197 protein-coding genes, 3 tRNA genes and 5 pseudogenes (2 of these 205 only partly in view) are annotated in these 230686 nt (G+C 73.1%); 125 read left to right on the top strand and 80 right to left on the bottom strand.

Going from position 1 to position 230686, the window contains the following annotated elements; translation table 11 throughout:
* On the top strand, positions 1-609 hold the 3' end of the coding sequence (locus BM242_RS02000) for an FtsX-like permease family protein (RefSeq protein WP_093836828.1). Its footprint begins 1797 nt before the window's first position; the window shows 609 of its 2406 coding nt (coding positions 1798-2406); its start codon lies beyond the left edge, outside the window; it ends in the stop codon at positions 607-609.
* An 86-nt stretch (positions 610-695) separates the two neighbouring features.
* Here the strand turns inward: BM242_RS02000 and BM242_RS02005 are convergent, their stop codons facing one another.
* Complete coding sequence (locus BM242_RS02005; protein WP_093836829.1) at positions 696-2522, bottom strand: hypothetical protein; 1827 nt, start codon at positions 2520-2522, stop codon at positions 696-698.
* Between the two features lie 182 nt (positions 2523-2704).
* Between BM242_RS02005 and BM242_RS02010 the strand changes: the two genes are divergently transcribed.
* The 5 genes from BM242_RS02010 (at position 2705) to BM242_RS02030 (ending at position 10416) form a co-directional block, all read left to right on the top strand.
* Positions 2705-4114, top strand: a complete 1410-nt coding sequence (locus BM242_RS02010; RefSeq protein ID WP_175541208.1) for a serine/threonine-protein kinase — start codon at positions 2705-2707, stop codon at positions 4112-4114.
* Positions 4115-4253: 139 nt separating this feature from the next.
* Entirely contained in the window at positions 4254-5912 is a 1659-nt protein-coding gene (locus BM242_RS02015) for a fumarate hydratase (RefSeq protein ID WP_093836831.1), read from the top strand.
* 72 nt (positions 5913-5984) lie between these two features.
* Positions 5985-7448, top strand: coding sequence for a class II fumarate hydratase (locus tag BM242_RS02020; protein ID WP_093836832.1), 1464 nt, complete (start codon positions 5985-5987; stop codon positions 7446-7448).
* Between the two features lie 131 nt (positions 7449-7579).
* Positions 7580-8362, top strand: a complete 783-nt coding sequence (gene fomD / locus BM242_RS02025) for a cytidylyl-2-hydroxypropylphosphonate hydrolase (RefSeq protein ID WP_093836833.1) — start codon at positions 7580-7582, stop codon at positions 8360-8362.
* Between the two features lie 146 nt (positions 8363-8508).
* Positions 8509-10416, top strand: coding sequence for an ATP-binding SpoIIE family protein phosphatase (locus BM242_RS02030; RefSeq protein WP_342746933.1), 1908 nt, complete (start codon positions 8509-8511; stop codon positions 10414-10416).
* A 117-nt stretch (positions 10417-10533) separates the two neighbouring features.
* Here the strand turns inward: BM242_RS02030 and ahpD are convergent.
* Positions 10534-11064: pseudogene (gene ahpD, locus BM242_RS02035) on the bottom strand (alkylhydroperoxidase, AhpD family); the annotation flags it as partial.
* 179 nt (positions 11065-11243) lie between these two features.
* On the opposite strand from ahpD, the gene BM242_RS02040 reads away from it, so the two are divergent.
* Both BM242_RS02040 and BM242_RS02045 read left to right on the top strand, forming a co-directional pair.
* Complete coding sequence (locus BM242_RS02040) at positions 11244-11936, top strand: DUF1707 SHOCT-like domain-containing protein (RefSeq protein ID WP_245833745.1); 693 nt, start codon at positions 11244-11246, stop codon at positions 11934-11936.
* A 266-nt stretch (positions 11937-12202) separates the two neighbouring features.
* Entirely contained in the window at positions 12203-12559 is a 357-nt protein-coding gene (locus BM242_RS02045; RefSeq protein WP_175541209.1) for a WhiB family transcriptional regulator, read from the top strand.
* A 66-nt stretch (positions 12560-12625) separates the two neighbouring features.
* On the opposite strand, the gene glpX is transcribed toward BM242_RS02045, so the two are convergent.
* Entirely contained in the window at positions 12626-13660 is a 1035-nt protein-coding gene (glpX, locus tag BM242_RS02050; protein WP_093836836.1) for a class II fructose-bisphosphatase, read from the bottom strand.
* 191 nt (positions 13661-13851) lie between these two features.
* On the opposite strand from glpX, the gene BM242_RS02055 reads away from it, so the two are divergent.
* The gene (locus BM242_RS02055; protein ID WP_245833746.1) at positions 13852-14433 is read left to right on the top strand and encodes a DUF4245 domain-containing protein; all 582 of its coding nucleotides are present in this window, start codon (positions 13852-13854) and stop codon (positions 14431-14433) included.
* A 153-nt stretch (positions 14434-14586) separates the two neighbouring features.
* Here BM242_RS02055 and BM242_RS02060 read toward each other — a convergent pair.
* Positions 14587-14805, bottom strand: a pseudogene (locus BM242_RS02060) (exodeoxyribonuclease VII small subunit); the annotation flags it as partial.
* 109 nt (positions 14806-14914) lie between these two features.
* Positions 14915-16135, bottom strand: a complete 1221-nt coding sequence (xseA, locus tag BM242_RS02065; protein ID WP_093836838.1) for an exodeoxyribonuclease VII large subunit — start codon at positions 16133-16135, stop codon at positions 14915-14917.
* Positions 16136-16270: 135 nt separating this feature from the next.
* Here xseA and BM242_RS02070 point away from each other — a divergent pair, with 135 nt between their 5' ends.
* Entirely contained in the window at positions 16271-17257 is a 987-nt protein-coding gene (locus tag BM242_RS02070; protein WP_093836839.1) for a 4-hydroxy-3-methylbut-2-enyl diphosphate reductase, read from the top strand.
* A 35-nt stretch (positions 17258-17292) separates the two neighbouring features.
* Here BM242_RS02070 and BM242_RS29130 read toward each other — a convergent pair whose 3' ends face one another.
* Positions 17293-17694: a DUF6542 domain-containing protein gene (locus BM242_RS29130; RefSeq protein WP_093836840.1), complete on the bottom strand. Its 402-nt coding sequence runs from the start codon at positions 17692-17694 to the stop codon at positions 17293-17295.
* Positions 17695-18016: 322 nt separating this feature from the next.
* Between BM242_RS29130 and ychF the strand changes: the two genes are divergently transcribed.
* From ychF to BM242_RS02100, 5 genes are all read left to right on the top strand, one after another.
* On the top strand, positions 18017-19105 hold the full coding sequence (gene ychF / locus BM242_RS02080; protein ID WP_093836841.1) for a redox-regulated ATPase YchF: 1089 nt from the start codon (positions 18017-18019) through the stop codon (positions 19103-19105).
* 302 nt (positions 19106-19407) lie between these two features.
* Positions 19408-21036 carry a site-specific DNA-methyltransferase gene (locus tag BM242_RS02085; protein ID WP_217652347.1) on the top strand — a complete coding sequence of 543 codons (1629 nt, stop codon included), beginning with the start codon at positions 19408-19410 and terminating at the stop codon, positions 21034-21036.
* Positions 21037-21083: 47 nt separating this feature from the next.
* A complete protein-coding gene (locus BM242_RS02090) occupies positions 21084-23510 on the top strand; it encodes a DEAD/DEAH box helicase (RefSeq protein WP_281254658.1) in 2427 nt (808 codons plus the stop codon).
* 242 nt (positions 23511-23752) lie between these two features.
* Positions 23753-24841, top strand: a complete 1089-nt coding sequence (locus BM242_RS02095) for a DUF3644 domain-containing protein (RefSeq protein WP_245833747.1) — start codon at positions 23753-23755, stop codon at positions 24839-24841.
* Positions 24842-25000: 159 nt separating this feature from the next.
* Positions 25001-25858 carry a hypothetical protein gene (locus BM242_RS02100; protein ID WP_093836845.1) on the top strand — a complete coding sequence of 286 codons (858 nt, stop codon included), beginning with the start codon at positions 25001-25003 and terminating at the stop codon, positions 25856-25858.
* Here BM242_RS02100 and BM242_RS02105 read toward each other — a convergent pair.
* The 10 genes from BM242_RS02105 to BM242_RS29140 form a co-directional block, all read right to left on the bottom strand.
* Positions 25846-26703, bottom strand: a complete 858-nt coding sequence (locus tag BM242_RS02105; protein WP_093836846.1) for an aldo/keto reductase — start codon at positions 26701-26703, stop codon at positions 25846-25848. The two genes, BM242_RS02100 and BM242_RS02105, sit on opposite strands and share 13 nt — an antisense overlap.
* A complete protein-coding gene (locus tag BM242_RS02110) occupies positions 26637-27833 on the bottom strand; it encodes a JmjC domain-containing protein (RefSeq protein ID WP_093836847.1) in 1197 nt (398 codons plus the stop codon). Before BM242_RS02110 ends, BM242_RS02105 begins: the two co-directional genes overlap by 67 nt.
* 85 nt (positions 27834-27918) lie before the next feature.
* Positions 27919-28086: a hypothetical protein gene (locus tag BM242_RS29135; RefSeq protein WP_175541212.1), complete on the bottom strand. Its 168-nt coding sequence runs from the start codon at positions 28084-28086 to the stop codon at positions 27919-27921.
* A gap of 156 nt (positions 28087-28242) precedes the next feature.
* Positions 28243-28560 (bottom strand): hypothetical protein, encoded by a 318-nt coding sequence (locus BM242_RS02115; protein ID WP_093836848.1) that lies wholly within the window; start codon positions 28558-28560, stop codon positions 28243-28245.
* Positions 28554-28973, bottom strand: a complete 420-nt coding sequence (locus tag BM242_RS02120; RefSeq protein WP_093836849.1) for an ATP-binding protein — start codon at positions 28971-28973, stop codon at positions 28554-28556. Before BM242_RS02120 ends, BM242_RS02115 begins: the two co-directional genes overlap by 7 nt.
* 164 nt (positions 28974-29137) lie before the next feature.
* Entirely contained in the window at positions 29138-29986 is an 849-nt protein-coding gene (locus tag BM242_RS02125; protein ID WP_093836850.1) for a helix-turn-helix domain-containing protein, read from the bottom strand.
* Positions 29987-30002: 16 nt separating this feature from the next.
* Entirely contained in the window at positions 30003-30530 is a 528-nt protein-coding gene (locus BM242_RS02130) for a DUF6879 family protein (RefSeq protein WP_093836851.1), read from the bottom strand.
* A complete protein-coding gene (locus BM242_RS02135; protein WP_093836852.1) occupies positions 30499-30765 on the bottom strand; it encodes a hypothetical protein in 267 nt (88 codons plus the stop codon). The genes BM242_RS02130 and BM242_RS02135 overlap by 32 nt, the downstream gene beginning before the upstream one ends.
* 152 nt (positions 30766-30917) lie before the next feature.
* Positions 30918-31304: a hypothetical protein gene (locus BM242_RS02140; RefSeq protein ID WP_093836853.1), complete on the bottom strand. Its 387-nt coding sequence runs from the start codon at positions 31302-31304 to the stop codon at positions 30918-30920.
* Positions 31301-31498, bottom strand: a complete 198-nt coding sequence (locus BM242_RS29140; protein ID WP_175541213.1) for a hypothetical protein — start codon at positions 31496-31498, stop codon at positions 31301-31303. Before BM242_RS29140 ends, BM242_RS02140 begins: the two co-directional genes overlap by 4 nt.
* Before the next feature lie 95 nt (positions 31499-31593).
* Between BM242_RS29140 and BM242_RS02145 the strand changes: the two genes are divergently transcribed.
* The 4 genes from BM242_RS02145 (at position 31594) to BM242_RS02160 (ending at position 33344) form a co-directional block, all read left to right on the top strand.
* Entirely contained in the window at positions 31594-31821 is a 228-nt protein-coding gene (locus tag BM242_RS02145) for a hypothetical protein (RefSeq protein WP_245833810.1), read from the top strand.
* Positions 31822-32004, top strand: a complete 183-nt coding sequence (locus BM242_RS02150; protein WP_093836855.1) for a helix-turn-helix domain-containing protein — start codon at positions 31822-31824, stop codon at positions 32002-32004.
* Between the two features lie 59 nt (positions 32005-32063).
* The gene (locus tag BM242_RS02155; RefSeq protein ID WP_093836856.1) at positions 32064-32318 is read left to right on the top strand and encodes a hypothetical protein; all 255 of its coding nucleotides are present in this window, start codon (positions 32064-32066) and stop codon (positions 32316-32318) included.
* 168 nt (positions 32319-32486) lie between these two features.
* Positions 32487-33344, top strand: a complete 858-nt coding sequence (locus tag BM242_RS02160; RefSeq protein ID WP_245833748.1) for a tyrosine-type recombinase/integrase — start codon at positions 32487-32489, stop codon at positions 33342-33344.
* A gap of 110 nt (positions 33345-33454) precedes the next feature.
* Here BM242_RS02160 and BM242_RS31015 read toward each other — a convergent pair whose 3' ends face one another.
* The 6 genes and pseudogenes from BM242_RS31015 to BM242_RS02195 form a co-directional block, all read right to left on the bottom strand.
* Positions 33455-34606 (bottom strand): CPCC family cysteine-rich protein, encoded by a 1152-nt coding sequence (locus BM242_RS31015; protein WP_342746937.1) that lies wholly within the window; start codon positions 34604-34606, stop codon positions 33455-33457.
* An 87-nt stretch (positions 34607-34693) separates the two neighbouring features.
* Positions 34694-35257 (bottom strand): annotated as a pseudogene (locus BM242_RS02175) (Uma2 family endonuclease); the annotation flags it as partial.
* Between the two features lie 57 nt (positions 35258-35314).
* Complete coding sequence (locus BM242_RS02180; protein WP_093836858.1) at positions 35315-35527, bottom strand: hypothetical protein; 213 nt, start codon at positions 35525-35527, stop codon at positions 35315-35317.
* A gap of 6 nt (positions 35528-35533) precedes the next feature.
* On the bottom strand, positions 35534-35929 hold the full coding sequence (locus tag BM242_RS02185) for a carboxymuconolactone decarboxylase family protein (protein ID WP_093836859.1): 396 nt from the start codon (positions 35927-35929) through the stop codon (positions 35534-35536).
* Between the two features lie 66 nt (positions 35930-35995).
* On the bottom strand, positions 35996-38125 hold the full coding sequence (locus BM242_RS02190; protein ID WP_093836860.1) for an ATP-binding SpoIIE family protein phosphatase: 2130 nt from the start codon (positions 38123-38125) through the stop codon (positions 35996-35998).
* 69 nt (positions 38126-38194) lie between these two features.
* Positions 38195-39694 carry a substrate-binding domain-containing protein gene (locus BM242_RS02195; RefSeq protein WP_093836861.1) on the bottom strand — a complete coding sequence of 500 codons (1500 nt, stop codon included), beginning with the start codon at positions 39692-39694 and terminating at the stop codon, positions 38195-38197.
* Between the two features lie 376 nt (positions 39695-40070).
* On the opposite strand from BM242_RS02195, the gene BM242_RS02200 reads away from it, so the two are divergent.
* Both BM242_RS02200 and BM242_RS02205 read left to right on the top strand, forming a co-directional pair.
* Positions 40071-41294, top strand: a complete 1224-nt coding sequence (locus BM242_RS02200; protein WP_093836862.1) for a S8 family peptidase — start codon at positions 40071-40073, stop codon at positions 41292-41294.
* Positions 41295-41606: 312 nt separating this feature from the next.
* Positions 41607-42359, top strand: a complete 753-nt coding sequence (locus BM242_RS02205; protein WP_093836863.1) for a GntR family transcriptional regulator — start codon at positions 41607-41609, stop codon at positions 42357-42359.
* Positions 42360-42373: 14 nt separating this feature from the next.
* On the opposite strand, the gene BM242_RS02210 is transcribed toward BM242_RS02205, so the two are convergent.
* The 7 genes from BM242_RS02210 to BM242_RS02235 all read right to left on the bottom strand — a co-directional run bounded on the left by BM242_RS02210 (position 42374) and on the right by BM242_RS02235 (position 49874).
* The gene (locus tag BM242_RS02210; RefSeq protein WP_245833749.1) at positions 42374-45034 is read right to left on the bottom strand and encodes a SpoIIE family protein phosphatase; all 2661 of its coding nucleotides are present in this window, start codon (positions 45032-45034) and stop codon (positions 42374-42376) included.
* A 120-nt stretch (positions 45035-45154) separates the two neighbouring features.
* Complete coding sequence (locus BM242_RS02215; RefSeq protein ID WP_093836865.1) at positions 45155-45355, bottom strand: SPOR domain-containing protein; 201 nt, start codon at positions 45353-45355, stop codon at positions 45155-45157.
* A 30-nt stretch (positions 45356-45385) separates the two neighbouring features.
* Positions 45386-45511: a hypothetical protein gene (locus BM242_RS30705; protein ID WP_281254654.1), complete on the bottom strand. Its 126-nt coding sequence runs from the start codon at positions 45509-45511 to the stop codon at positions 45386-45388.
* Positions 45512-45667: 156 nt separating this feature from the next.
* Entirely contained in the window at positions 45668-46423 is a 756-nt protein-coding gene (locus BM242_RS02220) for a succinate dehydrogenase/fumarate reductase iron-sulfur subunit (protein ID WP_175541257.1), read from the bottom strand.
* A 62-nt stretch (positions 46424-46485) separates the two neighbouring features.
* Positions 46486-48498 carry a fumarate reductase/succinate dehydrogenase flavoprotein subunit gene (locus tag BM242_RS02225; protein WP_093836867.1) on the bottom strand — a complete coding sequence of 671 codons (2013 nt, stop codon included), beginning with the start codon at positions 48496-48498 and terminating at the stop codon, positions 46486-46488.
* Between the two features lie 105 nt (positions 48499-48603).
* Entirely contained in the window at positions 48604-49419 is an 816-nt protein-coding gene (locus BM242_RS02230; RefSeq protein ID WP_093836868.1) for a hypothetical protein, read from the bottom strand.
* A 158-nt stretch (positions 49420-49577) separates the two neighbouring features.
* On the bottom strand, positions 49578-49874 hold the full coding sequence (locus BM242_RS02235) for a hypothetical protein (RefSeq protein ID WP_093836869.1): 297 nt from the start codon (positions 49872-49874) through the stop codon (positions 49578-49580).
* A gap of 274 nt (positions 49875-50148) precedes the next feature.
* On the opposite strand from BM242_RS02235, the gene BM242_RS02240 reads away from it, so the two are divergent.
* The 11 genes from BM242_RS02240 (at position 50149) to BM242_RS02295 (ending at position 65363) form a co-directional block, all read left to right on the top strand.
* Positions 50149-52902, top strand: coding sequence for an ABC transporter substrate-binding protein (locus BM242_RS02240; RefSeq protein WP_175541214.1), 2754 nt, complete (start codon positions 50149-50151; stop codon positions 52900-52902).
* A gap of 208 nt (positions 52903-53110) precedes the next feature.
* Positions 53111-54979, top strand: coding sequence for a translational GTPase TypA (typA, locus tag BM242_RS02245; protein WP_093836871.1), 1869 nt, complete (start codon positions 53111-53113; stop codon positions 54977-54979).
* A gap of 510 nt (positions 54980-55489) precedes the next feature.
* The gene (locus BM242_RS02250; RefSeq protein ID WP_093836872.1) at positions 55490-57121 is read left to right on the top strand and encodes a peptide ABC transporter substrate-binding protein; all 1632 of its coding nucleotides are present in this window, start codon (positions 55490-55492) and stop codon (positions 57119-57121) included.
* A 119-nt stretch (positions 57122-57240) separates the two neighbouring features.
* On the top strand, positions 57241-58167 hold the full coding sequence (locus BM242_RS02255; protein ID WP_093837292.1) for an ABC transporter permease: 927 nt from the start codon (positions 57241-57243) through the stop codon (positions 58165-58167).
* On the top strand, positions 58160-59101 hold the full coding sequence (locus BM242_RS02260; RefSeq protein ID WP_093836873.1) for an ABC transporter permease: 942 nt from the start codon (positions 58160-58162) through the stop codon (positions 59099-59101). The genes BM242_RS02255 and BM242_RS02260 overlap by 8 nt, the downstream gene beginning before the upstream one ends.
* An 11-nt stretch (positions 59102-59112) precedes the next feature.
* A complete protein-coding gene (locus BM242_RS02265; RefSeq protein ID WP_245833750.1) occupies positions 59113-60108 on the top strand; it encodes an ABC transporter ATP-binding protein in 996 nt (331 codons plus the stop codon).
* Positions 60092-61138, top strand: a complete 1047-nt coding sequence (locus BM242_RS02270) for an ABC transporter ATP-binding protein (RefSeq protein WP_093836874.1) — start codon at positions 60092-60094, stop codon at positions 61136-61138. Before BM242_RS02265 ends, BM242_RS02270 begins: the two co-directional genes overlap by 17 nt.
* A gap of 383 nt (positions 61139-61521) precedes the next feature.
* Positions 61522-61716 (top strand): hypothetical protein, encoded by a 195-nt coding sequence (locus BM242_RS02275; protein ID WP_093836875.1) that lies wholly within the window; start codon positions 61522-61524, stop codon positions 61714-61716.
* Between the two features lie 91 nt (positions 61717-61807).
* Complete coding sequence (gene mshB / locus BM242_RS02280; protein ID WP_093836876.1) at positions 61808-62710, top strand: N-acetyl-1-D-myo-inositol-2-amino-2-deoxy-alpha-D-glucopyranoside deacetylase; 903 nt, start codon at positions 61808-61810, stop codon at positions 62708-62710.
* Positions 62707-63093, top strand: a complete 387-nt coding sequence (locus BM242_RS02285; RefSeq protein ID WP_093836877.1) for a DUF6113 family protein — start codon at positions 62707-62709, stop codon at positions 63091-63093. The genes mshB and BM242_RS02285 overlap by 4 nt, the downstream gene beginning before the upstream one ends.
* Before the next feature lie 257 nt (positions 63094-63350).
* The gene (locus BM242_RS02295; RefSeq protein ID WP_175541215.1) at positions 63351-65363 is read left to right on the top strand and encodes a hypothetical protein; all 2013 of its coding nucleotides are present in this window, start codon (positions 63351-63353) and stop codon (positions 65361-65363) included.
* 119 nt (positions 65364-65482) lie between these two features.
* On the opposite strand, the gene BM242_RS02300 is transcribed toward BM242_RS02295, so the two are convergent.
* Positions 65483-66535 carry a GNAT family N-acetyltransferase gene (locus BM242_RS02300; RefSeq protein ID WP_093836880.1) on the bottom strand — a complete coding sequence of 351 codons (1053 nt, stop codon included), beginning with the start codon at positions 66533-66535 and terminating at the stop codon, positions 65483-65485.
* Positions 66536-66670: 135 nt separating this feature from the next.
* Here BM242_RS02300 and fdxA point away from each other — a divergent pair, with 135 nt between their 5' ends.
* Positions 66671-66994 (top strand): ferredoxin, encoded by a 324-nt coding sequence (gene fdxA / locus BM242_RS02305; protein WP_093836881.1) that lies wholly within the window; start codon positions 66671-66673, stop codon positions 66992-66994.
* Positions 66995-67119: 125 nt separating this feature from the next.
* The gene (dapC, locus tag BM242_RS02310) at positions 67120-68235 is read left to right on the top strand and encodes a succinyldiaminopimelate transaminase (protein WP_093836882.1); all 1116 of its coding nucleotides are present in this window, start codon (positions 67120-67122) and stop codon (positions 68233-68235) included.
* Positions 68236-68358: 123 nt separating this feature from the next.
* Here dapC and BM242_RS02315 read toward each other — a convergent pair whose 3' ends face one another.
* Both BM242_RS02315 and BM242_RS02320 read right to left on the bottom strand, forming a co-directional pair.
* Entirely contained in the window at positions 68359-68811 is a 453-nt protein-coding gene (locus BM242_RS02315) for a hypothetical protein (protein ID WP_093836883.1), read from the bottom strand.
* 311 nt (positions 68812-69122) lie between these two features.
* Entirely contained in the window at positions 69123-70028 is a 906-nt protein-coding gene (locus BM242_RS02320) for a VldE C-terminal domain-containing protein (RefSeq protein WP_245833751.1), read from the bottom strand.
* A 177-nt stretch (positions 70029-70205) separates the two neighbouring features.
* Between BM242_RS02320 and dapE the strand changes: the two genes are divergently transcribed.
* Together dapE and BM242_RS02330 are read left to right on the top strand one after the other, a co-directional pair.
* Complete coding sequence (dapE, locus tag BM242_RS02325; protein WP_093836885.1) at positions 70206-71336, top strand: succinyl-diaminopimelate desuccinylase; 1131 nt, start codon at positions 70206-70208, stop codon at positions 71334-71336.
* Between the two features lie 108 nt (positions 71337-71444).
* Complete coding sequence (locus BM242_RS02330; protein WP_093836886.1) at positions 71445-72206, top strand: LOG family protein; 762 nt, start codon at positions 71445-71447, stop codon at positions 72204-72206.
* Between the two features lie 58 nt (positions 72207-72264).
* Here the strand turns inward: BM242_RS02330 and folP are convergent, their stop codons facing one another.
* Positions 72265-73125 (bottom strand): dihydropteroate synthase, encoded by an 861-nt coding sequence (gene folP, locus BM242_RS02335; RefSeq protein WP_093836887.1) that lies wholly within the window; start codon positions 73123-73125, stop codon positions 72265-72267.
* Between the two features lie 145 nt (positions 73126-73270).
* On the opposite strand from folP, the gene BM242_RS02340 reads away from it, so the two are divergent.
* Positions 73271-73630, top strand: a complete 360-nt coding sequence (locus BM242_RS02340) for a DivIVA domain-containing protein (protein WP_093836888.1) — start codon at positions 73271-73273, stop codon at positions 73628-73630.
* A gap of 34 nt (positions 73631-73664) precedes the next feature.
* Here BM242_RS02340 and BM242_RS02345 read toward each other — a convergent pair whose 3' ends face one another.
* Positions 73665-74480 (bottom strand): enoyl-CoA hydratase-related protein, encoded by an 816-nt coding sequence (locus BM242_RS02345; protein WP_093837294.1) that lies wholly within the window; start codon positions 74478-74480, stop codon positions 73665-73667.
* Between the two features lie 343 nt (positions 74481-74823).
* Between BM242_RS02345 and BM242_RS02350 the strand changes: the two genes are divergently transcribed.
* Positions 74824-74991 carry a DUF3117 domain-containing protein gene (locus tag BM242_RS02350; RefSeq protein WP_165988086.1) on the top strand — a complete coding sequence of 56 codons (168 nt, stop codon included), beginning with the start codon at positions 74824-74826 and terminating at the stop codon, positions 74989-74991.
* Between the two features lie 133 nt (positions 74992-75124).
* On the opposite strand, the gene BM242_RS02355 is transcribed toward BM242_RS02350, so the two are convergent.
* The gene (locus BM242_RS02355) at positions 75125-75778 is read right to left on the bottom strand and encodes an O-methyltransferase (RefSeq protein ID WP_245833811.1); all 654 of its coding nucleotides are present in this window, start codon (positions 75776-75778) and stop codon (positions 75125-75127) included.
* Positions 75779-76002: 224 nt separating this feature from the next.
* On the opposite strand from BM242_RS02355, the gene sigE reads away from it, so the two are divergent.
* From sigE to BM242_RS02380, 5 genes are all read left to right on the top strand, one after another.
* Positions 76003-76845: an RNA polymerase sigma factor SigE gene (gene sigE / locus BM242_RS02360; RefSeq protein ID WP_175541216.1), complete on the top strand. Its 843-nt coding sequence runs from the start codon at positions 76003-76005 to the stop codon at positions 76843-76845.
* A complete protein-coding gene (locus BM242_RS02365) occupies positions 76842-77804 on the top strand; it encodes an anti-sigma factor family protein (RefSeq protein WP_093836890.1) in 963 nt (320 codons plus the stop codon). Before sigE ends, BM242_RS02365 begins: the two co-directional genes overlap by 4 nt.
* An 84-nt stretch (positions 77805-77888) precedes the next feature.
* The gene (locus BM242_RS02370) at positions 77889-79670 is read left to right on the top strand and encodes a S1C family serine protease (protein ID WP_245833752.1); all 1782 of its coding nucleotides are present in this window, start codon (positions 77889-77891) and stop codon (positions 79668-79670) included.
* 183 nt (positions 79671-79853) lie between these two features.
* A complete protein-coding gene (locus BM242_RS02375) occupies positions 79854-80384 on the top strand; it encodes a sec-independent translocase (RefSeq protein WP_093836892.1) in 531 nt (176 codons plus the stop codon).
* A 152-nt stretch (positions 80385-80536) separates the two neighbouring features.
* The gene (locus BM242_RS02380; RefSeq protein ID WP_093836893.1) at positions 80537-81178 is read left to right on the top strand and encodes a hypothetical protein; all 642 of its coding nucleotides are present in this window, start codon (positions 80537-80539) and stop codon (positions 81176-81178) included.
* A gap of 136 nt (positions 81179-81314) precedes the next feature.
* On the opposite strand, the gene BM242_RS02385 is transcribed toward BM242_RS02380, so the two are convergent.
* Positions 81315-82484 (bottom strand): Mrp/NBP35 family ATP-binding protein, encoded by a 1170-nt coding sequence (locus BM242_RS02385; RefSeq protein WP_093837296.1) that lies wholly within the window; start codon positions 82482-82484, stop codon positions 81315-81317.
* 368 nt (positions 82485-82852) lie between these two features.
* Between BM242_RS02385 and BM242_RS02390 the strand changes: the two genes are divergently transcribed.
* Complete coding sequence (locus tag BM242_RS02390; protein WP_093836894.1) at positions 82853-83617, top strand: hypothetical protein; 765 nt, start codon at positions 82853-82855, stop codon at positions 83615-83617.
* A 4-nt stretch (positions 83618-83621) separates the two neighbouring features.
* Here BM242_RS02390 and BM242_RS02395 read toward each other — a convergent pair whose 3' ends face one another.
* Positions 83622-84173 carry a hypothetical protein gene (locus BM242_RS02395; protein ID WP_093836895.1) on the bottom strand — a complete coding sequence of 184 codons (552 nt, stop codon included), beginning with the start codon at positions 84171-84173 and terminating at the stop codon, positions 83622-83624.
* Between the two features lie 149 nt (positions 84174-84322).
* A complete protein-coding gene (locus tag BM242_RS02400; RefSeq protein ID WP_093836896.1) occupies positions 84323-85090 on the bottom strand; it encodes a ferritin-like fold-containing protein in 768 nt (255 codons plus the stop codon).
* A gap of 414 nt (positions 85091-85504) precedes the next feature.
* Between BM242_RS02400 and BM242_RS02405 the strand changes: the two genes are divergently transcribed.
* Entirely contained in the window at positions 85505-87307 is a 1803-nt protein-coding gene (locus tag BM242_RS02405; RefSeq protein WP_175541217.1) for a DEAD/DEAH box helicase, read from the top strand.
* A gap of 85 nt (positions 87308-87392) precedes the next feature.
* Positions 87393-88367, top strand: a complete 975-nt coding sequence (locus BM242_RS02410) for an alpha/beta fold hydrolase (RefSeq protein WP_093836897.1) — start codon at positions 87393-87395, stop codon at positions 88365-88367.
* 39 nt (positions 88368-88406) lie between these two features.
* Here the strand turns inward: BM242_RS02410 and BM242_RS02415 are convergent, their stop codons facing one another.
* The 8 genes from BM242_RS02415 to BM242_RS02450 form a co-directional block, all read right to left on the bottom strand.
* Complete coding sequence (locus BM242_RS02415; protein WP_093836898.1) at positions 88407-89252, bottom strand: PHP domain-containing protein; 846 nt, start codon at positions 89250-89252, stop codon at positions 88407-88409.
* A 111-nt stretch (positions 89253-89363) separates the two neighbouring features.
* On the bottom strand, positions 89364-90002 hold the full coding sequence (locus BM242_RS02420) for a DUF6758 family protein (protein ID WP_093836899.1): 639 nt from the start codon (positions 90000-90002) through the stop codon (positions 89364-89366).
* 43 nt (positions 90003-90045) lie between these two features.
* On the bottom strand, positions 90046-90717 hold the full coding sequence (locus tag BM242_RS02425; protein WP_093836900.1) for a suppressor of fused domain protein: 672 nt from the start codon (positions 90715-90717) through the stop codon (positions 90046-90048).
* A gap of 9 nt (positions 90718-90726) precedes the next feature.
* Entirely contained in the window at positions 90727-91725 is a 999-nt protein-coding gene (locus BM242_RS02430) for a DMT family transporter (RefSeq protein ID WP_093836901.1), read from the bottom strand.
* Positions 91726-91887: 162 nt separating this feature from the next.
* Positions 91888-92217, bottom strand: coding sequence for a hypothetical protein (locus tag BM242_RS02435; RefSeq protein ID WP_093836902.1), 330 nt, complete (start codon positions 92215-92217; stop codon positions 91888-91890).
* 183 nt (positions 92218-92400) lie between these two features.
* Positions 92401-92628, bottom strand: a complete 228-nt coding sequence (locus BM242_RS02440) for a DUF3107 domain-containing protein (RefSeq protein ID WP_093836903.1) — start codon at positions 92626-92628, stop codon at positions 92401-92403.
* 162 nt (positions 92629-92790) lie between these two features.
* Positions 92791-93432 carry a TetR/AcrR family transcriptional regulator gene (locus BM242_RS02445; protein WP_093836904.1) on the bottom strand — a complete coding sequence of 214 codons (642 nt, stop codon included), beginning with the start codon at positions 93430-93432 and terminating at the stop codon, positions 92791-92793.
* Positions 93433-93684: 252 nt separating this feature from the next.
* Entirely contained in the window at positions 93685-93900 is a 216-nt protein-coding gene (locus tag BM242_RS02450; protein ID WP_425443792.1) for a hypothetical protein, read from the bottom strand.
* Between the two features lie 137 nt (positions 93901-94037).
* Here BM242_RS02450 and BM242_RS02455 point away from each other — a divergent pair, with 137 nt between their 5' ends.
* From BM242_RS02455 to BM242_RS02500, 10 genes are all read left to right on the top strand, one after another.
* Entirely contained in the window at positions 94038-95036 is a 999-nt protein-coding gene (locus BM242_RS02455; protein WP_093836906.1) for an alpha/beta fold hydrolase, read from the top strand.
* A gap of 8 nt (positions 95037-95044) precedes the next feature.
* A complete protein-coding gene (locus tag BM242_RS29960; protein ID WP_245833753.1) occupies positions 95045-96325 on the top strand; it encodes a DUF3152 domain-containing protein in 1281 nt (426 codons plus the stop codon).
* Between the two features lie 329 nt (positions 96326-96654).
* Positions 96655-98478 (top strand): DUF3492 domain-containing protein, encoded by a 1824-nt coding sequence (locus BM242_RS02465; protein WP_093836907.1) that lies wholly within the window; start codon positions 96655-96657, stop codon positions 98476-98478.
* Positions 98479-98517: 39 nt separating this feature from the next.
* Positions 98518-99846 (top strand): hypothetical protein, encoded by a 1329-nt coding sequence (locus BM242_RS02470; protein ID WP_175541218.1) that lies wholly within the window; start codon positions 98518-98520, stop codon positions 99844-99846.
* Complete coding sequence (locus BM242_RS02475) at positions 99843-100823, top strand: SDR family oxidoreductase (RefSeq protein WP_093836908.1); 981 nt, start codon at positions 99843-99845, stop codon at positions 100821-100823. Before BM242_RS02470 ends, BM242_RS02475 begins: the two co-directional genes overlap by 4 nt.
* A complete protein-coding gene (locus BM242_RS02480; RefSeq protein ID WP_093836909.1) occupies positions 100811-101710 on the top strand; it encodes a spherulation-specific family 4 protein in 900 nt (299 codons plus the stop codon). Before BM242_RS02475 ends, BM242_RS02480 begins: the two co-directional genes overlap by 13 nt.
* A gap of 63 nt (positions 101711-101773) precedes the next feature.
* On the top strand, positions 101774-102952 hold the full coding sequence (gene moeZ, locus BM242_RS02485) for an adenylyltransferase/sulfurtransferase MoeZ (protein WP_093836910.1): 1179 nt from the start codon (positions 101774-101776) through the stop codon (positions 102950-102952).
* A 148-nt stretch (positions 102953-103100) separates the two neighbouring features.
* A complete protein-coding gene (locus BM242_RS02490) occupies positions 103101-103775 on the top strand; it encodes a hypothetical protein (RefSeq protein WP_175541219.1) in 675 nt (224 codons plus the stop codon).
* A 1-nt stretch (position 103776) separates the two neighbouring features.
* The gene (locus BM242_RS02495) at positions 103777-104208 is read left to right on the top strand and encodes a phage holin family protein (protein ID WP_093836911.1); all 432 of its coding nucleotides are present in this window, start codon (positions 103777-103779) and stop codon (positions 104206-104208) included.
* On the top strand, positions 104184-104840 hold the full coding sequence (locus BM242_RS02500; protein ID WP_093836912.1) for a DUF3618 domain-containing protein: 657 nt from the start codon (positions 104184-104186) through the stop codon (positions 104838-104840). The genes BM242_RS02495 and BM242_RS02500 overlap by 25 nt, the downstream gene beginning before the upstream one ends.
* 199 nt (positions 104841-105039) lie before the next feature.
* Here the strand turns inward: BM242_RS02500 and BM242_RS02505 are convergent, their stop codons facing one another.
* The 7 genes and pseudogenes from BM242_RS02505 to BM242_RS02535 all read right to left on the bottom strand — a co-directional run bounded on the left by BM242_RS02505 (position 105040) and on the right by BM242_RS02535 (position 115192).
* On the bottom strand, positions 105040-106752 hold the full coding sequence (locus tag BM242_RS02505; RefSeq protein ID WP_093836913.1) for an alpha/beta hydrolase: 1713 nt from the start codon (positions 106750-106752) through the stop codon (positions 105040-105042).
* Positions 106753-106775: 23 nt separating this feature from the next.
* Positions 106776-108401 (bottom strand): alpha/beta hydrolase, encoded by a 1626-nt coding sequence (locus tag BM242_RS02510; RefSeq protein WP_245833754.1) that lies wholly within the window; start codon positions 108399-108401, stop codon positions 106776-106778.
* A 255-nt stretch (positions 108402-108656) separates the two neighbouring features.
* Positions 108657-110309 (bottom strand): alpha/beta hydrolase, encoded by a 1653-nt coding sequence (locus BM242_RS02515; RefSeq protein WP_093836915.1) that lies wholly within the window; start codon positions 110307-110309, stop codon positions 108657-108659.
* Positions 110310-110427: 118 nt separating this feature from the next.
* Positions 110428-111370, bottom strand: a pseudogene (locus BM242_RS29965) (ABC transporter permease); the annotation flags it as partial.
* A complete protein-coding gene (modA, locus tag BM242_RS29970; RefSeq protein WP_093836916.1) occupies positions 111252-112028 on the bottom strand; it encodes a molybdate ABC transporter substrate-binding protein in 777 nt (258 codons plus the stop codon). The pseudogene BM242_RS29965 and the gene modA, both read right to left, overlap by 119 nt.
* Positions 112029-112105: 77 nt before the next feature.
* A pseudogene (locus BM242_RS02530) lies at positions 112106-112501 on the bottom strand (TOBE domain-containing protein); the annotation flags it as partial.
* 99 nt (positions 112502-112600) lie between these two features.
* Positions 112601-115192 (bottom strand): flippase-like domain-containing protein, encoded by a 2592-nt coding sequence (locus BM242_RS02535; RefSeq protein ID WP_425443793.1) that lies wholly within the window; start codon positions 115190-115192, stop codon positions 112601-112603.
* Positions 115193-115425: 233 nt separating this feature from the next.
* On the opposite strand from BM242_RS02535, the gene BM242_RS02540 reads away from it, so the two are divergent.
* The 5 genes from BM242_RS02540 (at position 115426) to nudC (ending at position 124805) form a co-directional block, all read left to right on the top strand.
* Positions 115426-115854, top strand: a complete 429-nt coding sequence (locus tag BM242_RS02540) for an MGMT family protein (RefSeq protein WP_093837300.1) — start codon at positions 115426-115428, stop codon at positions 115852-115854.
* 225 nt (positions 115855-116079) lie between these two features.
* On the top strand, positions 116080-119415 hold the full coding sequence (locus BM242_RS02545) for an ATP-dependent helicase (RefSeq protein ID WP_093836918.1): 3336 nt from the start codon (positions 116080-116082) through the stop codon (positions 119413-119415).
* A 286-nt stretch (positions 119416-119701) separates the two neighbouring features.
* On the top strand, positions 119702-120277 hold the full coding sequence (locus BM242_RS02550; RefSeq protein ID WP_093836919.1) for a hypothetical protein: 576 nt from the start codon (positions 119702-119704) through the stop codon (positions 120275-120277).
* 45 nt (positions 120278-120322) lie between these two features.
* A complete protein-coding gene (locus BM242_RS02555) occupies positions 120323-123844 on the top strand; it encodes an ATP-dependent helicase (RefSeq protein ID WP_093836920.1) in 3522 nt (1173 codons plus the stop codon).
* A 10-nt stretch (positions 123845-123854) separates the two neighbouring features.
* Entirely contained in the window at positions 123855-124805 is a 951-nt protein-coding gene (gene nudC / locus BM242_RS02560; RefSeq protein ID WP_093836921.1) for an NAD(+) diphosphatase, read from the top strand.
* A gap of 25 nt (positions 124806-124830) precedes the next feature.
* On the opposite strand, the gene BM242_RS02565 is transcribed toward nudC, so the two are convergent.
* Entirely contained in the window at positions 124831-125073 is a 243-nt protein-coding gene (locus tag BM242_RS02565) for a mycoredoxin (protein WP_093836922.1), read from the bottom strand.
* 234 nt (positions 125074-125307) lie between these two features.
* Here BM242_RS02565 and BM242_RS02570 point away from each other — a divergent pair, with 234 nt between their 5' ends.
* The 5 genes from BM242_RS02570 to BM242_RS02590 all read left to right on the top strand — a co-directional run bounded on the left by BM242_RS02570 (position 125308) and on the right by BM242_RS02590 (position 129938).
* Positions 125308-127650: an ATP-dependent DNA helicase UvrD2 gene (locus tag BM242_RS02570; protein ID WP_093836923.1), complete on the top strand. Its 2343-nt coding sequence runs from the start codon at positions 125308-125310 to the stop codon at positions 127648-127650.
* 208 nt (positions 127651-127858) lie between these two features.
* Positions 127859-128206 (top strand): hypothetical protein, encoded by a 348-nt coding sequence (locus BM242_RS02575; protein ID WP_245833755.1) that lies wholly within the window; start codon positions 127859-127861, stop codon positions 128204-128206.
* Positions 128207-128394: 188 nt separating this feature from the next.
* The gene (locus tag BM242_RS02580; RefSeq protein WP_281254660.1) at positions 128395-128709 is read left to right on the top strand and encodes a WhiB family transcriptional regulator; all 315 of its coding nucleotides are present in this window, start codon (positions 128395-128397) and stop codon (positions 128707-128709) included.
* A 176-nt stretch (positions 128710-128885) separates the two neighbouring features.
* Positions 128886-129068: a hypothetical protein gene (locus tag BM242_RS29150; RefSeq protein ID WP_175541220.1), complete on the top strand. Its 183-nt coding sequence runs from the start codon at positions 128886-128888 to the stop codon at positions 129066-129068.
* Between the two features lie 225 nt (positions 129069-129293).
* Positions 129294-129938 carry a M48 metallopeptidase family protein gene (locus BM242_RS02590; protein ID WP_093836926.1) on the top strand — a complete coding sequence of 215 codons (645 nt, stop codon included), beginning with the start codon at positions 129294-129296 and terminating at the stop codon, positions 129936-129938.
* A gap of 13 nt (positions 129939-129951) precedes the next feature.
* Here the strand turns inward: BM242_RS02590 and BM242_RS02595 are convergent, their stop codons facing one another.
* Both BM242_RS02595 and BM242_RS02600 read right to left on the bottom strand, forming a co-directional pair.
* Positions 129952-130479, bottom strand: coding sequence for an NUDIX hydrolase (locus tag BM242_RS02595; RefSeq protein ID WP_093837302.1), 528 nt, complete (start codon positions 130477-130479; stop codon positions 129952-129954).
* Between the two features lie 71 nt (positions 130480-130550).
* Positions 130551-132041, bottom strand: coding sequence for a zinc-dependent metalloprotease (locus BM242_RS02600; RefSeq protein ID WP_093836927.1), 1491 nt, complete (start codon positions 132039-132041; stop codon positions 130551-130553).
* Positions 132042-132414: 373 nt separating this feature from the next.
* Here BM242_RS02600 and BM242_RS02605 point away from each other — a divergent pair, with 373 nt between their 5' ends.
* From BM242_RS02605 to BM242_RS02620, 4 genes are all read left to right on the top strand, one after another.
* Complete coding sequence (locus tag BM242_RS02605) at positions 132415-133527, top strand: NAD-dependent epimerase/dehydratase family protein (protein WP_093836928.1); 1113 nt, start codon at positions 132415-132417, stop codon at positions 133525-133527.
* A gap of 64 nt (positions 133528-133591) precedes the next feature.
* Positions 133592-134044 (top strand): molybdenum cofactor biosynthesis protein MoaE, encoded by a 453-nt coding sequence (locus BM242_RS02610; RefSeq protein WP_245833757.1) that lies wholly within the window; start codon positions 133592-133594, stop codon positions 134042-134044.
* A 256-nt stretch (positions 134045-134300) separates the two neighbouring features.
* Positions 134301-134504: a hypothetical protein gene (locus tag BM242_RS02615; protein WP_093836930.1), complete on the top strand. Its 204-nt coding sequence runs from the start codon at positions 134301-134303 to the stop codon at positions 134502-134504.
* Between the two features lie 26 nt (positions 134505-134530).
* Positions 134531-135616, top strand: a complete 1086-nt coding sequence (locus BM242_RS02620) for a YlbL family protein (RefSeq protein ID WP_093836931.1) — start codon at positions 134531-134533, stop codon at positions 135614-135616.
* A 79-nt stretch (positions 135617-135695) separates the two neighbouring features.
* Here the strand turns inward: BM242_RS02620 and BM242_RS02625 are convergent, their stop codons facing one another.
* A complete protein-coding gene (locus BM242_RS02625) occupies positions 135696-136286 on the bottom strand; it encodes a PPA1309 family protein (RefSeq protein ID WP_093836932.1) in 591 nt (196 codons plus the stop codon).
* A 174-nt stretch (positions 136287-136460) separates the two neighbouring features.
* On the opposite strand from BM242_RS02625, the gene BM242_RS02630 reads away from it, so the two are divergent.
* Both BM242_RS02630 and BM242_RS02635 read left to right on the top strand, forming a co-directional pair.
* Positions 136461-139532 (top strand): UPF0182 family membrane protein, encoded by a 3072-nt coding sequence (locus BM242_RS02630; RefSeq protein WP_175541260.1) that lies wholly within the window; start codon positions 136461-136463, stop codon positions 139530-139532.
* A 167-nt stretch (positions 139533-139699) separates the two neighbouring features.
* A tRNA-Met gene (locus BM242_RS02635) sits at positions 139700-139776 on the top strand.
* Between the two features lie 71 nt (positions 139777-139847).
* Here the strand turns inward: BM242_RS02635 and BM242_RS02640 are convergent.
* The gene (locus BM242_RS02640; RefSeq protein ID WP_093836933.1) at positions 139848-141053 is read right to left on the bottom strand and encodes an ROK family transcriptional regulator; all 1206 of its coding nucleotides are present in this window, start codon (positions 141051-141053) and stop codon (positions 139848-139850) included.
* A 234-nt stretch (positions 141054-141287) separates the two neighbouring features.
* Here BM242_RS02640 and BM242_RS02645 point away from each other — a divergent pair, with 234 nt between their 5' ends.
* The 16 genes from BM242_RS02645 (at position 141288) to BM242_RS02720 (ending at position 161400) form a co-directional block, all read left to right on the top strand.
* The gene (locus tag BM242_RS02645; protein ID WP_093836934.1) at positions 141288-142775 is read left to right on the top strand and encodes a sugar ABC transporter ATP-binding protein; all 1488 of its coding nucleotides are present in this window, start codon (positions 141288-141290) and stop codon (positions 142773-142775) included.
* A gap of 62 nt (positions 142776-142837) precedes the next feature.
* A complete protein-coding gene (locus BM242_RS02650; RefSeq protein WP_093837304.1) occupies positions 142838-143866 on the top strand; it encodes an ABC transporter permease in 1029 nt (342 codons plus the stop codon).
* A gap of 150 nt (positions 143867-144016) precedes the next feature.
* The gene (locus BM242_RS02655) at positions 144017-145084 is read left to right on the top strand and encodes a substrate-binding domain-containing protein (RefSeq protein ID WP_093836935.1); all 1068 of its coding nucleotides are present in this window, start codon (positions 144017-144019) and stop codon (positions 145082-145084) included.
* A 49-nt stretch (positions 145085-145133) separates the two neighbouring features.
* Positions 145134-146441 (top strand): Gfo/Idh/MocA family protein, encoded by a 1308-nt coding sequence (locus tag BM242_RS02660; protein ID WP_425443794.1) that lies wholly within the window; start codon positions 145134-145136, stop codon positions 146439-146441.
* Positions 146438-147448: a sugar phosphate isomerase/epimerase family protein gene (locus BM242_RS02665; RefSeq protein WP_093836936.1), complete on the top strand. Its 1011-nt coding sequence runs from the start codon at positions 146438-146440 to the stop codon at positions 147446-147448. Before BM242_RS02660 ends, BM242_RS02665 begins: the two co-directional genes overlap by 4 nt.
* A gap of 194 nt (positions 147449-147642) precedes the next feature.
* Entirely contained in the window at positions 147643-148608 is a 966-nt protein-coding gene (locus BM242_RS02670; protein ID WP_093836937.1) for a sugar phosphate isomerase/epimerase family protein, read from the top strand.
* A 249-nt stretch (positions 148609-148857) separates the two neighbouring features.
* Positions 148858-150963, top strand: a complete 2106-nt coding sequence (locus BM242_RS02675) for a PQQ-dependent sugar dehydrogenase (protein ID WP_245833759.1) — start codon at positions 148858-148860, stop codon at positions 150961-150963.
* A 313-nt stretch (positions 150964-151276) separates the two neighbouring features.
* Entirely contained in the window at positions 151277-152512 is a 1236-nt protein-coding gene (locus BM242_RS02680; protein ID WP_093836939.1) for an inositol-3-phosphate synthase, read from the top strand.
* The gene (locus BM242_RS02685; RefSeq protein ID WP_093836940.1) at positions 152509-153372 is read left to right on the top strand and encodes an SCO3242 family prenyltransferase; all 864 of its coding nucleotides are present in this window, start codon (positions 152509-152511) and stop codon (positions 153370-153372) included. Before BM242_RS02680 ends, BM242_RS02685 begins: the two co-directional genes overlap by 4 nt.
* Entirely contained in the window at positions 153369-154310 is a 942-nt protein-coding gene (locus tag BM242_RS02690) for a sugar phosphate isomerase/epimerase family protein (RefSeq protein WP_093836941.1), read from the top strand. Before BM242_RS02685 ends, BM242_RS02690 begins: the two co-directional genes overlap by 4 nt.
* Positions 154307-155002: an EboA domain-containing protein gene (locus BM242_RS02695; protein WP_175541221.1), complete on the top strand. Its 696-nt coding sequence runs from the start codon at positions 154307-154309 to the stop codon at positions 155000-155002. The genes BM242_RS02690 and BM242_RS02695 overlap by 4 nt, the downstream gene beginning before the upstream one ends.
* A gap of 8 nt (positions 155003-155010) precedes the next feature.
* A complete protein-coding gene (locus tag BM242_RS02700; RefSeq protein WP_093836942.1) occupies positions 155011-155916 on the top strand; it encodes a TatD family hydrolase in 906 nt (301 codons plus the stop codon).
* 12 nt (positions 155917-155928) lie between these two features.
* Entirely contained in the window at positions 155929-157197 is a 1269-nt protein-coding gene (gene eboE, locus BM242_RS02705) for a metabolite traffic protein EboE (RefSeq protein WP_093836943.1), read from the top strand.
* A complete protein-coding gene (locus BM242_RS02710) occupies positions 157194-158597 on the top strand; it encodes an alkaline phosphatase family protein (RefSeq protein ID WP_093836944.1) in 1404 nt (467 codons plus the stop codon). Before eboE ends, BM242_RS02710 begins: the two co-directional genes overlap by 4 nt.
* Positions 158598-158966: 369 nt before the next feature.
* On the top strand, positions 158967-160691 hold the full coding sequence (locus tag BM242_RS02715; RefSeq protein WP_093836945.1) for a tetratricopeptide repeat protein: 1725 nt from the start codon (positions 158967-158969) through the stop codon (positions 160689-160691).
* A gap of 196 nt (positions 160692-160887) precedes the next feature.
* On the top strand, positions 160888-161400 hold the full coding sequence (locus tag BM242_RS02720) for a hypothetical protein (RefSeq protein WP_093836946.1): 513 nt from the start codon (positions 160888-160890) through the stop codon (positions 161398-161400).
* A gap of 105 nt (positions 161401-161505) precedes the next feature.
* On the opposite strand, the gene BM242_RS02725 is transcribed toward BM242_RS02720, so the two are convergent.
* On the bottom strand, positions 161506-162186 hold the full coding sequence (locus tag BM242_RS02725) for an SACE_7040 family transcriptional regulator (RefSeq protein WP_093837307.1): 681 nt from the start codon (positions 162184-162186) through the stop codon (positions 161506-161508).
* Positions 162187-162275: 89 nt separating this feature from the next.
* Between BM242_RS02725 and BM242_RS02730 the strand changes: the two genes are divergently transcribed.
* The 7 genes from BM242_RS02730 to glmS all read left to right on the top strand — a co-directional run bounded on the left by BM242_RS02730 (position 162276) and on the right by glmS (position 171471).
* Positions 162276-163892, top strand: a complete 1617-nt coding sequence (locus tag BM242_RS02730) for a carboxyl transferase domain-containing protein (RefSeq protein WP_093836947.1) — start codon at positions 162276-162278, stop codon at positions 163890-163892.
* 101 nt (positions 163893-163993) lie between these two features.
* A complete protein-coding gene (locus BM242_RS02735) occupies positions 163994-166036 on the top strand; it encodes an acetyl/propionyl/methylcrotonyl-CoA carboxylase subunit alpha (protein ID WP_093837308.1) in 2043 nt (680 codons plus the stop codon).
* Positions 166033-167001, top strand: coding sequence for a hydroxymethylglutaryl-CoA lyase (locus tag BM242_RS02740; RefSeq protein ID WP_093836948.1), 969 nt, complete (start codon positions 166033-166035; stop codon positions 166999-167001). The genes BM242_RS02735 and BM242_RS02740 overlap by 4 nt, the downstream gene beginning before the upstream one ends.
* 51 nt (positions 167002-167052) lie before the next feature.
* On the top strand, positions 167053-168213 hold the full coding sequence (locus tag BM242_RS02745) for an acyl-CoA dehydrogenase family protein (RefSeq protein ID WP_093836949.1): 1161 nt from the start codon (positions 167053-167055) through the stop codon (positions 168211-168213).
* 79 nt (positions 168214-168292) lie between these two features.
* Positions 168293-169219, top strand: a complete 927-nt coding sequence (locus BM242_RS02750) for a DUF4429 domain-containing protein (RefSeq protein WP_093837309.1) — start codon at positions 168293-168295, stop codon at positions 169217-169219.
* Between the two features lie 95 nt (positions 169220-169314).
* Positions 169315-169590: a hypothetical protein gene (locus tag BM242_RS02755; RefSeq protein WP_093836950.1), complete on the top strand. Its 276-nt coding sequence runs from the start codon at positions 169315-169317 to the stop codon at positions 169588-169590.
* A gap of 60 nt (positions 169591-169650) precedes the next feature.
* Positions 169651-171471: a glutamine--fructose-6-phosphate transaminase (isomerizing) gene (gene glmS, locus BM242_RS02760; RefSeq protein WP_093836951.1), complete on the top strand. Its 1821-nt coding sequence runs from the start codon at positions 169651-169653 to the stop codon at positions 171469-171471.
* Between the two features lie 333 nt (positions 171472-171804).
* On the opposite strand, the gene BM242_RS02765 is transcribed toward glmS, so the two are convergent.
* The gene (locus tag BM242_RS02765; protein ID WP_093836952.1) at positions 171805-172329 is read right to left on the bottom strand and encodes a universal stress protein; all 525 of its coding nucleotides are present in this window, start codon (positions 172327-172329) and stop codon (positions 171805-171807) included.
* Between the two features lie 709 nt (positions 172330-173038).
* Between BM242_RS02765 and BM242_RS02770 the strand changes: the two genes are divergently transcribed.
* From BM242_RS02770 to rsgA, 6 genes are all read left to right on the top strand, one after another.
* On the top strand, positions 173039-174208 hold the full coding sequence (locus BM242_RS02770) for a GlxA family transcriptional regulator (protein WP_245833760.1): 1170 nt from the start codon (positions 173039-173041) through the stop codon (positions 174206-174208).
* A 116-nt stretch (positions 174209-174324) separates the two neighbouring features.
* Entirely contained in the window at positions 174325-174921 is a 597-nt protein-coding gene (orn, locus tag BM242_RS02775) for an oligoribonuclease (protein WP_093836953.1), read from the top strand.
* Between the two features lie 101 nt (positions 174922-175022).
* Positions 175023-175095 (top strand) — tRNA-His (locus tag BM242_RS02780).
* A gap of 83 nt (positions 175096-175178) precedes the next feature.
* Complete coding sequence (locus tag BM242_RS02785; RefSeq protein WP_175541222.1) at positions 175179-175907, top strand: M50 family metallopeptidase; 729 nt, start codon at positions 175179-175181, stop codon at positions 175905-175907.
* A 216-nt stretch (positions 175908-176123) separates the two neighbouring features.
* Positions 176124-177497 carry a 3-phosphoshikimate 1-carboxyvinyltransferase gene (gene aroA / locus BM242_RS02790; RefSeq protein WP_093836955.1) on the top strand — a complete coding sequence of 458 codons (1374 nt, stop codon included), beginning with the start codon at positions 176124-176126 and terminating at the stop codon, positions 177495-177497.
* 30 nt (positions 177498-177527) lie between these two features.
* The gene (gene rsgA, locus BM242_RS02795; RefSeq protein ID WP_093836956.1) at positions 177528-178535 is read left to right on the top strand and encodes a ribosome small subunit-dependent GTPase A; all 1008 of its coding nucleotides are present in this window, start codon (positions 177528-177530) and stop codon (positions 178533-178535) included.
* Between the two features lie 28 nt (positions 178536-178563).
* Here the strand turns inward: rsgA and BM242_RS02800 are convergent, their stop codons facing one another.
* The 5 genes from BM242_RS02800 to BM242_RS02820 form a co-directional block, all read right to left on the bottom strand.
* Positions 178564-179160, bottom strand: a complete 597-nt coding sequence (locus BM242_RS02800) for a dihydrofolate reductase family protein (protein WP_093836957.1) — start codon at positions 179158-179160, stop codon at positions 178564-178566.
* A gap of 62 nt (positions 179161-179222) precedes the next feature.
* Positions 179223-180851: a hypothetical protein gene (locus tag BM242_RS02805; protein ID WP_139238242.1), complete on the bottom strand. Its 1629-nt coding sequence runs from the start codon at positions 180849-180851 to the stop codon at positions 179223-179225.
* 7 nt (positions 180852-180858) lie between these two features.
* Positions 180859-182256 (bottom strand): hypothetical protein, encoded by a 1398-nt coding sequence (locus BM242_RS02810; protein ID WP_093836959.1) that lies wholly within the window; start codon positions 182254-182256, stop codon positions 180859-180861.
* Positions 182253-183044, bottom strand: coding sequence for an alpha/beta fold hydrolase (locus BM242_RS02815; RefSeq protein ID WP_139238243.1), 792 nt, complete (start codon positions 183042-183044; stop codon positions 182253-182255). Before BM242_RS02815 ends, BM242_RS02810 begins: the two co-directional genes overlap by 4 nt.
* 110 nt (positions 183045-183154) lie before the next feature.
* A complete protein-coding gene (locus BM242_RS02820) occupies positions 183155-183652 on the bottom strand; it encodes a TetR/AcrR family transcriptional regulator (protein ID WP_093836961.1) in 498 nt (165 codons plus the stop codon).
* Between the two features lie 211 nt (positions 183653-183863).
* On the opposite strand from BM242_RS02820, the gene hisN reads away from it, so the two are divergent.
* Both hisN and BM242_RS02830 read left to right on the top strand, forming a co-directional pair.
* Complete coding sequence (gene hisN / locus BM242_RS02825; protein ID WP_093836962.1) at positions 183864-184658, top strand: histidinol-phosphatase; 795 nt, start codon at positions 183864-183866, stop codon at positions 184656-184658.
* A gap of 205 nt (positions 184659-184863) precedes the next feature.
* Positions 184864-185262 carry a CBS domain-containing protein gene (locus BM242_RS02830; RefSeq protein ID WP_093836963.1) on the top strand — a complete coding sequence of 133 codons (399 nt, stop codon included), beginning with the start codon at positions 184864-184866 and terminating at the stop codon, positions 185260-185262.
* Between the two features lie 114 nt (positions 185263-185376).
* Here BM242_RS02830 and BM242_RS02835 read toward each other — a convergent pair whose 3' ends face one another.
* On the bottom strand, positions 185377-186840 hold the full coding sequence (locus BM242_RS02835; RefSeq protein WP_093836964.1) for a catalase: 1464 nt from the start codon (positions 186838-186840) through the stop codon (positions 185377-185379).
* 196 nt (positions 186841-187036) lie between these two features.
* Here BM242_RS02835 and BM242_RS02840 point away from each other — a divergent pair, with 196 nt between their 5' ends.
* The 4 genes from BM242_RS02840 to tesB all read left to right on the top strand — a co-directional run bounded on the left by BM242_RS02840 (position 187037) and on the right by tesB (position 189811).
* Positions 187037-187453 (top strand): Fur family transcriptional regulator, encoded by a 417-nt coding sequence (locus tag BM242_RS02840; protein WP_093836965.1) that lies wholly within the window; start codon positions 187037-187039, stop codon positions 187451-187453.
* A gap of 74 nt (positions 187454-187527) precedes the next feature.
* Positions 187528-187601 (top strand) — tRNA-Met (locus BM242_RS02845).
* 112 nt (positions 187602-187713) lie between these two features.
* Positions 187714-188871: an acyl-CoA dehydrogenase family protein gene (locus BM242_RS02850; RefSeq protein ID WP_093836966.1), complete on the top strand. Its 1158-nt coding sequence runs from the start codon at positions 187714-187716 to the stop codon at positions 188869-188871.
* 49 nt (positions 188872-188920) lie between these two features.
* Positions 188921-189811 (top strand): acyl-CoA thioesterase II, encoded by an 891-nt coding sequence (gene tesB, locus BM242_RS02855; RefSeq protein WP_093836967.1) that lies wholly within the window; start codon positions 188921-188923, stop codon positions 189809-189811.
* Between the two features lie 37 nt (positions 189812-189848).
* On the opposite strand, the gene BM242_RS02860 is transcribed toward tesB, so the two are convergent.
* The gene (locus tag BM242_RS02860; protein WP_093836968.1) at positions 189849-190646 is read right to left on the bottom strand and encodes a phosphatase; all 798 of its coding nucleotides are present in this window, start codon (positions 190644-190646) and stop codon (positions 189849-189851) included.
* 116 nt (positions 190647-190762) lie between these two features.
* Here BM242_RS02860 and speB point away from each other — a divergent pair, with 116 nt between their 5' ends.
* Positions 190763-191752: an agmatinase gene (speB, locus tag BM242_RS02865; protein WP_093836969.1), complete on the top strand. Its 990-nt coding sequence runs from the start codon at positions 190763-190765 to the stop codon at positions 191750-191752.
* 214 nt (positions 191753-191966) lie between these two features.
* The gene (locus tag BM242_RS02870; RefSeq protein ID WP_175541223.1) at positions 191967-193277 is read left to right on the top strand and encodes an extracellular solute-binding protein; all 1311 of its coding nucleotides are present in this window, start codon (positions 191967-191969) and stop codon (positions 193275-193277) included.
* Positions 193278-193324: 47 nt separating this feature from the next.
* Here the strand turns inward: BM242_RS02870 and erm are convergent, their stop codons facing one another.
* On the bottom strand, positions 193325-194206 hold the full coding sequence (gene erm, locus BM242_RS02875) for a 23S ribosomal RNA methyltransferase Erm (protein WP_093836971.1): 882 nt from the start codon (positions 194204-194206) through the stop codon (positions 193325-193327).
* Positions 194207-194606: 400 nt separating this feature from the next.
* Between erm and BM242_RS02880 the strand changes: the two genes are divergently transcribed.
* A complete protein-coding gene (locus BM242_RS02880) occupies positions 194607-198599 on the top strand; it encodes an ABC transporter ATP-binding protein (protein ID WP_093836972.1) in 3993 nt (1330 codons plus the stop codon).
* A gap of 68 nt (positions 198600-198667) precedes the next feature.
* On the opposite strand, the gene BM242_RS02885 is transcribed toward BM242_RS02880, so the two are convergent.
* Both BM242_RS02885 and BM242_RS02890 read right to left on the bottom strand, forming a co-directional pair.
* On the bottom strand, positions 198668-199363 hold the full coding sequence (locus BM242_RS02885) for a response regulator (protein WP_093836973.1): 696 nt from the start codon (positions 199361-199363) through the stop codon (positions 198668-198670).
* Positions 199360-200655 carry a sensor histidine kinase gene (locus tag BM242_RS02890; protein WP_093836974.1) on the bottom strand — a complete coding sequence of 432 codons (1296 nt, stop codon included), beginning with the start codon at positions 200653-200655 and terminating at the stop codon, positions 199360-199362. Before BM242_RS02890 ends, BM242_RS02885 begins: the two co-directional genes overlap by 4 nt.
* A 102-nt stretch (positions 200656-200757) precedes the next feature.
* Between BM242_RS02890 and BM242_RS02895 the strand changes: the two genes are divergently transcribed.
* From BM242_RS02895 to BM242_RS29160, 3 genes are all read left to right on the top strand, one after another.
* Complete coding sequence (locus BM242_RS02895) at positions 200758-201744, top strand: ABC transporter ATP-binding protein (protein WP_093836975.1); 987 nt, start codon at positions 200758-200760, stop codon at positions 201742-201744.
* Positions 201741-203309, top strand: a complete 1569-nt coding sequence (locus BM242_RS29155; RefSeq protein WP_093836976.1) for an ABC transporter permease subunit — start codon at positions 201741-201743, stop codon at positions 203307-203309. Before BM242_RS02895 ends, BM242_RS29155 begins: the two co-directional genes overlap by 4 nt.
* Positions 203310-203380: 71 nt before the next feature.
* Complete coding sequence (locus BM242_RS29160) at positions 203381-204139, top strand: ABC transporter permease subunit (RefSeq protein WP_342746934.1); 759 nt, start codon at positions 203381-203383, stop codon at positions 204137-204139.
* Positions 204140-204267: 128 nt separating this feature from the next.
* Here the strand turns inward: BM242_RS29160 and BM242_RS02910 are convergent, their stop codons facing one another.
* A complete protein-coding gene (locus BM242_RS02910; RefSeq protein WP_245833761.1) occupies positions 204268-204846 on the bottom strand; it encodes an NUDIX hydrolase in 579 nt (192 codons plus the stop codon).
* A 105-nt stretch (positions 204847-204951) separates the two neighbouring features.
* Complete coding sequence (locus tag BM242_RS02915) at positions 204952-206175, bottom strand: LacI family DNA-binding transcriptional regulator (RefSeq protein ID WP_093836977.1); 1224 nt, start codon at positions 206173-206175, stop codon at positions 204952-204954.
* 234 nt (positions 206176-206409) lie between these two features.
* On the opposite strand from BM242_RS02915, the gene BM242_RS02920 reads away from it, so the two are divergent.
* The 6 genes from BM242_RS02920 (at position 206410) to BM242_RS02945 (ending at position 215837) form a co-directional block, all read left to right on the top strand.
* The gene (locus BM242_RS02920; RefSeq protein WP_093836978.1) at positions 206410-207582 is read left to right on the top strand and encodes a Gfo/Idh/MocA family protein; all 1173 of its coding nucleotides are present in this window, start codon (positions 206410-206412) and stop codon (positions 207580-207582) included.
* Positions 207579-208781 (top strand): dihydrodipicolinate synthase family protein, encoded by a 1203-nt coding sequence (locus BM242_RS02925; RefSeq protein WP_245833762.1) that lies wholly within the window; start codon positions 207579-207581, stop codon positions 208779-208781. The genes BM242_RS02920 and BM242_RS02925 overlap by 4 nt, the downstream gene beginning before the upstream one ends.
* On the top strand, positions 208778-209656 hold the full coding sequence (locus BM242_RS02930) for a sugar phosphate isomerase/epimerase family protein (protein ID WP_245833763.1): 879 nt from the start codon (positions 208778-208780) through the stop codon (positions 209654-209656). Before BM242_RS02925 ends, BM242_RS02930 begins: the two co-directional genes overlap by 4 nt.
* Positions 209657-210071: 415 nt before the next feature.
* A complete protein-coding gene (gene recD2 / locus BM242_RS02935) occupies positions 210072-212456 on the top strand; it encodes an SF1B family DNA helicase RecD2 (protein ID WP_245833764.1) in 2385 nt (794 codons plus the stop codon).
* Between the two features lie 208 nt (positions 212457-212664).
* On the top strand, positions 212665-213900 hold the full coding sequence (locus BM242_RS02940; RefSeq protein ID WP_425443795.1) for a citrate synthase: 1236 nt from the start codon (positions 212665-212667) through the stop codon (positions 213898-213900).
* A gap of 443 nt (positions 213901-214343) precedes the next feature.
* Positions 214344-215837: a Fic family protein gene (locus BM242_RS02945; protein WP_093836981.1), complete on the top strand. Its 1494-nt coding sequence runs from the start codon at positions 214344-214346 to the stop codon at positions 215835-215837.
* A 31-nt stretch (positions 215838-215868) separates the two neighbouring features.
* Here BM242_RS02945 and BM242_RS02950 read toward each other — a convergent pair whose 3' ends face one another.
* Genes BM242_RS02950 through BM242_RS02960 form a run of 3 tightly spaced genes read right to left on the bottom strand, consistent with a single transcriptional unit; the run spans position 215869 to position 217395 of the window.
* A complete protein-coding gene (locus tag BM242_RS02950) occupies positions 215869-216279 on the bottom strand; it encodes a carboxymuconolactone decarboxylase family protein (RefSeq protein ID WP_217652352.1) in 411 nt (136 codons plus the stop codon).
* Positions 216280-216327: 48 nt separating this feature from the next.
* Positions 216328-216531, bottom strand: a complete 204-nt coding sequence (locus BM242_RS02955; RefSeq protein WP_175541225.1) for a DUF397 domain-containing protein — start codon at positions 216529-216531, stop codon at positions 216328-216330.
* Between the two features lie 9 nt (positions 216532-216540).
* Positions 216541-217395: a helix-turn-helix domain-containing protein gene (locus BM242_RS02960; RefSeq protein WP_093836982.1), complete on the bottom strand. Its 855-nt coding sequence runs from the start codon at positions 217393-217395 to the stop codon at positions 216541-216543.
* A gap of 168 nt (positions 217396-217563) precedes the next feature.
* Between BM242_RS02960 and BM242_RS02965 the strand changes: the two genes are divergently transcribed.
* A complete protein-coding gene (locus BM242_RS02965; RefSeq protein ID WP_175541226.1) occupies positions 217564-217953 on the top strand; it encodes an ATP-binding protein in 390 nt (129 codons plus the stop codon).
* A 105-nt stretch (positions 217954-218058) separates the two neighbouring features.
* Positions 218059-219765, top strand: a complete 1707-nt coding sequence (locus BM242_RS02970) for a cellulase family glycosylhydrolase (RefSeq protein ID WP_093836984.1) — start codon at positions 218059-218061, stop codon at positions 219763-219765.
* Between the two features lie 91 nt (positions 219766-219856).
* Here BM242_RS02970 and BM242_RS02975 read toward each other — a convergent pair whose 3' ends face one another.
* Complete coding sequence (locus BM242_RS02975; protein WP_093836985.1) at positions 219857-220069, bottom strand: heavy-metal-associated domain-containing protein; 213 nt, start codon at positions 220067-220069, stop codon at positions 219857-219859.
* Positions 220070-220254: 185 nt separating this feature from the next.
* Positions 220255-220452: a MerR family transcriptional regulator gene (locus BM242_RS02980; protein ID WP_093836986.1), complete on the bottom strand. Its 198-nt coding sequence runs from the start codon at positions 220450-220452 to the stop codon at positions 220255-220257.
* 300 nt (positions 220453-220752) lie between these two features.
* On the opposite strand from BM242_RS02980, the gene BM242_RS02985 reads away from it, so the two are divergent.
* Positions 220753-221511 carry a GntR family transcriptional regulator gene (locus tag BM242_RS02985; RefSeq protein WP_093836987.1) on the top strand — a complete coding sequence of 253 codons (759 nt, stop codon included), beginning with the start codon at positions 220753-220755 and terminating at the stop codon, positions 221509-221511.
* A gap of 58 nt (positions 221512-221569) precedes the next feature.
* Here BM242_RS02985 and nhaA read toward each other — a convergent pair whose 3' ends face one another.
* The 3 genes from nhaA to BM242_RS03000 all read right to left on the bottom strand — a co-directional run bounded on the left by nhaA (position 221570) and on the right by BM242_RS03000 (position 225366).
* Complete coding sequence (gene nhaA / locus BM242_RS02990; RefSeq protein WP_093836988.1) at positions 221570-222946, bottom strand: Na+/H+ antiporter NhaA; 1377 nt, start codon at positions 222944-222946, stop codon at positions 221570-221572.
* A 321-nt stretch (positions 222947-223267) separates the two neighbouring features.
* Positions 223268-223999, bottom strand: a complete 732-nt coding sequence (locus tag BM242_RS02995) for a potassium channel family protein (protein ID WP_245833765.1) — start codon at positions 223997-223999, stop codon at positions 223268-223270.
* The gene (locus BM242_RS03000) at positions 223996-225366 is read right to left on the bottom strand and encodes a TrkH family potassium uptake protein (RefSeq protein ID WP_093836989.1); all 1371 of its coding nucleotides are present in this window, start codon (positions 225364-225366) and stop codon (positions 223996-223998) included. The genes BM242_RS02995 and BM242_RS03000 overlap by 4 nt, the downstream gene beginning before the upstream one ends.
* 341 nt (positions 225367-225707) lie before the next feature.
* On the opposite strand from BM242_RS03000, the gene BM242_RS03005 reads away from it, so the two are divergent.
* The 3 genes from BM242_RS03005 to BM242_RS03015 all read left to right on the top strand — a co-directional run.
* Complete coding sequence (locus tag BM242_RS03005) at positions 225708-226349, top strand: OB-fold-containig protein (protein WP_093836990.1); 642 nt, start codon at positions 225708-225710, stop codon at positions 226347-226349.
* Positions 226350-226416: 67 nt separating this feature from the next.
* The gene (locus BM242_RS03010) at positions 226417-228471 is read left to right on the top strand and encodes a flotillin family protein (protein WP_093836991.1); all 2055 of its coding nucleotides are present in this window, start codon (positions 226417-226419) and stop codon (positions 228469-228471) included.
* Positions 228472-228553: 82 nt separating this feature from the next.
* A protein-coding gene (locus BM242_RS03015) for a DNA repair ATPase (protein ID WP_093836992.1) crosses the window boundary here: on the top strand, positions 228554-230686 show its 5' end (the start). 2811 nt of this gene lie beyond the right edge of the window; 2133 of the gene's 4944 nt are visible here — the first part of the coding sequence; the start codon lies at positions 228554-228556; its stop codon lies beyond the right edge, outside the window.

The following is a 230686-nucleotide window of genomic DNA, read 5'->3' on the forward strand; positions in this document are numbered from 1 at the left end:
CTGCCGGCCGCGCAGGGCGACGAGCTGTGGCGCCCCACGGTGTTCGCCACCCCGGCCGCCCTGGACCGCACCATGCTGTACGACCCGCTCTACGAGGTCACCGTCCGGGCGGACGGCTCGGGGCCGGACGTCATGCAGCGGCTGCGCAACGCCGCGGCCGGCTTCGGCCCGGTGCACAACGCCTGGGAGCAGGGCCCGGAGCAGGTCAGCAACCGCTTCGACTCGATCCGCCGCGCGCTCTGTGCGGGCGCGGTGGCGGTGCTGATGCTGATCGGCGGCTCCATGGTGGTGGGCACCGTGGAGCAGTTGCGGGAACGGCGCCGGCTGCTGTCGGTGCTGGTGGCCTTCGGCACCCGGCGCCGCACCCTGGCGCTCTCGGTGCTCTGGCAGACCGCGCTGCCGGTGGTGCTGGGGCTGGCGCTGGCCGCGGCGGGCGGGATCGGCCTGGGCTGGGTGCTGCTCGGCATGGTCTCCGCGCCGGTCGCGGTGGACTGGCAGGGGGTCGGGGCCTTCACCGCCCTGGGCGGCGGGGTCATTCTGGGCGCCACCGCGCTGGCGATGCCCCCGCTGTGGCGCATGATGCGTCCGGCCGGCCTCCGTACCGAGTAGTGACCGGGGCGGCCCGGGAGACGCGCCGGGCCGCCCGGTTCCCGCCGTGCGCCCGGGGCCCGCGGCGCGGGCCGGGAGATGGCCGGTCAGCGGCGGCCCGGGAGGGTGGCGGGGACGAGCAGCAGCCGGCTGCCGGCCCGGGCCAGGTCGTCGCTGATCTCCCGGGCCTCGGGGACCGACGCCACCCGGTCGTTGGCCTCCAGCAGCCGCTCGTACTCGCTGAGCACCGCGCGCAGCCGGTCCGCGCCGCTGCCGCTGCCCAGCGCCGCGGGCACCTGCCGTTCCGCCAGCCGGGCGGCCAGCCGTTCCAGCTGCCGCTGGTTGGCCGCGGCCAGTTCCCGGGCCCGGGCCAGTTCGGCGGCCCGCTGCTGCGGCGGCATCGCGGCCAGCCGACGGCGGGCCGCCTCGGCGGTCTTCGCCCGCCGGGTCAGCAGCCCGCCGCGGTGCCGCACCGTCAGCCGCACCGCCGCCAGCAGCGCGATCACCACGACGGCCGCCAGAGCGGCCACCGCCGGCAGCCCGGCGGGCAGCCCCGGGGAGCCGGTGTCCGCGTCGTTCTCCGCGGCCCCGCCGCCGCCGCTCCCGCTGCCGCCCCCGCCGTCCGCGCCGTCCGCGCCGTCGTCCGCACTCTCCTGCGGCACCTCGGGCCGGTCCAGGCCGAGCTGCTGGATCAGGCTGTCCAGGGTGGCCGAGACATAGGAGTCCCCGGCCGCCCGGGAGAGCTGGGTGGCGGTGCGGAACTCCTCGTCGCCGACCGCGGAGACCCAGTCCACCCGGCGGTACTCGGGGTCGATCAGATACACCACCAGATTCCCGGAGCCGCCGCCGTCCCCGGCGATCCCGGCCGCCACCGCCGAGGAGTCGATCAGCGCGTCCAGCCCGAGATGCGCCTCGGCCACGTCGGACGGCAGGAAGGCCACCTCGACCGGCGGGTCGGCGCCGGCCAGGGAGGCGGCATAGGCGTCGAGCTGTGCCTCGGTGGTGGCGCCGTCCGAGGCGGTGGGGTGGACGAACAGCGGGCTTCCCGCCAGCCCGTCCCGGGCGACATCGGTGATCGGCGGCCCCAGCGCCAGCGCCAGCCGGGCCAGCCCGCCGGGCAGTTCGGCCGGGGTGACCTCGGCGATGCCGCTGCCGGCCACCACGGCCTCCAGCGAATCGATCGTGGGCAGGCCGGAGCCGGTGCCGATGGCCACCGAGAAGTCGTCGTCGTACCACTGGATCAGGGCCATCGCGCCGCCCTCGCCGAGGTTCTCCGACATGGCCGCGGCCACCGCGTCCTGGTCTCCGCCGAAGCCGGAGACCAGGGCGATGCGGACCTGGGGGAGACCGGCGAAGGTGGTCTCCAGCAGTTCGGTGCTCAGCTCGGGGAAGACCTCGGTGACCGCCGGATCGACCAGGAACCGTCCCTCCCCGAATTCCGTGGGGATCTGCGCGCTCAGGTCCTGGTCCATGGCGTCGGCCACGCCCAGCAGGAAGCTCCCGTCACCGATGCCGATGTGGGCGAACTCCTCGTCGGACAACTGGTCGTCGGTGAAGCCGATCCCGGTGGCGTAGTAGCCGTCGGCGCTGTTCGGGTAGTCCTCGGTGGGGTTCGGCCACTCGGCGTGCACGATGTACAGACCGGGCTCGCCCACCTTCTGCGCCAGCTCCCTGGCCAGGCCGGAGGTGTCGTAGCCGGGGACCTCCGTGTCGGTCAGCAGGGCCACCCGGACCGGCGTCCCGGCCCGGGCGTAGCGGGCCCGCATCAGCTCCACCGTCTCCTCGGTCAGGCCCTCGAAGCCCTCACCCCTCCAGACCCCCGGTCCGGCCAGGGCGGCGGCGGCCTCGTCGAGCTGGGAGGCGGCCTGCGCGGCCGGCGCCGCGTGCAGTCCCAGTCCCGCCGGCCCCAGCAGGAGCACCGCACCCAGCAGCACGGTGATCCGTCTCCGCCCCCGGACCTGTCTCCCCATTGATCCCTCCGGCCGTCCCCGCCAGTGCGTCGGACGAGTGTCCCGCACACATGTCTCACCCCGCTGATGACTGTGCGATCCTATGCCCGCGCGGTGACGTTTCCGCGCGGAGCGGACGACATCGAGGGGCTGACGGGGGAGCGACGATGGCGGCGGGCGAGGTCCTCCAGGGCCGTTACCGGCTGGTGCGCAAGCTCGGCGAGGGCGGCATGGGCCAGGTCTGGCAGGCCCATGACGAGCGGCTGGGCCGCGATGTGGCGATCAAGACCGCCACCGAGGGCGACGACAGCGAACTGGTGCGCCGCCTGGAGCGGGAGGCCACCGCCATCGCCCGGCTCGCCCACCCGCACATCGTCACCGTCCACGACATCCTGCACGGCGAGTTCGGCGGCGGCCCGGCGGTGCTGCTGGTGATGGAGCTGGTGCCCGGCCGCTCGCTCGCCGAGGTACTGCGGGCCGGCCTGCCGGAGATGCCGCAGGCCCTGGAGTGGGCCGCGCAGGTGGCGGACGCGCTGGCCGCCGCGCACGCCCCCGGCGTGGACATCGTCCACCGCGATCTCAAGCCCGGCAACATCATGATCACCGCGCAGAACACGGTGAAGCTGCTGGACTTCGGCATCGCCCGGTTCGCCGAGGCGGTCGGCGCCCGGCAGCGCAGCGAACTCACCGCCACCGGCATGGTGATCGGCACCCCCGACTACATGGCGCCGGAGCAGTGCATGGCCGGCGGCGTGGACGCCCGCACCGACCTCTACGCGCTGGGCTGTGTACTGTTCGCGCTGCTCACCGGGCGGACCGTGTTCCCGCCCGGCTCGACCATGATGCAGCTTCTCTACCAGCAGGTGCACGAGATGCCGCAGCCGCCCAGCAGCCTGGACCCCCGGATTCCGGAGGCGGTGGACGAACTGGTGCTGCGGCTGCTGGCCAAGCGGCCGGAGAAGCGCCCGCAGGACGCCGCCACCGTCCGGGACATGCTGCGCGCCCTGGTGGCCGACGAGGGCGCCGCCGCCCCCGCCGCCCCCGCCGCCCCCGCCGCGCCGTCCTCGCCGTACGCCGGTCCGGCCACGGCCGGCGGCACCGGGGGCCACCGCCGCACCCTCGACCCGCTCGCCCCCTCGGCCCCGCCCGGCCCCGCCACCACCGGCGGCGTCTTCGGCGGCGTGACCGCCTCCCCGCCCACGTCCTACCGTCTGCCGCCGCCGCCCTCCGTCCAGGACGCCGTCCCCCCGGCCGCGCCCCTGGCGCCCGGCACGCCGGTCTCCGCGCTGGACCACTCCGAGGCGCTGCGCGCCCGGCACCGTCAGGCGCAGACCGTCCAGGAGACCGGTGACCAGGCGGGCGCCGCCCGGCTGTGGACCGAACTCATCCCCGAACTCGCCGCCTTCTACGGCCCCGGCGGCTGGCCCACCGAAACCGCCTGCGTGCTCTTCGGCCGGCTCACGCACGCCGCCGGCGAACGCGCCGCCGTCTCCGGCCACCTCCGTTCCCGCTACGGCAACGCCCGCACCCGCCGGGCCCGGCGCGCCCTGGACGGCCGCCCCATCCCGCTGCCCTGAGCCCGCGCCCGCCGGGGAGAGCCGGGTCACAGCCCGGCACCGGCGGTGGCGGCATACCCTGGTCGCTGCGCCGACCCGGACGCCGCGCCGCCCGGCCGGCGCCCGCACGGATTCCGGGACGAGCCGAGGAAGGGCCGCCATGCCTGAGTTCGCCTACACCGATCTGCTGCCCCTGGGCGCGGACACCACCCCCTACCGCCTCGTCACCACCGAGGGGGTGGCGACCTTCGAGGCCGGCGGCCGTACCTTCCTGACCGTGGAGCCCGAGGCGCTGCGGCTGCTGGCCGCCGAGGCCATGCACGACATCGCGCACTGTCTGCGCCCGGGGCACCTGGCCCAGCTGCGCCGCATCCTGGACGACCCGGAGGCCTCGCCCAACGACAAGTTCGTCGCCCTGGACCTGCTGAAGAACGCCAATATCGCCGCCGCCGGGGTGCTGCCGATGTGCCAGGACACCGGCACCGCCATCATCATGGGCAAGCGCGGCCAGCAGGTCCTCACCCGCGGCCGGGACGCCGAGGCGCTCTCCCACGGCGTCCACGACGCCTACACCAGGCTCAATCTGCGCTACTCCCAGATGGCCCCGCTGACCATGTGGGAGGAGAAGAACACCGGCTCCAACCTGCCCGCCCAGATCGAGCTGTACGCCGAGGACGGCGACGCCTACCGCTTCCTCTTCATGGCCAAGGGCGGCGGCTCGGCCAACAAGTCCTTCCTCTACCAGGAGACCAAGGCGGTGCTCAACGAGGCGTCCATGATGCGCTTCCTGGAGCAGAAGATCCGCTCCCTGGGCACCGCCGCCTGCCCGCCCTACCACCTGGCGGTCGTGGTCGGCGGCACCTCCGCCGAATACGCGCTGAAGACCGCCAAGTACGCCTCCGCGCACTACCTGGACGGGCTGCCCACCGAGGGCTCGCCCACCGGCCACGGCTTCCGCGACCCGGAGCTGGAGCAGCAGGTCTTCGAGCTGACCCAGCGGATCGGCATCGGCGCCCAGTTCGGCGGCAAGTACTTCTGCCACGATGTGCGGGTGGTCCGGCTGCCCCGGCACGGCGCCTCCTGCCCGGTGGCCATCGCCGTCTCCTGCTCCGCCGACCGCCAGGCCAAGGCGAAGATCACCGCCGAGGGCGTCTTCCTGGAGCGGCTGGAGACCGACCCGGCCCGTTTCCTGCCCGACACCACCGAGGAGCAGCTCGACGAGGGCGTGGTGCGGATCGACCTCAACCGCCCCATGCACCAGATCCGCGCCGAACTGACCAAGTACCCGGTGAAGACCCGGCTGTCGCTCACCGGCCCGCTGGTGGTGGCCCGGGACATCGCGCACGCCAAGATCAAGGAGCGGCTGGACGCCGGCGAGGAGATGCCGCAGTACCTGCGCGACCACGCGGTCTACTACGCCGGCCCGGCCAAGACCCCCGAGGGCTACGCCTCCGGCTCCTTCGGGCCGACCACGGCCGGCCGGATGGACTCCTACGTGGGGCAGTTCCAGGCGGCCGGCGGCTCCCTGGTGATGCTGGCCAAGGGCAACCGCTCGCAGCAGGTCACCGACGCCTGCCGGGAGCACGGCGGCTTCTACCTGGGCTCCATCGGCGGCCCGGCCGCCCGGCTGGCCCAGGACTGCATCAAGAAGGTGGAGGTGCTGGAGTACGCCGAGCTGGGCATGGAGGCGGTCTGGCGGATCGAGGTCGAGGACTTCCCGGCGTTCATCGTGGTGGACGACAAGGGCAACGACTTCTTCGCCGACCCCGCCCCGGAGAAGCCGTTCGTCACCTCCATCCCGGTCCGCTCCGGCTCCTGACGTCGCCCGGGCCCGCCGCGGCGCGCGCGTCCGCCGGGACGCACGCCGCGGCGGCGGCGTACATTCGGCTCCATGACGGGTACTCACGCCAGGCAGCAGGAACCGGACCGGGAGCGGGACACGGACCAGGGGGGTTTCCGTGTCGAGCACGACTCGATGGGGGAGGTCCGGGTGCCCGCGCACGCCAAGTGGCGGGCCCAGACCCAGCGCGCGGTGGCCAACTTCCCGCTCTCCGGCCAGCGGCTGGAGCGTGCCCATATCGCCGCCCTGGCCCGGATCAAGGGCGCGGCGGCCCGGGTCAACGCCGAGCTGGGGGTGCTGGACCCGGAGACCGCGGAGGCGATCGCCGGGGCGGCGGAGGAGGTGGCGCGCGGCGACTGGGACGACCACTTCCCGGTGGACATCTTCCAGACCGGCTCCGGCACCTCCTCCAACATGAACATGAACGAGGTGCTGGCCACCCTGGCCGCCGAGCGGCTGGGCCGCGAGGTGCACCCCAACGACCAGGTCAACGCCAGCCAGTCGTCCAACGACGTGTTCCCGTCCTCCATCCATGTGGCCGCCACCGCCGCGGTCACCGGCGAGCTGATCCCGGCGCTGGAGCGGCTGGCCGACGCCCTGGCGGACAAGGGCCAGGAGTTCGCGGGCGTGGTGAAGTCCGGCCGCACCCATCTGATGGACGCCACCCCGGTCACCCTGGGCCAGGAGTTCTCCGGCTACGCCGCGCAGATCCGCTACGGCAGCGAGCGGCTGCGCTCGGTGCTGCCCCGGCTGGCCGAGCTGCCGCTGGGCGGCACCGCCGTCGGCACCGGCATCAACACCCCGCCCGGCTTCGCCGCCGCGGTGATCGCCGAGGTGGCCCGGGTCACCGGGCTGCCGCTCACCGAGGCCCGCCACCACTTCGAGGCGCAGGGCGCCCGGGACGCCCTGGTGGAGACCTCCGGCCAGCTGCGCACCGTCGCCGTGTCGCTCACCAAGATCTGCAACGACCTGCGCTGGATGGGCTCCGGACCGCGCACCGGGCTGGCCGAGATCACCCTGCCCGACCTCCAGCCCGGCTCCTCGATCATGCCCGGCAAGGTGAACCCGGTGGTGCCGGAGGCGGTGCTGATGGTGGCCGCCCAGGTGATGGGCAATGACACGGTGATGACCATGGCGGGCGCCTCCGGCAACTTCGAGCTGAATGTGATGCTGCCGGTGATGGCCCGCAATCTGCTGGAGTCCGTCCGGCTGCTGGGCAATGCCGCCCGGCTGCTGGCGGACCGCACGGTGACCGGTATCACCGCCGACGCCGGGCGCTGCCGGGAGTACGCCGAGTCCTCGCCCTCCGTGGTCACCCCGCTCAACCGTTACCTCGGCTACGAGGAGGCCGCCAGGGTCGCCAAGCGTGCCCTGGCCGAGCGGATCACCATCCGGCAGGCGGTGCTGGACGGCGGCTATGTGGAGCGCGGCCTGCTCACCGAGGAGCAGCTCGACCGGGCGCTGGACGTGCTGGCCATGACCCATCCCGCCCCCGAGGAGCGGCTGGGGATGTGACCGGGCACCGGACACCCGGCGGGGCGGGTGACGCGGATCACCCCGCCGCCCCCCCCGGCCGGTGTCCCCGGTGGGTGTGGTTTTCCACGCAGCTCAAGGGCGGCTGTAAGGAGTACGCCTATTCTGCGATTATGACGACCGAACCAGCGGGCGGCCCGGCCGCCGGACAGTGGCGGCCGGGCGACCACATCCTCTGGCGCTACCGGGCCAACGGCGCGGGGCGCGTGCCGGCCGCGCGCACCGGCGAGGATGGCGCCGGGTTCCACATCTGCCGCCCGGTGACGGTCGTCCGCGACACCCCGGAGCTGCTCGCCGTGTGGGTCGCCCCGGGCACGGTCTGTGTCAAGCCGCAGCTCGCCGACGGCACCCCCGTGCACGAGGAGCCGCTGGCCACCCGCTACACCAAGCCGCGCACCCTGGTGCGCTGCCGCTGGCTGGGCTGCGGCGTGCTCAAGCTGGCCCGCCCCGGCCAGCCCTGGTCGGTGTGGCTTTTCTGGGAACGGGACTGGCGCTTCAAGAACTGGTACGTCAATCTGGAAGAGCCCTTGAGCCGCTGGTCGGGAGGGGTTGACTCGGAAGATCATTTTCTCGACATCGCGGTCTACCCCGACCGTTCCTGGGAGTGGCGGGACGAGGACGAATTCGCCCAGGCCCAGCGGGCCGGGCTGCTCGACGCCGGTCAGGCCGCCGGCATCCGCGCCGCCGCACAGGACGCCACCGGTCTGATCGCCGAGTGGGGGCAGCCCTTCTCGGACGGCTGGGAGCGCTGGCGGCCCGACCCCGGCTGGCGTCCGCCCGCCCTGCCCGCCGACTGGTACCGCCCCGCCCCGGCCGCCCCGGCGCGGGGCCGGACCGCCCGTTCCCGTGCGGTGCAAAACACCGCAGAACTGCCGGACCGTCATTACGCCTCTTGAAACAGACCCCGGAACCGCCCGTAGGATCAGCCCTCACGGCTAACGATGACTCAGACCACACCCCGAACCGGACGACCACACGGCGCAGCACCGCAATGTCCCTGCCGCAGACGCCAGTTCCCACCTGGACGGATGGACACCATCTCGTGACGGACCCGACCCCCTCGCAGCCCGCGGCTCGTATGGCGGACGCCACCGCACATGCCGACGCGTCGGCGATACCGCATGCCAGGACGGAGGCTGCCGCCGGGACCCATCACGCCGTCCGTCCCGGCCAGCCGAACGGTGACGAGCGTGCGGCGGTCCGCGAGCGGGCCGGCGGCAGCGGGGCGGACCTGGGCATGGGCCACAGCGAGCGGCTCCGCTTCCTGGGCGCGGCCACCCGCCGGATCGCCCGCGGTCTGGACCTGGACGAGACCATCCTCGGGCTGTGCCGGGCCACCGTGCCCGCCTTCTGCGACGCCATCCTGGTCTATCTGCGCCATCCGCTGCCGGTGGGCGACGAGCAGCCGCAGAACCCCTATGTGCTGCGGCTGCGCCGCACCGACCGGCTGCCGGACGCCATCGCCGCCCAGCAGGGCGGCGGCGCCGGCCCGATACTGCACCTGGTCACCGACGCGGTGCCGCGGGTGGAGATCAGCCACACCGGCGCCCTGGCCGAGGTGCTGCGCGCGGTGCGCCCGGTGTTCGCCGACACCGCGCTGGCCCGTGCCGCGCTGCGCGAGCTGGTCGGCAAGACCGGCCCGCTGCCGGAGGGCACCCGGGCGATCGTGGCCCCGCTGCGCGGGCGCCGCCGGGTCACCGGGGCCGCCGTCTTTCTGCGCCGCCCGGACCGGGTGGCCTTCGAGCAGGACGATCTCCAGGTCGCGCAGCAGCTGTCCACCCACTCCGCGCTGGGCGTGGACAAGGCGCTGCTGTACGACCGCGAGGCGACCATCGCCGACGATCTCCAGCGCACCATGCTGCCGGACGATCTGCCGCAGCCCACCGGGGTGCGGCTGGCCAGCCGCTATCTGCCGTCCGCCGAGTCGGCCCGGGTGGGCGGCGACTGGTACGACGCCATCCCGCTGCCCGGCTCCCGGGTGGCGCTGGTGGTGGGCGATGTGATGGGCCACTCCACCACCTCGGCCGCCATCATGGGCCAGCTGCGCACCACGGTGCAGACCCTGGCCGGTCTCGACCTGCCGCCCCAGGAGGTGCTGCACCACCTGGACGAGCAGGCCCAGCGCCTCGGCGAGAACCGCATGGCCACCTGCCTGTACGCGGTGTACGACCCGGTGGCGCACAAGATCACCGCGGCCAATGCCGGGCATCCGCCGCCGGTGCTGCTGCACACCGACGGCACCACCGAGCTGGTCGACCTCCAGCCCAACGCCCCCATCGGGGTGGGCGGGGTGGACTTCCAGACCGCCGAGTTCGACGCCCCGACCGGTGCCACCCTGGTGCTCTACACCGACGGCCTGGTGGAGTCGCGCACCCGGGACATCGGCCTGGGCCTGGATCTGCTGCGCGCCAAGCTGACCGAGATCGCCCGGCTGACCCGGCCGGGCGCCGCGCCGCCGCTCCAGGAGCTGTGCGAGGAGCTGCTGGACGTGGCCGGGCCGGGCGACCGGGACGACGACATCGCCCTGCTGGCCGCCCGCTTCGAGGGCGTGGCCTCGGACAACGTGGTGTTCCGGCGGCTCCAGGCGGAGCCGGAGTCGGTGCGCGCGGCGCGCCGGCTGGTCCGGGAGAGCCTGCACCACTGGGAGCTGGCGGATCTGCTGGACCCGGTGGAGCTTCTTGTCAGCGAAGTCGTCACGAATGCCGTCCGGTATGCCGAACGGCCGGTGACGCTGCGCCTGCTGCGCTCCGATGTGCTGCGCTGCGAGGTGGGCGACGATGTGCCGCAGCTTCCCCGGCTGCGGCAGGCCGGGCCCGACGAGGAGGGCGGCCGGGGGCTGTATCTGGTGCAGAAGCTGGCCCGGCGCTGGGGCGCCACCCGGCTGGGCACCGGCAAGCTGGTCTGGTTCGAGATGAGCGTCCCCGCCCCGTCCGACGCGCGCCGCCGCTGAGCCCTCCCGTGCCGGGCCTCTGGCCGTGCCGCCGGGGCGGACGGGCGGTCAGTCCCCGTTCCCCGGCCGTCCGCCGTCCGGCCGCGGGCCGGCCCCCGTCCCGGTCCCGGGGTCCGTCTCGGCGAGTATCCGCTCGGCGTCCAGGGTGACGGCCGTCGCATGGATCACCGCGGCGATCCGGACCGCCTCATGGACGGTCTGCCGCTCCACGCCCAGACCGCGCAGCACCCGTTCGTGCGAGTCCAGGCAGGCGGAGCAGCCGTTCACCGCCGACACCGCCAGCGACCACAGCTCCACATCGGTGCGCGGCAGGGCGGGATCGCCCAGCACATTCATCCGCAGCCCGGCCCGCAGCCGCCGGTACTCCGGATCGGAGAGCTGGTGCCGGGTGCGGTGGAAGACATTGCTGATCGCCATGGTGGCGGCCACCCCGCGGGCGGCGGTGTACGCCGGTTCCGGCAGCGCGGCCCGCGCCTCGGGCGCCAGCTCGCGCAGCACCTGCGCCGAGCGGGTGGCGATGGCGCAGACCAGCACCGTGCCCCAGCGCTGCTGCGGGGGCAGCGGCGAGCCGCCGATGACCGTGCCGAGATTGAGCCGGAGATCCCGGGCGTACCCCGGCAACGCCGCCCGCAGCGCGTCGAGTCCCATGTCCGGCTCCTTCCCGGTGCCCCGCGGCGCTCCCGTGCGGTCGCGGTTACGGTCTTCACAGTTTCCGGCAATGCGCCCCACCGTCTCATGGCATCGCGGGTGCCGGGCCCACCCGTCTCTCCCCGGCCTCTCGACGGGACCCCCTAGTTGCGATGTATCGCGTTCGGTAGGCTGGTGTCGTGAACGCTGAAAACCCGCCCGGCGCGCGGCTGGAGAAGCAGAGCAGCAGGGGTCCGGCTGCGCTGCGCGCCTCGGACACGGACCGGGACCGGGTGGCGGACATCCTCCGGGAGGCGCTGGCCCAGGGCAGGCTGGACACCGAGGAGCACGCCGAGCGCATCGACGCGGTCTACCGCGCCAAGACGGTCGGGGAGCTGTCCGAGCTGATCGGTGATCTTCCCGAGGGGCAGCAGCGCCCGGGCGGCGGCTACTCCCGGCCGGGCCCGGCCGCGGCTCCGGTGCCGCACCGGCCCGGTCCTCCGGTGGCGCGGTCCGCCCGGCCGGCCAGGGTGCTGGCGCTGCTGGGCGGCGCGGTGCGGCGCGGGCGCTGGCGGGTCGGGGCCCAGATCAACTCGGTGGCGGTCTGCGGCGGCGTGGAGCTCGATCTCACCGAGGCGATCTTCGAGTCCCCGGTGGTCACCATCAGTGTGGTGACGCTGTGCGGCGGGGTGGACATCAAGCTGCCGGAGAATGTCACCGTGCGCAACGCGGGCAACGGCATCCTGGGCGGTTTCGAGGTCCGGGAGAACGAGGCCCCCGATCCGGGCGCCCCGGTGGTGGTGGTGCAGGGCGTGGCGCTGCTCGGCGGGGTGTCCGCCCGCCCGGTGCGCGGCAAGTCGGTCCGTGATCTGGGCGGTGACGCCGCCGGCTGACGGCGGGCTCCGCACGCACCGCCCGGGTTTCACCGTCCCGGGCGGTTTTCCGTGCGCCGCATCCATGACCCTGCGTGATTTCAGGTCGCTCCGGGTAGTGGCCTCTCCGGGTTCTGTTGCTCCATGCATAAGAGTGCGCACAGCGGGTAGGGCACGAGGGACCGTCACCCGTATGGCCGTACGTGATCCTTGGGGGGTCCCGGCCTCGGGCTCAGGGCGGCTGAACGCCCGGAAGCGACCCCCGTAGCCGTCGTCAGGAGTGGACCGTGCTGCAACAGCCGCAGGAGCCTCAGTGGACCCCAGTCGTCCAAGTCCAGCGCCCGTCGCGAGATCTGGCGGGTCCGTGGCACTCCGCAGCCGCTTGCCGACGTGACGAGGCCGGACTCTTCTTCGCGCCCTCACAGGAGCCGACCGCGGCCCGGCTGGCCAGGGAGCAGGCCGCCAAATCGGTCTGCGCCCGCTGCCCGGTGCTGCTGGAGTGCCGGGAGCACGCCCTGGTCCAGCCGGAGCCGTACGGCGTGTGGGGCGGGCTGACGGCGGCCGAGCGCCGGGTGGTGCTCTCCCGCCGGCGCCGCCGGGACGCGGCCGAGGCCGCGTCCCCGCAGGCCCGCCGCATCGCCTGACGCCGGCCTCCGCGGACTCCCGGCATCCGGCCGCACCGGAAGCCGGGAGCCGGCGGGCGGCGCGGCTCAGCTCGGCCGGGAGAAGTCCACGGCGCTGTACGCGCGCAGCTTGGTCAGCCGGTGCACCGACTCGATCTGCCGGATGGTGCCGGACTTGGAACGCATCACCAGGGACTGGGTGGTGGCCGTCTCCGGGCGGTAGCGCACCCCGCGCAGCAGTTCGCCGTCGGTGATCCCGGTGGCCACGAAGAACACATTGTCGCCCTGGACCAGGTCCTCGGTGTACAGCACCCGGTCCAGGTCGTGCCCGGCCTGGGCGGCCCGGTCGCGTTCCTCGTCGTCGCGCGGCCAGAGCTTGCCCTGGATCGTGCCGCCCAGGCACTTCATGGCGCAGGCGGCGATGATCCCCTCCGGCGTGCCGCCGATGCCCAGCAGCAGGTCCACGCCGGTGCTCTCGCGGGCCGCCATGATGGCGCCGGCCACGTCGCCGTCCTGGATGAACTTGATCCGGGCCCCGGACTCCCGGACCTCCCGTACCAGTTCGGCGTGGCGCGGCCGGTCCAGGATGCAGACCGTGACGTCCTCCGGGGTGCCGCCCTTGGCCTTGGCCACCCGCCGCACATTGACCGCGGGCGGGGCGTCGATGTCCACGAACTCGGCCGCCTCCGGACCGGTGGCGATCTTGTCCATGTAGAAGACCGCGCTGGGGTCGAACATGGCGCCGCGGTCGGCCACCGCCAGCACCGACACCGCGTTGCCCATGCCCTTGGCGGTCAGGGTGGTGCCGTCCACGGGATCGACGGCCACATCGCATTCGGCGCCGGTGCCGTCGCCGACCCGTTCGCCGTTGAACAGCATCGGGGCCTCGTCCTTCTCCCCTTCGCCGATCACCACCACGCCGTTCATGGAGACGGTGGAGATCAGGGTGCGCATGGCGCGTACGGCGGCACCGTCGGCGCCGTTCTTGTCGCCCCGGCCGACCCAGCGGCCGGAGGCCATCGCCCCGGCCTCGGTGACGCGGACCAGTTCCAGGGCCAGGTTGCGGTCGGGAGCCTCGGGGCTGACCTCCAGTTGCGGAGGGAGCTGATGATGCTCGGACATGGCACGCACCTTTCTCACGGCCGGCCCTCCGGCATCGGCCGCGGACACTGAGGGTGCTTCCGACTCTAGCCGCCCTTCCACAAGTGAGCAGGAGGACCCACGGATGAGCGAACTCCGTTGGGGGGTAAGGGTGTGGGGGCCGCCCCGGGGGCGGCTGCGGGGCACCGTCCGGCATGGGCCACCATGGAGGGGTGGCAAGCGACACCGGAACCACCGCCCCGGGGCGGCCCAGGCTGAAGACCGTCCGGGACATGGTGCTGTCCATGGCCGTGATCCTGGCGGGAGCGCTGGCGATCTATCTGGCACAGCCCTTCGAGAACCCGGGCGGCCAGGCCGTGCCCACCGTGGACTTCCGGGTGGAGGCCAACACCGCGGCGCGCGCCGCACCGTACGCCCTGCTGGTGCCCGAGCCGCTGCCGGAGGGCTGGCGGGCCACCTCCGCCCGCTATGACGGCGACGGCGAGCACGGCGCCACCTGGCGGCTGAACCTCATGGACGAGGACGAGCAGTACGCCGCGCTGGCCCAGACCGACGGCCCCGCCGGGCCCTTTGTGGCCTGGCTCACCGAGGAGGCCCGGGCCACCGACGAGACCCGCACCGCGGGCGGCCGGGAGTGGACCGTCCACACGGGTGACAAGTATCACGCGCTGGTGAGCGAGGCCGCCCCGGGCTCCCCGGACGCCCCGGTGACGGTGCTCACCGGCACCGTCTCCCCGGACCGGCTGGCCGGCCTGGCGGCGGCGCTCACCGTGCACCGGCCGCCGTCCGGCTGAACCGCCCGGCTGAACCGCCCGGCGACACCGCCGGGGGCGGCCGGCGGCCCCTCAGCCCCGGCCGTCCTCCCCGGCCTCGGCCTCGGCCCGCACCGTCTCGAACTCCGCCTCCGCCACCCGCTCCACGGTCCGGCTGACCACCACCGACTCCATCCCGGCGTCGGCTCCGGCGTCCGCCGCCAGCGCGGCGTCCAGCCGGGCCCGGGCGCCCTCCAGCCAGTGCCGGCAGATCCGGGCCAGCTCCTCGCCGCGCTCCCACAGCGCCAGCGACTCCTCCAGGGTGGCGCCGCCGGCCTCCAGCCGCCGCACCACCTCGATCAGCTCGTCCCGCGCCTGCTCGTACCCGAGCGCCGGCTCCTCCTCGGCCGCCATCTCCCGCTTCCGGTCCTCGTTCTCCGCCCGATCCGCCGTGTCAGCCATGCCCGCCACCCTAAGCGCCCCTGCCCCGATCGCCGTGGGACGCCGCCGCCGGCCCCGGCCGTCACTGCTCGCCGCGCGGCCGGGCCACCACCGGGAACTCACCCTCGGCCACCCGGGCGCGCAGCCGCTCGCCCTCCGCGACCTGGGCCGCCCGGCGCACCACCGCGCCGTCCGGCCGCTGGAGCACGGCATAGCCGCGCCGCAGGGTGGCCGCGGGGGAGAGCGCCACCACCCGGGCCAGGGTGTGCGACAGCTCGGAATCCGCCCGGTCCAGCAGATGGCCCAGCACCCGGCGACCGCGCTCCACCACCGCGGTGAGCTGCTCCTCGCGGGCCTGGACCATGCGGTACGGCTCGGCCAGCACCGGCCGGCCCAGCGCCCCGGCCAGCCCGCGCTCCTCCCGGTCCAGAAACGTCTCCACCGCCCGCCGGGAACGCTCCCGCAGCTGGTCCACCCGGGCCAGCTCCTCCCCGACGTCCGGCACCACGCGCTTGGCCGCGTCGGTGGGGGTGGAGGCGCGCAGATCCGCCACCAGATCCAGCAGCGGGGAATCCGGCTCATGGCCGATGGCCGACACCACCGGGGTGGTACAGGCGGCCACCGCCCGCACCAGATGCTCGTCCGAGAACGGCAGCAGATCCTCCACACTGCCCCCGCCCCGGGCCACGATGATCACGTCCACCGCCGGATCGGCGTCCAGCTCCCGCACCGCGGCCGTCACCTGGCTGACCGCGTGCACCCCCTGGACCGCCACATTGCGCACCGCGAACCGCACCGCCGGCCACCGCCGCCGGGCGTTGAGCAGCACATCCCGCTCGGCCGCCGAGGCCCGGCCGGTGACCAGCCCCACGCACCGCGGCAGAAACGGCGGGCGGCGCTTGCGGCCGGCCGCGAACAGGCCCTCCGCGGCCAGCTCCCGCTTCAGCCGCTCCAGCCGCAGCAGCAGCTCCCCCATACCGACCGGCCGGATCTCCGTCACCCGCAGCGAGAGCTGCCCGCGCGGCGCGTACCACTCGGGACGGCCGCAGACCACCACCCGCGAGCCCTCGGCGACCGAATCCGCCACCCGGTCGAAGACCTGGCGGAAGCAGGTCACGGTGAGCGAGATGTCCTGCGCGGGATCGCGCAGCACCAGAAAGACCACGCCCGCGCCCGGCCGCCGGCTTATCTGGGTGATCTGCCCCTCCGCCCAGACCGCGCCCAGCCGGCTGATCCAGTCGCCGATCAGCCGCGAGACCCGGCCGACCGGGACCGGTGCGTCGGGAGACGTCTGCAGAGCCATGTGCCCAACCTAGCGCCCGCCACCGACACCCCGGGCGGCCCCGGCCCGGGGTGCGTGAGGCCCCCGTTGAACGGCTGCCGGCGGCCCCGGGCACCGGGGCGCGGCCCCGCCCCGTGCCCCCTTACGATGGAGCGCATGACTGCTCCCACCGGCCGCCGCCGCGTCCTGCTCGCCGCGCCCCGCGGCTACTGCGCGGGCGTGGACCGCGCCGTGATCGCCGTCGAGAAGGCCCTCGAACAGTACGGACCCCCGATCTACGTCCGCCACGAGATCGTGCACAACAAGTACGTCGTGCAGACCCTGGAGCGAAAGGGCGCCATCTTCGTCGAGGAGACCTCCGAGGTCCCCCCGGGCGAGATCGTGATCTTCTCCGCGCACGGGGTGGCCCCCGAGGTGCACCGGGAGGCCGAGCGCGGCCGGCTCGCCAGTATCGACGCCACCTGCCCGCTGGTCACCAAGGTGCACAAGGAAGCGGTGCGTTACGCCCGCGAGGACTACGACATCCTGCTCATCGGCCACGAGGGCCACGAGGAGGTGATCGGCACCTCCGGCGAGGCCCCCGAGCACATCCAGCTGGTGGACGGCCCGCAGGACGTGGCCAACGTCCAGGTCCGGGATCCGGACAGGGTCGTCTGGCTGTCCCAGACCACCCTGTCGGTGGACGAGACCATGGAGACCGTGGACGGGCTGAAGCAGCGCTTCCCCAACCTGCTCTCCCCGCCCAGCGACGACATCTGCTACGCCACCCAGAACCGCCAGACCGCCATCAAGCAGGTGGCCGCCGGCTCCGAGCTGGTGCTGGTGGTCGGCTCCCGCAACTCCTCCAACTCCAACCGCATGGTGGAGGTGGCGCTCGGCGCCGGGGCGGATGCCGCTTATCTGGTCGACAACGCCTCGGAGATCGACGAGTCCTGGCTGGAGGGCGTGACCACGGTCGGCCTGTCCTCCGGCGCCTCGGTCCCCGAGGTGCTGGTCGAGGAGGTGCTGGCCTGGCTCACCGAGCGCGGCTGGGCCGATGTGGAGCTCGTCCAGCCGGTGGCCGAGCACATCCAGTTCTCGCTGCCCAAGGAACTGCGCCGGGATCTGCGCGCCGAGGCCGCCGCCAGGGCCGCGGCCGGCTGAGGGCCGGCTGAGGGCCGGCGCGGGCGGCCGTCCGGTCAGGCCCGGCCGGCGGCGCCCGCTGCGCCGGCCGCCGCCAGCACCGCCCGGCGGCGCCGCCGCCGGGCCGCGGCCCGGCGCACCCCGCGCACCAGCACCACGACCAGCGTCAGCAGGGTGCCGGCGAACAGCCAGGGCGCGTGCAGCGCCAGATAGGTCACCACCCCGGTGCCCTCGCCGGTGGCCAGCACGCCCAGCGCAAAGGCGATCGGCGCGGCCACCGGGGCACAGATCAGATCGGCCGGCCGCACCCAGAGCGCGCTGGCCCAGCCCACCGCCAGGAACAGCACGCCGTAGCAGGCGGGGGCGCCGCCCAGCAGCACGCTCAGCCAGCCCGCCGCGGACATGGCCGCGCAGGCCAGCACGCCGCAGCCCAGGCCGGTCAGCCTGGGCCGGGGCATCCTGGCCAGCGGCCGTGCCGCGGGAGGTCTGCGGCGGCCCGCGGCCGGGCGCGGGCGGCGCGGGTCCGGGGGCCGGGCCGCGGGGCGTGGCACTCCCGGGTGCACGGCGACCTGCTGTGGCCGAGGGTGACGGGTTGTGCGCGTACTGTACTCCACGCCCACCAACGTACGGTCCGGTGCCGGCGCATCCCGCACAGGGACACGCCCTTTTCGTCCTATTGTGTTCCTGCTGGTCCTCCGTTCTGCCGCCGTCCCGCCGTCCGCCCCAGCCCGTAGAATGAGGCGTCGCCCGTCGTCCCCCGAGCCTTCCGGGAAGTCCCACGTGTCGCTCACGATCGGAATCGTCGGCCTGCCCAATGTCGGCAAGTCGACCCTCTTCAACGCCCTGACCAAGAACGACGTGCTGGCGGCCAATTACCCGTTCGCCACCATCGAGCCCAACATCGGCGTGGTCGGCGTCCCGGACCCGCGGCTGGCCCGGCTGGCGGAGATCTTCCACTCCGAGCGGGTGCTGCCCGCCACCGTGGACTTCGTGGACATCGCGGGAATCGTGCGCGGCGCCAGCGAGGGCGAGGGCCTGGGCAACAAGTTCCTCCACCACATCCGCGAGTCGGATGCGATCTGCCAGGTCATCCGGGCCTTCAAGGACGAGAACGTGGTCCATGTGGAGGGCCGGGTCTCGCCCAAGGAGGACATCGACACCATCAACACCGAGCTGATCCTGGCCGATCTGCAGACCATCGAGAAGGTCCTGCCCCGGCTGGAGAAGGAGGCCCGGGTCAAGAAGGACCGCCAGCCCGTCGCCCAGGCGGTGCAGCAGGCCAAGGCCATCCTGGAGGAGGGCCGCACCCTCTTCTCCGCCGGCATCCGCCAGGGCACCGAGGCCGCCGCTCCCCTGCACGAGCTGCACCTGCTCACCGTCAAGCCGTTCCTCTACGTCTTCAACGTGGACGAGGAGGAGCTGACCGACGAGCCCTTCAAGGAGGAGGCCCGCGCCCTGGTGGCCCCGGCCGAGGCGGTGTTCCTCAACGCCAAGCTGGAGTCCGAGCTGGCCGAGCTGGACGACGAGGACGCCATGGAGCTGCTCCAGTCGGTCGGCCAGGAGGAGCCCGGCCTCTCCACCCTGGCCCGGGCCGGCTTCGAGACCCTGGGCCTGACCACCTACCTCACCGCCGGCCCCAAGGAATCCCGCGCCTGGACCATCAGGAAGGGCGCCACCGCCCCCGAGGCGGCCGGCGTGATCCACACCGACTTCCAGAAGGGCTTCATCAAGGCCGAGGTCATCTCCTTCGACGACCTGGTGGCCGCCGGCTCCGTCCCCGAGGCCCGCGCCCGCGGCAAGGCCCGCATGGAGGGCAAGGACTACGTGATGCGCGAGGACGACGTGGTGGAGTTCCGCTTCAACGTGTAGCGGGTTCCATAGCGCAACACTGACGACCTGGCAAACATGCAGGTCAGAGGGGGTCTGGCTCTTCGGGGGCAGGCCCCCTTTTCATGCCCGTGCTGACTTGGTGCTGACCTGTAGGCACCCGTCATCACCCCTCCGCATCCCTCCCGTGCTGGTTTGGTGCTGACTCTTGGGGGTGCTGACGCGGCACGGGACCTGCGGTGGGCCCGCGACAACGAAGTGGCCGGCGAAGCCGGTTGTACGGCGAGTGGCCCTCGCTGTCAGTCCCCGCCGGTACGCTTCCCAATGTCACGACAGTTGGAGGAATGGACATGGGCACCTCGGGGCGTCTCAGCCTGTCTTGGATCAACAAAGACAGGTCGCTCATCAGCACCCAGGACGGCGGCTACGAGTGGGTGGACCGGGACGACTTCCGCGTGACCGAGACACGCCTCCTCCGTGATGTCGCGACCGTGGGTGAGGTGCACGACGATCTCAAGCGCGTCAAGGACAACCTACTGATCGCGGGAGATAGCGGGGACGCGCTCAGGGCGCTCACGAGGCTTCCGGAGTTCGCGAAGGAGTATCGAGGCAAGGTCAAGCTCGTCTACATCGACCCCCCGTTCAATACGGGTCAAGCTTTCGAGCATTACGACGACGGTGTGGAGCATTCCGTCTGGCTCACGATGATTCGCGAGCGACTTCTACTTATCCGTGATCTCCTTGCAGAAGACGGAAGTGTGTGGGTGCATCTCGATGACTCAGAAATGGCGTACTGCAAGGTACTCCTGGACGAGATCTTCGGGAGGTCCAATTTCGTTGCAACGGTTGTGTGGGAAACCGATGCGGGTAGGCGAAATGATACTGCCATCAGTACCGTGCAGGACTACATCCTGGTTTTTGCTAAGAACTGGAACGCGTGGCGTCCTACTAGGAATCTTCTCCCGAGATCTGCTGACCAGGAAAAGCGGTACAAGAACCCTGATAATGATCCGCGAGGGCCATGGCTACAGGGAGCCGATAGTACGGCGAAATCCGGATCAGATGCCATGCGCTACCCGGTCACCCTTCCTTCGGGGCGCATTGTTACGCCGCCGAGTGGCGTGTATTGGCGCTTTTCTAAGGAGAACTTCGAGCGCGCCCTCGCGGAGGGGCGCGTCTACTTCGGTAAAGATGGCGACAGGATGCCCATCGTTAAGAGGTATCTGTCGGAAGTCCAGGCAGGTGTAGTTCCTCGCACATGGTGGCCAGCCGCAGAGGTCGGCAGCAATATGGGTGCCAAGCGCGACCACATCCGAAAGATGTTCCCCGACGTTCCGGCCTTCGCCACGCCGAAGCCTGAAGGGCTCATGGAGCGTGTAATCACTATTGCATCGAACCCGGGCGATATTGTGCTTGATTGTTTCGGCGGATCGGGAACTACGGCAGCGGTCGCGCATAAAATGGGCAGGCGATGGGTAACTGTCGAGCGAGAGCACACAACCGTTGAAACATTTCTGCGACCTCGGCTTGAGATGGTTGTAAACGGTGAGGAGCCCGGTGGGGTAACCACCGCCGTTGGCTGGGAAAAGGGCGGAGGCTTCCGTTGTCTGGAGGTTGTCCCCTCCATGTACGAGCGCCTTGGCAACCGGGTGCTCCTCGCCCCATGGGCGGTTGGGGATGCCTTTGCCGAGGCTGCCTGCGCACAGATTCCTGGCTTTGAACTGGAACCCAACGCTGAGGCGCCGTTCGTCGGGCGCAAGGGCCGACAGCGTCTCGCAGTCGTCGATGGTCTGGTCTCGGAAGAATCAGTCCAGTCGATCGTCGACGCGCTGATTGGCGACGAGCGTGTACTCATCGTGGCCAAGAGTTACCTCCGCGAGGCGGCGAGGCTTCTAGAGAAGCTCAGCCCTGGCTCGCGTATCAAGAAGGCTCCCCAGGACCTGTTGGACATGAAGGGACGTGTGCTGCGTTGAGCTGGATCACATACGACCAGGCAGCGATTGAGGATCTGGCGAGCCGCATGAAGTTGCGGGACCCGAATCGTCGCGCCGTGGCCAAGGTCGTCGAGGAGATCCAGTCGGGGGACGGGCGGGAGGTCGTCTGTGACCTGGCGACTGGTGTGGGTAAGACGTACATCTGCCGGGGCCTAATCGACTACCTTGCCGATCAGGGCGTTCGTAACATCCTGATTGTCACTCCTGGCCGGACTATCCAAAGGAAGACGCTCACCAACTTCGAGGCCGGTCACCCGAAGTTCGTGCCGGGGGCCAACTACGAGCCCATCGTCATTACTCCCGAGAATTATGCTGGCGGCCGCGTTGGTGATGCACTGCACGATCCGGACGCTTTGAAGGTCTTCGTTTTCAACGTCCAGCTGCTGACCAAGCCGACCGTCAAGACCTCGCGCAGCACATACGAGACTGATGAGTTCATCGGTACTGCCCTGTATGAACACCTACGTTCGGTCGATGACTTGGTCGTCATCGCGGATGAGCATCACGTGTACCGGAGTGACGCGAAGAAGTTCCATGAGGCGGTTCGGGACCTCCAGCCGCGCGCGCTCGTGGGACTGACGGCGACTCCGGACGAGAAGGACCGCAAGGTGCCTGGTCGCATCGTCTTCCAGTACTCCCTTGCCGAGGCCATCGCCGACCAACTGGTCAAGGTCCCTGTCATCGTCTACCGCGAAGACGGGCACACCGACGTTCGCACTCAACTGGCAGACGCCTGCCATCTGCGCAAGGTGAAGGAAGAGACCACCCGGGAGTGGGCTGAGAGGAACGGGCGGCCCATGGTCAACCCAGTCCTCTTCGTGGTCTGCCAGAGCATCGAGGAAGCCACAGAGACCGCTGAGATTCTCGCCGGCCCCGGATTCATCGATGAGCCCGGTGCGGTGTTGCAGATCACCTCTGGCAGCAAAGACGACGCCCTCGAAGCCCTCGCTGGCATCGAGGACCCCGACTCTCCGGTCCGGGCCGTGGTCTCCGTTGACATGCTGAAGGAGGGGTGGGATGTCAAGAACATCAGTGTGATCGTTGCGCGACGTACTCTCGCCTCCCAGACCCTTACCGAGCAGATTCTTGGCCGTGGCCTTCGCCTTCCATATGGCGAGCGGGTCGGGTTCTCGATGGTTGACTGCGTCGACATCATCGCCCACGAGTCATATCGGCGGCTTCTGGACGCTAAGGAAGCCCTTCTCGAACACACGCTTCCGCAGAGGGCCGAGCCCGGCGGTACTTCGAAGGCCGGCACGGGCGCCGCGGCCAAAACTGGTGGCGCAAGTCCTCTGCCCGCTTACCACGAAGCCCAGACACAAGGGATGTTGGCGTTCACCGCCGATGCACCTGTCAGGGACGGCGGGTTCGGTACCGAAACTTCCGAGGCTGTCTACCTCGGCATGGCCGACATGGAGCACCGGCTTGCCGAAGCAGGGGTGGAGAAGAAGGACATCCAGCAGGTAATGAAGCCTGCGGAGGGGGCGCCAGCCATTAAGTTCCCCAGCAAGCGCCTGTTGGAGAAGCCGGACACCTACAGCTTGTCCTTCGTCAGCTCCGAGGCTGTCGCCGAGAAGGGGAAGCAGTTCAAGCACGAAATAGAGGTGGAACTGAAGCGCAAGGCGCTGAACGCCTCGCGGGGGCTGGATGGCACGGTAACTGTGCAGGCGGAGGACCAAAAGTCTGCTGTCGCGACTCAGCGCAGTTGGCCCATTTCGAAGGTCAGGGAGGACCTCGAAGAGAAGATCCTCAACTTGCCGCAGCTGAAGCTCACAGCTGATGAAGTAGAGGCCGCGCAGAAGATCGTGCACACGTTCCTCGGGGCGGCGATCGAAGTTGACGCAGAGGACAGCACGCCATGGGAAGAGGCTCGGGCAGAGCTTGCGTTGACCCAGCTGGAGAGGCTCGTGGTCTCCAGCTTCAAGCAAAAGCTTGCGAAGGTCGAGCACGAGATCGTGAAGGTGACCGTGCCTTCGCCTGCCCAGCCGTGGCCGGGGCAGACGATGCCTCAGATGCAGATGACCGACAAGGTGATCCGGGGCATGGGGTATACAGGCTGGGGCAGTTCGATTCTTCCGGTCGTTCACTTCGACGCGCTGTCCACGGAAGTCAAGCTCGCCAGGCTGATGGATGTCAGTCCCAAGGTCGACTGGTGGCTGCGGCTTGAGTCGCAAAGCGGAACGTACATCCAGCTCGACAACGGCTCGCGGTATTTCCCCGACTTCATCGCCATAGACAAGGACGGCGTGCACTGGCTTGTCGAGGGCAAGTCAAACGCGGAGGCGTCCAGTGAGTCCGTTCTGGCCAAGAAGGCCGCCGCCGAGGCTTGGGCGAAAGAAGTGACCGATCGTGGAGATTTCGGTACGTGGAAGTACCTGTTCGCCACTGAGGACCACCTGAGTCAGGCGAACAGCTGGGACACCCTGCTGACGGTCACGGGTGCCCGAGGATAGAACTTGGAGGATGGCGGAAGAGCCCCGGTCGTTCAGAGCGGGGCTCTTCCGCATTTTCGGCGTGCAGCGAAGGCCATGTTTCGGCGCCCCCTCTGCACCTCTCCCATGCTGGGTTGGTGCTGACTCGCGGGACGTCTCGGCGGAGGCCGCGAATCCGCTTGCTTAGGAGTGGATGTTGGTGTGATCCTTCGACTGGATGAAGGGTACATCACATGGCATACCCCCGCTGGCACCACATGCTCATGGAGTCGCAGAGACATGCCCTCAAAGCGGTCGATGAGTGGAACTGCTCAAATGGCAATTATGGTGACTTTCTGACGCATATGCACAAGGCGTGGCATTACTTGCTGCATGCAGAGTTCCGCAAAGGCGAGATCGACTATCATTACAAAGATTCCAAGACCGGCCAGTACCAGATGATCGACGGCGAGCCGAAGGCGTGGGATCTGGAGAAGTGTTTGAAGGAGCGCTACCCCGACAGCGGTGATCCAGTGCGCTTGAATGCTGAACTTTTTGTGGCACTCCGAAACAAGGTGGAGCACCGGTACGAGCACAACCTGAAGATCGCCACGGGAGGTAAGGCGCAGGCGCTCGTCATGAACTACGAGCAGGAGATGGTGGCCCATTTCGGCATCAAGTACAGTCTCGCCGATCGGCTCCGCTTCCCGATCTCTCTTCAGGCGCTCACTGCTGAGGGTCGTGAGCAGCTTCGGGCCGCCGCGAAGAAGTTGCCGCAGCAGGCCCGCGACCTTGTAGCGAAGTTCGAAGCGGCCATCGACCCGTCCGTACTGGACGATCTCAAGTACGACTACCGCGTCCGGCTCGTACCCATCGTCGGCTCGAAGACTGATGCCGACTTGGCGATCAACTTCGTCAAGCTCGATGAGCTGAGCGAGGATGAGCGCCAGGTCATGGTTGAGGCGGGCCGCCAGGGGACGGTCATCATCAGGGATCGCCATGTCGAGGTGGCGGACAAGGCGAAACTGCGCGCGAAGCAGGTCGCTGCCCTTGTTGAAGAGCAACTGCCGTTCGAATTCAGTCCGTTCAGTGAGCACCTTGAGATGTGGCAGCGGTTGAACGTACGCCCCGCGAAGAATTCCGGTGATCCCTACTCCACCGATGCGAGGTACTGCGTGTACAGCGAGGCGTTCAATGCCTACCTCTACACGCCGGCCTGGGTGAAACGGATCATCAAGGAGATAGGCAGTATCGAGAAGTACAGGGCCTTCTTCGGTCGTGAGCCCCGTATGAAGAGGATGACCAAGCTGCCGAGACAGGGGGGAGCGTCTTCGGAGTCGAACAGCAGCGAGCCGCACGGTAGGACAGCCTGATGAAGAAGGTCTTGGACGGGAAGATCCTCATGCGCTGTACGAGCCAATGTCGCGTGTTGCGCGAAGAGACGGTGTCGGCCTGCCGGAGAACCTCCGCAGATACCGCCGCATTGACCGACATGAGCCTGTGCGAGTTGTCCCGGTGCTACGGTCGCGCGTATGACGCTCTCGGTATCAACAACTCGTGCCGTTGACCTTCGGGTTGAGTCCGTAGATGAAGTTCTTGATTGCGTGGAGCGGTCGCTTCAGACACGCATGGATCGGGACACCGTCGTACGGAAGCGCCGCTCGGTCGGGGCGCGGACGGACCGTGATACGTGGGTACGTATCGAGAGGCGAGGGCTCGACAAGATCGGCGTCCAGGGCTGGAACGGCACCGAGTGCGCTGCTCGGCTGAAGGGCATTGCTCAGCCTGCGTGGCAGGGATGCGTGGTCTGGCGGGACGCGAGCGAGCCGGTGATGTGGCGGGCCGACGAGACTGAGCTTCTGCCGGGGATGCCGATTGGCACTGCCGTACTGAGCGAGGACCCGAAGCTGCCGGATGAGTGGTGGCAGGCGTTCAACGCCTCACTGGACGCGCTTGCGGCTCAGGACACGAGGCGCGTCGCCACGCCGGACACCGTCACCGTCACGCAGGCCCTCGTCACCGAGTCCATCCATAGTGTGTTCTCGGGTGACTTCGACACGACGGTTGAGCGGTGGGTGCCAGCCCACGCGGATCTCAACTGGGCCAACATGACGGCACCCACGTTCAGCCTCTTCGACTGGGAAGATTGGGGGAACGCGCCACGTGGGCTGGACTCCGCTTCGCTGTGGGGAAGCTCGCTTGCCGTCCCGGCTCTGGCCGATCGCGTGCGGCAAGAGCGGCGCCGTGACTTCGAGAGCCGGGACGGCAAGCTGATGACGCTGTTCGTGTGCTCGAAGATCCTCGGGCCGGATGCGTACCCGGAGGACCCTCGGCTGGAGCCGGCACGCCGCATGGCCGAACAGATCGTTGCGGTGCTTCAGACGGGCTGACCGTGCGACCGGCCTCGGAGGAGGCTCCGGTATTGGTGGATCGCCTGCTCGTCGACCTCGCCAGCCAGAGCACCGATCAGTTCGCCCAGATGGGCGGGTTCGTCGGTGCCTACGGCAATGCTGTCGACTTGGGGGAGGCGGTAGGCGGCCCGGAAGGCCGCCTGTACGCGGGAGAGTCCGGCGCCGCCTCGGAGAAAGACGCGGGGGTCGATCCTGTCCCACACGGGGGCGTCCGTGCTGCCTCCGAACGGGCTCATGCCCCACACCATGCTGCCGCCCATTCCCAGCGCCTCAGCGAGGGCATCCGCGGCGTCGAGTGTTCTGATGCCGACCAGTAGGCCGGCACGGACCATGAGGACGGACGGCTTCGGCGTGGTCGCGTCGATCAGCTCCGGCAGTGGTGACGGGTCCCAAGACGCGATGCCCCAGGCCCCGCATATTCCCTGTCTCGCGGAGTCGGCGAGGGCGGCGCACGCCAAGGTCAGAACATCCCGATTGTGAGGAGCGGCTTCTTGGAGCGAGTGTTCCGGGTTGTGCAGGAACACCACGTCTGGCTCTCGTCCGAGGTTCCGGGCCGCCTCTTCTACGGCCCCGTACAGCCGAGTGGGGTCCAGGGAGTGCTCCGCCCGGTCTGCCCTCGGGAAGTAGCCCACCTTCGTGGAGAGCGTGAAGTTCGGCAGCAGATCGCTGGCGATCCCTGCAAGGACCTCATGCGAGCGGAAGCCGAGGTAGTTGGCGCTGGTGTCGATCGCCGTGACGCCGAGGTCCAGTGCTCCGGTCAGGAGACGGCGTTCGTGACGAGACCGGTGTAGCCCGAGGACAACTCGGGGGTCAGAGTCGCGCATATCTCCTCCTTCACGAGGATCTCGGCCACCTCCGCGACTTCGGCCCCGACGACGGTCGCCGCCTGGTCCAGCGGGACCGGCTTGCCGCTCAGCAGCAGACGCAGTGCGGGCACGGCCTTGGCCGTGAGGGTGATCTTCTTCCCCGAGGCCACGACGTCGACGGTCTCGCCGTTCTCGCGGATCTGGGGCGGGAAGTGGGTGGTGCACGCCACGGCGTCGAGCGGTCCCAGGATGTCGAGGAACGGCACGTGCCGGGGGAGCGCCGTCGCCTGTTCGTACGCGGCAAGGAAGTCGGCTGGGGAGCGCTCGCCGATCAGCCGGACGGCTGCCTCGGTCAGGGCCTGAGTGCCGCTCCCGTGCGCGCGATCCAGGTCGTGCCGGAAGATCTCGTGCTCTCGGCACCAGTCGCCCAGCCATGCGAGCCAGCTCGCTCCCGTGCGCTTGGTGATCCCGAACGTGACGTGCAGGCTCTTCCCCGATCCGTGGCCGTTGCGCGTCGCCTGGTGCCAGTGGCCTCGGGGGATGTGCATCACGTCGCCGGTCTTCATGACGCCGGCCCAGACGATTTCTTCAGTCGGAGTGTTGTTGGGGTCGGAATCGCGGTACATGGGGACTTCGCGGGAGGTTCCGCGTACCTCCCACTTCTTCTCGCCAGCGAGCTGGATGATCACGACGTCGTGGTCGTCCCAGTGCAGCGGGAAGCCCGCGGCGTCGTTCGTCGTCAGATACGCGTTGACCTGCACCCGCTCGTGGGACCACCACTGCAATGCCCGGCAGGCGACTTCCATCGTCGGGTCGAAGACATTGACCTGGTCGAGGATGAGCGTCGCGCCTTCCCCCAGCAGCCTGCCCAGGCTGCGCATGTTGACCATGGGGATGCTCTGGCCCCGGGGGCTGACGGTGTCGGTGTAGTAGATGGCTGGGTGGACTTCCTCGCCCTTCTGGAAGCACCGGAACTGCGGGCGGTTCAGGCTCCTGCGCATGGCGATGTCGAGCAAGCGGTTCGGGGTCAGGATGCGGGAGACGAGGGCGGGGTCGTCGATGCTTCCCCGCACGAAGCCCTTGCCGAGCTCATCCACTCCGTTCCACCCGAGCGCCGTCTCGATGGCGTTGATCAACTGGTGTTCCATCACTGCCTCCTCATGAGTTCGACCACGTGACGCAGCTGCGGCGGGGGCCCGCACGGCGGACCGCGCGGACCCCCGCCGCCTTGTGCTACTCGATGTCGGTCAGGTTGCCGTCACCGCCCGGCCACGGGGCATCGCCGGAACTCCCGGCGTTGTCGGACCGGAGGCTGTCGTACCGGTCGTGGACGGCGGTCAGTTCCTCTACCGCCACCAGGAGGCCACTCGGGGTCGGCGGCGGTGTCGTGCTCTCTGCCACCTCGTGCTCCTTCCTCTTCGGTTCTCCCGGCCGTGTCCGGCCGGGCTCGTCTGATGGAGCTGTGCTGTGCATGGCGCCGGGGTACCTCGGGGGGAAGTCCCCCGGTGCCGTTCCCGGCCGGTGCTGTCCTTCGGTCGTCGGCCGGGAGCCTGTGGGTTACAGGGAGGTGCGCAGGCCCTCCAGGACGCGGGTGAGGAGCGCCACGTCAGGGGTGAGTGAGTCGACGGCTGCCCGGCCCTCCTCGAACCAGCGGCCGAGGAGCTGACGCCACGTAGCCTCGGCGCGGAGGACTTCCGCACGGATCTCGCCCAAAGCCAGGTCGGCCTCGGTCCGCAGCCGGACGAGGTCGGAGGGCGTCAGACGCAGGGACGTCACAGTGATCGTGTCACCACCACGTCGGGGCACCGCCAGCTCGACGCACTGCGCCGGGTCGCCGTCCAGTTCTTCTTCGGGAAGCAGCCGGAGGGTCAGCATGTGGGGACCTCCAGCTCCGACCAGACCGTCTTGCCCCAGCGGTGCCGGTCGTAGCCCCACCGGACGCTCAGCACGTCAACGAGGAACAGGCCGCGACCTTCTTCGGCGTCGTCGGCGGGGCTGGCCATGTCGGGGACTGTGCGCGACTTGTCGGTGACCGCGATCTTCACGCGGTGTGGTGCGGGCTGGCTGACGGTGACCCGGAGCAGACGGCACGGGGTGTGCTGGGCGGAGTTGCCGACGAGTTCGGAGACGACCAGCGTGGCCGTGTCCACCAGGTTGCCTATGCCCCAGGTGTTGAGGGCGGCACTAATGAGCAGGCGCGCACGGCGTGCGGATTCCGGCTCGCACGGCATCGTCTCGCTGTAGCCGGGTGCGCCGATCGAGGCGGGTCTGGCGGCGGTCGTCGTCACGGGGTCATCCCTCCGATGGGACGGCCCAGCCCGGCTACGAGGGCGTGGGGCTGGGCCTCTCCTCCACTGCCGCCGGCACGGGGAGCCTGGCCTTCCGGCGACGTCAACGACCGTACGAAGCCCGTGAGATCGGGCTCAACGAAATTGCGGGTTATTGCGGAACGTCATCTGAGGGCGCTGACTGCCGAGTTGATGAGGGCGCGAGCGTGGTCGCCGTAGACGGCCATCTTCGCGAGTTCGGCGAACGCCTTGCGGTAGTCGGCGATTTCGCGCGGTTGCCTGATGTTGATCTCGGCGGTCAGGGTCTCCACCACGGCGTGGGCGTCGTCGAAGACGTAGAACGCCTCCAGGGGCCAGATGACGCGCTGGGCAGTGAAGGGGATGACACCGAGCGAGACCGAGGGCAGTGGCAGGACGTCAAGCAGGTGCCGGAGCTGGTTCGCCATCGTCTCCCGGTCGCCGATCCGCGAGCGCAGAACCCACTCCTCCAACAGCACGACGAAGCGGTGGCCTCCCTCGTACAGGAACCGACTACGGGCGAGGCGGGCGGCGACGGCCTCGGCGACGTCGTTGGGAGTTCCCTGGAAGTCGGTGATCGACTGCATGAGGGCGGTGGCGAAGTCGGCGGTCTGGAAGAACCCGGGAACGGCGTTGGAGCAGTACACGCGGCACACAGCCGCTTGCTCGTGGAGGGTGTAGAAGTCCTCTTGGACCTTGCGCATGCCGTTCTTGTGGATGCGCCGCCACTCCACATACATGGAGTCGACCGCCCGCGCCGTGGCGATCAGATCCTCTGTCTGGTCCTCCGCTCCACAGGCCGCGCACCAGGCCCTGATGTCCGCGTCGGAGGGTGCGGCCTCGCCCTTTTGGATGCGGGTCGTCTTCGCCGGGTGCCAGCCGCACCGGGAGGAGAGCTCCTTCCCGGTGAGGCCGGCGTCCTGGCGAAGGTGCTGCAGGCGCTTCGCGAGGGCTTCACGCGCCGCCTGGGCGCTGGACGAGGGGGAGGCGGGCATGGGGTCGTGCGGGGGATCAGACGGTGAACTTCTCGTGGTCGATGCCGCGTTCCCACACAGCCTCGAACGCGGCGACGACCATCTTCACCACGTCGGGGTCCTCGTTGAACTCATGTCCTGCCCAGTCGCCGTCCCCGGTGAACCAGTGGAACATCACCCGCCGGTCGTCGATCAGCCACAGGTCGTTTCCGGGAAGGGCGATGTCGGAGGCGAGACGACGCGGGAGCCAGCGGACCTGCTCACCAACGGCGACGTTGACCGCGGTCAGGGCGTGCTCCCACCGGATGTAATCGGTCACCGGCTCGGACACGATCCGGGCCCGGCGCATCTGGACGCCCCTGGCGACCGTTTCGCGCACCAGCGGGGTCCAGCCCTGCCAGAACGGCGAATCGGGGTCGAGGTCAGTCCGACCGGTCCGCAAGAACTCCTCGAAGCTGTCCTTCTCGTCGCCGACGCTGTAGACGTCGCGCATCTCCAGGTGGACGGCGGTGCGCTGGGCGGACCGCAACAGCTCAGCGAAGTCCGGCACGCCGTTCTGCGACATCACACGCCTCCCTCAAAATCGGCACCATGCGGGCGGGGATGCGGATCACCGTCTCATGCGCGGGAATTCCCGTGTCGTGTCCGGCGACCCACTCCGTCTCGCTCACCTGGGCCTTCAGCAGCTTGTCGGCCTCCTCGCCCTGGAGGACGAGGTCGGCCGTCTCTTCCTCCACCCACACAGTCGGCGAGCCGCCTCCGGTGGTCTCCGGGTCGATTCCCACGAACTCTAGGGCCATGGTGCCCTCCCGTTCCAAGTCGGTTGCGGGTTCTTGCGTTGCGACGCTTCCCGAGCGGTTGTGCCGGGTCAAGGGAGCGAGGCGTTCTTCGCGTCAGAATGGCTTGTTCACGCGGATTTGTAGTCCGCCGGTCACTCGGCCCACGTCTGCGGTCACGCCGCCGCATCGTCCAGTTCCTCGTACCCGTCCACGTAGCTGTGGCCGTTCAAGTGCGCCGCGATCTTCCCGATGCCCCGCTCGCACCGGTACCGCGTCGCCCTGCCCGTCACGCCCTGCAACGCGCCCGCCTCGTCGTCCGGCAGGTCCGCGCCGTAGCGGAGGACAAGGGCCTGGCGTTCGGCAGAGGTGAGCGGGGCGGTCGCCCAGCCCCGCCGGATGTCGGCGAGGTGGGCGAACAGAATGCCCGCGGCCTTCGGGTCGACCGTGCCCTTCGGCATGTCGGCGTCCGGGGCTGTCGGGTTGCGGATGCCGTACGCCGCTTCCTGGTCCCACACCGCCGGAAGGAGGTGCTCGACGAGTCGCCGGTCGTAGGCCGTCACAGGCCACTCCTCTCCGCCTTGTGCCGGGCGGCCTCGTAGGAGACGTGTGCAGTGCGGTGCTTGGCTTCGGTCAGCCAGCGGTCCCGTAGGCGCTGGGACAGCCAGCAGTGCAGAAGGCCGGACCCCGCGTCGGCGAGGATCTGCCGAACGTAGGAAGCCCGCTCGGCCACGACGGCCACGCCCCCTTCACTCACTCCGCCGCCTCGGCCGCCCGAGGTGCCTGCCAGATTCCCACCTGCCCATGCGACAAGTTCCGTAAGTAGAACCAGGAAACCGAGACGTGACGACCATGACCGTTGACTTCCGTGCCTGCCCGTGCGGCTCCAAGCGTGCGTATCAGGACGAGCGAGCCGCCCCAAAAGCCCTTGGGAAGGCTCAGGCGAAACGCCAGCGCACAGCTGAACGCAAGGGCACCCGTCGAGGAATCCACTACGAGAACCGCTACTACGAGTGCGAGTTCGGCCGATACCACTTGACCAGCCAGAGCCGAGCCGACTACGAGGCGGTGGCCGCGTAAGTGCCGACAGGCGGAAGTAACCGGCTGCTGACCCCGGAAGAAGTCGCCGAGTGGCTGAAGGTCAGCGAAATCACGGTCCGGAACAAGTATCGCGCGTGGGGCCTGAAACCCCAGAAGGTCGGACGCCTCTTGCGATCCCGTGAGCGCGACATCGTGGCCTACCTGGACGAGAACTACGGCTGAGCCGTTCCCTTTTCTCCTGCGGGAGAGCCATGCCCTTTTTCACTAAGAAAGGAGGCCATATGGCCACCGTCTTCCAGAAGTGCAAGACCGATGAGACAAACAAGTTCTACCCCTGCGAGAAGAACCGCTGCGGCCACAACTGGACGGTCAGATACCGCGAGCCCGGCGGCCGGACGGCCCGCCAGCGAGAGAAGACGTTCGCCAAGAAGACCGGCCCCGATGGCGCCGACGCATTCGCGTCGAAGGTCGAGCACGACAAGGGCATGGGCGTCTACCTCGACCCCAAGCGAGGAGCCATCACCCTCCGCGCCTGATCGAAAGAGTGGCTCGGGCTCCAGATACTCGCCGAGGGCACGCGGCGGAACTACGAGGGATTCACCAAGAACCACCTCGTTCCGCACCTTGGCCGGAAGACGCTTGCCGGACTGACCAAGAAGGACTTCGAGAAGTTCGTCGCGGACCTGCACCGGAACGGCGAGGGCATGGCCGCGTCCACCATCAACGACCGCATGAAGTTCGTGGCAGCCATGGTGCAGGCGGCCGTTACCGAGAAGCGCATAGCGGAGAACCCTGCGGCAGGCGTGAAGGTCCCCCGGACGAGCTCGCTCGCCGTGGATGAGGACGAGATCCCGACCCTCGAAGAGGTCGACCTCATCGCGAAGCACATCTCTCCGCAGTACCGGCTGACGATCTACTTGCAGGCAGGGGCCGGCCTCCGGATCAGCGAGACCCTCGCCTTCGCTACGGAGTGTCGCCGAACCGACTTCATTCGTATTCGCTGGCAGGTCAGCTCGAAGGCGAACCGCGGGGACTGCCGGACACGGTTCGTGCCCCTGAAGCACCGGGCGGAAGGGGAGTACCGCGACATCCCCACGGCGCCGTTCCTCGAAGAGGAGATCGACGCCCATATGGAGCAGTGGGAAGCCGTGCCCGTGCCCTTCAAGGACAAGGCGGGCCGAGACAAGGAGCTGGAGGTCTTCTTCGCGCCCCCAGAGCGGGGCAAGGGCACCATGCCCACGGCCACGACATACGCGTACCACTTCAGAAGGGCGCTCAAGGTCGCCGGCCTCGTCCGGGGGGACGGCAAGCCGAAGTACACCCCGCACGGTCTCCGCCACTTCTTCGCCTCGACTGCCCTGGCCAACGGCATCCCCATCCATGAGGTCTCGCGGTGGCTCGGCCACAAGTCGATCAAGACCACGGTCGACACGTATGGGCACCTCGTGCCTGGCGCGTGGCACCGCTGCCGAGAGATCATGCAGGAGGCCATGCGGCCTGTGCCGGTGGAGGTGCCGACCGAGGCGCCGCGGGAGGCCGAAGGGTACGAGGAAGCGGTGTAGGTGCTGACCTTGATCTCCCGTGCTGATTCTGTGCTGACCTCGACCCGCGGGAACCCCGTTATCGCAGGTCGGAGCGGTGTTTCAAACGTTCCGTTTCAACGTCTGAACGATCATGCGGAACGCCCTCTGACCTGCGGTGGAGGGGGTGCGGCGCGTTCACGGTCCGCACGGAGTGCCCCCGGCTTCGCCGGGCGGCAGCAGCCTTCCACCGCGCCAACCGCTCCCGCATCCGCTCCGAACTCCAGCACGCCCACACCCTGCGGACCGCCGCGAAGACCTTCCGGCACCAGCCGCCCCTCACCTTCGGATGCTTCCAGCAGGGACCAGGTGCGCGACTCTTCGACCAGGTGCTCCCAGGGCGCGGTCCAGTCGACTTCCCGGTCCAGGCCGGGGCCGTGGACGCCGTCTGTGCGGCCGGCGTCCACCCGCCAGAACTGGGAGCAGAGGATCACCTGGGCGTGGTCGGCCAGGTCGTTGATGATCTCGGTGAAGCCCCGTTCGCGGACGGTGGGGTTGTCGCTGTCCAGCAGGCCGATGAGAGCGGGGCCGCAACGGGGGTCGGCCACCTCCTCGAAGACCTCGACGGCGGTCAGCTGACCGAAGCCGCCGAGGGAAGGCAGGCCGTCGATGACGGCGGGTATGGCGTCGGCGCCGGTCCGGATCAGCTCGGCGCGGGCGTCGTAGGACTCGTCGGCCTTGCCGTCGAGCTGCCGGACGAGTGTCTCGATGTGGGAGGTCATGACGCGGAGTGGTCCCGGCGATAGAAAGTGGGGAGCCACCAGCAGAGCACCGAGCGGTCGTCGGGCCAGGGGGCGCGGTCCTCGGCCGCCCAGTCCTCGAAGGCGTGTCAGGTCGATGGGGCGCCAGGCGGGGTCGAGCGGCTCGTCCTCGGCCGGCGGGCGGACGTACCGCCGGCCGAGCTGGTCGGAGGCGCCGAACTCCTGGTAGTTGCGCTGGGCCTCGACCAGGGAGACCTTGTTCGCGCCGCCGGGCATGGTCGGCCAGCGGAACTGGACGTGGTCGTCCTCCCAGAAGCAGACGGGGCAGATCTCGTACGAGCCGGGCATCGCGTCCAGCACGCGGTGCCCGCAGCACGGGCAGGGGTAAGAGTTGCTCACCTGCGCAGTCTCGTTGCAAGTCCCGTCGGTGTGCCATGGAATGTGCTGCCTCAGCACGCCCGGCCAGTCCGCAGGACACCGTAAACGGCCGTCGGGAGCCGGTGTCCGCAGACGAGAGATCCTGGTCAGAGCTCTGGAGGGCATGTCGCCGCAGGTCGGGATCTGGCTTCGGGCATCCCTCTGCAGCGTGTGACGGTGCGGCCGGCCGCGCCGTGTCCGGTCAGGGGCCCGGGTCAGGCCGGTGAGGTCGATGTCCACCTCGAACGGGACGGGCCGGCGCAGTCGCTCGCGGAAGATTCCGGTGGGGGCGTATGCCCGGGCCGGACGGTCCAGCTCGTAGACGTGCACGACGGCGGCGTGGCTCTCGTCCTCCACACGCCAGTGGTGCGGGACGCCCGCCTCGGCGTACTTGCGCAGTTTGACGGTCCGGTCCCGGTGGGCGGACTCGGGCGAAACGACCTCGGCCACGAGCCGCACGTCCTCGGGGGCGTACCAGGTGCGGTCCGGGTCGTACGGGGCGGTGGTCACCAGCAGGTCGGGCTCGGGGCGGTTGCGCGAGTCCAGGCGGACCGTCATCTCCCGCTCCACCTCGGTCCCGGCCGGTGCCCGCGCCGGCAGTGCGGTGGTCAGCGCGGTGACGACGCGGGCGTGCCAGGACCGCTGGGGGGTCGTCATGAAGACGAGGGCTCCGTCGATCAGCTCGGTGTGACGCGGTGCCTCCGGGAGGCGGTCGAGGTCGTCCGCCAGCCAGCCCTCCGCGCGGGGCGGGTACATCCAGCCGGGCAGCACGCTCATGCCCTAGGTTGGCGTCCGTGGCCCGGGCCCGGGCCTGCCGTGCCCGGTGCGTGGTGATCATGCCGTGGGGGACGGCGGGGGCGGGCCGCCGAGGGTCCGGGTGTGCGTGTCGTAGTCGGCGAGGATGGCGCGGAGGTCGGACAGCGCCTCCGGGGGGATGTCCGGGGGCGCGGTCTCGGCGACATAGCGGGCCGCGGCCACGAGCGCGGAGAGCTCATGGGCATGGGCGGTCAGCCGCAGCACCCCCGGACGGTCCCAGGCGAGCCGCATCGCTGATCAGCCCGCCTTGGCGCTCAGGTAGTCCTTGATCTGTCCCAGCTCCTGGGCGAAGGTGTCGTAGTCCTCCTGCATGCCGTTGAGGTAGGCGCTCCAGCCCAGGGTGCTCTTGGCGTAGTGCGCCGCCTCCTGGATCTCCTCGTCGGTGGCGCCGAACAGCTTCGCGGCCTCGGTGTGGAACAGGGTGCAGTACCGGCACTTGGTCTCCGCGTGCACCGCGACGCCCATCAGTTCCTTGTACTTGTTGGGGATCAGCGTCTCGCCGAGCTCCAGTTTCTTGAAGATCTCCCACTCGTGCTCCAGGAGATCGTCGGGGATGCGGCTGAAGAAATGCGGGACGAGCCCGAGGGTGTCCTTGACCTCCGCCTCGATCTCCCCGCGGTTACGGCCGGCCATGGTGCTCACTTCTCTCTCGGCCGTGGTGGTGGATTGCTGTCGCTGTGCTTCCACGCTACGCCGGGCTCACCGGGGCGGCATTTCCTGTTCGGTCCAGATGGTCTTGCCGGTGGGGGTGTAGCGGCTGCCCCAGCGGTGGGCGACCTGGGCGACCAGGAACAGGCCCCGGCCGCCCTCGTCGGAGAGCCGGGCGCGGCGCAGATGCGGCTGGGTCTGGCTGGGGTCGGAGACCTCGCAGATCAGCCGCTGGTCGCGGATCAGCCGGATGCCGACCGGTCCGCCGGCGTAGCGGATGGCGTTGGTGACCAGCTCGCTGACGATCAGCTCGGTGGCGAACAGCAGCTCGGTCAGATCCCAGGCGGCGAGCTGCGCCGAGACCAGCGAGCGGACCTCGGCGACCCGGCTGGGATCGGCGGGCAGCTCCCAGACGGCGGTGGCGTCGTCCGGGGTCTCGCCCACCCGGGCCAGCAGCACGGTCAGATCGTGCCGGCGGGGCTCGGCGCGCAGCCGCTCCAGGATGTCCCGGGTGATGGTGTGCAGCGGCTCCCGGCCCGCCGCGGCGCTCCCCGCGGCGCCCGCGGCGCCCGCGGCGCGCTGGGCGCCGGCGCCCAGCAGGCCCAGATCACGGTCGGTGTCCCAGTTGCGGCCGGGCGGCCCGCCGGAGTGGAAGGCCAGCACATCGCCGCCGGCCAGCACCAGCTCCGCCGACTCGAACGGCTCGCCCGCGGTGCCCAGCGGCGGGCCGGGATGCATCTTCACCACATCGGCGGCGGTGTCCTCCCCGGCCCGGGCCAGCAGCGGTGCCGGATGGCCGGCGCTGGCCAGCAGGCAGCGGCGGCCGACCGGGTCGTAGACCGCGTACAGGCAGGTGGCGCGGAGCAGCGAGGCGGCACCCGCCGGGTCGCGCTGCCCCTGGTCCTCGCCGAACCGCACCACCAGGTCGTTGAGGTGGCTGAGCAGTTCGTCCGGCGGCGGATCCAGGTCGGCCAGGGTCTGCACGGCGGACCGCAGCCGCCCGGTGGCGCCCGCCGCGTGCACTCCGTGGCCGGCGACCTTGCCCACCACGAAGGCGACCCGGGCCGAGGACAGCGGGATCACGTCGTACCAGCTTCCGCCGGTGCCGGCCGCGGTGGCCGCCGGGGCGTAGACGCCCGAGGTCTCCGCCGCGGTGACGGCCACGTCCGGGCGGGGCAGCAGGCTGCGCTGCAGCGCCTCGGCGGTGCGCCGCTCCCGGGAGTAGCGGCGGGCGTTGTCCAGGCCGAGGGCCAGCCGGGAGCCGATCTGCTCGGTCAGCTCGGCGTCGTCGTGGTCGAACGGGGTCCGGTCGCCGGTCCGCCACAGGCCGAGCGCGCCGAGCACCGCGCCGCGCGCCCGGAGCGGCATGACCAGGAAGGAGGTGGCCGACCGGGTGAGCACCAGGCGGGCCCGGGGGGTGCCGCCGAGCTCGGCGCGGAGCGGGCCGAGATCGGGCAGCACGCCGGCCCCGCCGCGCCGCATGTGCGCGCTTTCCACGTCTCCCAGGGCGAAGGTCTCGCCGAGCTGGTGGATGTCGTCGGGCCAGCAGCCCCGGGCGGCGGCCACCGCGACCCGGCGCTGCGGGGTGCCGGTCACATACTCCCCGGGCTCCTCGCCGGCCAGCACCTCCTCGGTCAGGTCCACCGCGCCCAGATCGGCGAAGACCGGAACCAGCATGCCGACCAGTTCCTCGGCGCTCTCGGTGATGTCCAGCGAGCCGCCGATCCGTACCGCGGCGGCGTGCAGCAGGTCCAGCCGCTGCTGCACCCGCGGATCGGAGACCATGACCCCGGTGCCGCGGCTGTCCAGGGCGACGCGCAGGCCGAATTCGTCCCGGATCTCACCGTTCGAGGCGGGCGCCAGCCGCACCAGCAGCCGCGGTCCGGGTCCGTCCCCGGTCAACAGCGGAGCCACGCTCACCGAGGCGTCCAGCGAGCCGGCCAGCGGGCGGCGCAGCACGGCCTGCGCGGCGTCCGGGGCGTTCGCGGCCAGCCGCTCCCACAGGGAAGGGTCCCGGAAGAACCCGCCGAGCGGCCGGCCGCGGATCTCCGGCAGCGGCCGGCCCAGCAGCTCCGCCGTGGTCGCGGTGCAGGCCAGGACCGTCCCGTCGGCGTCCAGCACCAGCTCGGCCGACCACGGCAGCCCGCGGCCGGCCCCGCTGTGCTCCGCGGCATGGCCCACCCCTCCATTCAACGCGAGGGCCCGCCGATCCGCCTTCCGGGAGGCGGCCCGCTGCGCCGGGCGGGCGGGTCAGCCGTGCGGGTCGTCGCAGGAGATGCCGTAGTCGGACCCGGCGACGTCGCACGGCATGGTGGTGGGGGAGTCGAGCAGCCCCTGGGCCGTGGGCCGGGACAGGAAGTCGAGGAACTTCCGGGCCGGCGAGCCGGCCTCGGGCGTCCGGTAGGAGTAGAGGTACTGGACCTCCCAGAAGGGGTAGAAGCCGTCCTCGACATTGGCGAAGTTGGGGGCGAAGTCGTCGATGGCCACGGTGCGCACCCCGGAGAAGTCGGTGGCCGCCTGCGCCTCGGCGTAGCCGATGGCGCCGGGCACCCGGTTCACCTCGGTGAGCAGATCACCGGTGGAGCGCCGTTCGCAGCGCAGCGGGCCGTCGTCGCCATGGCCCGGGGAGCGGGTCCGGCAGTCGCCGGAATTGACGGCCAGCGGTTCGCCGAAGCCCAGCACCAGCCGTTCGAACAGCGCCCGGGTGCCGGAGCCGGTGTCCCGGCTGACCAGCGCGATGTCGCGGTCGTTGCCGTCCAGCTCGCTCCAGTTGGTGATCTCCCCCCGGTAGATCCGGTGGATCTCGTCCAGGGTCAGGCGGTCGATCCCGGCGTCGCGGTTGACCACCACGGCGAAGATGTTCAGTGCCAGCGGATGCTCGTCGAACTGCCGGTATTTCTCGTCGGCCCTGCCGTCGGCGACCGTGAGGTGGTCCGCGGCGGCCTGCGCACCCTGCTCCTGGCCGAGGGCGGCGAGCTCGAACAGCCCCTGCTCGCTGCCGGCCGGGTCCACCTCGATCACGGCGTCCGGGCAGAGCTCCATGTATGCCTCGGCCAGTTTCGTGGTGGTCGCCTCGAAGGCGGTGGAGCCGATCAGGGTGAGGGTGCCCGTGGCGCAGGCCGGGTCCCTGGCGTCCGGGTTGTTCACCACCCGCAGGGTGATGGCGCTGGTCACCACCAGCAGCAGCGCGACCAGGACCAGGTAGAGCGGGCGCGGGCCGGTCCGCTGCTTGTTCCGGACGATCCGGCCGCCGCTGATCAGCCCCTCGGTCTCCACCTCGCCGCCGGAGCCTTCGCCGGAAAGCAGCACCAGCAGCTTGAAGTGGTTCCCCGGGTTCAGCGCGAACGGCGGCAGGGTGATCCGGCTGCCCTGGTGGGTCAGCCGCTCCAGCCGCCGGATCAGCAGCCGGGGCTGGGCGTCGGTGACGATCACGGCCACCACCTGGCGGCCGTCGAAGTCGACGGTGAGCAGTTCCTGGATGTCCTCGCGGGTGATCGGTTTGCTGCCGTCGTTCTCCACCCGTACCAGGGCGAAGGAGGCGTCGGCGACCTCGCTGCCGTCCCGGTAGACCGTCAGGTCCGGGAAGCCGGGCGGCCCGTCGGGCGGGTCGCGCAGTACCGCGTCCATCTGCACCCGCCAGCCGATCCGCTTGCGCCGCCGGTCCAGCAGCCAGAGCACCACCGTGGCGGTCAACGCGACCAGGCCGACGATGACTTCGGGGTCCCAAAGGTCCCCCCAGAAATCCCCCATGTCCACTTCTTCCCCGGCCGGCCCCTCGTTTCGGTGGCCGGAACGGTACGTCAGGAAGGCCGGCGCGTTAACGCGCGTGGTGCGGGCGAGGGGCGGAGGGGACCGCCATGTGCGGGGACATGCGCCGGTGTGCGGATCTCGTGAGGGGCGTGAAGCCGGCCGGGGCCTGTGTGGATGCCGTGGTCATTCCGGCCATGCCTTCGTGCGCCCCTTGCCGATCTCCGGTGGCTGCACGAATCATTCATTGAGTGTCCTGTGCACGCCAAACCGGAGGAACCCGTTCCGCATTGGCGTGTCCGGGACGCCGTCCCGCGGAAACCCCGCGCTCCACCCCGGCAGGCAATCCCCACAGGACGAACCGTCAGGAGGCACACCGATGGCAGTGACGCCCCCCTCGTGGTGGCGCGGCGCCACCGCCGCGGCAGCCGGCGCAGCGGTGCTCCTCGGGGCCGGGAGCACCCTCCCGGCCGCCGCGGCGCCCGCCCCCGCCCCCGTACCGGAAGGTGAGATCGTCAACGCCGGCACCCCCGACGCGATAGCCGGCAGCTACCTCGTCACCCTCGACGACACCGCGCCGCGGGCCGCCTCCGCCGAAGCCGCCGGACTCGCCGAGCGGTTCGGCGTCGAGATCGAGCAGGTGTACGAGCACGCGCTCAACGGCTTCGAGATCGAGGCGACCGAGCGGGAGGCGCGCGCACTGGCCGCGGACCCCCTGGTGGCCGGGGTGATCCAGAACCAGGCGGTCCGGCTCACCGCCACCCAGACCGATCCGCCCTCCTGGGGCCTGGACCGCATCGACCAGCCCGATCTGCCGCTGGACGACGCCTTCGCCCATCCGGACCACGGCGGCGCGGGTGTCACGGTCTATGTGCTGGACACCGGGATCCACTACGAGCACGAGGACTTCGGGGGCCGGGCGGTGTTCGGCTTCGACGCCTTCGGCGGCGACGGCTCGGACCGGCAGGGCCACGGCACCCATGTGGCGGCCACGGCCGGCGGCGCCGCGTTCGGCGTGGCCAAGAGCGCCGAGATCGTCTCGGTCAAGGTGCTGGACGACGAGGGCAGCGGCACCCTCGCCTCGGTGGTGGCCGGCATGGACTGGGTCACCGGGAACGCCACCGGTCCCTCGGTCGCCAATCTCAGCCTGGGCGGCGAGGCCAGCCAGGCGCTGGACGACGCCGTGCGGGCGGCCATCGAGGCCGGGGTCACCTTTGTGGTGGCGGCCGGGAACGAGAACCAGCCGGCGGCCGGCACCTCGCCGGCCCGGGTGGCGGAGGCGATCACGGTGGGGGCGACCACCCCCTCCGACCGCCGCGCGGCATTCTCCAACTACGGCACGGCCGTCGACCTCTTCGCGCCGGGCAGCTCCATCACCTCGGCCTGGACCGGCTCGCCGACCGCCACCCACACCGTCTCCGGAACCTCCATGGCCACCCCGCATGTGGCCGGGGCCGCGGCGCTGTATCTCGCGGACCATCCGCAGGCCGCGCCGGCCGAGGTGGCCGCCGCGCTGGACCGGGCGTCGGCCAGGGGCCGGCTGAGCGACGAAGGACCGGGGTCGCCGGACAAGCTGCTCCAGGTGTTCACCGCCGGTCCGTAGCCGAAGGCGGGCACGGCACGGGGACGGGCACGGACCACCCGGGGATCCGGCCACCCGTCCACCCCCAAGCCGCGCGGGTCGCCGTCTGGTGTGAGCGGCGGCCCGCGCGTTGTGCGCTCCGCGGGGGGCCGGAGCCGGCCCCCGCCCGCCGCTTCGAGCTGGGCGGATGCCTTTCCGACGGCATGTGCGGGCGGCAGGAACTGCGTGTCAAGCGATGGCCAGTTCTTGCCTTGACCACGTTCTGTTGTCAAGCTGTTGCTGTTTGTCATTCGTGCATGGGAGCATGCATGGGAGCAGCCCTGGGAGGGCCTCGTGCCGTTCGGCGACCAGCCCGCGTATCTCCGCATCGCTGATGATCTCCGGCAGCAGATCGCCGATGGCACGCTGCCGCCCAATGCCAAGCTCCCCTCGCAGGCCGGCATCCGCGCCCGCTACGGCGTCTCCGACACGGTGGCCCTGGAGGCGCGCAAGGTGCTGATGGCCGAGGGGCTGGTGGAGGGCCGCTCGGGCTCGGGCACCTATGTGCGGGAGCGGCCGGTACCGCTGCGGCTGTTCCGCAGCGCCTACCGCACCCTGGGCGATTCCACGCCGTTCCGGCAGGAGCAGGCGGACGAGCGGCAGAGCGGCACCTGGGAGGCGAGCAGCGAGCGGCAGACGGCCTCGCCGGCCGTGGCCGAGCGGCTCGGGCTGGAGCGGGACGAGGCGGTGATGTGCACCCGGTATGTGTTCCGCGCCGGCGGCGGGCCGGTGATGCTCTCCACGTCCTGGGAGCCGCTGCGGCTGACCGGCCGGACACCGGTGATGCTGCCCGAGGAGGGGCCGCTGGGCGGGCGCGGCGTGGTGGAGCGGATGGCCGCCATCGATGTGGTGGTGGACAACGTCCAGGAGGAGGTGTGGGCCCGGCCGGCACTGGCGGCCGAGGCGGCGGTGCTCGGCGGCCAGCCCGGGCACGGGGTGCTGGTGATCACCCGCACCTTCCGCTCCGGCGGCATGGCCGTGGAGACCGCCGACATCATCCTGCCGGCCGACCGCTACCGCATCTCCTATCACCTTCCCGTCCGCTGAGCCCGGCGGCGGGCTCAGGGGGCTGTAGGCCCGGGCGGGAGGGGGAGTTCGAGCCAGATGGTCTTGCCGTGGGGCTCGCGGCGGGTGCCCCAGCGCTGGGCGGTGCGGGCGACCAGGGCCAGGCCACGGCCGCCTTCGTCGTCCGGTGCGGCGTCCCGCGCCCGCGGCGGGTCCGGCAGCGAGTCGGAGACCTCCACCAGCAGCCGGGTCCCGCGCACCAGCCGTACCCCCACCGGGCCGCGGGCGTGCCGTACCGCGTTGGTGACCAGCTCGCTCACCACCAGCACCGCAGGCTCGGTGAGCTGCTCCAGTCCCCAGTCGCGCAGCGTGTGCCGGACCAGGCTGCGGGCCCGGTAGGCCGCGACATTGCGGGCCGGGAAGCTCCAGGAGACGGAGGTCTCGCCGGGCAGCCCGCCCAGCCGGGCGGCCAGCAGCGCGATGTCGTCCTCCGCGCCCTGCCGCGGCACGGGGGCCGGCATGGCCGCGGCCCGGTCCCGGGTGGTGTCCGCGGGCGGCTGTGCTCCGGTGCCGGTGACGGTGCCGGTGCCGTCCGGGGTGAGCGCCGTCAGCACCCGGTCGCACAGGTCTTCCAGGGGCGGGGTGTCGCCCGTGGTGCGGCCCAGCACCGTGCGCATCCGCTCCAGCCCCTCGTCGATGTCCGAGCCGCGCCGTTCGATCAGTCCGTCGGTGTAGAGGACGAGGATCGCGCCGTCCGGCATATCGATCCGCCGCTCCTCGAACCGGGCGTCCTCCAGCCCCAGCGGCATGCCCTCCGGGAGGTGCAGGGTCCGGGCCCGCCACAGCCCGGTGTGCGGGCCCCGGGCGAGCAGCAGCGGCGGCGGATGCCCCGCGTTGGCCAGGACACAGCTCCGTTCCGCCGGGTCGTAGATGGCGTAGATGCAGGTGGCCATCAGCAGCTCGTCGGGCGCGGGTGCGAGATCGTCGCCCAGCTCGTTGAGGTGGCGCAGCAGCGCGGCGGGCGGCAGGCCCACCCCGGCCAGGGTGCGCACGGCGGTGCGCAGCCGTCCCATGGTGGCGGCGGCCTGCAGCCCGTGCCCGATGACGTCGCCGATCACAAAGGCCACCCGGCCGTCGCCCAGCGGGATGACGTCGAACCAGTCGCCGCCGGCCTCCGCGCCCGTGCTGGCCGGCACATAGCGGTAGCCCACCTGCACGCCGGGCGGCTCCGGCACCCGCTGCGGCAGCAGGCTGCGCTGGAGCATCACGGCGCTGTCCCGCTCCCGGGCGTAGAGCCGGGCGTTGTCCAGGGAGACCGAGGCGCGCGCCGCGACCTCCCCGGCCAGGGCCAGGTCCTCGCCGTTGAACGGGGTGCGCCGCCCGGAGCGGCTGACCACCAGCAGGCCGAGCACGGTGCCGCGGGCGCGCAGCGGCAGCACCATCAGCGAGTGGATGCCCAGCTCGATGGCGGCCCGCACCTTGGGATCGTCCCGGTAGGTGGTCTCGGCCAGCTCGCGTTCCGAGCCGACCAGATACGGGTAGCCGCTGAGCAGCACCCGGCCGAAGATCGAGCCGGGCTCGAAGGCGATGTCCTGGCCGGCGCGGAGCATCCGCTCCACGGCGGGGGTGAACTCCTTGGCGGCGACCCCGGTCTGGCGCAGCGGGGCGGAGGCCATCCGGGCCCTGGAGGGCAGCTCGCCGCCGTTGATCACCTCGTCCAGCAGCATGACCCCGGAGTAGTCGGCGAAGCGGGGCACCAGGACCTGGGCCAGCACCTCGGAGATGCGGCGCACGTCCAGCAGGTCGGCCAGGGCCAGCCCGATGTCGTCCAGCAGGGAGAGCCGCTGCCGGGCGTGCTCGATCTTCTCCAGCGCCTCGCGCCGCTCGGTGATGTCGATGACGGTGCAGCCCACGCCCAGGGGCCGGCCGCCGCGGTCGGTGAGCCGGCCGAAGGAGAGCGAGCGGGCGCCGCTCCGGTCGGGGGAGGGCATCACCAGATCGATCACGGACCGCCCGGTGCGCAGCACCTGCCGCTGGATCTCGTGGATCTCGCGCGACATGTGTTCGGGCAGCACCTCCAGCACGGTCTTGCCGACCACGTCGTCCGGGTGGACGCCGCTGAGCCGGGCCAGCGCGTCGTTGATCCGCAGATAGCGCAGGTCGGTGTCGAACAGGGCGATGCCCAGCGGGGAGGCGGTGAACAGGCCGTCCAGTGCGGCCAGGTCCTGTTCGACGGCGCGGATCCGGCTGGTCTCCACAAGGTTGGCGAGAATGAAAGGGGTGCGGTCGGGGTCGCGCAGCAGGGTGGCCCGGCCCTCCAGTTCCACGGTGGCGCCGTCCAGGTGGCGCATCGGGAGGATGCCGCGCCAGAGGCCGTCGCGCAGCAGGGCGCGGTAGATGGCGATGCCCCCGGGGTCGTGGCCCTCGGGGAAGAAGTCACTGAGGTGGCGCCCGATGGCCAGGCTGTCGGGCCAGCCGAGGATCTCGGTGGTGGTGGGGCTCCAGAGCACGACGCGGCCGTGCGCGTCGATCATCACGATGCCCACCCGCAGGACGTTCAGCAGCGATTCCGGGAACGGCGCGGAGCCGCCGCGGGACGCGGACGGGTCGGCGGGCTGCGCCGCCCGGGGCGCCGCGGCCCGGGCGGTGGGTGCGGCACGCCGTGCCGCACCGGTCCCGGCCATCGGCCGCCGGGCGTCCTCGGCACTCGCGCTCACGCTGTCCACGTCCCCTGTCAGGGCCCTGAGGGCCGGATCGGGCGGATGCAAAGATCCCGGAGAATCAGGCTTCGTCCGTTTTATACCTGATTACTCTGATATACCCGATTGTGCACGGGGTCAGCGGAGTGTGCTGTTCCGTTGTTCGACGCGCTCCACCAGATAGCGCCCCCAGCCCGCCGGGCGGGCTCCGGCAGCCGCCTCCAGGCGCCGGATAAGGCGCTGCGCCTCCGCGCGCGTGGCGCAGTGACCGATCCGGTAGCGGTTGCCGTTCTGGTCCTGGCGGACCACCTGCCACGGCCGCGGGTTGCGGTTGTTCATTCCTCACCCCCTGTGCGCATATGCCAGACCCTACGCCAGGACCTCACCGAGCGCACAGGGGACAAGACGGGAACTGGCCACGGCCATCCCGTAGTTGAGCAGCTCTGCGACACCGAGTGCCAGATGGTGCCGGGCGGTGCCGGGTGGTGGTGCCATGCGGTGCCGTGGTGATGGCCGGGCGGAGGGCGATTGCCTCCAGCATGCCCGCCGCCGGCCCGGCCGGGGTTTCCCGCCGGAAACCGCCGGGTGAACTCTGATCGTGAACGGCGGCGGCCCATCCGCCCCGCAGGCCGCCCCCGCGGACCCGGCCGCTCAGCCGCGGCGGCGCCGGATGGTGCGGCCCAGCCAGACCAGCGGATCGTACTTGCGGTCCGCCACCCGCTCCTTCATGGGAATCAGCGCGTTGTCGGTGATGTGGATGTTCTCCGGGCACACCTCCGTGCAGCACTTGGTGATGTTGCAGTAGCCCAGACCGTGGTCCTCCTGCGCGCCGGCCCGGCGGTCCAGGTCCTGTTCGGCGGCGGCGTCCAGCGGGTGCATGTCGAGCTCCGCGATCCGCATCAGAAACCGCGGCCCGGCAAACGCGGGCTTGTTGTCGTCGTGATCACGGATCACATGGCACACGTTCTGGCACAGGAAGCACTCGATGCACTTGCGGAACTCCTGCGAGCGCGCCACATCCTGCTGCGCCATCCGGTACTCGCCCGGCGCCAGCCCTTCCGGCGGAACGAACGCGGGCACCTCGCGCGCCTTGCCGTAGTTGAAGCCCACATCCGTCACCAGGTCACGGATCACCGGGAAGGTGCGCATCGGGGTCACCGTGATCACCTCGTCGCGCGGCAGCGCGGACATCCGGGTCATGCACAGCAGCCGGGGCCGCCCGTTGACCTCCGCGCCGCACGAGCCGCACTTGCCGGCCTTGCAGTTCCAGCGCACCGCCAGGTCCGGCGCCTGGGTCGCCTGGAGCCGGTGGATGACGTCCAGCACCACCTCGCCCTCGTGCGCCTGCACGGTGAACTCGGCCAGGCCGCCGCCGTCGGCGTCCCCCCGCCACACCCGCAGCCGCACCTGGTACCCGGCCGCCGGAGGTCCGCCGTCGCCGCTTCCGCCGCTGTCCTTCGCCGCTGTGGTCACTCATCCGCTCCTTGTGTTCCCCGAGCCGCCTGGTCCGGCTGCCCGCCCGCCGCGGCGGCTGCGGCGGAGCCCGGGCTCAGCACCTCCGACAGCTCCTCGGCGGTCAGATACTTGGCCAGCTCCTCCTTCTCGAACAGCTCCGCCAGGTCGGCGCGCATCGGCGGCATGGCGTGCCGCGCCACCTCGATCGCGCCGGCCACCCCGTCGCCGCCTTCCGCGAGGGCGCAGCGCAGCAGGACGCGCCGCCACTCCGGGTCCATTCGCGGATGATCGTCGCGGGTGTGGCCGCCGCGGGACTCGGTGCGCTCCAGCGCCGACCGGGCCACGCACTCGCTGACCAGCAGCATGTTGCGCAGGTCCAGGGCAAGGTGCCAGCCGGGGTTGTACTGCCGGTGGCCCTCCACCGCCATGCGCCGGGCGCGCGCGTTCAGCTCGCCCAGCCGGTCCAGCGCCCGGGACATCTCGCCCTCCCGGCGGATGATCCCCACCAGATCGTTCATGGTCTGCTGGAGTTCCTGGTGCAGGGTGTAGGGGTTCTCGCCCGCCCCGGCCGCCGGTGGTGCGGCCTCCTCCGGGGCGCCGAACGGGCGCAGCGCCTCGGCGCGCGCCGCCGCCACCGCCTCCTCGGCCACCTCCGGCGGCTCCCCGGCGGCGAACCCGGCCGCGTACTCGGCGGCGTGCAGCCCGGCGCGCCGGCCGAAGACCAGCAGATCGGAGAGGGAGTTCCCGCCCAGCCGGTTGGAGCCGTGCATGCCGCCGGCCACCTCCCCGGCCGCGTACAGCCCCGGCACGCCGGCCGCGGCGGCGGTGTCCGGATCCACCTCCACCCCGCCCATCACATAGTGGCAGGTGGGGCCGACCTCCATCGGCTCGGCGGTGATGTCCACATCCGCCAGCTCCTTGAACTGGTGGTGCATGGAGGGCAGCCGCCGCCGGATCTCCTCGGCCGGCAGCCGGGCGGAGACGTCCAGGAACACCCCGCCGTGCGGCGAGCCGCGGCCCGCCTTGACCTCGGCGTTGATGGCGCGGGCCACCTCGTCGCGGGGCAGCAGCTCGGGCGGGCGGCGGGCCCCGGCCGGATCGGTGTACCAGCGGTCCGCCTCGGCCTCGTCCGGGGCGTACTGCGCCTTGAAGACCTCCGGGACGTAGTCGAACATGAACCGCCGGCCCTCGCTGTTGAGCAGCACCCCGCCGTCGCCGCGCACCGACTCGGTGACCAGGATGCCCTTCACCGAGGGCGGCCAGACCATCCCGGTGGGATGGAACTGCACGAACTCCATGTTGATCAGGGAGGCGCCGGCCAGCAGCGCCAGCGCGTGGCCGTCCCCGGTGTACTCCCAGGAATTGGAGGTCACCCGGAACGCCTTGCCGATGCCGCCGGTGGCCAGCACCACCGCCGGGGCCCGGAGCAGGAAGAAGCGGCCGGACTCGCGCTGGTAGCCGAAGACGCCGGCCACCCGGCCGGAGGCGTCGGTGAGCACCCGGGTGACCGTGCACTCCTGGTAGACCTTCAGGCCGGACTCGAAGTCGCCGGTCTCCCGGTGGTCCTGCTGCTGGAGGGCGACCAGCTTCTGCTGAAGGGTGCGGATCATCTCCAGCCCGGTGCGGTCCCCGACATGCGCCAGCCGCGGATACTCGTGGCCGCCGAAGTTGCGCTGCGAGATCCGGCCGTCCGCGGTGCGGTCGAACAGGGCGCCCCAGGTCTCCAGCTCCCACACCCGCTCGGGGGCCTCCCGGGCGTGCAGTTCGGCCATCCGCCAGTGGTTGAGGAACTTGCCGCCGCGCATGGTGTCGCGGAAGTGGACCCGCCAGTTGTCCCGGGCGTTGGCATTGCCCATGCTGGCGGCGATCCCGCCCTCGGCCATCACGGTGTGCGCCTTGCCGAGCAGCGACTTGCAGACCACGGCGACCCGGCGCCCCTGCCGGCGTGCCTCGATGGCGGCGCGCAGTCCGGCGCCGCCGGCACCGACGATCACCACGTCCCAGCGCCGGCGTTCGACTGTGCTCATGGGTCTGCGACTCCTCGGTGGCTCGGTTCGGAGAACGGGAACGGAAAACGGGAACGGGAAACGGGAACGGGGACAGCGCGGGGCGGTGGGTTGGCGGGCGCGGGGTCAGAACAGGACGGGGTCGTCGAAAACCCCGGTGGCCAGCAGATAGACGTAGAGGTCGGCCAGCGCCAGGCTGAACAGCGAGCCCCAGGCCAGCTCCATGTGCCGGCCGTTCAGCCGGCTCGTCCAGGTCCACAGCCGGTAGCGCACCGGGTGGGCGGAGAAGTGCCGCAGCCGGCCGCCCATGATGTGCCGGCAGGAGTGGCAGGAGAGGGTGTAGCCCCACACCAGCACGATGTTCACCAGGAAGATCAGCGTGCCCAGACCCATGTGCCCCCACTCGTACTCGGCGTTGCGGAAGCCGAGCACGGTGTCATAGGTGAGGATCACGGCGATGGGCAGCGCCGCGTAGAAGAAGTACCGGTGGACGTTGTTGACGATCAGCGGGAACCGCGTCTCCCCGGTGTTCCGCTGGTGCGGCTCGGCCACCGCGCAGGCCGGCGGCGAGGCCCAGAAGGCGCGGTAATACGCCTTGCGGTAGTAGTAGCAGGTCAGCCGGAAGCCCAGCGGCAGGGCGAGGAAGATCAGCGCGGGGGAGAGCACCCACCAGTCGCCGAGCACCGCCCAGTTGGGTCCGCCCTGCATCTCCACGCAGTTCTCGGACAGGCAGGGGGAGTAGAAGGGCGAGACATAGGGCGCCGCGTAGTAGTCCGTGTTGGTGAAGGCCCGCCAGGTCGCGTAGACCACGAAGGCGGCCAGCGCCACGACGGTCACGGCCGGGGCCAGCCACCAGCGGTCGGTGCGAAGCTGCCGGGCCGCGATGGCGGCCCGTCCGGGGCCGGTGACGCCGGCCGGGGAACGGCTCTGCACGGTGGCCAAGGAGACCTCCCGGGGTCCGGGGAAGGGGGAAGCGGGATCGGGACCTTGAGAAGTGCGGGGTGGGGCGCGGACAGCGCAGCAGGCCCTTTCCTGGGGCGCGCGCCGGCCGGGGAGAGCCCCCCCCCGCGCGCTGTCGGCGGTGGCGGGCCGGCCGCCGGTCATGGTGCGTGGTGGTCTCGCACCCCCAGACCCTCGTCGTCCGCGTCGCTGGTCCACAGCCGGCGGTCGTACGGCGTATCGGGCACCACGATCATCTCGGGTGTCCCGGGCCCGGCACGCTCCTCCGGCCCGGCGGACCCCGCGAGCATCGAGAGACTCAGCCGCAGATGCTCGATATCGCTGCGTATGCGGCGCACATCCAGCCGGTCGCCCAGCTCGCGTTCCAGCCGCACGGCACAGCGTTTGAGCTCGTCCAGACTGCGCTCCGCGGTGCGGATTTCCTCGTGCAGGGACATCACGGACCACCTCGCCCTGGTGGCGGCGGATTTCCGAACCCTAAGAGTGTGACCGAGCACACATCCCAGGGGAAGAGTGCCGCGCGGATTTCCCGGACGGCGCGGCTCCGGCCGGCGTCCGGCGCCGTTCGGGTGGCATCGGGACCGCCGCGCGCCGTGTCGCCGCCGCATGGGCGCCGGCCTCCCCTTCTCTGCTGGATAGGTGTGATCAGCCGTCAATCAGAGGAGAGCCGGGCGGCACCGGGCCCGGAGGCGGAAGCCGGAGGGAATGCGGATGTCTGGATGGTCGGCAATCGGCACCGCGGCGCGGCGCGGCGCGCTCACACGGGGCGCGGCTCTGCTGGCGGCCGGCGCGCTGCTGCTGCTCCCGGCGATGGCCGGGTGCAGCGGCGGGGACGACGGTGAAGCCGTTCCCCTGCGCTCCCTGGCCACCGCCGACCGGGCGGCGCTGCGCAGCGGCGGGACCGTGACCTGGGCCGTCGACGCGCCACCGGCCACGCTCAACGCCTTCCAGCACGAGGCCGACCGCACCACCGACCTGATCGCGGGCGCGGTGCTGCCGATGCTCTTCGTGCTGGACGAGCGCGGGCGTCCGCAGCTCAATCCGGACTATCTGGAGTCGGCCGAGATCACCGCGCGGGAGCCGAAGCAGACGGTGGTCTTCACACTGAATCCCAAGGCGAAGTGGAGCGACGGGAGCAGGATCGGAGCCGAGGACTTCATCGCCCAGTGGAAGGCGCTGAACGGCCAGGACGCCGCGTACTGGTCGGCGCGCAACACCGGCTACGACAAGATCGAGAATGTGGAGGCCGGGCGGGGGAAGAACGAGGTGCTGGTGACCTTCGCCCGCCCGTATGCGGACTGGCGCTCACTCTTCACCCCGCTGTATCCCTCGTCGGTGACCGGCGAGGCGAAGACCTTCAACGAGGGCGCGAAGGACGAACTGCCGTTGTCGGGAGGCCCCTTCCAGGTGAAGGCGGTGGATGCCCGCAAGGGCACGGTCACTCTCGTACGGAACGGGAAGTGGTGGGGCGATCCGGCCCTGCTGGAGGAGCTGGTGTTCGCCGCGGTACCGGCCGGCCGGCGGGTGGAGGCGCTGGCCGCCGGGGCCGTCCAGATCGCCGAGGTCTCGCCCGCCGAAGCCGACCGCATCGAAGCGAACGCCTCCGGCGGTGACGCCGCCGATGCCTCCGGCGGTGACGCCGCCCGTGGCCCGGGCGGGGGCACGGACGTATCCGGTGGGGAGGCCGTCCGGGGGACGGAAGAGGAAGGGGGCGGGCGGGCCGGCTCCGGCGGGGCCGTGTACTCGGGGCGTGTGCGCTCCGGGCGCGCCGAGGCCGCCGACCCCGGGAGCGACCCGGGGATGAGCGCCGCGGAGGCGCCGGGCCCGGATGCCGGGGCCTTTGGCGGGCAGGCGGAGGCGCTCGGCGCCCTGCACCGGCTCGCCGAGGCCGAGCTGGCCGTTCTCGACGGAGACGGCGAGCCCGCCGACGCGGAGCGGGCGGCCGAGCACTACGCGGATTCCGTCGCCGCCGCCTGGCGGGCCCGGGACGAGGCGTTCGCCGCCCGGGAGCGGGCCATGACCGAGGGCCTGGGCCGCTATACCGTGCACCGGGCCTTCAGCGCTTCCTACACCCAGCTCGCCATGAACGGCACCTCCGAGGCGCTGGAGGACGAGCGGGTGCGCTGGGCGCTGGCCCGCGCCCTGGACCGCGCCGAACTGGCCGCGCTGGTGCACGAGCCCGCCGGGCTGCCGGTGCGGCCACTGGGCAGCCATCTGTGGGTGATGGGCCAGGACGGCTACCAGGACAACAGCTCCGCCCTCGGCGAAACCGGCGTGGCAGCCGCCGCGGCGCTGCTGGAAGAGGCGGGCTGGCGCCGCGGCACCGGCAAGGACCCCGGCACGGACGCCGGCACCGAGGCGGACACGGATACGGACCCCGGCACCGAGGCAGACACCGAGGCGGACACGGACACCGAGGCGGACGCCGACCCCGGCACGGACGCCGGCACCGAGGCGGACGCCGGGGCGGACACGGAGCCGGACGCCGGTGCCGAGGCGGACACGGACACCGGGGAGGGCGGGCCCGCGGGGGAGGCCGACGACGCCGATGCCAAGCCCGGTGACGTCCCCGGCACGGGCACCGCGGCGGCCGGTGCCCGCCCACCTGCCGCCGCCCTCGCCGACGGCTGGCCGCTGGTCGGCGGCCCGGTGCTGCGGCTGGCCGCCGCCGACCGCACCGGGGCCGACCCGGCCGGCGGCCTGGCCGCCCGGGTGCTGCCGCGCCTGGACACCGTGCAGCCGGGCGCCCGGCAGCGCGCGGTCCTGCTGCGGCAGGCGGCCGGCGCCGGGTGGCAGGCCGCGGCCGAGGCCGAGCGGGCCGGGGAGGACGACACCGCCGCCCGGCTGCGGATCAGCGCCGTGCAGTCCGAGGCGGGCGCCGCCCGGGCCGCCGACGAGGCGGACGAGATGTCCCGCCAGGCCGCCTCCGGGGTGCGCACCAAGGACGGCGTGCCGCTCCGCCTGGAGTTCGTGCTCCCGGCCGGCGACGAGGCGGAGCAGCTTCGGGAGGTGGGCGAGCACATCGCCGCCATGCTGGCGCCGCTCGGCGTGCTGGCCGAGATCATCGAGGTGGACGGCGCCGCCTACTTCGAGGACCACATCATCGAGGGCGACTTCGATCTGGCCCTGTACTCCTGGCCCGCCTCCGCCTATCCCGCCACCGATGCCCGCCCGGTGTACGCCAAGCCGCAGGCGATCCCCGGCGGTGAGCTGTTCGTCGAGCAGAACTTCGCCCGGGTCGGCACCGACCACATCGACCAGTTGCTGTACCAGGCCGCCACCGAGCTGGACGACGAGCGCCGCGCCGAACTGCTCAACAAGGCGGATGTGCGGCTGTGGGCGGCGGCCGGTTCCATCCCGCTGTTCCAGCGTCCCGAGCTGGTGGCGGTGGACCGGGAACTGGCCGGGGCCGGGGCCTTCGGCCTGGCCACCCCCCGCTACCAGGACATCGGCTACCGCCGCTGACCCGGCCGCCGCCCGGCACCGCCCGGCCCCCGCACCGTACGATGAGGTGCGGGGCCGGTCCACCCGAGGCGTACGACGCCGGCCGGGCTCGCCGCCACCAGGTCATCCGCCAGCCGGGACCGCACCGCCCGTCACCGCGCCCGCGCCGTCGCGCGCCGCGGGGCCCGGCGCGGACAGCGTTCCGTCACGTCCGGGAGAAGCTCCGCCAGTGCCCACGCGCCACGACATCCGCAATGTCGCCATCGTCGCCCATGTCGACCACGGCAAGACCACCCTGGTCGACGCCATGCTCAAGCAGGCCGGCGCCTTCGCCGCACACCAGCAGGTGGACGACCGGGTCATGGACTCGAACGACCTGGAGCGGGAGAAGGGCATCACCATCCTGGCCAAGAACACGGCCATCAAGTACCACCCCAAGGACGGCTCCGGCCCGGTGGTGATCAACATCATCGACACCCCGGGCCACGCCGACTTCGGCGGCGAGGTGGAGCGCGGCCTGTCCATGGTGGATGCCGTGGTGCTGCTGGTGGACGCCTCCGAGGGCCCGCTGCCGCAGACCCGTTTCGTGCTGCGCAAGGCGCTCCAGGCCCGGCTGCCGGTGATCCTGTGCATCAACAAGACCGACCGCTCCGACGCCCGGATCTCCGCCGTGGTGGACGAGACCTACGACCTCTTCCTGGACCTGGACGCGGACGAGGAGCAGATCGAGTTCCCGATCGTCTACGCCTGCGCCCGGGACGGCATCGCCTCGCTCACCCAGCCGGCCGACGGCACCGTCCCGGCCGACAGCGAGTCCCTGGAGCCGCTGTTCTCCACCCTGCTGACGACGGTGCCGCCGCCCGTCTACGACGCGGACGCCCCGCTCCAGGCCCATGTCACCAACCTGGACGCCGACCCGTTCCTGGGCCGGATCGCGCTCTGCCGCATCCAGCAGGGACATCTGCGCAAGGGCCGCACGGTGGCCTGGCTCAAGCGCGACGGCTCGGTGCAGAACGTCCGCATCACCGAACTGCTGATGACCGACGCGCTGACCCGCAAGCCCGCCGCCGAGGCCGGGCCGGGCGACATCTGCGCGGTGGCCGGCATCCCGGAGATCACCATCGGCGAGACCCTGGCCGACCCCGACAACCCGGTGGCCCTGCCGCTGATCCAGGTGGACGAGCCGGCCATCTCCATGACCATCGGCACCAACACCTCCCCGCTGGTGGGCCGCGGCGGCAAGGGCCACAGGCTGACCGCCCGGCTGGTCAAGGACCGGCTGGACCGGGAGCTGGTCGGCAATGTGTCGATGCGGGTGCTGCCCACCGAGCGGCCGGACGCCTGGGAGGTGCAGGGCCGCGGCGAGCTGGCCCTGGCCATCCTGGTGGAGACCATGCGCCGGGAGGGCTTCGAACTGACCGTGGGCCGTCCCCGGGTGGTCACCCGGGAGATCGACGGCAGGGTGCACGAGCCGGTGGAGCGGATGACCATCGATGTGCCCGAGGAGCACCTCGGCGCGGTCACCCAGCTGATGGCCGGCCGCAAGGGCCGGATGGAGACCATGGTCAACCACGGCTCGGGCTGGGTGCGGATGGAGTTCCTGGTGCCGTCCCGGGGCCTGATCGGCTTCCGCACCGAGTTTCTGACCGAGACCCGGGGCACCGGGATCGCGCACGGCATCTTCGAGAGCTACGAGCCCTGGGCGGGGGAGCTGCGCACCCGCTCCACCGGCTCACTGGTCGCCGACCGGGCCGGGCAGGCCACCGCGTACGCGATGCTCAACCTCCAGGAGCGGGGCACCCTGTTCGTGGAGCCGGGCACCGAGGTCTACGAGGGCATGGTGGTCGGCGAGAACTCCCGCTCGGACGACATGGACGTCAACATCACCAAGGAGAAGAAGCTCACCAACGTCCGTTCCTCCACGGCCGAGACCACGGAGAACCTGGTGCCGCCGCGCAGGCTGTCGCTGGAGCAGTGCCTGGAGTTCTGCCGGGAGGACGAGTGCGTGGAGGTGACGCCGGGCGAGGTGCGCATCCGCAAGGTGGTGCTGGACCAGCGTGAGCGGGCGCGCGCCGCCTCGCGCGCCAAGCACGCCTGACCACGCCTGCCCCGGACGCCTTCCCGGGCAAACGTTTGCGGCCCGTCCCCGAGCGCAGGGGCGGGCCGCCGCTGTTTCCGCAAATGACTACTTTCAGTAGTCATTTGAGAGGGCCCTTGAGGGAGAATGCATCATGCATCTGTCAAGGGTGTCTCGATGTGCGCCGATGCCGGGGTGTCCGATGAGCGGACGCATATGTCCGTGGGGCGGATGGCTGATGATGGCATGCGTCACAACTGCCCGTTTTGAGGGTGAGTGTCTCGCGTGGAAATGGTCCGTTTTGCCGCTTATTCGAGCCGGTCTGCCGGATAGTCTTCATCGTATCGTGATCTTAAATGGCTGACTAAATCCTGCTTATGGCCAATAGTTGTTCCGGTTGCGACTGCCGCGGTGTGACGCACAGCTATCTGTGCGGCCGGGTAATCGCTGGGCGCCGGATGGGTCGGGTGTGAAGGCTTTGCGCATGCGGCGCCCCTCAAGGCATGCACGAAATCATTGAGGAGGCAGGCCATGCGCGGTGCGCGCAGCGCCAAGTGGGTGACGGGTGCGATAGTCGTGGCACTGGCCGCGAGCGCCTGCGGCAGCGGTGACGACGGCTCCGGGGGCGGCAGCGGCCTCGGCTACGACGCCACCGGCAAGGTCATCGGCGAGTCGGCCGAGCCGCAGAAGGGGCTGATCCCCTCGGACACCATGGAGGCCATCGGCCACGAGGTGATCGGCGCCCTGTGGACCGGTCTGATCAAGACCGACCCGGCCACCGGCGAGATCATCTACATGAACGCCGAGTCCATCACCACCGAGGACTCCCGGACCTGGACCGTCACCCTCAAGGACGGCTGGACCTTCCACGACGGCACCCCGGTGACCGCCGACTCCTACGTCAAGGCGTGGAACTGGGCCGCCCACATCGAGAACAACCAGCAGAACAGCTCCTGGTTCTCGGACATCGCGGGCTATGCGGACGTGCACCCGGCCGAGGGCGAGCCCACCGCCGAGACCATGTCCGGCCTGAAGGCCGTCGACGAGCACACCTTCACCATCGAGCTGACCCAGCCGCTGGCGTACTTCAACTACAAGCTGGAGTACAACCCGTTCTTCCCGCTCCCCGAGTCCTTCTACGAGGACCCGGCCGCCGCCGCCGAGAACCCGGTCGGGAACGGCCCCTACCGGTTCGTCTCCTGGGAGCACAACAAGTTCATCGACGTCGAGAAGTGGGACGAGTACCAGGGCCCGGACGCCGCGCAGAACGAGGGCGTCGTCTTCCTGAACTACGCCGACTCCGACGCCGCCTACCAGGACCTGCTCTCGGACAACATCGACTACGTCCGCCAGGTCTCCCCCAACAACCTGGCCAAGTTCGAGCAGGACCTGGGCGAGCGGGCCATCAACCTGCCCTACGCGGCCATCCAGACCGTCAACTTCGCCTTCTACACCGACCAGTGGAAGGACATCGACGTCCGGGTCCTCCAGGGCCTGTCCATGGCGATCGACCGCGAGACCATCACCTCCACCGTGCTCCAGGGCACCCGCGTCCCGGCCACCGGCTGGGTCGCCAAGGGCGTCATGGGCTACGAGGACGGCGCCTGCGGCCCCTACTGCACCTACGACCCCGAGACCGCCGAGGAACTGATCGAACTGGGCGGCGGCGTCCCCGGCAACGCGATCTCCCTCCAGTACAACGCCGACGGCGGCCACAAGGAGTGGGTGGAGGCGGTCTGCAACTCCATCCGCCAGGCGGTCGGCGTGGAGTGCACCTCCGACGCCAAGCCCACCTTCCAGGAGGACCTGGACGCCCGGGACAACAAGCAGGTCAAGTCGATGTACCGGTCCGGCTGGGGCATGGACTACCCGTTCAACGGCAACTTCCTGCGCGACCTGTACGGCACCACCTCGGCCGGCAACAAGGGCGGCTTCTCCGACAAGATCTTCGACGAGCTGGTCGCCGAGGCCGACGCCGCCCCGACCGTCGAGGAGTCCGCGGCCCTCTACCGCGCCGCCGAGGAGCGCCTGGCCGAGACCTTCCCGGCCATCCCGCTCTGGTACTACGAGGTCCAGTCCGGCCACTCCACCAAGGTCGACAACGTGGCCTTCGACCTCTACGGCCACCCCATCCTCACCGACATCACGGTGACCGGCCGCTGAGCCCGGCACCCCGGTGACGCCCGCGGGCGGCCCTGCGCGCACGGCGAACCCGTGCCGGAGGGCCGCCCGGCGGGCACGCACCCCGCGCACGCACCCGAACCACCCCCACCGGAGGCATGATGGGGCGCTATGTCGCCCGGCGACTGCTCCAGATGATCCCGGTCTTCATCGGGACCACCTTTCTCGTCTTCTGCATGATCTATGTGCTGCCCGGCGACCCGGTCCGCTCCCTGTGGGGCGACAAGGTCCCCGACCCGGCACAGCTTGCCGCGATCCGGGCCCAGCTCGGCCTCGACCAGCCGCTGTGGCAGCAGTACCTCGACTACATGGGCGGCCTGCTGACCGGCGACCTGGGCACCACCACGGTCGGCCGCCCGGTCGCCGACGAGATGGGCCGCGCCTTCCCGGTGACCATCCGGCTGGCCGTCATCGCCTTCCTCTTCAGCAGCGTGGCCGGCATCACCCTGGGCGTGCTCGGCGGCATGCGCCGCGGCAAGTACGTGGACACCGGCATCCTGATCTTCACCATGCTGGTGATCTCCATGCCGGTGTTCGTGCTCGGCTATGTGATGCGGCATGTGTTCGCCACCGAACTGGGCTGGGTCACCCCGACCGTGCAGAACTCCGAGGAGATCGGCCAGTTGCTGCTGCCCGGCGTGGTGCTCGGCATGCTGTCGCTCGCCTATGTCGCCCGGCTGACCCGCACCACCGTCGCCGAGAACCTGCGCGCCGACTTCATGCGCACGGCGAGGGCCAAGGGCCTGCCGCGCCGCCGCATCGTGCGGGTGCATCTGCTGCGCAACTCGATGATCCCGGTGGTCACCTTCCTGGGCACCGACCTGGGCGCGCTGATGGGCGGCGCCATCGTCACCGAGGGCATCTTCAATGTCCACGGCGTCGGCCGCCTGGTCTACGACGCGCTGGTGCGGCGGGAGAGCGCCGTGGTCGTCGGCACCGTCACCGTCCTCGTCCTCATCTATCTGGCCGCCAACCTGCTGGTGGACCTGCTCTACGCCGTTCTGGACCCGAGGATCCGCTATGCCTGACACGACGAGCATCGAGAAGGCCACCGGCACCGCCCCGGTCAAGGTGGGCGCACCGCTGCCCGCGCCCGCCAAGGGCCGCAGCCTGTGGGCCGACGCCTGGCACGACCTGCGCCGCAACCCGCTGTTCGTGATCTCCGCCGCGCTGATCCTCTTCCTGGTCGTCCTGGCGCTCTTCCCCTCCCTCTTCACCGACGTCAACCCGCGCGACGGCGACCCGGCCAACCACTACCTCGGCCGGCCGGAACTCACCCACTGGTTCCGGCCCGACTGGTTCGGCTACGACGGCCAGGGCCGCTCCATCTGGGCCCGGGTGGTGCACGGCACCCGCGCCTCCATCCTGGTCGGCTTCGGCGTCACCCTCCTGGTCACCCTCGTCGGCGGCCTGACCGGCCTGCTGGCCGGCTACTTCGGCGGCTGGCTGGACTCGGTGCTCTCCCGGATCACCGACATCTTCTTCGGCGTGCCCTTCCTGCTGGGCGCCCTGGTGGTGCTGAACGCCGTCACCGACCGCACCCCGGTGGTGGTGATGGGCGCGCTGGCCTTCCTCGGCTGGACCCAGATGGCCCGGGTGATGCGCGGCTCGGTGCTCACCACCAAACAGGCGGACTATGTCACCGCCGCCAGAGCACTGGGCGCCGGAACCTGGCGGATCATGCTGCGCCACATCCTGCCCAACGCCGTCGCGCCGGTGCTGGTCGTCGCCACCATCGCGCTGGGCAGCTACATCTCCGCCGAGGCCACCCTGTCCTACCTGGGCGTCGGCCTCCAGGACCCGACCGTCTCCTGGGGCATCGACATCTCCACCGCCTCCAACCAGGTCCGCAACGCCCCCCATGTGCTGTTCTTCCCCGCCGGGATGCTCAGCCTGTGCGTGCTGGCCTTCATGATGATGGGCGACGCGGTGCGCGACGCCCTCGACCCCAAGCTGCGCTGAGGAACCGCACCGTGACCACTGTGCCCCTGCTCGAAGTCCGCGACCTCCAGGTCGAGTTCCACACCCGGGACGGTGTCGCCAAGGCCGTCAACGGCGTCAGCTACACCGTCGAGGCCGGGCAGACCCTGGCCGTGCTGGGCGAATCCGGCTCCGGCAAGTCCGTCACCGCCCAGGCCGTCATGGGCATCCTGGACATGCCCCCCGGCCGCATCACCGGCGGCCAGATCCTCTACCGGGGCCAGGACCTGCTCACCATGAGCGAGGAGCAGCGCCGGAAGATCCGCGGCGACAGGATCGCCATGATCTTCCAGGACGCGCTGTCCTCGCTCAACCCGGTGCTGTCGGTCGGCTACCAGCTCGCCGAGATGTTCCGCGTCCACCGCGGGATGTCGCGCCGCCAGGCCAGGGCCCGCGCCATCGAGCTGATGGACCGGGTCCGCATCCCGGGCGCGCGGGAGCGGGTCAACGACTATCCGCACCAGTTCAGCGGCGGGATGCGGCAGCGGATCATGATCGCGATGGCTCTGGCCCTCGAACCCGACCTGATCATCGCCGACGAGCCCACCACGGCGCTGGATGTCACCGTGCAGGCCCAGGTGATGGACCTGCTGGCGGAACTCCAGCGCGAATACCGGATGGGCCTGATCCTGATCACCCACGACCTGGGCGTGGTCGCCGATGTCGCCGACACGATCGCGGTGATGTACGCCGGGCGGATCGTGGAACGCGCCGACGTCCACCAGCTCTACCGCCGGCCCGCCCACCCCTACACCAAGGGGCTGCTGGACTCCGTACCGCGTCTGGACCACAAGGGCGGCGAACTGTACGCCATCAAGGGCCTGCCGCCCTCCCTGACCTCCCTCCCCGGCGGCTGCGCCTTCAGCCCTCGCTGCGCCGCCGCCACCGACCTGTGCCGTTCGCAGACCCCCGCCGTCGTCCCCGTCGCCCCCGGCCGGGTCGCCGCCTGCCACCACTGGAAGGAAACGCTCGATGCCCCGGCAGCCTGATCAGCGAGAGCCCATCCTCCAGGTCCGCGACCTGGTCAAGCACTTCCCGCTCACCCAGGGCATTCTCCTCAAGCGCCAGATCGGCGCGGTCAAGGCGGTGGACGGGGTCTCCTTCGACCTCCACCCGGGGGAGACCCTGGGCATCGTAGGGGAGTCCGGCTGCGGCAAGTCCACCGTGGCCAGGCTGCTGATGTCCCTGGAGACCCCCACCTCCGGCCAGATCCGCTACAAGGGCCAGGACATTTCCCGCCTGTCCGGCCGGGCCCTCAAAGCCGTGCGCCGCAATATCCAGATGGTCTTCCAGGACCCCTACACCTCGCTCAACCCCCGGATGACGGTCGGGGACATCATCGGCGAGCCCTATGAGATCCACCCCGAGGCCGCCCCCAGGGGCGAGCGCCGCCGCAAGGTGCAGGAACTCCTCGATGTGGTGGGCCTCAACCCCGAGCACATCAACCGCTACCCCCACCAGTTCTCCGGCGGGCAGCGGCAGCGCATCGGCATCGCCCGGGGCCTGGCCCTCAACCCCGAGATCATCATCTGCGACGAACCCGTCTCCGCACTCGACGTATCCGTCCAGGCCCAGGTCATCAACCTGATGGAACGCCTCCAGGACGAGTTCGGTCTCTCCTACGTATTTATCGCGCACGACCTGTCGGTGGTGCGTCACATCTCGGACCGGGTGGCGGTGATGTACCTGGGCCGGATCGTCGAGACCGGCAGCCATCAGGAGATCTACGACCATCCCACCCACCCGTACACCCAGGCGCTGCTGTCCGCCGTGCCGGTGCCCGATCCGGCGGCCCGGGAGCACCGGGAGCGGATCATCCTGCGCGGCGATGTGCCCTCCCCGGCCGACCCGCCCTCCGGCTGCCGCTTCCGCACCCGCTGCTGGAAGGCGCAGCGCACCTGCGCCGAGGTGGACCCGCCGCTGGCCGTCCCGGTGGCCTTCCAGGGCGCCCGGGGACCGGTGGCACACGACTCGGCCTGCCACTTCGCCGAGGAGAAGGAGCATGTCGCCCACGGCTGAGAAGCGACCGGGGCGGAACGGCTGACCCCGGCTTGCTGCCGGGCCCCCAGGGCCTGGGGGACCATCCCGCCCCGATCCACGGCACCCGCACGGCCGTACGGCCTCAGTGTGAGAACCCCGCATTCCGGAGCGGCGTCCGGCCGGTTGCGCCCGTGTTAACGGCCGTAAAGGGATGGTCAGGACGTATCCGGCAGCGGCCGGCCGCGGATATGGGCGTGCGCCTGCACTCTGCACCCGTGCACCGACGTGTGATGACTCACCCGTAGTTATGATCCGTTGCGCCGGGTGGGTAGGACAGTGAGAGCTCCGTGACGCACTGTCCCGCTCAGCCGCCCCGGACTTTGATCGTTGCCGTCCCTGTGTCCCGATGGAGGTAAACCGCCGTGGCCTTCTCCGTCTCCGCGGTGCTGCTGCTGGCGATCATCGTCGTCCTGCTGGTCAGGAAGTCAGGGCTGAAGGCCGCGCACGCCACGGTGTGCGCCCTGCTCGGCTTCTTCCTCGCAAGCTCCAACCTGGCACCGACCATCAACGATCTCACCGCCAGCGTGGCCGACATGATCAGCGGATTCACCTTCTGAGCGGCATCCGGGCGGCATCCGGGCGGCATCGGAGCGGCGTCCGCGGCGGGGCCGCACGGCCGGTGCCCGGGGCCGGCCGTAAGCTCGGGGCATGAGTTCCCGCGCTTGTGGCCTGCTGCTGGTGCACGCACACCCGGACGACGAGTCGATCACCAACGGCGTGACCATGGCGGCCTGTGCGGCGCGCGGGGTGCCGGTGACCCTGGTGACCTGCACCCGGGGTGAGGAGGGCGAGATCATCCCGGCCGGTCTGGCGCATCTGGCCGCGGACCGGGACGACGCCCTCGGCCCGCACCGGGAGCGCGAGCTGGCCGCCGCCATGGCCGAACTCGGCGTCACCGACCACCGGTTCCTGGGCGGACCGGGCCGCTGGCGGGACTCCGGCATGATGGGCGTCACCGCCAACCGCCGCCCCGGGGCCTTCTGGCAGGCCGACCCCGGCACCGCGGCCGGGCAGCTCGCCGAGGTGATCCTGGAGGTCCGGCCCCGGGTGCTCATCACCTACGACCCGGCGGGCGGCTACGGCCACCCCGACCACATCCAGGCCCACCGGGTGGCGATGCGCGGCGCCGAACTGGCCGCCGGGCGCGGGCACCGGATCGAGCGGGTGCTGTGGAACTGTGTGCCGCGCACCGCGGCCGAGGCGGCGCTCGCCCGGCTGCGCGCCGGTGGCCCGGGCCCGTTCCGCGGCGTGGCCTCCCTCACCGACATTCCCGGCGTGGCCGACGACGAACTGGTGGTGCTGGCGGTGACCGGTGACGCCGCGGCCCGCAAGGCCAAGGCCGCCGCCATGCGCGCCCACGCCACCCAGATCGAACTGGCCGAGCCCGGCGAGCCCGGCGCCGAGCCGCTGTTCGCGCTCTCCAACGGGCTGGCTCAGCCGGTGTGGTCCACCGAGTACTACCGGCTGGCCTGGGGAACACCCGTCCCCGAGGGCGCGGACGATCCCTTCGACGGCCTGGAGACCGAAGCCGGCGAAGGAGACGCCCGATGAGCGGGATGACGGCCGGAAGGCTGGCGGCCCATCTGCTGCTGGCGGCGCTGGGCGCACTGGTCGCCGCGGCCGGAGCACTGGTCCAGGCCGGCTGGTTCCCGCTCGGGGTGCTGCTGGCGCTGGCCGGGGCCGCCGCGCTGTTTCTGGGCGGCGCGCTGGTCATGCGCACCAAGGCGGGCGCGGGGGTGCCGGCCGTCGGCTGGGCGGTGACCGTGATGGTGCTCAACGTGCCGCGCCCGCAAGGCGATTTCCTCTTCGCGGCAGGCGCGGCGAGCTATCTCTTCCTGTTCGGTGGCATGATGACGGCGGTGCTGTGCGCGATGCTGGCCCCGACCGACCGGCCGTTGTTCTCCGCGCCCCCGCCCTCGGGCCGGGGGAAGTAAGGGGACCGGGCGGGCAGGCCGTCGGCGCCCGCAGACCGCGCCGGCCGTGCCGGAAAGCGCGTCGGGTACCTGCCTGGTACCCCCTGAGGTACCCGATGTGCCCGACCGGTCACGGAACCGTCCGACAGCCGTTCGAACTGTGCTGCTAATCCAGCGGCCCCCGGCTCCGGGTGCCGCGTGCCGAAGTATGGTGGGCTCGCCGTCCGACCCGGCGCCCGATCCGGGGCCGGCCGGTGAAGCCAATCGGGAGATCTGCCTTGAGTCGTGAAACAGACAGCCCGTTCCCCGGGCGGGGGCCGGAGCCGTACGGCGAGCCCGGTGCGCCGGGGGCGGCCGGGGGGCCGGATGCCGCCGAGGGGCCGGACCAGAAGAAGACAGAGACCACACTGACCACGCGGGTCAAGATCAGCATCCCCGGTTCACGGCCCATCCCGCCCGTGGTGGTGCGCGAGCCGGTCCGCGGGGAAGCGCGGTCCGCGGAGCCGGCCGGTGACGCCGCCCCGGCACCGGAATCCGGGGCCGGTCCCGCCGGCCCGCCCGGGCTGCCCGCGCCGCACCCGTCCGGAGCCGAACCGGCGGCGGACGGCCGCAACGGCAGTGAGAACGGCAGGAAGGCCAGCTCCTGGTTCGAACCCCGCAAGCCCGTCGGCGGCGGTTCCGGCGGCACCCCGCCCATGGGTGTGCCCGCCCAGGCCACCGGCGCCGGGCCCGGAACGCCGGGCGGGGGCACCCCGCCGTACGGCACACCGGGCCACCCGGGCGGCGAGAGTTACGGCGGCGGCCCGGGCGGTCCGCCCGGCGCGCTGCCGACCCGGCCCACCGGCCGTACCGCCGGCCCGCAGTCCGGCGGCATGCCGCTGCCGCCGCCGCCCGGCCCCTCGCCCGCCGCCGATCTGCCGCGGCCGGCGGCGGCCGGGCCGGGGGAGCCGCCCGGGGCCACCACCATGGAACTCGGCGCCCCGCTGCGCGACGACACCGGCCCGGCAGCCGGTGTCCCCCCGCAGGGCCATCCCCCCGAGGAGCCCTATCCCATGGGCCCCGGTCCCGGAGCCGGCCCGTTTCCCGGCGGTCCGCGGCAGCAGCCGGAGACCGGCGCGCTGCCGCAGCTTCCCAGCCCGTTCGGGCCGGTGGGCGGCCCGGCCGTGCCGCCGCCCGGACCCACCCCGCCGCCCGCCGTCCCCCACGACCGGACCCCGCCCCAGGCCGGGCACCACGGCGGCGGCCACGACGGCCACGACGACTACGACGGCCACGGCGGCTACGAGGAGTACGCGGAGCCGGCCGCCGAGCCCGAGCCGCCGCGCCGCAAGGGCCGGGGCAAGTCGCTGCTCACCGTCGCGCTGGCCGTCCTGATCGGCGCGGGGGTGCTCGCCTACGGCGCCGGCCTGCTGCTCAGCCAGCACGATGTCCCCGAGGGCACCACCGTGCTGGGCCACGACATCGGCGGCGGCACCACCCAGGAGGCGGTCAACAAGCTGGAGGCCGCGCTCGGCGAGGCCGCCGACGCGCCGCTGATCCTGGTGATAGACGGCCAGGAGGTGGAGCTGCGGCCCAGCGTGGCCGGGCTCGCCGTCGACACCGAGAGCACGGTGCGCATCGCCGGTGCCGCCGACTACAACCCGGTGACGGTGATCGGTTCGCTGCTGGACTCCAGCCGCGTGGTGGAGCCGGTGTTCGCGGTCGACGAGGAGAAGCTCACCGCCGCGCTGGAGGACATCGCCGCCCAGTACGGCGGTGCCGAGCCGGAGAACGGCCACATCACCTTCGACAGCGAGGGTGCCCACGCCCACTACGGCAGCCCCGGGGTGACCGTGGACGCGGTCTCGGCCGCGCCGGCCGTGCGGCAGGCGTTCCGGGAGCGGATCGAGACCGGATCGACCGCGCCGGTCGAGCTGGCCACCACCGAGGTGCAGCCGGAGATCACCGACGAGGAAGTGGACGCGGCCATGGCGGAGTTCGCCGAGCCGGCCATGTCGGGCCTGGTGCGGGTCACCACCGAGAGCGGGTTCCCGTTCATCGACTTCAGCCCGGAGAACTCCATCCACCAGTTCATCGGCATGGAAGCGGTGGACGGCCGGCTGGTCGACGTCTACGACACCGAGACGCTGGCCGGGCTCTACGGCGGCACCTTCAGCCAGGTGCTGATCACCCGCGGCGACGGCAGCCAGACGCCGCCCACGCCGGAGGAGATCGCCGGACTGCTGCGGCAGGCGCTGCGCGAGACCGACCCGGAGCAGCGGGTGGCGGTCATCCGGACCAACCCCGAGTAGACCGCCCGGGCGGGGGAGGCCCCTCCGTCCATGTCCGTCCCTGTCCCTGTCCATGTCCCGGTCCATGACCATGACCGCCGTTCAGGGGGCTGCCGTGCGCCGGCCGCCCCCTGAACGCGTCATCCGGGCCGGTCGGCGCCGGGCGCCCGGCGGTAGTGGTAGTGGTGGTGTTCGGTGAAGCCGAGGCCCCGGTACAGGGCCTGCGCCCCCGGATTGCCGGTCTCCACCTCCAGCCAGGCGGCGCCGGCGCCCTCCGCCAGGGCGGCCCTGGCCAGTTCCGCCATCACGGCCGTGGCCAGCCCCTCGCGCCGCCGCCCCGGGGCCACCGCTATCGCGGCGAAGCCCGCCCAGCGGCCGTCCACCACGCAGCGCCCCACCGCGGCCGGGCCGTCCCCGCTCTCCGGCGCCCCCGGGACCACGGCGAACCACACCGACGGGCCGCCGGTGAGCACCTGGCGCGCGACCGCCGCGGTCTCCTCGTCCGCCGCCTCCCCGGCGGTGCGCGGCCAGCCGCGCAGCCACTGCGCGGTCAGCTCCCGGCCCACCCGCACCCGGGTGTCCGGCTCCCGGTCGGCCAGCGGCGCCAGGGCGCCCGTCAGCAGCGCGGTGTGCGCCTCCGCGGTCCAGCCGTCCCGCTCCAGCCGGGCGGCCAGCCGCTCGTGCGCGTCGGCGGCCCCGGTGGCCACCCGCAGCCGGGCCGGCAGCCCGCGCTCCGCGTACCAGGCGGCAACGCGCTCCAGTGCCGCCGGGTCCGCCAGTTCCTCCGGGCCGCCGAGCGGGAAGGCGGAGTTGGCCCGCCGGGTCCAGTGGTGCGCGGCGCGGCAGAGCCAGCCGCCGATCCGCTCGCTGTCCGGGGCGGGCCAGCCGCGCGCGGCCACTCCGGTGAGCTCCCGCACCCCGGCCGCGGGCTGCCCGCGGCGGCGGGCCGGTGCGGCCGGCACCGTCTTGCCCGCCACCAGCGAGGCCTCCGGGATGCGGACCGTCTCCCCGTCGCGCCGGGTGATACTCAGCACACCTTGGGTCCACGATGTGAGAACGCCGACCGTGTCCGTGAACCGCGGCCCGTCCCCGACCGCCCCCCGAGGCTGGGCCAAGGTTCGTACGGATACGCGTTTACCCACGTCAGCGCCGGTAATACGGATCTGAAGGCGTACGCCTGTGGTGAACTCCACCGTCTTGATCGCCCCTCGTGTTCGTCCCCGCTGCCAAAGCCGCGATACTAGGTCCCGGCATCGACGACGCCGCGCTCCCGCGCGCTCTGCTGGCGGTACCGCCGGTCCGCCGCCCTACCAAGGAGGAACGACAGCGTGACCTACGTCATCGCGGAGCCTTGTGTCGACATCAAGGACAAGGCATGCATCGAGGAGTGCCCCGTCGACTGCATCTACGAGGGCAATCGTGCGCTCTACATCCACCCGGACGAGTGTGTGGACTGCGGCGCCTGCGAGCCGGTCTGCCCCGTCGAGGCGATCTTCTACGAGGACGACGTCCCGGAGGAGTGGAAGGACTACTACAAGGCCAACGTCGAGTTCTTCGACGAGCTGGGCTCGCCCGGCGGGGCCAGCAAGCTGGGCCTGATCGACCGGGACCACCCGGTGGTGCTGGCGGCCCCGCCCGGCGAGCAGGACTGAGCCGTCCGCGGTCCCCGGGCGCGCCCCCGCGGCGCGCCCGGGCACCGCGGGCCCCGGCCCGGACCCGTACCGCCTCCGTACCGCCCCGTGCGCAGCAGCAGCGCAGACCGATGAAGTGAGCCCCCGTGAGCCAGCCCGCGCGTCCGCGCTCCGCCCTGTCCCGTCTTCCGGCCTTCCCCTGGGACCGGCTGGAGCCGTACAAGGCCACCGCCGCCGCGCATCCGGACGGCATCGTGGATCTCTCGGTCGGCACCCCGGTGGACCCGGTGCCGGAGGTGATCCGGCGGGCCCTGGCCGGGGCCGCCGACCGCCCGGGCTACCCGGTGGTCCGGGGCACGGCCGGGCTGCGCGACGCCATGGTGGCGTGGAGCGGGCGGCGGCTGGGCGCGCGCGGGCTGACGCACGGCCATGTGCTGCCGGTGATCGGCTCCAAGGAGTTCGTGGCCTGGCTGCCCACCCAGCTCGGGCTGGGCGCGGGCGACCGGGTGGCCTTCCCCCGGCTGGCGTATCCCACCTACGAGGTGGGCGCCCGGCTGGCGGGCTGCGAACCGGTGCCGTACGACGACCCGGCCGCGCTGGATCCCGCCGGGCTGCGGCTGCTGTGGCTCAACTCCCCCTCCAACCCGACCGGCCGGGTGCTGGGCATCGCCGAACTGCGCTCCGCCGTGGCCTGGGCGCGCCGGCACGGCGTGCTGGTGGTCAGCGACGAGTGCTATCTGGAGCTGGGCTGGGAGGGCACCGAGCCGGTCTCGGCGCTGCATCCGGAGGTCTGCGGGGGCGAGCCGGACGGGGTGATCGCCGTGCACTCGCTCTCCAAGCGCTCCAATCTGGCGGGCTACCGGGCGGCCTTCGCGGTGGGCGACGCGGCGGTGCTGGGCGAGCTGCTCACCCTGCGCCGGCACGGCGGGATGATGCTGCCGGCGCCGGTGCAGGAGGCCATGGCGGCGGCGCTGGGCGACGACGCCCATGTGGCGGAGCAGCGGGCCCGGTACGCGGCCCGGCGGTCGGCGCTGCGGGCGGCCCTGCTGGCGCGGGGCTTCCGCATCGAGCACAGCGAGGCGTCGCTGTATCTGTGGGCCACCCGGGACGAGCCGTGCTGGGACACGGTCGCTGATCTGAGCAAGCTCGGTGTGCTGGTCGCCCCGGGGGAGTTCTACGGCCGGGCCGGGGAGCGCTGCGTCCGGGTCGCGTTCACCGCCACCGACGAACGCGTCGCCGAGGCCGTCCGCAGACTCTCCTGACGCCCTGCCCCCCGGCCCGCCCCCGGCTTTCCCGGCTCGCCCGCCGTCCGCCCTGCGGGCACACGCACGGGACCCCGGGGGCGGGAGGGTCCCCCGGGGTCGGCCGCTGCGGCAGGAGCGGGATCAGAGCGGCAGGCCGCCGAGCATCGGGGTGTTGCCTCCGGAGGTCAGCCCGCCGGCCAGCCCCGAGACGGTGTCGGTGGGCAGCTCGGTGCCGCTGAGCGTCGACGCGGTCTCGCCGACCAGGCCGGAGGCGGTGCCGGTCAGATCGTCGGAGGCGTCCTCGGCCGCGGGGGCGGCGGTGCGCAGGGTGGAGCCCACGGTCCGGCCCGCGGCCGGAACGCCGCTGGCGACCAGTTCGCCGCCGGCCGCGCCGACCATCTGCGTGGCGCTCTGGGCGGCGACGTCCAGGGACTCGGCGGCAGAGGTGGCGTCGAGGTCGGTCACTCCGCTCAGGTCGGTGGCCTCCGGCAGCGCCACGGCGTTGGCGGCACCGGCCGCGCCGACCACCGGAGCGGTTCCCGCGGCGAGCACGAGCGCGGCCTTGGCCATACGGCGCTTGAGGGGGTGGGACATGATGCTCCTTTGACGGAGAGGATGCTCTTCGGATGTGTCGTGAGTTGTGCGCTGTCGGGCCGGGGATATCCCGGCCGGACGCCGTGCCTATCGCGGCAGACCGGCCCTTGGTTGCGGCGGCCAAGGTAAAGGATTGGCAATGCGGCCGGATTATCGGGTCTGTGTGCACATTGGCAACCCGCACGAGGTAATTTCCGCACAGATGTCGCTCGTTGAAATGTGCGGAAGTGGGCACGGACTTCCTGTGGTCGAACGCCTTCTCGGCTGCCGGGGCAGGCGGAACCGGTCCGCGCCCCGTCCCCGGGCGTCCGTCAGCCGGCTACGGACAGCAGCAGATCACCGCGCGGCTCGCCGCTCTCCCGCCACCCCTCGGCCGAGCGCGCCGCCTCCCACACCCGGTCCGCGAAGGCGATCCGCACGATGCCCAGTTCCGCCGCGTGCGCCACCGCCCAGTGCGCCAGCTCCCAGCCCCGCCGCTCCGCGTCGCCGGCCGGCGGGACCACGGTGACCTCCGCACCGGTCGTGACGGGCGCCACCGCGGGGCCGAACTCCCGGATCATCCGCGCCGAGATCTCCGCCGGGTCCCCCTGCGCCGCCGGATTCCCGCCGGTGCTGCAGCTCAGCGCCGCGGCCGAGCGCCCGGTGAGCGCCGCCGCCAGCAGCGCGGCCCGGGTCTCGTGCTTGGCGTACTCATCGGGATAGGCGCTGCGCTGCACCGCCTGCGCGGCGTCGGTCAGCGGCATGTCCAGATAGTCCGGCACCAGCTCCAGCTCCTCGTAGAAGCGGGAGGCGGCATAGACCGGGTCCATGATCTCCGCCACCGTGCCCCAGCCCATCGACGGCCGCTGCTGGAAGAGGCCGACCGAATCCCGGTCGCCGTAGTCCAGGTTGCGCAGGCTGGACTCCTGCATGGCGGTGGCCAGCGCTATGGTCACGGCCCGCTCCGACAGGCCCCGGGAGCTGCCCACGGCGCCGATGGTGGCGGCATTGGCCGCCTGTTCGGGCTGGAGCGCATAGCCCTCGCCGCCGTCCGCCGCACCGGCCACCGTGCACCGCGGGCGGCCCACCCCGGTCTCCCAGTGCACCGCTCCGTAGACCACCAGACCGGTCAGCGCCACCAGCACCGCCGCGGCGCGGGCCGGCCCGCGGCCGGGGCGGCGGGGCCTGCCGGTCCGGGCGGCACGGGGGACTGTCGGAGAGGGTGTCGGCTCTGGCACGGGCCTACCGTAATGGAGCGGGAGGGGCGTCAGGGAGCCGGTGTGCGGCATGGGTTTTCCGAGGCCGGGCCAGGACATCACCGCCGGTGAGCCCCGTGGGCGCCGCCCGCGCCGCCGCCCGCGCCGCCGCGCCGGGTGCGCGGGGACGGCGCGGGGCCCCGGAGTACCCTCGCGGGCATGGAGTCCTCCCCGCTCGCCCCCGCGCCCGCCCCCGCCGCCGTACCCGTTCCCGCACCGGCCCTGGACCTGACGGCGGATGCCGCCGCGCTCACCGCCCAGCTGGTGGACATCCCCTCGGTCAGCGGCACCGAGCAGCCGCTCGCCGACGCCGTGGCCGGGGCGCTGCGCGGGCTGGGGCATCTGCGGGTGGACCGGCTGGGCAACTGCGTGGTGGCCCGCACCCGGCTGGGCCGGGCCGAGCGGGTGGTGCTGGCCGGGCATCTGGACACCGTGCCGATCGCCGGCAACGTCCCCTCCCGGCTGGACGAGCAGGGCATGCTGTGGGGCTGCGGCACCAGCGACATGAAGTCCGGGGTGGCCGTCCAGCTCCGGATCGCCGCCACCGTCCCCGAACCGAACCGCGACATCACCTTCGTCTTCTACGACAACGAGGAGGTGGAGGCGGAGAAGAACGGGCTGCGCCGGCTCGCCGCCGAGCGGTCCGAGTGGCTGGCCGGCGACTTCGCCGTGGTGCTGGAGCCCAGCAGCGGCGAGGTGGAGGGCGGCTGCCAGGGCACCCTGCGGATGCTGCTGCACCTGCCCGGCACCCGCGCCCACTCCGCCCGCTCCTGGATGGGCGAGAACGCCATCCACGCCGCCGCGCCGGTGCTGGCCAGGCTGGCCGCCTACCGGCCGCGCCGCCCGGTGATCGACGGGCTGGAATACCGGGAGGGCCTGAACGCGGTGCGCATCGAGGGCGGCGTCGCGGGCAACGTCATCCCCGACGCCTGCGTCGTCACCGTGAACTACCGCTACGCCCCCGACCTCGACGAGGAGCGGGCCGCCCGGCACGTCCGCGAGGTGTTCGCGGACTGCGGGGTGGCCGGGTTCACCGTGGACGACTCCTCGCCCGGCGCCCTGCCGGGGCTGGGCCACCCCGCGGCCCGGGCGTTCATGGCGGCGGTCGGCGGCCGGGCGCGGCCCAAGTTCGGCTGGACCGATGTGGCCCGGTTCAGCGCCCTGGGCATCCCGGCCGTCAACTACGGCCCCGGTGACCCCGATCTGGCGCACAAGCGGGACGAACGGGTGGCGGCGGCCACCGTGCGCCACTGCGAGGAGCGGCTGCGCGCCTGGCTCACCGCGCCGTGAACCGGCCCGACATCTGGACTTCCTGCGCGTGTGGTCCGTGCCGCGTACCCTGCACGGAACGGACGTGCCCGGCCCGCCGGACACGGCAGGGACGTAAGGAGAGTGCGCATGAACAGCGCTGGGGGAGCCGCCCGCTGGACCGACGCGGACCGCACCGAGCAGTACCTCGGGCCGGTGCTGCGCCGCCGGGGGCAGGTGGTGCCCGGCACCGCCGACCAGCGCCTGCTGGACACCCGCGGCCCTTCCGACTGGCTGCACCAGGACCCCTGGCGGGTACTGCGCATCCAGTCGGAGTTCGTGGAGGGGTTCGGGGCGCTCGCCGAGCTGGGCCCGGCGATCAGCGTCTTCGGCTCCGCCCGCACCGCGCCCGGCTCCGAGGAGTACGAACTGGCGGTACGGATCGGCCGGGCGCTGGTGGAGGCGGGCTTCGCGGTGATCACCGGCGGCGGCCCGGGGGCGATGGAGGGGGCCAATCGCGGCGCCAGCGAGGCCGGCGGCGTCTCGGTCGGCCTGGGCATCGAGCTTCCCTTTGAGCAGGGCCTCAACGAGTACGTCAATATCGGAATGAACTTCCGCTATTTTTTCGTGCGCAAGACGATGTTTGTGAAATATGCGCAGGGATTCATGGTGCTGCCCGGAGGAATGGGCACCATGGACGAGCTGTTCGAGGCGCTGACACTGGTGCAGACGCGGAAGGTGACCCGCTTCCCGATCGTGCTGGTGGGCGGCGACTACTGGCGCGGGCTGGTGGACTGGCTGAAGCACACGATGATCGGGCAGGGCAAGGCGTCGCAGCGCGACGAACTGCTTTTCCAGGTCACCGACGATGTGGACCAGGCCGTCGAACTCGTCACCAAAGGCACCCGCTGATTCCCGCCCCGCCTCTCCCGCCGGGTGCCCCGCGCCGCCGGGCCGGGCCGGGCCCGCTTCAGGCGAGGCCGCGGCGGGAGAGGCGGGGCGGGCGGTGGCCGGCGATGGCCCCCGTCATCTCCAGCACCTGCCGGGTCTGCGCCACCTCGTGCACCCGGAAGACCCGCGCGCCCAGCCAGTACGAGACCGCGGTGGCGGCCAGCGTGCCCACCAGCCGCTCCTTCACCGGCAGATCGAGCGTCTCGCCGATGAAGTCCTTGTTGGACAGCGAGACCAGCACCGGCCGGCCGCAGGCGGCCAGCTCCGGCAGCCGCCGGGTGGCCTCCAGCGAGTGCCGGGTGTTCTTGCCGAAGTCGTGGCCGGGATCGACCAGTACCGCGTCCCGCCGCACCCCCAGCGAAACGGCGCGCTCCGCCAGGGCCGTGACGGACCGCACGACGTCCGCCATCACATCCGGGTAGGCCACCCGGTGCGGCCGGGTGCGCGGCGCCGCCCCGCCGGTGTGGGTGCACACCAGGCCGGCGCCGTGCCGGGCGGCCACCGCGGCCAGCTCCGGATCGACGCCGCCCCAGGCGTCGTTCAGCAGATCGGCGCCCGCCGCACAGACCGCCTCGCCCACCTCGTGCCGCCAGGTGTCCACGCTGATCACCACCGAGGGATGCCGGCGCCGCACCTCGGCGACGAAGCCGGCGGTCCGGCGGATCTCTTCGGCGGTGTCCACCTCCTCGCCGGGGCCGGCCTTCACCCCGCCGATGTCCACGATGGCCGCGCCCTCGGCGATCACCTGCTCGACCCGGTCCAGCGCCGGTTCGTCCCGGAACGTCGCCCCCTGGTCGTAGAAGGAGTCCGGGGTTCTGTTGACGATGGCCATGATGACCGGCTCGTCCGGCGCGAAGGTCCGCTCTCCCAGTCGCAGCATGCTGCGAGAATACGTGCCGGCCCGGCGGCTTCCCGGCGGGCACGGTGCTGCCGGGGGTGTGGCGCTCCGGCGCCCGGGCGGGCATGATCCGGGGCAGTGCGGCAACGGCCGGGACGGGCCGGGAAAGGGTCCCCAGGGAGAATCGATGCTTTTTCTGTGGCTGATGGTCGCGATGGTCGCGGTGATCGCCGGTGTCACGCTCGCGGTGCTGGGCAGCGGCGACGGCAACGGCACGCCGGCCGAGGGCGGGCTGCCGGACGCCGAGCCGGACCGGCTCGACGACCCGCTGCCCGTGGACCGGCCGGTCCACCCGGCGGACGTGGTCTCGGTGCGCTTCCCGCTCGCCGTGCGCGGCTACCGGATGGCCGAGGTGGACGACGTGCTGGACCGGCTGGCCGCCGAGCTCGCCGAGCGCGACTCGCGGATCTCCGAGCTGGAGTCCGCGCTGGCCGGCGCCCAGGCCCTGGCCCTGCGCCACCAGGCCCCCGCCGCCGAGGACGACTGACCCGGCCGGCCCTCGCCCGCCGCCGCCGGCCCCGCTAGCGGCCCCGGAACACCGGGGCCTGCTTGGCGACAAAGGCGGCCACCGCGGCCCGGTGGTCCTCCGACGCACCCGCCCGGAGCTGGAGCCCGGCCTCCAGCTCCAGGGTCTCCTCCAGGGTGTGCGAGGCGGCGAAGGCCAGCGCCCGCTTGATCGAGGCATAGGCCAGCGTCGGCCCGGCCGCCAGCGCCCGGGCCACCCCGGCGGCCGTCTCCGCCAGCTCCTCCGCCGGCACCACCCGCTGGGCGATGCCCAGCCGCTCGGCCTCCCGGGCGTCGATGGTGCGCGGAAAGAGCAGCAGGTCGGCGGCGCGGCCCGGGCCGACGAACCGCGGCAGCGTCCAGGCCAGCCCGGAGTCCGTGGACAGCGCGACGCCCGCGAACGCGGTGGTGAACTTCGCCCGCTCGGAGACCACCCGGTAGTCGGCGGCCAGCGCGAAGCCCATGCCGGCGCCCGCCGCCGCGCCGTTCACCGCCGCCACCACCGGCTTCGGCATGGCGGCGATGGCCCGGGTGATGGGGTTGTAGTGCTCGGCCACCGTGCTCAGGGCGCCGTCGCCGGCGGCCTCGCCGCCCTCGCCGGCGGACCGTTCCGCCAGATGGGCGGTGTGCTCCTTGAGATCCTGGCCGACGCAGAAGGCGCGCCCGGCGCCGGTGAGCAGCACCGCACGGACGCCGGGATCGTCCGCGGCGCGGTGCAGCGCGTCCCGCAGCGCCTCCTTGGTCCGTACATCGAGGGCATTCATCGCGTCCGGCCGATTCAGCGTGATGGCGGCAAGACTCTCGGTGACTTCGTAGCGCACTGTGTCGGGCATGCCGCTCAGCATGGACTACCGGAATCCGCCGCCGAAACCCCGACAAGCCGTTCTGTGATGAGTGCCCAACGGATGCCGGGGAACAGTTGCCGGGAGCCCTGTATCCCGTGCGGTATCCGGGACCCATCGGGGCCGTATCGGGTGTGCTCCCCGAATTGAGCGGGTTTGCGGGGGCGCGTTGCCGAAGGGATACCCCCGATGTTGGTCATCACGTCGCCGCATGCGGGATAATGGCCCGGAAGCAATCTGTTCGAGGCCGATGACGGTTGCGCTCGGGGCGTTGTGCCGACGGCGTGCCCGGTTTGTCGGCCGCGATGAGCTGGTTTCAGGAAGGGGAACGAGCATGGCGGCCATGAAGCCGCGGACGGGCGATGGCCCGCTCGAGGTCACCAAAGAGGGGCGGGGCATCATCATGCGCGTTCCGCTCGAAGGCGGCGGACGGCTCGTCGTCGAGCTGAGCCCGGAGGAGGCCGCGCAGCTCGACCAGGAGCTGCAGAAGGTGAGCGGCTGACCTTCGGCCCTTCGCACCATGACCCGTCAGCGCTGCCCCGGAGGCCGCCCGGCCCTTCGGAGCAGCGCTGACGGCGTTCCGCAGGGCCAGCCGCGCAATCCGCACCGGGAACGGCGGCGGCCGGGCGACGCCCTCAGGAGCGGCGCACCGCGCACAGCAGGCCGTCCCCGACCGGCAGCAGCGCGGGCACCAGCGCCTCGTGCTCACGTATGGTGCGCAGCACCTCCCGCAGCCGGAGGACCTCGGAGGGCGGCGCCGCGGAGTCCACGGTGCGCCCGCCGGCGAACATCCCGGCGAAGCAGACCACCCCGCCGGGCCGCAGCAGCCGCAGCGCCTCCGCGAGACAGGCGCCGTATTCGGCCCGGTCGCCGTCGCAGAAGACCATGTCGTAGCCGCCGTCGGCCAGCCGCGGCAGCACCGTCAGGGCGCTGCCCGGGATGAACCGGGCCCGGTTGGCGGCGAAGCCCGCCGAGCGGAACGCCTGGCGGGCCAGCTGCTGCCATTCCGGCTCGGTGTCCACCGTGGTCAGCACGCCGTCCGGGCGCATGCCGCGCAGCAGATAGAGGCCCGAGACCCCGGTCCCGGTGCCGATCTCGACCACCGCCTTGGCATTGGCGGTGGCCGCCAGCAGACGCAGCGCGTCGCCGCAGCCGGGGGAGACGGGGCGCAGCCCGGCCTCCCGGGAGCGTTCCCGGCACCAGCGCAGCACCGCGCCCTCGGCGGTATCGGCGGCAGGTGCGCCGTACGCCTCGGCGAACGCCCAGCTTGTCTGCCGATTGCCGGTGATGTCCCTCTCCCGTCCCCGTCTGTCACGCGCTTTGACTGTAGCGAGTCCCCCCGGGAACCGAGCGCGCGGACCATGCGTTGACCCCTCATGGGGAGCGGGCCCCGCAGGGCTCGCCACCGGGGGGCGCGCGGCCCGCACGGGCGGTCGTGTCCGGTGGGGAACGGCAGGTGAGCGGCCAAATGCCGGGCGGAAATACTTATCCGGAACTGACGGGCGAGGTGGCTATGGTAGGGACTCCACTCGACACCACCGAGTCCGACAGGGGAGGTGCGGCCACGTCCGAAGCCCGATCGGTGAAGAAACGCTTCCCGTGGACTTCCGGCGGGCCGAAATCCGTGACCGACAATGCTGACCACACCGCAGCCACAGGCGCTTCCGTCTCTTCCGCCGATCCGCGTGCGACCGCCGCATTCCGCGAGAACGGCGCGGGAGCGGAGGGCGGCCAGGTGTGGACTCCGCCCACCTGGGAGGAGATCGTCAGCACGCACAGCGCCCGGGTCTACCGGCTGGCCTACCGGCTCACCGGCAACCAGCACGACGCCGAGGACCTGACCCAGGAGGTCTTCGTCCGCGTCTTCCGCTCGCTGTCCACCTACACCCCCGGCACGTTCGAGGGGTGGCTGCACCGCATCACCACCAACCTCTTCCTGGACTCCGTGCGCCGCAAGCAGCGCATCCGGTTCGACGCGCTCGGCGAGGACGCCGCCGACCGGCTGCCCAGCAGCGAGCCCTCACCGCAGCAGCACTTCAACGACACCCACTTCGACGCCGATGTCCAGCAGGCGCTGGACACCCTGGCGCCGGACTTCCGGGCGGCGGTGGTGCTGTGCGACATCGAGGGGCTGAGCTATGAGGAGATCGCGGCCACGCTCGGGGTGAAGCTGGGCACGGTCCGCAGCCGTATCCACCGCGGCCGGTCGCATCTGCGCAAGGCGCTGCGGCACCGCTCGCCGCGCGGACGCGGCCCGGCGGCCGGGGCCGCCGGGCCGGAGCTGCCCGCGCTGGCCGGGGTGCCCGGCGCACCGGGCGTCTCCCCCGCATGCGGTGAGAAAGGCGATACCGAGTGACGAGCGAGGACCATCTGGGCGACAGTCTCGCCGCGCTGATCGACGGTGAGCTGTCGGACGACCACCGGGAGCGGGTGCTCGCCCACCTGGCCACCTGTCCCGGCTGCAAGGCGGAGGCGGACGCCCAGCGGCGGCTGAAGAGCGTCTTCGCCGACAGCGCGCTGCCCACGCCCCCCGAGACGCTGATGGCGCGGTTGCAGGGCCTGCCCGCGCTCGGCCTCGCGGAGGCGGGGCGCGGTGGCGCGGCCGGGGACGAGAGTGCGCGGGGCGGCGGCCGGCCCCCGGGCGGCGGGCTGCCGCCGGGCCGGGGCAGATCGCTGCTGACGCCGCCGAGCCTGAAGCCGGAGCGCGGCTTCCCGATCCACCGCGCGGGCGAGCCGGGCGGGCGGTTCGGCGGCCGGCTGGGCGGCGAGGCCCTGATGCCGCGTGCCGGGCGCGGACAGCGCCTGGCCTTTGCGGCGGCGGGCGCGTTCTCGCTGGCGGCGGTGGCGCTGGGCGGCGCGCTCACCTCGGCCGGGACGCCGACCGTCAATGTGGCCGGCGGCACCGGCGGGGGCACGGGCGGCGCGGCGAGCGCCGCGAGCGCAAGCCCGGCGGGCACCTCGGCGACGGCGGTGCGCACCGCCGCCCGGGACGACCGGGAAGATCCGTCCGCCGACCGCGAGAGCCCGCGTTCCACCGGTCTCCCGTCGGACGAGATCGCCGAGCAGTACGCCTCGGCCACGGCCGAGCTCTACGGCACCGGTGTGCTCGCCGCGCAGACGGCGGCGGTCTTCGCCGGTCTGGCCATGGATCCGGAACTGGCCGAGCTGCTGGCCGGCCAGCGCACCGCGGCCACCCCGGCGGCACCCGGCCCGGTGCCCACCGGCCACGCCGGGACGCCGGGCGCGACGGGCTCCGCGACCGCGGAACCGGCGCCGCAGGAGACGGCGATGCCCCGCGCATCGAGCCCTCGGTGAAACCTGCCGCCCGCATTTGGTTGAATCCAATGCCGTGACGGGCCATTGCCGGAACCGGGGCCCGCGGAGACGATGGGGGCTGCCATGGATGAGGGGAACAGCAGCGCGGAGCCGCTGCACGGCCAGGACCCGTACGGCACGCCGCCTTACGGTCCGCCCGGGCCCTGGGCACCCGCCCCGCCCGTGCAGCGCCCCGAGGCCCCGTCCGCCGCGCCGGACGGCGACCTGGCCACCCCGGAGCGCCCGGCGTCCCCCGCTCCCGCGCCGGCGCCGGCCGGCGCCGGCGAGCCCGCCCCGCCGCCGGCCGGCCGGGCGGGCGGCGCCACCGCCGGGGCCGCGCAGCACGGCACCCCCGCGGACGGCACCCGGATGCCGCCCACCGCCCCGGCACCTCCGCCGACGGCGGCCACCGCCCCCGGCAGCACCACCACCGCCTCCCCGGGAATCCGTCCGGAGGCCGTCACCGGCCCCCCTGCCGCGGGCGGGCCCATGGGAGCGGCCCCTGCTCCCGCCGCGGCTGCGGCTCCGGGAGGTGCGCCCGGTGCCGGCGGCCATCCCGGCGGCAGCGGTACGCCCGCCGGGGGTACCCCGGTGCCGCCGGCCGCGGGCGGGTATCCGGGCGCGCACCCGGGCGGTTTCACCGCCGCCGCCATGCCGGAGCTGCCGGGCGAGCCGCTGCGGCGGTACGACCCGTGGGCGGTCCCGCCCGCCGGCTACGGCGGCTACCCCGCACCGGGCCCGGCGCCCGCCGGGCCGGCGCGCCCGCGCCCGGGCCTGCTGGTGGCCGGTGCCCTGCTGGTGGCCCTGGTCTCCGGCCTGACCGGCGGCGCGGTCGGTGTCTATCTGGAGCGCAACGGCGAGCTCTCCCAGGAGGTGACGCTGCCGCAGGTCAGCGCCGCGGACCGCACCGCCGCGCCCGGCACCACCGCGGGCATTGCCGAGGCCGTGCTGCCCGGGGTGGTCACCCTCCATGTCCAGGGCCGGGACGCCGCCGGCACCGGCACCGGCTTTGTGCTCGACCACAGCGGGCACATCCTCACCAACGCCCATGTCGTGGACCCGGCCGGCGGCTCGGGCCAGATCCAGGTCACCTTCGGCAGCGGCGACAGCGTCGAGGCGGAGCTGGTCGGCGCGGACAGCGGTTACGACCTGGCCGTGGTGAAGGTCGACAATGTCTCCGGGCTGCACCCGCTGCCGCTGGGCGACTCCGAGGCGGTCGCGGTCGGCGACCCGGTGGTCGCCATCGGCTCGCCCTTCGATCTGGAGGGCACCGTCACCTCCGGCATCATCAGCGCCAAGGACCGCCCCATAACGGCCGGCGGCAGCGCGGACGGCTCGGACATCAGCTATGTCAACGCCCTGCAGACCGACGCCGCCATCAACCCCGGCAATTCCGGCGGCCCGCTGGTCGACCTGGACGGTCTGGTCATCGGCATCAACACCGCCATCCGCACCCCCGACCTGATCGGCGGCCCGGACGGCGAGGGCCGGGGCGGCAGCATCGGCCTCGGTTTCGCCATACCGGTCAACCAGGCCAAGCGGGTCGCGGAGGAGCTGATCAACAACGGTTTTGCCGTGCATCCGGTGATCGGGGTCCGGCTGGACGGCGCCTGGGAGGGCGAGGGCGTGCGGGTGGCGGGCAACTCCGGCGGCCCGGCCGTCGACCCGGGCGGCCCCGCCGACCGGGCCGGAGTCCAGGAGGGTGATGTCATCATCGCCGTGGACGGTGACCGGGTACTGACCGCCCACGAGCTGATCGTGAAGATCCGCTCGCACCAGCCGGGCGACGAACTGGTGCTGACCGTGGAACGCGGCGGCGGCGAACTCGACATCAGTGTGATCCTGGGCCAGGCCACCAGCTCCTGACCCGGCCCCGTCGGACCCCGGCCGGTCCCGCCGGGCTCCGGGAACGTCCATGGCGCGGCCGGGCGTCCGCCGGGTGACACACGGGCGACTCCTCCGCCCCACGGCAACGGGAGGTATCCGGCGGGGCCCTTGGCCGGGTACCGTTGCAGACGCCCAGTAGGTGAGCGCTGAGGGAGCAGTCAGGTGTTCTTCGACATAGGGTCCATTGAGTTCATCGCGCTCATCATCCTGGCGATCCTGGTGTTCGGCCCGGAGAAGCTGCCCAAGTTCATCCAGGACACCGCGCGGGTGCTGCGCAAGGTGCGGGAGTTCTCCGAGAACGCCAAGCGGGACATCCGTGAGGAGCTGGGTCCGGAGTTCAAGGACTTCGAGTTCGAGGATCTCAACCCGCGGACCTTCGCCCGCAAGCACCTGATGGACAACGACGACCTGGGGCTGAAGGAGCTGCGCAGCAGCATCGATGTGCGCAAGGAGCTGACCGAGGTCTCCGACGCGGTCAACGGCCGCACCCCGGCCGCGCGCAAGAGCTCCGGCACGGGCACGGGCACGGGCCAGGCGAACGGTTCACCGGCGGTGAACCTGGAAAAGGACCCGGGCGGCACCGCGGGCACGGGCACCGCCACCGGTACCGCCTCCGGCAGCGGTTCCGGCAAGGCGGCCGACAGCGGCGGGGCGCCGGCCGATCCGCCGCCGTTCGACTCGGACGCAACCTGACACCGAGTGTCACCTCGCCCGGCGCACGGGAGCATTTGGGCGCATTTAATACGTATTGCTCCCCGGAGCCTCCCGAAAGGCGGGGCCCGGGTGGCTATCCTCACGTGTGTCCCGGGTCTGCCCGGGCACACGTGAGGAAGGGACGTCCGCACATGGAAACCACCAGTCGGGCTGAACCGCATACCGCGCGGGGGGTGCCCACGGCCCGCAGGGCCGTGGCCGGATTTCTGCAGGCAGGCTTTCCCTGGTACGGCCTGGACGACGCGTTCTCCGGCCCCCGCTGGTTGGGCAGCCTCGGCACGGCCGCCGACGGCTCGGTCGAGCACGGCTCGGTCGGGCACGGCGACGAGCCGTCCATCCACGGCGAGCTCAGCGACGACGACCAGCGCTTCGCCGTGGTCGTCACGCTGGCCAGCCGGCCGGTCCGGCGCAGCCCGGACGGCACCGGCGTGCTGGAGGCCACCTCGGTCTCCTCCGCCGCCTGGCTGGCGGGTTCGGGGCTGCTGTCCCGCACCTGGCCGTCACAGCTCGAACGCGCGCTCCGGCAGGACTGGCTGGAGCAGCAGACCGCACTCGCCTGGGATCTGGCCGACAGCCTGGACGGCGGCGGCTGGACCACACTGACGCTGCCCGTCGACAGCGAGCCCACACCGTTCCACTACCGCGAATCCGACTATGGCTGGGTGATGGCCGGCCACGCCGCCCGGGGGGTGCACATCGGGGCCTACGGGCGGGGCATGAGCGCCTACGGTCTCGGTTTCGCCGTCATCAAGGACATCGAGACGTACGCCTGAGGCGTACCGCCCGTGCTTTCCGTACGCCAGGGCCCGCGGGCCGTCCCCGCGGGCCTGTGCTGTGCCGTCACCCGGCCGGGCCGGGCCGGTCCGGACCGGCCCGGCCCGCATCCGGCCGGGCCGGCCCCGGAGCCGGTCAGAACTTGTTGCGCGGGGTGATGCCCAGCGACAGGCCGGACAGGCCGCGCCTGCGCGCGCCCAGTGCCGAGGCCACCTCGCGCAGCGCCGCACCGGCCGGGGAATCCGGATCGGTGAGCACCACCGGCTTGCCCTCGTCGCCGCCCTCGCGCAGCCGCACATCGATCGGGATCCGGCCCAGGACCGGGACCTCGGCGCCGGTGGCCCGGGTCAGCCCCTCGGCGACGCGCTCGCCGCCGCCGCTGCCGAACACGTCCACCATCTCGTCGCAGTGCGGGCAGGGCAGCCCGGACATGTTCTCCACCACACCGACGATCTTCTGGTGGGTCTGCACCGCGATGGAACCGGCCCGCTCGGCGACCTCGGCGGCGGCCTGCTGCGGCGTGGTCACCACCAGGATCTCGGCGCCCGGCACCAGCTGCGCCACCGAGATGGCGATGTCGCCGGTGCCCGGCGGCAGGTCGAGCAGCAGCACATCCAGGTCGCCCCAGTAGACATCGGCCAGGAACTGCTGGAGCGCCCGGTGCAGCATGGGGCCGCGCCACACCACCGGGGCGTTGCCCGGGGTGAACATGCCGATGGAGATCACCTTCACGCCGTTCGCCGACGGCGGCATGATCATGTTCTCCACCTGGGTGGGCCGGCCGTCCGCGCCCAGCATGCGCGGCACCGAGTGGCCGTAGATGTCCGCGTCCACCACGCCGACCTTCAGGCCGTCCGCGGCCAGCGCGGCGGCCAGATTGACCGTCACCGAGGACTTGCCCACGCCGCCCTTGCCGGAGGCCACGCAGTAGACCCGGGTGAGGGAGCCGGGCTGGGCGAACGGGACCTCCCGCTCGGCCTGGCCGCCGCGCAGCGCCGAGGCCAGCTCCTTGCGCTGCTCGTCGCTCATCACGTCCAGCTCCACGCCGACCGCGGTGACACCCGGGACGGCGCGCACCGCCTCGGTCACCCGCTGGGTGATGGTCTCCCGCATCGGGCAGCCCGCGACCGTGAGATAGACGCCGACCTCGACCGCTCCGTCCGGCCCGATGGATACCGATTTGACCATGTTGAGCTCGGTGATGGGGCGGTGGATCTCCGGATCGTTCACCGTCGCCAGGGCGGCGCGCACCGCGTCCTCGGCGGGCGCGCCGGACTGGGTGGCGGTGGGGGTGTCGGTAGCCATGTACCCGATGGTACGGGTCGTGCGGCGGACCGCGGTGCCGGGCCGGGCGGCGCCGGGCGGCGCGGCCGGGTCCCGCAACGCCCGGATCGTCCCGGTCCGGGGCCGGGTGGCGCAACGCCGCCGGAGCTGGTGCGGTGTACCGGCCCTGGGTTGTGCGCGGTGCTCCGGGTACGCTCCCCGGCAGCATCGCGGCGGCGGTCCTGCCGGGACCGGTGTGCCGGGATGGCGCTGCAGTGCCGGATGAGCGTTTGCGGGGCGGGTGCGACCGCGCGGTCGTCCGGTCCTCGCGAGTCACGACAAGCCGGGCGAAACCGGAAGATCCGGAAGAGACCGGAAGAAGACCGGAAGAAAGAGGAGTTGCGGCCGAGGTGTCTGCACGTGTCCGCCGCTGGCGCTCCGTGATCACTGGTGCGATCTGTGCCGGGCTGGCGGCGATGAGCGCCGCCTGCGGCTCCCCCGATCCGGACGAGGGCACCAACGGGCTGGCCGGCCAGCCGCCCGCGACCATAGAGGAACGGGCGCTGGACGCCGCCCAGGAGGCCGTCACGGTGCGGCTCTCCGGCAGCGTGGTGGCGGACGGCAGATCCTTCCGCCTGGACATGCGGCTCGGCCCGGACGGCGGGGTCGGCGAGGTGTCCACCGAGGGCATGACCTTCGAACTGCTGCGCGTCGGCGAGCAGCTCTTCATCAAGGCCGACGAGGCGTTCTGGGAGTACCGGCAGGGAGAGGGCGAGGAGACCGACCCGGAGATCGACCCGGCCGAGAGGCTGGAGGGCAAATACGTCAAGGTCGCGCCCGAGGACCCGGCGTACCAGCAGCTCAGCGGCTTTACGGACAAGAACGCCCTGCTGGCCGGGCTGCTGGTGATGGAGGGCGAGCGGGAGACCGGCGAGCGCGGCGAGATCGGCGGCCGGAAGACCATCCAGGTGCTGGCGGACGGCGGCGCCGGCGGGGTGCTGGAGGTGTCGCTGACCGGCGAGCCCTATCCGCTGCGGCTGGCACGGGGCGGCGACGCGGGCGAGGTGCAGATGGGGGACTGGGGCGAGGAGTTCACCCTGCGCGCGCCCAAGGAGGAGCAGATCGTGGACTACGGCGACAAGGTCCTGCCGGACACCGGCGGCGAAGCCGGCTAGCCGGCTAGCGGGCCGTCCGGCGGGGGCCGGAGCGCCGGCGGGCCGGCAGGCCGCTCGGCACCGGGCCGCGGGTCACGGCGGGCGAGGGCAGCGGCGGGACGGCTCCGGAGCCGTCCGGCATGGCACCCGGCCGCTGCGCGGCGGGGCCGGCCGGCTCCAGCCGGAGCAGCCGGCAGTGCGCGGCCCAGCGCTGAAGCAGCTGCTCGGCGTCGGGGGCGTTCAGCCGCTTGCCCTGCAGCTCCCCGGCCGCCCGCCGCCAGTCCTCGCCGCCGGGGGCCGGTTCCACCACCCGGGCGGGCCAGACCACCAGCCGGGCGCCCTTGTCCTTGCTGCGGACGGTGACGGTGGCACTGCCGCCGTGGACCAGACCGAGCCCGTCCAGCGGCTGCTCACCGGCGCCGCCGCCGACCAGGCACACGGCGCCGTCGAACCACACATGCCACAGCGCCCGGGCCGGGCCCTGGGGGCCGCGCACCCAGACCAGGGCGGACTTCTTCGCGGCCTCCTCGATCAGCGCCGCATCCAGCAGGTCCCCGCCGGCCGCAGAACTCTCCATGGCCGCAGACCCTATGCCCCCCGCCCGCCCACCCGCCACCGGCCGGGAAGGGTGAGCGACGGAACTCGAACCCGCGACCACGCCGTGCGCCGGACGCGCCGGGCCCGGCACGGGGTCCCGGGCCGGCGGGGCCGGCGGGGCCGCCGGGGCTACGCGGCGAGGCCGAGGGCGGCCATGCGCCGGGTGTGGGCCTCGGTGATCCGGGAGAACATCTTGCCGATCTCCGCCAGGTCGAAGCCGTCGGCGACGCCGCCCACCAGCATGGTGGACAGCGCGTCGCGGTCCGCGACCACCCGCTGCGCCTGCGCCAGCGCCTCGCCCATCAGCCGGCGCGCCCACAGCGCCAGCCGTCCGCCGACCCGCGGCTCGGCCTCGATCGCCGCCCGCACCTTGTCCACCGCGAACGACGCATGCCCGGTGTCGTCCAGCACCCGCAGCACCAGCGAGCGGGTGTCGGCGTCCAGCCGGACCGCCACCTCACGGTAGAAGTCCGCCGCGATCGCATCGCCGACATAGGCCTTGACCAGACCTTCCAGCCAGTCCGAGGGCGCGGTCATGCGGTGGAACTCGTCCAGCGGCGCGGCGAACGGTGCCATCGCCTCCGCCGGATCGGCGTCGATCATGGTCAGCCGCTCGGTGATCTGCTCGAAGTGATGGAACTCCGCCGAGGCCATCCGGGCCAGCGCGGCCTTGTCCGCCAGCGTCGGCGCCAGCTTGGCATCGTCCGCCAGCCGCTCGAACGCCGACAGCTCGCCGTAGGCCAGCGCGCCCAGCAGGTCGGTCACCGCCGCCCGGTACTGCGGATCGGCCGAGGCGGCGGCCCAGTCCTGGGCGGCGATGCCGGCCGGGGCCGGCTGCTCCGCGGACGGTGCCGCTTCCGCGTCTTCCGGGGCCTCCGACGGCTCGGGCGTCTCCATGGGTCGTACTCCGGCTTCTGTCGCGGGCTGATCGAGCGGTTCGAGCGGTCCTCCGCTCCCGGCGTCTCCCGCCCGGCGCGGCGCGGCACGGGACGGAACATGCCTCACGGGTCGCACAATAGCCCGCCCGCGGTCCCCGGGAGCGAACCGGACCCTGCCGCATATGCCTGTTCCGGGGTACAGTGGTATAGGCCCGCCGAATCGGCGGTGGGCCGTTCCCCTTGTGCGGAGCCACTCGGGACCGGCAGAAGGCGGTCCCGGAGCCCGCTGCGACCGGCCGGTGTCCCGGCTGGTTCCGATGTGACCGCCCCCCGCGGGCCGAGCAGGTTCGCGTGAGGAAACCCGCTCGCGTGACACATGCGCTTGAGCGAGACGACCCGGTCCCGCGCCGGACGGTCCCACCTGGGCCGTTTGATGACGGCTCGGTTGAACGACCCGCCTCGCCGCCGTGTGCCACGTCACACAGAAGAGGCAACCACCCTGACCGCGACGACTTTCCGCGAACTCGGCATTCTGGCCGAGACAGCCGAGGCCCTGGAGGCCGTCGGCATCACCACACCGTTTCCCATCCAGGAGATGACCCTGCCGGTGGCACTGGCCGGCTCCGACGTCATCGGACAGGCCAAGACCGGCACCGGCAAGACCCTCGGTTTCGGGCTGCCGCTGATCGACGCCGTCACCGTGCCCGCCGATGTGGAGGCCGGCCGGGCCAGGCCCGAGGAGCTGCCCGACGCGCCGCAGGCCCTGGTCGTCGTCCCCACCCGTGAGCTGTGCACCCAGGTCACCAACGATCTGCTGACCGCCGGCAAGGTGCGCAATGTCCGGGTCACCGCCATCTACGGCGGCCGGGCCTATGAACCGCAGGTCGAGGCGCTGTCCAAGGGCGTCGACGTGGTGGTCGGCACCCCCGGCCGGCTGCTGGACCTGGCCGGGCAGAAGAAGCTCCGGCTGTCGAAGATCAAGGCCCTGGTGCTGGACGAGGCCGACGAAATGCTCGACCTGGGCTTTCTGCCGGACGTCGAGAAGATCATCCAGCTTCTCCCGGCCCGCCGCCAGACCATGCTGTTCTCGGCCACCATGCCGGGCCAGGTGATCTCGCTGGCCCGCCGCTACATGAACCGGCCCACCCATATCCGGGCCACCTCGCCGGACGACGAGGGCCACACCGTGGCCAACACCCGGCAGTTCGTCTACCGCGCGCACGCCCTGGACAAGCAGGAGCTGGTGGCGCGGGTGCTGCGCGCCGAGAGCCGCGGGCTGGCCATGATCTTCTGCCGCACCAAGCGCACCGCCGGTGATCTGGCCGAGGAGCTGGACCGCCGCGGCTTCGCGGTCGGCGCGGTCCACGGCGACCTGGGACAGGGCGCCCGCGAGCAGGCGCTGCGCGCCTTCCGCAACGGCAAGATCGACGTGCTGGTCTGCACCGATGTCGCGGCCCGCGGCATCGATGTGGAGGGTGTCACCCATGTGATCAACTACCAGACGCCCGAGGACGAGAAGACCTACCTGCACCGGATCGGCCGCACCGGGCGGGCGGGCGCCAGCGGCACCGCCGTCACGCTGGTGGACTGGGACGAGATCCCGCGCTGGCAGCTCATCAACCGCGCGCTGGACCTCGGCCACCACGAGCCGCCGGAGACCTACTCCACCTCGTCGCATCTCTTCGAGGAACTGGGCATCCCGCCCGGGACCAAGGGCCGTCTGCCGCGCACCGAGCGCACCCGGGCGGGGCTGGACGCCGAGGAGGCCGAGGACCTGGGCGGGCGTGACCGCCGCCGCGGCGGCGGCCGGGACCGCGACCGGGGCCGGGACCGCGACCGGGACCGCGACCGGGAGCGGGAGCGGGAGCGTTCGGGCTCCGGCGACGGCCCGGGCCGGAACCGGCGCCGCCGCCGTACCCGCGGCGGGCTGCCCACGGACGGCGCCGCCGTCACCGGGGAGCCCGGACCCACGCAGCAGGCCCGGCCGGCGGACGGCGGCGAGACGGCCGTCGAGGTGCCGGCGCAGCGCCGGCCGCGCCGCCGCCGTCGCACCCGCCGTCCGGACGCGGACGGTGCCGCCACCGGAACGACCGCCGGGGCCGCCGCCGGGACGCCGGACACCGGCGACACCGGCGACGGCGGGAGCGGTGAGGACGCGGCTGCCCCGCGCCGCCGCCGCCGTACCCGTCGCGCCGCCTCCGCCGCCGCCCCGGCCGAGGCCCACGCCGAGGACTGAGGGGCGACGCCGCCCGCGGGCCCAGCCCTCCCGTCCGGGCCGGGCCCGGACGGGGGTGCGGCCCGGCGCCGGTTACAGTCGAGGAGTGAGCAGGCCGCCGTTTCTTCAGCCGCCGGGCGGGGTGCTGGCCCGCCGGATGCCCACCGCCCGCGGTGAGTTCGCCGTGCTGGACGCCGCCTCCCAGGGAGAACGGCAGGGCACGGCGCTGCTGGTGCCCGGCTACGCCGGCTCCAAGGAGGACTTCATCGCCCTGCTCGGCCCGATCACCGCGGCCGGATACCGGGCGGTGGCCGTGGACGGCCGCGGCCAGCACGAGACCCCCGGCCCGCACTCCCGCCACGCCTACCGGCTCGGCGCGCTGGCCGACGATGTGCTCGCCCAGGCCGCGGCGCTGGCCGAGGACGGCCCGCTCCATCTGCTGGGTCACTCCCTCGGCGGGCTGATCAGCCGCGCCGCGGTGATCAGGAACCCCGGGCCCTTCGCCTCCCTCACCCTGATGAGCTCCGGCCCGGGCCGGATCACCCGCTGGCAGCGCTGGCGGGTGCGCGCCCTGTGCCGCGGGCTGCCGGTGGTCGGGCCGCGCGCCGTGTGGCGGGCCTGGCATCCCGTCCCCGAGCCGGGCGAGATCGGCGACTTCATGCTGCGCCGCTGGCTGTCCAGCCACCCGGCGCAGGTGCGGCAGACCGGCTGGCAGTTGCGCTACGAGCCGGACCGGATCGGCTGGCTGGCCGCCACCGGGGTGCCGGTGCATGTGCTCTCCGGTGAGCGGGACGGCGCCTGGCCGGTGCCGCTGCTGCATGAGATGGCACTGCGGCTGAAGGCCCACCGCACGGTGATCCCGGGCGCCGATCACTCGCCCAATGTCGAGCGGCCCGAGGCCACCGCCCATGCGCTGACCGACTTCTGGTCCTCGCTCCGGCCCGTTCGCCGTCCCGCCCCTGCGGCGGAGAGCGCGGCGGAGGCGGCACAGGCCGTGGTGGCGCGGGCGGCGGAGGCCGTGCTGAAACCCGCCCGCCAGGCCCGGCCCGGGCCCCGGCCGGCGATGCCCGCGGCCGAGTGACGCGCCGGGCCGGCGGCTGCTGCGGCGCGGGAGCCGGGCTCAGGCGGTGAGCGGAACGCCGCCGGCCCGGTCGAGCAGCCGGGCGTAGACCTCGGGCGCGGTGGTGTACCGGCCCAGGGACACGCTCTTGCGGCTGCCGTGGTAGTCGCTGGAGCCGGTGACCAGCAGATCCAGCTCCCCGGCCAGGCCGCGCAGCAGGGCCCGGGTCGGTTCGTCGTGGTCGTCGTGGTCGGCCTCGATGCCGTCCAGCCCCGCCTCGGCAAGCTCCACGATGGCGCTCTGCGGCACGGTCCGGCCGCGGGTGACGGCCAGCGGATGGGCGAACACCGCCACCCCGCCGGCCCCGTGCACCAGCCGCACCGCCTCGAAGGCGTCCAGTTCGTGCTTGGGCGCGTGCGCCCGTCCCCCGTCGCCGATCCACTCCTCGGTGAAGGCGTCGGAGACGGTGGCGATCACCCCGGCCTCCACCATGGCGGTGGCGATGTGCGGGCGGCCGATGGTGCCCTGGGGGCCGGCCAGCTCCCGCACCCGCTCCCAGCGGACCGGAACGCCCAGCTCGCGCAGTTTCGCCACCATGGCCCGGGCCCGGGGCACCCGGTCGTCGCGCAGCAGCTCCCGTTCACGGGCCAGCGCCGGTTCCCCGGGATCGAAGAGGTAGGCCAGCAGATGCAGCGAGATGTCGCCGTAGCGGCAGGACAGCTCGCAGCCGGGGACCAGGGCCAGCCCGGGGGGCAGTGCCCGGGCCGCCTCGGCGTGTCCGGCCACGGTGTCGTGGTCGGTCAGCGCCACCACGTCCAGACCGGCCTCGGCGGCCTTGCGCACCAGCTCGGCGGGGGAGTCGGTGCCGTCCGAGGCCGTCGAGTGAGTATGCAGATCGATGCGCACCAGCGGCTCCGGGGGACGGGTCTGCGGCCGGACGGCCGACGGCCGCCGGCCCGGCCACCGGCAGCATAGCCCTCCCCTCGCCGCACATCCGGGGCCGGAGGAGGGCTGCCGTCAGGAGACGATCTTGGGGGAGAGGGCGCCGCAGGGGATGAGGTCTATCTCCTGCCCGGCCTCGCGCAGATCGGTCAGCACCAGCTCGTCGTACATGAGGAGGCCGGAGCGCTCCGGCCACATCACGGCCCACAGCCACATGCCGCGCGCCTCGCCCGCGAACACCGCGCGGTCCTCCGGGGTGCCCCGGAGGGCCCACAGCGGGGTGGGGCGTCCGCCGGCCAGCACCTTGGTGGCCGGGGGATCGTCCACACTCAGATAGGGACCGGGATCGGGCCCCGCGATCCCGGCGTAGCGGGCGCCGAGGCCCACACCCAGCTCCTCGGAGATCAGCAGCAGCTCGCCGGGGCCGCCGAGCGGCGCCGGGCCCGAGCAGGCGACGACGACCGCGCGCCCGCCGCTGCGGTCGTCACCGGCCGCCGCCACGCCCGTGTAGAGCCAGCCGACCGGCAGCGGCCATGGCATCCAGACCGGGACCTGAGTCCGGTGCACGACCACGGCCAGCCCGTCCACGCTGGGCGGAAGCACCGGTTGCAGCGGCTGCACGGCCCCGTGCACATCGCATTGCCAGGTGTCCGAGAACAGACCGGGCGCCCGTACCCGTCCACCGCACTTCGGGCAACTGGGTTCGCCCCTCATGTTGTCCTACGGTCCTCCGGGACCGGCCGTGCGTCAAGGACACTCACTCGTCCAGCCGAACACCGGTGCGCTGCGGATCGCGCAGATCCGTGCCGTGCCGCAGCCAGCGCTCCCGCAGGGCCGCGGCGCCGTGGACCCGCTTCCACGCGGCCTCGTTCGGGGTGAGCGGCAGCAGCGGCAGAAACCGCACCGGCTCCCGGGGCGCGGGCAGTCCGAGATCGGGCACCAGGCCGCCGGGCTCGGCCACCAGCACCGAGGCGAACGGCGCGCCCGGCCACAGCGGCTCGCCCAGGTCCAGCGAGGCGCCGGGGACGATCACCAGGCCCTCCACCCGCGGGGCGGCGGCCAGCGCGGCCAGCGGGCGCAGCACCCGGTCCAGCGGCGGCAGCGGCGGGCGGGTGCCGGGGCGCAGCGTGAGCAGCAGTTCGGCGCGCGGGCCGCGCTCGGGATCGGCGAGCACCGCGGTGGGATCGGCCATCGGCTCGGCGGACATGCCGAGGGTGGCGTAGCGCAGTACGGGGCCGCCCTCGCCGGGCCCGTCCTCGCCGAGGAAGCGGAGCACCTCGATCCGTTCGGTGCCCAGGAAGGTGACCGACGCGCGGGCGTCGACCGGGCCCAGGGCCGCGGTCAGGGCGTTCTCCACCGCGGCGAGGACGCGGGCGCGGGGCCCGTCCGTGCCCGAGCGGTGGCCGGTGCGGTGCGGGTCGTGGTCCACACCGTGAGCCTAGGCGCTGCCCGCCACCGGCGGCGGAGCGGGCCGCGGGGCGCGTTCGCCGCGGATCACCACCAGCAGGCCGAGCATGATCACGGCCAGCGCCGGAAGGGCCAGGGCCGGCGGGGTCTGCCCCAGCCAGGCCCAGGCGATCAGTGCCGCGGCCGGGGTCTCCAGCAGGATCGCGGTGGAGGTGACCGACGGGCCGAGGCCGCGCACCACCCGGTTGAGCAGCGAATGCCCCAGTACCTGGGCGGTGGCGCTGAGCAGCAGCAGCTTCAGCCAGGTCTCGCCGGAGTACCCGCCGAGCGCGCTGCCGGTGGCCAGGCACAGCCCCAGCAGCAGCACCGCGGTGGCGGAATAGCAGACAAAGGTGTAGCCGGTGGTGGTCAGGGTGCGCCGGGCCTCCGCGCCGATCAGCACATAGACGGCGGCGGTCAGTCCGCCGGCCAGGGCCAGGGCGTCCCCGGCCAGGGCGCGGGCGGAGAGCGAGAAGTCCACGCCGGTGAGCAGCAGCACCCCGCCGAAGGCCACCGCGGTGCCCAGCCAGACCCGGGCCGGCGGCCGGTGCCCGCGCAGCCGGAGAATCAGGGTCACCCAGATCGGGGTGGTGGTGACCAGGGCGACCGAGGAGGCCACCGAGGTCAGCCGCAGGCTGGGGATCCAGCAGGCGAAGTGGACGGCGAGCGAGACACCGGCGGCCAGCGCCAGCAGCAGCTCCCGGCGGCCGATGCGGCGCAGTTCGCGGCGCAGCCGGGCGGCGGCCAGCACCACGGGCGCCAGCCCGGCGACGGCCATGGCGTTGCGCCAGAAGGCGACCGCCAGGGCGGGGGCGGCGATGGCGGTGACCAGCGGGCCGGAGAGCGAGATCCCGGCGATGGCCACGGCCAGCAGCACCAGCTCCAGCCGGTGCGCGGGGCCGGCGGCCGGGGAGCCGGGCGGGCCGGCGGACCGGGCGGGCGACGGCCCGGCGGGGGCCGGGGCACCGGGGCGGGCGGCGGAACCGGGCACGGCCTCTCCCTGGGACGGTGGCGGACGACGGGGCGGCAGCCGCGCACCGCGCCGCGGGCGGTGGCCCGCGGGGCACACGGCCGGTGGCACCCGGCCGGTGCCGCAAGATCTGCCGGTCGTCCCAGGGTAAGCCGCCTCACCCGGCCATGCTGCTGACGGTCATCAGCCGAGACGGGGGGAGACGGCCGGCCGCCGCTCCGGCGCCGCACGCGGGCGCAGCCCGGCCGGGCCGGGCCGGAACAGCAGGGAGAGCAGGGCGACGGTCATGACCAGGGCGCCGGCCAGGGTGGCCACGGAGGCCAGGGAGGCCAGGGGACGGCCGTCCGGCGCGCCGAGCACGGCCTGCACCAGCAGGGCGCCGGTCAGCGCGGACACCGGGCCGGTGGCCAGCGTGAGGTGCCGGTGATGGGGGAAACGGTGGGGGAGCCGGCGGAGCGCGGACCAGGAGACGGCGGTTCCCAGGGCCAGCGAGCCGAGGATTTCCCAGTACATGGCGGATGCCTCCCGGGCGGGGGACCGGTGGACCTTCCCGGTCCTACCCAGCGGACACCGCGCGGCAAACTGCCGGACACAAAACGGCGGCCGGGCCATCGCCACGGCCGCCGTTCCGGCAACTTCCGCCCCTGCCAGGGGCCTTGCGGGCGGTGCGGCCCGTGAACCCGGGAGAGCCGGGCGTCACAGGGCGCCGAAGCCCACCTTGCGGGCCACCGGCTCGCCGATCTCCACATAGGCCACCCGGTCGGCCGGGACCAGCACCTGACGCCCGTGCTCGTCAATCAGCTTGAGCACCTTCGTCTCGCCGGAGAGCGCGCCGCTCACCGCGCTCTCCACCTCCTCACGAGACTGCCCGCTGTCCAGAACGATCTCGCGCGGCGTGTGCTGAACGCCGATCTTGATCTCCACGGCTTGTCCCTCCGCATGGTCCGTGACGTGCGCGATGAGCCGCGCCGCCGTAGCGCCCAGCGTAGCCGGGCGGTGCCGTGCCACCGGCCGCACCGGGGCACGCCCAGAGCGAACAGCACGGACATCGCGCGGCGGGCGCGGCGGGCGTCCGTTCCGCGGGGTTCAGGAGGCCGGGGCGTCGGGGTGCATGGGGAAACCGGCGATGCCGCGCCAGGAGAGCATGGCGGTCAGGCCCTTGGCCACATCGCGCGGCACCCGCTGCCCGGAGCTCAGCCAGTAGCGCGCCGTCACCTGCGCCATGCCGCACAGGCTCACCGCCAGCAGCATGGCCTGGTCGGCGGGGAGCGCGGTGTCCTCGGCGATGACCTCGCTGACGGCTTCCGCGCAGTCCAGCGAGACCTTGTCCACCCGCTCCCGCACGGCCGGCTCATTGGTCAGATCGGACTCGAAGACCAGCCGGAACGCGCCGCCCTCCTGCTCGACGTAGTCGAAGTAGGCATCCATGGTGGCGGCGACCCGCTGCTTGTTGTCGGTGGTGGACTCCAGGGCCTGCCGCACGGACTGCACCAGGGCCTCGCAGTGCTGGTCCAGCAGGGCCAGATAGAGCTCCAGCTTGCCCGGGAAGTGCTGGTAGAGCACGGGCTTGCTGACCCCCGCCCGGTCGGCGATGTCGTCCATCGCCGCGGCGTGGTAGCCCTGGGCCACGAAAACTTCCTGCGCCGCGCCCAGCAGCTGGTTGCGCCGGGCCCGGCGCGGCAGGCGGGTGCCGCGGGGGCGAGCCTCGGTCTGCTCGATGGCTGTCACTCCGCCTCCCAGTGGTCTCTCTCGCGCGGGCCACGTCCGACGACATGCGCCGCGGCCGTAATCGTACGTTCGGGTAACCCCGGTCCGCGCGTTCCGGGTGCGGAATTCCACTCCGCGGACAGAATCCGTGCACCGGAGGTGTCCGGGAGGCGCCGCCCGTGGCGGTGTGCATACGGCCGCTGACCCCGCGGTAACCGTTCTGCCGGGGCGCCGGCCCCCGGGTGTCCCCGGCGGTCCCGGCGGGCCCGCCGGTCAGCGGTAGTCGTCGTCCTCGTCCTCGGCGACCACGCGGGCCTGCTCGGCCAGATCCGCCGGATTCGCCTCACCGCCCCCGGCCGGCAGCGGCTCGTCCTCCCTGGGCCTCAGCTCGGCGCGCTGCTCCGCGGCGTCGGCCTCGGGCGTCTCCGGACCGGCCTCGCGTTCCTCCTCCAGCAGCTCGTCGATGATCTCCGGCTCCGTGGGGTCCATGGACACCGCGACACACCTCCCTGCCCTGCGAGTGACCGACGGCCTCCCCAGCGTAGACGGGGGAACGCCGCGGCGCGAACGCGCGATGTGACCCCGGACACGCCTGACCGGCCTGCGAGGGCCCCTAGTATTGCGCTATGTCGTCGACCGAAGCGCAGCGCGCCGACGCGGTGCTGGCCGCCGCCGAGAGCTGGCCCGGCGTCCGGGACGGGGAGACCATGCGGTCCGTCGCACTTCCCGGGATGACACTGTCCATACGTCGCCGGGCCGCGGCCCGGGACGAACTCGAACCCGCGCTCTTCGTGCACGGCCTGGGCGGGTCCTCCCGCAACTGGTCCGCGCTGATGCAGCGGCTGTCGGGAACGGTGGAGTGCGAGGCCGTGGACCTGCCCGGGTTCGGCGCCTCCCCGCCGACCGACCGGCGCGACTACTCGATCTCCGGGCATGCCCGGGCCGTGGTGCGCTGCCTGGAGGCCAGCGCCCGCGGACCGGTGCACCTGATGGGCAATTCGCTGGGCGGCGCGGTCGCCACCCGCGTCGCCGCCCTCCGTCCGGATCTGGTGCGCTCCCTGACCCTGGTCTCGCCCGCCCTGCCGCACTGGCGCCCGCAGCGCACCGCGCTGCCCACCGCCCTGCTCGGCGTGCCCGGTGCCTCCTGGCTGCTGCGCCGGGCCGCCGGTGACTACCCGCCCGAGCAGCGGGCGCGCGGGGTGCTGCGGCTGTGCTACGGCGATCCGGCCCGGATCACCCCCGAGGAGTTCTCGGGCGCGGTGGCCGAACTGGAGCGGCGGGAGGCCCTGCCGTACTTCTGGGAGTCGCTGACCGCCAGCACCCGCGGCCTGCTCAACGCCTTCTCGGTGGGCGGGCAGCAGTCGCTGTGGCGGCAGGCGGAGCGGGTGCTGGTGCCCACCCTGCTGATCTACGGCGGCCGGGACCGGCTGATCTCCTTCCGCATGGCGCGGCGGGCCAGCGCCGCCTTCCGCAACTCGCGGCTGGTGACCCTGCCGGACGCCGGCCATGTCGCCATGATGGAGTTCCCGGACGCGGTCGCCGACGCCTTCCGGGACTTTCTCGATCACCATGCCTCCAGCACCCCGGACCGACCCGCGCGTGCGGACGACAGCGGCGGAGGCTGAGTGTCTCGATGGACCGACGGACTTCCCACCACGCGGGTGCCTACACCGCGGAGCGCCCGGCGGGCCCGGTGCGCCGGCCGGTGACCCCGGCCGACGGCGGCTCCGGACGGGGGCGGATGCTCCGGCCGCGCCAGGAGTATCTGGACGCCTTCGACGGGGACTGGCCGAGCGGGGCCAGTCCGGTCGTGTCCGGCTCCGCGGAGTCCCCGGCCGGTGCCGGGGCGGCGCGGCGGGCGGAGGGCGGGTCCGGCGCGGCCGGTGAGAGCGAGGGGGAGCCGCCGCGGCGCGGACGCCACCGGTCGGTCCGCGGCCGGGCCAGGGCCAGGGACAAGGACCGGGGCGAGAACCGGGGCGAGAACCGGGGGGAGCAGCGGGGCCGGGGGCGGAAGCCGGGCGGCTGGGGCCGGAGCCTGAGCGGCGTGGGCGCCGCCGCGGTGGTGACCTGCCTGGCGGTGACGGCCGCCGTGGCCCTGCTGGAGGAGCGCCCGGTGAGCGGCGACGACGCGGCGCGGGGCGCCGGGGACACCGCCGAAGGCGCTCCGGACGGCACCGACGACGCACCGGACCCCGCCGGCGCCCCGCAGGCCCCGGAGACCACCACGGGACCGGACGGCGCCGCGGACAGCGCCGGGGCGCAGAGCCCCGGCGGCACCGAGGACGCCCCCGGCGGCGGCACCGGCGTCGACTACGACACCTACATGGACACCGTCTGGCCCATGGCTCCGGAGCTCACCGGCAGCGGCACCCTGGTGCCGGTGCCCGGCACCGACCCGGCGGCCGATCCGGACGCCGCCCGACTGCTGCGCTACCGGGTCGATGTGGAGCAGGGACTGGGCGTGGACCCGGAGATCTTCGCCGAGGCCGTGCACCGCACCCTGAGCGACCCCCGGAGCTGGGGCAACAACGGCGAACGCGGCTTCGCCCGGGTGGCGGACGGCGACTTCGACTTCATCATCACCCTGGCCAGCCCCGGGACCACCGCCGAGTGGTGCGCCAAGGCCGGGCTGGACACCACCGTGGACAACGTCTCCTGCAACGCCTCCACCACCGAGCGGGTGATGATCAACGCCTGGCGCTGGGCGCAGGGTTCGGACACTTTCGGACCGGACCGGATCCGGGAGTACCGGCAGATGCTGGTCAACCACGAGGTGGGCCACCGGATCGGCTACGGCCACGAGGTCTGCCCGGCCGAGGGCGCGCTCGCCCCGGTGATGATGCAGCAGACCAAGTTCCTCACCATCAACGGCCTCACCTGCAAGCCGAACGCCTGGCCGCACCCGGACAACTGACCCGCACCGGGGCACCGCCGGGAGACGGCGGAAGCTGACGGGGAGTGACCGCCCGGGCGGGGGCCCACGGCGCATCACGGGGGCGCGGCGGCGCGCGGGAGGCTGTCGTTTCGTCAATCCCGCGGCTTGTACCGCGCCTTAACGGCTGAATCCACCCATGGTTACGGTTCTTCACCCCTTCCGGTGGTGCGACGGACAACCGTCCGTCGCGGCCTTGCCCAACGGACTTACCGTGCTGCCGCAGAGCTCACGGAGGCGGCCGTTCCTCCGCTGAAGCGCTGGACACAGAACCGCAACCGTGAACCACGAGAAGGACCGGGGGTGCGCCGGTGCGCATCGCATTGCTCACAGAGGGTGGATATCCGTATGCGCGTGGTGAGTCCGTGGGGTGGTGCGACCGGCTGGTGCACGGTCTGCCGCACCACGAGTTCGAGATCCGCGCCCTGAGCCGTTCCCGCCGGCAGGCCACCGGGCCGCGCCGTCCGCTGCCGTCCCATGTGGCGCTGCTGCGCACGGCGCCGCTGTGGGGGCCGCCGCCCGAACCCGGCGCACGGGACGGCGGCCGGCCCTCCCGCAGGCTGAGCCGCCGCTATGCCGCGGCCTTCGCCGAACTGACCGCCGCGCTCTGCGCCGGTGAGCCCGGTGAGCCGGGCGGCATAGCCGCCGGTCCGCCCGGCCCCGCGGCCGGCCAGGCGGACCGTTTCGCCGAGGGCCTGTACGGCCTGGCCCGGCCGGCCGTGGAGCACGGCGGCCTGAGCGCCTGGCTGCTCCGCTCCGAGCAGGCCCTGCGGGTGCTGGAGGCCGCCTGCCGGCTGCCCGGCGCGCCGCGCGCGGTGCGCACCGCCCGGCTCGCCGATCTGCTGGCCGTGCTGGAGCGGCTGGAGCGGGTGCTGCGCCCGCTCTCCCTGGACTGGTACGGCGACGGCCGGGACGGCGGCGAGCCCGGACTGGGCTCGGTGGACCTCTGCCACGCCGTGGGCGGCGGCCCGGCCGCCCTGCCCGGCCTGCTGACCCGGCACTTCTACGGCACCCCGCTGCTGCTCACCGAGTACGGCGTCCGGCTGCGCGAGCACCATCTGGCCGGCGCCGCCCATGCGGTGGCCCCCTCCGCGCCGGGCGCCCCGGTACGGGCCCTGCTGGCCGCCTTCCAGAACCGGCTGGCCCGCGAGGCATACGCCCGCGCCGAGCTGATCACCCCCGGCAACGCGCATGCCCGGCGCTGGCAGGAGCACTGCGGCGCGGACCGCGCCAGACTGCGCACCGTCTACCCGGGCATGGACGCCGGGCCGTTCCACGCGGTGGGCGAGGCGGCCGTGCGGGCCGCCGACGAGCGGCCCGCGCCGCGGCTGCGGGCCGTGCAGCCGCCGCCGCCGACCCTGGTCTGGGTCGGCTCGGCCCACCCCGCCAAGGACCTGATCGGGCTGCTGCACGCCTTTGCCGAGGTGCGGCGGGAGGAGCCCGGCGCGCGGCTGCGGATCGTGTCCGCCCCGGAGCGGGGCCGGCCCGACCCGGCCTATCTGGCGCACTGCCGGGTACTGGCGGCGCAGCTCTTCCCGGACGAGGCCGCCGACCCGCACGCGGTGGGCTGCAACCCGGTGTCCTTCGACGAGGTGGGCTCCCCTCAGGCGCCGGACCCGGCCCTGGCGCATGCCTCGGGCGATGTCTGGGTGCTGCCCAGCGCGGTGGAGGGCTTCCCGGTCACCCTGATCGAGGCCATGTTCTGCGGCCGGGCCGCGGTCTGCACGGACACCGGGGCGGTCTGCGAGGTGATCGGCGGCACCGGGCTGGTGGTGCCGCCCCGCAATCCCCGGGCGCTGGCCGGCGCGTGCGTGCAGTTGCTGCGCGACCCCGGGCGGCGGGCCCGGCTGGGCGCGGCGGCCCGCAGCCGGGCGCTGGAGCTGTTCACCGTGGAACAGAATGTGGCCGCCTTCCGCGGCATCTATCTGGAGCTGATGTCGCGCAGCCCGGGCCGCTGGGGCTCGGCGCGGGAGCCGGAGCCGCCCCGGGACATCCCCTTCGCCCGGACCGCGGAGGCCCATCTGCCGTCCCGGGCACCGGCCGCCGCGCCGAGCTGGGCCGCCGCGGACCACGGCCGCCGCCGCCCGATGGCCGCCGCGGCCCCCGCCCGCCGCTCCACCGGGAGCCGCTCATGAGCACCGCAGCCGCCCGTTCCGCCGGGGGAGGTGGGCGCCGTGCGTGCAACGGCTGACCCGGTGCGGGTGCTGATGTACCGCCACCGCGAGCTGTGCGAACGGGCCGTGGACCCGCTGGAGATCGCCGCCGGGCTGGAGGCGTGCGGCCTCACCGACCGGAACGCCGCCCGGTTCCGGCACCGCGACGTCTTCTCGCTCGCCGAGGAGCTGTATGCCCGGGTGCCGCGCGGCGAACCGGCCGCCGGCGGCGCGGCGGCGGCCGGGCCGGGCCCGGCACCGGCCCCCCGGCGGGCCACGGGCCGGGCGCTGCTGCCGCTGCTCCCCGGACTGCTGTGCGCCGCCGCCTTCGCCGCCGCCGCCGGACCGGTGCCCGCGGCGGCGGCCGGGCCGGTCGCCCTGGCCGGTCCGCTGCTCGCCGCGGCCACCGCCGCCCCCGTGCTGCTGGAGCGGGCCGAGCGCCGCGCGGGCGCGGGAGCGGGCCTGCGCCTGGTCCTGCTGTGCGCGCTGCCGCTGCTCGGCTACGCCCTGGTCGGTGACGCCGTGCTCGGCGAACTCTCCCCGCTGCTCCCCCTCCCGCCCGCCGGTGACCAGCGCGCCGCCGCCGCGGCGACCGCCCTCACCCTGGCGCTGTCCGTGGCCCCGGCGGCCTGGACGCTGCGCTGGTTCCGGGCCAGGGCCCGGCTGTGCGTCGCCCGTGCCCGCTCCACCCGGGAGTTCGCCGCCGCGGTGCGCCCGCTGCTGGCCGGGGCCGTGCTCGGCTTCGGCGGGGCGCTGGCCGCGCTCCATGCGCTGGTGCGGGAGGTGCTGCCGCCGCCGGCCGGCGGCGGTCCGGTGCCGCCCACGGCGCTGCCCGCGCTGCTGGCCCTCGGGCTGCTGCTGTACGCGGCGCTGCTGCTGGTGGCGCACGGCCGGTGCCGGGCCGCCGCCTCGGCGCTGGGCGCGGTCTGCGCGGCGCTGCTGACGGTGCTGTGCACCGCCGCCGCGGCCTGGCTGCCGGCGCTGCGCTGGGCGGGCCGGCCGGTGGCCGCGCTGGCCGGTACGCACGGGCCGGGCGCGGTGACGGTGCTGGTCTGCGGCGCCGCGGCGGCCGGGCTGCTGGCGTACGCCGCCCGGGTGCTGACCGGGGCCTGTGCCCACCGCCCCGCCGGGCCCGCCCCGGACGGCGCGGACGGCGATGGCGGGGGCCCGGGCCGTGGCCGCCGCGGGCGTCGCCGGTCCCCCTGCCCCCCGCCCCGCCCCGGCCCCGTACCCGGCCCGGCGTCCGATACCGACTTCGGGTTCCTGGCCACCGACTTCTCCGACGACCGAACGAGCCGCGCGCCCTCCCCCAGCGCGCGTTCCCACGCCATGAAGGAGTTCCACCCATGAGAGTGCTGCTGCTGGGCGCGAGCGGGTATATCGGCCGCTTCGTGGCCGACCGGCTGCTGGCCGATCCCGCCGTCCACCTCACCGCCCTCGGCCGGGCCGACGACTCCGACGTCCGCTTCGACCTGGCCACCGGAAGCCCCGGAGCACTGACCCGCTTCCTGGACGCCGTCCACCCCGGCGTGGTGGTCAACTGCGCGGGCGCCATCCGGGGCACCGCCGGCGAACTGATCCGGCACAACACCGTGGCCACCGCCACGGTCTGCGAGTCCATGCGGCGCAGCCGGTGCAGTGCCCGGCTGGTGCACATCGGCTGCGCCGCCGAGTACGGCCCCTCCCAGCCCGGCTCGTCCCTGACCGAGGACGCCACCCCGCGTCCCGGCGGGCCGTACGGCGTCAGCAAGCTGGCCGCCTCCGAGCTGGTGCTCGGCTCCGGCCTGGACGCCATCGTGCTGCGGGTCTTCTCCCCGGCCGGACCCGGCACCCCGGCCGGCTCGCCGCTGGGCCGGCTGGCCGACTCGCTGCGCCGCGCCATGCAGCACGGCGACACCGAGCTGAAGCTGACCGGGCTCGGTGTGCAGCGGGACTTCGTGGATGTCCGGGACGTCGCCCGGGCCGTGCACGCCGCGACCCTGTCCGGCGCGCAGGGCGTGGTCAACATCGGCAGCGGGCACGCGGTGCGGCTGCGCGAGGCGGCGGTGACGCTCTCCCGGCTGTCCGGCTTCACCGGCTCGCTCCACGAACTCGACGCCGCCGGACCGGTCCCCGCCGCCGTGCTGCCCGCCCAGCGGGCGGACGACGGCCGCGGCCCGGGCGGCCCCGCCGCGGCCCCGCCGCACCACCCGCCGTATCCGGACGGCTGCGGCGCCTGGCAGCAGGCGGATGTGCGGTCCGCCCGGGACCGGCTGGGCTGGCGGGCCCGGATCACCCTGGAGGAGTCGCTGGGCGACATCTGGATGGAGGCGGCATGCCGGATGTGAGACCGGACATACCCCCGTGGGGACCGCCGCCGGGGCGGCCCGCCGTCCTCTCCCGCGCCGCCGGCGGCGCCGGCCGGGCCGGGGCCGTGCCCGCCGGGCGCGCCGTGCCCGCCGCGGCGCCGGAGCCCGGCGGGGGCCGTCCGCGGGCCGTGGTGGTACCGGGCTTCGGCCATCCCATGCTGGCGCCGCTGGAGTGGGCCGAACTGGTCCGGCCCGGCCTGCCGCTGGCCTGGGCGGTGCTCGGCCCGTCCGGCGCGGGCGGCGGGCCGGGCGGCCGGGCCGATCCGTTCTGCCGGACGGCGGCGGCCCGGCTGCGGGTCAGCGGGCGCCCGGTGCTGGGCCTGCTGGACCTGGAGTTCGGGGCCCGGCCGTACCGGGAGCTGATCTGCGCGGCCCACCGCTATCTGCAGTGGTACCGGGTGGACGGCTTTCTGCTGGACGAGTGCCCGGGCGATCCGGAGGACCTGGACCGGATCGCCGCCCTGGTGCGGACCCTGACCGTGCTGCGGCCCGGTGCCCTGCTGGTGCTGGGCCATGACACCGGGGCGGCCGGGCGTCACCCGCATCCCGGCTATGCGGAGATCCCGGGCGTGCGGCAGCTGGTCACCTTCCGCGGCAGCTGGGCGCAGTACCGGGGATACCAGGCCCCGGAGTGGACCCGGCGCCATCCCGCCGCGCGTTTCTGCCATCTGGTCCACGGGGTCCCGGAGCGCGCCCTGGACCATGCGCTGCGGGTGGCCGGACGGGAGGGCGCGGGCGCGGTGTACGTCACCGACCGCTGTGGCCGCGCCCTCCCGGCCGGGCGCGGCCACACCGATCCCTGGGCCTCGCTGCCCGGCTACTGGGACAGATTCGTCTCATGCGTCGGTACGGGTGTCTCGGAATGAGATCGGTCGTGGCAGTGTTGCGTGGAGACGACAGCCTGTGTCCCCTTTACCAACGGAGTCCCCGTGTCGCTGCCACCCCTGGTCGAGCCGGCCGACGAGCTCACCGTAGACGAGGTCCGCAGGTACTCGCGCCACCTGATCATTCCGGACGTCGGGATGGACGGACAGAAGCGGCTGAAGAACGCCAAGGTGCTGTGTGTGGGCGCCGGCGGCCTGGGCTCGCCCGCGCTGATGTACCTGGCCGCGGCCGGCGTCGGAACGCTCGGCATCGTGGAATTCGACGTCGTCGACGAGTCGAACCTCCAGCGCCAGATCATCCACAGCCAGGCGGACATCGGGAAGCCCAAGGCACTCTCCGCCAAGGAGACCGTCCAGGGCATCAACCCGTATGTCCGGGTCGACATCCATGAGGAACGGCTCGACGCCTCCAACGTCATGGAGCTGTTCGCCCAGTACGACCTGATCGTGGACGGCACCGACAACTTCGCCACCCGCTATCTGGTCAACGACGCCTGTGTGCTGCTGAACAAGCCCTATGTCTGGGGCTCCATCTACCGCTTCGACGGCCAGGCCTCGGTCTTCTGGTCCGAGCACGGCCCCTGCTACCGCTGCCTGTACCCGGAGCCGCCGCCGCCCGGCATGGTGCCATCCTGCGCCGAGGGCGGGGTGCTCGGCGTGCTGTGCGCGTCCATCGGCTCGATCCAGGTCAACGAGGCCATCAAGCTGCTGGCCGGCATCGGCGACCCGCTGGTCGGCCGCCTGATGATCTACGACGCCCTGGAGATGAACTACCGCCAGGTCAAGGTCCGCAAGGACCCCGACTGCGCGGTGTGCGGGGAGAACCCGACGGTCACCGAGCTGATCGACTACGAGGCGTTCTGCGGCGTCGTCTCCGACGAGGCCCAGCAGGCCGCCGCCGGGGCCACCATCACCCCGGCCCAGCTCAAGGAGTGGATCGACAACGGCGAGAAGCTGGACATCATCGATGTCCGGGAGCCGAACGAGTACGAGATCGTGGCCATCCCGGGCGCCCGGCTGATCCCCAAGAACGAGTTCCTGATGGGCCGCGCCCTGGAGGAGCTCCCCCAGGACCGCCGGATCGTCCTGCACTGCAAGACGGGTGTCCGCTCCGCGGAAGTCCTGGCCGTCCTGAAGAACGCCGGTTTCGCCGACGCCGTGCACGTCGGCGGCGGCGTCATCGGCTGGGTCAACACCGTGGAACCCCACAAGCCGGTCTACTGACGCCCACCCCGGACACCCATCCGCACGGCCCCGGAGCAGCCATCCGCTCCGGGGCCGTGCGCGCTGCGGCGCCGGCGCGGGTTTCCCGGCCGGGCCGCTGGCTACCCGTGGTCCGTCGACTGTGCGCCCACATCAGGAAGGAGCGCTCATGACTGACGGCGGACGTGCGCGGGAAACGGGCCAGGCGGCGCGTGAGCATGCCTCGGCCACGGCCGGCCGGGCCGGGCAGGCGGCGAGTGAGGTCGCCGGCACCGCCGCCCAGCAGGCGGGCACCGTGGCCGGGGAGGCGCGGCGGCAGGCCGGAGAGGCCGCGCAGGATCTCAGGAAGCGGGTGCAGGACGAGGGCCGAGGGCAGATGGAACGCCTGGCCGGAGCCGTCCGGCAGTGGGCCGACGACCTGGACGGGATGGTGCGGAACGCGCCCGGGGACTCCTCGGCGCGTGCCCTGGCCGCCCAGGCGGCCGACGGCGGCCACCGCGCCGCGGACTATCTGGACCGCAACGGTGCGCAGGGCCTGATCGGTGATCTCCGCGACTTCGCGCGCCGCAAGCCGGGTGCGTTTCTCGGCGGGGCGCTGCTCGCCGGCCTGGTGGCCGGACGGATGGCCAAGGCCGGCAAGGCGTCGGCGCAGGGCAACGGGCACGGGGACGGGGACGGGGACGGGGACGGATACGGCGGCGGCGATGCGTACGGCGACGGCCGCGGGCGGCAGGCTGCCGCCCCCGGGGAGGCCGGACCGGAGCCGGCGTGGCAGGGCGCGGGCCCGGGCCCGGACACGGCCCGCTCGCCGGAGTCCACCGGCTACCCGGGGACGGGGGTGTGACATGGCCACCGTCCACCAGGAATCACCCACGGAACACCGCCGCGCCGGCCGGCCCGAGGACGCCTCGGTCGGAGAGCTGCTGTCGGCGGTGGCCACCGACGCGCAGCTGCTGTTCCGGCAGGAGGTGCAGCTCGCCAAGGCCGAGATCCGGCAGGAGGCCCGCAGCGCGGGCACCGCGGCCGGCATGTTCGGCGGGGCCGGGTTCGGCGGCTGCATGGTGGCCCTGTTCCTGTCCCTGGCGCTGCTGTTCGGGCTGGCCAATGTGATGGACGCGGGCTGGGCCGCGCTGATCGTCGCCGTGCTGTGGGCGGTGATCGCGGCGGTCCTGTTCGCCATGGGCCGCTCCCGGATGCGGAGCGTGTCCCCGAAACCGCAGCAGACCATGGAGAGCCTGAAGGAGGACGCGCAATGGGCACGTCACCCGACCAAGTGAGGGCCGGCATCGCCACCACCCGGGAGAGGCTGTCCGAGGACGTCGACCGGCTCGTGGAGAAGACCAGCCCCGCGCAGGCGATGCACCGGCGGAGCGAGAAGGTACGCGGCACCATGTCAGGAATGCGTGAACGGGTCATGGGAACGGCTTCGGAGACCGGCGGCCGGGCCGCCGGCCGGACGCGGCAGGCGGCGCACTCCGCGCAGCGGGGCGCCGGGGAGGCGGCCGAGGCGGTCCGGCAGGGACCGGAGCAGGCCATGCGCCGCACCCAGGGCAGCCCGCTGGCGGCCGGACTGGTCGCCTTCGGCGCCGGGCTGCTGGCCGGCTCCCTGCTGCCCGCCTCCGAGGCCGAGCAGCGGGCCGCCGGCCGGGCCGCCTCCGGCGGGGCGGGCCAGGCCATGGAGCCGGTCCGGCAGGCGGCCACGGAATCGGCGCAGCGGCTGAAGGAGGACGCGGCACAGACCGCGAAGCAGGCGTCCGGGCAGGTCAAGGAGACCGCCGCGCAGGCCTCCCGGGAGACCGGGGAGCAGGCGCGGGACCGGGCCGGGCAGGTCCGCGACGACGCCCGGGAATCCGGACGCCAGGTCGCCGGCGAGGCCCGCCGCAAGGGCCCGGACCCGGGAACCGGCTGACCCCGCGCCGGGGGAACCTCGCACAACTCGCACAATGGGAGGGAAGCCCCGCCCGCCGAAGGGCATGGAAGCCCGTTGATACGGAGGCTGAACTCCGTGACCCGAGGGCGCAACGCCCGCCCAGGGGCATGAAATGAAGGTCCCCCGGCGCGAACGCCGCGGCCCCGGAGCGCAGTTGCCGGCTCCGGGGCCGCGGCGGTCAGCCGCAGACGAGGCCGTCCTGGGGAATCAGGCCGGCCAGGAGGTATTCCTCGACGGCGTCGTCGATGCACTCGTCGTTGCCGTAGGCGCCGTGGCCCTCGCCGTCGTAGGTGATCATGACGCCGACGCCCGCGCCGAGGGCGTCCCGCATCCGCTCGGTGCCCTCGTACGGGGTGGCCGGGTCGCCGGTGGTGCCGATCAGCAGGATCTCGGCGGAGCCGGTGGCATCGATGCCGACCTGCTCATAGCTCTCGCTCTCCTCGGTGACCGGCCAGCCGGTGCAGCCCTCCACCGCCCAGACCAGATACGGGCCGAACACCGGGGAGGCCTCCTCGAAGGCGGCGCGGTGCTGCTCCACCGCCTCCCGGCCCAGGCCGGCCGGGTCGTCGTTGCAGCTGATGGTGGTGTGCGCGTCGTTCTGGTTGCTGTACTCGCCGCTCTCGCCGCGGCCGTTGTAGAGGTCGGCGAAGGCCAGCAGCAGGGAGCCGTCGCCCTCCTCCATGGCCGCCCGCAGGCCCAGGGTCAGGTACTGCCAGGTCTCCTGGTCGTAGAGGGTGGCCACGATGCCGGTCAGGGCGAGGTTCTGGGTCAGCTCGCGCTCGCCGTCGCCGTCGATCGGGGAGTCGGCGAGGGAGTCCAGGAAACCGGTCAGGAGCTCGGTGCCCTCCGCGCCGCCGGCGCCGGTGGGGCAGGCGTCCCCCTCGGTGTCGGCGCAGTCCGCCATGTAGTTCTCCAGGGCGAGCTGGAAACCGGCCGCCTGGTGCAGGGCGCGCTCGGCGCTGTCCTCGGCGGTCGGGTCCACGACCGCGTCGAACACGGCGCGGCCCACATTCTCCGGGAACAGCGAGGCATAGACCGCGCCCAGTTCGGTGCCGTAGGAGAAGCCCAGGTAGTGCAGCTTGGTGTCGCCCAGCACATGGCGCATCAGATCCAGGTCGCGGGCGGTGTTGGCGGTGTTGAGATGCGGCAGGACGTCACCGGAGTTGGCCTCGCAGGCGGCGATGTACTCCTCGTTGAGCTCGTCGTGGAGCTCCAGCTCCGCCTCGGTGTCGGGCGGGGAGCCCAGCTCCTGCCCGGCGGCGTCGGTGGCCTCGGCGTCCAGGCAGACCACGCCCGCGCTGCCGCCCACTCCCCGGGGGTCGAAACCGACCAGGTCGTAGCCGTCCCGCAGATCCTCGAAGTCCTCGGCGGCCAGCGGCAGGGTGGCGACGCCGGAGGCACCCGGGCCGCCGAAGTTGATCAGCAGCGAGCCGATCCGGTCGGCGGGCTCCGCGGGGGAGACCGCCCGGATCAGGGCCAGCTCGATGGTCTCGCCGTCCGGCGCGTCGTAGTCCAGCGGCACGGTCAGGGTGGTGCACTGCCAGGGGGTGCCGTCCGCCAGCTCGCCCGGGTCCTCGCCGCCGCCCTGGAGCACGGTCGGCTCCTCGCAGTCCACCCAGCTCAGCCGCTGCTGCGCGATGGCGTCCGGCATCCCGGGGTACGCCTGCGCGGCGGGGGTGGACTCGGCGACCGAGTCGGTGGCGCGCGGCGTCCCGGGCTCCTCGCCCCCGTCGGTGAAGCAGGCGGTGAGGAGGAGGGGAAGGGGCAGGGCCCAGGCGGCCCGCGCGCGGCCCCGGGCACGGCGGGCCCGGGCCCGGGCACCGGAACGGGCGGGAAAGGCGAAGGGTATTCGGCGGCGTGGGCGGCCGGGGCCGCGGTGGCGCAGGTGCATCACAGTTCCCCCTGTGTCGTGGGTCAGCTACAGATCATGCCGTCTTCGGGCGTGGCCCCGGACAGCAGGTGGCCGTTGACGGCGTCGACGACGCAGGGATTGCCCGAGGTGTAGGCGCCATGGCCCTCGCCGTCGTAGGTGAGCACCACGCCGGCGTCCTCGCCGCCGAGGGCCTCGCGCATCCGCTCGGTGCCCTCGTACGGGGTGGCCGGGTCGCCGGTGGTGCCGATGAGCAGGATGGGCCGGGCGCCCTCGGCCGACACCTCCGGCCGGTCGGCCTCGGAGACCACCGGCCAGCCGGCGCAGCCCAGCAGCTCCCAGACCAGGTATTCGCCCAGCACCGGGGAGACCTCGCGGAAGTCGTCCCAGCGTGCCCGGACGGTGTCCAGATCCGGGCGGGAGGCGAAATCCGCGCAGTTGACCGCGGTGTTGGCGGGGTGCAGATTGCGGTACCGGCCCTCGCTGTCCCGGCCGAAGTAGCGGTCGGCGGCGGCCAGCAGCGCGTCCCCGTCCCCGGCGTGCAGGGCGTCGCCCAGCGCCTCGCGCAGCCGGGGCCAGGAGGACGGGGAGTAGAGCGAGCCCATGATGCCGATGACCGCGAGATGCTCGGTGAGCACCCGGCCGGAGGCGGACGGGGCGGGCAGCGGCCGGTCCGCCAGGCCGTCCAGGAAGGCGGTGAGGACGGGGTGGTGGGCGGCAGGGTCGGCGGCGGTGCCGGTGGGGCAGTCGGCGTGGGTGGCGCAGTCGGCCAGGAAGTGGTCCAGGGCGGTCTGGAAGCCGCCGGCCTGGATCAGCGCCCGGCCGGTGAAGTCGCGGGTCGGGTCGACCACCGCGTCGAAGACCATGCGCCCGGCCCGCTCCGGGAACAGGCCGGCATAGACGGCGCCCAGCTTGGTGCCGTAGGAGGCGCCGTAGTAGTGCAGCCGGCTCTCGCCCAGCACCTGGCGCAGCAGGTCCAGATCGCGGGCGGTGTTGGCGGTGGTCAGATGCGGCAGCAGGTCGCCGGTGGGGGCGGCGCGGCAGGCCGCGGCGTACTCCTGGCGGTCGAGCAGATACTCCTCGCCCTCGCCTGGACGTTCCGGGAAGCTCTCCTCCTGGAGCGCCGTGTCGGTCGCGGCATCGTCCCGGCAGACCACGCCGGAGCTCTCGCCCACGCCGCGCGGGTCGAAGCTGACCAGGTCGAAGCCGCTGCGCAGCTCCCGGAACAGATGCTCCAGCCGGGGCAGGGCGGCCACCCCGGAGCCGCCGGGGCCGCCGAAGTTGAGCACCAGCGAGCCGACCCGGCGGGCGCCCTCCTCGGCGGGGATGCGGATCAGGGCCAGGGAGAGGGTCCGGCCGCCGGGGTCGGTGTAGTCGACGGGGACGGTCAGCCGGGCGCACTGCCAGGGGCCGCCGGGGGCCGCACCGCCGCCCTGGAGCGCGGTGGGTGCCGGGCAGCCGGTCCACTGCGGCTGCTGCCGGGTGAACCGGGCGGGCAGCGGCGGCAGCCCGGGGCCGTCGGTGGGGGAGGGCGTGGCGGAGGGGGCGCCGGCCTCGCCGTCGGGGGCGGGGGCGGAGTCCCCGGGGGCGATCGGTTCGTCGGCGCCCGGGTCCCGGGCGGGGGAGCAGGCCGCCGTCAGGACGGACAGCACCACGAGCAGCAGCAGCACGGGCCGGACCGGTGCCGGGGTCCGTGCCCGGGTCCGTGCCGGGCGGGGTGGTGTCGCGGCGTGCGGTCCGGCGGGCGCGGCGGCGGCCACCGGTGCCGTCGCCGGCCGTCGCCGGCGCCTGTCCATCGTTCCCCCGTTCCCCCGTTCGCCGGCCGGTGCGCCTCCGGCCGCCGCACGGTCCCTGGGCCGTCCCCTTCCCGGAAGGGTACCCGGCCGGGTCCGGGGACCGGCGGCCCCGGGGCCGGGCCGTGGGGCTCACCCGCAGGTCAGCCCCGGCTCGGGCACCGTGCCCTCCAGCAGATAGGCGTTGGCGGCGTCCAGCACGCAGGCGTTGCCGCTGGAGTAGGCGCCATGGCCCTCGCCCTCGTAGGTGAGCACCACCGCCACGTCCTCACCGAGGGCGTCCCGCATCCGCTCGGTGCCCTCGTACGGGGTCGCGGGGTCACCGGTGGTGCCCATCAGCAGGATGGGCGCCGAGCCCTCGGCCGCCACCTCGGGGTGCGGGCGCTGGCCGTCCACCGGCCAGCCGGTGCAGCTCAGCATGGACCAGGCCAGCACCGGGCCGAAGACCGGGGAGGCGGCGCGGAACTCGGCAAGCCGCCCGGTCACGTCCCCGGTGTCGTAGCGCAGGCTGGAATCGGCGCAGTTGATGGCCAGGAAGGCGGACTGGAGGGTGGAGTAGGTGCCGTCGGCGGCGCGGCCGTTCATGGCGTCGCCGAGTGCCAGCAGGATGGTGCCGTCCGGGTCGTCCGGGTCGAGGGCGTCCTCCAGCCCCTGGGTGAGGAACGGCCAGAAGTCCTGGGAGTACAGCGACTGGGCGATGCCGCTCCAGGCCAGCGCCTCGGTGAGCGGACGCTCCGGGTTCTGGGTGGGCATCGGGTCCTTCTCCAGGGTGTCCAGCAGCCCGGTGAGCCGCTGTTCGCCCTCCTCGGGATCGGTGCCCAGCGGGCAGTTGTCGTCCTGGGCGCAGTCCTCCAGGTAGGCCTCCAGCGCCGTCTGGAAGCCGCCCGCCTGGCCCAGGGCGCTCTCCGCGTCGGTGCGGGTGGGGTCCACCACGGCGTCCAGCAGGGCCCGGCCCACCCGGTCCGGGAAGAGATGGGCGTAGACGCCGCCGAGCAGGGTGCCGTAGGAGATGCCGAAGTAGTGCAGCCGGTCGTCGCCCAGCACCTCGCGCATCAGATCCATGTCGCGGGCGGTGTTGGTGGTGGTCAGATGCGGCAGCAGGCCGGGGTACCCGGTGCCGCAGCCGTCCGCGAACCGCTCGATGCGGCTGAGCAGTTCGCGCTCCTCGGCCTCGCTGTCCGGGACCGGCTCGGCGGCGAAGTAGTCGTCGAGCCGTTCGTCGCCGAGACACTTGACGCCGGAGCTCCCGCCCACGCCGCGCGGGTCGAAGCTGACCAGGTCGTAGCGTTCGCGCAGGGTGGCGTACTCCTCGGCGAAGGCCGGCAGGGTGATCACCCCGGAGCCGCCGGGGCCGCCGAAGTTGAACAGCAGCGAGCCGATGCGTTCGCCGCCCTCCTCGGCGGCCCGGGCCCGGATCATGGCGATGCCGATGGTCTCGCCCCCGGGGTCGGTGTAGTCCAGCGGCACCTCCAGGGTGGCGCACTCCCAGGCGGTGCCGTCGGGCAGGGTGCCCGGGGCCGGGGCGTCGGCGCCCTGTTCGGGGGAGGGGGCGCCGCACTCGGACCACTCGGGACGCTGGCCGGTCAGCGACTGAGGAAGGTCGGCGGTGTCGGTTCCCTCGCCGGGCGGGTCGGCGTTCGCGGTGGGACCGGCCTGCTCGGCGGCGTCCGCCGCCGGATTCCCCTCGCCGCCGTCACCGCCGTCGGTGCAGGCGGTGAGCAGCACCGCCCCCGCGACGGCGGCGGCGAGAACGGTACGGGCGGTACGGTTCCGGGCTGGGCGCATCACGGATCCCTTCGGTACGCGTTCCGTACACGAGGCTCATCATCCGCGCCGCCGCGCCGCCCCCGCACCCGCACCCGCCCGACCGGGTGAGCGGCCCCGCCGCCCGGGGGGCTCAGCGGCGGGCCGGGGCCGGCTCGCCGAGCCAGCGGCCCCGGAGCGAGAACAGCACGGCCGCGGCGACCGCCAGCAGCAGCAGGGAGACCGCGGTGGCGCCGGCCGGGTCCTCCTGGAGCAGCAGATACACCTGGAGCGGCAGGGTCTGGGTGACCCCGGGCAGATTGCCCGCGAAGGTGAGCGTGGCGCCGAACTCGCCGAGCGCCCGGGCCCAGGTCAGGGCCGCCCCGGCGAGCAGGGAGGGCAGCACCATGGGCAGCGTCACATGGCGCAGGCTCTGCAGCGGACCGGCGCCCATGGTGGCCGCGGCCTCCTCGTACCGGGGGTCCAGCCCGGCCAGCGCGCCCTCCAGGGTGATCACCAGAAACGGCAGCGAGACAAAGGTGGCGGCCAGCACGGCGCCGGGGGTGGTGAACGGCAGCACCACCCCGATCCGCTCCAGCGGCGCGCCCAGCAGCCCGGAGCGGCCGAATCCCTGGAGCAGCGCCACGCCCGCCACGGTCGGCGGCAGCACCATGGGCAGCAGCACCAGCGAGCGCAGCACGCCCTTGCCGGGCAGCGCGGTACGCGCCAGCACCCAGGCCAGCGGCACGCCCAGCAGCAGGGAGAGCAGCAGTGCCCAGCCGGAGACCACCAGCGACAGGCCGAGCGCCCGGGTGACCTCGGCCGAGCCGAGCCGCCCGGGGAGCTCGGACCAGGGGGCGCGGGTGACGATGCCCAGCAGCGGCACGGCCAGCAGCAGCACCGCCAGGCCGGCGGGCGCGGTCAGCGCCATCGGCCGGCGGGCGGCGGCCCGGGCGGGGCGGCGGCGCGGGGCGGCGGGCCGGGTCACGGCAGCGTGAACCCCGCCTCCAGGAAGACGGCGCCGGCCTGCTCGGAGCCGAGCCAGGCCAGAAACGCCTCGGCCGCCGCCCGCTCGGGCGCGTCGTCGAGCACGGCGGCCGGATAACTGGTGATCACATTCTGCTCCTCGGGTATCACCACGCGGTGCAGCCGGGCGCCGGCCGACAGGGCGTCGGTGGCGTAAACCAGGCCGGCGTCGGCCTCGCCCAGCAGCACCTTGGAGAGCACCGCGCGCACGCTGGCCTCCTCGGAGACCGGCTCGACGGCCAGGCCGACCCGGTCCAGGATCTGCCGGCTGTAGGCCCCGGCCGGCACCTCGGGGGCGGCCAGCACCACCGACAGCTCCGGGTCGGTGAGGCCGGACAGGCCGGTGATGCCGTGCGGATTGCCGCGCAGGGTGACGATGGTCATCTCGTTCCGGGCCAGCACCGTGGCCTCGCCGGTGCGGCCGGCCAGCGCGGCCATGGTGGCGCCGTCCGCGGTGGCCACCAGATCGGCCGGCAGCCCCTGCTTGACCTGGGACACCAGCTCCTGGGAGCCGGCGAAGGAGAACCGCAGCGCCACCTCGGGGTGCGCCTCCTCGTAGACGTCGCCGGCCTTGGTGAACACCTCGGTGAGGGAGGCCGCGGCCAGCACGGTGACGGTGGTGTCGGCCCGGTCGTCCGCACTGCCGGGTCCGCCGCAGGCGGTGACCACGGCCGGTGCCAGGAACAGCAGGGCCGCCAGCCCGCCCAGCAGCCCGGCGTGCCGGGAACCGGTCACGACCGTCCCCCGGAGCCCCCGGAACCGCCGCCCCGGCCGCGCCCGCCGCCGCCCGGCCCGGCCGCGCCGTCGTCGATCCGGTCCACATGCACGCTGGTGGCCTTGACCCGCGCGACCGCCTCCACGCCCACCTCCAGGCCCAGCTCCTCCACGGCCTCCCGGGTGAGCAGCGAGACCAGCCGGTGCGGCCCGGCCTGGATCTCCACCTGGGCCGCGACATCGCCCAGCCGCACCGCGGTGACGATGCCGGGGAAGGCGTTGCGGGCGCTGGTGTACGGCTCGGGGTCCGGCATGCCGCTGTCGTCCAGGCTGGCCAGGGCGACCGCGAAGGCCGCCAGGTCGGTGCCCTCGATCAGCCGTTTGCCCGTCTGGTCGCGGCGGGTGGGCAGCCGGCCGGCGTCCGTCCAGCGGCGCACGGTGTCCGGGCTGACGCCGAGCAGACGCGCCGCACGGCCAATGGAGTAGGAGCGCATATGCGGCACAATACGGCCGTTCGCATCGCAAAAACAAGCGGCACTGGCGCTTTGGGTGGGCATATGCGATCCTTCGCCCTTGCCGGGCGGGGCCGGGGCTCAGAGACTGCCGCGCCGGGTCAGCTGGGTGAAGAACACCCAGCCGGGCAGCACCGGCAGCCAGAAGGTCATCAGGCGGAACAGCAGCACCGCCGGATACGCCGTGTTGGAGTCCAGGCCCAGCGCCACCAGACCGGCGATCATGGCCGCCTCCACCGCGCCCAGCCCGCCCGGGGTGGGCGCCGCCGATCCCAGCGCATTGCCCGCCAGGAAGACCACGGCCACCGCGGCCAGGCTCATCTCGCCGCCGAAGGCACGCACCGAGGCGTCCAGGCAGAGTACGAAGGCGAAGGTCATGGCCACCGTGCCGCCCAGCCCGCTGAGCAGCTTGCGCGGCTGCTGGAGCACGTCCAGCATGCGCGGCACCACCCCGGCGAACAGCACATTGATCCGCTCGGTGAGGAACCGCCGCAGCCCGGGCACGGCCGTGATGATCAGCACCGCCACCGCGACCGTCAGCAGCCCGGCGATCACCGTGGGGGAGGGCGAGAGCTGGGTCGGGGCCTGCTGGGTGCCGGTGATGTACGCGAAGGCGAACAGCAGGGTGATGGCGCTGGCGAAGCCGAACAGCTGGTTGGCGCCCACGCTGGCCACCGCATGGCCGGGCCGCACCCCCGAGCGCTGGAGATAGCGGGTGTTCAGCGCCACGCCGCCGATCGCGGCCGGTGCCACCAGTTTCACGAACGAGCCGGCCACCTGCGCCAGCACGGTCCGCAGATAGGGCACCTTCTCGGGGACGAAACCGAGCAGGCTGAGCGCCGCCGCGAAGTAGGTCAGCGCGGCGAACGCCAGCGCCGCCACCACCCACGCCCAGTTGGCGTCCGCCACCACCTCGGTGATGTTCACATTGGTGATCTGCGACAGCAGGACATAGGCGGCGAACACCCCGGCGATCAGGCTGACCAGGGTGCGCGGCCGTACCCGCTCCAGCCGGGCCGGCTCCACCGGCGCCTGCGGCCGGATGCGCAGCACCTCGCTGCGGATCTCGGAGAGCAGATCCGGCTCCCTGGCGTGCGACAGCGCCTCTTCCATGGCGTGCTTCTCGGCCGCCCGGGCCGCCTTCACGCTCCTGCGGTCCGCGCCCTCCGGCAGGGTTCCCCCGGCCTCCCGGTAGGCCCGGGAGGCGTCCAGCACCGCCTGGCGCTCGCGCTGCGCCCGCTCCCGGCCCATCTGGCGCAGGGTCTGCCGGGTGGAGCGGGACAGCGCGATCGGCTGGAGCAGCGGCAGGGCGTCCGCCACCGCGTCCGGCCCGAGCACCTCCACGGCGGCGGCCACCGAGCGCCGGGCGCCGATGCGCAGCGCAAAACTGGTGAGCAGCTGGGCCACGTCCATGCGCAGCACCAGCTCGCCGGCCGCGATCTCGCCGCCGCCCAGGTCGGTGAGGTGGACCCCGCCGGAGCGGTCCAGCAGCAGGGAGCCGCCGGTGAGCTGGCGGTGCGCGATGCGCCGGTTGTGCAGGGCCCGCACCTGCCGCCAGGTGTCGCGCATCAGCTCGTCGGTGATCTCGTCCTCGGGCACCGCGTCCAGCACCCGGCCGCCGATGTGCTCGTACACCAGCATCACCGCGTCCGGGCCCAGATCGTTGGCCGCGATCAGGCGGGGGGCGTTGGCCCCGGCGGCGATGGCGGCGTAGGAGACCAGGGCCTCCTGCTCCAGCGCCTGGCGCAGCGACTGGAGGCTGCGCCGCTGGTGGAAGCCGCGCAGCGCCAGCCGGCGCCACAGCCGGTAGAAGAAGCCCTGGGCCTGCTGGCCGCGGTCCACCACGATGACGTCCAGCGGGGGGCCGGACTCCAGGGTGACCAGATAGCGGCGGGAGGTCTCCTCCCGGTCCCGGTCCCGCTCCTCGCGGCTCTGGCGGCGGCCGGCCGGGGCGGCCCCGGCCGCCGGCTCCTCGGCGCGCATCGCGCTGACCGGGCGGAAGCCGACGTGGCGCAGACCGGCCAGAAGCTGCTGGCCGGTGGGGCGGACATTGGGGGTGCCCACGGCGTAGAGCGTGCCGTAGGCCACGGTCCAGCCGATCAGCACCGTGACGATGATGGAGAACGGGGTGGTGTGGTCGGCCACCAGCACGGAGACCGCGTCCAGCACCAGCACCGCCCACATCAGCACCCGCCAGCGCGGGCGGTGGGCCATGCCGACCGCGGTCATATAGGCGATGATCGGCGCCAGATAGCCGTGCACCGCCTCGGTCGCGGTGCCGTCGGCGATCCGGGTGGTCAGCGCGTCCTGCACCTCGCGCGGTGCCATCCGGGCGACCCACAGCCCGAAGGAGAGCGAGACGCCGTGCGCCAGCACGGCGGCCAGCACGCCGTCCGCGATGCGCAGCCCGTCCCGCTTGATCAGCCGCTCCACGGCGAAGGCCACCGGGACCACCAGCACCGCGATGCTGGAGATCATCCCGGCGAAGCTGATCAGCAGTGGCGGGGCGGACTCGGCGGCCTCGCCGATGTCCTCCTCCAGGCCCTTGGTGGTGCCGATGGCGAATGCGGCGATGGCCAGCACCAGGGCGATGCACAGCAGGCCGACCAGCATCCGCATCAGATCGGCGGGGCGGTGCACCCGCGCGGCGAGCAGCGGCTCGTCGCCCAGCACCCGCTCCCCGGCCGCCGGGCTCGCGCCCGGCCCCTCGGGGCCGGGCAGGTCCTCCGCCCGGCGGCGGCCGTCGGCACCGCCGGGGGCGGACCCCGGGGCAGGCCCGGGGGCGGAGTGAGGATCCGCCTCAGTCCGCTCGCTTTGTCGTCGTGTCGACTCTTCGCCCCGTATCACTGCTCACCGCCGGGACGATACTGACATGCCGGCCCGGCCGGTGCGGCACCATGGTCGGCATGGCAGCCTCCCATGCGCCCGGAGCCGGTGATTCCGCCGCGGAAACCGCCGCCCGTGCCGGCGGGTCCGGCGGGTCCGGCGCTTCCGGCGGCGTCCCCCGGGCCGCCGCCCGGCTGCCCGACTACGCGGACCGGGTGCTGACCGCCGTCGAGCAGATCCCGCCCGGCCGGGTCGCCACCTACGGCGACATCGCGGCGCTGCTCCGCTCCGGCGGCCCGCGCCAGGTCGGCACCGTGATGGCCCGGTACGGAGGCGCCGTGCCCTGGTGGCGCGTGGTGCGCGCGGACGGCGCCCTGCTGCCCGGCCACGAACGGGAGGCCCTGGAGCACTACCGCACCGAGGGCACCCCGCTGCGCCCCGGCGGCACCCCGCGGATCGATCTGCGGCGCGCCCGCTGGACCGGCCCGGAACACGCGGACACCGGCTGACCGGCGGCCTGCCTCCGGCCGCCGGCCGGCGCCATGCGGACGACTGCGGCTCACACCCACCAGCTTCCGCCATCCTCCCCCCGGGCATCCAGCCGGACGCCCGGCCGGGCATTCCCGTCCGGCCCGCCCGCCGCCGCCGGACCGGGCTGCGGCGCCGCCGCCCCGTGGCGTACCGTCGGCTGCACCGTCCTCCCCCCGACCGGGGAGCCCCCGCGAGAACCTGCGATGCACGTGAGCCTCTCTGTCCCGTCACCCGACATACCAGCCGCGGAACCCGCCCCGCGCCCCGTGGACCCCGGGGCGTACCGACTGGTGCGCCGCCGGCCGCCCGCCGGGGGCGCCGGTCTCCCCACGGTGGACGCACATCAGCGCCGCGTGGTTGAGCACCCCGGAGGGCCGCTGCTGGTCCTCGCCGGCCCCGGGACCGGCAAGACCACCACTCTGGTGGAGGCGGTCGCCGCGCGCGTCCACCGTGGGACTGATCCTGAGCGGATCCTGGTGCTCACCTTCAGCCGCAAGGCCGCGGTGGATCTGCGCGACCGGATGACGGAGCGGCTGGCCGAGCGCGCCCCGCGCGCCACCACCTTCCACTCCTTCAGCTACGCCCTGCTGCGCGGCCACTCCGACCGCTCACTGTTCGCCGAGCCGCCGCGCCTGCTCTCCGGCCCGGAACAGGACCTCTACCTGCGGGAGCTGCTGGCCGGCCAGCCCGAGCTGGCGCGCGCCGGACGCGGTATCGACTGGCCGCCCGACCTGCGCGCCTGTCTGACCACCCGGGGCCTGGCCGACGAACTGCGCGCGGTGCTGGCCCGCACCCGGGAACTGGGCCTGGACCCGGGCACCCTGGGCGGCTTCGCCCACCGCACCGGCCGCCCCGACTGGTATGCCGCGGCCCGCTTCATCGCCGAATACCTCGATGTCACCGAGCAGCAGGGAGTGATCGACTACACCGAGCTGGTGCACCGAGCGGTCCGGCTCGCCGAGGGTTCCGGCGACCCCGCCGGGACCGCCGCAGCCGCCGCAGCCGCCGCAACCGCCGGAACCGCGGAGACCGCCCGCCGCATCCGCGAGTCCTACGACGCGGTCTATGTGGACGAATACCAGGACACCGACCCGGCCCAGGTACGGCTGCTGCGCGCGCTGGCCGGAGAGGGCCGCGACCTGACCGTCTTCGGCGACCCCGACCAGTCCGTCTACGCCTTCCGCGGCGCCGATGTGAACGGCATCCTCGGCTTCCGCGACACCTTCCGCACCCGGGACGGCCGCCCCGCCCCGGTCGCGGTGCTGCGCACCTGCCGCCGCTCCGCAGCCGAACTGCTGTCCGCCACCCGGCTGATCACCCGCCGGATGCCGCTGCCCCGGCTGCCCGCCGACACCGTGCGCGCCCACCGCGCACTGGAGCCCACCCGGCCCGGCGGATCGGTGCGCGCGCTGACCTTCCCCACCCCCGGCGCCGAACTGGACAACATCGCCGACCTGCTGCGCCGCGCCCATCTGGAGGATGGCATCCCCTGGGGCGAGATGGCCGTGCTGGTCCGGGCCGGCCACCGCACCCTGCCCTCCGTCCGCCGCGCCCTGACCGTGGCCGGCGTCCCGGTGCACACCGACGGCGACGACGTGCCGCTGCGCCACGAACCCGCCGTCGCCCCGCTGCTCACCGCGCTGCGCGCGGTGGCCCGCCCGGAGGGGCCGGCCACCGACACCGCCGTCGCCCTGCTCACCTCCCCGCTGGGCGGCATGGACGCCACCGATCTGCGCCGCCTGGGCCGGGCGCTGCGCGCCGAGGAACGTGCCGCCGGCCACACCCACCCCGCGCCCTGGGACGAACTGGTCACCCGCGCGCTGGCCGAGCCCGAGCGGCTGATCGCCCACGACCCGGCGTACGCGGCCGGCGCCCAGAAGCTGGGCCAGTTGCTGCGCAAGGCCCGGGAACGGCTGGCCGGCGGGGCCAGCGCCGAGGACGTGCTGTGGGAGCTGTGGGACGGCACCGACTGGCCGCACCGGCTGGCCCGCGCCGCGCACCGCGGCGGCCCGGCCGGGCGCAACGCCGACCGGGACCTGGACGCCATCTGCGACCTGTTCGACGCCGCCGCCCGGGCCGAGGAACGCGGCCACGGACGCGGCGCGCTCAACTTCCTCGCCGAGCTGGAATCGCACGACATCGCCGCCGACACCCGCACCCCGCGGCCGGTGCGTCCGGACTCGGTGCAGCTCATGACCGCCCACCGGTCCAAGGGACTGCAGTGGCGCCTGGTGGTGGTGGCCGGGGTGCAGGAAGGCCTGTGGCCGGACCTGCGCCGCCGCGGCTCACTGCTGGAGGCCGACCGCATCGGCCGGGACGGGCTGGCCCCGCCGATGTCCTCGGCCGCGCTGCTGGCCGAGGAGCGCCGGCTGTTCTACGTGGCCGCCACCCGCGCCCGGGAGCGGCTGATCGTCACCGCGGTGCGCGGCGGCGACGACGGCGACCAGCCCTCCCGCTTCCTCACCGAACTGGGCGCCGAGCCGGAGGACATCACCGGCCGCCCGCGCCGCCCGCTGGCCGTGCCCGCCCTGGTGGCCGAGCTGCGCGCCACCACGGTGGACCCGCAGGCGTCGCCGGCCCTGCGCCGGGCGGCGGCCCGGCGGCTGGCGAAGCTGGCCGCGCTGCGCGACGAGGACGGCGGCCCGATGGTGCCCGGCGCCCATCCGCAGCGCTGGTGGGGACTGCGCGAGCCGACCCGCGGGCCGGTGCCGGTCCGCGACCCGGAGCGGCCGGTGGCGCTCACCGGCAGTGCGCTGGAGCAGTTGACCCAGGTCTGCTCGCTGCGCTGGTTCCTGGGCCGGGAGGTGCACGCCGAGGGGCCGCCCGGCACCGCGCAGACCTTCGGCAATGTGCTGCATGTGCTGGCCGACGAGGTGGCCTCCGGCGCCACCCCCGCCGACCTGGAGGTGCTGCAGTCCCGGCTGGACGGGGTGTGGGACTCGCTGGTGTTCGAGGCGCCCTGGCAGTCCCGGCAGGAACGGGAGGACGCCCGGGCGGCGCTGGAGCGCTTCCTGGCCTGGCATGTGCAGCACCGGGACGCCGGCCGGCTGCCCGTCGCCTCCGAGGAGGGCTTCGACATCACCCTGCCCGCCGGGCAGGTGGAGGTGCGCATCCGCGGCACCTGGGACCGCATCGACCGGGACACCGAGGGCCGGGTGTACGTGGTCGACTTCAAGACCGCCCGCACCCCCGCCACCGGCCCGGAGGCCGTCCGTCACCCGCAGCTCGCCGTCTACCAGCTCGCCGTCGCCGCCACCGCCGATGCCACCGCGGACAGCGCCGACCGGCTCGGCGGCGCCGAACTCGTCTATCTGCGGGCCGGCGCCGCCCAGCGCGACGGCGGCGACACCCGCCCCGCGGTGCGCCGCCAGCCGCCCCTGGAGGGCGAGGGCGAGGCCCGCATCCGGGAGGTGCTGGCCGAGGCGGCCGGCCGGGTGCTGGACGAGCGGTTCGCGCCGCGCACCGGCGACCACTGCGGCCACTGCTCCTTCCGCACCGCCTGCTCCGGCCACCCCGAGGGCCGTCAGACCGTGGAGTGACGGACCGGCCACGGTTCCGCAAAGGTCCGGGGACGGGAGGAACCGGAGGGCGGTGCACGGCGTGTCAGACCCGTGTGATCGGATCCGGGGGCACACCCCGGCCGGTGCCACCGCCGGACAAAAGCACGCCTAGGAGAAGCACTGATGTCAGCCACCCGCAAGAAAGTCCTGCTCACGGCCGCCACCGCCGCCCTTCTGCTGACCGGCACCACGGGCCTGCGGGGAGGACAGCGGCGCACTGGACGGCCTGTCCGCGGAGCAGGTCATCGACAAGGCCCGGGAATCCATGCAGTCGCTGACATCGGTGACCATGAAGGGGGAGATCAACCAGTCCGACGGCAGCGTCATGGAGATCGACCTCTCGATGAGCACGGACGGCGAGTGCCGCGGCACCATCGTGTTCGACGGCGCCGGGGTCCGGTTCATCCAGGTGGACGGCTCCGCCTACATGCAGGCCGACGACGCCTTCTGGTCCGAGCAGAGCGGCGGGGACGGCGCCGCCATCAACGACCTGCTGGCCGACCGCTGGGCGCGGATGCCCTCCGAGCAGGGCATGGGCGAGATGTGCGACCTCAACGCCTTCCTGGAGGACCTGGACGAGGACGGCGACGACAAGGAGCCGCAGGTCTCCGAGGGCGAGAAGATCGACGGCAAGGCCACCGTCAAGCTCACCACGGTCGAGAACGACGAGACCACCAACGCCTACATCGCCGACTACGACGACGCCTACATCCTCCGCATGGTCAAGGAGGACGGCGACGAGCCCGGCCAGATCGACTTCACCGACTTCAACAAGAAGTTCGACATCAAGGCCCCCTCCGAGGACGAATCCGTCGACTTCGAGGCCCTGCAGCAGCAGTGACCTCCGGCGGACCGGTGTCGGTGCGGGGTACTAGCCTCTTGCGGCGTGTCGCTTTCGTCCTTCCGCCGGCCGGCGGCCGGGTCCGTCCGGCTGCGGGATCCCGAGGAGCTCAAGGAGCTGCTCGGGATCCCGTTCACCCCCGAGCAGCTCGCCTGCATCACCGCGCCGCTCGCCCCGCAGGTCATCGTCGCGGGCGCCGGCTCGGGGAAGACCACGGTGATGGCCGCCCGGGTGGTGTGGCTGGTGGTCACCGGCCAGGTCGCGCCGGAGCAGGTGCTGGGCCTGACCTTCACCAACAAGGCGGCCGGTGAGCTCGCCGAGCGGGTGACCGCGGCGCTGCACAAGGCCGGTGTACTCGACCCGATGGACACCGGGCCGGCCGCCGCCGCGGAACGGGCGGCCGGGGGGACGGCCGGTGAGGACGAGAGCCCGCCGGGCGAACCGGAGATCTCCACCTACCACGCCTTCGCCGGGCGGCTGCTCACCGAGCACGGCCTGCGCATCGGCATCGAGCCGGCCTCCCAGCTGCTCGCCGACGCCTCCCAGTTCCAGCTCGCCGCCGAGGTGCTGCGGTCCGCCCCGGCCGCCTTCGCCGCGCCCACCAGCCTCTCCGGCGCCCCCCGCCGCTTCCCCGACCTGGTCGGCGATCTGATCCAGCTCGACGCCGCCCTCTCGGAACACCTGGTGGAGCCGGCCGATCTGCGCCGGTTCGACCAGACCCTGCCGGGGCGGCTCCCCGGCCCCGACACCCTCTTCCCCCCGGCCGAGGGCGGCCGGCGGCCCCGCCGGCTGCGCAAGCAGGAACGGGAGGAGATCGCCCGCACCGCCGAGGCCGCCCGCGGCCGGCTCCAGCTCCTGGAGCTGGTCGAGGAGTACCGGGCCCGCAAGCGCTCCCGCGATCTGCTCGACTTCGGCGACCAGATCGCGCTCTCCGCCCGCCTGGCCCGGGACACCCCCGAGACCGGCCGGGCGCTGCGCGAGCGCTACGCCGTGGTCCTGCTCGACGAGTACCAGGACACCTCGGTGGCCCAGCGCATCCTGCTCTCCGGCCTGTTCGGCTCCGGCACCGGCCACCCGGTCACCGCGGTCGGCGATCCCTGCCAGGCCATCTACGGCTGGCGCGGCGCCTCGGTGGCCAATCTGGACGACTTCCCCGGCCACTTCCCGCACGCCGACGGCACCCCCGCCACCCGCTTCACCCTCAGCGAGAACCGCCGCAGCGGCGGCCGGCTGCTCACCCTGGCCAACCGGCTGGCCGCGCCGCTGCGCACCCACCACCCGGGCACCGCCCCGCTGCGCCCGGCCGACGGCCAGGAGACGGACGGCCGGATCCGCGTCGCCCTGCACTCCACCCACGCGGAGGAGCTCGACTGGCTGGCCGGCAGCATCGCCCACCTGATCGACACCGGCACCCCGCCCGGTTCCATCGCCGTGCTCAGCCGCACCGCCCGCGACTTCCCGGAAATCCAGCGGGTGCTCGGCGAACGCCGCATCCCGGCCGAGATCGTCGGCCTGTCCGGGCTGCTGCATCTGCCGGAGGTGGCCGACCTGGTGGCGGTCTGCCGGGTGCTGGCCGACCCCACCGCCAACGCCGCCCTGGTCCGGCTGCTCAGCGGGCCCCGCTGGCGCATCGGCCCGCGCGATCTGGCCATGCTGGGCCGCCGGGCCCGCGAGATGGTCCGCCGCCCCGGGCCCGGGGAGGAGGACGAGGACCAGGACGCGCTGCGGGACGCCGCCGCCGGTGCCGATCCCACCGAGACCGTCTCGCTGGCCGACGCCCTGGACACCTTCGCCGGGGGCGACATCCGCGAACCCGACGACGGGCTGCCGTTCTCCGACGAGGCCCGCATCCGGTTCGCCCACTTCGCCGCCGAACTGCGGGAGCTGCGGCGCACCCTGAGCGATCCGCTGATGGACACCCTGCACCGGGTGCTCGCCGTCACCGGGCTGGACATCGAGCTGTCCGCCTCGCCGCAGGCCCTGGCCGCCCGCCGCCGGGAGACCCTGGACGCCTTCCTCGCGGTGGCCGCCGACTTCGCCTCCGGCCGCCGCCGCACCGCGCTCGACCAGGACGCCACCCTCCCGGCCTTCCTGGCCTATCTGCGGGCGGCCGAGGAGCACGACAACGGGCTGGACTCCACCCTGCCGGCGGCCGGCAGCGGCGAGAACACCGTCAAGGTGCTCACCGCGCACCGGGCCAAGGGCCTGGAGTGGGACGTGGTGGTGCTGCCGGGGCTGTACGAGGGGCGGGGCGGCTTCCCCTCCACCCGCATCCAGGAGTCCTGGCTGAAGTACGCGCACACCCTGCCCGGGCCGCTGCGCGGGGACGCCGCCACCCGGCCCGCCATCGGCGAGTGGTCCCCGGAGGGCCTGGAGTCCTACCACGACCAGGAGAAGTCCCACACCGCGCTGGAGGAGCTCCGCCTGGCCTATGTCGCCGTGACCCGTCCGCGTTCCCTGCTGCTGGCCTCCGGCCACCGCTGGGGTCCGGAGCAGAAGCGGCCCCGGACCCCCTCCCCGTATCTGGATCTGCTCCGCGAGTACTGCGAGCGCGAGCCGGCCGCCGGTGAGGTCGAGGTCTGGGCCGGGGAACTCCCGGAGGGCGCGGAGAACCCGGTGCTCGCCGAGGAGCGGGAGGAACTTCTCTGGCCCATGCCGCTGGACGAGGAGGCCGCCCGCCGCCGCCGGGAGGCCGCGGAACTCGTTCTCGCCGAACTCCGCGCCCTGCCCGCCACCTCCGCCGCCCCGGCCGCCCCCGCCGCCCCGGCCGTCCCGCACCAGACCGCCGCCGGCCCGGAGGCCGGCGGCGCCCCGCCGGCCGCGGACGACAGCGGCGGGCTGACGCCCGAGGAGCTGCGTGCCGTGGCCTCCTGGGACCGCGACCTGGAGGTGCTCGCCACCGAGCTGCGCCGGTCCCGGCAGCGGGTGCGCGAGGTGGAGCTGCCGGTCTCGCTCTCCGCCTCCCAGCTCCAGCGGCTGGCCGCCGACCCCGACAGCCTGGCCCGCGAGCTGGCCCGCCCCATGCCCCGCCCGCCGCAGCCCGCCGCCCGCCGCGGCACCCGCTTCCACGCCTGGGTGGAGTCCCGCTTCGAGGAGCTGGCCCTGCCGCTGCTCGGCCTGGAGGAGCTGCCCGGCGGGGACGAGCCGGGCGGCGAGCCCGACACCGACCAGGAGGTCCGGGACGAGCGCGATCTCGAAGCGCTCAAGGAGGCCTTTCTGCGCACCTCCTGGGCCCGCCGCACCCCGTACCGGGTGGAGGTGCCGTTCCAGCTCCGGATCGCCGGGCACACCATCCGCGGCCGGATGGACGCCGTCTACCGGGACGGGGACCGCTACGAGATCATCGACTGGAAGACCGGCCGGGACCAGAACGCCGACCCGCTCCAGCTGGCCATCTACCGGGTCGCCTGGTCCGAGCGGCGCAATGTGCCGGTGAACCAGATCTCCGCGGCGTTCCTCTATGTCCGCACCGGCGAGCTGGTCCGCCCCTACGCCCTGCCGGACCGCACCGGCCTGGAGCGCATCCTGCAAGGGGACACGTCCTGGTCCCTGAACGCGCCCGGTTAGGCTTGCCGGTATGGGTACGCACTCGGACAATGCCGTCCGGCCGGTCCTGCTGACCGGCAACGGGGGGATCGACCGCTGCTCCGGCCGCCGCCTGGACGAGGTGTGGCTGGCCGCCGCCTGGAGCCACCCGACCACCCGGGTGTTCGTGGTCTCCGGCGGCCAGGCGCTGGTCGAGGGCAAACCCGACGGGCGCACCGAGCTGGTGATGACCCCGTCCTTCGACGCCCCGCTGACCGAGGCGCACCGCTATTTCCTGGGCGAGGACGCCGACGGCGTGCGCTATTTCGCCCTGCAGAAGGACAGCCTGCCGGGGCGGATGGACGACACCGCCCGCCCGGCCGGGCTGCGCGAGGCCGCGGCCCTGCTCGACGAGCGGGACCAGGAGCTGCTGGTGCACGCCGTGGCGCTGGAGAACTGGCAGCGCATGCACCGGTTCTGCTCGCGCTGCGGCGAGCGCACGGTGATCGCCGCGGCGGGCCACATCCGCCGCTGCCCGGCCTGCGGCGCCGAGCACTATCCGCGCACCGACCCGGCCGTGATCATGCTGGTGACGGACGCCGAGGACCGGGCGCTGCTGGGGCGCCAGGTGCACTGGCCGCCGGGCCGCTGGTCCACCCTGGCCGGCTTTGTCGAACCGGGGGAGTCCATAGAGGAGGCCGTGGTCCGCGAGGTCGCCGAGGAGGCCGGCATCCCGGTCACCGGCGTCGAGTACCAGGCCAGCCAGCCCTGGCCGTTCCCGTCCTCGCTCATGCTGGGCTTCTTCTGCCGCACCGCCGGCTCTCCCGAGCCGCATATCGACGGCGACGAGATCGAGCAGGCCCGCTGGTTCTCCCGGGAGGAGCTGCGGGCCGCGATCGAGTCCGGCGAGATCCTGCCCCCGTACCGGATCTCGATCGCCTCCCACCTCCTGGAGCTCTGGTACGGCAAGCCCCTGCCCACGGCCGTCCGCGACCCGGGCTGAGCCCGGGAGCGACGCGGAGCCGGGGTCAGGCGGTGAGCTTGGCCTTGACCTGGGCGACGCTCGGGTTGGTGAGCGTGCTGCCGTCGGCGAAGATCAGCGTGGGCACGGTCTGGTTGCCGTTGTTGGCCTTTTCGACCAGGGCGGCGGCGTCCGGGTTCTCCTCGATATTGACCTCGTTGTAGAGGATTCCCTCCCGGTCGAGCTGGCCCTTCAGCCGTCGGCAGTAACCGCACCACGAGGTGCTGTACATCGTCACCGTGCCCTGCATGGCCTCGACGTCCCTTCCGTGTCGGTCGGCGGTGGTCCGGCGGACGATCCGGCAAGCGATCATGCCGCCCGCACCCCGTGCCCATGGCGGGCTCGGGGTGCCTCCCCGGGAACGCCGGTGATGCCGTGACCATTCCCGGCCGGTGTTCCCGCAGTGTCCCGGGCCGGGCGCGGTATGACAATCGTCTGCGGGGTGTGGACAACGGAGCCCGGGGTGTCCGCGGAAGGTGGCAGCATGGGGCGGGTGACAGCACCAGCGCCACCTCCTTCCGGATTCCGTCCCGCCGACACCGGCGCCGACGCGGTGCTCGAAGGGCTCGACCCCGAGCAGCGCGAGGTCGCCACCACGCTGCGCGGCCCGGTCTGTGTGCTGGCCGGCGCCGGCACCGGCAAGACCAGGGCGATCACCCACCGCATCGCCTACGGCGTGCGCAGCGGGGTGCTGCCGCCCGCCGGTGTGCTCGCCGTCACCTTCACCAACCGGGCCGCCGGGGAGATGCGCGGCCGGCTGCGTGCCCTGGGCGCGGAGGGCGTCCAGGCCCGTACCTTCCACTCCGCGGCCCTGCGCCAGCTCCAGTTCTTCTGGCCCCGGGCGGTCGGCGGTGAGCCGCCCCGGGTGCTGGAGCGCAAGGTGCAGCTGGTGGCGGAGGCCGCGGCGCGCAGCCGCATCCGGCTGGACCGTCCCGAGCTGCGCGATGTCACCGGCGAGATCGAATGGGCCAAGCTGACCCAGACGGTGCCGGAGGACTACCCGGCCGCCCTGGTGAAGGCGGGCCGCGAGGCGCCCCGCGACCCGGCCGAGACGGCCCGCGTCTACGCCGCCTACGAGCAGCTCAAGCGGGACCGCGACGCCATGGACTTCGAGGACGTGCTGCTGCTCACCGTCGGCATCCTCCAGGACCGGCCGGACATCGCGGACACCGTCCGCCGCCAGTACCGGCACTTCGTGGTGGACGAGTACCAGGACGTCAGCCCGCTCCAGCAGCGGCTGCTGGAGCTGTGGCTCGGGGAGCGGGATTCGCTCTGCGTGGTGGGGGACGCCGGCCAGACGATCTACTCCTTCACCGGCGCCACCCCGGACTTCCTGCTCGACTTCCGCACCCGCCACCCCGGCGCCACGGTGGTCAAGCTGGTCCGGGACTACCGCTCCACCCCGCAGGTGGTGCGGCTCGCCAACGGGCTGCTGGCGCAGGCCGGGGGGCGGGCCGCGGAGCACCGGCTGGAGCTGGTCTCCCAGCGCCCGCCCGGTCCGGAGCCGGTCTTCACCGAGCACCGGGACGAACCGGCCGAGGCCGAGGCCACCGCCGCCGCCGTGCGCGACCTGGTCCGGGCCGGCACCCCGGCCGGCCAGATCGCCATCCTCTACCGGGTCAACGCCCAGTCCGGAATCTATGAGCAGGCGCTGGCCGACGCCGGGGTGCCCTATCAGATGAAGGGCGCGGAGAGGTTCTTCGACCGGGCCGAGGTCCGGCAGGCCGGGCTGGCGCTGCGCGGCGCCGCCCGGGCCGGCGGCGCCAATGACGCCGCCCTGGAGGGTGCCGTGACCCTGCCGGAGCAGGTGGGCGCGGTGCTGGGCACCCAGGGCTGGACCCCGCAGCCGCCGTCCGGCACCGGCGCGGTGCGGGACCGCTGGGAGTCGCTGCGCGCCCTGGTGCGGCTCGCCGAGGACTTCGCCGCCGCCCGGCCGGAGGCCGGTCTGGCGGAGTTCCACGCCGAGCTGGAGGAGCGCGCCCGGGTGCAGCACGCCCCGGCGGTGGACGGCGTCACGCTGGCCTCCCTGCACGCCGCCAAGGGCCTGGAGTGGGACGCGGTCTTCCTGGTCGGGCTGACCGACGGGATGCTGCCCATCACCCACGCCAGGACCCCGGAGCAGATCGAGGAGGAGCGCCGGCTGCTCTATGTCGGCGTCACCCGGGCCCGGAAGTATCTGACGCTCTCCTGGGCGCTGGCCCGCTCCCCGGGCGGCCGGGCGAGCCGCCGCCCCAGCCGGTTCCTGGACGGGCTGCGGCCCGGCTCGGGCGCCGCGCGGGGCCGCGGGCCGGGAGGCGGCGGCGGGATCGAGCGGGGGAGCGGCCCGGCCTCCGGCCGCCGGCGGCAGCGGGAACCGGCGCGGTGCCGGGTGTGCGGCAGCAGCCTGACCGAGGCGGCCGGGATCAAGCTGCGCCGCTGCGCGGACTGCCCCGCCACCATGGACGAGGAGCTGTACGAGCGGCTGCGCGGCTGGCGGCTGGAGCGCGCCCGGGAGCTGGGCCGGCCGGCCTACGCGGTCTTCACCGATGTCACGCTGACCGCGATCGCCGAGGACGTGCCCTCCGCCACCGAGGAGCTGGCCCGCATTCCCGGTGTGGGTCCGCACAAGCTGCGCCAGTTCGGCGAGGAGGTGCTGGCCCTGTGCGCCGGCCGGGAACTCCCCGCCGGTGACGGGGAGAAGGCCGCGGCGGGGGACGGCACCGCCGCCGGCCCGGAGCCCGGCCGGGACGGCGGGCCGGAATCTCCGGCCGGGGCGGGCCCGGAGCCCGATCCCTTCGACGGTTTCTGGGAGGAGCCGGAAGGTGTCCCGCCCGAGGCCGCCGGCTGAGCGGTCCGGAACCGGTGGCCGGCGCTCCGGAAAATTCCCCGGTAAATAGTTTGCGCGCACGACGGAGATGCGCATAGCGTGCTGCCCACGGCCGGGGGCAGGGTTCCCCTTCCTCCCCAGCCGTGCTGTACTGAAGTGCGCAACTTCCTGACCCCCGGGCCGAAGTGCCGGAGCAAGGTCACCGAGTCGCCGAGAGGAGGCGAGCCCCGTGTCCAACCTGACGAACATCACCGTGCAGGCGCAGCCGAAACTGGCCGACGGCCATGGAGTGCTTTCGTCCTGCCTGCCCGGCGCTCGCCTTGCCACCGGTCTCGGTGTGTCCGAGGGCGTTGCCGTGCGTCGTTCCGTCGCCCCGGTGCGTGAGCGCATCGTCGAGCGGATCGCCGCACGACCGGCCCAGGCACCTGCGGTAGCAGCGGTGATGGCGGCGGATGCCGTCGGCTATGACGCCGCCGTGGCCCATGGTGCCGGCAGCCAGCTCTTTGGACGGCAGAAGACGCAGCTCGCTTCGATGTGGGCCCTCCGCGGGCTCAATCCCTGGAGTGATCCAGCCTGATCAGGCGATCAGGTCGGCACCTTCCAGGGCCGCGGAACCCCATCGGGATCCGCGGCCCTTCGGTTTTCCCGGTACGCCCGGGACCCGGAGAAACCGCCGGGGCAAGGGCTACCGACACCGAAACGACCGACACGACGAGACGAGGACTCACCACCGTGCGACTCGCATCCACGCCCTCATCGCCCGACCTGAACTCACCACCTGATCCGGAGACTTCCGTGTCCTTCACGCTCAACGAGCTCGACGAGGCCATCGACCGCCTCGACACCGGCGTGCCCTGCCGTTCCTACGACCCCGAGGTGTTCTTCGCCGAGTCCCCCGAGGACGTCGAGTACGCCAAGTCCCTCTGCCAGACCTGCCCGCTGCGCGAGCCGTGCCTCGCGGGCGCCAAGGAGCGGCGTGAGCCGTGGGGCGTCTGGGGCGGCGAACTGTTCGTCCAGGGCGTTGTGGTGCCCCGCAAGCGTCCGCGTGGCCGTCCTCGCAAGAACCCGGTCACGGCATGAACGTCGGGACGATCGGCCGGCCGGCACCGCACGGCCCGGTCACACGGAGAACCGGCACGGCCAGGACAGCCACGGCAGCCAGAACCGCCACCGACCCCGCCGCCACACCGATGAGCACTTTCCCCGACGCGCCCGAGGCGCGCCACACGCAGAACGAGGTCCGCAAGATGGTACTCATGCCAGAAGCCATGGCTCGCTCCCGGATGGCGGAGCGAGCCAGGGAAGCCGAATCCCAACGACTCGCCTACCAGTTGAGTCTGGCGGCGCGCCTGGAGCGCCGCTCGCGCCGCCTGCAGCGGCGTGCCGAACGCGCCTCCCGCCGGGCCCGCCGGGCCCTGGCGCTGGCGGTCATGCAGTAAGCGGCGCGGCGGGGGCGCCGGGCGGATCAAGCCCGGCGCCCCCGCCCTCCGGCGCTCCGGTGATCCCGGCGGGTGATCCGCCGGGAATGTCCGGAGAGCCGCTTGTCTGCTGTTTTCCGCAACTGCTCGCGCTTGTCGGTTTCATGCTGCCCGGGTGGGAGCGGTTCCGTGCCCATGTGGTCGAGGAGCAGGACTTTTCGCCCGGGCAAGGGGTAACTTCGGTACGTGCCCGCCGACCCGCTGAACAGCACCGGCCCGCCACAGCACCTCACCACGGCGGGCGGGCCCCGGGTGGACGGAAGCCGCCCCGGCAAAGCGGGCACCGGCAAGGTCTGCGGCCCGGTGGAGGTGCGGCGCAGCGCCCGCCGCCGGCGCACCGTCTCCGCCTACCGGGACGGCAATCGCACCATCGTCCTCATTCCCGCCCGGATGTCGGCGGACGAGGAGGCCCGCTGGGTCTCCGTGATGCTGGACAAACTGGCCGCCCAGGAGAGCCGCCGCTTTCTGGACGACGACGCGCTGGCCGAGCGCGCCGCGGAACTCTCCCGGCGCTATCTGCGGGGTCGGGCCCGCCCGGCGAGCGTCCGCTGGGTGACCAATCAGGACGCCCGCTGGGGCTCCTGCACCCCGGCCGCCGGCAGCATCCGGCTCTCCCACCGGCTTCAGGGCATGCCCGAGTACGTCCTGGACTATGTGCTGCTGCACGAGCTCGCCCATCTGCTGGTGCCCGGGCACGGCCCCGGCTTCTGGCGGCTGCTGGAGTGCTATCCGCGCACCGAACGGGCCCGCGGCTTCCTGGAGGGCGTGGTGGCCGCCGAACGCCTGCCGTATGTGCCCGGTGCCCGCGCCGAGCAGCAGCGCGGCGAGTAGCGCGGACCCGGGCTCACAGCCGGGCGCGGGCGGCGGCGATCAGCCGCCGCACCGAGCCGTCCGCGACCTCCCCGGCCTCCCGGTAGCCGAACCAGCGCAGCGCCAGCGACTCCTCGCTGATCCGCTCCACCGCGTCCCGCGGCGCCAGCACCGCGTACTGCACATCCAGATGCCAGGCGCAGGGGGTGCGGTGCCGGTCCAGGGCCACCGGGCCGCCGGGCAGCAGCCGCAGCCCGGCGATCCCGGACTCCTCGCCGGCCTCGCGCAGCGCCGCCGAGGCCAGCGTGGTGTCCTCCCGCTCGCAGTGGCCGCCCATCTGGAGCCACTTGTGCAGCTTGCCGTGCAGGGTGAGCAGCACCCGCTCCCGCGCCGGGTCGATCACCAGCGCGCTGGCCGTGAGGTGCCCGGCCCGGCACTCGCGCCAGACGCCGTCCGGGTGGGCGGCCAGATGATCGCGGTAGGCGGCGCGCAGCGCCTCCTGCCCTTCGCCGGACGGCGGCGGGGACCAGGCGGCCAGCACCCGGTCCGCGTCCCGGTGCAACGCCGACCCCGCCGCGCCTGCCGCGCCCGCCGTCCCCGGGGCGGCGTCCGGATTCCCGGTGCGGTGCTCCCTCACGCGGGGCGGCCGTCTCCGCCCGCGGCGGGCCCCTCGGGTCCTTCCGGCTTCTCCCGGTCCGCCTGCCCGGCGTCCTTTCCGGTGTCCTCTCCGGCGTCCTTTCCGGTGTCCTCTCCGGTGTCCTTTCCGGTGTGCTTGTCCCCGCCGCCGGCGGCGGCGCCCAGGATGCGGTCCAGCTCCGCGAAGTCGGGATGCTCGCGGTGCACGAAGCCGTCCGGATCGTCCAGGTCCTCCGGGCCGGGCAGCATGTCCGGGTGGGACCACACCGCGTCCCGGCCCTCCGCGCCGCGCGCATCGGTGAGCGACGCCCACAGCCGGGCCGCGTCCCGCAGCCGACGGGGCCGCAGCTCCAGCCCGATCAGCGCCGCCAGGGTCTGCTCCGCCGGCCCGCCCGAGGCCCGCCGCCGGCGCAGCGTCTCGCGCAGCGCCGCCGCGGACGGCAGCCGGGAGCCGGCGGCGGCGTTCACCACCGTGTCCACCCAGCCCTCGACCAGCGCCAGCGCCGTCTCCAGCCGGGCCATGGCGGCCTTCTGCTCCGCTGTCTCGCCGGGCCGGAACATGCCCTGCTGAAGCTTTTCCTGAAGCTCCTCCGGCCGGCTGGGGTCGAGCTGGCCGACCAGATCCTCCAGCTTGGCGGTGTCCACCTGGATGCCCCGGGCATAGGCCGCCACGGCCCCCAGCAGATGGCCGCGCAGCCACGGCACATGCTCGAACAGCCGCTGGTGGGCGGCCTCCCGCAGCGCCAGATAGAGCCGCACGTCCTCGGCCGGCACGCCCAGCCCCTCGCCCAGCGCGGCCATGTTCACCGGCAGCAGCGCCGCCTGTCCGGGCGGGCCCAGCGGCAGCCCGACGTCCGCCGAGCCCACCACCTCCCCGGCCAGGGCGCCCACCGCCTGCCCGATCTGGGTGCCGAACATGGCGCCGCCCATCGACCGCATCACCCCGAGCAGCGGGCCGGCCATGGCCCGCATCTCCTCGGGCACGATCTCGCCCATGGCCCCGCCCACCCGCTCGGCGATCGGGTCCACCAGCTGCTGCCAGACCGGCAGGGTGGCCTCCACCCACTCGGCGCGGCTCCAGGCCACCGCCGTGCGCACGCCCGAGGGCAGCGAGGTGGCCTCGTCCAGCCAGTGGTCGGCCAGCCGCAGCGCCTCCGCCACCTGGGTGCGTTCCGGGCCGGTGACGCTGGCGTCGCGGCTGCCGCCCGGCGCGCCCTGCGCCACCGTCTGCCGGGCGATGTTGCGGGCCAGCTCCCAGTTCACCGGGCCGCCCTCGTGCGAGAGCATCTGCCCGAGCTGCTGGAAGGCCGCGCCCAGGTCCTGCGGGTTGAAGCCGAGTGCGCCGGCGGCGCCGCCCGGGCCGAAGGGGCCGAACAGCGCGCCCAGCGGATTCTGGGACGGATCGGGGCCGCCCTCGCCCTTCTTCTTGCCGGATTCACCGTCTTCCGGTTCCTCCGGGAGGCCGAATCCGAACGGTGTCTCACTCACGGGAATCCTCGGATCTGTGTCGTCGACGTGTGGAAGCGGTTGAACCGGGCGGGACGCGGGCGGACGGTCCGGGCGGGCCGTACTCCACGGGTGCCGGGCGGCCCGGCGGGACCGCGGACACCTCCGGACGAGCAGCGGTGGACGACACGGTACGCCGCCGTCCGGCGGCGCCTCGCTCACCCGCCGCCGCCCCGGCCGCACTGCTCCGGCCAGGGGCCGGAACGCCGCGTTCCCGGGCCTTGGACCTCCAGCCTAGACACTCTCGGGCAGGATGGTCCGGGCCCGTCATCGCTTCCTCCATGGCGTCGCCCATGGTGTACGCCAGGTGTACGCCATGATCCGCTGTACCCGGAACAACCACTGGAGAGGTCCTGTGAGTTCCCCCGAGAGCCCCGTTCGCGCAGCGCGAAACGGCGCCGCGGCCCCGCTGACCGTCGCCGTCACCGGTGCCGCCGGCGGCATCGGCGCGCTGTTCACCGAACGCCTGAAGGACCTCCCGGACGTGCGGCGGGTGCTGGCGCTGGACGAGCGGCTCGGCGAGACCGACGGCGTGGAGTGGCACACCCTGGACATCCGCGATCCGGCGCTGGCCGACCGGCTGCGCGGGGACGGCCGCCCGGTGGACGTGGTGGTCCACCTCGCGCTGGACCTCAGCCTGGAGGCCGATCCGGCCGCCCGCAGCGCCTACAACGTGCGCGGCACCCAGACGGTGCTCACCGCCGCCGCGGCGGCCGGGGTGCGCCGGGTGGTGCTGTGCACCTCGGCCATGGTCTACGGCGCGCTGCCGGACAACGACGTGCCGCTGTCCGAGGACGCCGAGCTGCGCGCCACCGCCGAGGCGAGCTGCGTCGGGGATCTGCTGGAGATCGAGCGGCTGGCCGAGCGCGCGCCGCGCGCCCACCCCGGCCTCCAGGTCGGGGTGCTGCGCCCGGCGGTGCTGGTGGGCGGCGGCGCGGACACCGCCATGACCCGCTACTTCGAGTCGCCGCGGCTGCTGGTGGTGGCCGGCTCCCGGCCGCGCTGGCAGTTCTGCCATGTGGAGGACCTGGTCTCGGCGCTGGAGCACGCGGTGCTGGGGCGGCTGGACGGCCCGGCCGCGGTGGGCTGCGACGGCTGGCTGGAACAGGAGGAGGTGGAGGAGCTGTCCGGCATCCGCCGGATGGAGCTGCCCGCGGCCGTGGCGCTGGGCGCGGCGGCCCGGCTGCACCGGCTGGGCCTGACCCCCTCCCCGGCCGGTGACCTGGCGTACACCATGCACCCGTGGGTGGTGAGCGGCAGCCGGCTGCACGAGGCGGGCTGGCGTCCGCGCTGGAGCAACGAGGAGGCGCTGAGCGCGCTGCTGGCCCAGACCGCGGGGCGGCACACCGTGGCCGGGCGGCGGCTGGGCCGCAAGGACGCGGCCACCACGCTGGGCGCGGCCGGCGCCACGGTGGCCCTGGTCGGCACCGCCGCGCTGGTGCGGCGCGCCCGCCGGCGCCGCCGCTAGGCCCCGCCGGGCCCGCGGGGGGCGCGGTTCGGGGTTGTCGGTGGGATGAGGGAGCATGGGGGGCATGCAGGGCACGAAGGGCGAGACGCCCATCCGTTTGCTGGCCATCCGGGAGACCCCGCTCTCCGTCGACGAGGTCTTCGCCGCGGTGGGGGACGACACCGCCGGCGGCACCGCCCTCTTCGTCGGCACGGTCCGTGATCACGACGGGCACCGGCGGGGGGCGGCGGTCACTTCACTGGCCTATTCGGCGCATCCGACCGCCGAGGCGGAGCTGCGCCGGGTCGCCGAGGCGGTCGGCGGCGAGTACCCGGTGCGGGCCCTGGCCGCGGTGCACCGGGTCGGGGAGCTGAAGGTGGGGGATCTGGCCGTGGTGGTCGCCGTCTCCTGCCCGCACCGCGGCGAGGCGTTCGCCGCCTGCCGCAGCCTGATCGACTCCCTGAAGCACTCCGTTCCCATCTGGAAACACCAGACCTTCGAGGACGGCACCGAGGAGTGGGTCGGCGCCTGCGGGTAACCGGCGCCCCGGGGCGGACGGGACGGGCGGGGGTACCTCCCGGACCGGCCACGGGCCGGGCGGGGGCACCTCCCGGACCGGCCACGGGACGGGCGGGGGCACCTCCCGGACCGGCCACGGGCCGGGGGAGGGCCGGCGCCCGTGGGCAGCCGGTGGGGGGAATCGGGTGATTTCGGCGGGCGGGGGCGGAACCACTCCGGTTGCGTAACTCGTTCCCCTGTCGGAGCGTTGTGCGTGCCTGACGGAAGGAGTGGCTATGGCTGCGCTGTTGTGGTTGCTGATTCCGTTGACGGGGGCCGTGCTGGCGGGTGTCTGGAGTGCCTGGGCGACCCGCCGCCACTCCGGTACCAAGGGGGTCAACGACTCCGCCGGGGTGCGCGGCTACGAAGCCTTCCGCGCCGCCATGGAGCGGCGGGAGACCTCCCCCGGAATGCGGGGCGCCGCCCGGGCGGACGGCTGAGCACCCCATCCCGTACTGTCGACGCCATGTCGCGCCGCTCAGCCAGCCTGCTGACCTCCGGACTGCTGCTCATAGGACTCCTGTTCGCGGCGGTGCTGATCCGGGTGCCCTATGCGGAGATGTCCCCGGGGCCGACGGTCAACACCCTGGGCGACTACCGCGGCTCCCCGGTGCTCAGCATCGAGGGCGAGCAGACCCACGAGACCTCGGGCCATCTGAACATGACGACGGTCCGGGTCACCGGCGTGAACTACCGGATGAGCCTGGCGGAGGCCGTGATGGGCTGGCTGTCGTACGACGCCGCGGTCATCCCGCACGAGACGCTCTACCCGGACGAGCGCTCGGCCGACGAGGTCGAGCAGCAGAACGCCGAGGAATTCAGCCGCTCGCAGGAGACCGCCAAGGTCGCGGCGCTGCGCGAGCTGGGCTACGAGCTGGAGACCGAGATCATTGTCTCGGCGGTGGTGGACGGCGGCCCGGCGGAGGGCAGGCTGCACGCGGGCGATGTGATCGTGGCGGTGGACGGCACCAAGGTGACCGAGCAGGAGCAGGTCGCCGAACTGGTCACCGCCCACCGGGCCGGTGAGGAGGTGGTCCTCACCGTGGAGCGGGAACCCGAGGACGCCGAAGACACCGGGGATGCCCGGGACGGGGGGCGGGAGCGGCTGGACGTCACCATCACCACCGAGCCGGCCGAGGACGACGGCCGGGCGCTGATCGGTGTCCAGGTGGGACTCGGCTATGTCTTCCCCTTCGAGATCGACATTGAGCTCGCCGATGTCGGCGGCCCCAGCGCCGGGCTGATGTTCGCCCTGGGCCTGATCGACAAGCTCACCGAGGAGGACCTGACCGGCGGCACCTTCGTCGCCGGTACCGGCACCATCGACGAGGACGGCACCATCGGCCCGATCGGCGGCGTGACGATGAAGACCATCGCCGCCCGCGACAAGGGCGCCGAGTACTTCCTCACCCCGGCCGGCAACTGTCTCTCGGCCGCCGCCGACCCGCCCGGCGGGCTGACCCTGGTGAAGGTCGAGACCCTGGACGACGCCCTGGCGGCGCTGGAGAGCATCCGCGGCGGCGACCTGGACGCCCTGCCGCGCTGCGACTAGCCCGGCCGTCCCCGGCCCGTCGCGATCATCCGGCCCCCGGCGGGGGCGGCGCGCCGCCGTCCGCGCGCCGCCCCGCCGCTCAGTCCTCGAAGGTGGCGGCCAGCGCCTCGGCCAGCCCCGGAACCAGATCCCGGCCGGTGAGCACGTCCTCGTCGGTGTCCTTGGCGCGCAGCCGGATGGCGGCCTCCCGGGCACCGGAGCGCAGCACCCCGACCGTCATCCTCACCTCCTGCCGCTCCGGGTGCTCGGCGACCCAGGCGCCCAGCGCCTCGGCGTTCTCCTCGCCGCGCAGTTCCTCCGGCACATCGGCCTCGGCCGAGGGCGGCAGCATCACCCGTTCCAGGGAGAGTGCGCAGCCGTCCACCGCCTCCGGCCAGGCGATGGTGGCCAGGAACTCGTCCAGCGGCACATCCGGCGGCAGCTCGTCCTGCTCCACCGGGGTGTAGGCGGGCTCCGGGGCGCCGGGACCGGCGCCGCCCTCCGGGTCGAGGCGGTCCGCCAGTTCGGGCTGCTCCTCCCGCAGCCGGACGGTGTCGACCAGTGCGAACAGCCGGGCCGGCAGGTCCCAGCCGAGGCCGGCCGCGTAGGAGTCGATGTCCAGCACGGCACGGGTGAGCGGCGCGGATTCCATGCGGTCCGCACCGGGGGTGTCAAGGTGGGTGTTGTCCATGGCCCCTATCGTGCCGCCCCGGCCCCCGGGGAGGGGAACTGAGTAAAGCTTGAGTAAGTTGTCCCAGTGGGCGACCCGTGAATCCGGGAGGGTTCCCGGTGGCCGTCCGCGATGGATCACATACACGCACGCTGTCCGCTCCGACTTTTGAGGTGGCGCACCTTGGCTTTCCAGATGCCGGACCGGGGCTCGGGTCGCCCCAACGGTCCGAACGGCCCCAGAGGCCCCAGGGGCCCCTTCGGCCCGCGTGGCCCGGGAGGGCGCGGGTTCAGCGTCGGACGCCCGTCCCGGGGCGCCAAGTCCGCGCTGATCACGGCGGCGATCCTGGCGGGTCTCGCCATTCTTTTCGCGATGTTCGCCGGGTTCTGGACGGACTGGATGTGGTTCGACTCGGTCGGCTACACCAGCGTCTACCGCACCCAGTTGCTGACCAGAATCCTGCTTTTCGCGATCTTCGGCGTGCTGATGGCGCTGGCGGTCGGCTTCAATATCTGGCTGGCCCACCGGATGCGTCCGCCGCTGTCCGCCATGTCGATGGAGCAGCAGAACCTCGACCGCTACCGGATGGCGATCGCGCCGTACAAGAAGTGGGTGCTGCTGGGCGTCGCGCTGCTGATCGGCCTGATCGCGGGCGCCTCGGCCTCGGGTCAGTGGCGGACCTGGCTGCAGTGGGTGAACGGCACGTCCTTCGGCATCAGGGACCCGCAGTTCAACCGCGATGTCTCGTTCTTCGCCTTTGACTACCCGTTCTACCGCTTCCTGCTGGGCTTCGGCTTCGCGGTCGTGGTGCTGTCGCTGATCGCCGCCGCCCTGACCCACTACCTCTACGGCGGGGTGCGGCTGTCCACCCCGGGCTCCCGGCTGACCGCCGCGGCCACCGGCCACATCTCGGTGCTGCTGGGCCTCTTCGTCGCCCTGAAGGCGGTGGCCTACTGGCTGGACCGGTACGGCCTGGCGCTCAAGAGCAGCGATTTCCGGGATGCCGAGGGCTGGACGGGCCTGCGCTATGTGGACGCCAACGCCTATCTGCCGGCCAAGACCATCCTGACCATCATCGCCGCCATCTGCGCCGTGCTGTTCTTCGCGACGCTGTGGCGCCGGATGTGGCAGCTTCCGGTGATCGGCCTGGGCCTGATGGTGCTCTCCGCGGTGCTGATCGGCGGGGTCTACCCGGCGATCGTGCAGCAGTTCCAGGTCAAGCCGAACGAGCAGGCCAAGGAGACCCCGTACATCCAGAAGCATCTGGACGCCACCAAGCAGGCGTACGGGATCGCCGATGTGCAGGAGGAGGCGTTCGGCCGCCAGCAGGCCGGCGAGGTGACCGACGAGAACCGCGAGGAGCTGCGGAACTCGGTGAGCACCACGGCCTCCATCCGCCTGGTGGACCCGAATGTCATTTCGCCCGCTTTCCAGCAGTTGCAGCAGATCCGCGGCTACTACACCTTCGCCAACACCCTGGATGTGGACCGGTACCAGACGCCGGACGGCGAGCAGGACACGGTGATCGGCGTCCGCGAGATCAACACCGCCGCGCTGCCGGACCGCAACTGGATCAACGAGCGGTTCCGCTACACCCACGGTTTCGGCGTGGTGGCGGCCGAGGGTGACGACATCCAGGACAACGGCACCCCGGTCTTCATGGAGAAGGAGCTGCCGCCGCAGGGCGAGCTGGGCGAGTACGAGCCCCGCATCTACTTCGGCGAGGCGACCACGAGCTGGTCCATCGTCGGCGGCCCGCAGCTCGAACTGGACTACATCTCCGGTGACACCGGCGCGGACGAGACCGCGGTCGGCGAGGAGGGCGAAGAGGGCCAGGAAGGCGGGCAGGAGGAGGCGCCGGCCGAGGACGAGCCGGAGCCGGGCCGCGAGGTCGACTACCGCTACGAGGGCGACGGCGGCGTCGCGCTCGACAACTACCTGCGCCGGGCGGCCTACGCGCTGACCATGGGAGAGCCCCAGATCCTCTACTCGGGGGCGATCGGCGAGGGCTCGCGGATCATGTACAAGCGGACGCCCAAGGAGCGGGTCGGCGAGGTGGCGCCCTGGCTGACCATCGACGGCGACCCGTATCCGGCGGTGGTGGACGGCCGGGTGCTGTGGCTGGTGGACGCCTACACCACCACCAACGGCTTCCCGTACTCCTCGCGCACCGTGCTGGACCAGGCCACCGAGACCGCGCTGACCGATGCCGAGCGGCAGGTGCTGGCGCAGCAGAACCAGATCAACTACATCCGCAACTCGGTCAAGGCCACGGTCGACGCCTACTCGGGCGATGTGGTGCTGTACGCCTGGGACGAGGACGAGCCCGTCCTGAAAACCTGGATGAAGGCCTTCCCGGGCACGGTGGAGCCGCGCAGCGAGATCTCGGACGAGCTGATGCAGCACCTGCGCTATCCGCAGGACCTGTTCAACGTCCAGCGGGAGCTGCTGCAGCGCTACCACGTGGACTCCGCCAGCCTGTTCTACGCGGGCGGTGAGCGCTGGCAGGTGCCGGACGACCCGACCCGTCCGGGCAACCCGGTCCCGGCCTACTACCTGTCCATGCGGATGCCGGGCCAGGAGGAGCGCGAGTTCTCGCTGACCACCACCTTCAACCCGCGGGACCGCGACACCCTGGCCGCCTACATGGCGGTGGTGGCCGACGCGGCCAGCGAGGACTACGGCACCATGCGGGTCCTCACCCTGCCGAACAACACCACCACCCCCGGCCCGAAACAGGTGCAGAGCCGGTGGAACGCCGAGCCGGACATCGCCGAGCGGATCAACCTGCTGCGACGCGGTGACTCGGAGATCGAGTACGGCAATCTGCTGACCGTGCCGCTCGGTGACGATCTGCTCTATGTGGAGCCGGTGTATGTGCGCGGCGCGGGCGCCAACTATCCGCGGATGCAGCGGGTGCTGGCCTCCTACGGCGAGGAGCTGGCCTTCGAGCCCACCCTGGACGAGGCGCTGAACGTGCTGTTCGGCGTCACCGAGGCCGGGGAGGAACCCGAGCAGCCTCAGGAGCCGGAGCAGCCGCCGGAGGGCGAGGAGGAGCCGCCGGCCGAGGAGGAGAGCCTGGCCGATCTGGTCGGGCAGGCGCTCCAGGCCCAGGAGGACGCCGACGCGGCGCTGTCCGAGGGCGACTGGGCGGCCTATGGCGAAGCCCAGGAGCGGCTGCGGCAGGCGATGGAGAGGATCGCCGAGCTGGAGGGCGTCACCCGCCCGGAGGACGAACCGGCCGAGGAGGGCGAGCAGACCGAGTAGCGCGAGCGGAGCGAGCAGACCGGCCGGGCCGGGCACGTCGATCCGGCGGGCGCCGCGCGCGGCGCCCGCCGGATGATCTAGGCCCCTGTTCCGCGTGGTACAGTAGTCACGTTCCTGACGGAAATCCTCACGTTCCCGCGGAGAGGCCCGGAAGGAACACCACTCGACGCGGGGTGGAGCAGCTCGGTAGCTCGCTGGGCTCATAACCCAGAGGTCGCAGGTTCAAATCCTGTCCCCGCTACCACCGCGAAGGCCCCGGAGCCCAGGCTCCGGGGCCTTCGTCCGTCGCGGGCCCCGGCGGGCCCTCGCGGGCGCTCAGCCGTCCGCGAGCAGCGCGTCGAGCTGGGCCGGGGCCAGCGCGTGCTCCACCACCATCAGCGCCGCGCCGTAGATGCCGGCCCGCTCCCCGGCGCGGGACTGCACGATCCGCAGGTTCTGGGTGGCCAGCGGCAGCGAGCGCTGGTAGACCACCTCCCGCACCCCGGCGATCAGATGCTCCCCGGCCTGGGACAGCGCCCCGCCGATCACGATCACCGAGGGGTTGAAGAAGCTGACCGCGGTGGCCAGCACCTCGCCGATGTCCCGGCCCGCCTGCCGCACCAGCTTGAGCGCGGTCACCGAGCCGCTGCGGGCCAGCCCCACCACATCGGCGCTGCCGCCGGCCGGGGAGCCGAGGCCGGTGAGCCGGGCGGCCAGGGCCGCGCCGCTGGCCACCGCCTCCAGGCAGCCGACGTTGCCGCAGCGGCAGGGCACCTCGGCGCCGTGCGGCAGCTGCACATGCCCCATGTCGCCGGCCACGCCCTGCGAACCGCGATGCAGCCGGCCGCCGCAGATCAGGCCGCTGCCGATGCCGGTGGCCACCTTGACGAAGATCATGTGCGGCCACTCGGGCCAGTGGGTGCGGTGCTCGCCGAGCGCCATGATGTTCACGTCGTTGTCCACCAGGGTGGCGGCGCCGCCCAGCCGTTCCTGCACATGGCCGGGCACGTCGAAGCCGTCCCAGCCCGGCATGATCGGCGGATTGGTGGGCCGCCCGGAGGCGTGCTCGACCGGCCCCGGCAGGCCGATGCCGATGCCCAGCAGATCCCGCTGGGTCCGCCCGATCTCGCCCAGCAGGGTGTCGCCCAGGGCGCACAGCTCTCCCAGAACGGCGTCCGGCCCGGCGGCGATGTCCATCGCACGGTTCTGCTCCACCAGCACCTGCCCGGACAGATCGGTGAGCGCGGCCTTGACATGGGTGGCGCCCACATCGGCGGCCAGCACCACCCGGGCGGCCGGGTTGAAGGCGAACAGCGAGGGCGGGCGTCCGCCGGTGGAGGGGCCCTTGTCGGTGTGGCGGAGCAGGCCGGAGGTGAGCAGGGTGTCGATCCGCTCGGCGACCGTGGAGCGGGCCAGCCCGGACTCGGCGGCCAGTTCGGCCCTGGTGCGCGGCCGTCCGTCGCGCACCAGCTGGAGCAGCACGGCGGTGCCGGCCGTCGGTCCGGCCGGAACCGGGCCGTTGTCCGTCGTTCGCTCCCCCATGAACCGTGCCCCCTTCTCCCTGGCCGGTCTTCGGTACGGCCTTCAGTACGTGAACGGTCGCTCAACGGTACAACGTAGGTAACTTAACCCCAGCACTGCCCAGTCTTCTAGTAAATAGTGCGGGACTTTGTATTGACCCCCGGTAAAAGTCCTCTTACGTTGTCCGGCATGACAGGCGCAACGCAGACGTCCCGCACGCCGGGAACCGCATCCGGCCCGCAGCCGCTGCTGTCGATGCGGGGCATCGTCAAGCAGTTCCCCGGTGTGCGGGCGCTGGACGGCATCGACCTGGAGGTGACGGCCGGCGAGGTGCACTGCCTGCTCGGCCAGAACGGCGCCGGCAAGTCCACCCTCATCAAGACGCTCTCCGGAGCCCACCAGCCGGACGCCGGCCAGATCCACTGGCAGGGCGAGGAGGTCCGGCTGCCCAACCCGCAGGCCGCCCTCCACCACGGCATCGCCACCATCTACCAGGAGCTCGACCTGGTGGACGGCCTCACCGTGGCGGAGAACATCTACCTCGGCCATGAACGCACCCGCTGGGGCCTGACCGCCCGGGCGGATGCCGCCACCTCCGCCGCGGCGCTGCTGCACCGCCTCGGCCACCCCGAGATGTCCCCGGCCAAGGAGGTGGGCCGGCTCTCCGCCGCGGGCAAGCAGATCGTCTCCATGGCCCGCGCCCTCTCCCACGACGCCAGGCTGATCGTGATGGACGAGCCCTCCGCCGTGCTGGACCAGGAGGAGGTGGGGCGGCTGTTCGGCGTGATCCGCGAGCTGGCCGCCCAGGGCATCGCGATCGTCTACATCTCGCACCGGCTGGAGGAGATCCGCGAGATCGGCGACCGGATCACCGTGCTCAAGGACGGCCGCACGGTGGCGACCGGCCTCGATGTGGCCGACACCCCGACCCCCGACATCATCCGGCTGATGACCGGCCGGTCCATCGACTATGTCTTCCCCGAGCGCGGAGCGGTCCCCGACCCCGCCACCGCACCGGTGCTGGAGGTCAGCGGCCTCACCCGCCGCAAGGAGTTCACCGACATCTCCTTCGCCGTGCGGCCCGGGGAGATCGTCGGCCTGGCCGGGCTGGTCGGCTCCGGCCGCTCGGAGATCCTGGAGACCGTCTACGGCGCCCGCAGGGCGAGCGCCGGCACGGTCCGGGTCGAGGGCAGGGAGCTGCCGCCGGGCCGGGTCGGCGCCGCCATGGCGGCCGGCATCGGCTTCTGCCCCGAGGAGCGCAAGAGCCAGGCACTGCTGCTGCACGACCCGGTCTACCGCAACATCTCCCTGGCCAGCCTGGCCCGCTTCACCCGCCGCGGCTTTCTGGACGCCGACGGCGAGCGCAACGCCGCCGCCGAGCACACCCGGGCGCTGGACGTCCGCCCCACCGGGGTGGAGCGGGCGGTGAACACCCTCTCCGGCGGCAACCAGCAGAAGGTGGTGCTGGCCCGCTGGCTGCTGCGCGGCTGCAAGGTCCTGCTGCTGGACGAACCCACCCGCGGCGTGGACGTGGGCGCCCGCTCCGAGATCTACACCCTGATCCGCGACCTGGCCGCCCAGGGGATCGCCGTGGTCATGGTGTCCAGCGAGATCGAGGAGGTCATTGGCCTCGCCGACCGGGTGCTGGTGGTGTCCGACGGCCGGATCGTTTCCGACGGCCCCGCCGATGAGATCGATGAGCACGGGGTGCTCGACCTGGTGATGGAAGGAGATGTGGCGTGAGTGCCCAGACCAAGACGGGTGTGCCGGAAGGCGGCGGCGAGGCCGCGAAGAACGCGGGCGGCATGGCGGCCCCGGCCGACAGGGCGGGTGAGCCCCGCGACGGATCCCGGCGCAGCGGTCCCCTCGCCGGGCTGATGTCCGGGTCCGCCGGGCACCTGCTGGGCCTGGTGATCGCCCTGCTGCTGCTCTGCCTGATCGGCCTGGTCACCGCCGGCGACCGGTTCGCCGACTTCGACAACATGATGACCATCCTGCGGCTGGCCTCGGTCATCGGTGTGATCAGCGTGGGCATGACCTTTGTCATCACCGGCGGCGGCATCGACCTGTCGGTGGGCGCCATCGTGGCCCTGGCCAGTGTCTGGGCCACCACCCTGGCCACCCAGACCATGGGCGCCGACATCCACTGGATCGTCATGGTCACCACGGCGCTGCTGGTCGGCGCCGGCTGCGGACTGGTCAACGGGGTACTGATCGCCTACGGGAAGATGGCGCCGTTCATCGCCACCCTGGCCATGCTGGCCGCGGCCCGCGGCCTGGCCGAGATCATCTCCGACAAGAAGACCCAGGTCGTCACCGAACGCGGGCTGGTGGACTTCTTCGGCGGCGAGGTGCTGGGCATCCCGGTGCTGGTGATCGTCTTCGCCCTGGTGGCGGCGGGCGCCTGGGTGCTGCTCAACCGCACCGCGTTCGGCCGCCGCACCCTGGCGGTCGGCGGCAACCCGGAGGCCGCCCGGCTGGCCGGCATCAATGTCAAACGGCACACCGCGATCCTCTACGTGCTGCTCGGGGTGGCCTGCGGCATCGCCGCGGTGCTGCTGCTGGCCCGCACCACGGCCGGCACCTCCACCCACGGCGGCCTCTACGAACTGGAGGCCATCGCCGCGGTGGTGATCGGCGGCACCCTGCTCAGCGGCGGGCGCGGCACCATCGTCGGCACGGTCTTCGGCGTACTGATCTTCACCACGCTGACCAATGTCTTCACCCTCAACAACCTGGACACCTCCACCCAGGCGGTGGCCAAGGGGGCGATCATCGTCGCCGCGGTGCTGCTCCAGCAGCGGGTCGCGGCCCGCAACGGCACCGGCGGCTAGCGCCGGACGACCGGCAGAACGGCAGAACGGCAGATCGTCTTCTTCCGCTCCCCCCCCCGCGTTGTCCCCCCCACGTTTCCCTTTCGCGCTTTTCGCGTCCCTTCGCATTTCCCTTTCGCCTTTCTCCTCCCATACCCACAGGAGTTCACCATGCGCAGAATCACCGGCAGAGCCTCTCTCCGTGTGCTCACCCGGGTCGGCGTCGCCGTGGCCGCCGTGAGCCTGGCCGCCGCCTGCACCAGCAACACCCCCGAGAACGAGGGCAACGACTCGGAGAACAACGGGCAGGCCAACGCCGCCAGCTCCAACGACGACCCCGGCGAGACCGTGGTCATCGGCTTCTCCGGCCCGGAGGCCGACCACGGCTGGCTGGCCGCCATCAACTCCGCGGCCGAGGCCGAGGCCGAGAAGTACTCCGACATCGACCTGCGCGTCGCCGAAGGCACCAACGACCCCTCGCAGCAGATCAGCCATATCGAGACCTTCATCAACGAGGGCGTGGACGCCATCGTGCTGCTGCCCACCGACGGCGCGGCCCTGACCGAGATCGCCACCGAGGCCATGGAGGCCGGCATCCCGGTGGTCAATGTGGACCGGGAGTTCTCCAGCGAGTTCGCCGCCCGCACCACCATCCTGGGCGACAACTACGGCATGGGTGTCTCGGCCGGCACCTACGCCTGCGGGCTCATCGAGGAGAACAACCTCGGCTCGGACGCGGTGGTCGCCGAGATCGCCGGCATCGACTCGCTGCCGCTCACCCAGGACCGCTCGCAGGGCTTCAAGGACGCCCTCGCCGCCTGCGGTGCGGATGTGGACCACCGGGTGGCCGCCGAGTTCACCGTGGAGTCCGGCGAGGCGGTGGCCTCCAACCTGCTCCAGGCGGTCCGTGAGATCGACATCATCTGGAACCACGACGACGACCAGGGGATCGGCGTCAAGGCCGCCTTCGACAACGCCAACCGCGACGAGTTCTTCTTCATCGGCGGCGCCGGCTCGGCCAACGCCATGCGCTGGATCCAGGAGGGCGAGATGGAGGCCACCATCCTCTACCCGCCGACCCAGGCGGCCGACGGCATCCGGCTGGCCCGGCTGCTCGCCCAGGACAAGGGCATGTCCGACCTGGTGCAGGTCGAGGTGCCGCGCCGGATCGTGCTCAACGCGCCCGTGGTGAACGCGGACAACGTGGAGGAGTACCTGCCACTGGGCTTCGAGTCCTGACCGGAGCCCCGGACCGGGGGACCCCCACATTCGCGACGAGGAGGGCTCGATGAGCTCGATAGGCACAACGGACAGGCAGCCGGCGGCCGGCGGCCCGGACGCGCCCCGCGCCGAGATCGGCATCGGCATGATCGGCTACGCCTTCATGGGCATGGCCCACTCCCAGGGCTGGCGCAACGCCCGCAGCTTCTTCGACCCGGTGCTCCAGCCACGGCTGACGGTGCTGGGCGGACGCGACCGGGCAGCCGCCGCCGACATGGCCCGCCGCTTCGACTGGCGGGAGGTGGAGACCGACTGGCGGGCCCTGATCGCCCGGGAGGACGTCGGGCTGGTCGACATCTGCACCCCGGGCGACACCCACGCGGAGATCGCCATCGCCGCGCTGGAGGCCGGCAAGCATGTGCTGTGCGAGAAACCGCTGGCCAACACGGTGGCCGAGGCCGAAGCCATGGCCGAGGCCGCGGCCCGGGCCCGGGCCCGCGGGGTGCGCTCCATGGTCGGCTTCACCTACCGGCGGGTCCCGGCCATCGCCCTGGCCCGCAGGCTGGTGGCCGAGGGCCGGCTGGGCCGGCTGCGGCACGTCCGCGCCCAGTACCTCCAGGACTGGCTGGCCGACCCGGCCGTGCCGATGAGCTGGCGGCTGGACAAGGAGCAGGCCGGCTCCGGGGCGCTGGGCGACATCGGGGCCCACATCGTGGACCTGACCCAGTACCTGACCGGGGAGCCGCTCACCGGGGTCAGCGCGCTCACCGACACCTTCGTCGGCGAACGCCCGCTGCCGGACGGCACCGGCACCGGCACGGTCACCGTGGACGACGCGGCCGTCTTCCTGGGCCGGTTCGGCTCCGGCGCACTGGCCACCTATGAGGCCACCCGCTACGCGTCGGGCCGCAAGAACGCGATCCGGATCGAGCTCAACGGCTCCGACGGCAGCCTGGCCTTCGATTTCGAGGACATGAACGTCCTGCACTACTACGACGGCCGGGCGGAGACCAGCGAGCCGGCCACCCGGGGCTTCACCCGGATCCTGGTCACCGAGCCGGACCATCCCTATCTGGCGCCCTGGTGGCCGCCGGGCCATCTGCTCGGCTACGAGCACGGCTTCGCCCACCAGGCCGCCGACCTGCTCACCGCCATCGCGGAGGGCACCGACCCGGCGCCGTCCTTCGCGGACGGACTGCACATCCAGCGGGTGCTGGACGCGGTGCTGAGCAGCGCGGCCCACGGCAGTGCCTGGACCGAGGTCCCCGCCCCGGTTCCCGCCGCGGACCCGGCCGGGGAGCCGCACCGCAACGACACGTCCCGGCGGCAGCAGCAGCACCAGCAGGAGCAGCGGAAGGAGGAAGTGGCGTCATGAGCCGACCGATCACGCTCTTCACCGGACAGTGGGCAGACCTCCCCTTCGAGGAGGTGGCCCGGATGGCCGCCGAATGGGGCTATGACGGACTGGAGATCGCCTGCTGGGGCGACCATCTGGACGTCTGGCGGGCCGCCGAGGACGAGGCCTACGTCCGCTCCCGCAAGGAGATCCTGGACAAGCACGGCCTGGGCGTCTGGGCCATCTCCAACCACCTCAAGGGCCAGGCGGTCTGCGACGACCCGATCGACCACCGGCACCGGGCCATCGTCTCCGACCGGGTCTGGGGCGACGGCGAGCCCGAGGGGGTGCGGCGGCGCGCCGCCGAGGAGATGAAGATGACCGCCCGGGCCGCCGCCCGGCTCGGCGTGGACACCGTGGTCGGCTTCACCGGCTCGGCGATCTGGAAGTACGTGGCGATGTTCCCGCCCGTCGGGCAGGACGTGATCGACGCCGGATACCAGGACTTCGCCGACCGCTGGAACCCGATCATGGACGTCTTCGAGGCCGAGGGCGTGCGGTTCGCCCTGGAGGTGCATCCCTCGGAGATCGCCTACGACTACTGGTCCACGGTGCGGACCCTGGAGGCGATCGGGCACCGGGAGTCCTTCGGGCTGAACTGGGACCCCAGCCACATGGTCTGGCAGGACATCGACCCGGCGGCCTTCCTGCTCGACTTCAAGGACCGCATCTACCACGTGGACTGCAAGGACACCAAGCGCGCCACCGGCGGCGGGCGCAACGGGCGGCTCGGCTCCCATCTCGCCTGGGGGGACCCGCGGCGCGGCTGGGACTTCGTGTCCACCGGACGCGGTGATGTGCCCTGGGAGAAGTGCTTCCGGGTGCTGAACCACATCGGCTACGCCGGCCCGGTCTCCGTGGAGTGGGAGGACGCCGGCATGGACCGGCTGCGGGGCGCCCCCGAGTCCCTCGCCTATGTGCGCGCCAACCTCTTCGACCCGCCCAGCGCCTCCTTCGACGCGGCGTTCTCCTCGCCGCAGCCCTAGCCCCACCGAGACCCACCGACCCACCGACCCACCGACCCACCGAGACCGACCGACCAGCCCACATCTCACCGCGCCGTATTTCCGCACAACTGAACAGCCTCGGCACTCCGCTGCCTCGTGCAGCACTTGGCACCACCTGCACCACGAGTACCACCCGCACCACCTCGTACCAGGAAGTACAGACAGGAGCCGTTATGTGTTACGGATTCGACGGTGAGAGAGCGCTGACCCAGTCGCTCGCCGCGCGGCAGACCGGACGCCGTTCGCTGCTGCGCGGCGCGCTGGCCGGTGTCGTGGGCGCCGGCGCCCTCGCCGCCGCCGGGGTGGCGAACGCCCCGGCGGCGCACGCCACCGCCCGCCGCACCGGCCGGCCGATCGTGCCGCCCGGGCTGATCAGCATCCAGCTCTACACCGTCCGGGCGGCGCTCGGCGGCGAGCCCGGCTTCGACGACACCCTGCGGGCCATCGCCCGCGCCGGCTACCCCAAGGTCGAACAGGCCGGCTACTACGGCCGCACCGCCGCCCAGCTCCGGTCCTTCTACGACGGCCTGGGCATCTCCTGCACCTCCAGCCACGACGGCATCAGCGGCAGCCGGGAAGCCCTGGACACCAAGATCGAGAACGCCCTGACCCTGGGCCAGCGCTACATGGTCGTGCCCTGGCTGAACTCCACCAGCCTGGCCGACTGGCAGCGCTGGGCCGAGCGGATGAACGAGGAGGCCGCCGTGGCCCGCTCCGCCGGGCTGCGCTACGGCTACCACAACCACGCCCACGAATTCACCATCGACCTCGGCGGCGGCACCACCCCGTGGGACGTGCTCACCTCCGAGCTGGACCCCCGCCTGGTCCATCTGGAGCTCGACCTCTACTGGGCGGTCACCGGCGGCATCAACAGCGGCCACGGGGACGACCCGGAGGGCTTCACCATCGACGTCATCCGCCGCGCACCGCAGCGGGTGCTCCAGTACCACGTCAAGGACCGGCACGAGCAGGGCGGCGACATGGCCGACCTGGGCACCGGCATGATCGACTTCCCGCGGATCTTCCGGGCGCACTCCGTGCAGGAGTACATCGTCGAGAACGACACCCCGGACGTCACCCCGATCCAGACCGCCGAGGTGGGCTACCGCTACCTGCGCACCCTGGACCTGCGCTGCTGACCGCCCGCCCCCGATGACCGCGGCGGCCGGCCTCCGGGCGGCGCCCGGGGGCGGTCCCGCGGCCCCTTCTCTCACCATCCCCTTCGCTCCCGGCCGGCGGCGGCAACCACCCGCCGCCGGCCGGGCCACCGCTCCTCCCGCTGGCACCGGGAGGACCGGACTGCACGCTCACGAACCGCTCACCACCTGCACAGAAGCGCTGAGAGGCTCGCAATGCGAAGAACCACCATCATAGCGTCGGCCGCCGTCATGGCAGCGGCGATGCTGGCCGTACCGCCCACCTCGGCGGCGCACGACGGCCACGACCACGGCGACGACCCGGGGGCCGGGGCACCGGCCACCGAAGACTTCCAGAAAGTCGTGCTGAACGACACCCCCGGCGAACCCATGGACCTGGCGGTCCTGCCCGACGGCCGGGTGCTGCACACCACCCGGGCCGGCGAGCTGTGGCTGCACGACCCGGACACCGGCCTCAACACCCTCGCCGGCGAGCTCGACGTCTACCTCCACGACGAGGAGGGCCTGCAGAGCGTCGCCGTCGACCCGGGCTTCGACGGCCGCAAGAACCGCTGGGTCTACCTCTACTACTCGCCCCCGATGGACACCCCGGTGGACGACCCGGCCACCCCGGGCGTCAACGAGGGCGACGCGCCCGTCACCGGCACCCCCGAGGACTTCGCGGCCTTCGAGGGCGTGCTGCGGCTCTCCCGCTTCGAGCTCAACGGCGACACCCTCGACCTGGGCAGCGAGCAGCAGGTCCTCGACGTCGCGCAGGACCGCGGCATCTGCTGCCACGTCGGCGGCGACATCGTCTTCGACAGCGCGGGCAACCTCTACCTCTCCACCGGGGACGACACCAACCCCTTCGCCTCCGGCGGCTACAGCCCGCTCGACGAACGGGACGGCCGCAATCCGGCCTACGACGCCCAGCGCACCTCGGCCAACACCAACGACCTGCGCGGCAAGGTGCTCCGCATCAAGGTCGGCGAGGACGGCTCCTACACCATCCCGGAGGGCAACCTCTTCGAGCCGGGCACCCCGGGCACCCGCCCGGAGATCTATCTGATGGGCCTGCGCAACCCGTTCCGGATCGAGACCGACCCGCACACCGACGCGCTGTATGTGGCGGACTACTCGCCGGACGCCCGCTCCGCCGACCCCGGCCGCGGACCCAACGGCCACGGCCGCTGGCTGGTCGCCCGGGACGCCGGCAACCACGGCTGGCCGTACTGCGTGACCCCGGACATGCCCTACCAGGACTGGGACTTCGCGACCAACACCAGCGGCGGGGCCTTCGACTGCGCCGCGCCGGAGAACGAGTCCCCGCACAACACCGGCCTGACCGACCTGCCGCCGGTGGAGCAGCCCGATGTGTGGTACCCGGCGGTGGCCTCCGCCGAGTTCCCCGAACTGGGCACCGGCGGCGTCGGCCCGATGGCCGGCCCCGCCTACGACTGGGACCGGAAGACCGCCCGGAAGAACTCGAACGCCTGGCCGGAGTACTTCGACGGCGTTCCGCTGTTCTACGAGTGGACCCGGGACTACATCAAGGGCTTCCCGCTCGGCGCGGACGGCGCCCTGGCCGGCATCGAGGACGTGCTGCCGGGCCTGGAGCTGTCCAGCCCGATGGACATGGAGTTCGGCCCGGACGGCGCCCTCTACGTCCTGGAATACGGCAAGGGCTACTTCTCCGAGAACCCGGAGGCGGCGCTGTCGCGGATCGACTGGATCGGGCCGCACGGCAACCGCACCCCGCTGCCGGTGGCGTCCGCCGACGTGGCGGGCGGCGGCTCCCCGCTGACCGTGGCCTTCTCCAGTGACGGAACCGAGGACCCGGAGGGCGACCGGCTGCGGTACGCCTGGGACTTCGACTCCGACGGCCGGGTCGACTCCCGGCACCGCAACCCGGTGCACACCTACACGGAGAACGGGGTCTACACCGCCACGCTGAAGGTCACCGACTCCGGCGGCCGGGATCGCGGCAAGTCGGCCTCGGCCGAGGTGTCGATCGTGGTCGGCAACGAGATACCGGTGGTGGAGTTCCTCACCCCGGTGCAGGGCCAGGAGTTCACCTTCGGCGACCAGGTGGAGTTCGAGGTGCGGGTGACGGACGACCAGCCGGTCGACTGTTCCCGGCTCACCGTGACCTACATCCTGGGCCATGACACGCACGGTCACCCGCAGACCACGGCCACCGGCTGCACCGGCGTGATCACCACCACGCTCGCCCAGGGCCACGACCCGGCCGAGGACAACCTTTTCGGGGTGTTCAACGCCACCTATCGTGACCCGGGTGTCGACGGTCTGCCCTCGCTGACCGGCAGCACCGAGGTGACCCTCACCCCGGTGGACTGACCGGTCCCGCCCGACCGGGGGCGGTCCGCCACCGGGTCCGTGGGTGCCCGGCGATCCCTGCCGCCCGGCCGTGACGCACGAACGGCGCAACGCGTCACGGCCGGGTCCGGGATACCCCCCGTCCCGCCCGGGACCGGGGGGTGACCGCCCCCTCACCTGCTCCACCCGCGCTCCACCGCACCGCGCTCCACCGCACCGCGCTCCACCGCACCGCGCTCCACCGCACCGCGTTCGAACAGCACCGCGGGACGCCGCCCGCGCCCGGCCCCTCGACACCCGACCACCCCCCACAGCACCAGGAAGGCCGAACAGCGTGTCACCCACACCCGCACCCGCACCCGAACCCGCGTCCGGCTCCGCGTCGGCACCCGCCCCCGCCGCGCGGATCGGAGCATGGTTCATCGGCGCCCGGGGCTCGGTCGCCACCACCGCAACCGTCGGCGCGCTGGCCCTGCGGGCCGGGCTGGCCCCGGCCGCGGGCTGCGTCACCGAACTCCCCGAGCTGGCCCCCGCCCGCCTGCCCGCCCTCGCCGGACTCCTCACCGGCGGACACGACATCGCCACCGACCCGCTGCCCAAACGGGCCGAGGAACTGGCCGCCGGCGGTGTGCTCCCCGGCGAACTCGCCCGCTCCCTGGAGCGCGAACTGCGCGACGCCGACCGCCGGATACGGCCCGGCGCCGGGCCCGGGCCCGAGACCCAGCGCGCCGCGGCCCGCCGCATCGCCGACGACCTCACCGCCTTCCGCGACCGGCACGGCCTGGACCGGGTCGTGGTCGTCGACCTCTCCAGCACCGAACCCCCGGCCGCCCCCGCACCGGAGCTGGACTCCCTGGACCGGCTGGAAGCCGCCCTGGACGCCGGGGCGTCCCCGCTGCCGCTCAGCTCCCTCTACGCCTACGCCGCGTTCCGCGCCGACTGCCCCTTCGTCTCCTTCACCCCCAGCCCGGGGCCACGGCCGCCCGCGCTCGGCGAACTCGCCGAGCGCCGGCAGCTGCCCTGGGCGGGCTCGGACGGCAAGACCGGGGAGACGCTGCTCAAGACGGCGCTGGCCCCGATGTTCGCCACCCGGGCGCTCCAGGTGCGGTCCTGGACCTCGGTCAACCTGCTGGGCGGCGGCGACGGCCGCACCCTGGCCGACCCGGCCAACGCGGCCAGCAAGACCCGCACCAAGGCCCAGGGCCTGGAGGCCATCCTCGGCCGGCCGGTGGACGGCCCGATGCACATCGACTATGTGCCCGACCTGGGCGACTGGAAGACGGCCTGGGACCTGATCTCCTTCGAGGGCTTCCTGGGCACCCGGATGAGCATGCAGTTCACCTGGCACGGCTGCGACTCGGCACTGGCCGCACCACTGGTGCTGGACCTGGTCCGGCTCACCGCCCGGGCCGCGGAGGCGGGGGAGTGCGGCCCGCTGGCCCCGCTCGCCTTCTTCTTCAAGGACCCGGCCGGCACCGGCCGGCACGACCTGGCCGGTCAGTGGGACTCCCTCACCGCATGGGCCGCCACCGCCCTGGCGGGCGACGCCCGCGGCGAGGCCGCCCGATGAGGTGGCGGGACGCGGCGGAACTGGTGCGGCTGCCGGCCGCGCTGACCGTGCCCGGGGACACCCTGGCGGGCGCCGCGGCGGCCGGCCGGACGGCCGGCCGCCGCGGCCGGGCCATGCCGCTGGCCTCGGTCTGCTTCTACCTGGCCGGCATGGCCCTCAACGACTGGGCCGACCGCGAACTGGACGCCGTGGAACGCCCCGAGCGGCCGATCCCGTCCGGCCGGGTCGCCCCGGGCGAGGCGCTGGCCCTGGCCGCCGGTCTGACCGGCGCCGGGCTCGGCATCGCCGCCGCGGCGGGGGGACGCCGCGCGCTGCGGGTGGCCGCACCGCTGGCCGCCACGGTCTGGGCCTACGACCTGCTGGCCAGGAACACCCCGGCCGGCCCGGCCGTGATGGCCCTGGCCCGCGGCCTGGATGTGCTGCTCGGCGCCGCGGGCGGCGGCCTCGGCCGGGCGGCCCTGCCGGCCGTGGCCGTGGCCGGCCACACCGCCGGTGTCACGCTGCTGAGCAGGGGTGAGGTGCATGGCGCGGACCCGCGGGCGGGCCGCGCCGCGCTGCTGGCCACCGGCGCCGCCGCCGCGCTGGCCGCGCTGCCGCGCCGGGGGCGTCCGGCCCGCTCGGTGCTGACGGGCGCGGCCCTGGCCGCCGGCTACGCGGCCACCGTCGGGCGTGCCCAGCTCGCCGCCGCCCTGCATCCGGACCCGGTCCTGGTGCGCGGCGCCACCGGCGCCGGGGTACGCGGCGTGATCCCCCTCCAGGCCGCCCTGGTGGCGGGCTCCGGCGCCCCGGCCACCGCCGCCCTGCTGGCCGCCTCCGCCCCCGCCGCCCGTCTCGCCGCCAAGGTGGTGTCGCCCACATGACCCCTCCACCCCCCGCACCCCCCACACCCCCCGCACCCCCCGCCCCGGACGGTGCGGCCGGCGCTCGCGACGGGCTGCGGTTCGGCTACGGGACCAACGGCTTTGTCAATCACCGGCTGGACGAGGCGCTGGAGGTGATCGCCGGGCTGGGCTACCAGGGCGTGGCCCTCACCCTGGACCACCCGCATCTGGACCCCTTCGCCCCCGGCCTGGCCGCCCGCACCCGGGAGGTGCGGCGCAGACTGGAGAGGCTCGGACTGGCCGTGGTGATCGAGACCGGCGCCCGCTATGTCCTGGACCCCTGGCGCAAGCACGAGCCCACCCTGGTCTCCGCGGAGGGCCGGGAACGCCGCGTCGGCTATCTGTGCCGCGCCGTGCGGACCGCCGCGGAACTCGGCGCCGAGGCGGTCTCCTTCTGGTCCGGCACCCTGCCGCCCGGCACCCCCGCCGAGGAGGGCTGGCGGCGCCTGGCCGACGGCACCGCCCAGGTGCTCGCCGAGGCCGCACGCCACGGCGTGCACTGCGCCTTCGAGCCCGAACCCGGCATGTTCGTGGACACCCTCGCCGGTGTCGCCGAGCTGCGCCGCCGCCTCGATGCGCATCCGGCGCTGCGCACCACCATCGACCTCGGTCACTGCGTCTGCAACGAGCCCCGCCCGGTGGAGGACTGCGTCCGCGACACCGGCGGTCTGCTGGCCAACGTCCAGGCCGACGACATGCGTCCCGGGGTGCACGAGCACCTGGAGTTCGGCGACGGCGAGATCGACCTGCCCGCCGCGCTGGGCGCCCTGCTGGACATCGGCTACCGGGGGCTGGTCGCGGTGGAGCTGCCCCGGCACGCGCACGCCGCCCCCGCGGTGGCCGCCCGTTCCCTCGCCGCGCTGCGCGCCGCCGAGCAGGCCGCCCGCGCGGACCGGAAGCGGGTGGTGTCCCGGTGACCGGCTCCGCCCCCGCCCCCGGCCCCGGTCCCGTGCCGGCCGCGCTGCTCGCCGAGGTGCGGGCGGCTCCGGAGCGGATCGGCGTGCTGTTCCCGGCCGTGGCCCGGGTCGCCGGGCGCGGCCCGGTGCGTCCGGCGGATCGGGACGATCCTGCCGATCCCGCCGATCCTGACGGCCTGCTCGCCCCCCGCATCGAGGACCGGGCGCGGGTCGCGCTGCTGCTGGCCGCGGCCCGTGCCGCCCGGTGGCCGGCCGCGCGGCTGGCCGAGGAGACCGCCGCGCTGTACCGCTTCGGCGACGCCGACGAGAAGCGCGCCGTGCTGCACGCCCTGGACCCGCTGGACCGCCCGGACGGCCGGGCCGGAGAAGGCGCGGAACCGGGCGCGGAGCCGCTGGGCGACGCCGGTCTGCCGCTGGTCGCGGACGCGCTCCGCACCAACGACCCCCGGCTGCTGGCCGCCGCCCTCGGCCCGTACGCCGCCCGCCGGCTGCCCGCCCCCGCCTGGCGGCAGGCCGTCCTCAAGTGCCTGTTCACCGGCGTCCCGCTGGCCGCCGTGGCCGGCTGGGAGGGCCGCGCCGACGGCGAACTGGCCCGCATGGTGGCCGACTACGCCGCCGAGCGGCAGGCCGCCGGCCGTTCCGTGCCGCCCGACGCCCGCCGCATCCTCGCTCTCTTCCCCCGACCGGAGTGACCGGACCCATGCGCATCTTCGACCCGCACATCCACATGACCTCCCGCACCACCGACGACTACGAGGCGATGTACGCCGCCGGGGTCCGCGCGGTGACCGAGCCGTCGTTCTGGCTGGGCCAGCCGCGCACCGGCCCGGGCTCGTTCCGCGACTACTTCGACGCCCTGGTCGGCTGGGAACGCTTCCGCGCCGCCCAGTTCGGCATCCGGCACCACTGCACCATCGCCCTCAACCCCAAGGAGGCCAACGACCCGGACTGCCGGCCCGTGCTGGACTTCCTGCCCCGCTACCTGGCCAAGGACGGGGTGGTGGCGGTCGGCGAGACCGGCTTCGACTCGATGACGGACGAGGAGGAGGAGGTGTTCCGCCGCCATCTCGGCCTCGCGGACGAGCACGGCCTGCCGGTCCTGGTGCACACCCCGCACCGGGACAAGGCGGCCGGCACCCGCCGCACCCTGGAACTGGTCGCCGCCTCCGGCCTGCCGCCGGAGCGGGTGCTGGTGGACCACCTGAACGAGACGACCGTGGCGATGGTCGCCGACTCCGGCTGCTGGATGGGCTTCTCCATCTATCCGGACACCAAGATGGACGAGCACCGGATGGTGCGCATCCTGGCCGAACGCGGCCTGGACCGGATGATCGTCAACTCGGCCGCCGACTGGGGCCGCAGCGATCCGCTGAAGACCGCCAGGACCGGGGAGGCGATGCGGCGGGCCGGTTTCACCGAGGACGACGTGGACCGGGTGCTGTGGCGCAATCCCGTGGAGTTCTACGGCCAGAGCGGGCGGCTGCTGCTGGACGACGGGGAACCGGACACCACCGCCGGGACGGCCCCGGCCCCGTCGCCCTCGCCGTCGGCCACCTTCGCCGGCAACTCCGTACTGCGCGGCACCCGCCCCGACACCGCCGCCTGAGGGGGCACCAGCATGCGTTTCCGGCATCCGGACGGCAGCACCGTCCATCTCGCCTACTGCACCAATGTCCACCCGCTGGCCGAGGACCCGGAGGAACTGACCGCGCAGGTGTGCCGGTTCGGCGCCGAGGTGCGGGCCCGGCTGGGGGTGTCCCGGCTCGGCCTCGGCCTGTGGCTGCCCGCCCCGGCCGCCGCCCGGCTGGCCGCCGCCCCGGTCGCGGCCGAGCGGCTGCGCGCCGCCCTGGAGCGGCACGGTCTGGAGGTGGTCACCCTCAATGCCTTCCCGTACCGCAACTTCCATGCCCCGGTGGTCAAGAAGGCGGTGTACCACCCGGACTGGACGACCGCCGAGCGGCTGGCCTACACCCTGGACTGCGCCCGGGTGCTGAGCCTTCTGCTGCCGCCGGACGCGGCCCGCGGCAGCGTCTCCACCGTGCCGCTGGCCTGGCGGGAGCCCTGGGACGCCGGGCGGCGCACGGTCGCCCTGGATCAGTTGCGCCGGCTGGCGGACGGCCTGGCCGGGCTGGCGGCCGGCACCGGCCGGACGATCCGGGTCGGCCTGGAGCCGGAGCCGGGCTGCGTGGTGGAGACCGCCGCCGAGGCGGCCGGCGAACTCGGCGGCGCGCGGGGCGTGGACACCGGGCGGATCGGCGTCTGCCTGGACGCCTGCCATCTGGCCGTGGCCTTCGAGGAACCGGAGGCGGCCCTGGCCCGGCTGGCCGGCGCGGGGCTGCCGGTGGTGAAGACGCAGGCGTCGGCCGCGCTGCACGCCGCCGCTCCGGACCGGCCGGCCACCCGGGCCGCGCTGTCCCGGTACACCGAGGACCGGTTTCTGCATCAGGTGCGGGAACGGGGGGCCGGATCCGGGCCCGTCCACCGCCGTGACGATCTGCCCGGGGCCCTGACCGGCTCGCCGGACGGCCCGCTGCCGGGCCGCGGGCCGTGGCGGGTGCACTTCCATGTGCCGGTGCACCAGCGTCCCGAACCGCCGCTGGAGTCCACCCAGGCGCATCTGGCGGCCACCCTGCGGGCGCTGTTCGCCGGGCCGGCCCCGGTCACCGACCATGTGGAGGCCGAGACCTACACCTGGTCGGTGCTGCCGGAGCGGCACCGGCCGGCGGGCGATGCCGCGCTGGCCGCCGGGCTGGCCGCCGAACTGCGCTGGACCGCCGGTGCCCTGCGCCGCGCCGGGCTCGTCCCCGTCGATGCGCCCGTCGATGCGCCCGTGGACGCGCCCGTGGACGCGCCCACCGGGGAAACCGTGGAGGAGGCAGCGTCATGAGCGGCACCGCGAGGGAGCCGAACCGCGTTCTGCTGCTGAACGTGGTCGGGCTGACCCCGAGACTGCTGAACCATGCGCCCGCGCTGCGGGCGCTGGCCGAGGAGGGCTGGCAGGCCCGGCTGGACACCGTGCTGCCCGCCGTCACCTGCTCCGTGCAGTCCACCTTTCTCACCGGGCTGCCGCCCGCCGGGCACGGCATCGTCGGCAACGGCTGGTATTTCCGGGACCTGGGCGAGATTTTTCTCTGGCGGCAGCACAACCGCCTGGTGTCGGGGGAGAAGGTCTGGGAGACCGCGCGCCGCGCCCGTCCCGGCTACACGGTGGCCAATGTCTGCTGGTGGTACGCGATGGGCGCGTCCACCGACTTCACCGTCACCCCGCGTCCGGTCTACCACGCGGACGGCCGCAAGTCCCCGGACTGCTACACCCGGCCGCCCGCCCTGCACGGCGAACTGACCTCAAAGCTGGGCCCGTTCCCGCTGTTCCAGTACTGGGGGCCGACGGCCTCGCTGGCCTCCAGCGAGTGGATCACGGCCGCGGCCCGCCGTCTGCTGCCGCGGGCCGACCTCACCATGGCCTACCTCCCGCACCTGGACTACGACCTCCAGCGGTTCGGCCCGGACAGCCCGCAGGCCGTCCGGGCGGTGCGGGACGTGGACCGGGTGCTGGCCCCGCTGCTGGACGACGCCCGCGCCGCCGGCGCCACGGTGGTGGTGCTCTCCGAGTACGGCATCACCCGTGCCTCCCGTCCGGTGCACCCCAACCGGGCGCTGCGCGAGGCCGGACTGCTCCAGGTGTACCGCCAGCACGGCATGGAGTATCTGGACCCCTGGACCTCCCGGGCCTTCGCGGTGGCCGACCACCAGGTGGCGCATGTCTATGTCGCCGATCCCGCCGACCTGCCGGCCGTGGCCGCCCTGTGCCGCTCCCTGCCCGGCGTGGACCTGGTGCTGGACCGGCAGGCCCAGCGGGCCCATGGCCTGGACCACGAGCGGTCCGGAGAACTGGTGCTGGTGGCCGCCCCGGAGTCCTGGTTCACCTACTACTACTGGCTGGACGACCAGCGGGCCCCGGACTTCGCCCGCGGGGTGGAGATCCACCGCAAACCGGGCTACGACCCGGCCGAGTTGTTCTTCGACCCGGCCGAGCCGGTGGCCGCCCGGGCCCGGGCCGGCCTCAACCTGGCCCGCAAGAAACTCGGCCTGCGCTACGCCATGGACGTGGTCCCGCTGGACGGCCGCTGGGTGCGCGGCACGCACGGCCGGCTGCCCGACGACCCGGCGGACGGCCCGGTGCTGCTGTGCACCGACCGGGCGCACAAGCGCGACGCCCTGGCCGCCACCGAGGTCCGGGATCTGCTGCTCGGCCTGGCCGGGATTCCCGCCGTCCCGCCGGGCTGACCCGCACCCCGCACCCCGCATCCCGCACCGCACGCCCGGCGGCCCGGGCCCCGTTCCGGGGCCCGGGCCGCCGGCTCTCCCGGCACTCCGCGTCAGCTTGCGGACACCGCTGATGCACCGTCATAAGGACCTTGCCGTTGCCCTGGTGACGCACTGACCCGGCGCGCGTCAGTTCGGCGCGTCCGTCCCGACCCGGCTGACCTGGAGTGACGCGGGGCCCCGGAATCCTGCCCGCCGACTCGCCGAAACTCGGGGGCCCGCGGGGTGTTTGACGGTAGCCTTGTCGGGAAGTCGATAAACCTCTAAGTGACTTCGGTGGGCCGCGTATACCACGTGTGCGCGGGTTTCGGGTGGTGCACTATGGACCGTATGGGGGACAAGGCGATGTTCCGGTACGGCGTGGACGCCGCGCGGCTGGGGGCCCAGCTGCTGCGCCACGGCGATCTGGAGCGCGCCGAGGCGCCGCTGCGCGCCGCCGCTTCCGACGGTGACCGCAGCGCCGCCAACAACCTCGGCGTCCTGCTGCACCAGACCGGCCGCGCCGACGAGGCCGCGACCTGGTGGCGCAGCGCCGCCGTGGCCGGCTCGGCCGCCGCCGCCCATGCCCTGGGCCGCCACCACCGCGAGCGCGGTGACGATGTGGCCGCCGAGTACTGGCTGCGCCAGTCCGCGGAATCCGGCCACGCCTCCGGCGCCTATGCGCTCGCCGATCTGCTGGACCACCGGGGCGAGGACGACAGCGCCGTGCAGTGGTTCCGCACCGCCGCCGAGCGCGGCCACCGCGAGGCCGCCTACCGCTACGCCTGCGCCCTGCCCCAGGGCCGCGGTGCCGAGCCCTGGTTCCGGTTCGCCGCCGCCCGCGGCCACCGCCGGGCCGCGCTGCGGCTGGCCGCGCTGCTGGAGGAGCGCGGCGTGATCGGCGAGGCCACCCGCTGGTACCTCACCGCGGCCGAGGCCGGGGAGCCGCGCGCCGCCTGCGCGCTGGGCTTCCTGCTGCGCGATGCCGGGGACACCGGCAGCGCCGAGGAGTGGTGGCGGCGCGCCGCCCGGGACGGCGACGGCGCCGCGGCCAACGCCCTGGGCGCGCTGCACGCCGAGCGCGGCGAGCGCCAGGAGGCGCAGCGCTGGTACCGGGCGGCCCTGGAGGCCGGCGACATCAACGGCGCCTTCAATCTGGCGCTGCTGTTCGCCGCGCAGGGACGGATGGGCCAGGCCGAGCAGTGGTACCGCCGGGCCGCCTACGCCGGGCACCGGGAGGCTGCCAACGCGCTGGCCGTGCTGCTGCTCCAGCGGGGCGACGAGACCGGGGCCGAGCCGTGGTTCTCCAAGGCCGCCGAGGCCGGCAGCGTGGACGCCGCGTTCAATCTGGGCATCCTGCACGCCGGTCGCGGCGAGGCCCGCACGGCCCGTCACTGGTACGAGCAGGCGGCGGAGGCCGGGCACGCCGAGGCCGCCCTCCAGGTCGCGCTGGAGCTGGCCCCCGGGGCACGTTCGGCCGAGGACCGGCAGGCCACCGAGGGGCTGCTGCGGCGTGCCGCGGCGGGCGGCAGCGTCGAGGGCTGCTTCCGGCTCGCCGTCTGGCTGGAGCGGCACACCACGGGCTCCGCCGCCGATCCGGACACCGCCGCCGGCAGCGACACCGACGCCGCCCTCGGCCGGTCCCGCACCGACGAGGACAGCACGGACCGGACGGCGGTGCCGGAGTACGAGCGCTGGTACATGCGGGCCGCCGAGCGCGGCCACCGGCGCGCGCAGGTCCGGATGGGCATGCGCGCGGCCGGCCGGGACGACGTGGTGGAGGCCGCCCGCTGGTACCGGATGGCCGCCGAGGCGGGCAGCCGGAACGGCGCGTTCAACCTCGGGCTGCTGCTGGCCCGCGAGGGCAGCGAGCCGGAGGCGGCGCTGTGGTGGACCCGGGCGGCCGAGGCCGGGCACGGCAGGGCGGCGCTGCATCTGGCGCTGCTCGCGGCGCGCCGCGGCGATCTGAGCGCCTGCGGGCAGTGGTGCGAACGCGCCGCCGCCCTCGGCCCGGAGGAGGTCACCCGGCGTGCCACCCGCCTGCGCGACGCGCTCACCCAGGAGCTGACCGCCTGAACGCCCCGCCCCCGGCGGGGCGTTCGGGCTTCCGCCAGGCGTTTACAGCCTTCCGCGCCGCCGTTATGGTGCCCACGCCGGGAGCGCGCGATCCATCTGACGATCCACCTGACGCCCCATCAACTCGTGTACAGCGGTGGGGTATTGCACGGCCCGTCTCCAGGAACCGTCACCTGACGAAGGAGCCGCACATCCCATGACCATGACCGTCAAGACCTTACGGGCAGCCGTGGTGGCGGCGCTCGCCGCCGCCCTGACCATGGCCCTGCCCTCGGCCGCGCAGGCCCGCCACACGGACGTCACCAAGCCGTTCGAGGCCCAGCACAAGGACCGGTGCCTGAGCAGCATCACGGCGGGCAGGCTGGTGTTCAAGGCCACCCACCCGCCGGAGCCGGTGCGCGTCGAGGTGACCGGCCGGCTGATCCTGAACGACCCCGGCTACTGCCACTTCCTGGTGCCGCCGACCGCCGAGGCCACCTTCACCGCCTACAGCGGGCGCACCGTGGTGGACCGGGAACGCGTCACGACCACCACCGGCGGCGTCGGCTTCGAGTTCGCCCTGGGCCCGGACTGGCTGCCCTACCTGCCGGACGCGATCGACCGCGTCGTGCTGGAGCTCTGCCACGGCTCCTCGCTCGGCACCGGCGACTCCGCCAACTGCGCCAGGCCCGTCACCTACACCCCCTACGACTTCGGCCCCACCGGCTGAGCACCTTCTCGCACCCTCGCCCGCGATCCCGCGGCCGGTGCCTGCCGGAAATCCCGGGAGGCACCGGCCCCTGCCGCCCCTGGTGCCCGGGTGCGGCACCGCCGCTCACTCCGGGGGCGGGGCGGCGGCGGTGAAGGCGGCCCGGGCGAGGCGGCGGAGCAGGGCGGCGGTGGTGTCGCGGTCCGGCAGCAGGGCCCGGCGGCTCAGGTGCGGCGTGGAGTTCAGCAGGCCGAAGACCGCGTGCACGGCCGCCCGCGCCTGGTCCTCCGGCAGGGCCGGGTGGGCGGCCCGTACCACCGCCACCCACAGTTCGACGTACTGCCGCTGGAGCTGGCGCACCTGGCGCCGCTCCTCGCGCGGCAGCCGGTCCAGCTCCCGGTCGTGCAGGGTGATCAGGTCGCGGTCGTCCAGGGCGAAGTCGATGTGCCCGTCGATCAGGGCGTCCAGGGTGGCCGACGGCGGCAGGCCGGCCGCCTCGGCCCCGGCCGCCCGGCGCAGGCCGCCGTCCCGCAGCCGGCTGGAGATGCCCACCAGCAGCTCGGTCAGCATGGCGTCCTTGCCCGCGAAGTGCCGGTAGAGCGCCGGGCCGCTGATGCCGACGGCCGCCCCTATCTCGTCCACCCCCACGCCGTGGAAGCCGCGCTCGGCGAAGAGACGCCCGGCCTCCCGCAGGATCTGTTCCCGCCGGGAGGAGGCGGGGGCTGCGGTGCCGGCCGTGCCGGCCGTGCCGGCCGTGCCGGCCGTGCTGGTTGTGCTGGCTGGGGCGGAGCGGGGCTGAGCAGGCATGGAGCCCATTGTAGACAGGCGGGTTAGCGGGCGTTAACCTCGGAAGGAGTGGTTAACGGATATTAACGCCGTCGAGGGAGGTACGGGCGATGCGGGACGCGCCGGTGCTGGGCAGTACGGTCGACCCCGGGGCCGAGGCGTACCGCGCCAACGACCGCGCCCACCGGGCGCTGGTGGCCGAACTGCGCGAAAAGCTGGCCGCGGCCCGCCGGGGCGGCGGCGAACGGGCCCGCGCCCGGCACACCGCACGCGGCAAGCTGCTGCCCCGGGACCGGGTGGACACCCTGCTCGACCCCGGCTCACCGTTCCTGGAGCTGGCCCCGCTGGCCGCCGAGGGCCTGTACGGCGGCGACGCCCCGGCGGCCGGGGTGATCGCCGGCATCGGCCGGGTGTCCGGCCGGGAGGTGATGGTCGTCGCCAACGACGCCACGGTCAAGGGCGGCACCTACTACCCGATGACGGTGAAGAAGCATCTGCGCGCCCAGGAGGTGGCGCTGGAGAACCGCCTCCCCTGCGTGTACCTGGTGGACTCCGGCGGGGCCTTCCTGCCCATGCAGGACGAGGTCTTCCCGGACCGCGAGCACTTCGGGCGGATCTTCTACAACCAGGCCCGGATGTCCGAGCGCGGCATCGCGCAGATTGCCGCGGTGCTGGGCTCCTGCACGGCCGGCGGGGCCTATGTGCCGGCGATGAGCGACGAGGCGGTCATCGTCCGCGGCCAGGGCACGATCTTCCTGGGCGGGCCGCCGCTGGTGAAGGCCGCCACCGGCGAGGTGGTCACCGCCGAGGAGCTGGGCGGCGGCGAGGTGCACTCCCGCACCTCGGGGGTGACCGACCACCTGGCCGAGGACGACACGCATGCGCTGCGCATCGTGCGCACCATCGTGGACACCCTGCCCCGGCGCGGCGCCCTGCCCTGGGCGGTGGAACCCGCCGAGGAGCCCGCGTACCCGCCGGAGCAGATCTACGGGGCGGTGCCGGTCGACTCCCGCACCCCTTACGACGTAAGGGAGGTGATCGCCCGGATCACCGACGGCTCCCGCTTCCACGAGTTCAAGGCCGAGTACGGCACCACCCTGGTCACCGGCTTCGCCCGGATCCACGGCCATCCGGTCGGCATCGTGGCCAACAACGGCATCCTGTTCTCCGAGTCCGCCCTCAAGGGCGCCCACTTCATCGAGCTGTGCGACCAGCGCGGCATCCCGCTGCTCTTCCTGCAGAACATCTCCGGCTTCATGGTCGGCCGCGCCTACGAGGCCGGCGGCATCGCCAAGCACGGCGCCAAGATGGTCACCGCGGTCGCCTGTGCCCGGGTCCCCAAGCTGACCGTGGTCATCGGCGGCTCCTACGGGGCCGGCAACTACTCGATGTGCGGCCGGGCCTACTCGCCCCGCTTCCTGTGGATGTGGCCCAACGCCAAGATCTCGGTGATGGGCGGCGAACAGGCCGCCTCGGTGCTGGCCACCGTCAAGCGCGACCAGCTCCAGGCCCGCGGCGAGGAATGGAGCGCCGAGGCCGAGGAGGAGTTCCGGGCGCCCATCCGCCGCCAGTACGAGACCCAGGGCAGCGCCTACTACGCCACCGCCCGCCTCTGGGACGACGGGGTCATCGACCCGGCCGAGACCCGCACCGTCCTCGGTCTGGCGCTCACCGCCTGCGGCAACGCCCCGCTGGGCGCCCCGGGCTACGGCGTCTTCCGGATGTAAGGACAGGACGGATGAGAGCCGGGCGGGCCGAGCGGGCCGAGCGGGCCGAGAGCGACGAGAGCGACGAGAGCGACGAGAGGGGAGCGAGCGCTGTGAGCGAGCTGTTCGAGACGGTGCTGGTCGCCAACCGCGGCGAGATCGCGGTCCGGGTGATGCGCACCCTGCGCAGACTGGGCATCCGCTCGGTGGCCGTCTACAGCGACGCCGACGCCGGTGCCGCCCATGTCCGGGCCGCCGACACCGCCGTCCGGATCGGACCCGAGGCCCCGGCCGACAGCTATCTGGCCATCGACCGCCTGCTGGACGCCGCCCGCCGCACCGGCGCCCGGGCCGTCCACCCCGGCTACGGCTTCCTCGCCGAGAACGCCGGCTTCGCCCGCGCCACCGCCGACGCCGGCCTGGTCTTCATCGGCCCGCCCGCCTCGGCCGTCGAGCTGATGGGCGACAAGATCCGGGCCAAGGAGACGGTGGCGGCGGCCGGGGTGCCGGTCGTCCCCGGCTCCACCGGCAGCGGGCTCGGCGACGCGGAGCTCGCCGCCGCGGCCCGCGAGATCGGCCTGCCGGTACTGCTCAAGCCGTCCGCCGGCGGCGGCGGCAAGGGCATGCGCCTGGTGCGCGAGGCGGACCGGCTGGCCGAGGAGATCGCCGCCGCCCGCCGCGAGGCCCGCTCCTCCTTCGGCGACGACACCCTGCTGGTGGAGCGCTGGATCGACCGCCCCCGCCATATCGAGATCCAGGTGCTGGCCGACGCCCACGGCAATGTGGTCCACCTCGGCGAGCGCGAATGCTCCCTGCAACGCCGCCATCAGAAGATCATCGAGGAGGCGCCCAGCCCGCTGCTGGACGCCGCCACCCGGGAGGCCATGGGCCGGGCCGCGGTGGAGGCCGCCCGCTCCTGCGGCTACCGGGGCGCCGGCACCGTGGAGTTCATCGTCCCCGGCGGCGACCCGGGCACGCACTACTTCATGGAGATGAACACCCGCCTCCAGGTCGAGCACCCGGTCACCGAGCTGATCACCGGCATCGACCTGGTGGAGGCGCAGCTCAGGGTCGCGGCCGGGGAGCCGCTGGCCCTGCGCCGGCCGGACATCGCCCTCCGCGGCCACGCCGTGGAGGCCCGGATCTGCGCGGAGACCGCCCGGGTGGCGAGCGGGGAGCGGCGGGTGGACTTCCTGCCCTCGGCCGGGAGCGTGCTGCTGCTCGCCGAACCGGACGGCGAGGGCATCCGGGTGGACTCCGGGCTGCTGCCCGGCAGCGAGATCGGCACCGCCTACGACCCGATGCTCGCCAAGGTGATCGCACACGGCCCGGACCGGCCCACCGCCCTGCGCCGGCTGCGCGCCGCCCTGGCCGCCACCGCCGTGCTGGGCGTGGACACCAACACCGGGCTGCTGCGCCGCCTGCTGGACCTGCCCGAGGTCCGCTCCGGCGAACTGGACACCGGCCTGGTGGACCGCAGCGCCGCCGGACTGGTGCCGGACCGGGTGCCGGACGAGGTGTATGCGGCGGCGGCCCTGCTCCGCCAGGCCGCGCTCGCCCCGCCCCCCGACCACGGCAGCGGCTGGACCGACCCGTTCTCGCTGCCCTCGGGCCGGCGGCTCGGCGGCGAACCGGCCTGGACCCGCCACCGGCTGCGCGTCCCGGGAGGGCGGCCGGTCACCGTGGCGGTCCGGGACGGCGAGGTCCGCATCGGCGACGGCCCGCCGCTGCCCGTCCGGCTGCTCGGCGGCGCGTCCGGCGGCGCGGACCCGCTCACGCTGGAGCTGGAAGGGACGTGCCATACGTTCCGCCACGCCCGTACCCCGGCCGGGGACCACTGGCTGGGCCGGGACGGCGACGCCTGGCAGATCCTCGCCCACGACCCGGTGGCCGCGGCCGGCGGCCGGGCCGCGGCCGGGGCCGGCACCCTCACCGCCCCCATGCCCGGCACGGTCACCGTGGTCAAGGCCGCGGCCGGCGACCGGGTCGCCGCCGGCCAGGCCCTGCTGATGGTGGAGGCGATGAAGATGGAGCACGTCATCGCCGCCCCGCACGCCGGGACGGTCACCGCGCTGGAGGTGACCGCGGGCAGCACGGTGGCCATGGACCAGCTTCTGGCCGTGGTCGAACCCGCGGCGGCGGACGAGCCCGGGGAGGCGTCATGACACCGCGGGAGAGCGGCGGGCCGCCGGACGGACTGCCGGTGCGGGTGGCGATGGACGGCCTGCCCGCCCGGGTGCGGATCTACGAGGTGGGGCCGCGCGACGGCCTCCAGAACGAGGCGGCTGCCGTCCCGGTGCGGGTCAAGGCGGAGTTCATCCGCCGCCTGGCCGGGGCCGGGCTGACCACCGTGGAGGCCACCAGCTTCGTCCACCCCAGGTGGGTGCCGCAGCTCGCGGACGCCGAACAGCTCTACCCGGAGCTGGCCCCGCTGGCCGCCTCCGGGGTCCGGCTGCCGGTGCTGGTGCCCAACGAGCGCGGCCTGGACCGCGCCCTGGCCCTGGGCGCCCGCGAGTTCGCGGTGTTCGCCAGCGCCACCGAGTCCTTCGCCCGCGCCAATCTCAACCGCACGGTGGCGCAGTCGCTGGCCATGTTCGCGCCCGTGATCCGCACGGCGGCCGAGGCCGGCGCCACCCGCGTCCGCGGCTATGTCTCCATGTGCTTCGGCGACCCCTGGGAGGGGCCGGTGGCCACCGCGGACGTGGTGCGGGTCGGGGTCCGGCTGCTGGAGCTGGGCTGCACCGAACTCAGCCTCGGCGACACCATCGGCGTCGCCACCCCCGGCCAGGTCGCCGCTCTGCTCGACGCCTTCGGCCGGGCCGGGGTGGCCCCCGGCCGGCTCGCCGTCCACTTCCACGACACCTATGGCCAGGCCCTGGCCAACACCCTCACCGCGCTGCGTCACGGCGTCACCACCGTGGACGCCTCGGCCGGCGGTCTGGGCGGCTGCCCGTTCGCCCGCAGCGCCACCGGCAATCTGGCCACCGAGGACCTGCTGTGGATGCTGCACGGCCTCGGCATCGAGACCGGCGTCGAGCTGTCCGCGCTCGCCGCCACCAGCCGCTGGATGGCCGGACAGCTCGGCCGCCCCAGCCCGTCCCGCACCGTCCGCGCCCTCACCGGCGACTGAACCGCCGCCCCCGCACGGATCCGCACCCGCCTCCCACAAGGAGATCCCGCCATGGGACTGGACCACCGGCTCTCCGCCGAACACGAGGAACTGCGCCGCACCGTGGCGGCCTTCGCCCGCGACGTCATCGCCCCGAAGATCGGCGACCACTACGAACGGCACGAGTTCCCCTACGAGATCGTCCGCGAGATGGGCCGGATGGGCCTGTTCGGGCTGCCCTTCCCCGAGGAGTACGGCGGCATGGGCGGGGACTACCTGGCCCTGTGCCTGGCCCTGGAGGAGATCGCCCGGGTGGACTCCTCGGTGGCCATCACCCTGGAGGCGGCCGTCTCGCTGGGCGCCATGCCGCTGTACCGGTTCGGCACCGAGGAGCAGAAACGCGAGTGGCTGCCCCGGCTGTGCACGGGGGAGATGCTCGGCGCCTTCGGCCTCACCGAGCCGGACGTCGGCTCGGACGCCGGCGGCACCCGCACCACCGCCGTCCGGGACGGCGGCGACTGGGTCATCAACGGCACCAAGAGCTTCATCACCAACTCCGGCACCGACATCACCGGAGTGGTCACGGTCACCGCGGTCACCGGCCGCAAGCCGGACGGCGCACCGCTGATCTCCAGCATCCTGGTGCCCTCCGGCACGCCCGGATTCACCGTGGCGCCCGGCTACTCCAAGGTCGGCTGGTGTGCCTCCGACACCCATGAGCTGTCCTTCTCCGACGTCCGTGTCCCGGCCGCCCATCTGCTGGGCGAGGAGGGCCGCGGCTATGCGCAGTTCCTGCGCATCCTGGACGAGGGCCGGATCGCCATCGCCGCCCTGGCCACCGGGCTGGCCCAGGGCTGCCTGGACGAGTCCCTGGACTACGCCGCCGCCCGCACCGCCTTCGGCCGCCCGATCGGCGCCAACCAGGCCATCCAGTTCAAGCTGGCCGACATGGAGATGCGGGCCCACACCGCCCGGCTGGCGTGGCGGGACGCCGCCGCCCGGCTGATGGCGGGCGAGCCGTTCAAGCGGCAGGCCGCGATCGCCAAGCTGTACTCCTCGGAGAGCGCCGTCACCAACGCCCGCGAGGCCACCCAGATCCACGGCGGCTACGGCTTCATGAACGAGTACCCGGTGGCCCGGATGTGGCGGGACAGCAAGATCCTGGAGATCGGCGAGGGCACCAGCGAGGTCCAGCGCATGCTGATCGCCCGCGACCTCGGCCTCCCCGCGTAACGGCCGCGCCGGTCCCCGCCGCGTCGCGGTGCGGCGGGCGGCTGGTGGCGGGAGCGGTGGCTGTCGGATGATGGCGGGCATGGCGGAAATCACCCAGCAGTCCGGCACCTGGAGTTTCGACGGCGAGGCGATACGGATCGTCCCGGGCAGCGGCCGGGGCAGGCATGCGCTGCGGTCCGCACTGGGCGAGCTGACCGTCCCGCTGAGCGCCGTGGCCGGGGTCTCCTTCGAGCCCGGGCGCAAGGGCGGCGGCCGGCTGCGGCTGCGCATGCGGCCCGGGGCCGACCCGCTCTCCCAGGCCACCGCCGGGCGGCTGCCGGAGGCCGCCGAGCCCTATGTGCTGGAGGTGGACCCGGGCGGGGAGATCCTCGCCGAGTACCTGGTGGACGAGGTGCGCGAGGCCCGCCTGCTGGAGCAGGTGCCCGACACCCCGGCCGACCGCTATCTGCTGCCCGGCCCCGGCGTGCCGCTGCTGCTCAAGGCCTCCGACGGCACCCTCGCCTTCGACGGGGAGACGCTGCGGCTGGAGTGGCTGTGGACCGCCGAGGAGAGCAAGAAGTCGGTCGGCCCCCGGGTCATTCCCTTCGCCGAGGTGTCCGGCCTGGAGTGGAGCCTGCCCCAGGGCCTGGAGAACGGTTATGTGCGGGTGGTGACCCGCGGCCCGCAGACCCGGGCCGCCCCGGACCACGATCCGTGCAGCGTGGTGCTGTGGGGGGTGCGCAAGACCCGGGAGGTCACGCAGGTGGCGCTGCTGGCGGCGGCCGTGGCGGCCCGGCTGCCGCACCCCTGCGGGCAGCGGGACGACCCGGCGCCGCTCCCGGTGGCGGGTGCCCCGTCGCCGGTGAAGGCCGGGCCGCCCGGCACCGCTCCGGCGGAGGCTCCGGGCGGCGACGGCCATGACGCGCTGCTGCGCCGGCTGCGCGAGCTCGGCGAGCTGCATGCCGCCGGGGTCCTGACCGAGGAGGAGTTCCGCACCGCCAAGAAGGCCGTGCTGGACCGTTTCTGAGTCACCCCGGGCGAACGGACGGTTCTGTGACACGTTCCTGCCCGATATCGGGCACGTTTGTTGCGTTCGTCGGGCAGGATTCGCACTATTACCGGGTGTCCGGACGCCGAAACCACTACGACGACCTGGTCGATCATCTGGTGCGCAGCACCTCGCTGGGCCGGGGAGAGGCCGCGCGGGTGGTGCTCGACGTCCTGGCCTACTTCGACGAGACGACCGAGGAGTTCGTGCGCCGCCGCCATCGTGAGCTGCAGTCCCGGGGGCTGCGCAACGAGGCGATCTTCGAGCGGATCGCCGAGGAACTGCCGCACCGCGCGGTGGCACCGCCGGAGCTGTCCGTCCGGCAGCTGCGGCGCATCGTCTACGGCTGAGCGGCGGGACAGCAGCAGGACAGCAGCGGGACAGTACAGAGAGACCACAGGAGGACGAGTATGTGCGGGATTGTGGGATATATCGGCAGGCGCGACGTGGCCCCGCTGCTCCTGGAGGGTCTCCAGCGGCTGGAGTACCGCGGCTACGACTCGGCCGGTATGGCGATCCACAGCTCCGGCCGGGGCGGCGGTCTGAAGACCGTCAAGAACAAGGGCCGGGTCCGCGAACTGGAGGCCAAGGTGCCCGCCCGGTTCAGCGGCACCTGCGGCATCGCGCACACCCGCTGGGCCACCCACGGCGCCCCCAGCGACGAGAACGCGCACCCGCATCTGGACGCCGCGGACCGGGTGGCCGTCGTCCACAACGGCATCATCGACAACTCCGCCGAACTGCGCGCCAAGCTCACCGCGGACGGCGTGGAGCTGCGCTCCGAGACCGACACCGAGGTGCTGGCCCATCTCATCGGCCGCTCCGAGGCCGCCACCCTGGAGGAGAAGGTCCGCGAGGCGCTGCGTCTGATCGAGGGCACCTATGGCATCGCCGTGCTGCACGCCGGCTTCCCGGACCGGATCGTGGCCGCCCGCAACGGCTCCCCGGTGGTGCTGGGCATCGGTGAGCGGGAGATGCTGGTCGCCTCCGACGTGGCCGCGCTGATCAGCCACACCCGCCAGGTGATCACCCTGGACGACGGCGAGATGGCCACCCTGAAGGCCGACGACTACCGCACCTACACCACCGACGGCTCCCGCACCGCCGCCTCGCCCACCACCGTGGAGTGGGAGGCCGAGTCCTACGACATGGCCGGCCACGACACCTACATGCACAAGGAGATCGCCGAGCAGGCGGACGCCGTGGACCGGGTGCTGCGCGGCCGGATCGACGAGCGGTTCGGCACCGCCCGGCTCGGCGGCCTGAACATGGACGCCCGGGAGGCCCGCTCCATGCGCCGGGTGAAGATCCTCGGCTGCGGCTCCGCGTACCACGCGGGCCTGATCGGCGCCCAGATGATCGAGGAGCTGGCCCGCATCCCGGCCGACGCCGAGCCGGCCAGCGAGTTCCGCTACCGCAACCCGGTCGTGGAGCCGGACACCCTCTATGTGGTGGCCAGCCAGTCCGGCGAGACCTACGACACCCTGGCCGCGGTGCAGGAGCTCAAGCGCAAGGGCGCCAAGGTGCTGGGCATCGTCAATGTGGTCGGCAGCGCCATCGCCCGGGAGGCCGACGGCGGCATCTATGTGCACGCCGGTCCCGAGGTGTGCGTGGTCTCCACCAAGTGCTTCACCAACACCGCGGTGGCCTTCGCGCTGCTCGCCCTGCATCTCGGCCGGATCCGCGATCTCTCGGTGGCGGACGGCAAGCGGATCATCGAGGGGCTGCGCAAGCTGCCCGGGCAGATCGCCGAGATTCTGCGCCACGAGGACCGGATCATCGAGCTGGCCAAGGACTTCGCGGACGCCAAGTCGATGATGTTCGTCGGCCGCACCCGGGGCTTCCCGGTGGCCAAGGAGGCGTCGCTCAAGCTCAAGGAGGTCTCCTACATCCACGCCGAGGCATATCCGTCCTCCGAGCTCAAGCACGGCCCGCTGGCGCTGATCGAGCCGGCCGTGCCCACGGTGGCGATCGTGCCGGGCGACGAGCTGCTGGATAAGAACCGGGCCACCCTGGAGGAGATCAAGGCCCGGCAGGGCCGCATCCTGGCGGTGGCGCACGAGATCCAGGAGAAGGCCGACGCCACCATCGTGGTGCCGCAGAACGAGCCCGAGCTGGACGCCGTCCTGATGGGCATCCCGCTCCAGTTGCTGGCCTACCACACCGCGCTGATGCTGGGCCGGGACATCGACAAGCCGCGCAACCTGGCCAAGTCCGTCACCGTGGAGTGAGCACCGGCCGGGCGCGGCCCGCAGGTCCCCGCCCGGCCGGTGACCGGGGCGTGACGCTCCGGTACCGCGCGTGGACACAGGGCGGCCCCCGCCGAGTGCGTGCCACCATACGCACTGAAGCGGGGGCCGCCATTCCTGGCCGGCGGCGCCCATCCGCCGGCCGGGGAGCCGCCGCCGGGTCCGTCACCTCCCGCTCGGCAGCACGTGTGTCAGCTTTATGCCCATCACAAGCGCACAATCCACCTGCCGCACAAGAAAATTGAGCCGGCGGAGCTTCTTCGCCGCCGGGTCGCCGCGCCCGCCGGGCACGGCCGCCGGGCCGGCCCCGGCCGCTCAGGGGATGACGACGACCGGCCGCTGGGCGCGGCGCACCAGGCGGCCGGAAACCGTCCCGAACAGACGGCCAAGCAGACCGTGCGTGCTGCCCACCACGATGGCGTCGGCCGCGTACTCCCGCCCGACCTCCTCCAGCTCGTGGCAGATGTCGCCGCCCCGCTCCAGCAGCACCCAGGGCACGTCGGCCAGATAGTCCGCGCAGGCCAGCTCCAGGCCCAGCACCTCGGTGCGGTGGTCGGGGACGTCGACCAGCGCCGGGGGCTCGCAGCCCGCCCACACCGTGGTGGGCAGCCGGTTGGCCACATGCACGATGATCAGCCCGCATCCGCCGCGCACCGCCATGCCCACGGCATAGGCCAGGGCGCGCTCGGCGGAGGTGGAGCCGTCGAAACCCACCACGATGCCGTGGCGGAAGACCGGATCCTGCGGGGAGCACGACTCTTCGGCCGACCCGGAGGGCGCGGAACGGTCGGCGACCGGCCGCTTGCGGTCAGCGGGTTCGGGGAGCTCGTAGCCAGCCATCCAAATCTCGGCGATCTTGATGCGGGGAGGTTGCGGGGAAGACGCCTCACATGGTCGGTGCGGGCAGGACCGGCTGCGGGTACCCGCGGCGCCCGGTACCGGGGCCTGCGGGTGGGAAGCCCGGTGCTTCCACAGGTTCCACCTCCAGAATACGGCGTCGCCCCGGTAACCGCCCAGACTCCGAGACGTCCGGCTCCGGCCGGTCCGGCCGGGGGACAGGAAGCATGCCGCAGCAAGCCGTTGCCGCGCAACGGCGGCGCCGCGCGCGGGCCGTCCCCCGCTGCCGCCCACGGCCACCGGGCGGCATTCCCCTGGGTATGCGGCTGTACACAACATGTAGTTGGCTGTCCAGACCGGCCCGTCGGCCGTGGAAGACTCCTATTTTCAGCCAACTTCAGAAACTTCTCGCGGGTGCGGGCACCGCCCGGACAAGCCGGAACGGCTCCGCTCCGGCGCGGCCCCCGGGGCGACCCGGGCGCCCGCGGAACAGCGGTACAGGCAGGCGCACTTCCGCCAACTGCTTCTCCGTGGAACGCTTCCTGATCGAATGCTTCGCGCCACATAGTCATGTCGACTTAACGGCGAGTGGTGAACTTGTCCCGGCAACCTCATCGGACACAGTAGATTCGATCTTGGCTGGACCCGCCAGGGGGACTCGGGGGAAACGTGCAGGACCGAGAGGATGCGACAACCGAGGGAACTGAGGAGCATGATCGAGGACCCAACGCACGGCCCCGAACCCGCCAAGGTGCGCCGCCCCTTCGCGGAGAAGCTCTCTGCCCGACGCCGCCGCGAGGTCGTCGCGGTGCTGCTGTTCAGCGGGACCCCGATGTTCGAAAGTGCCATCCCGCTCTCCGTGTTCGGCGTCGACCGCCAGGACGCGGGGGTGCCGCGCTACCGGCTGCTGGCCTGCGCGGGGGAGGAGGGGCCGCTGCGCACCACCGGCGGGCTGGAGCTACGGGCCCCCTACGGCCTGGGCGCGCTCTCCCGGGCGGGCACCGTCATCGTGCCGGCCTGGCGGTCCATCACCGGCCAGCCGCCCGCGCCGGCCCTGGCCGCGCTGCGCCGGGCGCACAGCGAGGGCGCGCGGATCGTCGGCCTGTGCACCGGCGCCTTCGCGCTGGGCGCGGCCGGACTGCTGGACGGCCGCCCCGCCACCACGCACTGGATGTACGCCCCGACGCTGGCCAAGCGCTATCCGTCGGTGCATGTGGACCCCCGTGAACTGTATGTGGACGACGGGGACATCATGACCTCGGCGGGCACCGCCGCGGGCATAGATCTGTGCCTGCACATCGTCCGCCAGGACCATGGCCCGGAGGCCGCCGGTGCCCTGGCCCGGCGGCTGGTGCTGCCCTCCAGGCGCGGCCCGCAGCCCGCCACGGCCGCCGCGACGGAAAGTCAGAGCCGCTACTTCGACCGGTCTTTACCAGAGGACATCGGGGCCGACCCGCTGGCCGAGGTGGTGGCCTGGGCGCTGGAGCATCTGCACGAGCAGTTCGACGTCGAACAGCTCGCCGCCCGCGCCTATATGAGCCGCCGCACCTTCGACCGGCGGTTCCGGGCGCTGACCGGCAGCGCCCCGCTCCAGTGGCTGATCACCCAGCGGGTGCTTCAGGCCCAGCGGCTGCTGGAGATGTCGGACTACTCGGTGGACGAGGTGGCCGGCCGCTGCGGCTTCCGCTCCCCGGTGGCGCTGCGCGGGCACTTCCGGCGGCAGCTCGGCGCCTCGCCGGCCGCCTACCGGGCGGCCTACCGGGCGCGGCAGCAGGCGGCCGAGGCCACCGGCCGGCTGCGGCACGGCGCGGAGACCGGGCGCAAGGCCGCCGACCACCCGGTGCCGCGGCTGCCCGGGCAGCGGGGACGGACGGGGCTGTGACGGCCGGCGGACGCGCGGGGTGGGCGTCCGCCGGCCGTCGGCACCCCGCCTGGCCTGCGCCGCCGTTGTCGGCGGCCGGCGGGGCACGGGGACCGTGACCGGGTACGGTGGCTCGCATGAACGATCGGATGGTGTGGATCGACTGCGAGATGACCGGACTCTCGCTCACGGACGACGCGCTCATCGAGGTCGCCGCGCTGGTCACGGACGGCGAGCTGAATGTGCTCGGGGACGGCGTGGACGTGGTGATCCGCCCGCCGGCCGGCGCCCTGGAGTCCATGCCCGAGGTGGTGCGGCAGATGCACACCGCCTCCGGGCTGCTGGCCGAGCTGGACGCCGGACGGACCCTGCGCGAGGCCGAGGACCGGGTGCTGGAGTATCTGCACCGGTGGGTGCCGGAGCCCGGCAAGACACCGCTGTGCGGCAACTCCGTCTCCACCGACCGGGGATTCCTGGCCCGTGACATGCCCCGCCTGGAACAGCATCTGCACTACCGGATCATCGATGTCTCCTCGGTGAAGGAGCTGGCCCGGCGCTGGTACCCCAAGGCGTACTTCAACAGCCCGCAGAAGGCGGGCAATCACCGGGCGCTGGCCGACATCCGGGAGTCCATCGCCGAACTGCGCTACTACCGGGAGGCGGTCTTCGTGCCGGCGCCCGGCCCGGACTCCGAGACCGCCCGCACCATCGCCGCCCGGCACACCACGGGCTGAGCGCGGCGGGAAAGCCCGGCGCGAGCACGGCCGGGCACCCTGTACACTCAATACGGCCAGCGCGACGGGCGGCCGTGAAGCGCCCCGGTGAGCTGGTCATGGTGGGCGTAGCTCAGTTGGTAGAGCACCTGGTTGTGGTCCAGGTGGTCGCGGGTTCGAGTCCCGTCGCTCACCCTGGAGGGACCCCCGTCCGAGACAACCGGGCGGGGGTTCTGTCGTTGCACGGCGCGGCCGGGGGTGGCATGGCATTCGCTGACGTGGCTGATGTTGCTGATGTTGCTGATGTGGAAGGACTGTGGGACGAGCTCACCGGCCTCCAGCCCGATCCGGAGCTCTGGCTGGTGCTGGCCACCGCCGCCGCGGCCCTGCTGCTGACCGGCCCCTGGTCCGTCTGGCGGATCACCCGCAACACCGTCACCATCGCCCACGAGGGCGGGCACGGCCTGGTGGCGCTGCTGATGGGCCGCCGCCTGGAGGGCATACGGCTGCATTCCGACACCTCCGGCCTCACCCTCTCCCGGGGCAAGCCCACCGGCCTGGGCATGGTGCTGACCGCCGCGGCCGGGTACACCGCGCCCTCGCTGCTGGGCCTGGGCGGGGCCGCGCTGCTCGGCGCGGGCCGGATCACCGCGCTGCTGTGGGGCGCCACCGCCCTGCTGCTGCTGATGCTGGTGATGATCCGCAATCTCTACGGCGTGCTGACCATGGTGCTCACCGGCGCGCTGTTCCTGCTGGTGTCCTGGCTGACCGAGCCGGAGGTGCAGGCCGCGTTCGGATATCTGGTGGTCTGGTTCCTGCTGCTGGGCGGCATCCGCCCGGTGTGGGAGCTGCAGCGCAAGCGGCGGCGCGGCGGGGCGCCGGACTCCGACGCCGACCAGCTCGCCCGGCTGACCCATCTGCCCGCGCCGGTGTGGCTGCTGTTCTTCCACGCGGTGGCCCTCATCGCGCTGATCGGCGGCGGCCGGTGGCTGCTCGACGTGGGCTGACCCGGATGCCCGCGGCGATGTGCCCCGGGCGCCGGAGCCGTCGCCTGAACGGTCGCTGCCGATCGGGCGGCGGCCGAACACCGGGTGAGCGGGCGGTGGACGCCCGGTGGCCATGGCATGGGCGGCCGGTGAGGCCCGGCCGCGGCGGGAACCGCTCCCATTTCGTGACACTCGGTGACGCGCAAAGACACTGGGTGACGCACTAAAGTGGCTGTCATGACGGAACGCAGCGAATCCCTCGCTTTCTGGCCCGCGCCGCCCGCCCCCGGCGGGGTGGATGCGACCGTCACCGTGCCCGGGTCCAAGTCCCTCACCAATCGCGCGCTGATCCTGGCCTCGCTGGCCGCCGAACCCGGCTGGCTGCGCCGTCCCCTCCGTTCCCGCGACACCCTGCTGATGGCCGACGGCCTGCGCGCCCTGGGCATCGGCATCGAGGAGACCGTCTCCTCCAGCGCCACCGTCTCCGGCGCCCCCGGCCTGCACGGGGAGGCCTGGCGGGTGATCCCGGCCGCGCCCGCCGGACCCGCCGCCGTGGACGTCGGCAACGCCGGGACCGTGATGCGCTTCCTGCCGCCGCTGGCCGCGCTCGCCGAGGGCCCGGTCACCTTCGACGGCGATCCCCGCTCCCATGAACGCCCGCTGTCCGGCCTGATCGGCGCCCTGCGCGCGCTGGGCGCCCGGATCGACGACGGCGGGCGCGGCGCCCTGCCGCTGACCGTGCACGGCACCGGCACGGTGGACGGCGGCCCGGTCACCGTGGACGCCTCCGCCTCCTCCCAGTACATCAGCGCCCTGCTGCTCTCCGGCGCCCGCTACAACCAGGGCGTGGAGGTCCGGCACAGCGGCGGCCGGCTGCCCTCGCTGCCGCACATCCGGATGACGGTGGACCTGCTGCGCCGGGCCGGCGCCCAGGTGGACGCCCCGGAATCCGGCGGCGAGCCGGGCGTGTGGCGGGTGGCGCCGGGCGCGCTGCTCGGCCGCGATCTGGAGATCGAGCCGGATCTGTCCAACGCCCAGCCGTTCCTGGCCGCCGCGCTGGTGACCGGCGGCACGGTCACCGTCCCCGGCTGGCCCCGGCGCACCACCCAGCCCGGCGACCGGCTGCGGGAGATCTTCACCGCGATGGGCGGCACCTGCGTGCTGGACGAGCACGGGCTGACCCTGACCGGCGGCGGCCGGGTGCTGGGCATCGACGCCGACCTCGGCGACGTGGGGGAGCTGGCCCCGGGCATCGCCGCCGTGGCGGCGCTGGCCGAGGGCGAGTCGGTGCTGCGCGGCATCGGCCATCTCCGGCTGCACGAGACCGACCGGCTGGCCGCGCTGAGCCGGGAGCTCAACGCGCTGGGCGGCGAGGTCACCGAGACCGAGGACGGGCTGCGCATCCGGCCCCGCCCGCTGCACGGCGGCGTCTTCCACACCTACCAGGACCACCGGCTGGCCACCGCCGCGGCGGTGCTGGGCCTGGTGGTGAAGGACATCCTGGTGGAGAACGTGGCCACCACCGCCAAGACGCTCCCGGAGTTCCCGGAGCTGTGGCCGGAGATGCTCCGGGGCCCGGTGCCGGCCGCCCGTCCCGTGGCGAGAGCCTGACGGACCCGGCACGGCGGGCAGACGGTACCGATGCGGCGTTACGACAGGCGAAGCGACGAGGACGACATCCGGGTCCGCCCCGGACGGCGCGGCAGCAGGCCGCGCACCAGCCGGCGGCCGGCCTATGAGGACGCCGTCGAGGGCTTTGTGATCACCGTGGACCGCGGCCGGCTGACCTGCGTGGTCGACGGCCGCACGGTGACCGCGGTCAAGGCCAGGGAGCTGGGCCGCAAGGGCGTGGTGGTCGGCGACCGGGTGGCGCTGGTCGGCGATCTCTCCGGGGACCGGGACACCCTGGCCCGGATCGTCCGGGTCGAGGAGCGCCGCTCGGTGCTGCGCCGCACCGCCGACGACACCGATCCCTTCGAGCGGGTGGTGGTGGCCAACGCCGACCAGCTCGCCATCGTCACCGCGCTCGCCGACCCGCCGCCGCGGCCCCGGCTGATCGACCGCTGCCTGGTCGGCGCCTATGACGCCGGTCTGGACCCGCTGCTGATCCTCACCAAGTCCGATCTGGCCGCCCCGGACGCCCTGCTGGAGACCTACGCCCCGCTGGGCATGCGCCATGTGGTGACCAGCGTGGAGGAGCTGGCCGGGACGGGCGCGGCCAGGGTCCGCGAACTGCTGGACGACCGGGTCACCGTTCTGGTCGGCCACAGCGGGGTGGGCAAGACCACCCTGGTCAATGCGCTGGTGCCGCCGGAGCGCCGCCGCGCCACCGGAGAGGTCAACGTCGTCACCGGACGCGGCCGGCACACCACCACCTCGGCCCTGGCCCTGCCGCTGGCCGGTGCGGCGGGCTGGGTGATCGACACCCCGGGGGTGCGCTCCTTCGGCCTGAACCATGTGGACCCCGGGCGGGTCATCCTCGCCTTCCCGGATCTGGAGCCGGGGGCCCGGAACTGCCCGCGGGCGTGCAGCCACGACGAACCGGACTGCGCGCTGGACGACTGGGTGGCCCAGGGCCATGCCGAGCCCGCCCGCCTGGACTCGCTCCGTCGCCTGCTGGCCACCCGCGACCGCAAGGAAGGCGACTAGCCTTCCGGCCCCCTCCCCCCCCCGGCGGTCAGTCCTCGGCGGGGTGGTAGACGCAGATCAGCACCCCCGTCTTGGCTTCCCGGCAGGAGACCAGCTTGAGCTTGCGGAGCCGGCCGTCCTCGGGGAAGGCCCGCTTGCCGCCGCCGAGCAGCACCGGCTCGATCATCAGCCGGTACTCGTCCACCAGGCCCTCGGACAGCAGGGTGCGGACCAGGGAGGCGCTGCCGTAGATCTGGAGATCCCCGCCCTCCTGGGCCCGCAGCCGCTCCACCGTCTCCCGCAGCTCGCCGGGGCGCACCAGCCGGGAGTCCTGCCAGGCGGACAGATCCTGCTCCGTGAGGGTGCCGGAGACCACGTACTTGGGCAGGGCGTTGAGCCGGTCGGCGAACGGGTCGCCGGACTGCTGGGGCCAGGCGGCGGCGCTCACCTGCCAGGTGCGGCGCCCGAACATCATGGCCTGGGTGGACTGCATGGCCCGGTCGATCTCGGAGCCCATGACCTCCATGTCGAAATAGGGCATGGACCAGCCGCCGTGGGCGAAGCCGCCGTCGGTGTCCTCCTTCGGGCCGCCGGGGGCCTGCACCACGCCGTCCAGGCTCATGAACTCGCTCACCACAATGCGCATCGTCCGCTCCTCACAGGGTCTTCCGCGGGCGGCTGCCGTCCGCCGCCCGAACGAGAACCACGTTAGAGGCGGCCACTGACAACCGCCCGGCGGCGGCCGGCCGGGGGCCGCCCCGCGGGCTCCACGGCGGGGACGGCGAACGGCCGGAAGACCGGGCCGACCAGGGATCTCCACCGCGGGCAGTCCGGCAGCGGACGCCGCTCCAGAAAGGCGGTGACCGCCCGGCGGAACTCCGTGGCGTAGGGCAGGTTCGGGTGGATGACCGGCACCGGGCAGGCGTCGGCCGCCCCCGGCAGGTCCGGGCCGCCGGGCATCAGCGGCAGGTCGAAGACGCTGGCGACCCCGAGGGCGCGGACCCCGGGCGGCAGCGGCCGGGCGAGAGTCCGCCCGACGGCCCGGGGCCGGGCCAGCCACTCCCGGCCGAGCGGGGAGTCGGGCTCGAAGGCGGAAGTCCCGCCGGGCCGGGGCAGACCGGCCACCAGCCGTGCCACATCGGCGGCCGGCCGGGACCGGCCCGGCTCCCCCTGCGGCGGGTACGGCACCGGGTTCTGCGGGAACGGGCCGGTCAGCACGAGTTCCGACACCCCGGGCAGCCGGCCGTCCGCGGCGGCCTCCCAGGTGATCCACACCCCCTGGGAGTGGGTGGCCAGCGTCACCGGCCGGGGCAGGGAGGTGAGCTGGGCCTCAAGAAAGGTGATGAGCTCGGCGGTGGGGCGGAGGGTGTCCCCGGGGCCGTAGGGCGCGCCGCCGGTGGGCGGGCACATCGCCAGGTTGCGCGGCTGGCCGTCGCCCGGCCCGGCGTAGGAGTAGTAGAAGGTCTGCCCGCACCGGTAGCCGAGCGTGTGCGGGTCGATCTCCAGAATCGCCCCGAGGCCGGAGGCCGAGTCCACGCCGGACATCAGCATCAGGGAGCCGGGACGGGGCTCCTGCGGCTCAGGAGCGGTCGGCGGCCCGGCCGGCCCGGTCGCGGCGACCAGCGCCAGCGCCGCGATCCCGGCGGCCGGGACCGCGGCCACCAGCCGCCGGACGGCCCGCAGGCCCGGGTCGGCGCGCAGCGCACGGGCGGCCGCGAAGGTGAGCAGCGCCGAGACGGGAACCAGCAGCACCGGACCGGCCGGGCGGGTGACGTCGGCCACGGCGCCGATGACGGCCAGCGCCGCCAGACAGGCCCCGACCGTCCCCAGCCGCATCCCGTGCCGGGCGGCGGTCGCACAACCGCGGGCGAGCCGGGGCGGGGCGGCCCAGGGCACGGCCGCTGTCAGGGCGGTGACCAGCAGCACCGCGGCGGTCCCGGCCCAGAACAGCCCGTAGAAGAGCAGGGCGCCGGCGCCCAGCAGCAGCCCGGCGGCCGGCAGGGCGGCCGGCAGCACCGCGAGGTAGTAGCGGGCGGCGTACCGCAGCGCGGGTCCGCGCGCCCCGCCGAGCAGGAACGCCAGCACGGTGACGCGCAGCGCCAGGGCGGCGGCGAGTCCGGCGAGGAACTGCGGGTAACCGGAGGAGACCGCCATCAGCAGCCGCAGGTCGGCGATCAGGTCCAGCGGCGGCAGCGCCACCAGATGGACCAGTCCCGGCCAGCGGGGCAGGACACCGGCGGCGGCCAGTGCCGTGACCGCGGCGGTGAGCAGCACCAGCGCGCCCGGCCGCAGCGGGGGCACGGCCGCGGGCGCGGCCGCGGGCACGGGCCGGCTCACCGCGCGGTCACCGCAGCCGCTCCCAGCGGACCCGGTACCGGTCGCCGTACTCCGCCAGAAAGGCGTCGAGCTGGGACAGGGCCAGCGGCGCGGGCATCGGGCGGCGGGCGGGAAGGCGCCGCAGGGCGCGGTGATAGCGGGCGTACTGGGCGAAGTCCAGGGGGTACTTGGCGGGCTCCCCGCCGAGCCACTCGCCCCGCCTCCCGGCCCGGGCGAGCAGGCTCCGCCACTGGTCCGCGCCGGCGACGCCGACCGACTCGACACCGTGGTTGAAGAGCATCAGACAGATCTCGCCGAAGGGGCCCGCCCGGTCCAGGTACCCGCTCGCCGCCCGCAGCGCCGGTTCGGTGTTGAACTCGGTCCACAGCGGCGTCGATCCGGTGCGCAGCGTCCACCACGGCTCCAGCACGATGAAGCTCTCGATCAGCAGCCGGTCCGCCGGGATGCCCCGCAGCCCGTACCACCACCGGTACAGATCGGCGACCAGCGGGCTGATGGCCTGCGGCTCGGGGAAGCGGACCCGCACCACCCGGTGGCCGTGCCGCCGTGCCGTGCGCTCGATGTCGTCCAGCAGGGCGGGCTCGAATCCCCACTCCGCCTCGGGGCTGCGCCCGTCGGGCTCCGGGCCCTCCCAGCGGCGGCGGTGCGAGCCGTACCGCCGCAGATAGCCGGCCACCCGCGGGCCGCCGCGGTGGAACTCCTCCTCGGTGGCGCCGCCCACCGCGCCGTGCTGGAACACATGGCGGTCGGCCACCCGGCGGGTGGGCCAGGTCCGCTCGCAGTCGATGACGAAGACGGTGCCGCCGCTCTCCAGCCGTTCGGCGAGGAACCGTTCGTAGTCGGGTCCCAGCCGCAGCCGCTTGACCCGGAAGTAGGCCATGGTCCGGGCCATCAGCCGGTCCTGGCTGGCGTCGTGCATATGGTGCAGTTGCAGGTCGGGATTGGCCGCCAGCAGGGTCCGGGCGGGTTCCAGGCCGGCGCGCAGCGCCTCCGCCGGCTCGTCGGGATGGACCCGCCACCGCACCGGTACCAGGAAGGTCTGCGGCAGCCAGGGCATGCCGAGCGCGGCGCACAGATGGACCACCGCGCCGTTGGCGGAGCCGATGGCGAGTGCCGGATAGCGCCGCGGCGGGTACTGGCGGGCGGCCCAGCCGGAGAGTTCCCCGGCGTCCAGGCGGGCCAGCCTGCGCTGCGGGACGGTGCCCGCCCAGCCGGTCAGGATGTACACGGTCTCCCGCAGCCGGCGCGGCAGCGTGTTCACCAGCGTGGCGGGGCGCTGCAGCACGGGCGGGAAGCCCAGGGCCGGGAAGTCCCGGCCGGCCAGGAAGGCGGCGGTGGCCCGCACCATCGCGGTCGCGGAGTCGAAGCCCGCCAGAAAGGCGGGGGTGCGGCTGCCGGTCCTCATCGGTCCTCCTCCGCGTGCCCCAGGTGCTCCCGGAGGAACGGCCCGGCGACCGCGGCGAGCGCGGCGGGGTCCTCGTGCACCATGGCGTGCCGGGCCCCGTCCAGCTCCGCCGTCCGGCCCCGGGGCGCCAGGGCGGCGGCCCGGGACGCCCACGCCCGGGAGACAAGGGGATCGGCCGTGCCCCGTACCACCAGGACCGGGGCCGTGACCCGCGGCAGCTTGTCCTCGATGGCGTCGTGCAGCGCGTACCGCAGGGTGGGCAGCGGGCGGAGCGGTCCGGCGCGCAGGTAGTCGGCGGCCAGGATGCGGCGCAGCGGCCAGGACTGGGTGCGGGTCTCCCGCAGCCAGCCGCGCAGCAGCCCGGCGGCCGAGCGCATGCCGGGGTCGAGCGTCGGAGAGGTGAGCACCAGGGCCCGGACCGCCTCCGGGTACCGGGCCGCGAGATCGGCGGCGATCTGGCAGCCGAAGGAGTTGGCCAGCAGGCCCCCGCCCTCGGCGTCCACGGCGTGCAGCCATCCCCGCAGGCTGTCGGCCAGCCCGGGGACGGACAGCGCGCGCCGGGGATTTCCGCTGCGCCCGAAGCCGGGCGGGTCCGGCGCGTACAGCCGGAACGGTCCGGCCAGCCGCTCGGCGGTGGGTGTCAGGTAGCGGCCGGACACCGCGAACCCGGGAACCAGCACCACCGCCGGGGCCTGCCCGGCCGCCGCCGGGGAGGCGGGCCAGCACCGGGCGGAGATGTGCACCCCGCCGCAGCTGAGCCGGAGGTGCGCGCACGGGGAGCCGGCCATGCGGTTCACCCGGTTCCGGCCGCGGATCGCTGATTCAGCATATTGACGACATTACGCACGAAATGGGGCGCGCCGCGACAGTGAAACGGGGTGTCCCGGGCGCCCGCCGCTCAGGCCGCGGCGGGCGCCACGACATGCGAGAGGGCGAGCCGCAGCGCGGTCTCGCAGCGGTGCGGCAGGGCCTCGTCCGAGCTGCCGTGCGGGCCGGACAGGGTCCGGACGGCCCGGTCCCGCAGCTGTGCCAGCAGGCTGCCCGGATCGGGCGGCGGCCCCGGCACCCCGGGACAGCGGCAGCCGGTCAGCGAGGCACGCACCAGCCGGTCCCCGCGGGCCGCGATCACCATCCAGTCCGCGGCGGCGGCCAGCGCCTCCTCGTCGCTGGTGCGTTCGTCGTGCCGCAGATGCTCCTCCAGGCCGCGCAGCAGTCCGCGCACGCACTGCTCCATCAGCGCCGCGCCGAGCCCCGCCTTGTCCCCGAACTCGTTGTAGAGCGTCTGCCGGGAGACCCCGGCCGCGGCGGCCACATCGACCATCCGCACCCCTTGCCAGGGCCGGGCGTGCACGGCGGCCCGGGCGGCTTTCAGCAGCGACTCTCGCGCGGTGGGCATCGGCGCCTCCGTCGGCGGCACAGCGGCTATGGCAGCGGCAATGGCCTGGTGAGGCACAGAATTGACGCGGTGCGGAAGGGTGTCAAGACGCCCTGCGGAGCCCTGCCGGGCCGTCCCGCCCGCCGCACCCGCCCCGGGCGCCCCGCCGCCCTGCCGGGCGGGTCCGGACGGCTGTGGTTGCCCCGGCCGGCCGGCGGCTACTGTGGCGGGCATGCCGGACTACCACGATGATCTGCGCCTCGCCCATGTGCTGGCGGACGCCGCCGACGCCGCCACCATGGAGCGGTTCCGGGCGCTCGACCTGAAGGTCGAGACCAAGCCGGACATGACCCCGGTCAGCGAGGCGGACAAGGCCGCCGAGGAACTGATCCGCTCCTCGCTGGCCCGGGCCCGGCCCCGGGACGCGGTGCTCGGCGAGGAGTACGGCAGCGAGGGCCGGGGGCCGCGCCGGTGGATCATCGACCCGATCGACGGCACCAAGAACTATGTGCGCGGCGTCCCGGTGTGGGCCACTCTGATCGCGCTGATGGAGCGCGGGCCGGGCGGCGACCGGCCGGTGGTGGGGGTGGTGTCCGCGCCCGCGCTGGGCCGGCGCTGGTGGGCGGCGCTGGGCTCGGGCGCGTACAGCGGACGCAGCCTGTCCTCGGCCACCCGGCTGCGGGTGTCCGGGGTGTCCCGGCTGGCGGACGCCTCCTTCGCGTACTCCTCGCTGACCGGCTGGGAGGAGCGCGGCCGGCTGCCGGACTTTCTGCGGCTGACCCGGGAGGTGTGGCGCACCCGCGCCTACGGCGACTTCTGGCCGTACATGATGGTCGCCGAGGGTTCGGTGGACATCTGCGCCGAGCCGGAGCTGTCCATGTGGGACATGGCGGCGAACGCGGTCATCGTCCAGGAGGCGGGCGGCCGGTTCACCGGCCTGGACGGCCGGGAGGGTGTGCACGGCGGCAATGCCGCGGCGTCCAACGGTCTGCTCCATGCCGACCTGCTGGGCCATCTGGGCGACTGAGCACCCCGCGCGGCCCCGCTCCGCCGGGAGGCTGCGCGGGTGGTGCGGGCGGGGCGGGCGCGCCCCGAATTCGTCGCGGCTGCCGCCCGCCGCACTCTTGTTGGCGGCGCATGCACGTGTGAGCATGAGTATCCCCCCGCTTGTGACTTTGTGAATGCTTTCTCCAGCCCCCGGGAGGCGGCATTCACCAGGAGGTGGTCACCCCGTGCTTGTCCGCGACGCCATGAGCACCATCGTTCTCACCATCGGCCCCGACCACACGCTGCGTCAGGCCGCCCGGCTGATGTCCGGCCGCAAGGTCGGCGCGGCCGTGGTGCACGACCCCGACACCGCCGGAATCGGCATCATCACGGAACGGGACATCCTGCGCTCGGTGGGCGCCGGCCAGGACCCGGACCGCGAGCGGGCCGGCGCCCACACCACCACCGATGTGGTGTTCGCCGCGCCCACCTGGACCCTGGCCGATGCCGCCGCGGCGATGACCGCCGGCGGCTTCCGCCACCTGATCGTGCTGGACGACAAGGCCCCCGCCGGACCGGTGGGCATCGTCTCGGTGCGCGACATCATCAGTTGCTGGACCCCCGTACTCAGCACCGTGGGCTGAACCCCCGCAGCGGCGCACGGGCCGGGCCCGGCCGGATCCGTGATCCGGATCCGGCCGGGCCCGGCCGCGGGTGAATCCCCGGTCGGCGGCGCCCCGCGGCAGCCGGCCGGCCGGTCAGCCGCGCAGGGCCTGGACCGCGGCCTCCAGCCGCTTGCCGTAGTTCTCGTCGGCCCGGCGGAAGTTGGCGATCGCCCGGTCGATGATGTCCTCCCGGGAGACCTGGGAGAGCGAGCCGGCCAGGTTCTCGATCAGGCGCTCCTTCTCCTCCTCCGGCATCAGCCGGTAGAGCATGCCCGCCTGGACGAAGTCGTCGTCCTCGGCGTGCGCCGGTGCGGCGTGCGTCCCGGTCACCCCGCCGACCTCGGTGCCCGTCCACAGCGCCGCGCCGGTCTGGAAGGGGCCGCCGAAGCTGTTGGGCTCGTAGTTCTTCGCGCCGCGGTGCCGGCCGTCGTACAGCAGGCCGTCCCGGCCGTGGCTGCGCGCCTCGGTGGCGTGCGGGCGGTTCACCGGGAGCTGGTCGGCGTTGACGCCGACCCGGTAGCGGTGGGCGTCGCCGTAGGCGAACAGCCGGCCCTGGAGCATCTTGTCCGGGGACGGGCCGATGCCCGGCACCAGGTGGTGCGGGGAGAAGACGGACTGCTCCACCTCGGCGAAGATGTTCTCCGGATTGCGGTTCAGCTCCAGCCGCCCGATGGTGATCCGCGGATAGTCCTCGTTCGGCCAGACCTTGGTCAGGTCGAACGGGTTGAAGCGGTAGCCGGCCGCCTCGGCGACGGGCATGAGCTGCACCTGCACCGTCCAGACCGGGTACTCGCCGCGCTCGATCGCCTCGCGCAGATCCCGCTGGTGGCTGTCGGGGTCCTTGCCCGCCAGCGCGTCCGCCTCCGCCTGGGTCAGGTTCCTGATGCCCTGCTCGGTCTTGAAGTGGTACTTGACCCAGAACGCCTCGCCCTCGGCGTTGGTCCACTGGAAGGTGTGCGAGCCGAAGCCGTCCATGTGGCGGTAGCTCGCCGGGATGCCGCGGTCGCCGAACAGCCAGGTCACCTGGTGGGTGGACTCCGGGCTCAGGCTCCAGAAGTCCCAGACGTTGTCCGGCTCCTGGGAGCCGGTGTACGGGTCCCGCTTCTGGGTGTGGATGAAGTCGGGGAACTTCAGCGGGTCCTTGATGAAGAACACCGGGGTGTTGTTGCCGACGAGGTCGTAGTTGCCCTCCTCGGTGTAGAACTTCACCGCGAAGCCGCGCGGGTCGCGGACCGCGTCGGCCGCGCCGAGGCTGCCGGCCACGGTGGAGAAGCGCAGGAAGACCTCGGTCTCCTTGCCGATCCCGGACAGGAACTTCGCCCGCGTGTACCTGGTCACATCGGCGGTGACGGTGAAGGTGCCGTAGGCGCCGGCGCCGCGCGCGTGCACCACCCGCTCCGGGATGCGTTCCCGGTTGAAGTGGGCCAGCTTCTCGATCAGCAACTGGTCCTGGATCAGGACCGGGCCGCCGGCGCCGGCGGTCTGGCTGTTCTGGTTGTCCGCGACCGGGGCACCGGCCTCCGTGGTCAGCGGCCCCGCTGTGAACTGGTCGGTCATCTGCCTGTACGCCCTTCGGGTCTGTGCTCGTCGGCTGCCGGCCGGCGCGGTGCACCGCTGTGGTGCGGGGCCCTCGGCCGTGGCCGAAGCCGATCCTATATTGGACATTGTCCAAGTCAAGAATCATCAGAGTTCTGAATATGATCGAGAACTGCATCACATCGATCCGAACAGGGGCTCGGTTAGAGTGGTGGCCATGAGTGACTTGCTGGAGCGACTCCGCGCCCGCGGCTGGCGGCTCACCGCCCAGCGGCGGGTCATCGCCGAGGTGCTGGCCGGCGAGCATGTGCACTACACGGCGGACGAGGTGCACGCGCTCGCCGCCGGCCGGCTGCCCGAGATCTCCCGGGCCTCGGTCTACAACACCCTGGGCGAGCTGGTGGCGCTCGGTGAGGTGCGGGAGGTCACCACCGACGGCCGGGCCAAGCGGTACGACCCCAATGTGGCCGAGAGCCACCAGCATCTGGTGTGCTCGGGCTGCGGCGCGATCCGGGACGTGCGGCTGAGCGGCGATCCGCTGGCCGTGCTGCCCGAGGAGGAGCGCTACGGCTTCACCGTCTCGGAGGTGGCGGTCACCTACTACGGCCGCTGCCCGGACTGCGCCGCCGCCTGAGCCGGGCGCCGCCGCGCTCCGGGAAACCGATTTGGCGCCGGCCGAGGCGGCGGGTTAGGCTGGAGTCACAACGACGCGGGGTGGAGCAGCTCGGTAGCTCGCTGGGCTCATAACCCAGAGGTCGCAGGTTCAAATCCTGTCCCCGCTACTGAAGACGAGGGCCCGGATCCCACAGGGATCCGGGCCCTCGTGCTTGTGCTGGTAGTGACCGGGGAGTAGCCTCTCGCTGAGCAAGCGCTTAGATATGAGGGAGGCCCGCAGTGCGCCGTAAGGTGTTCAACGAGGACCACGAGGCGTTCCGGCAGATGTTCCGGGAGTTCGTCGCCACCGAGGTGGTGCCGGTCTACGGCGAGTGGGAGGCCGCCGGCCGGGTCCCCCGCGAGTTCTACAAGAAGCTGGGCGAGCTGGGCATCTTCGGCATCGAGGTTCCCGAGGAGTACGGCGGCGCCGGGCAGAAGTCCTACAAGTACCAGGCCGTGCTCACCGAGGAGCTCAGCCTGGCCGGAGTCAGCTTCGGCGGCTCCTCCGTGCACGTCGGCCTGTGCCTGCCCTATCTGATGGCCTACTGCACCGAGGAGCAGAAGCGCCGCTGGCTGCCGCCCTTTGTCACCGGCGACATGATGTTCGCCATCGCCATGACCGAACCGGGCACCGGTTCCGACCTGGCCGGCATGCAGACCACGGCCAAGCTGTCGGCGGACGGCACCCACTATGTGCTCAACGGCGCCAAGACCTTCATCACCGGCGGGGTGCAGGCCGACCGGGTGCTGGTCTGCGCCCGCACCTCCCCGCCCGACCCGGCCGACCGGCGCGGCGGCATCACCATCCTGGCGGTGGACACGGCCAGCGAGGGCTACTCGGTGGGCCGCAAGCTGGACAAGATGGGCCTGCTCGCCTCGGACACCGGCGAGCTGTTCTTCTCCGATGTCAAGGTGCCGGTGACGGACCGGCTCGGCGAGGAGGGCCGGGCGTTCGAGTACCTCACCCACAACCTGCCGCAGGAGCGGCTGGGCATCGCCATGTACGCCTATGCCCAGGCGCTGGCCGCGGTCTCCTTCGCCCGCGACTACGTCAGGCAGCGGATCGTCTTCGGCCGGCCGGTGGCCGCCTTCCAGAACACCAAGTTCGTGCTGGCCGACTGCCAGACGGATGTGATCGCCATGCAGTCGCTGATCGACAAGGCGCTGGACGCGCACGACGAGAAGGACCTGACCGCGTCCGACGCCGCCGCCGTCAAGCTGTTCTGCACCGAGCGCTCGGCAGTGGTCATCGACAAGTGCCTCCAGCTGCACGGCGGCTACGGCTATATGCGGGAGTACCCGATATCCCGGCTGTACGTGGACAACCGGGTGACCCGGATCTACGGCGGCACCAGCGAGGTCATGCGCTCCATCGTCTCCAAGTCGATGGACCTGTGAGCCGGACCTGTGAGCCGCGGCTCCGCGGCCATCGGGTAGAACTTGTTCTATGAACGAGACCCTGCACTACCTGCTCGATCTGCTCGACCTGGAGCGGATCGAGCAGGACATCTTCCGGGGCGACAGCCACGCCTCGGTCATTCCCCGGGTGTTCGGCGGGCAGGTGGCCGCCCAGGCGCTGGTGGCCGCCTGCCGGACCGTGCCCGAGGACCGGCCGCCGCATTCGCTGCACTCCTACTTCCTGCGCCCCGGCGACCCCGGCGCGCCCATCGTCTACACCGTGGACCGGATCCGCGACGGGCGCTCGTTCACCACCCGCCGGGTGGTGGCGGTCCAGCACGGCCAGCCGATCTTCCATCTCTCCGCGTCCTTCCAGGCCCATGAGGAGGGGCTGGAGCACCAGGAGCCGATGCCGGCCGCGCCGGATCCGGAGACGCTGCCGCGGGCCGAGGAGCTGATGCCCAAGTACCGGCATCTGTTCTTCCACGAGGACGTGGCCCGGCTGGTGCTGGAGGCCCGGCGCGCGATCGATCTGCGCTATGTGGCGGAGCCGCCGTTCGCCACCAAGGGCGAGCCGCGCGAGCCGCGCTCCCAGGTGTGGTTCCGCACCAACGGGCGGGTCACCGGCGGGCACGACAACCCGGCCGTGCACATCTGCCTGGCCACCTACGTCTCGGACATGACGCTGCTGGACTCGGTGCTGATGGCGCACGGCCGCGGCGGCTGGACCACCGGCGATGTGGTCGGCGCCAGCCTGGACCACGCCATGTGGTTCCACCGTCCGCTGCGCGCCGACGAGTGGCTGCTCTACGACACCGAGTCGCCGACCTCGCAGAACGGCCGCGGCCTGGCCCGGGGCCGGATCTTCACCCGGGACGGCAAGCTGGCCGTCTCCGTCATCCAGGAGGGAGTGGTCCGCGTTCCCCGCGGCGCGTCCTGAGCCCGGCGGCCCGCGGGGGCGGCCCGCGCGGGCGGTGTCAGGCGGTCAGGCCGGCCGCGGCGAGCAGATAGGCGGTCATCGGCTCGTAGAAGCGGGCGTTGACGACATGGTCGTCCAGCGGGACGCAGACGGCGAGGGTGCCCTCGGCCTCGGCCAGGAACAGCGCCGGGTCGTTGGAGTCCGCGAAGCCGACCGTGGCGATGCCGCGCTGTGCCGCGCAGCCCGCCCAGCCGTGATCGGCCACCACCAGCTCCGGCAGCTCCTCGCCCTCCTGCGGCAGGGCGTCGAGGATCTCCGCCATCGGTGCGGGGGAGTGGGTGTGCCACAGGCCGGCCCCGCGCTCGTACACGGCCACCCCCGCCATCTGGGTCACCACGCCGTCGTCCGCGGTGAGCCCCAGCGGCACCCGCACCAGCTCGCAGCCGGCCGCCCGCAGCGCCGCCGCGACCTGCGCGTGCACATCCAGCAGCCCGCCCGGGTGGCCGGTCGCCAGCAGTACCCGCTGCCTGTCGTCGGCGGCCTTGCGCAGCATCACCGCCGCCCGGTCCAGGGCGGCCACGGTCAGCTCCGGGTCGATGGTGTCCTGGCCCGAGCGGTGCGCCGGGTCGTCGCTCACCCCGCAGCGCTCGCTCATCACGGCCAGCACGTCCTGCTCGTCCGCCCAGCGCTCGCCGAGCTCCAGGCCGAACCAGTAGTAGCGGTTCCCGTTGGCCAGTTCGCGGTAGTGCGCCAGATTGTTTTCCCGCGGTGTCGCGACATCTCCCGCGATCCGGGTCCTGACCAGGTGGTTGATGAGGTCGGTGCGATGGGGTGTGGCGCTCTCCGGATCGTCCATGACGTTCATTGTGGCCCGCGGCCGGGGGCGGCACTACGCGGAGTCCAAAACGTGATCCGGGACCGTGCGGAATGGAGCGCTCCGCTTTGTCGCAGGTCACCGTTACCCTCGGCCGGATGAGCACCCATCGTGAGCCCTCCGGCGCGGCGATCCCGCGCGGCCCCGTCGACTCCTCCCGCGTCCCCCGCTACGCCGGGCCGGCGACCTTTGCCCGGCTGCCCCGGCTGGACGAGGTCGGCACCGCCGATGTCGCCGTCCTCGGGGTGCCCTTCGACAGCGGGGTGTCCTACCGGCCCGGCGCCCGGTTCGGCGGCAACGCGATACGCGAGGCGTCCCGGCTGCTGCGTCCCTACAACCCGGCGCAGGACGCCGCTCCGTTCGCCCTGGCGCAGGTGGCCGACGCGGGCGATGTGGTCGCCAATCCGTTCGACATCGGCGAGGCCGTGCGGATGGTGGAGGCCGCGGCCGGGGAACTGCTGGACACCGGTACCCGGCTGATGACCCTGGGCGGTGACCACACCATCGCGCTGCCGCTGCTGCGTGCGGTGGCCCGCCGCCACGGTCCGGTGGCGCTGCTGCACTTCGACGCCCACCTGGACACCTGGGACACCTACTTCGGCGCCGGGTACACCCACGGCACCCCGTTCCGGCGCGCCGTGGAGGAGGGCATCCTGGACACCTCGGCGCTCTCCCATGTCGGCATCCGCGGTCCGCTCTACGGCCCCCGCGATCTGGACGACGACCGCAAGATGGGCTTCGGGATCATCACCGCCGCCGATGTGCTGCGCCGCGGGGTGGACGAGGTGGCGCAGCAGCTGCGGGAACGGATAGGCGGCCGGCCGCTGTACATCTCGGTCGACATCGATGTGCTGGACCCGGCGCACGCCCCGGGCACCGGCACCCCGGAGGCCGGCGGGCTCACCTCCCGGGAGCTGCTGGAGATCCTGCGGGGGCTGGCGGACTGCCGGCTGGTCTCCGCGGATGTGGTGGAAGTCTCGCCGCCATACGATCACGCCGAGATCACCGCGGTGGCCGCCTCGCACACCGCCTACGAGCTGACCACCCTGATGTCCCGGCAGGTCGCCGGGGAGCGCGCCGCCCGCTGAGCGGCCGGGGGCGGGCAGCGGCGGGTGTCCGATATGCGGTGCCGGAAAAAAGTCCGGTCCGGAGGGTTGAGCGACCGCTTGGTTGGGTGTTTCCTTCCCCGTACCTTCCGGTCGGTCTGGGACGTGACCGCCGGAAACTTCCTGTGGGCGAGAGGGCAGCGCAGTGGCGGGCTGGATACGAATGGGGCTGCGACGGGGGAACCGGGTGATCAGCGTGGCGCGGGGGACACGGCGGCGCCCGGCGAGAGCGTCACGGGCCGCGGCACTGGCCGGGTCCCTCGCCGCGGCGGCCGTGCTCGGCACGGCGGCCGGCTGCGGGCCCGTGAGCGGCGACGGCAGCCCGGTCACCCTGGAGCTGATCGCCGCCGACTACGGCGAGCGCACCGCGGTGCCGATCAAGGAGTACTGGGACGATCTCACCGAACGCTTCCACCAGGCCAATCCCGAGGTGACGGTCGAGGTCGAGCTGGTGCCCTGGGAGGAGCTGGACGCCACCCTCGCCGAGCGGGTCGAGCAGGGCCGCCCCCCGGACATCTCCCAGGCCACCTTCTACGCCGGCTATGCCACCGAGGGCCTGCTCTACCAGGCCAAGGAGATCCTGCCGCTGCCGGTGCAGTCCGATTTCGTGACCACCCTGGCGCATGCCGGGGAGGTGGACTTCCAGCAGTTCGGCATCCCGTTCATCACCAGCACCCCGCGGCTGTTCTACAACACCGCGCTGTTCGACGCGGCCGGCATCGAGGAGCCGCCCGGCTCCTGGGCGGAGCTGGCCGCGACCGCCCAGGCGCTCAAGGACTCCGGAGTCACCACGCCGTACGCGCTCCAGTTCGGGCCGGACTCCATCCACGAGGAGGCCATGGTCTGGATGCTGGCCGCGGGCGGCGGCTACACCAACCTCTCCGGCGGCTACATCCTGGACGACGAGGACAACGTCCGGGCGCTGGAATGGCTGCGGGAGAACATGGTGGCCCCCGGCCTGACCGGCCCCGACGGAACGCTCAACCGGGGTGACGCCTACGCCGGCTTCATGACCGGCGAGGTGGGCATGCTGATGGTCCACCCGGCGCTGCTGCCCGCCCTGGAGGCCAACAAGATCCCCTACGCGCACACCGATTTCCCGGCCATGAAGGGTGGCGCGGCCGTGCCGGCCGGCCACTCCGACTGGCTGCTCGGCTTCCGGGAGCACGGCCACGCCGAGGAGATCGGCCGCTTTCTGACCTTCCTGTACGACCCGGAGAACGTGGCCCGGGCCAACGCCCAGAACGGCTCGGTGCCGGCCACCGAATCGGCCGGCCAGATGCTGCGGGCCAGCGAGGAGTTCGAGCGGCTGTGGGAGTTCATCGACCAGATGCCGGGCGCCCAGCTCCAGCCGGTCAACAAGGACAACTGGCTGCCGCTGCGGGGTGAGATCCAGCAGCGGCTGGCCGCGGTGCTCGAACCGGACACCGATGTGGCCGAGGTGATGCGCGGACTCCAGGCCACCGCCGCCGAACTGGAATCCGGCTCCGCCTCGGATACCTCCTGAACCCCGCCGGGCCCCGGCCCCCGGCGGCCGGGGCCCGGCCGGGACGCTCAGCCGTCCCGGCCCCGGTCCGGGTCCCCGTCCGGGAGGGGTGCCCGCTCGCCCGCCCCCGCCGGGTGCAGTTCCTCAAAGAGGGCGAGCCACTGCGCCGGGGTGACGTGCCCGACTGGCGTGCCCGGCGCCAGCTCCGCGGCGCGGAACGCGGCCCGTACCCGGCCCGGCGGGCGGCCCCGGGAACCCCGGGAACCCCGGGAACCCCGGGAACCCCGGGAACCCCGGGAAAGAGTGGCGCGCAGTGAGCCGCCCACCCCGGTGAATCCCTCGGCCACCAGCGCCCGGTAGGCGGGCAGCGCGGACGGCGGCAGCAGCGGGGTGCGCCGCCGCTCCAGCCGCAGCACCGCCGAATCGGTGCGCGGCACCGGCGTGAACGCCTCCCGCCCCACCCGCGGGCCCAGCCGCCAGCGGAATTCCGGCCAGCTCTGCACGGTGCGCAGCGTCCAGCGGCCGTAGCCGCCGGTCCGGCTGCGCGCGTATTCGAGCTGGGTCAGCAGGGTGGCCGAGGTCAGCGTCCGGGCGGCCAGGCACCAGCGCACGATCTCCGAGGTGCGGGCGTAGGGGATGTTGCCCACCACGGCGAACGGCTCGGCGGGCGGCCCGGCGGTCAGGAAGTCCCGCCCGGCCACCCGGACCGCCGGATCGGCGGCCAGCCGCCTGCTCAGCCGCCGGGCCAGGGCGGGATCGATCTCGTAGGCGATCACCCGGCCGGCGCGGCGCGCCAGCGGCCGGGTCAGCGCCCCTTCGCCCGCGCCCGGCTCGACCACCAGGTCACCGGGCCGGACGCCGGAGCAGCGCAGAATCAGCCGGACGGCGTCGCCGTCGGTCAGGAAGTTCTGGGACAGGCGCGCACGGCGGCGCGCTTCGGGGCGTACCAAGGGAAGGTCCTCTGCGGCGAGGACGGACCGCACGGGACATGGGCCCTCCGGGCGGCCCGTCCGGATGAACGGGGCTGCCGGGGGCCCTGGTACGCGGGCAGGCGCGGGGCTTGCGGAGGCGGCGGAGCGCGCGCCGGAACGTCAGAACCGCATCATGTGACGGCGGCTGTGACGGCCGCGGCGGCGGCCGGCGGCCCGTCCTGCCGGACCAGGGCCGTGCGCCGGATACGCGGGCGGAGGGTGCGAAGCGGGCTCCACACGCCGGTGCGCCACGCACCGACGGGCCCGCTCTTGATGAATCCCATGGCGAAACCTCCCACCCCGCCACGTTACGGAGCGCCCGCCACCGTGCGCAACGCCATGACCTCCTGATCAGAAGCGGTCGCGGACCGGCGGGTCCATGATCGGAAGGCGGAATGAAAGCGCCGGTGATCGTGTTGGCCTGTCCGGCGGGAAGACGGGGCCGAGCCGACCGGAGGAGCGGGGAGTGACGGACAGCGGCAGCGGACGGGAGACCGCGGACGGCAGGAGAAAGCAGCGCGGCGGCGGTGCGGAGAGCGAACCGGGCTGGATCCGCCGGCTGACCGCCTACTGCCGGGTCTACCGCCGCAATCTGCTGATCTCGCTGGGCTCCGCCCTGGCCGGCATGGGCGTGATGGCCCTGATGCCGCTGATCACCAAGGTGATCATCGACGAGGTGATCGTCGGCGGCGAGTCCGGCCTCGGAGGGTGGATCACCCTGCTGATCGCCGCCGCCGTCGTCGTCTATCTGCTCACCTATCTGCGCCGCTACTACGGCGGCCGGCTCGGCCTGGACGTGCAGCACGATCTGCGCACCGAGATGTACCGGACGCTGGTCCGGCTGGACGGCCGCCGCCAGGACGAGCTCTCCACCGGCCAGGTCGTCGGCCGCTCCACCAGCGACCTCCAGCTCGTCCAGGGCCTGCTCTTCATGATGCCGATGACCATCGGCAACTTCATGCTGTTCGCCGTCTCGCTGGTGGTGATGCTGGCGCTCTCCCCGCTGCTCACCCTGGTCGCGCTGGCCGTCGGCCCGGCCCTGTGGTTCATCGCCCGGCGCAGCCGGGTCCGGCTCTTCCCCGCCACCTGGTACGCCCAGGGCCAGGCCGGCGCCGTGGCCGGGGTGGTGGACGGCGCCATCACCGGCGTCCGGGTGGTCAAGGGCTTCGGCCAGGAGGAGCAGGAGACGGGCAAGCTGCGGTCCGCCTCCCGCGCCCTGTTCGCCGCCCGGATGCGGACGGTGCGGCTGAACGCCCGCTACACCCCCGCGCTCCAGGCCGTGCCCGCGCTGGGGCAGGTCGGCATGCTGGCGCTGGGCGGCTGGATGGCCGCCCGGGGCCAGATCACCCTGGGCACCTTCGTCGCCTTCTCCACCTATCTGGCGATGCTGGTCGGCCCGGTGCGGATGCTGACCGTCATCCTCACCATGGGGCAGCAGGCGCGGGCCGGTGTGGAGCGGGTGCTGGAGCTGATCGACACCCGCCCGGAGATCACCGAGCGCCCGGACGCCCATGCCCTGCCCGCCGACGCCCGGGCCGATCTCGAACTCGACAAGGTCACCTTCGCCTACCGCGACCGGACCGTGCTGCGCGAGGTGTCGCTGCGGGTGCCGCCCGGCGAGACCCTGGCCGTGGTCGGCACCTCGGGCAGCGGCAAGACCACCCTGGCGCAGCTGCTGCCCCGGTTCTACGACCCGGATTCCGGTGCCGTCCGGATCGGCGGCCACGACCTGCGGGATCTCACCTCCTCCTCGCTCCGGGCGGCCATCGGGCTGGTTCCGGAGAACGCCTTCCTGTTCTCCGACACCATCCGCGCCAATCTGGCCTACGGCGCCCCGGACGCCACCGAGGAGCAGATCCGGGCCGCCGCGCGCGCTGCCCAGGCCGAGGGCTTCATCCAGGCCCTGCCGGACGGCTACGACACCGTCATCGGCGAGCAGGGGCTCACCCTCTCCGGCGGGCAGCGGCAGCGCATGGCGCTGGCCCGGGCCATCGTCACCAACCCGCGGCTGCTGGTGCTGGACGACGCCACCTCGGCGGTGGACGCCCGGGTGGAGCACGAGATCCACGAGGCGCTGCGCGGAGTGATGGCCGGCCGCACCACGGTCCTGATCGCCCACCGCCGCTCCACTCTGCTGCTGGCCGACCGGATCGCCGTGCTGGACGGCGGCCGGCTGGTCGACATCGGCACCGACACCGAGCTCCAGGAGCGCTGCGAGCTCTACCGGCGGCTGCTGGCCGATCCGGCGGAGATGAGCGGGACCGAGCACGACCCGGCCGGCCGTGCGGTGTCCGCAGCCGCCGCGACGGCCGGCGGCGACGCCACGACGGCCGGCGGCGACGGCGACGGCCGCCTCGCGCCGGCCGACGGGAACGGGGGCATCACCCCCTCCCTCTGGCCCGGCCGGGACACCACCGGTGCCGCCACCGGCGCCGCCGCGTCCCCCTCCGCCGACGGCGCCGGCCCGGCCGCCTCCGCCTCCGCCGCCGCGCCCGGCCCGCCCGGCTTCGCCGCCGCCATGGCCTCGGCCGCCGCGACCGACGAGCTGCTCGCCCAGGTCGCCGCCCTGCCCCCGGCCGACGACACCCCGGAGGTGGACGAGCGGCGGGCCGCCCGCGCCGAGGAGTCCTACGGCCTGCGCCGCCTGCTGCGCGGCCTCGGCGTCCCGCTCCTCTTCGCCCTGCTGCTGGTCGCCGGCGACGCGGTGTTCTCCCTGCTGCTTCCCGTGCTGATCCGGCACGGCATCGACGAGGGCGTCACCCAGGCCGCGCTGGGCGCCGTATGGGCGGCCTCGGGGCTGGCCCTGCTGGTCGTCCTCGCCCAGTGGGCGGCCCAGTTCGGCTCCATCCGCGCGGTCGGCCGCACCGGCGAACGCGCCCTGTACGCCCTGCGCGTCAAGATCTTCGCCCATCTCCAGCGGCTCGGCCTGGACTACTACGAGCGCGAGCTGACCGGCCGGATCATGACCCGGATGACCACCGATGTGGACGCGCTGACCACCTTTCTCCAGACCGGCCTGGTCCAGGCCCTGGTCGCCGTCCTCACCTTCTTCGGCATCCTGGTCGTCCTGGTCGCCATCGACGGTGCCCTCGCCCTGATCGTGCTGGCCACCCTCGTCCCGCTCGCGGCCGGCACCGTCTTCTTCCGCCGGGCCAGCGTCCGCGCCTACGAACTGGCCCGCGAGCGGGTCAGCGGGGTCAACGCCGATCTCCAGGAGTCCGTCGCCGGGCTGCGGGTCCTCCAGGTCTTCCGCCGGGAGGACGCCTCCTGCCGCCGCTACCGCGAGGGCTCCGACGGCTACCGCCGGGCCCGGGTGCGCGGCCAGTGGCTGATCTCCGTCTACTTCCCGTTCGTGCAGCTCCTGGCGACCCTGGCCACCGCGGGCGTGCTGGTCGCCGGCGCCGGGCGGATCGAGAACGGCACCCTCACCGCGGGCGCGCTGGTCGCCTATCTGCTCTACATCGAGCTGTTCTTCGCCCCGGTGCAGCAGCTCTCCCAGGTCTTCGACGGCTACCAGCAGGCGATGGTCTCGCTGCGCCGCATCCAGGAACTGCTGCGCGAGCCCACCACCACCCCGCCCCCGGCCCAGCCGCGCCCGGTCACCGGCCGGCTGCGCGGCGAGCTCTCCTTCGACCGGGTGCACTTCCGCTATGCCACCGCCGAGGGCCCGGGCGACGAGGCGCTGTCCGGCGTCAGCCTGCACATCCCGGCGGGCCAGACCGTCGCCTTCGTGGGCGAGACCGGCGCCGGAAAGTCCACCCTGGTCAAGCTGGCCGCCCGGTTCTACGACCCCACCTCGGGCGCGGTCCGCGCCGACGGCACCGACCTGCGCGAGCTGGACCTGACCGGCTACCGCCGCCGCCTCGGCGTCGTGCCGCAGGAGCCGTATCTGTTCGCCGGCACGGTGCGCGATGCCATCGCCTACGGGCGCCCGGACGCCACCGACGCCGAGGTGGAGGCCGCCGCGCGGGCGGTCGGCGCCCATGACATGATCGCCACCCTCTCCGACGGCTATCTGCATCAGGTCGCCGAGCGCGGACGCAATCTCTCGGCCGGCCAGCGCCAGTTGATCGCCCTGGCCCGCGCCGAACTCGTCGACCCCGACATCCTGCTGCTGGACGAGGCCACCGCCGCCCTCGATCTGGCCACCGAGGCGCTGGTCAACGAGGCCGCCGACCGCCTGACCGGCCGCCGCACCACCCTGGTGGTGGCGCACCGCCTCACCACCGCGGCCCGCGCGGACCGCGTCGTGGTCCTCGACCGGGGCCGCGTCGTCCAGGACGGCAGCCACGAGGAGCTCCTCGCCGTCCCCGGCCCCTATGCCACCCTCTGGACCACCTACACCACCACCCCGGTCCCGACCACGGCCTGACTGCCGCGGCTGCCGCCCGGTCCGCCGGCTGCCGCAGGGAAATGCCGGTCCCATGGTGCCGCCGGATGCTACGGCAGGTGCCGGCCGTCGGAGGCGGTGCCGGGGATGACGATGCCGGATTCGTAGGCGGCGATGACCGCCTGGGTGCGGTCGCGCAGGCCCAGCTTGGTGAGGATGCGGCTGACATGGGTCTTGACCGTCTCGTCGGTGATGTGGAGACGGGCGCCGATCTCCGGGTTGGACAGGCCCTCGGCGAGCAGCCGCAGGACCTGGCGCTCCCGGGGGGTGAGCAGATCCAGGCCGGGGGCCGGGCGGGGACCGGTCGTGGCGGGGCGCAGCCGGGCGAATTCGGCGATCAGCCGGCGGGTGACGGTGGGGGCCAGCAGGGCCTCCCCGGCGGCGACCACGCGGACGGCGTCGAAGAGGCGTTCCGCCGTCACATCCTTGAGGAGGAAGCCGCCGGCGCCGGCGCCGAGCGCGTCGTAGACGTACTCGTCGAGGTCGAAGGTGGTCAGGATGAGCACGCGGACCGCGGTGCCGGTGAGACGGGCGGTGGCCTCGATGCCGTCCATCACCGGCATGCGGACATCCATCAGCACCAGGTCCGGGCGCAGTTCCCGGCACAGGCGGACGGCCTCGCCGCCGTCGGCGGCCGTGCCGACGACGGAGAAGTCCGGCTGGGTGGCGAGGAGCCCGGCGTATCCGGCGCGCACCACCTCGTGGTCGTCGGCGATGACCAGACGCAGCGGCGCGGCGGCGGTCATCCGGCGTGCTCCCGGGCGGCGGTGCCGGTGCCGGAGCCGGGCGGGGAGGAGGGCGAGGAGGAGGGCGAGGGGGAGGCCGAGCGGGCGGGAGCCGGGGGCGGGGCGGGGAAGACCGCTTCGATGAGGAAGCCGCCGCTGCGGGCCGGGCCGGAGCGGAGCTCGCCGCCCGCCATGCCGATCCGTTCCCGCATGCCGAGCAGGCCGTGGCCGCCGCCGGAGCGGGGGGCCGGGACCGCCCCGGGGCCGTTGTCCCGGATGCGCAGCCGCAGGGCGTCGTCCGTCCAGCGGAGCTCGACGTCCACGGCCGCGCCCGGCGCATGCCGGCGCGCGTTGGTCAGGGCCTCCTGGACGACGCGGTAGGCGGTGAGTTCGACGCCCGGGTCCAGCGGCCGTCGCCGTCCCCGCAGAATCAGCCGGGTGGTCGCGCCGGAGACGTCGCGGGCCTCGTCCACAAGCTCGCCGAGCCGGTCCAGACCGGGCTGGGGGCGGCGGGCGGCCCGGGCGGCCGGCTCTCCCTCGCCGGTGTCCTCGCGCAGCACGCCCAGCAGCCGGCGCATCTCGGTGAGCGCGGTGCGCGCCGTGTCACCGATGGCGAGAAAGCGTTCCGCACCCGCCGGGGGCAGGTCCGGGGTGGTCAGCCGGGCGGTCTCGGCCTGGACGGCGATCATCGAGACATGATGGGCCACCACATCGTGGAGCTCCCGGGCGATCCGGGCCCGTTCGCCGCGGGCCGCGTGTTCCGCCAGGGTGTCGGCGATGGCCCGTTCGGTCGCGCTGTGCTCCAGCGCCGTGGCGCGCGCCCGGCGGGACAGCCCGGCCCCGGCGGCGGCAGCCGCGCACACGGCGACCACGACCGGGACGAGGCGGGAGGCGGCGTCCGGGCCGGGCGGGGCGGCGAGCGCATAGCCGGCGAAGGGCAGCGGCAGCAGCAGGGCGAGCCGGCGCGGCCCCCACCGGCCCGCCCGGTGGAGGCAGAACAGCAGCGCGCCGAACCCGGCCACGGTCAGCACCTGGAACGGAGCCAGGGACAGCAGGCCGGCGGCGGCGACCGTCACCGCCGCCAGGGCCGCCGGCCGCTCCCGGTTCCCGGCCGGGCGCGCCAGTACCGCGACCGGGGCCGTGGTGCACAGCGCCAGGGCCAGGGCCGGCGCGGGCGGCATCCGGCCGTCCAGGCGCAGCAGCACCTCGGCCGACGCCGCCAGCGCCGGCAGCGACGCGGCGGCGACCGGGAACTCCGGCCGCCGGGACAGGGCGGCGGCCATGGCTGTGGCAGGTGCCGTCACGGGTGCCATTGTCACCGCCCCCGGCCTGCGGCGAGTCCCCCGCGCGGGGGATACCGGGACCGCTCCGCCGCGTGACGACCCGCACGCCGCCGATCCGTAGCGTGGCGGGCCATGGACGGCAATGAAGCACAGATCGAAGTGCGCGGACTGCGCAAACGGTTCGGGGCGGTGACGGCCCTGGACGGGATGTCCTTCACCGTGGAGCCCGGGCAGGTCACCGGCTTCGTCGGCCCCAACGGGGCGGGCAAGTCCACCACCATGCGCATCCTGCTCGGCCTGGACCGGGCCGAGGAGGGCAGCGCGCTGATCGGGGGCCGCCCCTACCGGGAGCTGCGCAATCCGCTGCTCGCCGTCGGCGCCCTGCTGGACGCCGCGGCCGTGCACCCCGCCCGGCGCGGCCGGGACCATCTGCTGTGGCTGGCCCACTCGCACCGCCTGCCCGCCCGCCGGGTGGACGAGGTGATCGAGCAGACCGGCCTCGGCCCGGCCGCCCGCCGCCGGGCCGGCGGCTACTCGCTCGGCATGCGCCAGCGGCTGGGCATCGCCGCCGCACTGCTCGGCGACCCGCCCGTGCTGCTCTTCGACGAGCCGGTCAACGGCCTCGACCCGGAGGGCATCCGCTGGATGCGCGGTCTGCTGCGTTCGCTGGCCGCGCAGGGGCGGGCGGTGCTGGTCTCCAGCCATCTGATGAGCGAACTGGAGGGCACCGCCGACCACCTGGTGGTCATCGGGCGCGGCAGGGTGCTGGCCGACACGTCCGTGCGGGAGCTGCTGGCCGGCGCCTCCGGCGACCGGGTGGAGGTGCGCACCGGCGAGCCGGACCGGGACCGGGCCATGACCGTGCTGGCCGACGCCGGGGCGACGGTGGCGGCCACCGGACGCGGGACCCTGACCGTTTCGGGCCTGGACGCGCAGCGGGTGGTGGCCCTGCTCGGCGGGGCGGGCGTGGCCTTCTCCGGGGTCGCCGCGCACCGCGCCACGCTGGAGGAGGCCTACATGGAACTGACCAGGGAAGCGGCCGAGTTCGCCGCCGGACCGTCCGGACCGTCCGGACCGTCCGGACCGTCCGGACCGGCGAGCGGGGAGGACCGGCGATGACCCTCCCGGAGACGCGCGACCGCGACCGCGACCGCGACCGCGACCGTGACCGGGCCGGCGCCGGCCCGGCGTCGCCGCCCGCCGCGCGCGACGGCTTTCCGCAGCTTCTGCACGCCGAGTGGACCAAGCTGCGCACCGTGCCCCGCTGGGGCCTGACCCTGCTCGGGGGCATCGCGCTGACCGTACTGATCTCCTTCTTCTCCGCCGCCGGTTCCTCGGTGGAGATCGCCGACCAGGACCGGCCGCCCGTGCCCGCGGGCCGGGAGGGACAGCAGCTCGTCGACAGCGTCGGCTTCGCGCACCGCGCGCTGCACGGGGACGGCAGCATCACCGCCCGGGTGTCCGGGCCGGCCGGGGTGGAGCCGGAACAGGCCCCGGAATGGGCCAAGGCCGGGCTGCTGATCAGGGAGAGCCTCACCCCCGGCGCCGACTACGCCGCCCTGATGGTCACCGCCGGGCACGGGGTGCGGATGCAGAGCGAGTTCGCCCGGGACGTGCCCGGCAGCGCCGCCGCCTCCCCGGACACCCCGCACTGGTTGCGGCTGACCCGCACCGGCTCCACCGTCACCGGCTACGAGTCCGCCGACGGCGAGGAGTGGAGCGAGGTCGGCACGGTACGGCTGGCGGACGCCCCGGAGGAGCTGAGCGTGGGCCTGTTCGTGGGCTCGCCCGACATCACCCGCATGGAGCGGGCGTTCGGCAATGTCACGGTCGGACAGCTCGGTTCCAGCGCCACCGCCGACTTCGACGAGGTGAGCATCGAGGGCGGGGTGACGGCGCGGGACTGGCGGCACACCGACATCGGCGGCGTCTCACCCTCCGCCGGGGACCCGGGGGAGTTCCGCCGCTCCGGCTCCGTCTTCACCCTCACCGGTTCCGGCGACATCGGCCCGGCGCCCACCGACACCGATCTGGCCGCGACCGCCCTGAACGGCAGCCAGCTCGGCCTGGTGCTGATCGCCGCCGTCGGCGTGCTGTTCATCACCGCCGAGTACCGGCGCGGCATGATCCGCACCACCTTCACCGCCGGCCCGCGCCGCGGCCGGGTGCTGGCGGCCAAGGCAGTGGTGATCGGTGCCGTGGCCTTTGCCGCCGGACTGGTCGCGGCCCTGGTGTCGTTCCTGCTGGCCATGCCGGTGCTGCGGGACAACGGGCATGTGCCGCCGATGTTCCCGGAACTGGCGCTGGGCGACGCGGCGGTGCTGCGGGCGGTGCTGGGCACCGGCCTGCTGCTGGCCCTGATCGCCGTGCTGGCGCTGGGGCTGGGGGCGCTGACCCGCTCCACGGCGGTGTCCATCACCGCGGTGGTGGTGGTGTTCGTGCTGCCGCTGATCCTGGTCAGCACGCTGCCGCTGGAACTGTCGCAGTGGCTGCAGCGGCTCACCCCCATGGCGGGCTTCGCCGTCCAGCAGACGCTGCCCCGCTACGGGCATGTGGAGCGGCTGTGCCTGCCGGAGAACGCCTGCTACCCGCAGGGGCCGTGGACGGGGCTGACCACCCTGCTGCTCTACACGGCGGCGGTGCTGGCCCTGGCCGCCTGGCGGCTGCGGAAGCGGGACGCGTGAGCGGGCCGGGACCGGGGCCGGGGCCGGGACCGGGGCCGGGGGCCAGGGCGGGGGCCCGGCGACTGGGCACGGTGCACGCGGAGTGGACCAAGCTGCGCACCCTGACCAGCACCTGGTGGCTGCTGTCCGCCGTGGTGGGGCTGACCGTGGCGGCGGGCGTGGCGGTCTCCGGCTCGCTCACCGCGGGCGCCTGCCCGGTGCCGGCCGAGTGCCACGAGGACACCGTGCGGATCGGCCTGACCGGGATCTGGCTGGGCCAGGGCGCGGTGATCGTGCTGGCGGTGCTCGCGGTCAGCGGGGAGTACGGCACCGGCACCATCCGGGCCGCGCTGGCCGCCGAGCCCCGGCGGCTCCGGCTGCTCGCCGCCAAGGCGCTGGTGGTGGGCGCGCTGACGGCGGCGGCGGGCGCGGCGGCGGTGGCCGGCGCGCTGCTGGCCGGACGGCGGGTGCTGGCGGCGGACGGCTTCCCGCTGCCCGCGCTCACCGAAGGGCCGGTGCTGCGCGCCGCCGCGGGCACCGTGCTCTACCTGGTGCTCACCGCGCTGCTGGCGCTGGGCGCGGGCGCGGCGCTGCGCGACACGGCGACCGCGGTCACCGCGGTGCTCGCCGTGTGCTATCTGCTGCCGCTGCTGGCCGGCCTGGTGTCGGAACCGGAATGGCAGGAACGCCTGCTGCGGCTGGCCCCGTCCACCGCCGGGCTGGCCGTCCAGGCCACCGCCAACCTGGACGGGCTGCCCATCGGTCCCTGGCCCGGCCTGGCCGTTCTCACCGCCTGGACCGCCGCCGCCCTGGCGGCCGGCGCCGCGGTGCTGTGCACGCGTGACGTCTAGCGGACGGACGGGACCCGGCCCTCGGGCAGCGGGCAGCGGGCAGCGGGGGCCGGAGCCGCGGCGGGCGGGCGTACCCGCACCCGGGCGGGGCGGGGAAGCGGCGGACCCCAACCGTGCCGCCCGGGGCCTCAGCCGCGCACCAGCTCCGCCAGACAGGTGTCCACGGTCTGGAGTTCGCCGGGTTCCGGGACCGGGCTGTGCCCGTCCCACCAGTGGACGGCGGCGATCTCGTCGGTCGGGAGGAAACCGGCCGACTCCTCGGCGTCGCCGGTGAAGACCGCGCCGTGCAGGGTGCGGCGGTCGGGCAGCTTGGTGCGGGCGAAGCCCTCGAACCGCAGCGCGTGCGCCGCGATGTCATGGCCCGCCTCCTCGCGCAGCTCGCGCACGGCGGCCTCGCGCGGGGACTCGCCGGGCTCGATGCCGCCGCCGGGCAGCTCCCAGCAGGCCCGGCCGCGCTCGTGCACCAGCAGCAGCCGTCCCCTGCGGTCGCGGAGGACGACCAGCACATATGTCACCGGGTGACCGGCGAAGACGTCGGCGGTGAAGGCCGATTCCTCGGGCAGCCGCAGGAAGTCCAGCAACTGCATGCCGCGCGGCCCGGTGGCCAGCGGAGCCCCGGCGGCGTCCGGGGCGTCGGGGGCGTCCGGGGTGTCGGCGGCGTCGGCGGAACCCGGCTCCGGGGACGGGTGCGAAGCGGCGTCTTCCATGGCCGCAGCCTAACGGCGCGCGGCCCTCGCCGGTCCGGCCGCGGGCACACTCCGGCGACACCTCCGGCGCCCCGGGCCGTGCGCCCCGCCCGGGCGCGCTGCGGCTCAGCCGCCGGTGCGGCGGGACGGCGGGGCCGTGGAGGCGCGGACCATCAGCTCCGAGCGGATGGTGGCGATGCCGCCGGCCGGCGGCGCCTCCAGCCCCAGCGCCAGCCGCCCGGCGCGCGCTCCCGCGTCGTGCAGCGGAATCCGCACCGTGGTCAGCGCGGGCGCGGCGTCCGCCGCGAACGGCAGGTCGTCGAAGCCGGTGACCGAGATGTCCTCCGGGATGCGCAGCCCCCGGTCGCGCAGCGCCGCGCAGACGCCCAGCGCCGCGGTGTCATTGGCGGCCAGGACGGCCGTCACCCCGGGATCGCGGCGCAGCAGCTCCAGCGCGCCGTCGTAGCCGGAGGCCCGGTCGTAGCCGCCGTGCAGGATCAGCCGGTCGCCGGCGGCCTCGGTGGCGTCCAGTCCCGCGTCGGCGAGCGCGGCCCGGTGGCCCTCCAGACGGTGCCGGGTGGTGGTGCGGTCGGCCGGGCCGGCCAGATAGCCCAGCCGCCGGTGGCCCAGCGACAGCAGGTGCTCGGTCAGGGTGCGGGCGCCGCCCCGGTTGTCGAAGGTGACCGCGATCGGCTGCCCGGCCTCGGCGTCCGCGCCGCGGCTGCGGTCCGGTCCGGTCATGGCGCTCTCGGCGCCCTGCGCGCCGCCCTCCGGCTCGGGCACCGGCAGCGGCGGACGCCCGCACAGCACCACCCGGGCGCCCGCGCGCTCCAGCCGGCGCAGCCGGACCGCGAGCGCCGCGCTGTGCGCCGGGGACTCGATCGCACCGCCGGTCAGCACCACGGCCGCGGCCCGCTGCCGCTGCAGCAGGGTGAGATAGGTCAGCTCGCGTTCCGGCACCCCGCCGGTGTTGCACACCACGGCCAGCTTCTGCCCGGGCGCCCCCTCGCCGCCGCCCGGGGCCCCGCCGGCTCCGGCTCCGCTCGCTGCGGCGCCCGCGGCGCCCCCGCCGCCCGCGCCCGTCACCGGGGAGATCTCGTTCTGGATGGCGCTGGCCATGATGCCGAAGAAGGGGTCGGCGATGTCGTTGACCAGCACTCCGATCAGGTCGGAGCGGGCCGCGGCGAGTGAGCTGGCCGGCCCGTTCACCACGTACTCCAGCTCCTCCACGGCGCGCATCACCCGGCTGCGGGTGGTCCGGGCCACCGGGTAATTGCCGTTCAGCACGCGGGAGACGGTCGCCGCGGAGACCCCCGCTCGGGCGGCCACGTCGGCCAGCGTCACTGCCATGCCATTCCTCCGGTCAGCTCCGGTGCGGTGCGGTGCGGTGCGGTGCGATGCGGTGCGGTTCGATGTGCTGCGGTGCGGTGCGGTGATGATGATCTCCCGCTCACCGGGCGTGCCGGAAGTCTTCCGGACGCCCAGGGCTTGTCTCGCCGCTGTGGGCAGGTTAGCGTCTGTAGTGATAGAAAGCGCTTACTACACCGCTTCACCTCCATCCCTGCCCAGGAAAGGACCCCCTCCATGAGCCAGACGGCCGCCGGCCGAAGGACCGTCCGGATCGCCATGAACGGCGTCACCGGGCGCATGGGTTACCGCCAGCACCTGGTCCGCTCGATTCTGGCGATCCGCGAACAGGGCGGCATCGACGCCGGGGACGGCACGGTCATCTGGCCCGAACCCGTCCTGGTGGGCCGCCGGGAATACGCGTTGAAGGCGCTTGCCGAGCGGCACGGCCTGGACCCGGACGCCGTCTCCACCGACCTGGACGCGGTGCTCGCCGACGACTCGGTCTCCGTCTACTTCGACGCCCAGGTCACCCTCGCCCGCGAGGAGGCGATCCGGAAGGCGGTCGCCGCCGGGAAGCACATCTACACCGAGAAGCCCACCGCCACCGGCCTGACCGGGGCGCTGGAGCTGGCCGGGCTGGCCCGGGCCGCCGGCATCAAGCACGGCGTGGTGCAGGACAAGCTCTTCCTGCCGGGCCTGCTCAAGCTCAAGCGGCTGATCGACGGCGGCTTCTTCGGCCGCATCCTCTCGGTGCGCGGCGAGTTCGGCTACTGGGTCTTCGAGGGCGACTGGCAGTCCGCCCAGCGGCCGTCCTGGAACTACCGCGCCGAGGACGGCGGCGGAATCGTGGTCGACATGTTCCCGCACTGGGAGTATGTGCTGCACGAGCTGTTCGGGCGGGTCACCGCCGTGCAGGCGCTGACCGCCACCCATATCCCGCAGCGCTGGGACGAGCGGGGCAAGCCGTATCCGGCCACCGCGGACGACGCCGCCTACGGCATCTTCCAGCTCGACGGCGGCATCGTCGCCCAGATCAACTCCTCCTGGTCGGTCCGGGTGAACCGGGACGAACTGGTGGAGTTCCAGGTGGACGGCACCGAGGGCTCGGCCGTGGCCGGCCTGCGCAACTGCCGTGTGCAGCACCGCTCGGCCACCCCCAAGCCGGTGTGGAACCCGGACATCCCGGCCACCGAGCCGTTCCGCGACCAGTGGCAGGAGGTGCCGGACAACGCCGAGTTCGACAACGGCTTCAAGGCGCAGTGGGAGCTGTTCCTGCGCCATGTGGAACTGGACGAGCCCTACACCTGGGACCTGCTGGCCGGCGCCCGGGGCGTGCAGCTTGCCGAGCTGGGCCTGCGGTCGGCGGCCGAGGGCCGCCGCCTGGACGTGCCGGAGCTGAGCCTGTGACCGCCGCCGCGATCCCGTCCCTGCTGCTGCCCGCCGCGGACGGCACCCTCCAGCCGTACCGGCCCCGCCCGGCCGCCGCCACCACCCCCGGCGCGGGCGGCCCGGACCCTCGGGACGGCGCGCCGCTGGTCTCCCGGATCGTCTTCTCCGCCGCGCATGTGGTGGCCGATCCCTTCGCCGACACCACCCCGGACGGCCCGGCCGCCGTGGACTGGGACGCCACCCTGGCCTTCCGCCGCCACCTGTGGGCGCAGGGCCTGGGGGTGGCCGAGGCCATGGACACCGCCCAGCGCGGCATGGGCCTGGACTGGGCCGGCGCTGCCGAGCTGATCCGCCGCTCGGCGGCCGAGGCCCGGGCCGTCGGCGGCCGGATCGCCTGCGGCGTGGGCACCGACCAGCTTCCGCCGCGCGGGGCGGACGCCGCCGCGGTCCGCCACGCCTACGAGGAGCAGCTCGCGGTCGTCGAATCGGCCGGCGCCCAGGCCATCCTCATGGCCTCGCGCGCCCTGTGCGCCACCGCCCGCGGGCCGGAGGACTACCGGGAGCTGTACGGGTATCTGCTGCGCCAGGCCACCGAGCCGGTGATCCTGCACTGGCTCGGCCCGATGTTCGACCCGGCGCTGACCGGCTACTGGGGCAGCGAGGACCTGGACGCGGCCACCGGGACCTTCCTCGCCGTGATCGCCGACCACCCGGACAAGGTGGACGGGGTGAAGATCTCCCTGCTGGACGCCCAGCGGGAGATCGATCTGCGCCGCCGCCTGCCGCAGGGCGTGCGGTGCTACACCGGCGACGATTTCCACTATCCGGAGCTGATCGCCGGGGACGAGCAGGGCTTCAGCCACGCGCTGCTGGGCATCTTCGACCCGCTGGGCCCGCTGGCCGCGCGGGCGGTACGGGTGCTGGACACCGGTGACGTCAAGGGCTTCCGGGAGATCCTGGACCCGACCGTCGAGCTGTCCCGGCATCTGTTCCGGGCGCCGACCCGCTTCTACAAGACCGGGGTGGTCTTCCTGGCCTGGCTGGCCGGTCACCAGGAGCACTTCACCATGGTGGGCGGCCTGCAGTCGGCACGCTCGCTGCCGCACCTCGTCCGCGCCTACCGGCTGGCCGACGGTCTGGGCCTGTTCCCGGACCCGGAGCTGGCCCGGGACCGGATGGTCCGGCTTCTCGCCCTGCACGGAGTCACCCAGTCATGAGCGACACGAACGGCACGATGTCCGGCGGGGCCGGGAACGGCGACCCGGCACTCGCCCGCTTCTCCATCAATCAGATGACCGTCAAGCAGCTCGGTCTGCCCGCGCTGGTCAAGGGCTGCACCGAGCTGGGGGTGCCGGCCGTGGGCCTGTGGCGGGAGCCGGTCCAGACCTACGGGGTGGCCGCCGCCGCCAGGCTGGTCCGGGACGCCGGGCTGGCCGTGACCTCGCTCTGCCGGGGCGGCTTCTTCACCGCCGTGGACCCGGGCGAGCGGGCGCGTGCCCTGGACGACAACCGGGCGGCCATCGAGGAGGCGGCCACCCTGGGCACCGGCACCCTGGTGCTGGTCTCCGGCGGGCTGCCGCCCGGCAGCGGGGATCTGGCCGGGGCCCGGGAGCGGATCGCGGACGCGCTGGCCGAACTGGCGCCGTACGCCGCCGAGCGCGGGGTGCGGCTGGCCATCGAGCCGCTGCATCCGATGTATGCCTCCGACCGCTGCGTGGTCTCCACCCTGGACCAGGCGCTGGAGCTGGCCGGACGGTTCCCGGCGGAGCAGGTGGGCGTGGTGATCGACACCTACCACCTGTGGTGGGACGACCGGCTGGCCCAGGGGATCGCCCGGGCCGGGGCCGAGGGCCGCATCCACTCCTTCCAGCTGGCGGACTGGGTGACACCGCTGCCCGAGGGGGTGCTCAACGGCCGGGGCCAGATCGGTGACGGCTGCGTGGACATGCGCTGGTTCCGGCAGCGGGTGGACGCGGCCACCGCCACACCGCTGCCCATCGAGGTGGAACTGTTCAACGAGGCGCTCTGGGCCCGGGACGGGCTGGAGGTGCTGCGCGAGACCGCCCTGCGCTTCGTCCAGCACACCTTCTGACCGGGCGCCGACCGGGCGCCGACCGGGCGCTGACCTGGCGTCGACCTGGCGCCGCCCCGCCGCAGACCGGGCCGGCCCGGTTCCGTTCCCGCTTCGCGCCGCAGGGAACACCGGGCCGGCCCCCGCCCCGGGCCGGCCCCATGCCATGCCCGTTCCGTGCCCCGGCCGTGCGCCCCCTGCGCCCCTGGGCGCGCATGGTGATCGAACGGTGTCGAAGAAAATACGGGCAGATGTGCAACCTCCGGGGTATCCCGGATGTCTCACTGTGCACGGGGTGCAGGAGGGGATCGAAGGGCCTGGCAGGGGGCCGGGCCCTTCGGGTTGTCCGGAGGCGGCCACGGCGGGCGGGCCCGGGTGCGGCGGGAGTTTTCCACAGGCATCCCGGGGTGTCGGCGGCTGCGGTTAACGTCGAGTCATGTCGCGTCCGGCAAGTCCGTCCAGTGCCGCATCCGGTTCCCCGCCGCAGCCCGGCGCACCGCGCAGGGCCGTGGTGGAGGGGGTCCTGGAGCGGATCACCTATGCCAATGAGGAGAACGGCTACACCGTCGCCCGGGTGGACACCGGCCGGGGCGGCGGCGAGCTGCTGACCGTCGTCGGGGCGCTGCTCGGCGCCCAGGTGGGGGAGTCGCTGCGGATGGAGGGCCGCTGGGGCTCGCATCCGCAGTACGGCCGCCAGTTCATGGTGGAGAACTACACCACCGTGCTGCCCGCCACCGTGCAGGGCATCCAGCGGTATCTGGGCTCGGGCCTGATCAAGGGCATCGGCCCGAAGACCGCCGAGCGGATCGTGGAGCACTTCGGCACCGAGACCCTGGAGGTCATCGAGGCCGATGCCGAGCGGCTGATCGCTGTCCCCGGCCTGGGCCCGAAGCGCACCGCGCTGATCGCCGCCGCCTGGGAGGAGCAGAAGGCCATCAAGGAGGTGATGGTCTTCCTGCAGAGCGTGGAGGTCTCCACCTCCATCGCGGTGCGGATCTACAAGCAGTACGGCGACGCCTCCATCTCCGTGGTGAAGAACCAGCCCTACCGGCTGGCGGCCGACGTATGGGGCATCGGTTTTCTCACGGCGGACCGGATCGCCCGCGCGGTCGGCATCCCGCAGGACAGCCCGGAGCGGGTCAAGGCCGGGCTCCAGTACGCGCTGTCGCAGTCCACCGAGCAGGGGCACTGCTTTCTGCCGGAGGAGCGGCTGATCGCGGACGCGGTCAAGCTGCTCCAGGTGGACACCGGCCTGGTGATCGAATGCCTTGCCGAGCTGGCCGACGACCCCGAGGGCGTCGTCCGGGAACGCATCCCCGAGCGCCCCGCGCCATCCGCACCACCGCCCCGGCGCAGCCCGGACGGCAGCGCCGCCGACGCACCACCCGACGAGCCCCGGGACACCGGCGAGGACACCGGCGGGGACCCGGGCGGGGACGGTGCCGGCCGGCTGGACGCCATCTATCTCGTCCCCCTGCATCGCGCGGAGGTCGCCCTGGCCGCCCAGGTGCGGCGGCTGCTGCGGAACGAGGGGGACCGGCTCTCGGCCTTCCAGGGGGTGGACTGGGGCAAGGCCCTGGCCTGGCTGGCCGCCCGTACCGGCGCCGAGCTGGCGCCCGAGCAGGAGCAGGCGGTCCGGCTGGCGCTGACCGAGAAGGTGGCCGTGCTGACCGGCGGCCCCGGCTGCGGCAAGTCGTTCACCGTCCGCTCCGTCGTCGAGCTGGCCCGGGCCAAGCGCGCCAAGGTGGTGCTGGCCGCGCCCACCGGCCGGGCCGCCAAGCGGCTGGCCGAGCTGACCGGCGCCGAGGCCTCCACCGTGCACCGGCTGCTGGAGCTGCGGCCCGGCGGGGACGCCGCCTATGACCGGGACCGCCCGCTGGACGCCGATCTGGTGGTCGTGGACGAGGCCTCCATGCTGGATGTGCTGCTGGCGAACAAGCTGGTCAAGGCGGTGGCGCCGGGCGCGCATCTGCTGCTGGTGGGGGATGTGGACCAGTTGCCCTCGGTCGGCCCCGGCCAGGTGCTGCGGGATTTCCTGGCCGAGCCCGGGCCCGTCCCGGCGGTCCGGCTGACCCGGATCTTCCGCCAGGCGCAGCAGTCCGGGGTGGTCACCAACGCGCACCGCATCAACACCGGTCTGCCGCCGGTCACCCAGGGGCTGGCCGACTTCTTCCTGTTCGCCGAGGAGGACACCGAGGCCGCCGGGAAGCTGGCGGTGGATGTGGCGGCCCGCCGGGTGCCCGCCAGATTCGGGCTCGACCCCCGCCGGGATGTGCAGGTGCTGGCGCCCATGCACCGCGGCCCGGCGGGCGCGGGGGTGCTGAACGCGCTGCTCCAGGAGGCCATCACCCCGGCCCGTCCCGGCCTGCCGGAGCGGCGGATCGGCGGCCGGGTCTTCCGTGTGGGCGACAAGGTGACCCAGATCAGAAATAATTATGACAAAGGAGAAAATGGGGTTTTCAATGGCACGGTCGGGGTGGTCACCGGCCTCGATCCCGTGGAGCAGCGGCTGACGGTGCTCACCGAGGAAGACGAGGAAGTGCCCTACGACTTCACCGAGCTCGACGAGCTGGCGCACGCCTACGCCGTAACGATCCACCGGTCCCAGGGCAGCGAGTATCCCTGCGTGGTGATTCCGGTCACCATGAGTGCCTGGATGATGCTGCAGCGGAATCTTTTGTATACCGCGGTGACCCGGGCGAAACGGCTGGTGGTGCTGGTCGGCTCGCGCCGTGCGCTCGGTCAGGCGGTGCGCAGCGTCTCCGCCGGGAGCCGGTATACGGCACTGGACAAGCGGCTCACCGGGGCGCTATGCCCTTGATGCCCCTTGGTGCTCGGCACTGCGTGCCAGAAAACACGTCCATTGGCTGACCCCGAGTGCACTAAGTGGCGCCGGATGGGGGACAGTGGAAGCAGTCAGGGCACCTCGAAGAAGAGGCACGACGTCGGTGAGGGAAGACGTGAGCGAACACCGCGCAAGTGACAGCGCCGTAGTACTGCGGTACGGAAAAGACGAGTACCGCTATCCCATGGTGGAGAGCACGGTCGGTGACCAGGGGCTCGACATCGCCAAGCTGCGCGCCGATACCGGTCTGGTGACCCTGGACTCCGGTTACGGCAACACCGCCGCCTACAAGTCGGCGATCACCTACCTGGACGGCGAGCAGGGCATCCTCCGCTACCGGGGCTATCCCATCGAACAGCTCGCGGAGCGCGGCTCGTTCCTGGAGACCGCCTTTCTGCTGATCAACGGCGAGCTGCCCACCGCCGAGGAGCTGGCGGCCTTCCGGGACGAGATCACCCAGCACACGCTGCTGCACGAGGACGTCAAACGGTTCTACCAGGGCTTCCCGCGCGACGCCCACCCGATGGCCATGCTCTCCTCCGTGGTCAGCGCGCTGTCCACCTTCTACCAGGACAGCCACAACCCGTTCGACGAGAAGCAGCGCCACCTCTCCACCATCCGGCTGCTGGCCAAGCTGCCGACCATCGCGGCCTTCGCCTACAAGAAGGCGGTCGGCCACCCCTTCGTCTATCCGCGCAACGACCTCGGCTATGTGGAGAACTTCCTCCGCATGACCTTCGCCGTCCCGGCCGAGGAGTACGCGCTGGACCCGGTCGTGGTCGACGCCCTGGACAAGCTGCTGATCCTGCACGCGGACCACGAGCAGAACTGCTCCACCTCCACCGTCCGCCTGGTCGGCTCCTCGCACGCCAACCTGTTCGCCTCCATCTCGGCCGGCATCAGCGCCCTGTGGGGCCCCCTGCACGGCGGCGCCAACCAGGCCGTGCTGGAGATGCTGGAGTCCATCGCGGCCTCCGGCGGGGATGTCGACACCTTCATCCGCAAGGTGAAGAACAAGGAGGACGGCGTCCGGCTGATGGGCTTCGGCCACCGGGTCTACAAGTCCTTCGACCCCCGCGCCAAGATCATCAAGCAGGCCGCGCACGGGGTCCTCTCCGCCCTCGGCAAGTCCGACGAACTGCTGGACATCGCCCTCCGCCTGGAGGACCGGGCGCTCAGCGACGACTACTTCGTGCAGCGCAACCTCTACCCCAACGTGGACTTCTACACCGGTCTGATCTACCGCGCGATGGGCTTCCCGACCACCATGTTCACGGTGCTCTTCGCGCTGGGCCGGCTGCCCGGCTGGATCGCCCAGTGGCATGAGATGATCAAGGAACCGGGTTCGCGCATCGGCCGCCCCCGGCAGATCTACACCGGCGTGGTCGAGCGGGACTACGTCCCCGTCGAGCAGCGCTGAACGCGGCTCCACCGCCCTTTGCCGCACACCTCCGCACAGGACATCCGCGCAGGACATCCGCACTCTGCGCGGCTCACGACGCCGCACGGTCGTACGGGCCCGGTCTCCACTGGAGCACCGGGCCCGCGTGATTGTGATGCAGATCACAGCGCCAGGGGGGCAACGAACCGGCCCCAGTCGTGTCTAACTGAGTGACGTCGATGTGGTTTCGGCTGGATCCGCATCGGCGAGCCGACTGGGCGAGGTCCCGTGGGGGGACGCTTCGCGTCAGCGGCACAAAGCGCCTCGCCCGGGCCCAGTGGGGGGACTCGGCGCGAGGCGCTTTCTCCTTGTCTACGCGCACACACCCCACCCACCCCTCACCAGCCGTATGCGGGCGCTGACGCAGGGCTGTTGCCGGCGCCGGTCCCTCCGCGCGTGGCAGTTATCCTGTGCCCGTGCCCATGCCAGATCTTCCGTGGTCGGACGTTGAACCCCTGCCGCTTCTGAACGGGGACCTCGACTCCATCCTCGAATCCGTACAGGCTCTGCAGCGGGCCTGGAAGGACGTCGTTTCCCTGAACGACGCCGCCTTTCAGGAGGCCCGTCGCCGTTCCCTGCGGCGCCACGCGATCGAGACGGGCATCATCGAGCGCCTGTACGAGGTCGACTGGGGAGTCACGGAGGCGCTTGTCGCGGAAGGCCTGACTGCCGACGCGGTGGCCCGGGCGGCCGATGGAGTGGTCTCGGAAGACGTACTGGACATCATCAGGTCCCAGTACGACGCCCTGGAGTTCCTGGTGGAAGCGGCCCGGGACGGACGGGAGGTCTCCACGTCGCTGATCCGCGAACTGCATGTGGCGCTGACCCGCCGCCAGCGCACCTATACCGCCACCGGTCCGACCGGACAGACCTTCGAGGCCACACTCCACCACGGCCAGTGGAAGGTCCAGGCCAACCACGTGCGGCGCCCTGATGGTTCGATGCTTGAGTACACGCCCCCCGAGCATGTGCCGGCGCAGATGGATGAACTCATCAGGCAGTACCGCACCACGGAGTCGGTTCACCCCCTCGTCCGTGAGGCATGGCTGCACCATCGCTTTGTCCGTATCCATCCGTTCGAGGACGGGAACGGCCGTGTCGCGCGGTGTCTCACCCTGCTCGGGCTGCTGAAGTGCGATCTTGCCCCCCTGGTGGTGGACCGCCGGGAACGGGACCGGTATCTGCGCTGCCTCGACCAGGCGAACGAAGGTGAGCTCCGCCCGCTGGTGCGGTTCTTCGCCGGGCTGGAGATTGTCGCGCTTCGCAGCGAGCTGGAGCGCCCGCCGAAATCCCTGGAGGAAGCAGGGGCCGCTGGTGGTGCCCTCGCCGTCCTCGGGGCCGGCGTCGACCGGCTGCGCGGACTGCGGGACGAGACGGGTGCGCGGGAGCGGGCGAGCAAGGTGCAGGTCCTTGCCGACGCCCTCCAGCAGCGGCTGACGGACTGGCTGCAGTCCATGGCGGACCAGTTCGAGAGCCTTTTGAAGGACATTGACTCCGGGGCATTCGCCTCGGTGAAGGCGGTTGCACCGCCCCAGCCGCAGGCCCGCTTCTGGCGGTGGCAGGTTGTGCAGGCCGCGCGGAGCGTGGACTTTTACGCCAACCTCCAGCAAGGCGTGTGGTGGACCCGCCTCCGCCTGGTCGCGCTGGGGCAGGAACTTCGGTTCCTGGTGTTCCTGCAGAAAGTCGGCCGAGGAGAAACCGGTGTGCTGGCACTGACGGTGTACGCCGAGATGCTCGGCCGGGAATCCGGCGACACCTTCCGCCAGGAAGCAGAGCCCGTCGTGGTCTCCACACCGAGTGAGACCGTCACCTGGATCCACACCGACAGCCCGGAAAGCCGCTGGGACAGCGTGGAGGAAGTACTCGACACCACGCTCGCAGCGGCCCTGCACACCTTCACCTCCGCCCTCGGCTGACCGACGACGGCTGCGATCCCGGGCGGGAGCGTTATCCGTCGCCGACGGGCAGCAGGCCGCGTTCGGCGAAGACCTTCTTGGCGGTGAAGGTGGCGTTCAGCGCGCGCGGGAAGCCGCAGTAGGCGGCGGCGTGCAGCATGGCCTCGACGATCTCCTCGGGGGACAGGCCGACGTTCAGCGCCGCGTTGACGTGCACCTCCAACTGGGGCTCGCAGCCGCCGAGCGCGGTGAGCATGCCGAGGGTCACCAACTGCCGGTCGCGCGGCGGCAGCGCCGGGCGGCTGTAGATCTCGCCGAAGCCCCAGGCGGCGATCTGGTGGGCCAGCTCCGGGGAGACGTCGGCGAGCGCGTCCATCACCCGCCGGCCGGCGTCGCCGTCGATCTCACCGAGCACCCGCATGCCCCGCTCGAACCGCTCCCGCCGCATCTCGTCACCGCTCATGTGTCTGTCTCCGTCCCGGCTTGTTCCGTCACCGGACGAAGCTACGGGTCAGAGCGGACTCCAGGGCAAGCCCGGTTCCTTCAGACGGGTGAGCAGTGCGGCGAACGCGGCGGGAGAAGCGGCGAGCACGGTCTCCGGTGCGTCGCTCTCCCTCAGCAGCAGCGGCCCGCCGCCGTGCGCCAACTCGACGCAGTCGGGGCCGTTGGCTCCGGAGAAGGAGGACTTCTGCCACTGGATCGCTATGCCGGTCATGGCGGCGCCTCACAGTTCCCGTGCGATGTGATGGATGAGCTGGCGGGACTCCTCGGGGTCGAGGGCCGCCCGCAACGCGTGATCGAAGAACGCGCGGTAATTCTCCAACACTGTCTCGGCGTCGGCGAAGCGTCCCCCGTAAGGGCTGTCCATGTGCACGGTGTCCAGGTGTGGCACCACCCCGCCCGCGTAGACAACGGGCTGGGTGGCCTCGATGAAACGCTCGTTGGTGAACGGGACGACACGGACATCGACGGCCGGTGACCGCGATGACTCGATGAGATGCTCCAACTGATTCCGGACCACCTGGCGGCCACCGAACCGCATGCGCAGGGCGGCTTCGTGGATGATCGCCTGGAGCGGAGGAGAGTCCGGCCGCTCGAAGAAGACCTTGCGCCGCATCCGGTACTCGGTGCGGACCCGGACCTCCTCCTCGGGCAGAGGTGGGATGCCGCCCCGGAACAGGGCCTCGGCGTAGTCCTCGGTCTGAAGCAGGCCGGGGATGGAAACGATCTGGACGGACCGCAGGTAGGTCGCGTGGTGTTCGAGTTCTGCCACATCGAGGAAGTCGGGGGAAAGAATTCCCCGATACTCATCCCACCAGCGCTTGCCTCGGCGTTCTCCGGCCATGGCGCACAGGGCCTCGATCAGTGCCGCGTCGGTGCAGGCGTAGTAGGCCGCCAGGCGGCGGATGCGCTCCTCGCTGATGGCCCGGTAACCAGCCTCGATATTGCTCATCTTGGACTGATCCGTGCCGATGAGTGCGCCGGCCTCCCGTGCCGTCCTGCCCGCCTTCTCCCGCAGCTTGCGCAACTCCGCACCCAGTCGTCTCTCCCGTGCGCTCGGATTGATCCTCGGCGGCATCCCACTCCCTTCGCTTCGGACCAGTCTGACCGTCCGACAGCCCTCCGGTCGAATCGCTCATCACCCAAATGAGCGACTTGTTAGGTGGGCTTTATGCCCCCTAGCTTGAGGGGAGGTGAAGGAATCCTAGGAGCGGAAATGGATGTGGCGGTGCGGGGCAGGAGCGGGGTGCGGTCGTATCGGCTGACGGTGCCGAACGCGCCGGATTCGGTACGGGTGGTGCGCGATCATGTCGCGGTCGTGGTGGCGCACGGCGGGCTGGGGGAGGTGGCGGACACCGCCCGGCTGCTGGTCTCGGAGCTGGTCACCAACACCTGGCGGCACACCACCGGACCGCTGGTCACGGTGATCACCACGCTGCGCGGGGACCGGGTGACCGTCTCCGTGCACGACGGTTCCGGCGCCGCGCTGCCGACCCCCAGGGAGGCGCCGCCGGAGGCCGGGAGCGGGCGCGGTCTCTGGCTGGTGCACACGATGGCCTCGGCCTGGGGGGTGTCCCGGGGGAGCGGCCAATGCTGGAAGAGCGTGTGGTTCGAGCTGCGGCGCGGGGGCCGGTGAAGCGCTTCCTTGACGTGTGCACGATGTGGCGCTAGTGAACGTCCTTGAACCGGTTCAACGGAAGGGTTGACTGTGAGAAGCCGTTCACGAGGGCTACTGGCCGCCATGGCGGCCCTGGTGGTGCTGCTGGGGCTGATGGTGATGCCCAGCGGCGCCCTTGCCGCCGACGCCGGGACGACGGGCGCGACGGGCGAAAGGGGCGGGCAGGGCGGTGGGCGTTCGGCGCAGGACGTGGTCGACGCCATGCAGCCCGGCTGGAATCTGGGCAACACCTTCGACGCCATCGGCGCCGACGAGACCGCCTGGGGCAATCCGCGGGTCACCCGCGAACTGCTCCGCAACATCCGGGCGCAGGGCTTCCGGAGCATCCGGATACCGGTGACCTGGGGCCAGCACCAGGGCCCGGCACCGGACTACACCATCGACCCGGCCACCCTGGAACGCGTCCGCGAGGTCGTCGGCTGGGCGCTGGACGAGGGCCTGTACGTCCTGATCAACATGCATCACGACTCCTGGCAGTGGGTGAGCGGGATGCCCGCCCGGCATGACGAGGTGCTCGACCGGTACACCGCCGCCTGGACGCAGATCGCCGGCGCGTTCCGCGACTCCTCCCGCCGTCTGCTGTTCGAAAGCATCAATGAGCCGTTCTTCGACGGCAGTTCGGGAGACGCGCAGAACGCCGCGCTGATGCACGAGCTGAACGCGGCCTTCCATGCCGTGGTGCGCGGCTCGGGCGGCCGGAACGCCACCCGCCTGCTCGTTCTGCCCACCCTGCACACCTCGGCCGACCAGGCCAGGCTGGACGAACTGGCCGCCACCCTCGCCGAGCTGGACGACCCCCGCCTGGTGGCCACCGTCCACTTCTACGGCTTCTGGCCGTTCAGTGTGAACGTCGCCGGCCACACCCGCTTCGACGAGACCACCCGGCAGGACCTGACCGATGTCTTCGACCGGGTGCACGAGACGTTCACCGCCCGGGGCGTGCCCGTGATCATCGGCGAGTACGGGCTGCTCGGCTTCGACCGCAGCACCGACACCGTCCAGCAGGGCGAGAAGCTGAAGTTCTTCGAGTTCCTGGGCAATTACGCCCGCGCCAAGCGGCTCACCACCATGCTCTGGGACAACGGCCAGCACTTCGGGCGTACCACCTTCGAGTGGAGCGATCCGAGCCTGTACCGGCAGATCCGGTCGAGCTGGCGGGTGGCCTCGGGCACCGCCTCCAGCGACCAGATCTTCGTCCGCCGCGGCGGAAGCCCGTCGGACGCGACCCTCACCCTGAACCCCAACGGCAACCGGCTGTGGTCGGTACGCCATGGCCACCGGTGGCTGGTCCACGGGCGCGACTACACGCTCGACGGCGACCGGCTGACCGTCTTCGCGGCCACCCTGGAGCGCCTGACCGCGGCCCGGGAGTACGGGACCAACGCGGTGCTCACGCTGCGCTTCTCCCGGGGAGTGCCCTGGGAGGTGAAGGTGATCAGCCATGACACGCCGGTGGTGGCGGACGCCGCCGGAACCACCGGCGGGCTGGTGATCCCGGCCGCCTTCCACGGCGACCGGCTCGCCACCATGGAGGCGGTCTACGCCGACGGCAGCGGCAACGCCGGGCCGCACGGCTGGACCTCCTACAAGGAGTTCGGCGCGGCCTTCGCACCCGACTACGACGCCGGGGAGATCACCCTGCCCGCGGCCTTCTTCGACGAGGTGCGGGACGGCTCCACGGTGCTGCTGACCTTCCACTTCTGGAGCGGTGACACGGTGGAGTACACCCTGACCAGGTCCGGCACCACGGTCACCGGCACCGCCGGCTGACCGCGGCGCAAACGGGCCGGGGCCCTTCCCGCCGGTGGCGGCGGGAAGGGCCCCGGGCCCGGGCGCGGGCCGTGCGGAGGAGCGGAGCGGCTCAGGCGGCGCCGACCAGCGTGTAGCCGGCCTCGTCGACCGCGGCGCGCACCGCGGACTCCTCCAGCGGCGCCTCGGAGGTGACCGTGACCAGCCCGGCCCCGGCGTCGGCCTTCACCGCCGTGACGCCCGGCAGGGCGGAGAGCTCGGAGGAGACGGCCCCCTCGCAGTGGCCGCAGCTCATCCCGCTGACCTTGTAGGTGACGGTGCTCATGGTGGCTCCTCATGCATGGGTGAGACGGGCGGGTGTCCCGGTGCCCCCCGGACCCCCGGACGGGTGCTTGCAACACCAAAGATAATACCCCCTTGGGGTATGAGCCAGTCGCTCGGCCGTGTGAGGCCCGGCACCCTTGTGCGGTGCCGGGCCTCATCTGCCGGGGCGGTCCGCCGGATCGGGGATCAGTTCTTCCGGCCCCGCCGGCCCGGTCGCTGGGTCACCCACTTCCTGATGGTTTCCGGGTACCAGTAGGGCCTGCCGCGCTCGACCACGTCCGGCGGCGGAAGATGGCCGTGCTTCCGGTACGACCGGACGGTGTCCGGCTGCACCTGGATGTGCGCGGCGATCTCCTTGTACGACCAGAGTCCGCGGTCCGTCATCAACTAAGCACCTCCCTGCACCGCGCCGGGGCGACGGCCGCCCTGGTGGCCGTCGGGGGGAGCCCCCGCGCGGCGGCTGGTGATCACGAGCCTGTGCCCGGAGAACGATCGAGGCCCGGACGGGATGGGGCTTGTTGGCCACCTGTGACGGGAGAGGTGCCGAACGGTGACGGATGCCGGACGATCGCGAACTGACCGGACGCGGGTCCGTGTGTCGCTTCTGGATAGGGGAATCGCACAGATCTGACAAGAGGTCAGGTCCGTGCGCGGCGCGGCACAGGGCTTGGCTAGGCTCGGGTCATGGGGAAGGGGACGACGCCTGTGGACCTCCAGTTCAGCATCGACCGCGGCAGCCCGGTGCCGCTGTACTTCCAGCTCTCCCGTCAGTTGGCGGAGGCCATCGAGGACGGCCGGCTGCCGCCCGGCTCCCTGCTGGGCAACGAGATCGAGCTGGCCGCCCGGCTCGGCCTGTCCCGGCCCACCGTCCGGCAGGCGATACAGGCCCTGGTCGACAAGGGCCTGCTGGTCCGCCGCCGCGGCGTGGGCACCCAGGTGGTGCAGAGCCGGATGGGCCGCCCCCTGGAGGTCAACAGCCTTTACGACGACCTGGAGGCGGCCGGCGAGCGCCCGGCCACCCGGGTGCTGCGCATCGAGACGGTTCCCGCCCCGGAGGAGGTGGCCGGCGCGCTGGGCTTGTCCGGCGGCGCGGCCGTCCATCTGCTGGAGCGGCTGCGCCTGAGCCAGGACCAGCCCCTGGCCTATCTGCGCAACTATCTGCCGCAGGGGCTGTTCGCCCCGGAGCGCCAGGACCTGGAGAGCGGCGGGCTCTACCACCGGTTACGCAAGGCCGGCATCACCCTGCACAGCGCGCGCCAGTCCATCGGCGCGCGGGCCGCCACCGGCGAGGAGGGTGCCCTGCTGGCCGAACCGGAGGGCGCGCCGCTGCTGACCATGCGGCGCACCGCCTATGACGACACCGGCCGGGCCGTGGAGTACGGCTCGCATCTGTACCGGGCCACCCGCTATGCCTTTGAGCTGCATCTGCTGGTGCGGTCATGAACGCCGGGGCGGGATGCCGGGGCTCCTTCCGGCCGGCCCGGCCCGCTCCGCGGTCCGGTCACTTCTCCCGGCGGGCCGAGAGGGCGGTGGCCCCGGTGGAGGTGTTCTCCGGGCCGTCGCCGGCCGCCCCGCCCGTTCCCCCGCCGCCGGTGCCCTTGCCGTCCGGGCCGTCCGGGCCGTCCGTACCGGCACCGCCCCCGGCACCGTCCCGGGCGGCATGGACCCGGTTGCGCCAGCCCAGCACCCCCGCCGCGCACACCGCCGCCACGGTGGAGGCGATCAGCACCGCGGCCTTGACATGCTCCTCCAGCTCGTGATGCTCGGCGAAGGCCAGCTCGGTGACGAGCAGCGAGACCGTGAAGCCGATGCCGGCCAGCAGCGCGGCCCCGGCGATGTCCGCCCAGCCCAGCGCGGGCGAGAGCCTGGCGCGGGTGAATCTGGCCATCAGATAGGTGGCGCCGAAGACCCCGATCAGCTTGCCCGCGAACAGCCCCATCAGCACACCGACCGCCTCGGAGTCCCCGGCCATCGCGGTCAGGCTGGACGGCGAGATCTCCACCCCGGCCGCGAACAGCGCGAACAGCGGCACCGCCAGCCCGGCCGAGTACGGGTGCACGATGTGCTCCACATGCTCCGCCGGGGACTCGTGCTCGCCCTCCCGCGGGGTGGTGCGCAGCAGCATGCCGATGGCCACGCCCGCGATGGTGGCGTGCACCCCGCTGTTGATCATCAGCGCCCAGATCACCAGGGCCAGCGGCACATAGACGTACCAGCCGCGCACCCCGCGGTGGTGGAGCTGGTGGAAGAGGACCAGCCCGGCCAGCGAGCCCAGCAGCGCCCAGAGGTTCATCTGCGAGGTGTAGAAGATCGCGATGATGATGATCGCGATCAGGTCGTCCACGATCGCCAGGGTGAGCAGGAAGGTGCGCAGCGCGGACGGCAGCCTGCGGCCGACCACCGCCAGCACGCCCAGCGCAAAGGCGATGTCGGTGGCCATGGGCACCGCCCAGCCGTTCAGTTCACCGCCCTGGGTGCCCACGATCGCGACATAGATGAGCGCCGGTACGGCCATGCCGCCCACCGCGGCCACGATGGGCAGGGCCGCGGCGGCCGGGTTGCGCAGTTCGCCGATGACCAGTTCGCGCTTGAGCTCGATGCCGGCGATGAAGAAGAAGACGGCCAGCAGTCCGTCGGCCGCCCAGTGGCCGATGGACATCCGCAGGCCGAGCACCTCCGGGCCCAGGTAGTGGTCGCGCACCGAGGCGTAGCCGTCGCTCAGCGGGGAGTTCGCCAGGATCAGCGCCAGCGTGGCCGCCAGCAGCAGCATCACGCCGCCGGAGACCTCCAGGCGCAGGAATTCGGCGATGGAGCGGCGGTCACGCTCGGTGTAGTCGTGGTGCGGCTGCGGGGAATGCTGGGCGTGCGGCGGCGTCATGGACGGCGGGCCTCCGTGTCGAGGGGACGGTTACGGGTTACGGAAACAATTGGGGACAACTGCAAACCGATTGCCGACCAGACTTCCCGGCGCGCCCAACGGACCTGCCCCCGGCCGCGGGCGGCCCGCCGGTACTCCGGCGGCTCCCGGTGGCCGTGACCACGTCCGGTATTTCTGTTGTTCCTGTGCTTCTGTGTTTCTGTGACTGCTGCGGTGCCGCGTGTGCTTGTACGGTGAAACGGTAGCGGTGCGGGTTCCGCTCCAAACGCAGAAAGCGGTGGCTCCACCGTACATGGTCACACCCGGTTACCGGCAGGGGGGTCAGCTCAACTCGGCGAAGGCCTCCACCGCGGCCGTCTTGCCGGTGACCACGATCACATCGCCCGCCTCGATCACGGTCTCCGCGGTCGCATAGGTGAAGCCCTGGCCGGGGCGCTTGATCCCGACCACGGTCACCCCGTACTTGGAGCGGACCGCGCTCACGCCCAGCGGCACACCGGTGGCTATCTCCGGGGCCACCGTCTTGACCAGCGCGTAGTCGTCGTCGAACTCGATGAAGTCGAGCATCCGGCCGGTGACCAGATGCGCCACCCGCTCGCCCATCTCATGCTCCGGCAGCACCACATGGTGGGCGCCGAGCCGCTCCAGGATCTGGCCGTGCTGGCGGCTGATCGCCTTGGCCCAGACATTGGGGATGTCGAACTCCAGCAGATTGGTGGTGACCAGGATGCTGGCCTCCACATCGCTGCCGATGGCCACCACCGCGCTGGAGAAGTCGTGCACCCCCAGCTGGCGCAGCACCTCGGGGTCGGTGCAGTCCGCCACCGCCGAATGGGTGAGGAAGTCGCTGTGCCGCTGCACCAGACGCTCGCTCTCGTCGATGCCCAGCACGTCCCAGCCGCGGCGCATCAGCTCCCGGGCCAGCGAGCTGCCGAACCGGCCCAGGCCGATCACGGCCACCCGCTGGTCGCCCATGTGCTGCTGCGCGTAGCTGTGCGCGAGCCGTTTGCGGCGCCGCTGGCGCAGGGAGTGGAGGTAGTTGCCCATCGTCATCCAATGATCGGTCGTTCTTCGGGAAGCTGGTAGCGGCGGGTGCGCTCCCGCAGCGCCAGCGCGGAGACCAGGGTGATCGGACCCACCCGGCCGATGAACATCAGCCCGACGATGATCAGCTTGCCCAGCGGCGGCAGGTCCATGGTGGCGCCCGCCGACAGCCCGACCGTGCCGAACGCCGAGACCGCCTCGAACAGAACCACCTCCAGCCGCTCCTCCATCAGGGTGAGGAGGGCGATGGTGGCCAGGATCACCAGGCCCACCCCGAGCAGCGCCACGGTCAGCGCCTGGCGCAGCACATGGGGGGCCAGCCGGCGGCCGAGGATGCCGGAGGCGGGCTCACCGCGCACCTCGGCGATGATGGCCACGCCCAGCACGGCGAAGGTGGTGACCTTGATGCCGCCGGCCGTGCCGCCGCTGCCGCCGCCGATGAACATCAGGGCGACGGTGGCCAGCAGGCTGGCCGGTTCCATGGCGCCGGTGTCCACGGAATTGAATCCGCCCGAGCGGGCCATGGCGGAGTGGAAGAACGCGTTGACGGTCTTGTCCACGACGTTCATGCCGCCCAGGGTGGCGGCGTTCTCCCATTCCAGGACGAGAACGAGCAGGGTGCCGGCGGCCAGCAGCAGGGCGCTGGTCAGCAGGGTGAGCTTCAGATGCAGCGACCAGCTTATCCGGCCGGTGTCGCGCCGCCGGGAACGGTGCCGCAGCAGCTCCACCATGACCGGGAAGCCGATGCCGCCCAGCAGCATCGCGGTCGCCACCGGCAGCAGCACCCATGGATCGTGCGCGTAGCCCATCAGGCTGTCCGAGTACAGGACGAAGCCGGCGTTGTTGAACGCCGACACGGCGTGGTAGAAGCCGTGATAAACGGCGTCTCCCCAGGCCATGCCATGGGCGGCGAAGCGCAGGATCAGCCAGATCGCGGTGACGCCCTCGATGATGGCGCTGATCAGGGCAATCCGGGTGACCACCCGGCGCACCTCGCCCAGCACCGGGCCCTTGGTCTCGGTCTGGGCCACCAGCGTCAACCGCATCCGCAGCTTGCCGGCGATCAGCAGGGCGAGCAGCGAGGCCACGGCCATGATGCCGAAGCCGCCGAGCTGGAACAGGACCAGGATCACCCACTGGCCGAAACCGCTCCAGTGGCTGCCGGTGTCCACCACCACCAGACCGGTCACACAGACCGCGGAGGTGGCCGTGAACAGGGCGTCGATCAGGGAGGTCGCCCGTCCGCCGGCGGCCGAGACCGGCAGCGCCAGCAGGGTGGTGCCGATGACGATGGTGCAGCCCCAGGCGGTCACCACGATGCGGGCCGGGTGGATGCGGAACAGAGCCGCCCGCCCCCGGCTCAGGACTTGCGCCACGCTTTGCCATCCTCAGGACACTCAGGACACGCATGACCGGCATGGCAGGCACAGGGGCCACGACAGCCATGACAGCCATGTCATTGACGTCTCGAGCGCACTCGAATCCAACAAAACGACCACTGTAACCGTATGCAGCAACCAAGGACGCCCGGGGCCGCCCCGCGGTCGTCGGTGACGGACCGTGTCCGGGCGGCCACCCGGTGGGACCGGCGGCCGTGACGAGGGCGGACGGGCGGCGCCCGGCCGGCGGATGACTGCATGATCCAGACACCCTCCTGTCCCGGTGTCGGTCCGGTGGCGTATAAATGTGGCCAGGATCGCAACGGGGAGGGGAACACATGGGGGAGTTCTTCGACGCGGCCCTGGAGTTCCCCACCGTCGTCTTCACCTTCCCGCTCGTGGTCGTCATCGGCTACTGGCTCTTCGCCGCGGTCACCGGCATCGCCGGCAGTGCCTTCGACGGCGGGGACACCGGGGGCGACGCGGGGGACGCGGGGGAGGGCGGCTCCCCCGGCGGCCTCGCGGGCCTGCCGGCCGTGCTGGGCCTGGGCGGCGTGCCGGTCACCGTGGTGCTGTCGCTGGTCATCGCCGTGGCCTGGTTCACCGGCCTGATCGGCACCGCGCTGTTCGACTCCGCCCTGATCCTGCTGCCCTGGACGGCGCTGATGCTGTACGCCGGCTGGCAGACCACCTGGCTGCTGGCCCGCCCGCTGCGCCGGATACTGCGCTCCGCTTCCGCGCCGCGCAACGCCCACTTCGTCGGCCGGGTGTGCGTGGTGCGGGTCGGCTGCGCCGGGGAGAGCTTCGGCCAGGGCGAGATCACCCTGGACGACGGCTCCACCGTCCTGGTGGACATCCGCGGCGAGGAGGGCGGCGAACCGATCGCCGCCGGCAGCAGCGCACTGCTCTTCGATTACGACCGGGAGGGCGATTTCTTCCGGGTCGCCCCGGCCGGCGCCGCCGCCGATCCGCTCGGCTGAGCCGCCGCGCCGCCGGACCGCCGCCGCTCACGCACCTTCCGGCACACGACAGAAGGACAACGCAACGATGGACACCGCCATCACCCAGGGGCTCGGCATACTCCTTGCCGTCATCCTGCTCATCCTGCTTGTGATGCTGTTCGCCATTACCCGGCTGTTCCGCAAGGTCGAGCAGGGCAAGGCGCTCATCGTCTCCAAAATGCGCAAGGTCGATGTGACCTTCACCGGCATGGTGGTACTGCCGGTGCTGCACAAGGCCGAGATCATGGACATCTCGGTGAAGACGCTGGAGCTGGCCCGGATCGGCAAGGACGGCCTGATCTGCTCCGACAACATCCGGGCCGACATCCGCATCTCCTTCTACGTGCGGGTCAACAACACCGTCGACGACGTGATCAAGGTCGCCCAGGCGATCGGCACCGAGCGCGCCAGCAACCAGGACACCCTCCAGCTGCTGTTCAACGCCAAGTTCTCCGAGGCGCTGAAGACGGTGGGCAAGCAGCTCGAATTCGAGGACCTCTACGTCAAGCGGGACGAGCTCAAGCAGCGGATCATCGCCGAGATCGGCCGCGACCTCAACGGCTACCGCCTGGAGGACGTCGCCATCGACTACCTGGAGCAGACCCCGCTCGCCCAGCTGGACAAGGACAACATCCTCGACGCCCAGGGCATCCGGAAGATCACCGAGCTGACCGCCGCCCAGCACATCCTCACCAACGAGTCCCGGCGCCACGAGGAGAAGGAGATCACCCGGCAGAACGTGGACGCCCGGGAGGCCGTGCTGGAGCTGGAGCGCCGCCAGGCCGACGCCGAGATCAAGCAGCAGCGGGAGATCGCCACCGTGCGGGCCAAGGAGGAGGCCGAGGTCGCCCGGATACAGGCCGAGGAGCGGCTGCGCGCCCAGGCCGCGCACCTCAAGACCGAAGAGGCCCTCGGCGTGCAGAACGAGAACCGCGAACGGGAGGTCGCCGTCGCCCAGTTGAACCGGCAGCGGGTGGTCGCGGTGGAGACCGAGCGCATCGAGAAGGACCGCCAGCTCGAAGTGATCGCCCGCGAGCGGGAGACGGAGCTGCGCCGGATCGCCAAGGACAAGGAGATCGAGGGCGAGAAGCGGGAGATCGCCGACGTCATCCGGGAGCGGATCGCGGTCGAGAAGACGGTCGCGCAGCAGGAGGAGGACATCAAGAAGCTGCGCACGGTCGAGGAGGCCGAGCGGGAGCGGCAGGCGCTGATCATCCAGGCCGAGGCCGAGGCCCAGGAGCGGCTGGTCAAGGACATCAAGGCCGCCGAGGCCGCGGAGGCCGCCGCGGTGCACCGCGCCCAGGAGGAGCTGACCCTGGCCGAGGCCCGGCGCAAGGCCGCCGAGATGGAGGCCGCCGCCGCTATCCGGCTGGCCGAGGGCAAGCAGGCCGACGCCGCCGCCGGCGGCATGGCCGAGGCCCAGGTCAAGGAGCGGATGGCCGCCGCCCTCGCCGCCACCCGGCACGCCGAGGCCGAGGCCGCCAAGGAGATGGGCCTGGCCGAGGCCGAGGCGCTGCGCGAGAAGATGGAGGCCGAGGCCGACGGCCTGAAGCAGAAGGCCGAGGCCATGGCCGCGCTGGACGCCGCCAGCCGGGACCACGAGGAGTACCGGCTGCGGCTGGAGGCCGAGAAGGAGATCCGCATCGCGCAGGTGGATGTGCAGCGGCAGATCGCCGAGGCCCAGGCCACGGTGGTGGGCACCGCCCTGGAGAACGCCAAGATCGACATCGTCGGCGGCGACCAGGTGTTCTTCGACCGGATCGTCAACGCCGTCTCCGCCGGCAAGAGCGTGGACAACCTCATCGGCCACTCGGAGAACGTGCAGGCCATGGCCGGTCCCTGGCTGGACCGGGAGAACTCCACCTTCACCCGGGACCTGGCCGGCATGCTCGGCGGGCTCGGCGCGGCCGGGCTGCGCGACCTCACCCTGGCCGGGCTGCTCACCAAGCTGATCTCGGACGGCGGGCAGCACAGCGGCGCCCTGTCCGAGCTGCTGGCGGCGGCCCGCGCCAACGGCCTGGCCGACCTGCCGCTGGAGCGGCTCGCCGTGCCGGCCCAGCCGCAGCCGAACCTGAACAAGCAGCTCAACGCCCAGCAGTGACGCCGGGGCGCCGGGCCGCCTCCGCGCGGCCCGGCGCCCCGCTCCACCGACACGGGACGACCAGGGGACGACACCGAACACCATGGCGAGCACACCGAACCCCGGCACCGGCGACGGCGGCGCGGGCGAGTCCGCCCACGGCGGGATGGAGACCGGCACCTACCAGGTGCTGCGGGACCGGATGACGGCCGCCGCCGCCGAACTGGCCGCCCGCGCCCAGCAGCTCAACACCCGGCGGATCGAGACCTTCGGCGGCAGCGAGCTGGAACTCGTCGCCACCGACCGCATCCGCACCGAGCACAACTGCGTCCCACGGGACATCGTGCAGGTCGGCGGAGCCCTGCTGTTCGGCTACAACGTGCACTTCGGGCTGAAGCAGACCACCGAACCCGCCGATGTCTTCGGGCTGCACGCCTACCGGCCCGGGGCCGCCGGCAGCGGCGGGCAGCACTTCACCGAGGCCCCGCCCGGGGCCGTGCCCGGCCTGCTGGACGCGCCCGCCTTCCGCCGCGACTTCGCCTCCCTCTACCGCTACTACCGCCAGGCGCAGTTGCTCCAGCTGCGCCGGGTCGGACCGCTGCTGCTGGCCGTCTTCCAGGTCGGCGAGCGGCAGGACGACATCCGCGTGCTGCGCTGGCGGATCGCCACCGACGGCACCCCGGAGTATCTGGACGCCAAGGGCGAGCGGGACCATGTCTTCCCGCCGTCCCACGACTTCGAATGGACCGTCACCGGCCGGGAGCACCACACCCCCGGGCAGCATCCGCATGTCTCCATCGAGGGCGAGCTGTTCGTCGACACCGTCGGCGGCTCCCTCACCGTCAAGGTGGAGGACAACACCGAGGACGGGCAGGGCGTCCACAGCGAGCCGGTGGCCGAGCCGCTCCAGTCGCTGGCCGACGCCGACATCGCCTACGCCCGGGTCGGCTCGCTGATCCTGCTGCGGGTCCTGCCCTACAACGAGGACACCCACCGCTATCTCGTCTACAACGGCCGCACCCGCGAGGTGGTCCGGCTGGACGGCATCGGCCAGGCCTGCCACACCCTCCCCGAGGACCAGGGCATCGTCTTCCCCGGCGGCTACTACCTGGCCGCCGCCCCGGCCGGCGCCGCCGCCAGGACCTTCGACCTGGACACCTCCGGGCTGGAGATGCAGGGCGTGGTCCGCTCGCCCAACGGCGAGGACGTGCTGTACTCCTACCACTCCCGGGCGGACGGCCGGTATCTGCTGCTGCCCTACAACCTGATCCGCAAGGACGTCGCCGCGCCGATCCTCTCCCACGGCCACTGCCTGTTCGACGACGGCACCATGGTCGTCTTCCGCGCCGACGACGAGCCCACCCGGGTGCACCCCATGCAGGTCTGGGCCACCCCCTTCGTCTCCGACGCGCACCACGCCGCCCAGCCGCTGCGGGACGGTCCGCTGGCCCGGATCGGCAACGCCGAACTGGTCCGCGGCATCTCCGACGCGCTCACCATCGCCCGGATGGCGAGCGAACTCGCCCCCGGCACCGCCGTCTTCGAGGCCGTCATCGCCGCCTGCGCCCGGCTGACCGACCAGTACCACTGGCTGGGCCTGGACGGTCTCCAGGGCCTGCACGAGCCGGTCGCCACCCTGCGCACCACCGCCGAGCAGGTGATCGACGAGTACGAGCGGCTCCAGGAACTGCGCCGGCAGGCCGCCGCCGCGGTCGGGGAGGCCCGCGAGCAGACCACCGCGCTGATCCGCCGGTCCCGCGGCGAGGCGCCCAAGGACGCCTCGCAGTGGGTCGCCCTGCTCACCGAACTGCGCCGCGCCCAGGGCAGGGTGGAGTCGCTGCGCGAACTGCGCCACGCGGATCTTTCCGCCCTGGACACCATCGGCGGCGAGATCGCCGAGGCGCTGGCCGCCACCGGCCGCCGCGCCGTGGCCTTCCTCTCCCGCGAGGACGCCTTCGACGCCACGCATGCCGCGGTGGCACGGCTCACCGCCCAGGCGGGCGAGGTGGCCACGGTGGCCGCGGCCGGACCGCTGGCCGGGGAGATCGCCGGGCAGGCCGAGTCCCTGACGACCGTCACCGAGGTGATCGGCGGCCTCGACATCGCCGACGCCACCGTGCGGACCGCCCTGCTGGAGCGGATCGGCGAGGTGACGGGCGCGGTCAACCGGGCCCGCGCGGTCCTCGACGGCCGCCGCCGGGAACTGCTGGAGCGGGAGGGCCGGGCCGAGTTCGCC

Origin of the sequence: Streptomyces aidingensis, from assembly GCF_900112355.1 — a bacterium.
Classification (GTDB): Bacteria; Actinomycetota; Actinomycetes; order Streptomycetales; family Streptomycetaceae; genus Streptomyces; species Streptomyces aidingensis.

What these genes read in the sequence shown, in the direction of transcription:
- BM242_RS02105 (WP_093836846.1), bottom strand. Translation starts at nt 26,703, where the DNA reads ATGCGCGACTCTGACCCCCGAGTTGTCCTCGGGCTACACCGGTCTCGT.
- BM242_RS02350 (WP_165988086.1), top strand. Translation starts at nt 74,824, where the DNA reads ATGGCGGCCATGAAGCCGCGGACGGGCGATGGCCCGCTCGAGGTCACC.
- xseA (WP_093836838.1), bottom strand. Translation starts at nt 16,135, where the DNA reads ATGGCTCTGCAGACGTCTCCCGACGCACCGGTCCCGGTCGGCCGGGTC.
- glmS (WP_093836951.1), top strand. Translation starts at nt 169,651, where the DNA reads ATGTGCGGGATTGTGGGATATATCGGCAGGCGCGACGTGGCCCCGCTG.
- BM242_RS02270 (WP_093836874.1), top strand. Translation starts at nt 60,092, where the DNA reads ATGCCCCGGCAGCCTGATCAGCGAGAGCCCATCCTCCAGGTCCGCGAC.
- BM242_RS02885 (WP_093836973.1), bottom strand. Translation starts at nt 199,363, where the DNA reads ATGACCGCCGCCGCGCCGCTGCGTCTGGTCATCGCCGACGACCACGAG.
- BM242_RS02940 (WP_425443795.1), top strand. Translation starts at nt 212,665, where the DNA reads ATGGTGGAGAGCACGGTCGGTGACCAGGGGCTCGACATCGCCAAGCTG.
- sigE (WP_175541216.1), top strand. Translation starts at nt 76,003, where the DNA reads ATGGTAGGGACTCCACTCGACACCACCGAGTCCGACAGGGGAGGTGCG.
- fomD (WP_093836833.1), top strand. Translation starts at nt 7,580, where the DNA reads ATGACGACCGAACCAGCGGGCGGCCCGGCCGCCGGACAGTGGCGGCCG.
- BM242_RS02665 (WP_093836936.1), top strand. Translation starts at nt 146,438, where the DNA reads ATGAGCCGACCGATCACGCTCTTCACCGGACAGTGGGCAGACCTCCCC.
- BM242_RS03005 (WP_093836990.1), top strand. Translation starts at nt 225,708, where the DNA reads ATGGGGGAGTTCTTCGACGCGGCCCTGGAGTTCCCCACCGTCGTCTTC.
- BM242_RS02260 (WP_093836873.1), top strand. Translation starts at nt 58,160, where the DNA reads ATGCCTGACACGACGAGCATCGAGAAGGCCACCGGCACCGCCCCGGTC.
- BM242_RS02550 (WP_093836919.1), top strand. Translation starts at nt 119,702, where the DNA reads ATGCAGTCGCTGACATCGGTGACCATGAAGGGGGAGATCAACCAGTCC.
- glpX (WP_093836836.1), bottom strand. Translation starts at nt 13,660, where the DNA reads ATGTCCGAGCATCATCAGCTCCCTCCGCAACTGGAGGTCAGCCCCGAG.
- BM242_RS02675 (WP_245833759.1), top strand. Translation starts at nt 148,858, where the DNA reads ATGGCAGCGGCGATGCTGGCCGTACCGCCCACCTCGGCGGCGCACGAC.
- BM242_RS02570 (WP_093836923.1), top strand. Translation starts at nt 125,308, where the DNA reads ATGGGGCGGGTGACAGCACCAGCGCCACCTCCTTCCGGATTCCGTCCC.
- BM242_RS02730 (WP_093836947.1), top strand. Translation starts at nt 162,276, where the DNA reads ATGCGGGACGCGCCGGTGCTGGGCAGTACGGTCGACCCCGGGGCCGAG.
- BM242_RS02370 (WP_245833752.1), top strand. Translation starts at nt 77,889, where the DNA reads ATGGATGAGGGGAACAGCAGCGCGGAGCCGCTGCACGGCCAGGACCCG.
- orn (WP_093836953.1), top strand. Translation starts at nt 174,325, where the DNA reads ATGAACGATCGGATGGTGTGGATCGACTGCGAGATGACCGGACTCTCG.
- BM242_RS02700 (WP_093836942.1), top strand. Translation starts at nt 155,011, where the DNA reads ATGCGCATCTTCGACCCGCACATCCACATGACCTCCCGCACCACCGAC.
- BM242_RS02160 (WP_245833748.1), top strand. Translation starts at nt 32,487, where the DNA reads ATGGCCGCGTCCACCATCAACGACCGCATGAAGTTCGTGGCAGCCATG.
- hisN (WP_093836962.1), top strand. Translation starts at nt 183,864, where the DNA reads ATGCCGGACTACCACGATGATCTGCGCCTCGCCCATGTGCTGGCGGAC.
- BM242_RS02070 (WP_093836839.1), top strand. Translation starts at nt 16,271, where the DNA reads ATGACTGCTCCCACCGGCCGCCGCCGCGTCCTGCTCGCCGCGCCCCGC.
- BM242_RS02385 (WP_093837296.1), bottom strand. Translation starts at nt 82,484, where the DNA reads ATGGCTACCGACACCCCCACCGCCACCCAGTCCGGCGCGCCCGCCGAG.
- BM242_RS02725 (WP_093837307.1), bottom strand. Translation starts at nt 162,186, where the DNA reads ATGCCTGCTCAGCCCCGCTCCGCCCCAGCCAGCACAACCAGCACGGCC.
- BM242_RS02655 (WP_093836935.1), top strand. Translation starts at nt 144,017, where the DNA reads ATGCGCAGAATCACCGGCAGAGCCTCTCTCCGTGTGCTCACCCGGGTC.
- BM242_RS02010 (WP_175541208.1), top strand. Translation starts at nt 2,705, where the DNA reads ATGGCGGCGGGCGAGGTCCTCCAGGGCCGTTACCGGCTGGTGCGCAAG.
- BM242_RS02015 (WP_093836831.1), top strand. Translation starts at nt 4,254, where the DNA reads ATGCCTGAGTTCGCCTACACCGATCTGCTGCCCCTGGGCGCGGACACC.
- speB (WP_093836969.1), top strand. Translation starts at nt 190,763, where the DNA reads ATGAGCACCCATCGTGAGCCCTCCGGCGCGGCGATCCCGCGCGGCCCC.
- BM242_RS02765 (WP_093836952.1), bottom strand. Translation starts at nt 172,329, where the DNA reads ATGGCTGGCTACGAGCTCCCCGAACCCGCTGACCGCAAGCGGCCGGTC.
- folP (WP_093836887.1), bottom strand. Translation starts at nt 73,125, where the DNA reads ATGCTGCGACTGGGAGAGCGGACCTTCGCGCCGGACGAGCCGGTCATC.
- recD2 (WP_245833764.1), top strand. Translation starts at nt 210,072, where the DNA reads ATGTCGCGTCCGGCAAGTCCGTCCAGTGCCGCATCCGGTTCCCCGCCG.
- BM242_RS02920 (WP_093836978.1), top strand. Translation starts at nt 206,410, where the DNA reads ATGAGCCAGACGGCCGCCGGCCGAAGGACCGTCCGGATCGCCATGAAC.
- dapE (WP_093836885.1), top strand. Translation starts at nt 70,206, where the DNA reads ATGGAGTCCTCCCCGCTCGCCCCCGCGCCCGCCCCCGCCGCCGTACCC.
- BM242_RS02740 (WP_093836948.1), top strand. Translation starts at nt 166,033, where the DNA reads ATGACACCGCGGGAGAGCGGCGGGCCGCCGGACGGACTGCCGGTGCGG.
- BM242_RS02960 (WP_093836982.1), bottom strand. Translation starts at nt 217,395, where the DNA reads ATGCCGCCGAGGATCAATCCGAGCGCACGGGAGAGACGACTGGGTGCG.
- BM242_RS02380 (WP_093836893.1), top strand. Translation starts at nt 80,537, where the DNA reads ATGGAAACCACCAGTCGGGCTGAACCGCATACCGCGCGGGGGGTGCCC.
- BM242_RS02100 (WP_093836845.1), top strand. Translation starts at nt 25,001, where the DNA reads ATGACGCTCTCGGTATCAACAACTCGTGCCGTTGACCTTCGGGTTGAG.
- BM242_RS02880 (WP_093836972.1), top strand. Translation starts at nt 194,607, where the DNA reads ATGATCGGAAGGCGGAATGAAAGCGCCGGTGATCGTGTTGGCCTGTCC.
- BM242_RS02970 (WP_093836984.1), top strand. Translation starts at nt 218,059, where the DNA reads ATGGCGGCCCTGGTGGTGCTGCTGGGGCTGATGGTGATGCCCAGCGGC.
- BM242_RS02020 (WP_093836832.1), top strand. Translation starts at nt 5,985, where the DNA reads ATGACGGGTACTCACGCCAGGCAGCAGGAACCGGACCGGGAGCGGGAC.
- BM242_RS02645 (WP_093836934.1), top strand. Translation starts at nt 141,288, where the DNA reads ATGCGGGGCATCGTCAAGCAGTTCCCCGGTGTGCGGGCGCTGGACGGC.
- BM242_RS02840 (WP_093836965.1), top strand. Translation starts at nt 187,037, where the DNA reads ATGAGTGACTTGCTGGAGCGACTCCGCGCCCGCGGCTGGCGGCTCACC.
- BM242_RS02710 (WP_093836944.1), top strand. Translation starts at nt 157,194, where the DNA reads ATGAGCGGCACCGCGAGGGAGCCGAACCGCGTTCTGCTGCTGAACGTG.
- BM242_RS02715 (WP_093836945.1), top strand. Translation starts at nt 158,967, where the DNA reads ATGGGGGACAAGGCGATGTTCCGGTACGGCGTGGACGCCGCGCGGCTG.
- BM242_RS02690 (WP_093836941.1), top strand. Translation starts at nt 153,369, where the DNA reads ATGACCCCTCCACCCCCCGCACCCCCCACACCCCCCGCACCCCCCGCC.
- BM242_RS02405 (WP_175541217.1), top strand. Translation starts at nt 85,505, where the DNA reads ATGACGGCTCGGTTGAACGACCCGCCTCGCCGCCGTGTGCCACGTCAC.
- BM242_RS02285 (WP_093836877.1), top strand. Translation starts at nt 62,707, where the DNA reads ATGAGCGGGATGACGGCCGGAAGGCTGGCGGCCCATCTGCTGCTGGCG.
- BM242_RS02215 (WP_093836865.1), bottom strand. Translation starts at nt 45,355, where the DNA reads ATGAACAACCGCAACCCGCGGCCGTGGCAGGTGGTCCGCCAGGACCAG.
- BM242_RS02800 (WP_093836957.1), bottom strand. Translation starts at nt 179,160, where the DNA reads ATGCGCATTGTGGTGAGCGAGTTCATGAGCCTGGACGGCGTGGTGCAG.
- BM242_RS29155 (WP_093836976.1), top strand. Translation starts at nt 201,741, where the DNA reads ATGACCCTCCCGGAGACGCGCGACCGCGACCGCGACCGCGACCGCGAC.
- BM242_RS02860 (WP_093836968.1), bottom strand. Translation starts at nt 190,646, where the DNA reads ATGGACGATCCGGAGAGCGCCACACCCCATCGCACCGACCTCATCAAC.
- BM242_RS02240 (WP_175541214.1), top strand. Translation starts at nt 50,149, where the DNA reads ATGTCTGGATGGTCGGCAATCGGCACCGCGGCGCGGCGCGGCGCGCTC.
- BM242_RS02650 (WP_093837304.1), top strand. Translation starts at nt 142,838, where the DNA reads ATGGCGGCCCCGGCCGACAGGGCGGGTGAGCCCCGCGACGGATCCCGG.
- BM242_RS02770 (WP_245833760.1), top strand. Translation starts at nt 173,039, where the DNA reads ATGATCGAGGACCCAACGCACGGCCCCGAACCCGCCAAGGTGCGCCGC.
- BM242_RS02545 (WP_093836918.1), top strand. Translation starts at nt 116,080, where the DNA reads ATGCACGTGAGCCTCTCTGTCCCGTCACCCGACATACCAGCCGCGGAA.
- BM242_RS02915 (WP_093836977.1), bottom strand. Translation starts at nt 206,175, where the DNA reads ATGGCAGTGACGCTGGCCGACGTGGCCGCCCGAGCGGGGGTCTCCGCG.
- BM242_RS02745 (WP_093836949.1), top strand. Translation starts at nt 167,053, where the DNA reads ATGGGACTGGACCACCGGCTCTCCGCCGAACACGAGGAACTGCGCCGC.
- BM242_RS02995 (WP_245833765.1), bottom strand. Translation starts at nt 223,999, where the DNA reads ATGACGATGGGCAACTACCTCCACTCCCTGCGCCAGCGGCGCCGCAAA.
- BM242_RS02515 (WP_093836915.1), bottom strand. Translation starts at nt 110,309, where the DNA reads ATGCGCCCAGCCCGGAACCGTACCGCCCGTACCGTTCTCGCCGCCGCC.
- BM242_RS29150 (WP_175541220.1), top strand. Translation starts at nt 128,886, where the DNA reads ATGCCAGAAGCCATGGCTCGCTCCCGGATGGCGGAGCGAGCCAGGGAA.
- BM242_RS02615 (WP_093836930.1), top strand. Translation starts at nt 134,301, where the DNA reads ATGGCTGCGCTGTTGTGGTTGCTGATTCCGTTGACGGGGGCCGTGCTG.
- BM242_RS02620 (WP_093836931.1), top strand. Translation starts at nt 134,531, where the DNA reads ATGTCGCGCCGCTCAGCCAGCCTGCTGACCTCCGGACTGCTGCTCATA.
- BM242_RS02315 (WP_093836883.1), bottom strand. Translation starts at nt 68,811, where the DNA reads ATGTCCCACCCCCTCAAGCGCCGTATGGCCAAGGCCGCGCTCGTGCTC.
- BM242_RS02435 (WP_093836902.1), bottom strand. Translation starts at nt 92,217, where the DNA reads ATGTACTGGGAAATCCTCGGCTCGCTGGCCCTGGGAACCGCCGTCTCC.
- BM242_RS02565 (WP_093836922.1), bottom strand. Translation starts at nt 125,073, where the DNA reads ATGCAGGGCACGGTGACGATGTACAGCACCTCGTGGTGCGGTTACTGC.
- BM242_RS02145 (WP_245833810.1), top strand. Translation starts at nt 31,594, where the DNA reads ATGACCGTTGACTTCCGTGCCTGCCCGTGCGGCTCCAAGCGTGCGTAT.
- BM242_RS02130 (WP_093836851.1), bottom strand. Translation starts at nt 30,530, where the DNA reads ATGTCGCAGAACGGCGTGCCGGACTTCGCTGAGCTGTTGCGGTCCGCC.
- BM242_RS31015 (WP_342746937.1), bottom strand. Translation starts at nt 34,606, where the DNA reads ATGCCCTCCAGAGCTCTGACCAGGATCTCTCGTCTGCGGACACCGGCT.
- BM242_RS02945 (WP_093836981.1), top strand. Translation starts at nt 214,344, where the DNA reads ATGCCAGATCTTCCGTGGTCGGACGTTGAACCCCTGCCGCTTCTGAAC.
- BM242_RS02420 (WP_093836899.1), bottom strand. Translation starts at nt 90,002, where the DNA reads ATGAGGGGCGAACCCAGTTGCCCGAAGTGCGGTGGACGGGTACGGGCG.
- aroA (WP_093836955.1), top strand. Translation starts at nt 176,124, where the DNA reads ATGACGGAACGCAGCGAATCCCTCGCTTTCTGGCCCGCGCCGCCCGCC.
- BM242_RS02810 (WP_093836959.1), bottom strand. Translation starts at nt 182,256, where the DNA reads ATGAGGACCGGCAGCCGCACCCCCGCCTTTCTGGCGGGCTTCGACTCC.
- BM242_RS02250 (WP_093836872.1), top strand. Translation starts at nt 55,490, where the DNA reads ATGCGCGGTGCGCGCAGCGCCAAGTGGGTGACGGGTGCGATAGTCGTG.
- BM242_RS02985 (WP_093836987.1), top strand. Translation starts at nt 220,753, where the DNA reads ATGGGGAAGGGGACGACGCCTGTGGACCTCCAGTTCAGCATCGACCGC.
- BM242_RS02200 (WP_093836862.1), top strand. Translation starts at nt 40,071, where the DNA reads ATGGCAGTGACGCCCCCCTCGTGGTGGCGCGGCGCCACCGCCGCGGCA.
- BM242_RS02340 (WP_093836888.1), top strand. Translation starts at nt 73,271, where the DNA reads ATGCTTTTTCTGTGGCTGATGGTCGCGATGGTCGCGGTGATCGCCGGT.
- BM242_RS02345 (WP_093837294.1), bottom strand. Translation starts at nt 74,480, where the DNA reads ATGCCCGACACAGTGCGCTACGAAGTCACCGAGAGTCTTGCCGCCATC.
- BM242_RS02180 (WP_093836858.1), bottom strand. Translation starts at nt 35,527, where the DNA reads ATGCGGCTCGCCTGGGACCGTCCGGGGGTGCTGCGGCTGACCGCCCAT.
- BM242_RS02895 (WP_093836975.1), top strand. Translation starts at nt 200,758, where the DNA reads ATGGACGGCAATGAAGCACAGATCGAAGTGCGCGGACTGCGCAAACGG.
- BM242_RS02125 (WP_093836850.1), bottom strand. Translation starts at nt 29,986, where the DNA reads ATGCCCGCCTCCCCCTCGTCCAGCGCCCAGGCGGCGCGTGAAGCCCTC.
- BM242_RS02975 (WP_093836985.1), bottom strand. Translation starts at nt 220,069, where the DNA reads ATGAGCACCGTCACCTACAAGGTCAGCGGGATGAGCTGCGGCCACTGC.
- BM242_RS02640 (WP_093836933.1), bottom strand. Translation starts at nt 141,053, where the DNA reads ATGGGGGAGCGAACGACGGACAACGGCCCGGTTCCGGCCGGACCGACG.
- BM242_RS30705 (WP_281254654.1), bottom strand. Translation starts at nt 45,511, where the DNA reads ATGGCACCACCACCCGGCACCGCCCGGCACCATCTGGCACTCGGTGTC.
- BM242_RS02540 (WP_093837300.1), top strand. Translation starts at nt 115,426, where the DNA reads ATGGCAGCCTCCCATGCGCCCGGAGCCGGTGATTCCGCCGCGGAAACC.
- BM242_RS02720 (WP_093836946.1), top strand. Translation starts at nt 160,888, where the DNA reads ATGACCATGACCGTCAAGACCTTACGGGCAGCCGTGGTGGCGGCGCTC.
- BM242_RS02455 (WP_093836906.1), top strand. Translation starts at nt 94,038, where the DNA reads ATGTCGTCGACCGAAGCGCAGCGCGCCGACGCGGTGCTGGCCGCCGCC.
- BM242_RS02890 (WP_093836974.1), bottom strand. Translation starts at nt 200,655, where the DNA reads ATGGCACCCGTGACGGCACCTGCCACAGCCATGGCCGCCGCCCTGTCC.
- BM242_RS02395 (WP_093836895.1), bottom strand. Translation starts at nt 84,173, where the DNA reads ATGGAGAGTTCTGCGGCCGGCGGGGACCTGCTGGATGCGGCGCTGATC.
- BM242_RS29960 (WP_245833753.1), top strand. Translation starts at nt 95,045, where the DNA reads ATGGACCGACGGACTTCCCACCACGCGGGTGCCTACACCGCGGAGCGC.
- BM242_RS02195 (WP_093836861.1), bottom strand. Translation starts at nt 39,694, where the DNA reads ATGGGGGATTTCTGGGGGGACCTTTGGGACCCCGAAGTCATCGTCGGC.
- BM242_RS02450 (WP_425443792.1), bottom strand. Translation starts at nt 93,900, where the DNA reads ATGGACCCCACGGAGCCGGAGATCATCGACGAGCTGCTGGAGGAGGAA.
- BM242_RS02110 (WP_093836847.1), bottom strand. Translation starts at nt 27,833, where the DNA reads ATGGAACACCAGTTGATCAACGCCATCGAGACGGCGCTCGGGTGGAAC.
- BM242_RS02490 (WP_175541219.1), top strand. Translation starts at nt 103,101, where the DNA reads ATGACTGACGGCGGACGTGCGCGGGAAACGGGCCAGGCGGCGCGTGAG.
- BM242_RS02815 (WP_139238243.1), bottom strand. Translation starts at nt 183,044, where the DNA reads ATGGCCGGCTCCCCGTGCGCGCACCTCCGGCTCAGCTGCGGCGGGGTG.
- BM242_RS02980 (WP_093836986.1), bottom strand. Translation starts at nt 220,452, where the DNA reads ATGACGGACCGCGGACTCTGGTCGTACAAGGAGATCGCCGCGCACATC.
- BM242_RS02495 (WP_093836911.1), top strand. Translation starts at nt 103,777, where the DNA reads ATGGCCACCGTCCACCAGGAATCACCCACGGAACACCGCCGCGCCGGC.
- BM242_RS02155 (WP_093836856.1), top strand. Translation starts at nt 32,064, where the DNA reads ATGGCCACCGTCTTCCAGAAGTGCAAGACCGATGAGACAAACAAGTTC.
- BM242_RS03010 (WP_093836991.1), top strand. Translation starts at nt 226,417, where the DNA reads ATGGACACCGCCATCACCCAGGGGCTCGGCATACTCCTTGCCGTCATC.
- BM242_RS02480 (WP_093836909.1), top strand. Translation starts at nt 100,811, where the DNA reads ATGCCGGATGTGAGACCGGACATACCCCCGTGGGGACCGCCGCCGGGG.
- BM242_RS02095 (WP_245833747.1), top strand. Translation starts at nt 23,753, where the DNA reads ATGGAGTCGCAGAGACATGCCCTCAAAGCGGTCGATGAGTGGAACTGC.
- BM242_RS02090 (WP_281254658.1), top strand. Translation starts at nt 21,084, where the DNA reads ATGAAGTTGCGGGACCCGAATCGTCGCGCCGTGGCCAAGGTCGTCGAG.
- BM242_RS29130 (WP_093836840.1), bottom strand. Translation starts at nt 17,694, where the DNA reads ATGCCCCGGCCCAGGCTGACCGGCCTGGGCTGCGGCGTGCTGGCCTGC.
- BM242_RS02225 (WP_093836867.1), bottom strand. Translation starts at nt 48,498, where the DNA reads ATGAGCACAGTCGAACGCCGGCGCTGGGACGTGGTGATCGTCGGTGCC.
- BM242_RS02930 (WP_245833763.1), top strand. Translation starts at nt 208,778, where the DNA reads ATGAGCGACACGAACGGCACGATGTCCGGCGGGGCCGGGAACGGCGAC.
- BM242_RS02625 (WP_093836932.1), bottom strand. Translation starts at nt 136,286, where the DNA reads ATGGACAACACCCACCTTGACACCCCCGGTGCGGACCGCATGGAATCC.
- BM242_RS02115 (WP_093836848.1), bottom strand. Translation starts at nt 28,560, where the DNA reads ATGCTGACCCTCCGGCTGCTTCCCGAAGAAGAACTGGACGGCGACCCG.
- nudC (WP_093836921.1), top strand. Translation starts at nt 123,855, where the DNA reads ATGGGTACGCACTCGGACAATGCCGTCCGGCCGGTCCTGCTGACCGGC.
- BM242_RS02950 (WP_217652352.1), bottom strand. Translation starts at nt 216,279, where the DNA reads ATGAGCGGTGACGAGATGCGGCGGGAGCGGTTCGAGCGGGGCATGCGG.
- nhaA (WP_093836988.1), bottom strand. Translation starts at nt 222,946, where the DNA reads ATGACGCCGCCGCACGCCCAGCATTCCCCGCAGCCGCACCACGACTAC.
- BM242_RS02475 (WP_093836908.1), top strand. Translation starts at nt 99,843, where the DNA reads ATGAGAGTGCTGCTGCTGGGCGCGAGCGGGTATATCGGCCGCTTCGTG.
- tesB (WP_093836967.1), top strand. Translation starts at nt 188,921, where the DNA reads ATGAACGAGACCCTGCACTACCTGCTCGATCTGCTCGACCTGGAGCGG.
- BM242_RS02910 (WP_245833761.1), bottom strand. Translation starts at nt 204,846, where the DNA reads ATGGAAGACGCCGCTTCGCACCCGTCCCCGGAGCCGGGTTCCGCCGAC.
- BM242_RS02185 (WP_093836859.1), bottom strand. Translation starts at nt 35,929, where the DNA reads ATGGCCGGCCGTAACCGCGGGGAGATCGAGGCGGAGGTCAAGGACACC.
- BM242_RS02330 (WP_093836886.1), top strand. Translation starts at nt 71,445, where the DNA reads ATGAACAGCGCTGGGGGAGCCGCCCGCTGGACCGACGCGGACCGCACC.
- BM242_RS02670 (WP_093836937.1), top strand. Translation starts at nt 147,643, where the DNA reads ATGTGTTACGGATTCGACGGTGAGAGAGCGCTGACCCAGTCGCTCGCC.
- BM242_RS02255 (WP_093837292.1), top strand. Translation starts at nt 57,241, where the DNA reads ATGGGGCGCTATGTCGCCCGGCGACTGCTCCAGATGATCCCGGTCTTC.
- BM242_RS02820 (WP_093836961.1), bottom strand. Translation starts at nt 183,652, where the DNA reads ATGCCCACCGCGCGAGAGTCGCTGCTGAAAGCCGCCCGGGCCGCCGTG.
- BM242_RS02955 (WP_175541225.1), bottom strand. Translation starts at nt 216,531, where the DNA reads ATGACCGGCATAGCGATCCAGTGGCAGAAGTCCTCCTTCTCCGGAGCC.
- rsgA (WP_093836956.1), top strand. Translation starts at nt 177,528, where the DNA reads ATGCGGCGTTACGACAGGCGAAGCGACGAGGACGACATCCGGGTCCGC.
- BM242_RS02660 (WP_425443794.1), top strand. Translation starts at nt 145,134, where the DNA reads ATGAGCTCGATAGGCACAACGGACAGGCAGCCGGCGGCCGGCGGCCCG.
- mshB (WP_093836876.1), top strand. Translation starts at nt 61,808, where the DNA reads ATGAGTTCCCGCGCTTGTGGCCTGCTGCTGGTGCACGCACACCCGGAC.
- BM242_RS02500 (WP_093836912.1), top strand. Translation starts at nt 104,184, where the DNA reads ATGGGCACGTCACCCGACCAAGTGAGGGCCGGCATCGCCACCACCCGG.
- BM242_RS02630 (WP_175541260.1), top strand. Translation starts at nt 136,461, where the DNA reads ATGCCGGACCGGGGCTCGGGTCGCCCCAACGGTCCGAACGGCCCCAGA.
- BM242_RS02835 (WP_093836964.1), bottom strand. Translation starts at nt 186,840, where the DNA reads ATGACCGACCAGTTCACAGCGGGGCCGCTGACCACGGAGGCCGGTGCC.
- BM242_RS02750 (WP_093837309.1), top strand. Translation starts at nt 168,293, where the DNA reads ATGGCGGAAATCACCCAGCAGTCCGGCACCTGGAGTTTCGACGGCGAG.
- BM242_RS02235 (WP_093836869.1), bottom strand. Translation starts at nt 49,874, where the DNA reads ATGTCCCTGCACGAGGAAATCCGCACCGCGGAGCGCAGTCTGGACGAG.
- BM242_RS02505 (WP_093836913.1), bottom strand. Translation starts at nt 106,752, where the DNA reads ATGCACCTGCGCCACCGCGGCCCCGGCCGCCCACGCCGCCGAATACCC.
- eboE (WP_093836943.1), top strand. Translation starts at nt 155,929, where the DNA reads ATGCGTTTCCGGCATCCGGACGGCAGCACCGTCCATCTCGCCTACTGC.
- BM242_RS02400 (WP_093836896.1), bottom strand. Translation starts at nt 85,090, where the DNA reads ATGGAGACGCCCGAGCCGTCGGAGGCCCCGGAAGACGCGGAAGCGGCA.
- BM242_RS02610 (WP_245833757.1), top strand. Translation starts at nt 133,592, where the DNA reads ATGCAGGGCACGAAGGGCGAGACGCCCATCCGTTTGCTGGCCATCCGG.
- BM242_RS02135 (WP_093836852.1), bottom strand. Translation starts at nt 30,765, where the DNA reads ATGGCCCTAGAGTTCGTGGGAATCGACCCGGAGACCACCGGAGGCGGC.
- BM242_RS02685 (WP_093836940.1), top strand. Translation starts at nt 152,509, where the DNA reads ATGAGGTGGCGGGACGCGGCGGAACTGGTGCGGCTGCCGGCCGCGCTG.
- BM242_RS02085 (WP_217652347.1), top strand. Translation starts at nt 19,408, where the DNA reads ATGGACATGGGCACCTCGGGGCGTCTCAGCCTGTCTTGGATCAACAAA.